This is a genomic window from Microbacterium sediminis, assembly GCF_004564075.1.
In the GTDB taxonomy this organism is placed as follows: Bacteria; Actinomycetota; Actinomycetes; order Actinomycetales; family Microbacteriaceae; genus Microbacterium; species Microbacterium sediminis.
The window spans coordinates 280,834-506,299 of the sequence record NZ_CP038256.1; the positions used below are offsets into that span (position 1 = coordinate 280,834).

222 protein-coding genes, 6 tRNA genes and 1 pseudogene (2 of these 229 running past the window's edge) are annotated in these 225,466 nt (G+C 70.7%); 128 read left to right on the forward strand and 101 right to left on the reverse strand.

What is annotated here, in order from left to right:
• Positions 1–209: the 5' portion of a phosphoribosylformylglycinamidine synthase subunit PurS gene (purS, locus tag E3O41_RS01360; RefSeq protein WP_067026598.1), read on the reverse strand. It extends 43 nt beyond the left edge of the window; the window shows 209 of its 252 coding nt (coding positions 1–209); it begins with the start codon at positions 207–209; the stop codon falls past the left edge of the window.
• Positions 210–473: 264 nt separating this feature from the next.
• Between purS and E3O41_RS01365 the strand changes: the two genes are divergently transcribed.
• Genes E3O41_RS01365 through E3O41_RS01385 form a run of 5 tightly spaced genes read left to right on the forward strand, consistent with a single transcriptional unit; the run spans position 474 to position 6,144 of the window.
• The gene (locus E3O41_RS01365; RefSeq protein ID WP_067026600.1) at positions 474–1,742 is read left to right on the forward strand and encodes an ABC transporter substrate-binding protein; all 1,269 of its coding nucleotides are present in this window, start codon (positions 474–476) and stop codon (positions 1,740–1,742) included.
• 2 nt (positions 1,743–1,744) lie between these two features.
• Positions 1,745–2,791, forward strand: coding sequence for a carbohydrate ABC transporter permease (locus E3O41_RS01370; RefSeq protein WP_067026602.1), 1,047 nt, complete (start codon positions 1,745–1,747; stop codon positions 2,789–2,791).
• A 50-nt stretch (positions 2,792–2,841) separates the two neighbouring features.
• Positions 2,842–3,696, forward strand: coding sequence for a carbohydrate ABC transporter permease (locus tag E3O41_RS01375; RefSeq protein ID WP_240482415.1), 855 nt, complete (start codon positions 2,842–2,844; stop codon positions 3,694–3,696).
• Complete coding sequence (locus tag E3O41_RS01380; protein WP_135011857.1) at positions 3,693–5,123, forward strand: GH1 family beta-glucosidase; 1,431 nt, start codon at positions 3,693–3,695, stop codon at positions 5,121–5,123. The genes E3O41_RS01375 and E3O41_RS01380 overlap by 4 nt, the downstream gene beginning before the upstream one ends.
• A 7-nt stretch (positions 5,124–5,130) precedes the next feature.
• Positions 5,131–6,144 carry a LacI family DNA-binding transcriptional regulator gene (locus tag E3O41_RS01385; protein ID WP_067026608.1) on the forward strand — a complete coding sequence of 338 codons (1,014 nt, stop codon included), beginning with the start codon at positions 5,131–5,133 and terminating at the stop codon, positions 6,142–6,144.
• A gap of 408 nt (positions 6,145–6,552) precedes the next feature.
• Here E3O41_RS01385 and E3O41_RS01390 read toward each other — a convergent pair whose 3' ends face one another.
• Complete coding sequence (locus E3O41_RS01390; protein ID WP_067026610.1) at positions 6,553–7,902, reverse strand: uracil-xanthine permease family protein; 1,350 nt, start codon at positions 7,900–7,902, stop codon at positions 6,553–6,555.
• A 204-nt stretch (positions 7,903–8,106) separates the two neighbouring features.
• Here E3O41_RS01390 and E3O41_RS01395 point away from each other — a divergent pair, with 204 nt between their 5' ends.
• From E3O41_RS01395 to E3O41_RS01405, 3 genes are read left to right on the forward strand one after another with little or no spacing between them, the layout of a single operon-like run.
• Positions 8,107–10,071, forward strand: coding sequence for a BCCT family transporter (locus E3O41_RS01395; protein WP_135011859.1), 1,965 nt, complete (start codon positions 8,107–8,109; stop codon positions 10,069–10,071).
• A gap of 40 nt (positions 10,072–10,111) precedes the next feature.
• A complete protein-coding gene (locus E3O41_RS01400; protein ID WP_135011861.1) occupies positions 10,112–11,134 on the forward strand; it encodes a quinone oxidoreductase family protein in 1,023 nt (340 codons plus the stop codon).
• Positions 11,131–12,651 (forward strand): class I adenylate-forming enzyme family protein, encoded by a 1,521-nt coding sequence (locus E3O41_RS01405; protein WP_067026786.1) that lies wholly within the window; start codon positions 11,131–11,133, stop codon positions 12,649–12,651. Before E3O41_RS01400 ends, E3O41_RS01405 begins: the two co-directional genes overlap by 4 nt.
• Before the next feature lie 6 nt (positions 12,652–12,657).
• On the opposite strand, the gene E3O41_RS01410 is transcribed toward E3O41_RS01405, so the two are convergent.
• Complete coding sequence (locus E3O41_RS01410; RefSeq protein ID WP_244927256.1) at positions 12,658–13,326, reverse strand: GntR family transcriptional regulator; 669 nt, start codon at positions 13,324–13,326, stop codon at positions 12,658–12,660.
• Between the two features lie 159 nt (positions 13,327–13,485).
• Here E3O41_RS01410 and E3O41_RS01415 point away from each other — a divergent pair, with 159 nt between their 5' ends.
• Genes E3O41_RS01415 through E3O41_RS01430 form a run of 4 tightly spaced genes read left to right on the forward strand, consistent with a single transcriptional unit; the run spans position 13,486 to position 19,027 of the window.
• Positions 13,486–14,748, forward strand: a complete 1,263-nt coding sequence (locus tag E3O41_RS01415) for an NRAMP family divalent metal transporter (RefSeq protein ID WP_067026617.1) — start codon at positions 13,486–13,488, stop codon at positions 14,746–14,748.
• Between the two features lie 43 nt (positions 14,749–14,791).
• The gene (locus E3O41_RS01420; RefSeq protein ID WP_135011863.1) at positions 14,792–15,553 is read left to right on the forward strand and encodes a LamB/YcsF family protein; all 762 of its coding nucleotides are present in this window, start codon (positions 14,792–14,794) and stop codon (positions 15,551–15,553) included.
• Positions 15,553–17,271, forward strand: a complete 1,719-nt coding sequence (locus tag E3O41_RS01425; protein ID WP_067026619.1) for a 5-oxoprolinase subunit B/C family protein — start codon at positions 15,553–15,555, stop codon at positions 17,269–17,271. The genes E3O41_RS01420 and E3O41_RS01425 overlap by 1 nt, the downstream gene beginning before the upstream one ends.
• Before the next feature lie 4 nt (positions 17,272–17,275).
• Entirely contained in the window at positions 17,276–19,027 is a 1,752-nt protein-coding gene (locus E3O41_RS01430; protein ID WP_135011865.1) for an acetyl/propionyl/methylcrotonyl-CoA carboxylase subunit alpha, read from the forward strand.
• Positions 19,028–19,033: 6 nt separating this feature from the next.
• Here E3O41_RS01430 and E3O41_RS01435 read toward each other — a convergent pair whose 3' ends face one another.
• From E3O41_RS01435 to E3O41_RS01450, 4 genes are all read right to left on the reverse strand, one after another.
• On the reverse strand, positions 19,034–21,181 hold the full coding sequence (locus tag E3O41_RS01435) for an alpha-galactosidase (RefSeq protein ID WP_135011867.1): 2,148 nt from the start codon (positions 21,179–21,181) through the stop codon (positions 19,034–19,036).
• A 35-nt stretch (positions 21,182–21,216) separates the two neighbouring features.
• Entirely contained in the window at positions 21,217–22,098 is an 882-nt protein-coding gene (locus E3O41_RS01440) for a phosphoribosylaminoimidazolesuccinocarboxamide synthase (protein ID WP_135011869.1), read from the reverse strand.
• Between the two features lie 173 nt (positions 22,099–22,271).
• A complete protein-coding gene (locus E3O41_RS01445) occupies positions 22,272–22,640 on the reverse strand; it encodes a PH domain-containing protein (RefSeq protein WP_067026627.1) in 369 nt (122 codons plus the stop codon).
• Complete coding sequence (locus tag E3O41_RS01450; RefSeq protein WP_083990961.1) at positions 22,640–23,683, reverse strand: Ltp family lipoprotein; 1,044 nt, start codon at positions 23,681–23,683, stop codon at positions 22,640–22,642. Before E3O41_RS01450 ends, E3O41_RS01445 begins: the two co-directional genes overlap by 1 nt.
• 241 nt (positions 23,684–23,924) lie before the next feature.
• On the opposite strand from E3O41_RS01450, the gene E3O41_RS01455 reads away from it, so the two are divergent.
• Together E3O41_RS01455 and E3O41_RS01460 are read left to right on the forward strand one after the other, a co-directional pair.
• Positions 23,925–25,175 carry a sensor histidine kinase gene (locus tag E3O41_RS01455; RefSeq protein WP_067026629.1) on the forward strand — a complete coding sequence of 417 codons (1,251 nt, stop codon included), beginning with the start codon at positions 23,925–23,927 and terminating at the stop codon, positions 25,173–25,175.
• Between the two features lie 32 nt (positions 25,176–25,207).
• Positions 25,208–25,888 (forward strand): response regulator, encoded by a 681-nt coding sequence (locus tag E3O41_RS01460; protein ID WP_067026631.1) that lies wholly within the window; start codon positions 25,208–25,210, stop codon positions 25,886–25,888.
• A 4-nt stretch (positions 25,889–25,892) separates the two neighbouring features.
• Here E3O41_RS01460 and E3O41_RS01465 read toward each other — a convergent pair whose 3' ends face one another.
• Entirely contained in the window at positions 25,893–26,450 is a 558-nt protein-coding gene (locus E3O41_RS01465) for a hypothetical protein (protein ID WP_067026633.1), read from the reverse strand.
• Positions 26,451–26,520: 70 nt separating this feature from the next.
• Here E3O41_RS01465 and E3O41_RS01470 point away from each other — a divergent pair, with 70 nt between their 5' ends.
• Positions 26,521–27,696 carry an MFS transporter gene (locus tag E3O41_RS01470; protein ID WP_162303956.1) on the forward strand — a complete coding sequence of 392 codons (1,176 nt, stop codon included), beginning with the start codon at positions 26,521–26,523 and terminating at the stop codon, positions 27,694–27,696.
• A gap of 151 nt (positions 27,697–27,847) precedes the next feature.
• Here the strand turns inward: E3O41_RS01470 and purD are convergent, their stop codons facing one another.
• A complete protein-coding gene (gene purD, locus E3O41_RS01475) occupies positions 27,848–29,113 on the reverse strand; it encodes a phosphoribosylamine--glycine ligase (RefSeq protein ID WP_067026636.1) in 1,266 nt (421 codons plus the stop codon).
• A 148-nt stretch (positions 29,114–29,261) separates the two neighbouring features.
• Between purD and E3O41_RS01480 the strand changes: the two genes are divergently transcribed.
• Together E3O41_RS01480 and E3O41_RS01485 are read left to right on the forward strand one after the other, a co-directional pair.
• A complete protein-coding gene (locus E3O41_RS01480) occupies positions 29,262–29,630 on the forward strand; it encodes a sterol carrier family protein (protein ID WP_067026638.1) in 369 nt (122 codons plus the stop codon).
• A 69-nt stretch (positions 29,631–29,699) separates the two neighbouring features.
• On the forward strand, positions 29,700–30,014 hold the full coding sequence (locus E3O41_RS01485) for a hypothetical protein (protein WP_067026641.1): 315 nt from the start codon (positions 29,700–29,702) through the stop codon (positions 30,012–30,014).
• 2 nt (positions 30,015–30,016) lie between these two features.
• Here E3O41_RS01485 and E3O41_RS01490 read toward each other — a convergent pair whose 3' ends face one another.
• Complete coding sequence (locus E3O41_RS01490; RefSeq protein ID WP_067026643.1) at positions 30,017–30,604, reverse strand: hypothetical protein; 588 nt, start codon at positions 30,602–30,604, stop codon at positions 30,017–30,019.
• 191 nt (positions 30,605–30,795) lie between these two features.
• On the opposite strand from E3O41_RS01490, the gene purM reads away from it, so the two are divergent.
• Together purM and purF are read left to right on the forward strand one after the other, a co-directional pair.
• Positions 30,796–31,827 carry a phosphoribosylformylglycinamidine cyclo-ligase gene (gene purM, locus E3O41_RS01495; protein ID WP_240482418.1) on the forward strand — a complete coding sequence of 344 codons (1,032 nt, stop codon included), beginning with the start codon at positions 30,796–30,798 and terminating at the stop codon, positions 31,825–31,827.
• A gap of 24 nt (positions 31,828–31,851) precedes the next feature.
• Positions 31,852–33,324 (forward strand): amidophosphoribosyltransferase, encoded by a 1,473-nt coding sequence (gene purF, locus E3O41_RS01500; protein WP_067026648.1) that lies wholly within the window; start codon positions 31,852–31,854, stop codon positions 33,322–33,324.
• Between the two features lie 57 nt (positions 33,325–33,381).
• Here the strand turns inward: purF and E3O41_RS01505 are convergent, their stop codons facing one another.
• Positions 33,382–33,942, reverse strand: a complete 561-nt coding sequence (locus E3O41_RS01505) for a universal stress protein (protein WP_083990964.1) — start codon at positions 33,940–33,942, stop codon at positions 33,382–33,384.
• Positions 33,943–34,080: 138 nt separating this feature from the next.
• On the opposite strand from E3O41_RS01505, the gene E3O41_RS01510 reads away from it, so the two are divergent.
• A complete protein-coding gene (locus E3O41_RS01510; protein WP_067026649.1) occupies positions 34,081–34,266 on the forward strand; it encodes a DUF3073 domain-containing protein in 186 nt (61 codons plus the stop codon).
• Between the two features lie 57 nt (positions 34,267–34,323).
• On the opposite strand, the gene E3O41_RS01515 is transcribed toward E3O41_RS01510, so the two are convergent.
• Genes E3O41_RS01515 through E3O41_RS01525 form a run of 3 tightly spaced genes read right to left on the reverse strand, consistent with a single transcriptional unit; the run spans position 34,324 to position 36,072 of the window.
• Positions 34,324–34,644: a PGPGW domain-containing protein gene (locus tag E3O41_RS01515; protein ID WP_067026651.1), complete on the reverse strand. Its 321-nt coding sequence runs from the start codon at positions 34,642–34,644 to the stop codon at positions 34,324–34,326.
• Complete coding sequence (locus tag E3O41_RS01520) at positions 34,628–35,236, reverse strand: PadR family transcriptional regulator (protein WP_067026653.1); 609 nt, start codon at positions 35,234–35,236, stop codon at positions 34,628–34,630. The genes E3O41_RS01515 and E3O41_RS01520 overlap by 17 nt, the downstream gene beginning before the upstream one ends.
• Positions 35,236–36,072: a DUF4097 family beta strand repeat-containing protein gene (locus E3O41_RS01525; RefSeq protein WP_067026655.1), complete on the reverse strand. Its 837-nt coding sequence runs from the start codon at positions 36,070–36,072 to the stop codon at positions 35,236–35,238. Before E3O41_RS01525 ends, E3O41_RS01520 begins: the two co-directional genes overlap by 1 nt.
• A gap of 167 nt (positions 36,073–36,239) precedes the next feature.
• On the opposite strand from E3O41_RS01525, the gene E3O41_RS01530 reads away from it, so the two are divergent.
• The 6 genes from E3O41_RS01530 to E3O41_RS01555 all read left to right on the forward strand — a co-directional run bounded on the left by E3O41_RS01530 (position 36,240) and on the right by E3O41_RS01555 (position 42,537).
• Positions 36,240–36,998: a MerR family transcriptional regulator gene (locus tag E3O41_RS01530; RefSeq protein WP_067026657.1), complete on the forward strand. Its 759-nt coding sequence runs from the start codon at positions 36,240–36,242 to the stop codon at positions 36,996–36,998.
• Positions 36,999–37,044: 46 nt separating this feature from the next.
• Positions 37,045–37,470 carry an SgcJ/EcaC family oxidoreductase gene (locus E3O41_RS01535; protein ID WP_067026659.1) on the forward strand — a complete coding sequence of 142 codons (426 nt, stop codon included), beginning with the start codon at positions 37,045–37,047 and terminating at the stop codon, positions 37,468–37,470.
• Positions 37,471–37,541: 71 nt separating this feature from the next.
• Positions 37,542–38,153 carry an HdeD family acid-resistance protein gene (locus tag E3O41_RS01540; protein ID WP_083990965.1) on the forward strand — a complete coding sequence of 204 codons (612 nt, stop codon included), beginning with the start codon at positions 37,542–37,544 and terminating at the stop codon, positions 38,151–38,153.
• A 20-nt stretch (positions 38,154–38,173) separates the two neighbouring features.
• On the forward strand, positions 38,174–38,620 hold the full coding sequence (locus E3O41_RS01545; RefSeq protein ID WP_240482409.1) for a FluC/FEX family fluoride channel: 447 nt from the start codon (positions 38,174–38,176) through the stop codon (positions 38,618–38,620).
• Positions 38,617–38,988, forward strand: a complete 372-nt coding sequence (locus E3O41_RS01550) for a fluoride efflux transporter FluC (RefSeq protein ID WP_067026660.1) — start codon at positions 38,617–38,619, stop codon at positions 38,986–38,988. Before E3O41_RS01545 ends, E3O41_RS01550 begins: the two co-directional genes overlap by 4 nt.
• Before the next feature lie 117 nt (positions 38,989–39,105).
• Positions 39,106–42,537 (forward strand): efflux RND transporter permease subunit, encoded by a 3,432-nt coding sequence (locus tag E3O41_RS01555; protein ID WP_135011873.1) that lies wholly within the window; start codon positions 39,106–39,108, stop codon positions 42,535–42,537.
• Between the two features lie 14 nt (positions 42,538–42,551).
• Here the strand turns inward: E3O41_RS01555 and E3O41_RS01560 are convergent, their stop codons facing one another.
• Positions 42,552–43,472, reverse strand: a complete 921-nt coding sequence (locus E3O41_RS01560) for an aldose 1-epimerase family protein (RefSeq protein ID WP_067026662.1) — start codon at positions 43,470–43,472, stop codon at positions 42,552–42,554.
• Positions 43,473–43,522: 50 nt separating this feature from the next.
• On the reverse strand, positions 43,523–44,311 hold the full coding sequence (locus E3O41_RS01565) for a helix-turn-helix domain-containing protein (RefSeq protein ID WP_067026664.1): 789 nt from the start codon (positions 44,309–44,311) through the stop codon (positions 43,523–43,525).
• 209 nt (positions 44,312–44,520) lie between these two features.
• On the opposite strand from E3O41_RS01565, the gene E3O41_RS01570 reads away from it, so the two are divergent.
• The 7 genes from E3O41_RS01570 to E3O41_RS01600 all read left to right on the forward strand — a co-directional run bounded on the left by E3O41_RS01570 (position 44,521) and on the right by E3O41_RS01600 (position 51,363).
• Positions 44,521–46,068 (forward strand): variant leucine-rich repeat-containing protein, encoded by a 1,548-nt coding sequence (locus E3O41_RS01570; RefSeq protein ID WP_135011875.1) that lies wholly within the window; start codon positions 44,521–44,523, stop codon positions 46,066–46,068.
• 299 nt (positions 46,069–46,367) lie between these two features.
• Positions 46,368–47,456, forward strand: a complete 1,089-nt coding sequence (locus E3O41_RS01575; protein ID WP_067026668.1) for a hypothetical protein — start codon at positions 46,368–46,370, stop codon at positions 47,454–47,456.
• Between the two features lie 183 nt (positions 47,457–47,639).
• On the forward strand, positions 47,640–47,906 hold the full coding sequence (locus E3O41_RS01580; protein ID WP_067026671.1) for a hypothetical protein: 267 nt from the start codon (positions 47,640–47,642) through the stop codon (positions 47,904–47,906).
• A 31-nt stretch (positions 47,907–47,937) separates the two neighbouring features.
• A complete protein-coding gene (locus E3O41_RS01585) occupies positions 47,938–48,159 on the forward strand; it encodes a hypothetical protein (protein ID WP_135011877.1) in 222 nt (73 codons plus the stop codon).
• Positions 48,156–48,518 (forward strand): hypothetical protein, encoded by a 363-nt coding sequence (locus E3O41_RS01590; RefSeq protein ID WP_135011879.1) that lies wholly within the window; start codon positions 48,156–48,158, stop codon positions 48,516–48,518. The genes E3O41_RS01585 and E3O41_RS01590 overlap by 4 nt, the downstream gene beginning before the upstream one ends.
• 68 nt (positions 48,519–48,586) lie before the next feature.
• On the forward strand, positions 48,587–48,904 hold the full coding sequence (locus E3O41_RS01595) for a hypothetical protein (RefSeq protein WP_135011881.1): 318 nt from the start codon (positions 48,587–48,589) through the stop codon (positions 48,902–48,904).
• Between the two features lie 407 nt (positions 48,905–49,311).
• Positions 49,312–51,363: a DEAD/DEAH box helicase gene (locus tag E3O41_RS01600; protein WP_067026677.1), complete on the forward strand. Its 2,052-nt coding sequence runs from the start codon at positions 49,312–49,314 to the stop codon at positions 51,361–51,363.
• Positions 51,364–51,423: 60 nt separating this feature from the next.
• Here the strand turns inward: E3O41_RS01600 and E3O41_RS01605 are convergent, their stop codons facing one another.
• The 5 genes from E3O41_RS01605 to E3O41_RS01625 form a co-directional block, all read right to left on the reverse strand.
• Positions 51,424–51,996, reverse strand: a complete 573-nt coding sequence (locus tag E3O41_RS01605) for a YceI family protein (RefSeq protein WP_067026679.1) — start codon at positions 51,994–51,996, stop codon at positions 51,424–51,426.
• An 82-nt stretch (positions 51,997–52,078) separates the two neighbouring features.
• A complete protein-coding gene (locus E3O41_RS01610) occupies positions 52,079–54,325 on the reverse strand; it encodes an ATP-binding cassette domain-containing protein (RefSeq protein WP_067026681.1) in 2,247 nt (748 codons plus the stop codon).
• Between the two features lie 4 nt (positions 54,326–54,329).
• Entirely contained in the window at positions 54,330–54,893 is a 564-nt protein-coding gene (locus tag E3O41_RS01615) for an ECF transporter S component (protein WP_135011883.1), read from the reverse strand.
• A 67-nt stretch (positions 54,894–54,960) separates the two neighbouring features.
• Complete coding sequence (locus E3O41_RS01620; RefSeq protein ID WP_218939255.1) at positions 54,961–55,944, reverse strand: pirin family protein; 984 nt, start codon at positions 55,942–55,944, stop codon at positions 54,961–54,963.
• Between the two features lie 120 nt (positions 55,945–56,064).
• On the reverse strand, positions 56,065–56,433 hold the full coding sequence (locus tag E3O41_RS01625) for a GNAT family N-acetyltransferase (protein ID WP_067026686.1): 369 nt from the start codon (positions 56,431–56,433) through the stop codon (positions 56,065–56,067).
• Between the two features lie 227 nt (positions 56,434–56,660).
• On the opposite strand from E3O41_RS01625, the gene E3O41_RS01630 reads away from it, so the two are divergent.
• The 9 genes from E3O41_RS01630 (at position 56,661) to E3O41_RS01670 (ending at position 76,314) form a co-directional block, all read left to right on the forward strand.
• Positions 56,661–57,893, forward strand: coding sequence for a hypothetical protein (locus E3O41_RS01630; protein WP_067026688.1), 1,233 nt, complete (start codon positions 56,661–56,663; stop codon positions 57,891–57,893).
• Positions 57,890–59,989: a SpaA isopeptide-forming pilin-related protein gene (locus tag E3O41_RS01635; RefSeq protein WP_135011887.1), complete on the forward strand. Its 2,100-nt coding sequence runs from the start codon at positions 57,890–57,892 to the stop codon at positions 59,987–59,989. The genes E3O41_RS01630 and E3O41_RS01635 overlap by 4 nt, the downstream gene beginning before the upstream one ends.
• A gap of 74 nt (positions 59,990–60,063) precedes the next feature.
• A complete protein-coding gene (locus E3O41_RS01640) occupies positions 60,064–61,551 on the forward strand; it encodes a SpaH/EbpB family LPXTG-anchored major pilin (RefSeq protein ID WP_135011889.1) in 1,488 nt (495 codons plus the stop codon).
• A 41-nt stretch (positions 61,552–61,592) separates the two neighbouring features.
• A complete protein-coding gene (locus E3O41_RS01645) occupies positions 61,593–62,483 on the forward strand; it encodes a class C sortase (RefSeq protein WP_067026694.1) in 891 nt (296 codons plus the stop codon).
• Positions 62,484–62,917: 434 nt separating this feature from the next.
• Positions 62,918–64,909: a DNA helicase RecQ gene (gene recQ / locus E3O41_RS01650; RefSeq protein WP_135012648.1), complete on the forward strand. Its 1,992-nt coding sequence runs from the start codon at positions 62,918–62,920 to the stop codon at positions 64,907–64,909.
• 381 nt (positions 64,910–65,290) lie between these two features.
• Positions 65,291–71,470, forward strand: a complete 6,180-nt coding sequence (locus tag E3O41_RS01655) for an Ig-like domain-containing protein (RefSeq protein WP_162303957.1) — start codon at positions 65,291–65,293, stop codon at positions 71,468–71,470.
• A gap of 199 nt (positions 71,471–71,669) precedes the next feature.
• Entirely contained in the window at positions 71,670–73,715 is a 2,046-nt protein-coding gene (locus E3O41_RS01660; RefSeq protein WP_135011893.1) for an acyl-CoA dehydrogenase family protein, read from the forward strand.
• Between the two features lie 122 nt (positions 73,716–73,837).
• On the forward strand, positions 73,838–75,526 hold the full coding sequence (locus E3O41_RS01665; protein ID WP_067026701.1) for an RDD family protein: 1,689 nt from the start codon (positions 73,838–73,840) through the stop codon (positions 75,524–75,526).
• Entirely contained in the window at positions 75,526–76,314 is a 789-nt protein-coding gene (locus E3O41_RS01670; RefSeq protein WP_135012650.1) for a PP2C family protein-serine/threonine phosphatase, read from the forward strand. The genes E3O41_RS01665 and E3O41_RS01670 overlap by 1 nt, the downstream gene beginning before the upstream one ends.
• Before the next feature lie 3 nt (positions 76,315–76,317).
• Here E3O41_RS01670 and E3O41_RS01675 read toward each other — a convergent pair whose 3' ends face one another.
• Complete coding sequence (locus tag E3O41_RS01675) at positions 76,318–76,749, reverse strand: recombinase family protein (RefSeq protein ID WP_135011895.1); 432 nt, start codon at positions 76,747–76,749, stop codon at positions 76,318–76,320.
• Between the two features lie 71 nt (positions 76,750–76,820).
• Here E3O41_RS01675 and E3O41_RS01680 point away from each other — a divergent pair, with 71 nt between their 5' ends.
• Entirely contained in the window at positions 76,821–77,240 is a 420-nt protein-coding gene (locus E3O41_RS01680) for a hypothetical protein (RefSeq protein WP_067026707.1), read from the forward strand.
• A 9-nt stretch (positions 77,241–77,249) separates the two neighbouring features.
• On the opposite strand, the gene E3O41_RS01685 is transcribed toward E3O41_RS01680, so the two are convergent.
• Positions 77,250–77,507, reverse strand: a complete 258-nt coding sequence (locus tag E3O41_RS01685; protein WP_067026709.1) for a glutaredoxin family protein — start codon at positions 77,505–77,507, stop codon at positions 77,250–77,252.
• An 82-nt stretch (positions 77,508–77,589) separates the two neighbouring features.
• On the opposite strand from E3O41_RS01685, the gene E3O41_RS01690 reads away from it, so the two are divergent.
• The gene (locus E3O41_RS01690) at positions 77,590–78,747 is read left to right on the forward strand and encodes a glycosyltransferase (protein WP_135011896.1); all 1,158 of its coding nucleotides are present in this window, start codon (positions 77,590–77,592) and stop codon (positions 78,745–78,747) included.
• A 47-nt stretch (positions 78,748–78,794) separates the two neighbouring features.
• Entirely contained in the window at positions 78,795–79,700 is a 906-nt protein-coding gene (locus tag E3O41_RS01695) for a PfkB family carbohydrate kinase (protein WP_135011898.1), read from the forward strand.
• Between the two features lie 86 nt (positions 79,701–79,786).
• Here E3O41_RS01695 and trhO read toward each other — a convergent pair whose 3' ends face one another.
• On the reverse strand, positions 79,787–80,692 hold the full coding sequence (gene trhO / locus E3O41_RS01700) for an oxygen-dependent tRNA uridine(34) hydroxylase TrhO (RefSeq protein WP_067026715.1): 906 nt from the start codon (positions 80,690–80,692) through the stop codon (positions 79,787–79,789).
• 152 nt (positions 80,693–80,844) lie between these two features.
• On the opposite strand from trhO, the gene E3O41_RS01705 reads away from it, so the two are divergent.
• Positions 80,845–81,573 (forward strand): hypothetical protein, encoded by a 729-nt coding sequence (locus E3O41_RS01705; protein ID WP_067026717.1) that lies wholly within the window; start codon positions 80,845–80,847, stop codon positions 81,571–81,573.
• Positions 81,574–81,642: 69 nt separating this feature from the next.
• On the forward strand, positions 81,643–82,167 hold the full coding sequence (locus E3O41_RS01710; protein ID WP_067026719.1) for an acyl-CoA thioesterase: 525 nt from the start codon (positions 81,643–81,645) through the stop codon (positions 82,165–82,167).
• A 4-nt stretch (positions 82,168–82,171) separates the two neighbouring features.
• Here the strand turns inward: E3O41_RS01710 and E3O41_RS01715 are convergent, their stop codons facing one another.
• From E3O41_RS01715 to E3O41_RS01740, 6 genes are all read right to left on the reverse strand, one after another.
• Positions 82,172–82,582, reverse strand: a complete 411-nt coding sequence (locus E3O41_RS01715) for a VOC family protein (protein ID WP_067026721.1) — start codon at positions 82,580–82,582, stop codon at positions 82,172–82,174.
• A gap of 30 nt (positions 82,583–82,612) precedes the next feature.
• The gene (locus E3O41_RS01720) at positions 82,613–83,629 is read right to left on the reverse strand and encodes an NAD(P)-dependent alcohol dehydrogenase (protein ID WP_205631759.1); all 1,017 of its coding nucleotides are present in this window, start codon (positions 83,627–83,629) and stop codon (positions 82,613–82,615) included.
• On the reverse strand, positions 83,626–85,029 hold the full coding sequence (locus E3O41_RS01725) for an FGGY family carbohydrate kinase (RefSeq protein WP_067026723.1): 1,404 nt from the start codon (positions 85,027–85,029) through the stop codon (positions 83,626–83,628). The genes E3O41_RS01720 and E3O41_RS01725 overlap by 4 nt, the downstream gene beginning before the upstream one ends.
• Positions 85,030–85,033: 4 nt before the next feature.
• Positions 85,034–86,224, reverse strand: coding sequence for a xylose isomerase (gene xylA, locus E3O41_RS01730; RefSeq protein WP_135011900.1), 1,191 nt, complete (start codon positions 86,222–86,224; stop codon positions 85,034–85,036).
• A gap of 70 nt (positions 86,225–86,294) precedes the next feature.
• Positions 86,295–87,524 (reverse strand): endo-1,4-beta-xylanase, encoded by a 1,230-nt coding sequence (locus E3O41_RS01735; protein WP_067026727.1) that lies wholly within the window; start codon positions 87,522–87,524, stop codon positions 86,295–86,297.
• 1 nt (position 87,525) lies between these two features.
• A complete protein-coding gene (locus E3O41_RS01740; protein ID WP_173849906.1) occupies positions 87,526–88,545 on the reverse strand; it encodes a LacI family DNA-binding transcriptional regulator in 1,020 nt (339 codons plus the stop codon).
• A gap of 152 nt (positions 88,546–88,697) precedes the next feature.
• Here E3O41_RS01740 and E3O41_RS01745 point away from each other — a divergent pair, with 152 nt between their 5' ends.
• The 5 genes from E3O41_RS01745 to E3O41_RS01765 all read left to right on the forward strand — a co-directional run bounded on the left by E3O41_RS01745 (position 88,698) and on the right by E3O41_RS01765 (position 95,516).
• The gene (locus tag E3O41_RS01745; protein WP_067026729.1) at positions 88,698–90,011 is read left to right on the forward strand and encodes an ABC transporter substrate-binding protein; all 1,314 of its coding nucleotides are present in this window, start codon (positions 88,698–88,700) and stop codon (positions 90,009–90,011) included.
• Positions 90,012–90,014: 3 nt separating this feature from the next.
• Positions 90,015–91,055, forward strand: a complete 1,041-nt coding sequence (locus E3O41_RS01750) for a carbohydrate ABC transporter permease (protein WP_135011902.1) — start codon at positions 90,015–90,017, stop codon at positions 91,053–91,055.
• Positions 91,052–91,927 (forward strand): carbohydrate ABC transporter permease, encoded by an 876-nt coding sequence (locus E3O41_RS01755; RefSeq protein WP_135011904.1) that lies wholly within the window; start codon positions 91,052–91,054, stop codon positions 91,925–91,927. The genes E3O41_RS01750 and E3O41_RS01755 overlap by 4 nt, the downstream gene beginning before the upstream one ends.
• A gap of 119 nt (positions 91,928–92,046) precedes the next feature.
• Positions 92,047–94,293, forward strand: a complete 2,247-nt coding sequence (locus E3O41_RS01760; RefSeq protein WP_244927279.1) for a beta-xylosidase/alpha-l-arabinosidase — start codon at positions 92,047–92,049, stop codon at positions 94,291–94,293.
• Between the two features lie 71 nt (positions 94,294–94,364).
• Positions 94,365–95,516 (forward strand): ROK family transcriptional regulator, encoded by a 1,152-nt coding sequence (locus E3O41_RS01765; RefSeq protein WP_067026735.1) that lies wholly within the window; start codon positions 94,365–94,367, stop codon positions 95,514–95,516.
• Positions 95,517–95,519: 3 nt separating this feature from the next.
• Here E3O41_RS01765 and corA read toward each other — a convergent pair whose 3' ends face one another.
• Positions 95,520–96,521 (reverse strand): magnesium/cobalt transporter CorA, encoded by a 1,002-nt coding sequence (gene corA, locus E3O41_RS01770; RefSeq protein ID WP_067026737.1) that lies wholly within the window; start codon positions 96,519–96,521, stop codon positions 95,520–95,522.
• A 230-nt stretch (positions 96,522–96,751) separates the two neighbouring features.
• Positions 96,752–97,285 (reverse strand): TetR/AcrR family transcriptional regulator, encoded by a 534-nt coding sequence (locus E3O41_RS01775; RefSeq protein ID WP_067026739.1) that lies wholly within the window; start codon positions 97,283–97,285, stop codon positions 96,752–96,754.
• An 81-nt stretch (positions 97,286–97,366) separates the two neighbouring features.
• Between E3O41_RS01775 and E3O41_RS01780 the strand changes: the two genes are divergently transcribed.
• Both E3O41_RS01780 and E3O41_RS01785 read left to right on the forward strand, forming a co-directional pair.
• On the forward strand, positions 97,367–98,275 hold the full coding sequence (locus E3O41_RS01780; RefSeq protein WP_067026741.1) for an SDR family NAD(P)-dependent oxidoreductase: 909 nt from the start codon (positions 97,367–97,369) through the stop codon (positions 98,273–98,275).
• Positions 98,276–98,336: 61 nt separating this feature from the next.
• Positions 98,337–98,705 carry a glyoxalase superfamily protein gene (locus E3O41_RS01785; RefSeq protein ID WP_067026743.1) on the forward strand — a complete coding sequence of 123 codons (369 nt, stop codon included), beginning with the start codon at positions 98,337–98,339 and terminating at the stop codon, positions 98,703–98,705.
• A 4-nt stretch (positions 98,706–98,709) separates the two neighbouring features.
• Here the strand turns inward: E3O41_RS01785 and E3O41_RS01790 are convergent.
• Positions 98,710–99,601, reverse strand: a pseudogene (locus tag E3O41_RS01790) (NADP-dependent oxidoreductase).
• 87 nt (positions 99,602–99,688) lie between these two features.
• On the opposite strand from E3O41_RS01790, the gene E3O41_RS01795 reads away from it, so the two are divergent.
• On the forward strand, positions 99,689–100,192 hold the full coding sequence (locus E3O41_RS01795; RefSeq protein ID WP_067026746.1) for a MarR family winged helix-turn-helix transcriptional regulator: 504 nt from the start codon (positions 99,689–99,691) through the stop codon (positions 100,190–100,192).
• 10 nt (positions 100,193–100,202) lie between these two features.
• On the opposite strand, the gene E3O41_RS01800 is transcribed toward E3O41_RS01795, so the two are convergent.
• Positions 100,203–101,081, reverse strand: coding sequence for an alpha/beta fold hydrolase (locus E3O41_RS01800; protein WP_067026748.1), 879 nt, complete (start codon positions 101,079–101,081; stop codon positions 100,203–100,205).
• A 74-nt stretch (positions 101,082–101,155) separates the two neighbouring features.
• Positions 101,156–101,569, reverse strand: a complete 414-nt coding sequence (locus E3O41_RS14070; RefSeq protein ID WP_158231526.1) for an SRPBCC family protein — start codon at positions 101,567–101,569, stop codon at positions 101,156–101,158.
• Between the two features lie 123 nt (positions 101,570–101,692).
• Between E3O41_RS14070 and E3O41_RS01810 the strand changes: the two genes are divergently transcribed.
• Positions 101,693–102,424: an SDR family NAD(P)-dependent oxidoreductase gene (locus E3O41_RS01810; protein ID WP_067026749.1), complete on the forward strand. Its 732-nt coding sequence runs from the start codon at positions 101,693–101,695 to the stop codon at positions 102,422–102,424.
• 518 nt (positions 102,425–102,942) lie between these two features.
• Positions 102,943–103,677 (forward strand): VIT1/CCC1 transporter family protein, encoded by a 735-nt coding sequence (locus E3O41_RS01815; RefSeq protein ID WP_067026751.1) that lies wholly within the window; start codon positions 102,943–102,945, stop codon positions 103,675–103,677.
• A 353-nt stretch (positions 103,678–104,030) separates the two neighbouring features.
• On the opposite strand, the gene E3O41_RS01820 is transcribed toward E3O41_RS01815, so the two are convergent.
• A complete protein-coding gene (locus E3O41_RS01820) occupies positions 104,031–104,654 on the reverse strand; it encodes a restriction endonuclease subunit S domain-containing protein (RefSeq protein WP_135011908.1) in 624 nt (207 codons plus the stop codon).
• A 56-nt stretch (positions 104,655–104,710) separates the two neighbouring features.
• Between E3O41_RS01820 and E3O41_RS01825 the strand changes: the two genes are divergently transcribed.
• Entirely contained in the window at positions 104,711–105,946 is a 1,236-nt protein-coding gene (locus E3O41_RS01825; protein WP_046746337.1) for an IS256 family transposase, read from the forward strand.
• On the opposite strand, the gene E3O41_RS01830 is transcribed toward E3O41_RS01825, so the two are convergent.
• Positions 105,943–106,335 carry a hypothetical protein gene (locus E3O41_RS01830; protein WP_135011910.1) on the reverse strand — a complete coding sequence of 131 codons (393 nt, stop codon included), beginning with the start codon at positions 106,333–106,335 and terminating at the stop codon, positions 105,943–105,945. The genes E3O41_RS01825 and E3O41_RS01830 overlap by 4 nt on opposite strands.
• Before the next feature lie 156 nt (positions 106,336–106,491).
• On the opposite strand from E3O41_RS01830, the gene E3O41_RS01835 reads away from it, so the two are divergent.
• The gene (locus tag E3O41_RS01835) at positions 106,492–107,727 is read left to right on the forward strand and encodes an IS256 family transposase (protein ID WP_046746337.1); all 1,236 of its coding nucleotides are present in this window, start codon (positions 106,492–106,494) and stop codon (positions 107,725–107,727) included.
• 43 nt (positions 107,728–107,770) lie between these two features.
• Here the strand turns inward: E3O41_RS01835 and E3O41_RS01840 are convergent, their stop codons facing one another.
• Positions 107,771–108,343 carry a hypothetical protein gene (locus E3O41_RS01840; protein WP_135011913.1) on the reverse strand — a complete coding sequence of 191 codons (573 nt, stop codon included), beginning with the start codon at positions 108,341–108,343 and terminating at the stop codon, positions 107,771–107,773.
• Here E3O41_RS01840 and E3O41_RS01845 point away from each other — a divergent pair.
• The 3 genes from E3O41_RS01845 (at position 108,342) to E3O41_RS01855 (ending at position 109,895) form a co-directional block, all read left to right on the forward strand.
• Entirely contained in the window at positions 108,342–108,671 is a 330-nt protein-coding gene (locus E3O41_RS01845; protein WP_205631780.1) for a hypothetical protein, read from the forward strand. The two genes, E3O41_RS01840 and E3O41_RS01845, sit on opposite strands and share 2 nt — an antisense overlap.
• A complete protein-coding gene (locus E3O41_RS01850) occupies positions 108,668–109,486 on the forward strand; it encodes an AAA family ATPase (RefSeq protein WP_067028512.1) in 819 nt (272 codons plus the stop codon). The genes E3O41_RS01845 and E3O41_RS01850 overlap by 4 nt, the downstream gene beginning before the upstream one ends.
• A gap of 67 nt (positions 109,487–109,553) precedes the next feature.
• A complete protein-coding gene (locus tag E3O41_RS01855) occupies positions 109,554–109,895 on the forward strand; it encodes a hypothetical protein (protein WP_067028514.1) in 342 nt (113 codons plus the stop codon).
• Positions 109,896–110,111: 216 nt separating this feature from the next.
• On the opposite strand, the gene E3O41_RS01860 is transcribed toward E3O41_RS01855, so the two are convergent.
• The 3 genes from E3O41_RS01860 to E3O41_RS01870 form a co-directional block, all read right to left on the reverse strand.
• Positions 110,112–110,187, reverse strand: a tRNA-Phe gene (locus E3O41_RS01860).
• Positions 110,188–110,260: 73 nt separating this feature from the next.
• Positions 110,261–110,334 (reverse strand) — tRNA-Asp (locus E3O41_RS01865).
• Between the two features lie 27 nt (positions 110,335–110,361).
• Positions 110,362–110,434, reverse strand: a tRNA-Glu gene (locus E3O41_RS01870).
• A gap of 229 nt (positions 110,435–110,663) precedes the next feature.
• Here E3O41_RS01870 and E3O41_RS01875 point away from each other — a divergent pair.
• The gene (locus E3O41_RS01875; protein ID WP_135011917.1) at positions 110,664–112,067 is read left to right on the forward strand and encodes a M23 family metallopeptidase; all 1,404 of its coding nucleotides are present in this window, start codon (positions 110,664–110,666) and stop codon (positions 112,065–112,067) included.
• Positions 112,068–112,270: 203 nt separating this feature from the next.
• Here the strand turns inward: E3O41_RS01875 and E3O41_RS01880 are convergent, their stop codons facing one another.
• Positions 112,271–112,804 carry an inorganic diphosphatase gene (locus E3O41_RS01880; protein ID WP_067028518.1) on the reverse strand — a complete coding sequence of 178 codons (534 nt, stop codon included), beginning with the start codon at positions 112,802–112,804 and terminating at the stop codon, positions 112,271–112,273.
• 67 nt (positions 112,805–112,871) lie between these two features.
• On the opposite strand from E3O41_RS01880, the gene tilS reads away from it, so the two are divergent.
• From tilS to lysS, 12 genes are all read left to right on the forward strand, one after another.
• A complete protein-coding gene (gene tilS / locus E3O41_RS01885; protein ID WP_244927257.1) occupies positions 112,872–113,858 on the forward strand; it encodes a tRNA lysidine(34) synthetase TilS in 987 nt (328 codons plus the stop codon).
• Between the two features lie 85 nt (positions 113,859–113,943).
• Positions 113,944–114,495, forward strand: coding sequence for a hypoxanthine phosphoribosyltransferase (gene hpt, locus E3O41_RS01890; protein WP_067028522.1), 552 nt, complete (start codon positions 113,944–113,946; stop codon positions 114,493–114,495).
• A 127-nt stretch (positions 114,496–114,622) separates the two neighbouring features.
• On the forward strand, positions 114,623–116,638 hold the full coding sequence (gene ftsH / locus E3O41_RS01895; RefSeq protein ID WP_067028523.1) for an ATP-dependent zinc metalloprotease FtsH: 2,016 nt from the start codon (positions 114,623–114,625) through the stop codon (positions 116,636–116,638).
• Positions 116,639–116,650: 12 nt separating this feature from the next.
• Positions 116,651–117,238, forward strand: a complete 588-nt coding sequence (gene folE / locus E3O41_RS01900) for a GTP cyclohydrolase I (protein ID WP_067028525.1) — start codon at positions 116,651–116,653, stop codon at positions 117,236–117,238.
• On the forward strand, positions 117,235–118,032 hold the full coding sequence (folP, locus tag E3O41_RS01905) for a dihydropteroate synthase (RefSeq protein WP_067028527.1): 798 nt from the start codon (positions 117,235–117,237) through the stop codon (positions 118,030–118,032). Before folE ends, folP begins: the two co-directional genes overlap by 4 nt.
• Positions 118,029–118,430: a dihydroneopterin aldolase gene (gene folB, locus E3O41_RS01910; RefSeq protein WP_067028530.1), complete on the forward strand. Its 402-nt coding sequence runs from the start codon at positions 118,029–118,031 to the stop codon at positions 118,428–118,430. Before folP ends, folB begins: the two co-directional genes overlap by 4 nt.
• Positions 118,427–118,999, forward strand: coding sequence for a 2-amino-4-hydroxy-6-hydroxymethyldihydropteridine diphosphokinase (folK, locus tag E3O41_RS01915; RefSeq protein WP_067028531.1), 573 nt, complete (start codon positions 118,427–118,429; stop codon positions 118,997–118,999). Before folB ends, folK begins: the two co-directional genes overlap by 4 nt.
• Positions 118,999–119,487: a DUF3180 family protein gene (locus E3O41_RS01920; RefSeq protein ID WP_067028533.1), complete on the forward strand. Its 489-nt coding sequence runs from the start codon at positions 118,999–119,001 to the stop codon at positions 119,485–119,487. Before folK ends, E3O41_RS01920 begins: the two co-directional genes overlap by 1 nt.
• Positions 119,488–119,512: 25 nt before the next feature.
• The gene (locus E3O41_RS01925; RefSeq protein ID WP_476738873.1) at positions 119,513–120,109 is read left to right on the forward strand and encodes a PH domain-containing protein; all 597 of its coding nucleotides are present in this window, start codon (positions 119,513–119,515) and stop codon (positions 120,107–120,109) included.
• Complete coding sequence (locus E3O41_RS01930; protein ID WP_135011919.1) at positions 120,106–122,091, forward strand: PH domain-containing protein; 1,986 nt, start codon at positions 120,106–120,108, stop codon at positions 122,089–122,091. The genes E3O41_RS01925 and E3O41_RS01930 overlap by 4 nt, the downstream gene beginning before the upstream one ends.
• On the forward strand, positions 122,088–122,795 hold the full coding sequence (locus tag E3O41_RS01935) for a DUF2520 domain-containing protein (protein ID WP_067028559.1): 708 nt from the start codon (positions 122,088–122,090) through the stop codon (positions 122,793–122,795). Before E3O41_RS01930 ends, E3O41_RS01935 begins: the two co-directional genes overlap by 4 nt.
• A 238-nt stretch (positions 122,796–123,033) precedes the next feature.
• Positions 123,034–124,554 carry a lysine--tRNA ligase gene (lysS, locus tag E3O41_RS01940; protein WP_067028537.1) on the forward strand — a complete coding sequence of 507 codons (1,521 nt, stop codon included), beginning with the start codon at positions 123,034–123,036 and terminating at the stop codon, positions 124,552–124,554.
• 28 nt (positions 124,555–124,582) lie between these two features.
• On the opposite strand, the gene E3O41_RS01945 is transcribed toward lysS, so the two are convergent.
• Complete coding sequence (locus E3O41_RS01945; protein WP_067028539.1) at positions 124,583–125,653, reverse strand: DUF4192 family protein; 1,071 nt, start codon at positions 125,651–125,653, stop codon at positions 124,583–124,585.
• A gap of 135 nt (positions 125,654–125,788) precedes the next feature.
• Here E3O41_RS01945 and E3O41_RS01950 point away from each other — a divergent pair, with 135 nt between their 5' ends.
• A complete protein-coding gene (locus tag E3O41_RS01950) occupies positions 125,789–125,974 on the forward strand; it encodes a hypothetical protein (protein WP_067028541.1) in 186 nt (61 codons plus the stop codon).
• A 64-nt stretch (positions 125,975–126,038) separates the two neighbouring features.
• On the opposite strand, the gene catC is transcribed toward E3O41_RS01950, so the two are convergent.
• Positions 126,039–126,317 carry a muconolactone Delta-isomerase gene (gene catC / locus E3O41_RS01955; protein WP_067028543.1) on the reverse strand — a complete coding sequence of 93 codons (279 nt, stop codon included), beginning with the start codon at positions 126,315–126,317 and terminating at the stop codon, positions 126,039–126,041.
• 189 nt (positions 126,318–126,506) lie between these two features.
• On the opposite strand from catC, the gene cls reads away from it, so the two are divergent.
• Positions 126,507–127,913, forward strand: coding sequence for a cardiolipin synthase (gene cls / locus E3O41_RS01960; protein ID WP_067028561.1), 1,407 nt, complete (start codon positions 126,507–126,509; stop codon positions 127,911–127,913).
• Positions 127,914–127,982: 69 nt separating this feature from the next.
• On the opposite strand, the gene E3O41_RS01965 is transcribed toward cls, so the two are convergent.
• On the reverse strand, positions 127,983–129,008 hold the full coding sequence (locus E3O41_RS01965) for a diacylglycerol/lipid kinase family protein (protein WP_135011921.1): 1,026 nt from the start codon (positions 129,006–129,008) through the stop codon (positions 127,983–127,985).
• A 9-nt stretch (positions 129,009–129,017) separates the two neighbouring features.
• Positions 129,018–129,644 (reverse strand): GNAT family N-acetyltransferase, encoded by a 627-nt coding sequence (locus tag E3O41_RS01970; RefSeq protein WP_083991088.1) that lies wholly within the window; start codon positions 129,642–129,644, stop codon positions 129,018–129,020.
• A 113-nt stretch (positions 129,645–129,757) separates the two neighbouring features.
• Here E3O41_RS01970 and E3O41_RS01975 point away from each other — a divergent pair, with 113 nt between their 5' ends.
• From E3O41_RS01975 to E3O41_RS02000, 6 genes are all read left to right on the forward strand, one after another.
• Positions 129,758–129,964 carry a hypothetical protein gene (locus E3O41_RS01975; protein ID WP_067028547.1) on the forward strand — a complete coding sequence of 69 codons (207 nt, stop codon included), beginning with the start codon at positions 129,758–129,760 and terminating at the stop codon, positions 129,962–129,964.
• Between the two features lie 38 nt (positions 129,965–130,002).
• Positions 130,003–131,286, forward strand: coding sequence for a serine--tRNA ligase (serS, locus tag E3O41_RS01980; protein ID WP_067028549.1), 1,284 nt, complete (start codon positions 130,003–130,005; stop codon positions 131,284–131,286).
• Positions 131,287–131,352: 66 nt separating this feature from the next.
• A complete protein-coding gene (locus E3O41_RS01985) occupies positions 131,353–132,174 on the forward strand; it encodes an HAD-IIB family hydrolase (protein WP_067028551.1) in 822 nt (273 codons plus the stop codon).
• Positions 132,175–132,260: 86 nt separating this feature from the next.
• Positions 132,261–132,345, forward strand: a tRNA-Ser gene (locus E3O41_RS01990).
• A gap of 12 nt (positions 132,346–132,357) precedes the next feature.
• Positions 132,358–133,641 carry an LCP family protein gene (locus tag E3O41_RS01995; RefSeq protein ID WP_067028553.1) on the forward strand — a complete coding sequence of 428 codons (1,284 nt, stop codon included), beginning with the start codon at positions 132,358–132,360 and terminating at the stop codon, positions 133,639–133,641.
• 44 nt (positions 133,642–133,685) lie between these two features.
• Positions 133,686–133,775 (forward strand) — tRNA-Ser (locus tag E3O41_RS02000).
• 202 nt (positions 133,776–133,977) lie between these two features.
• Here E3O41_RS02000 and E3O41_RS02005 read toward each other — a convergent pair.
• Positions 133,978–135,084 (reverse strand): tyrosine-type recombinase/integrase, encoded by a 1,107-nt coding sequence (locus E3O41_RS02005; RefSeq protein ID WP_067028555.1) that lies wholly within the window; start codon positions 135,082–135,084, stop codon positions 133,978–133,980.
• Positions 135,077–135,679, reverse strand: coding sequence for a hypothetical protein (locus tag E3O41_RS02010; protein ID WP_240482499.1), 603 nt, complete (start codon positions 135,677–135,679; stop codon positions 135,077–135,079). The genes E3O41_RS02005 and E3O41_RS02010 overlap by 8 nt, the downstream gene beginning before the upstream one ends.
• A 113-nt stretch (positions 135,680–135,792) precedes the next feature.
• Here E3O41_RS02010 and E3O41_RS02015 point away from each other — a divergent pair, with 113 nt between their 5' ends.
• Positions 135,793–136,041, forward strand: coding sequence for a helix-turn-helix transcriptional regulator (locus E3O41_RS02015; RefSeq protein WP_083991089.1), 249 nt, complete (start codon positions 135,793–135,795; stop codon positions 136,039–136,041).
• 92 nt (positions 136,042–136,133) lie between these two features.
• Here E3O41_RS02015 and E3O41_RS02020 read toward each other — a convergent pair whose 3' ends face one another.
• Positions 136,134–137,132, reverse strand: coding sequence for an IS481 family transposase (locus E3O41_RS02020; RefSeq protein WP_135011763.1), 999 nt, complete (start codon positions 137,130–137,132; stop codon positions 136,134–136,136).
• Positions 137,133–137,340: 208 nt separating this feature from the next.
• Here E3O41_RS02020 and E3O41_RS02025 point away from each other — a divergent pair.
• Positions 137,341–138,187 (forward strand): IS5 family transposase gene (locus E3O41_RS02025; protein WP_233449959.1). Its coding sequence is split into 2 segments (ribosomal slippage): positions 137,341–137,646 and positions 137,648–138,187, totalling 846 coding nucleotides; the frame shifts between segments, so codons are not numbered across the junction.
• Here the strand turns inward: E3O41_RS02025 and E3O41_RS02030 are convergent.
• Positions 138,168–138,497, reverse strand: coding sequence for a hypothetical protein (locus tag E3O41_RS02030; protein ID WP_026095586.1), 330 nt, complete (start codon positions 138,495–138,497; stop codon positions 138,168–138,170). The two genes, E3O41_RS02025 and E3O41_RS02030, sit on opposite strands and share 20 nt — an antisense overlap.
• On the opposite strand from E3O41_RS02030, the gene E3O41_RS14375 reads away from it, so the two are divergent.
• The 4 genes from E3O41_RS14375 to E3O41_RS02050 all read left to right on the forward strand — a co-directional run bounded on the left by E3O41_RS14375 (position 138,477) and on the right by E3O41_RS02050 (position 140,366).
• On the forward strand, positions 138,477–138,722 hold the full coding sequence (locus E3O41_RS14375) for a glutaredoxin family protein (RefSeq protein WP_135011923.1): 246 nt from the start codon (positions 138,477–138,479) through the stop codon (positions 138,720–138,722). The genes E3O41_RS02030 and E3O41_RS14375 overlap by 21 nt on opposite strands.
• Positions 138,715–139,608 (forward strand): hypothetical protein, encoded by an 894-nt coding sequence (locus tag E3O41_RS02040; protein WP_067028828.1) that lies wholly within the window; start codon positions 138,715–138,717, stop codon positions 139,606–139,608. The genes E3O41_RS14375 and E3O41_RS02040 overlap by 8 nt, the downstream gene beginning before the upstream one ends.
• A complete protein-coding gene (locus E3O41_RS02045) occupies positions 139,605–139,874 on the forward strand; it encodes a hypothetical protein (protein ID WP_135011925.1) in 270 nt (89 codons plus the stop codon). Before E3O41_RS02040 ends, E3O41_RS02045 begins: the two co-directional genes overlap by 4 nt.
• Positions 139,875–140,120: 246 nt before the next feature.
• Positions 140,121–140,366, forward strand: coding sequence for a hypothetical protein (locus tag E3O41_RS02050; RefSeq protein ID WP_067028822.1), 246 nt, complete (start codon positions 140,121–140,123; stop codon positions 140,364–140,366).
• A 20-nt stretch (positions 140,367–140,386) separates the two neighbouring features.
• Here the strand turns inward: E3O41_RS02050 and E3O41_RS02055 are convergent, their stop codons facing one another.
• Together E3O41_RS02055 and E3O41_RS02060 are read right to left on the reverse strand one after the other, a co-directional pair.
• Positions 140,387–141,391, reverse strand: coding sequence for a zeta toxin family protein (locus tag E3O41_RS02055; protein WP_135011927.1), 1,005 nt, complete (start codon positions 141,389–141,391; stop codon positions 140,387–140,389).
• Positions 141,388–141,642 (reverse strand): hypothetical protein, encoded by a 255-nt coding sequence (locus tag E3O41_RS02060; protein WP_067028817.1) that lies wholly within the window; start codon positions 141,640–141,642, stop codon positions 141,388–141,390. The genes E3O41_RS02055 and E3O41_RS02060 overlap by 4 nt, the downstream gene beginning before the upstream one ends.
• Positions 141,643–141,888: 246 nt before the next feature.
• Here E3O41_RS02060 and E3O41_RS02065 point away from each other — a divergent pair, with 246 nt between their 5' ends.
• Positions 141,889–142,854, forward strand: a complete 966-nt coding sequence (locus tag E3O41_RS02065) for an HsdM family class I SAM-dependent methyltransferase (RefSeq protein WP_135011929.1) — start codon at positions 141,889–141,891, stop codon at positions 142,852–142,854.
• A 49-nt stretch (positions 142,855–142,903) separates the two neighbouring features.
• Positions 142,904–143,750, forward strand: a protein-coding gene (locus E3O41_RS02070) for an IS5 family transposase (protein ID WP_233449959.1) whose coding sequence is annotated in 2 segments (ribosomal slippage) — positions 142,904–143,209 and positions 143,211–143,750 — 846 coding nt in all. Because the reading frame shifts where the segments join, the coding sequence is not laid out codon by codon here.
• On the opposite strand, the gene E3O41_RS02075 is transcribed toward E3O41_RS02070, so the two are convergent.
• Positions 143,731–144,060 carry a hypothetical protein gene (locus tag E3O41_RS02075; protein ID WP_026095586.1) on the reverse strand — a complete coding sequence of 110 codons (330 nt, stop codon included), beginning with the start codon at positions 144,058–144,060 and terminating at the stop codon, positions 143,731–143,733. The two genes, E3O41_RS02070 and E3O41_RS02075, sit on opposite strands and share 20 nt — an antisense overlap.
• Here E3O41_RS02075 and E3O41_RS02080 point away from each other — a divergent pair.
• The 5 genes from E3O41_RS02080 to E3O41_RS02100 all read left to right on the forward strand — a co-directional run bounded on the left by E3O41_RS02080 (position 144,040) and on the right by E3O41_RS02100 (position 150,387).
• Entirely contained in the window at positions 144,040–144,834 is a 795-nt protein-coding gene (locus E3O41_RS02080) for a hypothetical protein (protein WP_483403591.1), read from the forward strand. The two genes, E3O41_RS02075 and E3O41_RS02080, sit on opposite strands and share 21 nt — an antisense overlap.
• Entirely contained in the window at positions 144,827–145,921 is a 1,095-nt protein-coding gene (locus E3O41_RS02085; RefSeq protein ID WP_205631781.1) for a hypothetical protein, read from the forward strand. Before E3O41_RS02080 ends, E3O41_RS02085 begins: the two co-directional genes overlap by 8 nt.
• A 200-nt stretch (positions 145,922–146,121) precedes the next feature.
• On the forward strand, positions 146,122–149,175 hold the full coding sequence (locus tag E3O41_RS02090; RefSeq protein ID WP_067028635.1) for an AAA family ATPase: 3,054 nt from the start codon (positions 146,122–146,124) through the stop codon (positions 149,173–149,175).
• A 187-nt stretch (positions 149,176–149,362) separates the two neighbouring features.
• On the forward strand, positions 149,363–149,722 hold the full coding sequence (gene cmtR, locus E3O41_RS02095) for a Cd(II)/Pb(II)-sensing metalloregulatory transcriptional regulator CmtR (protein ID WP_067028632.1): 360 nt from the start codon (positions 149,363–149,365) through the stop codon (positions 149,720–149,722).
• A complete protein-coding gene (locus E3O41_RS02100) occupies positions 149,719–150,387 on the forward strand; it encodes a cation diffusion facilitator family transporter (protein ID WP_134746267.1) in 669 nt (222 codons plus the stop codon). The genes cmtR (E3O41_RS02095) and E3O41_RS02100 overlap by 4 nt, the downstream gene beginning before the upstream one ends.
• Positions 150,388–150,570: 183 nt before the next feature.
• Here the strand turns inward: E3O41_RS02100 and E3O41_RS02105 are convergent, their stop codons facing one another.
• The 25 genes from E3O41_RS02105 to E3O41_RS02220 form a co-directional block, all read right to left on the reverse strand.
• Positions 150,571–151,083, reverse strand: coding sequence for a copper resistance CopC family protein (locus tag E3O41_RS02105; protein WP_240482502.1), 513 nt, complete (start codon positions 151,081–151,083; stop codon positions 150,571–150,573).
• A gap of 107 nt (positions 151,084–151,190) precedes the next feature.
• Entirely contained in the window at positions 151,191–153,107 is a 1,917-nt protein-coding gene (locus E3O41_RS02110; protein WP_083991096.1) for a bifunctional copper resistance protein CopD/cytochrome c oxidase assembly protein, read from the reverse strand.
• A complete protein-coding gene (locus E3O41_RS02115) occupies positions 153,104–153,613 on the reverse strand; it encodes a DUF3515 family protein (protein ID WP_067028624.1) in 510 nt (169 codons plus the stop codon). Before E3O41_RS02115 ends, E3O41_RS02110 begins: the two co-directional genes overlap by 4 nt.
• Positions 153,610–155,097 carry an apolipoprotein N-acyltransferase gene (lnt, locus tag E3O41_RS02120; protein WP_067028621.1) on the reverse strand — a complete coding sequence of 496 codons (1,488 nt, stop codon included), beginning with the start codon at positions 155,095–155,097 and terminating at the stop codon, positions 153,610–153,612. Before lnt ends, E3O41_RS02115 begins: the two co-directional genes overlap by 4 nt.
• A gap of 49 nt (positions 155,098–155,146) precedes the next feature.
• Positions 155,147–155,827, reverse strand: a complete 681-nt coding sequence (locus E3O41_RS02125) for a DsbA family protein (protein ID WP_240482501.1) — start codon at positions 155,825–155,827, stop codon at positions 155,147–155,149.
• Positions 155,824–157,554, reverse strand: a complete 1,731-nt coding sequence (resB, locus tag E3O41_RS02130; RefSeq protein WP_067028618.1) for a cytochrome c biogenesis protein ResB — start codon at positions 157,552–157,554, stop codon at positions 155,824–155,826. The genes E3O41_RS02125 and resB overlap by 4 nt, the downstream gene beginning before the upstream one ends.
• Positions 157,535–158,272: a cytochrome c biogenesis CcdA family protein gene (locus E3O41_RS02135; protein WP_067028615.1), complete on the reverse strand. Its 738-nt coding sequence runs from the start codon at positions 158,270–158,272 to the stop codon at positions 157,535–157,537. Before E3O41_RS02135 ends, resB begins: the two co-directional genes overlap by 20 nt.
• Position 158,273: 1 nt before the next feature.
• Positions 158,274–158,843 carry a TlpA family protein disulfide reductase gene (locus E3O41_RS02140; protein WP_099566341.1) on the reverse strand — a complete coding sequence of 190 codons (570 nt, stop codon included), beginning with the start codon at positions 158,841–158,843 and terminating at the stop codon, positions 158,274–158,276.
• A 199-nt stretch (positions 158,844–159,042) separates the two neighbouring features.
• The gene (locus tag E3O41_RS02145) at positions 159,043–159,465 is read right to left on the reverse strand and encodes a hypothetical protein (RefSeq protein ID WP_067028612.1); all 423 of its coding nucleotides are present in this window, start codon (positions 159,463–159,465) and stop codon (positions 159,043–159,045) included.
• Between the two features lie 185 nt (positions 159,466–159,650).
• Positions 159,651–160,175, reverse strand: a complete 525-nt coding sequence (locus tag E3O41_RS02150; RefSeq protein ID WP_083991094.1) for a signal peptidase II — start codon at positions 160,173–160,175, stop codon at positions 159,651–159,653.
• Complete coding sequence (locus E3O41_RS02155) at positions 160,172–160,786, reverse strand: cadmium resistance transporter (protein ID WP_067028610.1); 615 nt, start codon at positions 160,784–160,786, stop codon at positions 160,172–160,174. Before E3O41_RS02155 ends, E3O41_RS02150 begins: the two co-directional genes overlap by 4 nt.
• Entirely contained in the window at positions 160,786–162,702 is a 1,917-nt protein-coding gene (locus E3O41_RS02160; protein WP_173849920.1) for a heavy metal translocating P-type ATPase, read from the reverse strand. Before E3O41_RS02160 ends, E3O41_RS02155 begins: the two co-directional genes overlap by 1 nt.
• Entirely contained in the window at positions 162,699–163,058 is a 360-nt protein-coding gene (gene cmtR / locus E3O41_RS02165; protein ID WP_067028645.1) for a Cd(II)/Pb(II)-sensing metalloregulatory transcriptional regulator CmtR, read from the reverse strand. The genes E3O41_RS02160 and cmtR (E3O41_RS02165) overlap by 4 nt, the downstream gene beginning before the upstream one ends.
• A gap of 129 nt (positions 163,059–163,187) precedes the next feature.
• Positions 163,188–164,135 (reverse strand): cytochrome c oxidase assembly protein, encoded by a 948-nt coding sequence (locus tag E3O41_RS02170; RefSeq protein ID WP_067028604.1) that lies wholly within the window; start codon positions 164,133–164,135, stop codon positions 163,188–163,190.
• A 7-nt stretch (positions 164,136–164,142) separates the two neighbouring features.
• A complete protein-coding gene (locus E3O41_RS02175; protein WP_067028601.1) occupies positions 164,143–164,481 on the reverse strand; it encodes a DUF6804 family protein in 339 nt (112 codons plus the stop codon).
• Entirely contained in the window at positions 164,478–165,020 is a 543-nt protein-coding gene (locus E3O41_RS02180; RefSeq protein ID WP_067028599.1) for a signal peptidase II, read from the reverse strand. Before E3O41_RS02180 ends, E3O41_RS02175 begins: the two co-directional genes overlap by 4 nt.
• Positions 165,010–165,675 (reverse strand): copper resistance CopC family protein, encoded by a 666-nt coding sequence (locus E3O41_RS02185; protein ID WP_134746308.1) that lies wholly within the window; start codon positions 165,673–165,675, stop codon positions 165,010–165,012. The genes E3O41_RS02180 and E3O41_RS02185 overlap by 11 nt, the downstream gene beginning before the upstream one ends.
• Positions 165,676–165,686: 11 nt before the next feature.
• A complete protein-coding gene (locus tag E3O41_RS02190) occupies positions 165,687–166,712 on the reverse strand; it encodes a flavin-containing monooxygenase (RefSeq protein WP_240482500.1) in 1,026 nt (341 codons plus the stop codon).
• A 706-nt stretch (positions 166,713–167,418) separates the two neighbouring features.
• Positions 167,419–168,363 (reverse strand): cation diffusion facilitator family transporter, encoded by a 945-nt coding sequence (locus tag E3O41_RS02195; RefSeq protein WP_067028586.1) that lies wholly within the window; start codon positions 168,361–168,363, stop codon positions 167,419–167,421.
• Positions 168,363–168,746 carry an ArsR/SmtB family transcription factor gene (locus E3O41_RS02200; protein ID WP_067028583.1) on the reverse strand — a complete coding sequence of 128 codons (384 nt, stop codon included), beginning with the start codon at positions 168,744–168,746 and terminating at the stop codon, positions 168,363–168,365. The genes E3O41_RS02195 and E3O41_RS02200 overlap by 1 nt, the downstream gene beginning before the upstream one ends.
• 126 nt (positions 168,747–168,872) lie before the next feature.
• A complete protein-coding gene (locus E3O41_RS14075; RefSeq protein WP_162303958.1) occupies positions 168,873–169,319 on the reverse strand; it encodes a single-stranded DNA-binding protein in 447 nt (148 codons plus the stop codon).
• On the reverse strand, positions 169,316–169,825 hold the full coding sequence (locus tag E3O41_RS14080; protein WP_162303959.1) for a hypothetical protein: 510 nt from the start codon (positions 169,823–169,825) through the stop codon (positions 169,316–169,318). The genes E3O41_RS14075 and E3O41_RS14080 overlap by 4 nt, the downstream gene beginning before the upstream one ends.
• A complete protein-coding gene (locus E3O41_RS02210; RefSeq protein ID WP_067028575.1) occupies positions 169,822–170,214 on the reverse strand; it encodes a hypothetical protein in 393 nt (130 codons plus the stop codon). Before E3O41_RS02210 ends, E3O41_RS14080 begins: the two co-directional genes overlap by 4 nt.
• A complete protein-coding gene (locus tag E3O41_RS02215; protein WP_083991092.1) occupies positions 170,211–172,061 on the reverse strand; it encodes a type IV secretory system conjugative DNA transfer family protein in 1,851 nt (616 codons plus the stop codon). The genes E3O41_RS02210 and E3O41_RS02215 overlap by 4 nt, the downstream gene beginning before the upstream one ends.
• 11 nt (positions 172,062–172,072) lie before the next feature.
• Positions 172,073–172,531 carry a MinD/ParA family ATP-binding protein gene (locus tag E3O41_RS02220; protein ID WP_067028572.1) on the reverse strand — a complete coding sequence of 153 codons (459 nt, stop codon included), beginning with the start codon at positions 172,529–172,531 and terminating at the stop codon, positions 172,073–172,075.
• A gap of 66 nt (positions 172,532–172,597) precedes the next feature.
• Between E3O41_RS02220 and E3O41_RS02225 the strand changes: the two genes are divergently transcribed.
• Positions 172,598–173,835, forward strand: a protein-coding gene (locus E3O41_RS02225) for an IS3 family transposase (protein WP_244927258.1) whose coding sequence is annotated in 2 segments (ribosomal slippage) — positions 172,598–172,877 and positions 172,877–173,835 — 1,239 coding nt in all. Because the reading frame shifts where the segments join, the coding sequence is not laid out codon by codon here.
• 19 nt (positions 173,836–173,854) lie between these two features.
• Here E3O41_RS02225 and E3O41_RS14305 read toward each other — a convergent pair.
• The 7 genes from E3O41_RS14305 to E3O41_RS02260 all read right to left on the reverse strand — a co-directional run bounded on the left by E3O41_RS14305 (position 173,855) and on the right by E3O41_RS02260 (position 180,874).
• Positions 173,855–174,658 (reverse strand): nucleotide-binding protein, encoded by an 804-nt coding sequence (locus E3O41_RS14305; protein ID WP_244927259.1) that lies wholly within the window; start codon positions 174,656–174,658, stop codon positions 173,855–173,857.
• The gene (locus E3O41_RS02235; protein WP_134746314.1) at positions 174,648–176,129 is read right to left on the reverse strand and encodes a hypothetical protein; all 1,482 of its coding nucleotides are present in this window, start codon (positions 176,127–176,129) and stop codon (positions 174,648–174,650) included. The genes E3O41_RS14305 and E3O41_RS02235 overlap by 11 nt, the downstream gene beginning before the upstream one ends.
• Positions 176,130–176,257: 128 nt before the next feature.
• Positions 176,258–177,685: an SCO6880 family protein gene (locus E3O41_RS02240; protein WP_135011935.1), complete on the reverse strand. Its 1,428-nt coding sequence runs from the start codon at positions 177,683–177,685 to the stop codon at positions 176,258–176,260.
• Between the two features lie 62 nt (positions 177,686–177,747).
• Positions 177,748–179,205 carry a hypothetical protein gene (locus E3O41_RS02245; protein ID WP_135011937.1) on the reverse strand — a complete coding sequence of 486 codons (1,458 nt, stop codon included), beginning with the start codon at positions 179,203–179,205 and terminating at the stop codon, positions 177,748–177,750.
• Positions 179,205–179,504 carry a hypothetical protein gene (locus E3O41_RS02250; RefSeq protein WP_067028789.1) on the reverse strand — a complete coding sequence of 100 codons (300 nt, stop codon included), beginning with the start codon at positions 179,502–179,504 and terminating at the stop codon, positions 179,205–179,207. The genes E3O41_RS02245 and E3O41_RS02250 overlap by 1 nt, the downstream gene beginning before the upstream one ends.
• A 19-nt stretch (positions 179,505–179,523) precedes the next feature.
• Positions 179,524–180,135, reverse strand: coding sequence for a M23 family metallopeptidase (locus E3O41_RS02255; RefSeq protein WP_067028787.1), 612 nt, complete (start codon positions 180,133–180,135; stop codon positions 179,524–179,526).
• A gap of 1 nt (position 180,136) precedes the next feature.
• On the reverse strand, positions 180,137–180,874 hold the full coding sequence (locus E3O41_RS02260) for a hypothetical protein (protein ID WP_067028783.1): 738 nt from the start codon (positions 180,872–180,874) through the stop codon (positions 180,137–180,139).
• Positions 180,875–181,011: 137 nt separating this feature from the next.
• Here E3O41_RS02260 and E3O41_RS02265 point away from each other — a divergent pair, with 137 nt between their 5' ends.
• The 5 genes from E3O41_RS02265 to E3O41_RS02285 all read left to right on the forward strand — a co-directional run bounded on the left by E3O41_RS02265 (position 181,012) and on the right by E3O41_RS02285 (position 184,692).
• Positions 181,012–181,329 (forward strand): ArsR family transcriptional regulator, encoded by a 318-nt coding sequence (locus tag E3O41_RS02265; protein WP_067028780.1) that lies wholly within the window; start codon positions 181,012–181,014, stop codon positions 181,327–181,329.
• A gap of 262 nt (positions 181,330–181,591) precedes the next feature.
• On the forward strand, positions 181,592–182,014 hold the full coding sequence (locus E3O41_RS02270; protein WP_067028814.1) for a hypothetical protein: 423 nt from the start codon (positions 181,592–181,594) through the stop codon (positions 182,012–182,014).
• A gap of 61 nt (positions 182,015–182,075) precedes the next feature.
• A complete protein-coding gene (locus tag E3O41_RS02275) occupies positions 182,076–182,540 on the forward strand; it encodes a hypothetical protein (protein ID WP_067028777.1) in 465 nt (154 codons plus the stop codon).
• Positions 182,537–183,535 (forward strand): hypothetical protein, encoded by a 999-nt coding sequence (locus E3O41_RS02280; RefSeq protein WP_240482507.1) that lies wholly within the window; start codon positions 182,537–182,539, stop codon positions 183,533–183,535. Before E3O41_RS02275 ends, E3O41_RS02280 begins: the two co-directional genes overlap by 4 nt.
• A 56-nt stretch (positions 183,536–183,591) precedes the next feature.
• Positions 183,592–184,692 (forward strand): alpha/beta hydrolase family protein, encoded by a 1,101-nt coding sequence (locus E3O41_RS02285; RefSeq protein WP_067028806.1) that lies wholly within the window; start codon positions 183,592–183,594, stop codon positions 184,690–184,692.
• Here the strand turns inward: E3O41_RS02285 and E3O41_RS02290 are convergent.
• Complete coding sequence (locus E3O41_RS02290; RefSeq protein WP_067028774.1) at positions 184,689–185,183, reverse strand: HEPN domain-containing protein; 495 nt, start codon at positions 185,181–185,183, stop codon at positions 184,689–184,691. The genes E3O41_RS02285 and E3O41_RS02290 overlap by 4 nt on opposite strands.
• 162 nt (positions 185,184–185,345) lie before the next feature.
• On the opposite strand from E3O41_RS02290, the gene E3O41_RS02295 reads away from it, so the two are divergent.
• Positions 185,346–186,581 carry an IS256 family transposase gene (locus E3O41_RS02295; protein ID WP_046746337.1) on the forward strand — a complete coding sequence of 412 codons (1,236 nt, stop codon included), beginning with the start codon at positions 185,346–185,348 and terminating at the stop codon, positions 186,579–186,581.
• Here the strand turns inward: E3O41_RS02295 and E3O41_RS02300 are convergent.
• On the reverse strand, positions 186,578–187,756 hold the full coding sequence (locus tag E3O41_RS02300) for a DUF262 domain-containing protein (RefSeq protein ID WP_162303960.1): 1,179 nt from the start codon (positions 187,754–187,756) through the stop codon (positions 186,578–186,580). The two genes, E3O41_RS02295 and E3O41_RS02300, sit on opposite strands and share 4 nt — an antisense overlap.
• Positions 187,757–188,300: 544 nt before the next feature.
• On the opposite strand from E3O41_RS02300, the gene E3O41_RS02305 reads away from it, so the two are divergent.
• Positions 188,301–190,160 (forward strand): alpha/beta hydrolase family protein, encoded by a 1,860-nt coding sequence (locus tag E3O41_RS02305; RefSeq protein ID WP_135011941.1) that lies wholly within the window; start codon positions 188,301–188,303, stop codon positions 190,158–190,160.
• 57 nt (positions 190,161–190,217) lie between these two features.
• Here the strand turns inward: E3O41_RS02305 and E3O41_RS14085 are convergent, their stop codons facing one another.
• On the reverse strand, positions 190,218–191,693 hold the full coding sequence (locus E3O41_RS14085) for a MinD/ParA family ATP-binding protein (protein ID WP_162303961.1): 1,476 nt from the start codon (positions 191,691–191,693) through the stop codon (positions 190,218–190,220).
• A gap of 292 nt (positions 191,694–191,985) precedes the next feature.
• On the opposite strand from E3O41_RS14085, the gene E3O41_RS02315 reads away from it, so the two are divergent.
• The 3 genes from E3O41_RS02315 (at position 191,986) to E3O41_RS02325 (ending at position 194,212) form a co-directional block, all read left to right on the forward strand.
• Positions 191,986–193,419, forward strand: a complete 1,434-nt coding sequence (locus E3O41_RS02315; protein ID WP_244927280.1) for a glyceraldehyde-3-phosphate dehydrogenase — start codon at positions 191,986–191,988, stop codon at positions 193,417–193,419.
• An 80-nt stretch (positions 193,420–193,499) separates the two neighbouring features.
• Positions 193,500–194,081: an asparagine synthase gene (locus E3O41_RS02320; RefSeq protein WP_067028666.1), complete on the forward strand. Its 582-nt coding sequence runs from the start codon at positions 193,500–193,502 to the stop codon at positions 194,079–194,081.
• Between the two features lie 58 nt (positions 194,082–194,139).
• Positions 194,140–194,212, forward strand: a tRNA-Arg gene (locus tag E3O41_RS02325).
• A gap of 185 nt (positions 194,213–194,397) precedes the next feature.
• Here E3O41_RS02325 and E3O41_RS02330 read toward each other — a convergent pair.
• Positions 194,398–194,829 (reverse strand): MarR family winged helix-turn-helix transcriptional regulator, encoded by a 432-nt coding sequence (locus E3O41_RS02330; RefSeq protein WP_067028669.1) that lies wholly within the window; start codon positions 194,827–194,829, stop codon positions 194,398–194,400.
• A 58-nt stretch (positions 194,830–194,887) separates the two neighbouring features.
• Here E3O41_RS02330 and E3O41_RS02335 point away from each other — a divergent pair, with 58 nt between their 5' ends.
• The 4 genes from E3O41_RS02335 to E3O41_RS02350 all read left to right on the forward strand — a co-directional run bounded on the left by E3O41_RS02335 (position 194,888) and on the right by E3O41_RS02350 (position 200,717).
• On the forward strand, positions 194,888–196,708 hold the full coding sequence (locus E3O41_RS02335; protein WP_244927260.1) for a DUF2207 domain-containing protein: 1,821 nt from the start codon (positions 194,888–194,890) through the stop codon (positions 196,706–196,708).
• Positions 196,709–196,988: 280 nt separating this feature from the next.
• The gene (locus tag E3O41_RS02340; protein WP_083991101.1) at positions 196,989–198,011 is read left to right on the forward strand and encodes an NAD-dependent epimerase/dehydratase family protein; all 1,023 of its coding nucleotides are present in this window, start codon (positions 196,989–196,991) and stop codon (positions 198,009–198,011) included.
• 76 nt (positions 198,012–198,087) lie between these two features.
• Positions 198,088–199,053 (forward strand): TIGR03885 family FMN-dependent LLM class oxidoreductase, encoded by a 966-nt coding sequence (locus E3O41_RS02345; RefSeq protein WP_135011947.1) that lies wholly within the window; start codon positions 198,088–198,090, stop codon positions 199,051–199,053.
• Positions 199,050–200,717, forward strand: a complete 1,668-nt coding sequence (locus E3O41_RS02350) for an alpha-amylase family protein (RefSeq protein WP_135011949.1) — start codon at positions 199,050–199,052, stop codon at positions 200,715–200,717. Before E3O41_RS02345 ends, E3O41_RS02350 begins: the two co-directional genes overlap by 4 nt.
• 6 nt (positions 200,718–200,723) lie before the next feature.
• Here E3O41_RS02350 and E3O41_RS02355 read toward each other — a convergent pair whose 3' ends face one another.
• Positions 200,724–201,305 carry a helix-turn-helix domain-containing protein gene (locus E3O41_RS02355; protein ID WP_067028678.1) on the reverse strand — a complete coding sequence of 194 codons (582 nt, stop codon included), beginning with the start codon at positions 201,303–201,305 and terminating at the stop codon, positions 200,724–200,726.
• Between the two features lie 58 nt (positions 201,306–201,363).
• On the opposite strand from E3O41_RS02355, the gene E3O41_RS02360 reads away from it, so the two are divergent.
• A complete protein-coding gene (locus E3O41_RS02360) occupies positions 201,364–202,302 on the forward strand; it encodes an NAD(P)/FAD-dependent oxidoreductase (RefSeq protein ID WP_240482504.1) in 939 nt (312 codons plus the stop codon).
• Positions 202,303–202,304: 2 nt separating this feature from the next.
• On the opposite strand, the gene E3O41_RS02365 is transcribed toward E3O41_RS02360, so the two are convergent.
• A complete protein-coding gene (locus E3O41_RS02365) occupies positions 202,305–202,883 on the reverse strand; it encodes a DnaJ family domain-containing protein (protein ID WP_067028681.1) in 579 nt (192 codons plus the stop codon).
• 119 nt (positions 202,884–203,002) lie between these two features.
• Here E3O41_RS02365 and E3O41_RS02370 point away from each other — a divergent pair, with 119 nt between their 5' ends.
• Together E3O41_RS02370 and E3O41_RS14310 are read left to right on the forward strand one after the other, a co-directional pair.
• A complete protein-coding gene (locus tag E3O41_RS02370; RefSeq protein WP_135011951.1) occupies positions 203,003–203,839 on the forward strand; it encodes an aldo/keto reductase in 837 nt (278 codons plus the stop codon).
• 154 nt (positions 203,840–203,993) lie between these two features.
• Entirely contained in the window at positions 203,994–204,497 is a 504-nt protein-coding gene (locus tag E3O41_RS14310; RefSeq protein ID WP_067028687.1) for an HIRAN domain-containing protein, read from the forward strand.
• 52 nt (positions 204,498–204,549) lie between these two features.
• Here the strand turns inward: E3O41_RS14310 and E3O41_RS02380 are convergent, their stop codons facing one another.
• A complete protein-coding gene (locus E3O41_RS02380; RefSeq protein ID WP_099566343.1) occupies positions 204,550–205,365 on the reverse strand; it encodes a siderophore-interacting protein in 816 nt (271 codons plus the stop codon).
• A 126-nt stretch (positions 205,366–205,491) separates the two neighbouring features.
• Between E3O41_RS02380 and E3O41_RS02385 the strand changes: the two genes are divergently transcribed.
• The 4 genes from E3O41_RS02385 to E3O41_RS02400 are packed head-to-tail and all read left to right on the forward strand — an operon-like array spanning position 205,492 to position 209,317.
• Entirely contained in the window at positions 205,492–206,514 is a 1,023-nt protein-coding gene (locus E3O41_RS02385; RefSeq protein WP_162303962.1) for a siderophore ABC transporter substrate-binding protein, read from the forward strand.
• A gap of 31 nt (positions 206,515–206,545) precedes the next feature.
• Positions 206,546–207,568: an ABC transporter permease gene (locus E3O41_RS02390; protein ID WP_083991104.1), complete on the forward strand. Its 1,023-nt coding sequence runs from the start codon at positions 206,546–206,548 to the stop codon at positions 207,566–207,568.
• A complete protein-coding gene (locus E3O41_RS02395; protein ID WP_067028690.1) occupies positions 207,558–208,565 on the forward strand; it encodes an iron chelate uptake ABC transporter family permease subunit in 1,008 nt (335 codons plus the stop codon). Before E3O41_RS02390 ends, E3O41_RS02395 begins: the two co-directional genes overlap by 11 nt.
• Positions 208,562–209,317, forward strand: coding sequence for an iron ABC transporter ATP-binding protein (locus E3O41_RS02400; RefSeq protein WP_067028694.1), 756 nt, complete (start codon positions 208,562–208,564; stop codon positions 209,315–209,317). Before E3O41_RS02395 ends, E3O41_RS02400 begins: the two co-directional genes overlap by 4 nt.
• A 476-nt stretch (positions 209,318–209,793) precedes the next feature.
• Here the strand turns inward: E3O41_RS02400 and E3O41_RS02405 are convergent, their stop codons facing one another.
• From E3O41_RS02405 to E3O41_RS02420, 4 genes are all read right to left on the reverse strand, one after another.
• Positions 209,794–210,621, reverse strand: coding sequence for an aggregation-promoting factor C-terminal-like domain-containing protein (locus tag E3O41_RS02405; RefSeq protein WP_067028697.1), 828 nt, complete (start codon positions 210,619–210,621; stop codon positions 209,794–209,796).
• Positions 210,622–210,943: 322 nt separating this feature from the next.
• Entirely contained in the window at positions 210,944–211,138 is a 195-nt protein-coding gene (locus E3O41_RS02410) for a hypothetical protein (RefSeq protein ID WP_067028700.1), read from the reverse strand.
• Positions 211,139–211,157: 19 nt separating this feature from the next.
• Positions 211,158–212,111: a DNA-3-methyladenine glycosylase family protein gene (locus E3O41_RS02415; RefSeq protein ID WP_083991105.1), complete on the reverse strand. Its 954-nt coding sequence runs from the start codon at positions 212,109–212,111 to the stop codon at positions 211,158–211,160.
• Positions 212,112–212,143: 32 nt separating this feature from the next.
• Positions 212,144–212,824 carry a winged helix-turn-helix domain-containing protein gene (locus tag E3O41_RS02420; RefSeq protein ID WP_135011955.1) on the reverse strand — a complete coding sequence of 227 codons (681 nt, stop codon included), beginning with the start codon at positions 212,822–212,824 and terminating at the stop codon, positions 212,144–212,146.
• Between the two features lie 422 nt (positions 212,825–213,246).
• On the opposite strand from E3O41_RS02420, the gene E3O41_RS02425 reads away from it, so the two are divergent.
• From E3O41_RS02425 to E3O41_RS02440, 4 genes are all read left to right on the forward strand, one after another.
• Positions 213,247–213,537, forward strand: a complete 291-nt coding sequence (locus tag E3O41_RS02425; RefSeq protein WP_135011957.1) for a GNAT family N-acetyltransferase — start codon at positions 213,247–213,249, stop codon at positions 213,535–213,537.
• A 31-nt stretch (positions 213,538–213,568) separates the two neighbouring features.
• Positions 213,569–214,066, forward strand: a complete 498-nt coding sequence (locus E3O41_RS02430) for a YbaK/EbsC family protein (protein WP_067028709.1) — start codon at positions 213,569–213,571, stop codon at positions 214,064–214,066.
• A 42-nt stretch (positions 214,067–214,108) separates the two neighbouring features.
• Entirely contained in the window at positions 214,109–214,825 is a 717-nt protein-coding gene (locus E3O41_RS02435; protein WP_135011960.1) for an alpha/beta fold hydrolase, read from the forward strand.
• A gap of 87 nt (positions 214,826–214,912) precedes the next feature.
• Positions 214,913–215,759, forward strand: a protein-coding gene (locus E3O41_RS02440; protein ID WP_233449959.1) for an IS5 family transposase whose coding sequence is annotated in 2 segments (ribosomal slippage) — positions 214,913–215,218 and positions 215,220–215,759 — 846 coding nt in all. Because the reading frame shifts where the segments join, the coding sequence is not laid out codon by codon here.
• Here E3O41_RS02440 and E3O41_RS02445 read toward each other — a convergent pair.
• Positions 215,740–216,069 (reverse strand): hypothetical protein, encoded by a 330-nt coding sequence (locus E3O41_RS02445; protein ID WP_026095586.1) that lies wholly within the window; start codon positions 216,067–216,069, stop codon positions 215,740–215,742. The two genes, E3O41_RS02440 and E3O41_RS02445, sit on opposite strands and share 20 nt — an antisense overlap.
• Before the next feature lie 184 nt (positions 216,070–216,253).
• Here E3O41_RS02445 and E3O41_RS02450 point away from each other — a divergent pair, with 184 nt between their 5' ends.
• On the forward strand, positions 216,254–217,252 hold the full coding sequence (locus tag E3O41_RS02450; RefSeq protein ID WP_135011763.1) for an IS481 family transposase: 999 nt from the start codon (positions 216,254–216,256) through the stop codon (positions 217,250–217,252).
• A gap of 8 nt (positions 217,253–217,260) precedes the next feature.
• Here E3O41_RS02450 and E3O41_RS02455 read toward each other — a convergent pair whose 3' ends face one another.
• Together E3O41_RS02455 and E3O41_RS02460 are read right to left on the reverse strand one after the other, a co-directional pair.
• Positions 217,261–218,013, reverse strand: a complete 753-nt coding sequence (locus tag E3O41_RS02455; protein ID WP_067028500.1) for an alpha/beta fold hydrolase — start codon at positions 218,011–218,013, stop codon at positions 217,261–217,263.
• 40 nt (positions 218,014–218,053) lie between these two features.
• On the reverse strand, positions 218,054–218,359 hold the full coding sequence (locus E3O41_RS02460; protein WP_067028498.1) for a DUF1905 domain-containing protein: 306 nt from the start codon (positions 218,357–218,359) through the stop codon (positions 218,054–218,056).
• A gap of 77 nt (positions 218,360–218,436) precedes the next feature.
• Here E3O41_RS02460 and E3O41_RS02465 point away from each other — a divergent pair, with 77 nt between their 5' ends.
• Entirely contained in the window at positions 218,437–219,615 is a 1,179-nt protein-coding gene (locus E3O41_RS02465) for an exonuclease SbcCD subunit D (RefSeq protein WP_135011962.1), read from the forward strand.
• The gene (locus E3O41_RS02470; protein WP_135011964.1) at positions 219,612–222,596 is read left to right on the forward strand and encodes an AAA family ATPase; all 2,985 of its coding nucleotides are present in this window, start codon (positions 219,612–219,614) and stop codon (positions 222,594–222,596) included. The genes E3O41_RS02465 and E3O41_RS02470 overlap by 4 nt, the downstream gene beginning before the upstream one ends.
• Here the strand turns inward: E3O41_RS02470 and E3O41_RS02475 are convergent, their stop codons facing one another.
• Complete coding sequence (locus tag E3O41_RS02475; protein WP_135011966.1) at positions 222,597–223,565, reverse strand: DUF2332 domain-containing protein; 969 nt, start codon at positions 223,563–223,565, stop codon at positions 222,597–222,599. It abuts the gene before it with no gap.
• 72 nt (positions 223,566–223,637) lie between these two features.
• Between E3O41_RS02475 and E3O41_RS02480 the strand changes: the two genes are divergently transcribed.
• From E3O41_RS02480 to E3O41_RS02490, 3 genes are read left to right on the forward strand one after another with little or no spacing between them, the layout of a single operon-like run.
• Positions 223,638–223,817 carry a hypothetical protein gene (locus E3O41_RS02480; protein WP_067028490.1) on the forward strand — a complete coding sequence of 60 codons (180 nt, stop codon included), beginning with the start codon at positions 223,638–223,640 and terminating at the stop codon, positions 223,815–223,817.
• Positions 223,818–223,825: 8 nt separating this feature from the next.
• The gene (locus E3O41_RS02485; protein ID WP_135011968.1) at positions 223,826–224,437 is read left to right on the forward strand and encodes a nucleoside deaminase; all 612 of its coding nucleotides are present in this window, start codon (positions 223,826–223,828) and stop codon (positions 224,435–224,437) included.
• 55 nt (positions 224,438–224,492) lie between these two features.
• Positions 224,493–225,047, forward strand: coding sequence for a hypothetical protein (locus E3O41_RS02490; protein WP_067028486.1), 555 nt, complete (start codon positions 224,493–224,495; stop codon positions 225,045–225,047).
• Positions 225,048–225,126: 79 nt separating this feature from the next.
• Here E3O41_RS02490 and E3O41_RS02495 read toward each other — a convergent pair whose 3' ends face one another.
• On the reverse strand, positions 225,127–225,466 hold the 3' end of the coding sequence (locus E3O41_RS02495) for a GntR family transcriptional regulator (protein ID WP_218939257.1). 491 nt of this gene lie beyond the right edge of the window; the window shows 340 of its 831 coding nt (coding positions 492–831); the start codon falls outside the window, past its right edge; the stop codon is at positions 225,127–225,129.

The following is a 225,466-nucleotide window of genomic DNA, read 5'->3' on the forward strand; positions in this document are numbered from 1 at the left end:
GAGTTGGAGAGGATCTCGTCGGCGATCTGGCGTGCCTCGGCGAGCACCGCGTCGGTGACCTCGCCCTCGACGGTCAGCTCGATGCGCTTGCCGATCCGGACGTTCTGGAACGCGCCGTGGCCCAGGCGCGCGAGCGATCCGGTGACCGCCTTGCCCTGCGGGTCCAGCAGCTCGGCCTTGGGCATGACGTCGACGACGATGGTGGGCATGTGTGAGCCTTCGGATCGCGCGGGCAGGGTTTCCCCATGATTCTAGGCGACCAGCCGGGGTTGCCGATCACGGCGTTCGCGCGCAGATCTGCGATCCGGCGCATCGCACGGCGCGAGATCTACGCTGCTGTGCAGATCTGCGCCACAACGCCGGGGCCGTTTCGAGCCGGGTGGTCTTGACAGGTGTGGGAGCGCTCCCATAGTGTCGCCGTCAACAGCGTGGGAGCGCTCCCACACCCCTGCACACCACGAAGGAGTGGAACCGTGACACATCGTGCTCTCCGCCGGACTCTCGCCGGCGTCGCACTCGCATCGGTCGGCGGGCTCGTGCTCGCCGGCTGCACCGGCGGCAATGGTGACGGCGGCGGCGACGCCGGCGGCGACATCGAGCTGACCATCGCCACCTTCAACGACTTCGGCTACAGCGACGAGCTGCTGCAGGAGTACGAGGACGCGCACCCCGGCGTGACGATCGTCCACAACCGCGCGGCGACGTCGAACGACGCGCGCGCGAACTTCTTCCAGAAGCTCGGCAACACCGGCCTGGCCGACATCGAGGCGATCGAGATCGACTGGCTCGCCGAGGGCATGCAGTACTCCGACCTGCTTGCGCCGGTGCCCGACGACCTCAAGGGCCGCTGGCTCGACTGGAAGGAGGCCGCGGCCACCGACGCCGAGGGCAACCTGATCGGCTACGGCACCGACATCGGTCCGCAGGCCGTCTGCTACCGCGCCGACCTGTTCGAGGCCGCCGGGCTCCCCACCGACCGCGAGGAGGTCGCGGGCCTGTTCACCACGTGGGACGACCTGTTCGCCGTCGGCGCCGAGTACAAGGAGAAGACCGGCAAGCCGTTCCTCGACTCGGCCAACTCGATCCTGCAGGGCCTCGCCAACCAGCTCGAGGAGACCTACGAGGACGCGGACGGCAACGTCATCGCCACCGAGAACCCCGACGTGCGCGAGATGTTCGACACCGTCATCGAGAAGGGCGTGCCGATCTCGGCCTACGCCGGCCAGTGGAGCGAGGACTGGTACGCCTCGATGGCCAACGGCGAGTTCGCCGCGATGCTGTGCCCGCCGTGGATGCACGGCATCATCTCGGGCGAGGCGCCCGACGTGACCGGCTGGGACATCGCGGACGTCTTCCCCGGCGGCGGCAGCAACTGGGGTGGCTCGTACCTGACCATCCCCGCCAACGGCGACAACGTCGAGGCGGCCCAGGAGCTCGCCGACTGGCTGACCTCGCCCGAGATCCAGGCGCGCGCGTTCGCGAACGTCGGGGCCTTCCCGAGCCAGCCCGATGCGTACGAGATGACCGAGGTCAGCGACGCCACCAACGAGTACTTCAACGACGCACCCGTCGGCGAGATCAACTCGAACCGCGCGGCCGCCATCACGGTCACGCCGATCAAGGGCCCGAAGTACTTCCAGTTCCACGAGGCGCTGAACCAGGCGGTCACCCGCGTGTTCGACGGCCTCGAGACGCCCGAAGAGGCGTGGGACTCGTGGGTCACCGAGGTGTCGGCCTTCTGAGCATGACCGCCACGATCACGGATCGCGGCACGGCGTCCGGGGCTCCGAGCCCCGGACGCCCGGTCCGCGTCCTCTCCTTCTCCCAGCGCCTCAGCCGCTGGGACGTGAAGCTCTCGCCCTACCTCTACATCTCGCCGTTCTTCATCGTCTTCGCGGTGGCCGGGCTCTTCCCGATCGTCTACACCGCCGTGATCTCGTTCATGGACTGGGACCAGATCCGGCGCTCGGGCGAGTGGGTCGGCTTCGACCAGTACGCGTGGATCCTGCAGCAGCCCAAGTTCTGGGTCGCGCTGGGCAACACGTTCAGCATCTTCCTGCTCTCGAGCGTGCCGCAGCTGATCCTCGCGACCTTCATCGCGGCGATGCTCGACCGGCACATCCGTGCCCGCACGTTCTGGCGCATGAGCGCCCTGCTGCCCTACGTGGTCGCCCCCGTGGCGGTGGGCCTCATCTTCAACGCGCTCTTCGCCGACAACTCCGGCCAGGTGAACGAGTGGCTCGGGTTCTTCGGCATCGGCCCGATCCCGTGGCACGTCGAGCCGTTCTGGAGCCACGTCGCCATCGCGACCATGGTCAACTACCGCTGGACGGGCTACAACGCGCTCATCCTGCTCGCGGCCATGCAGGCGATCCCGCGCGACTACTACGAGGCCGCGACCGTGGACGGCGCCGGCCCGTTCCGCCAGTTCTGGAGCGTCACGCTGCCGTCGCTGCGGCCCACCCTCATCTTCGTGATCATCACCTCGACGATCGGCGGCCTGCAGATCTTCGACGAGCCGCGCATGTTCGATCAGTTCGGCCGCGGCGGCGCCGGATCGCAGTGGCTCACGATCACGCTCTACCTCTACGACATCGGCTGGGGCGAGTGGAACTTCGGACGCGCCTCCGCGATGGCGTGGATCCTGTTCATCATCATCCTCGCGATCGGGCTCATCAACCTCCTCGTCACCCGCTCGCTCGTGCGCGACGAGGGCGGCCGAGGCCCGGTGCTCACGCGCGCCGAGCGGCGTGCGGCGGCCCGCGCGCGCAGAAGGGAGGCCCGCGCATGAGCGCTGCGAACCCGGCCGGCGGCGACGCCACGGCCGCGATCATCACGCCCATGGCCAAGCGCGGCAAGACCGTGCGGATCCGAGGCTCCCGGCCCGGCTTCTGGGTGTACGCGGGGCTGGCGGTCGTGCTCGTCGCGAGCGTGTTCCCGCTGTACTTCTCGTTCCTCATCGGCTCGGGCGACGCCTCGACGCTGCGCGACCCGAACCGTTCGTGGATTCCGGGCGGCAACTTCTTCGCCAACGCCGCCGCGGTCATGAACGACGGCGCCGTGAACTTCTGGCTCGCGCTGTGGAACAGCATCTGGAGCTCGACGATCATCGCCGTGAGCGTGGTGGTGTTCTCCACGCTGGCCGGATGGGCGTTCGCGAAGCTGCGCTTCCCGGGCGGCCCCGCGCTGCTGGCCTTCGTCGTCGCCACCATGGCGGTGCCGCAGCAGCTGGGCGTCGTGCCGCTCTACGTGCTCTTCAGCGAGATCGGCTGGACCGGGCAGATCGGCGCGATCATCGTGCCGGCCCTCACGAGCGCGTTCGGCGTGTTCTGGATGACGCAGTACCTGCGCCAGTCGGTGCCCGACGAGCTCATCGAGGCGGCGCGCGTGGACGGGGCCTCCATGATCCGCGTGTTCTGGACCGTCGGCGTCACCGCCGCGCGCCCGGCCGCGGCCATGCTGTTCCTGTTCACCTTCGTGACCGCGTGGAACAACTTCTTCTGGCCGTTCATCGTGCTCGACCGCCAGAACCCCACGCTGCCGGTGGCGCTGTCGCTGCTGCAGTCGAACTACTTCGTGGACTATTCGATCGTGCTCGCCGGTGTGGTGCTGGCCACGCTGCCCCTCCTGCTCCTCTTCGTGGTGGCGGGCAAGCAGCTGGTCAGCGGCATCATGGCCGGCGCCGTGAAGGGATGACAATGACCCGCTCGTTTCCGGATGACTTCCTCTTCGGAGCCGCGACCGCGGCGTTCCAGGTCGAGGGAGCGGCGTTCGAGGACGGCCGCACCGCCTCGATCTGGGACGCGTTCAGCCGCGTGCCCGGCGCGGTGATCAACGCCGACAACGGCGATGTCGCGTGCGACCACTACCACCGCTACCGCGACGACGTGGCGCTCATGAAGAGCCTTGGCCTGCAGGCGTACCGCTTCTCGACGTCGTGGGCGCGCGTGCGCCCCGACGGCGGCGCGGTCAACCCGAAGGGCGTCGACTTCTACAGCCGGCTCGTCGACGAGCTGCTCGAGGCGGGGATCGTGCCCTGGCCGACGCTCTACCACTGGGACATGCCGCAGGCGCTCGAGGAGCGCGGCGGCTGGACCGCGCGCGAGACGACCGATCGCTTCGTGGAGTTCGCCGTCACGATGCACGAGGCGCTCGGCGATCGCGTGCCCACGTGGACCACGCTCAACGAGCCGTGGTGCTCGTCGTTCCTGTCGTACACGGCCGGCGCCCACGCGCCGGGACGGCAGAGCGTGCGCGACGGCCTGCTGGCCTCGCACCACCTGCTGCTCGCGCACGGCCGCGCCGCGCAGGAGCTGCGGGCGCGCGGCGCGCAGGTGGGCATCACGCTGAACCTCACCGTGGCCGACCCCGTCGACCCCTCGGACCTCGAGGATCAGGATGCCGCCCGCCGCATCGACGGGCAGTTCAATCGCTGGTTCCTCGACCCGCTGCGGGTGGGCGCCTATCCGGTCGACATCGTCTCGGACTTCCGCGCGGTCGACGAGGCCGCCGTCGCGGAGTTCGAGAGCGCGGTGCGCCCCGGCGACCTGGAGATCATCTCGCAGCCGCTCGACTTCCTCGGCGTGAACTACTACCACGGCGAGCTCGTGTCGGGTCATGCCGCCGAGGAGCCGCCGGTGGGCGGCGAGGCGCCGACGGATCGGCCCACGCGGTCGCCGTACCCGGCCGACGAGGACATCCACTGGCACGACCGCGGCCTGCCGCGCACCAACATGGGCTGGGAGGTGCAGCCGGAGGGGCTCACCCGCCTGCTCCAGCGCGTGGCCGCCGACCTGCCGGGCGTGCCGCTGTACGTCACCGAGAACGGCGCCGCCTACGACGACGAGCTCGTCGACGGCGCGGTCGACGACCCGGAGCGCACGGAGTTCGTGCGGGCGCACCTGTCGGCCGTGCTCGACGCGATCGAGCGCGGGGTGGACGTGCGCGGCTACTACTACTGGTCGCTCTTCGACAACTTCGAGTGGGCCTGGGGATACGAGAAGCGGTTCGGGATCGTCCACGTGGACTACGCGACGCAGCAGCGCACCGTCAAGCGCAGTGGTCGGGAGTACGCGCGGATCGCGGCCGAGCGGGCCCTCGATATTCCGGTGAGTGCATACTGAGAGCTCCATGAGTCAGGGATCCGATGTCGACGCCGTCACGATCGAGCAGGTCGCGGCGCGCGCCGGCGTGTCCCGGTCGACCGTGTCGCGCGTCGTCAACGGCGGTTCGCGGGTCAGCCCCGACGCGCTGGAGGCGGTGCGCCGCGCCATCGCGGAGCTGAACTACGTGCCCAACCGGGCGGCCCGATCGCTGGCGTCGCGCCAGACGCACGCGATCGCGCTGGTCGTGCCCGAGGACACCACCCGGTTCTTCGGCGACCCGTTCTTCGCGGCCGTCGTCACCGGGATCAGCGAGCGGATGTCGGGGTCGGATCACGTGCTCAACCTCTTCATCGCCTCGGACGATCCGGGCAACAAGACGACGAGCTACCTGCGCGGCGGCAACGTGGACGGGGCGATCGTGGTGTCGCACCACACGAGCGACACGTACCTCGAGCGGATCGCGGACGCCGTGCCCGTGGTCTTCGGTGGCCGGCCGATCCGCGAGCGGGCCCGCGACTACTGGGTCGACGTCGACAACGTGGCGGGGGCGCGCGCGGCGGTCGAGCACCTCGTGGCGCAGGGGCGGCGGCGCATCGGCACCGTCACCGGGCCGCTCGACATGCCCGCCGCGATCGACCGACTGCGCGGGTTCGATGCCGCGCTCGCCGCGGCGGGCCTGGAGCCGGGCCCGATCGTCGACGGCGGCTTCACGATCGACGGCGGCGCGGAGGCGGCCCGGAGGCTCGTGGACGAGGGGGAGCCCTTCGACGCGCTCTTCGTGGCGAGCGATCTCATGGCGCGCGGGGTCATCCCGGCGCTGCGCGACGCCGGGATCCGCATCCCGGACGACGTCGCGATCGTCGGCTTCGACGACTCGCCGCTGGCGACGAGCATCGCGCCGGCGCTGACGACGATGCGCCAGCCGTCGCGCCTGCAGGGCTGGACGATGGTCGACGTGCTCCTCGCGCGCCTGGCGGGCCAATCGCCCCCGCGCGTCACGATCCTCCCGACGGAGCTCGTCATCCGCGACACCGCCTGACGCGCGCGGGCCGCCCCACGAGGCTGGGGTGGTACGGGCTCGTCGACCGGAGGCGCGAAGTCGAGACCGAGGGGTTCAACCCTGAGCTCTCGACTCCGCTGCGCTTCGCTCGAGCCGTCTCGGCTGCGTTCGCTGCGCTCACTCCGCTCGACGAGCCCGTGGTCACGGTTCGTCGACCGGAGGCGCGGAGCGCCGGAGTGGAGACGGGTCGAGCGCAGCGGCGAAGCCGCGCAGTCGAGGCCGAGGGTTGAAGCCCGGTGCTCTCGACTCCGCTGCGCTCCGCTCGAGCCGTCTCCGCTCGCTTCGCTCGGTCGACGAGCCCGGGTGGTCACGGCTCGTCGAGCGCAGCGGCGCAGCCGCGGAGTCGAGACGGGGCCTCAGCCCGCGCTCGACCCCGCTGCGATCGCGTCAGTCCTGGGGGTCGCCGCCGAGCGGGCCGACCGCGGGGATCGGGCCGCCGTCGTCCGCACCGTTCTTGGTGGCGCGGGCGAGGAGGTTGCCGAGGTGGTAGATCGCGAAGGCGGCGATCGTGCCGAGCGCGATGCCCGCGAGCTGGAAGTCGCCCCACTGCATCGTGTAGTTCGCGATCGCGATGACCAGCGCCACACCGGCGGTGTACTGGTTGACGGGCCGCGAGAAGTCCGAGCGGTTGTCGACCCAGATCTTCACGCCGATGACGCCGATGAGGCCGTACAGGGCGGTGGTGGCGCCGCCGAGCACCCCCGGCGGGATCGAGTTGAACACCGCGCCGATCTTGGGCGAGAACGCGAGCAGGATCGCGGTGAGGCCGGCCACCCAGTACACGGCCGTGGAGTACACGCGCGTGGCGGCCATGACGCCGATGTTCTCGCCGTAGGTGGTGGTGCCCGAGCCGCCGAACGTGCCGGCCAGCGCGGTGGCGGCACCGTCGGCGATCAGCGCGCGACCGGTCTCGCGGTTGAGGCGGCCGTCGGTCATCGTGGCCACGCCGCGGACGTGGCCGACGTTCTCGGCGATGAGCACGAGCACCACGGGCAGGAACATCGGCAGCAGCGCCCACGTGCTCGGCGAGACGAAGTCGGGGAACGCGAAGGTCGGCGGGCCGAACCAGGCGGCGTCGGCGATCGTGTCGGCCGGCGTGACGCCCTGCGCGTTCGCCTCGCCGAAGTACCCCGTGGCGGCCTCGTAGACGAAGCCGATGAGCACGCCGACGAAGATCGAGATGCGGCCGAGGAACCCCTTGAACAGCACCGAGCACAGGATGATCGCGATGAGCGTGACGATCGCGCCGTCGGCGCCCGCCTGCACGCTGCCCCACGCCGCGGGGGCGAGGTTGAAGCCGATGAGGGCGACGATCGTGCCGGCGAGCACGGGCGGCATCGCCTTGTCGACCCAGCCCACGCCGAGCACGTTGACGACGAAGCCGATCAGCGCGAGCAGCACACCGACGGCGACGATGCCGGCCAGTGCCGATCCCATGCCGTTCGTCGCGGTCGCCGCCTGCAGCGGTGCGATGAACGCGAACGACGAGCCCAGGTAGCTGGGGAGGCGATTGCGCGTGATGAGCAGGAACAGCAGCGTGCCGAGGCCGCTGAACAGCAGCGTCGTCGAGACGGGGAAGCCGGTGAGCGTCGGCACGAGGAACGTCGCGCCGAACATCGCGACGACGTGCTGCAGGCCCATCGCGATCGTCGCCGACCAGTTCAGACGCTCATCGGGCGCGACGACGGCGCCGCGGGCGACGGTGCGGCCGTCGCCGTGCAGGGACCAGAGAGGCATGGGGCTCCTTGGGGCAGGGGAGAACAAATCGATCCACGATACAGCCCGCGTGGTTTCGGGCACGTTCCGGGGCGGGCGCCAGAATGATCACGGCGCGGTAACGGTCCGACCGGCCCGGGTGTGATCCGGCGGCCCGGTCCGTACCGTTGCCCCGAACGACCCCGTGCGCACCGCGTGCGGCCGATCGACGAATGAGCGGACATCATGAGCGCCACATCGCCCGAGAAGCCCCAGCCGAAGAAGCCCGTCACGAAGGTCCTGCGGGAGGTGACGCACCCTGCGCTGATCCCGGGAATCGGCGTCGAGGACACGGGGAAGACCTTCTCCACCAACTGGACCGTGTTCGGTGTGGCGGGGGCCCTCGTCCTCGTCGTGGTGATCTGGGGCTTCCTCGCGCCGCAGAGCATCGCCGGCACCGGCAGTGCGTCGCTGGCGTGGGTGATGGAGAACTTCGGCTGGCTGTTCTCGGTGCTGGCCATCGTGACGATCGCGTTCATGCTCGTCATCGGATACGGGCGCACCGGCGGCGTGCGACTCGGCGCCGATGACGAGGAGCCCGAGTTCTCGACCATCTCGTGGATCGCGATGCTGTTCTCCGCCGGCATGGGCATCGGCCTGCTGTTCTGGGGGCCGGCGGAGCCGCTCGGCTACTTCCTCGACGTGCCCTACGGCTTCGACGCCGAGGCGGGTTCGCGCGACGCCATGCACGTGGCGCTCGCCCAGTCGATCCTGCACTGGGGCCCGATGGCCTGGGCCTTCTACGCGCTCGTGGGCGGCGCGATCGCCTACGCCGCGTACCGGCGGGGCCGCCCGCCGCTCATCTCGGCGATCTTCGCCCCGATCTTCAAGGAGCGCACCGAGGGCTGGGCCGGCGCCGTCATCGACGTGTTCGCGATCATCGTCACCCTGTTCGGCACGGCGGTGACGCTCGGCATGGGCGCGCTGCAGATCGCCAGCGGCATCGAGTACGTCACCGGCATCGGGCCGCTGGGCAACATCGGGCTGATCGTGATCGTCACGGTGCTGACCGCCGCGTTCGTCGTCTCGGCCGTGTCGGGCATCAAGCGCGGCATCCGCGCCCTGTCGAACATCAACATGGTGATCGCGCTGATCATCGGAGTGATCATCTTCGTCGCGGGGCCCACGCTGTTCCTGCTCAACATCATCCCGTCGTCGGTGTCGGCGTTCCTCGCCGAGCTGTGGACCATGCTGATGCGCAACCCGGCGCAGGGCGAGGACGCCGCGACGTTCGTCTCGGCGTGGACGAACTACTACTGGGCGTGGTGGGTCTCGTGGACCCCGTTCGTCGGCATGTTCATCGCCAAGATCTCGCGGGGCCGCACGCTGCGCGAGTTCGCGACCGTCGTGATCGTCGTGCCCGCCGCCGTGTGCATCGTGTGGTTCGGGATCATGGGCGGCACCACGATGTTCTTCGAGGAGGCCGGTGCCGCGATCAGCGAGGCGGGGGCCCCCGAGGCGATCCTCTTCGCGGTCCTGAACGAGCTGCCGTTCGCGGCGGTGCTGTCGGTGCTCGCGATGATCTCGATCGTCCTGTTCTTCGTCACCTCGGCCGACTCGGCGGCGATCGTCATGGGCTCGATGAGCCAGCGCGGCAAGCCCGAGCCGTCGTCGTGGGTCACGCTGACGTGGGGCGTGCTCCTCGGCGCCGCAGCCCTCGCGCTGCTGCTGGCGGGCGGCGAGACCGCGCTGTCGGGGCTGCAGTCGATCATGGTGGTGACGGCGCTGCCGTTCGCGATCATCGTGATCGGCATCATGTTCGCCTGGGGCCGCGAGCTCACCACCGATCCGTACATCCTGCGGCGGCGCTTCGCGCGGGCGGCGATCGCGCAGGGCGTGCGCCTGGGCATCGAGGAGCACGGCGACGACTTCGTCTTCGGCGCCACCGAGGTCGCCCCGGAGCAGGGCGCCGGCGCGGGCATCGACACCGAGGACCCCGCCCTCACCGAGTGGTACGAGACGGCGACGGAGCAGGTCCCCGTCGTCAGCGCGCAGGACGTCACCCGCACGCTCGAGCCCGGCCGCATCCAGCCCAAGGGCCCGGAGCGCCCGGACCACGTCGCCTCGGGCGACGCCTCGCTCACGGTGGGCGAGGAGCGTCGTGCCCAGCGCGAGCGCGAGCGCCGGCGCGAGGAGCCGCCCGCCGAGTGAGCGGCGCCGGCCCCCTCGCGGCCGCCCTAACCTGGGAGGCATGCCCGCCACCATGAAGGCGCTCGTGCTCGACGCGCACGGCCCGATCGACGACCTCCGCCTCCGCCCCGACCACGAGATCCCCGAGGTCACCCCGGGCCACGTGCTCGTGCGGGTGACGGCGGCCTCGTTCAACCACCACGACATCTTCACGGTGCGGGGCATGCCCGGCATCCGCCTGCCGCTGCCCGTGATCATCGGGCTCGACATGGCCGGCGAGGTCGCCGAGGTGGGCGAGGGCGTCGACGGCTGGGTGCCGGGCGACCGCGTGGTCGTCGTGCCGCTCGCCTCCGACGGGCACCTGATGGGCGAGATGCACGACGGCGGCATGGCGCAGTACTGCCTCGTCGAGGCCGAGCAGCTCGTGCGCCTTCCCGACGAGGTCAGCGACGTGCAGGCGGCCGCCCTGCCGGTGGCCTACGGCGCGGCCCACCGGATGATGGTGGGCAAGGGCGCCGTGCACACCGGCGACAAGGTGCTCGTCCTCGGGGCCTCGGGCGGCGTCGGTACGGCGTGCGTGCAGCTGGCGCGCGGGATGGGCTGCCACGTCGTCGCGGCGGCCGGCTCCGAGGAGAAGGGTCGGGCGCTGCTCGAGCTCGGTGCCGACGAGTTCCTCGACTACACGCAGCACGACATCGCGCAGTGGGTGCGCGAGCACCACGGCAAGCCGCACCGCTTCGATTCCGGTCCCGGCATGGACGTGGTGGTCAACTTCACCGGCGGCGACACCTGGGCGCCCACGCTGCGCTCGGTCGGCCGCGGCGGGCGCATCCTCGTGTGCGGGGCGTCGGCCGGCTACGACCCGGTGGAGGACCTGCGCTACATCTTCTCCTTCGAGCTGCAGATCATCGGCTCGAACGCGTTCGAGAAGTCCGACATCGAGCAGCTCGTCGCCCTGGTGGCCGAGGGGCGGCTCGACCCGGTGATCGGCGCGGAGCTCGCGCTCGACGAGGCGGTCGAGGGCCTGCGGATGATGGAGCGCCGCGAGGTGTTCGGGAAGGTCGTGGTGCGGCCGTGGGCGTGACCGATCCGTACCCGGGCGGCGGGGGAGCGCTCGCCGCGGCCTACGTGAACCAGGGCGCGGCCATCCGCCTCGACCGCCCCGACGTCGACACGATCACCGATCTGTCGGGTGCCGAGCCGCTGACCGTCACCTTCGGCGAGTTCGACCGCCGCGCGGCCGTGCTCGCCGGCGCGCTGGCCGAGCGGTTCGCGCGCGGCGCCACCGTCGCGATCCTCGGCGAGAACTCGCTGCCGTGGCTGGTGACGTTCATGGCGATCCAGCGGGCGGGGCTCGTGGCCGTGCCGATCAGCTACCGGTCGCCGGCCGAGGTGGTGGAGTACATCGCCGCGGACGCGGGCGCCGCGGCCGTGTTCGCCGACGCCGCGCACGCCACCGGCTACGACTTCGCCGTGCCCGTGATCCCGCTCGCCGACGCCTGGGCGTGGAGCGAGCAGGGCGATCCGTTCCCCGCGGTCGTGCCCGATCCGGAGGAGCCGGCGATGTTCCTCTACACGTCCGGATCGACCGGCCGGCCCAAGGGCGTGGTGCTCTCGCACCGCAGCCACCTCTGGGTGATCGGGCGGGGGATCGAGGGCGACAGCCGGGACTCGCGCCTGCTCATCTCGGCCCCGCTGTACCACATGGGGGCGCTGAGCCCCGTGCAGCGGGCGCTGGGTGCCGGCCAGTCGGTGGTGCTGCTGCCGCGCTTCGACGTGCGCCGCGTCGTCGACGCGATCGAGCGGTATCGCGTGACCGATCTCAACGGCGTGCCGCCGATGATCGCGATGCTCCTCAACGACGCCGAGGCGATCGCCGGTGCCGACCTGTCCAGCGTGCGCACGGTGATCCTCAACTCCGCTCCCGCCAGCAGCGAGCTGCTGAACGCGCTCGACGAGGCCTTCGACCACCCGCGGCTCGTCTTCACGTTCGGCACGACCGAGTCGAGCCCGATCGCCTTCACGGCTCCCGCCGACGGCCGGACGGTGCCCCTGGGGTCGGTGGGCGTGCCGCACCCCGACGTGGAGATCCGGCTCGTGGGGCCGGACGGATCGGTGCAGCCCGACTTCGGCGTGCTGCAGATCCGCAACGGCGCGCTGATGTCGGGCTACCACAACCGGCCCGACGTGCCGTCCCCGCTGACCGACGACGGCTTCTACCACACCAAGGACCTGTTCCAGAGGGACGCCGAGGGGTTCTACTTCTTCGTCGGCCGCGAGGACGACATGTTCGTCTCGGGCGGGGAGAACCTCTACCCGCGCGCGATCGAGATCGCCCTGGAGTCGCACGCCGAGGTCTCGCAGGCGGCGGTCGTGCCCGTGCCCGACCGGATCAAGGGCACCAAGCCCGTGGCCTTTGTGGTCCGCGTGGCGGGGTCGGCCATCGGCGAGGAGGAGCTGCGGCGGTACTCGCTCACCAAGCTCGACCCGGCCGCCCACCCGCGGCGGATCTGGTTCCTCGACGCGCTGCCCCTGGCGGCGACCAACAAGATCGACAAGAAGCCGCTCGCCGAGGAGGCCGCCCGGCGGATGGCGGAGTGAGCGGGCTCAGGCCCGGGCGCGGGCGTAGCTGGCGAGGATGAGCCGCTCGGAGCTGTCGAGGTAGGCCTCCAGCAGCGAGGCCGCCTCGGCGACCCGGCCCTGGGCGTAGGTCGCCGCGATGCGCGCGTTCTCCTCGACATACGGCCCGTGCAGGTACTCGGGGTCGTCGATCATGCCGAACACGAGCCGCAACTCCGTCTGCAGCGAGGCGTACACGGCCTCCAGGCGCGGGCTGTCGGCCAGACGGACGATCGCCCGGTGGAACTCGTGGTTGGCCGTGCCGACCGCGACCCAGTCGTCGCGCTCGCGGGCGGCGTGCGCGGCCTCGACCGCGGCGTGCATCTCGGCGCCGGACGGGTGGCGGGGCAGCGCGCCGCGCATGACGTTGACCTCGATGAGGCGCCGCACGCGATAGATGTCGATGACGGCCGCCATGGTCGGCAGCGCCACGTGCACGCCCTTGTGCGGCTCGTGCACCAGGAGACCCTCGGCCGCGAGCAGCCGGAAGGCCTCGCGGAGGGTGTTGCGCGAGACGCCGAGCTCCTCGGCGAGGCGCGCCTCGCTGAGCCGGTCGCCGGGCCGCAGGGCCGCCGCCGCGATCGCCGCCCGGAGCTGCTCGGCCGCGCCCACGGCGCGCGAGCGCGGGGTGAGGGCGCCGTCCGCGTCGGTGCTCACGGGCACTCCTTCCTGCTGTTCCGGGGCGTCTCAGCGAAGCCTACGGTGTGAAGAGCGTGTTACATCACGCGTCTCGAGTAGGCAGACGGTTCCATCGTCCGCTATAGATTGTTGAACGATTTCGCTCCACCCACCCGACCCTCTTCCCCAGGAGAACCCATGAGCGACACACCCGAGACCGTCACTGCGCCCAAGGTGACCGACTACCTCAAGGCGCGCCGTGGCGCCCTGGTGGGAGCGATCTTCCTCATGGCCACCTCGGCCATCGGCCCCGGCTTCATCTCGCAGACCGCCCAGTTCACGATCACCCTCGGCTCGGCGTTCGCGTTCGGCATCCTCATCTCGGTGATCATCGACTTCATCGTGCAGATGAACGTCTGGCGCATGCTGTCGCTGTCGGGCAAGTACGTCTTCCAGCTCGTGGGGCAGGCGGTGCCCTACAGCGGCCACGTGCTCGCCGTGCTGGTCATCTTCGGTGGCATCGTGTTCAACGTCGGCAACATCGCCGGCGCCGGCCTCGGCCTCAACGCCGCGCTGGGACTGGACACCAAGATCGGCGGCGCGATCAGCGCGCTCCTGGCGGTCGGCATCTTCCTCTACAAGCGCGCGGGCGTGGTCATGGACCGCTTCCTCGTGGTGCTCGGCATCGTCATGATCGTGCTCACGGCGATCGTCGCGATCGTCTCGCAGCCGCCGATCGGCGACGCGCTGCGGCAGACGGTGTGGCCCGACACGATCGACATCGCCACGATCACGACGATCGTCGGCGGCACGGTCGGCGGCTACATCACCTATTCGGGCGCCCACCGCCTCATCGACAACGGCACGGTCGGCCCCGACCGCGCCAAGGAGGTCAACCGCGCGGCGCTGCTCGGCATCGGCGTGACCGGCATCATGCGCTACGTGCTGTTCCTGGCGATCCTCGGCGTCGCGGCCAGCGGTGTGACGATCGACCTCGCCTCCAGCTCGGCCAACCCCGCCGCCCAGGCCTTCGGCCACGCGCTCGGCGACGCCGGCCTGCGCATCTTCGGCGTGGTCATGTGGGGCGCCGGCATCAGCTCGGTGATCGGCGCCGCCTACACCTCGGTGAGCTTCTTCGCGGCGTTCTCGATGCGCGCCCTCGAGCCGAAGATCCGCTCCTGGTCGACCGTGATCTTCATCGCCGTCTCGCTGGTCGTCTTCCTGCTGCTCGGCGCGGCCCCGCAGGCCCTGCTCGTCTTCGCCGGCGGCTTCAACGGCCTCATCCTGCCGATCGGCCTCACGCTGCTGATGTACGTCGGGTTCTTCCGCAAGGACCTGATCGGCCACAAGTTCCCGACCTGGCTGCTCGTGCTCGGCTCGCTCGTGTGCATCCTCACCTGGTACATGGGCATCACCTCCGCGTCGACGATCTTCCAGTTCCTCTTCCCGCCCGCTGCGTGAGGATGGAACACGCACCACTGATCGACCGAAAGGACGGCGCGACGTGACCACGATCGACCTCAACTCCGACATGGGCGAGAGCTTCGGCCGGTGGACCCTCGGTGACGACGAGGCGATGCTCGACATCGTCACGAGCGCCAACGTCGCGTGCGGCTTCCACGCGGGCGACCCGGAGGGCATCCTCGCCACGCTCACGGCCGCGCAGGCCAAGGGCGTCGTCGTCGGCGCCCACCCGGCCTATCGCGACCTCGCCGGCTTCGGGCGGCGCAACCTCGACGCCTCGCCGAAGGAGCTGTACGGCGACGTGCTGTATCAGCTCGGCGCGATCGCCGGCCTGGCGCGGTCGATCGGCGCGGAGGTGCGCTACGTCAAGCCGCACGGCGCGCTCTACAACACGATCGCCTACGACGAGAAGCACGCCCCCGCCGTGATCGACGCGATCGGGTCCTTCGACGAGAGCCTCGTCGTGATGGGCCTGGCCGGCTCGCCCTTCGTCGAGAAGGCCAAGGCGGCCGGGCTCACCACGGTGCAGGAGGCGTTCGCCGACCGGGCCTACACCCCGGGCGGCGAGCTGGTCTCGCGGCGCGAGCCGGGATCGGTGCTGCACGACACGGCCCTCGTGGCCGAGCGCATGGTCCGGCTCGTGCAGGAGGGCGTGATCGAGGCGATCGACGGCACCATCGTGCCGGTGGAGGCCGACTCGATCTGCGTGCACAGCGACTCGCCCGGCGCGGTCGAGATCGCCCGCGCCGTCCGCGACGCACTGGTGGGCGCGGGGGTCGAGCTGCGCTCCTTCGCCGCCTGATGCGCATCCTGCCCGCCGGCGTCGACGGCCTCATCGTCGAGCTCGACGACCTCGAGCACGCGCTCGCCCTCTACCGCGCGCTGCAGGCCGACCCGATCCCCGGCGTGGCCGAGCTGATCCCGGCCGCCCGCACCGTGTACGCGCGGTTCCGGCCGGCGCTCGTCACGGCCGAGGAGGTGGCCGGGGAGGTGCGCTCGCGCACGGTGGCCGCCGGCGGCGGGCAGGCGGGCGAGCTCGTGCGCATCCCGGTCGTCTACGACGGCGAGGACCTGGCCGAGGTCGCGGCGCTCGTGGGCATGAGCGTCGACGAGGTCGTCGCCCGCCACCACGCGCCGACGTACTCCGTGGCGTTCACGGGGTTCGCGCCCGGGTTCGCGTACATCTCCGGCGGAGACCCGGCGCTGCACGTGCCGCGCCGGTCGACGCCGCGCACGGTGATCCCGGCCGGCGCCCTCGCGATCGCGGGCGAGTTCACGGGGATCTACCCGCGCTCCAGCCCCGGCGGCTGGCAGCTGATCGGCCACACCACCGAGGCGATGTGGGACCTGCGCCGCGACCCGCCCGCGCTGCTGCAGCCCGGCGCCCGCGTGGAGTTCGTGCCGACGCGCGAGCAGGCGGCGGGCTCCGCGGAGTCCGCGGCCGTAGCCCCCGCGGGCTCGATGGGGTCCGCCACGGCCGCCACCCCCGCGGGCTCGATGGGGTCCGCCGCGGCCGTAGCCACCACGGGCTCGTCGAGCGAAGCGCGCAGCGCGGAGCCGAGACGGGTCGAGCGCAGCGCAGCGGAGTCGAGACCTGGGCTGGAGATCCTCGCCGCAGGACCCCACGCGCTGCTGCAGGACCTCGGCCGCACCGGCGTCGCCTCGCTCGGCGTCTCTCCCTCCGGCGCCATGGACCGCGGCGCCCTGCGCCGGGCGAACCGCCTCGTCGGCAACCACGAGGCCGCCCCGGCGATCGAGGCGGCGCTCGGCGGGCTCGAGCTCCGCGCGCGCGGCCCGGTCACGATCGCGGTCTCCGGCGCCCCCGCGCCGCTGCTCATCCGCACCGCCGACGGCGCGAGCCTCGAGGCTCCGGCGGAGTCCGCGTTCGCCCTCGACGACGGCGACGTGCTCGCGCTCGGCGCCGCCGATTGCGGCGTGTACTCGTACGTCGCGGCGCGCGGCTCGTTCGACGTGGCGCCCGTGCTCGGATCGGCGGCCCGCGACGTGCTCGCCGCCCTCGGACCGGATCCGCTCGCCGCGGGAGCGGTGCTGCCGATCGGCACCCGCGTCGCCGGATCCGTGCCCGGCTGGCACGAGCCCGTCGACCCGCTGCCGTCGGCGTCCGAGATTACCTGGCTCGACGTCGTGCTCGGGCCCCGCACCGACTGGTGCACGCCCGAGGCGCTCGCGACCCTCGCCGAGCAGGAGTGGGTGGTCACCCCCCAGTCCAACCGCGTCGGGCTGCGCCTGCAGGGCGAGCGGCCGATCGAGCGGGCGATCACGGCGGAGCTGCCCAGCGAGGCGACCGCGGCCGGCTCGCTGCAGATCCCCGCGAGCGGCCAGCCCGTCCTGTTCACGGCCGACCACCCGCTGACGGGCGGATACCCGGTCATCGGCGTCGTCGCCGATGCCGACCTCGACCGCGCCGCACAGGTGCCGGTCGGTGGGCGCATCCGGTTCCGCATCGCCGCGCCCTTCGTCGACTACGCGGATGCGTCCGCTCGCACCACCCCGGAGTGATCCCATGAAGAAGGTCCTGATCGCCAACCGCGGCGAGATCGCCGTGCGCGTCGCCCGCGCCTGCGCCGAGTACGGCGTGGCCTCGGTGGCGGTGTACGCCGATCCCGACGCCGAGGCGCCGCACGTCGCGGCGGCGACCGAGGCGTGGGGGCTGCCGAGCACCGCGCCGGCCGACACGTACCTCAACATCGACGCGCTGCTCGACGTCGCGGCGCGTTCGGGGGCCGACGCCGTGCACCCCGGCTACGGCTTCCTGTCCGAGAGCGCGGAGTTCGCCGCGCGGGTGATCGCCGCCGGCCTGACATGGATCGGGCCTTCGCCCGAGTCGATCGCGCAGCTGGGCGACAAGGTCACCGCGCGCGAGCTGGCGGCCTCCGTGGGCGCGCCGCTCGTGGCCGGCTCGGACGGCGTGGTGACCTCGGCCGCCGAGGTCGTGGCGTTCGCGCGGGAGCACGGGCTGCCCGTGGCGATCAAGGCCGCGTTCGGCGGCGGCGGTCGCGGCATGCGCGTGGCCCGCACCGAGGAGGAGATCCCCGACCTCTACGACGCCGCCGTGCGCGAGGCCGTCGCGGCCTTCGGGCGGGGCGAGAGCTTCGTCGAGCAGTTCCTCGAGAACCCGCGGCACGTCGAGGTGCAGGTGGTCGGCGACGGCCGCGGCGGCGTGGCCGTGGTGGGCACGCGCGACTGCTCCGTGCAGCGGCGCAACCAGAAGCTCGTCGAGGAGGCGCCGGCCCCGTTCCTCACCGACGCGCAGCGCACGGCGATGGCCACCGCCGCGCGCGACATCTGCGCGGCCGTCGGCTACGCCGGCGCGGGGACGGTCGAGTTCCTCGTCGGTGCGAACGGCGTGGTGTCGTTCCTCGAGGTCAACACGCGCCTGCAGGTGGAGCACCCCGTCACGGAGGAGACGGCGGGCGTCGATCTCGTGCGCCAGCAGCTGCTCGTCGCCGACGGGCTGCCGCTCGAGATCCCGCTTGCCCCCGCCGAGGGGCCGGTCGAGCCGCTGCCCGCGCAAGGTCACGCGTTCGAGTTCCGCCTCAACGCCGAGGACCCCGGTCGCGGCTTCCTGCCCGAGCCCGGCGCGGTCACGCGCTTCGACCTGCCCGGCGGCCCCGGCGTCCGTGTCGACGCGGGTGTGGTCGCGGGCTCGTCGGTCCCCGGGGCGTACGACTCGATGCTGGGCAAGCTGATCGTGTGGGGCCCCGACCGCGACGCCGCGCTGCGCCGCGCGCGCACCGCGCTCGCCGAGCTGCGGATCGAGGGCGTGCCCACGGTCGTGCCGTTCCACCGCCGCCTCGCGGCCGACGCCGCGCTCGCGGGCGACGGCGCGTCGTTCGGCGTGCACACGCGCTGGATCGAGACGGAGTGCGACTGGCTCGACGAGCTCGTCGCGCCCCGGGCCGAGGCCGCGCCCGAGGGCGGCATCACCCGCACGTGGATCGAGGTCGACGGCCGCCGCGCCGAGCTCGCGCTGCCGACCGCCCTGCTCGGGGGTCTCGGGGTGCCCGCGCCGGCCGCGGCTCCCGATGCCGCTGCGCCCGCGGATCCCGCGGTGCTCGCGGCGCCGATCGCCGGCACGGTGGTGTCGTGGAAGGCCGCCGACGGCGCGGAGGTCGCCGAGGGCGAGGTCGTCGCCGTGATGGAGGCGATGAAGATGGAGACCCCGGTCACCGCGCACCGCGCCGGCACGCTCGCGCACGGTGCGGCGGCGGGCGCCTACCTCGCCGCCGGGGCGGAGCTGGGCCGCATCGGCTGATCCGCGTCAGTCGACGGCGGTGACCTCGATCGCGAACGCCTGCTCGGGGTCGAGCGGGGGCAGCTCCACGCCGAGCGCGCCGAGCAGCTCGCCGCGATGCGCCAGCTCGGCGCCATCCCACCATGCGGGCACACGCGGCGGCCGCGGCAGCAGGTCGGGCCCGGGCAGCGGCCGCACGCGGTAGCGCGCGGCGGGGTCCAGGCCCGGCAGCGCGATGCGCCCCGGGGGCCAGGAGGCCACGACCTCGAGCATCGCCACGGTGTAGACCGCGCGCGAGCGATCGGGGGCGACGACGCCGCGCAGCACGACGGCGCCGCCGTGCGCCTCGGCGTTGACGGTCGTGCCGGTGTGGATGAGCGCGCGCAGTGATCGGTGCAGCCCGATCCAGCCCGCGAGCCGGGCGCGCTCGTCCTCGGCGAGCAGTCGCACGTCGAGCTCGGCGCCGAAGTGACCGAGGAGGGCGGTGAGCGCGCGGAACGCCAGCTCGTGCGTGCGCCCCGTGGAGTGCGTGCGCGTGGCCCCGATGTGCGCGCCCATCATCTCGGGCGGCACGAGCAGCCCGGTGTAGCGGTGGATGCGGTGGCGTTCGATCGGGTCGAGGTTGTCGCTCGGCCAGACGCGGTCCACCCGCTCGAGCACGCCCATGTCGATCCGCGCCCCGCCGCTCGAGCATGACTCGATCTCGAGCCGCGGGAAGCGCTCGCGCAGCTCATCAATCAGGGCGTAGAAGGCCCGCGTCTGCCCGTGCGTCGCCGCGCGGCCGTCCGCCCCGCCCGCCTCGACGAGATCGCGATTGTGGTCCCACTTGATGTAGTCGACCGAGAGCTCCTCGACGAGCGCCACGACCCCGTCGCGGATCGCCCCGTACGCGTCGGGGTTGGTCAGGTCCAGCACCTGCTGGGACCGCGCGGCCGGGGGCAGCCGATCGCCGACGTGCAGGATCCACTCCGGGTGCTCGGCGGCCAGCCGCGAGCGCTCGCTGATCATCTCGGGCTCGAACCACAGGCCGAACTCCATGCCCAACTCGTGCACGTGATCGGCCAGCACGCCCAGCCCATCGGGCCACACGTCGGGATCGACCTGCCAGTCGCCCAGCGACGTCTCGGCGTCGCGGCGCCCGAGGAACCAGCCGTCGTCGAGCACGAACCGCTCCACCCCGACGGCCGCGCCGGCCTCGGCGAGCGCGATCATCGCGGCCGGGTCCTGCGCGAAGTACACCGCCTCCCACGAGTTCAGCGTCACGGGGCGCGGGCGCCGCGGGTGGCGCGCCCGGGTGCGCAGGCGCGCGTGGAAGCGAGCGGCCAGCTCGTCGAGGCCCTCGCCGTGCGAGGCGTAGACGACGGGCGTGTCATAGCGGTCGCCCTCGCCCAGCACGACCTCGCCGGGGAACAGCAGCTCGCCGGCCGCGATCGTCGTGATCCCCGTCACGAGGCGCTCCACCGCCACCGAGCGGTTGCCCGACCAGCCCACGTGCACGCCGCGCACCGCGCCGCGGCGGAAGTCGAATCCGGGCCGGCCGACGACGGTGAGGAACTCCGATTCGTGACCCGTGCGCCCTCCGCGGTTCTCGCGCAGGTGGATCCCATCGCGGATCCGGCCCCGGCGGGGGACGCGCTCGCGCGCCCACAGGCCGGTGAAGTCGAGCAGCTCGTCGGCGTCGGCGGGCACGGGCACCGAGAGCGAGAGGCGCTCGACCCGGTACGGCGCGGTGCCGAGGTTGGTCACGCCCGCGCGCAGCAGCAGGAGGCCGGCTTCATCGATCTCCACATCGATCGCGACCTCCAGGGCCGCGGTCTCGTCGCGCGCGACGAGCGCGGCGCGAGCGGGGGTCGCCTCCAGCGCGCGGAGCCGGAACGCGGTGGACCAGTCGCGGCCCTCGCGATCTCCCACGAGACCCGGGCGTCCCATCCATCCCGTGCCGTGCTCGGGCAGCAGGCTCGCCGGCACCACGGCATCGACCGTCGTCTTCACCGGCAGCGTGGCGATCGCCGCGGCGGCGGCCGCGATGTCCGCGGCGTCGGCGTGGGTGAACGAGGGCCCCCAGTACGCGATCGCGGGGATGCGGTGATCGCTCCAGGTGAGCACCACGTCGGTGCCGGCGCGGCGCAGCAGGATCGTGCCGGCCTCGGGCGCGGCGGTTCGGGGCGACGTCATGCGATCTCCGTTGATCCGGTCGTCGGCGGGCGGCCTCAGGCCGTCATCCGCTCCAGCAGCTCGCGGTAGCGGGCGACGGTGCGGTCGATGATCTCGGCCGGCAGCGGCGGCGGGGTGCCCTGCTTGTCCCAGCGGGCCGAGAGCCAGTCGCGCACGATCTGCTTGTCGAAGCTCGCCATCCGCTCTTTCGGCGTCGCGCCCGTCTCCCAGGACTGGCGGTCCCAGTACCGCGAGGAGTCGCTCGTGAGCACCTCGTCGGCCAGCCGCAGCACGCCGTCCTCGTCAACCCCGAACTCGAACTTCGTGTCGGCGAGGATGAGCCCGCGCGCCTCGGCCGCCGCGGCCGCCCGCCGGTAGATCGACAGCGAGGCGTCGCGCAGCTCGGCGGCGCGCTCGGCGCCCACCAGCTCCACGGTGCGCTCGAATGAGATGTTCTCGTCGTGCTCGCCCAGCGGCGCCTTGTACGCGGGGGTGTAGATCGGCTCGGGCAGGCGATCGCCGTCCTGCAGGCCCGCCGGCAGCGGGATGCCGCACACCGTGCCCTGCGCGCGGTACTCCAGCCAGCCCGATCCGGTGAGGTAACCGCGCACGACGCACTCGACGGGCAGCATGTCGAGCGAGCGCACGATCATCGCCCGCCCCGCGACCTCCGGCGGCGCCGCCTCGCCGGTGAGGTGGTTCGGCACGGCCTCGCCGCCGTCGGCCCCCGCGAGCTGGTCGAACCACCACAGGCTGAGGCTCGTGAGCAGCTCGCCCTTGCCGGGGATGCCGGGGGAGAGCACATGATCGAACGCGCTCACCCGGTCGCTGGCGACCACGAGCATGCGCCCGTCGCCGCCGTCCGCGGGACGGTACAGGTCGCGCACCTTCCCGGAGTACACGTGCGTCCAGCCGGGGATCTCGCGCGCCTCGCTCATCCGTCCATTATCGGGGCGCCGCGGGGCGGTGGGAGACGCGGTCCGGTGGGGAAGGCTGTGCCGGCTGTATAGGGACGAACAACCCGACGGCTCCGGTTCTCCTCCGAAATGCATGAAGGACGACCGTCGGGCGCCGGTCCGCCCCTGAAGGCTGACTGGCGCCCGACGCGTGATCAGTGACTGTTCAGGACCGCCCACGCGATGAGGCTGTCGATGCGGCGGACATCCGCCCCTTTCGCGAGCTTCACCTTGATATGTCCGGCGCGTGTCCAGAGCTCGATCTCCGAGTTCCAGTCGAGCGTGCCGGCGTTCTCAGACGACCACATGTTGATCGCGCCGTACGGCAGCGAGTAGATCTCCACCTTCTTGCCGGTGATCCCCTGTGCATCCCGCACGATCAGCCGTTTCGTCGTGAACGTCGCCGAGTCGCGGAAGGTCCGAAACGACGCCACCGCCTGCTCGCCTTGCGTCAGAAGAGACACGACATCTTCGGGTACGGGGATCTCCTGCTGAAGCGTCCAGGTGAGGATCGGTGCTTCCATCAGTAGCCCACCGCAGCGAGCGCGAAGTCGATCTGTTCGGGCGTGAAGTCCTCGTACGCGAGCTGGTCGTAGAGACCTTCACGGGAGAACGCCATCATGTCGAGGTAGCTCTGTGCCTTCTCTGCGGCCTCGGCATTCCAGTCCGGTGCGAGGTGGTCTACAGCGAACGTGGCGTCCTCGACCGAGTAGCCCTCGTATTCGAGCTGTTCGATTAGACCCGTACGCGAGAAGCCCATGTAGTCGAGGTAGTCCTGGGCCTTGCTGACCGCGTTCGACTGGGACAGGGTCATGGCGGGCGCGGGCTCGGTTGCGGCGATCGCGACAGTCGCGCCCTCTTCGGTCTCCTGGCCGGCAGTGGGCTCCTGCGAGTCGATGACCGCTTCGTCGGTGGCACCGCCTGCATCGAGCGTCAGCCCAAGCTCGGACAGCGTCGCACGGGCTTCGCCCACTGTCGCTCCGACGACCGATGGCACAGTGAGCGCAGGCTCCTCGACGACTGGTGCCGGTTCGGGCGCCTGTGACGGCTCGGCGTCCGTGCTCTGTTCGTCGGCCGTGGTCTGTTCGTCGGAGGAACTCGGAGTGCTCGCGGTGTCACTTGCGCCGTTCGCGGCATTGATCCCATTGATGATGAGGCCGAGCACCACGAAGGCGCCAGTGAGAATCCACGCGAGCTTCCGATGCTGCTCGTGACCCTGGAGCCTGGCCCCTCGCACGTCACGCGTTGCGCCGGCCAACACCATGATGAGGTCGATGAGCCACCAGATTCCGGCCCCGCCGAGCGTGACCAGTTTCAGAATGCCGGTGCCGATCTTGCCCAGGTAGAAGCGGTCGACGCCGAAGATTCCGAGGAACAGCGACAGAAGCCAGGTTGCGATGAATGACTTCGATCCTTCGCCCGGCGCGGGGATGCCGCGCGCCGGCGGCTGTGCGCCGGGGAGAGGTGCAACCGGCGGCGGCACCACTCCGCCACCGGCGGGCGGATTGGCGGGACTGAATGCCGGTCCCTGCGGGCCGGGCGGCGGCGGGGTCTGATCGAATGACATCGGTCTCCTCATGCATAAGTCCCCGGGCAGATATGAGCACCCGGGAAGGGCGAGTTTAGTTTTCCGGATCGCGGGTCACCAGGACCGGCTGGTGGATAACGATTCAGGTGCGATCTCCACTGTCGGGGCGGATGAGGATCCGCACCTCCGCCATCCGACCGGAACCGGTCAGACGATCGTCTGCCGATCCGTGGACGAAGGGCGGGCACGCGGTGTCGGAGCGGCCGCCTAATCTCGGAACATGACCACCCCCGTGCCCGCACAGGACAGCCGCTGGTCGCGGCTCCTCGACGGCGGCTGGTCGACCGGTCTGTTCGTCATCGGCTGCCTGTGGGACATCCTGTGCCTCATCAACGTCCCCGGGGCGGCGATCGTCCCGTGGGAGGCCGAGGCGGAGGTCACGCTGACCGATCTCGGCGTGCTGCTGTTCCTCGTCGTCGTCGGGGCGTGGTCCACGGTGTTCTTCCGCGCCCGGATGCCGATCGCCGTTCTGATCGCGGGAGGCGTCCTTCTCGTCATCGGCGTCTCGTACCTGCTCGCCCTGGTGGGCGCCTTCCAGGCGCTCACGCGGTGGCCCCGCCGGACGACGGCGATCGCGGGCGGCACTGCGATCGCCGTCGTGCTGTTCGCCCTGCGCGAGTCGACGACCGACTGGGGGATGGCCGTGCCGTGGCTGTTCGGGCGGGAGCACTCCGACCCGACGCTGCTCGGCTGGGCGCTCGTGCCCTGGGTCGTCGCGGTCGTCGCGCTCGGCGTGCTCGCCGGTCTCGTGGCGTTCCAGCGCACGCGCACGGACGCCGAGGCGAGCAGGCGGCGTGCCGAGCGGGAGCACGCCCGCGCCGACGCGCTGGACGAGGAGCTCGCGCGGCAGGCGGAGCGGGCCAGGATCGCGCGCGATCTGCACGACGGCCTGGGGCACCGGCTGTCGACCGCGGCGCTGTCGGCCAGCGCGTTCGAGGCGCAGGTCGCCGCCGACCCCGCCGTGAACCCCGCCCTGGCGCAATGGGCGCGCACGGTGCGCGAGCAGACCCACGCGGCCCTGAACGACGTCCGCGGCGTGGTGGGAGGGCTGCGCGCCGACTCGCCGGGAGGGCAGGCGTCGCCGTCGCCGACCCTGCGCGACATCGGTGCGCTGCTGGCGGGCCTGCGTGCGGCGGGGCACCGCATCGAGGCGTATGTCGTCACCGAGGCGATCGACCAGGCGCGGCAGGAGCTGCACACCGAGGGCTACCGGATCGCCCAGGAGGCGCTCACCAACGCGACCAAGCACGCACCCGGCGCCGCGGTCTCGTTCGTCCTGGACGCCGCGCCCGACCGGGGACTGCGGATCCGCGTGGAGAACCCGATCGTCGCGGCGCCGGTCCCCGTGCCCTCGGGCGGGTTCGGCCTCGTCGGCCTGCGCGAGCGCGTGCAGTCGGCCGGCGGGGAGGTGTGGATCGGTCCGCACGAGGGGAGGTTCATCGTCGACGTGACGCTGCCGTGGAGCGCGTGAGCGCACGCCCCTCGTGCCGGTAGGTTTGCGGGGTGACCACCGGTCAGCCCGATCGCCCGATTCGCGTCCTCGTCGTCGACGACGACTTTCTCGCACGCTCCGCCGTGGAGGCGATCCTGGCACCCCGTCCCGACATCGAGGTGATCGGCACCGCTTCGGGCGGCGCGGAGGCGATCGAACTCGCGCGGGCGCACCGCCCCGACGTCGTGCTCATGGACGTCCAGATGCCCGGCATGGACGGCATCGAGACGACCCGCGAGCTGCTGCGACACGTGGACACGCAGGTGGCCGCGATGACGAGCATCGCCGGAGCCGACACCGTGGCGCGGATGCTCGAGGCGGGCGCGTACGGCTACGTGCTCAAGGAGACGGCGCCGGCCGATCTCGCCCACGCGGTGGTCACGGTGGCGCGCGGCGACGCGTTCCTGTCTCCGCTGCACACACGGCAGCTCATCGAGCGCCTCACCGTCGACTCCGGCGCGGGCGAGCGTCGCCACGCCGCGGAGGTCGTCGAGACCCTGACCGATCGGGAGCGCGACGTCGCGCGGCTGGTGGCCACCGGCGCGAGCGACGACGAGATCTCGCGGGAGCTGCACCTCGCGCCGTCGACCGTGAAGTCACACATCCAGCAGGCGCGGCTCAAGCTCGGCGCGCGCAACCGCACGCAGATGGCGGTGATCGTCGACCGGGCGATGCGGGGCCCGGCGTTCTGACGCGTCAGTGGAAGGTGGCCGAGCCGGTGTAGTTCGAGGGCGCCTCGGGGCCGCCGTCGAAGCCCAGGCTCTGCGACAGGCCGGAGCGCGCGCCGTCGCGGTCGAGCCGGCGCTCGACGAGGCGCACGTTGTAGCGGTTGGGGTAGACGTACACGGCCACGAGCACGAGCGAGATGACCCCGCCGATCGCGTAGGTGATGAGCGTGGCGTGCGGCAGCGCGAACTGCAGCGCGACCGAGACGAGCGCCGGGAGCATCGCGACGGCGACGCGCTGGAACAGCGTGGTCTGGTAGGCGCCGAGGCCGGCCGTCCGGTCGATCTCCACGTCGCGGGCGGGCAGCGCCGGCATGCGCAGGCCGAAGGTGAGCACCCCGATCCAGGCCGCGGCGCCGATCGCGAGGGGCACCACGATCCCGAGCAGGTCAGGAGCGCCCCACGGGTCGTCCGCCGGGGTGATGAAGGTCAGCACGATGCCGATCATCGGGATCGCGCCGAGATAGGCGATCGCAATGGTGCGCAGGATGCGCAGGCGTGCGGCGGCGGGCGCGGGTTGCGTGGTCACGGTCGTCCCCCTCGGTCGTGGCTCGTGCCCTCATCATCCCAGGTCGTGCGCCGGTGAGAGGATGGAGCCGATGACCGCGCTGCCCGCCGACGAGAGATGGCGCGGCGTCGCGGGCGGGGCGATGCTCATCGGCGTCGCGGTGATGGCGGCGATCTACGCCCCGCAGCCGCTGCTCGCCGAGATCGCGGCCGAGTTCGGACGCACGGCGCTCGAGGCCAACCTCGTCGTCTCGATGACCACGCTCGGCATCGCGTGCGGCGTCTTCCCCGCGGCGTGGATCGCCGATCGCGTGGGTCGCGGCCCGGTGCTCGCGGTGTCGCTCGGGTGCGGGGCGCTCCTCACGCTTGTGACGGCCGCGACGCCCGACTGGGCCGTGATCGTGGCGGCCCGCTTCCTCGCCGGGCTCCTCATGAGCGGGGTGCTCGTCTCGGCGGTGGTGTGGACGGGAGCGGCGGTGCCCCGCCTGCGTCGTGCGCGCGTGGCGGCCGCCTACGTCTCGGGCACGACGATCGGCGGCATGAGCGGTCGCATCGCCGCCGGCCTCGGCGCCGAGGCGTGGGGCTGGCGCGCGGGCATCGTGCTCGTGGACGTGCTCGTCGTGCTGGGCGGCGTCTGCGGCGTGATCGCGGTGACGATGCTCGCCCGCCGCCGCCCGTCCGAGGCGCCCGCCGCCACGGGCGGCACCCGCGTGGTGGTGAGCTGGACGGTCCGGGCGCGGCTCTACGCGATCGCGTTCTTCGCGATGGCCGCCTTCATCGGCGTCTACAACGCCATCGCGTTCCGCATGACGCACCCGCCCTTCTCGCTCGGCGTGGGGCTCACCTCGATGCTGTTCCTCGGCTACATCGCCGGCACGGTCACGTCGGTCCGGGCGGGCGCCCTGATCGACCGGATCGGCGTGCGGGCGACCATCCTCGTCGGGATCGCGCTTGAGCTCGCCGGGATCCTCGCGACGCTGATCGAGAGCCTCCTCGCGATCATCCCGGGCCTGCTGCTCATGGCGGCCGGGTTCTTCGTGCTGCACGCCGCCGCGTCGGCGACCGTGCCGGCGGTCTCGCCGCGCCCGACGGTCGGATCCGCCTGGTACACGCTCTGGTACTACGCCGGATCGTCCGCGGGCTCGCTCCTCCTCGGCGCCGCCTGGGACGCCGGCCGCTGGCCCGCGGTGGGCGCGCTCGCCGCGGCGATGGCCCTCGCCGCGGCCGTCAGCGCCGCGACCCTGCCGAGCCGCCCCGGCGGCCGCTGATCAGGCGCTCACCGGCTCACAGGCTCGGCGAGCCGCGCGCGGTTCGAGGTCCTCGAGAAGAAGATCGAGTTGCTCGATCGAGATGTCGCGACGCTGTACCACCGTCAGTTCGGCGACGACCGCGCCTAGGTGTACCGGGTCGCGCGCCCGATCAGACCACGCGTGCGGCGATGTCGCGGCGGTGGTGCGATCCCTCGAGCGTGATCCGGTCGATCGCCGCGTAGGCGCGCTCGCGGGCGGTCGCGAAGTCGGGCGCCGTGGCGACGACGTTCAACACGCGGCCGCCCGTGGCGACGAGGCCGTCGCCCTCGGCGCGCGTGGCGGCGTGCGCGAGGTGCACGCCCTCGACGGTGGCGGCCTCGGCGAGCCCGCCGAGCGGGCGGCCGGTGATCGGCGCCTCCGGGTAGCCCTCGCTGGCCAGGACCACGGTCACGGCGACGTCGTCCGCGAACTCCGGGGCCGGGGCGTCCTCCAGCGTGCCGCGCGCGGCGGCCAGCAGCAGCTCCGACAGCGGCGTGCGCAGTCGCGGCAGCACCACCTGGGTCTCGGGATCGCCGAAGCGGGCGTTGAACTCGATCACCTTCACGCCGCTCTCGGTGAGGATCAGGCCGGCGTAGAGCAGGCCGACGAACGGCGTGCCCTCGGCATCGAGCTGGCGGATGACGGGGAGGGCGACCCGCTCGGTGACCTCGGCGACGAACTCGGCCTCGCCGCCGAACCGCTCGGCCAGCCACGGCAGCGGCGAGTAGGCGCCCATGCCGCCCGTGTTCGGGCCGGCGTCGCCGTCGAGCGCCCGCTTGAAGTCCTGGGCGGGGCTCAGCGCGCGCACGGTGTCGCCGTCGCTGAGGAAGAAGAGCGACACCTCGGGGCCTGAGAGGAACTCCTCGATCAGCACCGCCCCGCTGGGCAGGTATTGGGCCGCGTGGGCGAGCGCGGCCTCGCGATCGGAGGTCACGATGACGCCCTTGCCCGCCGCGAGGCCATCGGCCTTGACCACGTAGGGGGCGCCGAACGCGTCGAGCGCGGCGGCGACCTCCTCGGCGGTGCCGGCGCGGGCGGCGCGTCCCGTGGGCACGCCCGCCGACTCCATGATCCGCTTGGCGAAGGCCTTGGATCCCTCCAGCTGCGCGGCCGCCTTGCCCGGGCCGAACACCGGGATGCCGCGCTCGCGCAGCGCATCGGCCACGCCCGCGACGAGCGGGGCCTCGGGGCCGACGACGACGAGGTCGACCGCGTGCTCGATCGCGTAGGCGCTCACGGCGACGGGGTCGAGCATGTCCAAGTCGACGATCCGCGCGTCCTGGGCGATGCCGGCGTTGCCCGGCGCCGCGAGGATCTCGTGGGCGGTGGGCTCCGAGCGGAGCGCCAGGACGATGGCGTGCTCGCGCGCGCCCGAACCGAGGACGAGGATCTTCACGCGCACCAGCCTACGGGGCCTGCGGAATCGCGCAGATCTGCGATTCCGCGCAGCGCGAGGCCGATCGGGTGAGCCGAATCGCAGATCTGCGCGGCAACGCCGCCGCCCGCCGCACGCGCCCGCCCGAACCCCGCGGTTGAATGGGGGCATGGCGAAGCGGATCGAGACGGGCGAGGGGCGCGCGGCGCTCGAGGCCGTGCGCGCGGCCGGCGCGGCGGGGGAGCGGCCCCCGCGCCCCGCCCTCGCCACCGCCGTGCGCTACCTGCTGCAGCTGCTCGTCGAGAAGGCCCCGGGCAACACCGTCGAGGTGCGGGTGCCGCCGTTCGGCGCGGCGCAGGTGGTGCAGGGCCCGCGGCACACGCGCGGCACCCCGCCCAACGTCGTCGAGATGGACGCGGCCGTGTGGATCGCCGTCGCCACGGGCGAGGCCACCTGGGATGACGCGCTCGCCGAGGGGCGCATCTCGGCCTCCGGGGTCCGCGCCGACCTCGCGCCCCTGCTGCCCCTGCGCCCCTGAGACCGTGCCTTCGCTGGGAGGTGCGCGAGAAGAGAGCATTCCCAGAATGCCGGTGAAAGAATCGGGATCATGCAGTCCGGGGTGAACGCCGATGTCGTCAAGGTGCGTCGCGCGCCCAAGTTCGGCGTCTTCGCCGCCCTGGGCGCCATGCTCGGCATCGTCGCGGCGATCATCCTCTCGACGGTCTTCACCGGCACCGACGAGGCCAGCCGCTACACGCTCGTGGAGTACACCCGCGGGCAGGCCTTCGGGTTCATCCTGCTGTGGTGCGTCCCCGCGGGCATCGCGCTCGGCATGCTCGTGGCGCTGATCCTCGACGCGACGATCGGCCGCCGCACCCGCGACGTGCGGGTCTCGCACGAGACCGTCGCCGACGCCGACTGACGTCAGAGCAGATCGGCCACGATCGGCCGGATCGCCTTCCCGAACGCCGGCGCATCGCCGCGGAGCCCGTCGCTCACCGCGATCGAGAGGTCGCCGATCCACCAGATGCCGCGCTGCGTGAGCGGCAGCAGCTGCACGTTCAGGGTGAACGGATGGGCCGGGCGCCCCGCGCGCTTCTCCTCGTCGCGCACGAGGTAGGTCCACACCAGATCGGCCGCGCGGGCGCGCTGCTCCAGCATCAGCCGGCCCCGCGCCGCGTCGGCGAACGCGAGCGCCGCGGGGGCGAGCGGCGCGATCGCCTCCGCCAGGCGCACGGCGCTCACGGGGAGCGCCACGAGATCGCGGAAGCCGTCCACGAGCTCGAGCGGCTCGTCGGCCGGATGGGCGAGCGGTTCCACCGTCATGCGCCAGTACTGCAGCCACTGCGCGGTGACCTCGTCGTCGGCCTCGCCCGCCGGGATCACCCCGCGCAGCGCCGGAAGCTCCTCGGGCGGCCGCACCCCGAGCGTCGTGCGCAGGTAGAGCGCCACCAGCACGCCGAGGTCGGTGCCCTCGGTCACACGCCAGCTCGGCCGCTCCGATGCCTGCATGCGCTCAGTCTAGGGACGGGCCACCCGCCGGGGCCGGTGCGCGCCCAGCCCTCTCGCATGGAGCATCCCGATGCGGCGGCTAGGCTGGACGCGTGGCCGCCGATCCCACCTCGCAAGCGCCCTCCGCGCACAACTCCACGTACACCGAAGCCGGTGTCGACACCGCCGCAGGCGACCTCGCGGTCGAGCTGATGAAGTCGTCGGTGCGCGCGACGCAGGGCCCCGAGGTGCTGGGCGGGGTCGGCGGATTCGCCGGGCTCTTCGACGCCAGCGCACTGCGCGGCTACCGCCGCCCGCTGCTCGCCACCAGCACCGACGGCGTGGGCACCAAGGTCGCGATCGCGCAGGCGATCGACAAGCACGACACGATCGGCCAGGACCTCGTGGGCATGGTCGTCGATGACATCGTCGTGGTCGGCGCCCGGCCGCTGTTCATGACGGACTACATCGCGTGCGGCAAGGTCGTGCCCGAGCGCATCGCCGACATCGTGCGCGGCATCGCCGACGCCTGCACCGCCACGGGCACCGCGCTCGTCGGCGGCGAGACCGCGGAGCACCCGGGCCTGCTGGGCGTCGACGACTACGACGTGGCGGGCGCGGCGACCGGCGTCGTCGAGGCCGACGCCGTGCTCGGCGCGGAGCGCGTGCGGCCGGGCGACGCGGTGCTCGCGCTCGGCTCCAGCGGCCTGCACTCCAACGGCTACTCGCTCGTGCGGCACATCCTCACCAAGGCGGGGATCGGCTACGGCGATCACGCCGCCGACTTCGGCACCTCGTGGGGCGAGGCGCTCCTGGAGCCCACCCGCCTGTACACCTCGCCGCTGCTGCGCCTCATCGCACAGCTCGGCGACGGCGTCCACTCGCTCAGCCACGTCACCGGCGGCGGCATCGCGGCGAACCTCGCGCGCGTGCTGCCCCGCGGCACCTGGAGCGAGGTGGACCGCACCACCTGGAGCCCGAGCCCCGTCTTCCGCGTGCTCAGCGACATCGCCGGCACGACGCTGGAGTCCAGCGAGGGCACCTGGAACCTCGGGATCGGCTTCCTCGCGATCGTCGATCCGGCGGTCGTCGACGCGGCGATCGCGGCGCTCGCGCAGGACGGGATCCCCGCGTGGCAGGTCGGCACCGTCGGCGAGGGCGCGGCCCCGGGCGACGACTTCGAGCAGGGCGCCAAGGGCGTCGATGGCGGTGCCGTCCGCCTGGTCGGCGCCTACGCCAACTGACAGAACGGATGAAGTAACCACCCCATGTGCGGCATCGTCGGAATGGTCGGGCGCGGCCCGGTCAACCAGGACATCTACGACGCGCTCCTCCTGCTGCAGCACCGCGGTCAGGATGCCACCGGCATCGCCACCGCCGAGCCCAGCGGCGTCATGCACATCCAGAAGAAGCCGGGGCAGGTGCGCGAGGCCTTCCGCACGCGCGACATGCGCTCGCTGCTCGGCAACGTCGGCCTCGGTCACGTGCGCTACGCCACCAAGGGCACGGCGTCGGCCGAGGAGGAGGCGCAGCCCTTCTACGTCAACTCCCCGTACGGCCTGATCCTCATCCACAACGGCAACCTCACGAACACGCGCGAGCTGACCGCCGAGATGGAACAGCGCGATCGCCGGCACCTGAACTCGTCGAGCGACACCGAGCTGCTGCTGAACGTGCTGGCCAACGAGCTGCAGGCCACCACGAGCCCGGTCGACCTCGACCCCGACCGCATCTTCGAGGCCGTCACCCGCACGCACCGCCGCATCGAGGGCGCGTACGCCGTGATCTCGGTGATCGCCGGATACGGGCTACTGGCCTTCCGCGATCCGTTCGGCATCCGCCCGCTCGTGCTGGGGCGCCGCGCCGGCGACGACGGGCGCGACGAGTGGGTCGTGGCCAGCGAGTCGCTCGTGCTCGAGAACGCCGACTACGAGCTGGTCCGCGACGTCGAGCCCGGCGAGGCCGTGTTCATCACGAACGATGGCGACCTCTACGCTAAGCAGTGCGCCGACGACCCGAAGCTGCTGCCGTGCTCGTTCGAGTACGTGTACCTGGCGCGTCCCGACTCGATCATGAACGGCGTCTCCGTGTACGAGTCGCGCCTGCGCATGGGCGAGAAGCTCGCCGCCACGATCGCCAAGCACGTGCCCGAGGGACTGATCGACGTCGTCATGCCGATCCCCGACTCGGCGCGTCCCGCGGCGATGGAGGTCGCGAAGGTGCTCGGGATCGAGTACCGCGAGGGCTTCTACAAGAACCGCTACGTCGGCCGCACGTTCATCATGCCGGGCCAGGCCGTGCGCAAGAAGAGCGTGCGCCAGAAGCTCAACGCGATGTCGAGCGAGTTCCGCGGCAAGAACGTGCTGCTGATCGACGACTCGATCGTGCGCGGCACGACGAGCAAGCAGATCGTGCAGATGGCGTACGCCGCCGGGGCCAAGACGGTCACGTTCGCCTCGGCCGCCCCGCCGGTGCGACACCCGCACGTCTACGGCATCAACATGCCCTCGCGCCTCGAGCTGGTGGCCCACGGCCGCACGATCCCGGAGATCGCCGAGGAGCTCGGCTGCGATCACCTGGTGTACCAGGAGGTCGAGGACCTGCGCGACGCGATCATCGAGAGCGCCGTCGGCGGAGCGTCGTTCACCGACCTCGACATGAGCTGCTTCGACGGCCGCTACGTCACCGGCACCGTCACCGACGAGTACCTGAGCTGGGTCGAGAGCGTCCAGACCTCCTGACCGCCGACGCGAGAAGGGCCCCGATCGGATGATGATCGGGGCCCTTCGTCGTGTGGGTCAGGTGAGGTCCGACGGCGGGTAGTCCTCGTCGTCGGCGAGCAGCTCGCCCTGCGGGATGACCAGCAGCGGGATCGACTGGCGGTGCGAGAGGCGTGCCGCGACCGATCCGGTGAAGAACTCGCGCAGCGACTCGCCGAAGCCCCGCTTGCGGGTGCCGATCACGATGAGCTTCGCGTCGATCTTGGTCGTGAAGTGCTTGAGCGCGAGGGCCGGGTCGCCGACGAGCTGCCGCGACTCCCACGCGATCCGGCCGTCGAGCACCTCGGCGGCCGCCTGCTTGACGGCCTCGAACTCCTCGGCGCCGGCGTCGACGTTGATGTCGATCGGGGCGGAGTGGACGTATCCGTCCGGGTCCTCGTAGGTGACGAAGCGCGTCACATCCACGTGCACGACGACCAACGGCGCGCCCAGCAGCTTGGCGTATCGGGCGGCCTCCTTGAGGACCCGCGGGTTCTGATCGGGAATCGCTCCGACGACGACCGCTCCGTGCAGTGCCTTGTCTTCCTCGGGAATGCGGGCCTCGCCCACAGCCTCGACCTGGTTCTTCGACACCGTCATCGCCCCCTTCAGGGTCCCCTCTGAGCCGGTGTTTCCGGCCCTCGTGGTACTCTGGATTCTACTCTTTCCGGTCCTTTCGCCGGGTGATTTTGAACACATCGTGGCAGCACCCGCAGCTCAAACGAGGGGGTCCCGCGCATGGGGCGTGGCCGTCAGAAGGCGAAGCACACCAAGCTCGCCCGTGAACTGAAGTCGTACAGTCCTTCGGTGGACTACAACGCGCTCGAGCGCGAGCTCGGCAGCCACAGCGACGACGACCTGTACGTCGACAAGTGGGCCGATCAGTACGGTGACGACGACGAAGATCAGGACAACGCGGCCTGATCCGTCGAACGCGAAATCGCCGTGGGTGTAAGACCCACGGCGATTTTGTCGTGCGCGTCAGCGGCCGGTCGTGGCCTGCCGGCGCTCGCGGCGGCGTTTCCACCACGCGGCGATCCGGGCGACCTGGCGGCGCACCCAGGCCGACGCTCGCTGCGCCCACGCGAACTCCGAGCCGAGGACCGCGAGCCCGACGATGAGCACGAGGGCGCCCGGCCCCGGCAGCGGCAGCAGGATCACGCCGAGCGCCGTGATGATGCCGCCGAGCGTGCCGACGGCCGCGCGGTAGCCGCGGCGAACGCGCGGGCGCCGCTCGATCCATCCCCGCACGGCGCCGTACTCGCGCGCCGCCGGGCGGCCGGGATCAGCGGGAGAGGGCACGTGTCACCTCGCGCGCGGCGGCATCCAGCGCCGCGGTGAGATCGTCGACGACCACGGCGGCGAGCTCGCCGCCCCGCGCCACGTGGGTGCGCAGGTCGCTGCGCACGCGCCCGCGGAACTCCGCGATCGCGGCCTCGGCGCGCTGCAGCTGCTCGCGCGACTGCGCGCGCGCGTCGTCGTCGGGCGTGTGTGGCCGCGGGCGCGAGCGCTCGGCGTGCGCGGCGGCGGCCAGATCGGCCCGCAGGCTCCTCATCGCCTCCTGCACGCTCGAGCGGACCTCGTCGGCGATGAGCCGCACGGAGTCCGCCAGGCCCGCCTCGATGCCGGCGATGTCGTCCGCCCGTGCGGCGACCTCGGCGCGGCCCGCGGCGGTGATCTCGTAGACCGTCTTGCGACCGTCCACGGTCTTGGTCACGAGGCCCTCCTCCTCGAGCTTGGACAGGCGCGGGTAGATCGTTCCGGCGCTCGGGGTGTAGGTGCCGCCGGTGCGCTCGGCCAGCGCCTGCATGATGTCGTACCCGTGGCGCGGCGAGTCGGCCAGCAGATTCAGCAGGTACAGGCGCAGGTCGCCGTGGGAGAAGACGGGAGGCATCAGAGCTCACCGTCCGCGGCCGGCGCGAAGCCGGTGGGCTCGCGGCGCAGCACCGTGATGTCGCCGGCGACGGTGTTGGCGCGGATGTCGGCGAACGCGCCCGACAGCTCGCCGGTCGAGCCGGTGACGTTCGACGGACCGCTGCTGCTGCGCGGGGCGCCGTCGACCATGATCTTGCCGCTCGCGGTGCGCAGCACGTAGTTGACGGGGTGATCGGCATCGAGCCGGAACGTGGCCCCGCCCGAGACGCCGTTCATCGAGATGCCGGTGATCGGACCCTCGGCGTCGATGAAGGTCGAGCCCGACACCGAGTCGACGCCGGCCTTCGTCACGCGGCCGGCGACCATGACGTCGCCCGAGACGGTGTGCGCGTCGAACGCGCCTTCGAGGCCGCGCACCTGCACATCGCCCGAGACGGCGTTCACGCGCAGCTCGCCCGTGTGTCCGTCGACGAGCACGTCGCCCGAGACGGTGTTGAGGGTCGCGTCGCGCCCGAGTCCCGCCACGAGGGCCGAGGCGCTGACGACGCCCAGCGTGAGGGCGACGTCGCGCGGTGCGGCCACGCTGATCTCGGCGCGGGGTCCGCCCGAGCCGAAGTTGCGGAACACCTCGAGGAAGTTGTCCCAGCGCAGCTGCGGGTGGTCGATCTCGAGCTGCCCGCCGACGAACTCGACGCGCAGGTCCTTGACGGTCACCCCGCGCACCTCCACCCGGACGTTCGGATCGTCGTGAGCGATCACGTCGATCTGCCCGCCGACCAGCCCGATCTTGAGGGAGAGCACGCCCTCCACGTCGATCACCCGGTTCTCGCCCGGGTGGATGAGCCACTTCTCCATGCGTCCGCTCCTTCGGAAGAAATCGAGATATATCTCGATGTCAGGAGTGAAACACGATATATCTCGATTCGCAACCCCGAGTGGCGAAAGTTCCGCGAAAAACCGGCTTGACCTTGACGTTGCGTCAATCCCTACGCTGAAAGACATCCGCCAGAAAGGGGAACGTCATGGAGTGGTCGATCCAGCAGATCGCCAAGCTCGCCGGCACCACCAGCCGCACGTTGCGGCACTACGAGCAGGTCGGTCTGCTGCCCGCCACGCGCACCGGCGCCAACGGGTACCGCTACTACGACGCGTCCGCGCTCGTGCGCCTGCAGCGCATCCTGCTGCTGCGCGAGCTCGGCCTCGGGCTGCCGCAGATCGGCGAGATCCTCGAGCGGCAGACCGACGAGGTGCGGGCGCTCGAACGACACCGGGACTGGCTGGAACAGGAGAAGGAGCGGATCGGGCGGCAGATCGCCGCCGTGGAGAACACGATCCGCGCACGACAGAAAGGAGAGGAGCCCATGGCCGAGCAGATGTTCGACGGGTTCGACCACACGACGTACCGGGAAGAGGTCGAGCAGCGCTGGGGCGCCGACGCGTACGCCGCGAGCGACCGCTGGTGGACGGGCATGTCGGCCGACGAGCAGAGGGCCTGGCAGGAGCGCACGGCGCAGCTGGGCCGCAACTGGACGGCGGCCGCCGAGCGGGGCGTCGACCCCGCCTCGGAGGAGGCCCAGGAGCTTGCGCGCCGACACGTGGAATGGCTCACCGGCATCCCCGGCACGCCGGCGGCGGCTCCCGGCGGCGACGTCAAGGGCTACGTGACGGGGCTCGGCGAGATGTACGTGGCCGACCCGCGCTTCGCCGCCAACTACGGCGGCGAGCGGGGCGCCGCGTTCGTCCGCGACGCCCTCCGGGTCTACGCCGATCGCGAGCTGTAGACGGCGATCTTGACCTCGGCCGGAGGCCGGGCGTCAGAATGTGGTCATGACACAGATCGAGGGATACCTGCCGGAGGACGTCGCGGCCGAGATCGCCGCGCTGGAGGCCATGGTGGCCGAGGTGGATCGCACCCAGCGCGAGGAGGATGTCGACGGCTTCACGGCGCTGTTCCGCGAGGACGCGATCGTCACGACGGGGCACGGCAAGCGGCTGTGGGGGCGTGAGGAGATCACCGCCTTCACCGCCCAGGTGTTGCCGGGCTCGACGGGCGAGGTCACGGCGACCTACGTGCCCGAGCGGATCCTCTTCCTCCGGCCCGACGTCGCCACCATCAAGATCCGGCAGACGTACACCGCACCGGACGGCACCGTCACCCACGGCACCCCCACCTGGGTGGTGACCAAGGAGCCGCAGGGCTGGCGCTTCGCCACGAACGCCAACGTCATGGTGCGCGATCCCGCCGACGCGTGACGGGGGCGCGCCGCGAGGCGGCCGGGCGGGGAGTAATCTCGGCGGCAGACGGCCGACCGAGAGGGGAGCACATGACCGACGAGGGACCGATCGCCGACGAGACACTGATCGCGGAGGAGCCGGTGTGGCGCGGGTCCATCGCGCGGGGGCTGCGGCTGGCGGTCATCGTCAGTGGCGTCATCGCGCTGCTCGCGGGCCTGGCGATCCTCATCTGGCCCGTGAAGTCGGCCGTCGTCGTGACGGTGCTGATCGCGCTGTATGCCATCGTCGCCGGCGTGGCGAACCTCGCGCTCGCCCTGTTCGCGCGCGAGCTGGGCGGGTGGTTCCGCGCGGCGGTGGCCGTGCTCGGTGCGCTGTACCTCGTGGCGGGCGTCGTGGCGTTCGCGAACCTCGATGCGGCCGCCGTCGCGCTGGCGACCGTGTTCGCGCTGTTCCTCGGGATCGCGTGGATCGTGGACGGCGTCTTCGCGCTCACCACGCTCGGCGTCGACCGCCACGCGTACAGCCCGGTGCGGCGCTCGCGGGGCTGGACGATCGCGTTCGGCCTGCTGAGCGTGGTGGCCGGAACGCTCGTGATTCTCGCGCCCGTGTGGGCCGCGCTGTGGGTGTGGCTGTTCGTGGGCGCGGCGCTGCTCGTCTTCGGCCTCATCCAGATCGTTCGCGCCGCCGCGCTGGAGCGCTGATCGCCCGCTAGCGTGGGCGGGTGACCGTCCGCTTCCGCCCCCGCCCCGTGCGGTGGGGACTGCTCCCGCTCGTCGTGGCGGGCGGCGCGATCGGGGTGGCGGCGCGCTACGGCGCCACGGCCGGCAACGACGATCCGCTGCTCGGCCTGCCGATGATCATGCTCGTCAACGTGCTCGGCTCCGGGCTGCTCGGCCTCGTCGTCGGGTGGGCGGGCGACCGGCCCCGCACCCGCGCGTTCCTCGGCACCGGAGTGCTCGGCGGCTTCACCTCGTACAGCGCGCTCGCGCCTGCGATGGCGCTGTTGGCCGGCGACCTCGACCTGGGCGTCTTCGCCACGAGCCCGCTGTCGGCCACGGCCTTCGCCCTGCTGCTGCTCATCGGCGCCGTGATGGCGCTCGTGGCGCTGCCCGTCGCGGTCGCGGCGGTCGGGTACGCGCTCGGGGCCCGGATCGCGGGGCGCCCGTGAGCGTGCTCGAGCTGATCCTCGTGGCGGCGGCCGGCGGCGTCGGGGCCGGGCTGCGCTGGCTCGTCGACGCCACCCTGCGCCGCGACCGCGGCTTCCCCTGGCCCATCCTGCTCGTCAACGTCACCGGCTGCTTCGTGATGGCCGTGCTGGCCACGACGTTCGCGGGGCACGGCTCCGTGCCGCTCACGGTCGCGACCACGGGGCTGCTCGGGGGGTACACGACCTTCAGCACGGTCTCGGTCGACGTGGTGGAGCTGTGGCTGGCGCGCCGCTACGTCGCGGCGGTCGGCAACGGCGTCGGCACGCTGCTGGCGTGCGCGCTCGCGGCCGCGCTCGGCATGCTCGCGGCGCGCGCGTTCGGCGCCTGAAGCGGGGGATCTCCCCCGCGACGCGGCGGCGCGCGTGTGACAGACTGACAGCGTCGGATACAGCACCGTATCGGCGGTGCTTCGTCGGCGCTGCCGGTCGCCACCGAGAGAGCCGCTTTGTCGAAACTCGCCGTCCTCAGCCTGAAGAACCGCGCCCTCATCGCGCTCATCACGATCTGTGCCGCCATCTTCGGCGGCATGGGGCTCACGAGCCTCAAGCAGGAGCTCATCCCGTCGATCGAGCTGCCGGCGCTCATCGTCATCACGACGTACCCGGGCGCCTCGCCCGAGGTCGTCGAGAACGACGTGTCGACGCCCGTCGAGGAGGCCATCCAGGCCGTGCCCGACCTGGAGTCCACCAACGCGACGAGCACGACCAACGCCTCGATCGTGCAGGCGATGTTCGCGTACGGATCCGACCTCGGCACCGCCGAGCAGAAGATCCAGCAGGCGATCGACCGCGTGGAGCTGCCCGAGTCCGCCGACGTTCAGGTGCTCTCGGTGGGGCTCGACGACCTGCCGGTGCTCCAGGTCGCGGTGAGCGGCTTCGACGAGGGCGAGGACGTGCAGTCCGAGCTCGAGGACATCGCGATCCCCGAGATCGAGGACGTCGACGGCGTCGGCGCCGCGTCGATCGTCGGCGGCGTGGGCGAGCGCATCAGCATCACGCCCGACCCGGCCGCGCTCGCGGCGCGCGGGCTCAGCACCCAGGCGATCAGCGACGCCATGGAGCAGAACGGCGTGCTGTTCCCGGGCGGATCGATCACCGAGGGCGACGAGACGCTCACGGTGCAGACGGGGGCGAAGCTCACCTCGGCCGACGACATCGCCGCGCTCCCGCTGATCGCCTCGTCGCCGCAGCCCGGCGCGCCGGTCGCGACGATCGGCGACGTCGCCACGGTCGAGCTGACGAGCGATCCGATCACCTCGATCTCGCGCGTCGACGGCGAGGACGCCATCTCGATCTCGATCACCAAGCTGCCCGCGGCCAACACCGTCGAGGTCTCCGACGGCGTGCTCGCCGCGCTCGACGACCTGCGCGAGACGTTCCCCGACGCCGAGTTCACGGTCGTCTTCGATCAGGCGCCGTTCATCGTGCAGTCGATCGAGACCCTCGCGGTCGAGGGCCTGCTCGGCCTCGTGTTCGCCGTGATCGTGATCCTCGTGTTCCTGCTGTCGATCCGCTCGACGATCGTCACCGCGATCTCGATCCCGACCAGCGTGCTCATCGCCTTCATCGGCATGCAGGCGTTCGGCTACTCGCTCAACATGCTCACGCTCGGCGCCCTGACGATCTCGATCGGCCGTGTGGTGGACGACTCGATCGTCGTGATCGAGAACATCAAGCGCCACTACGTCGGCGACGCCGACAAGGGCGACGCGATCCGGCTGGCGGTACGCGAGGTCGCCGGCGCCATCACCTCGTCGACGATCACGACCGTGGCCGTGTTCCTGCCGATCGCCTTCGTCGGCGACATGGTCGGCGAGCTGTTCCGGCCGTTCGCGGTGACCGTGGCGCTGGCCATGCTCGCGTCGCTGTTCGTGGCGCTCACGATCGTGCCGGTGCTGGCGTACTGGTTCATGAAGCCGGGCAAGCCGCTGCTCGACGAGAACGGTCGACAGATCGACCCCGAGAGCCCCGACGCCCCGCCGTCGCGTCTGCAGCGGGCCTACCTGCCGCTGCTGCGCTGGACGCTCAAGCACTCGTGGGTGACCCTGCTGATCGCCGTGCTCGTGCTCGGCGGCACCGTGGCGATGGCCCCGCTGATGAAGATCAACTTCCTCGGCGACACCGGCCAGAACACCATGACCGTCACCCAGGACCTCGGCCCGAGCGCCAGCCTCGAGGCCAAGGACGCCGCCGCGCAGAAGGTCGAGGAGGCCCTCGATGGGGTCGACGGCATCGAGACCGTGCAGGTCTCGGTCGGCTCGAGCGGATCCGAGCTGCAGGACGCGTTCTCGGGCGGCGGATCGGCGACGTTCTCGATCATGACGAACGAGGACGTCGACCAGGAGCAGCTGCGTGCCGACGTGCAGGAGGCCGTCGCCGACCTCGACGACGCCGGCGAGATCACGGTGAGCGCGGCGGCCGGCTTCGGCTCCACCGACATCGCGATCGAGGTCTCGGCCCCGAACTCCGACGACCTGCAGACGGCGACCGACGCGATCGTCGCCGAGCTCGACGGCCGCGCCGGGATCGGCGACGTGACCGACGACCTCGCCGCGAGCCTGCCCTACATCGCGGTCCAGGTCGACCGCGCCGCCGCGGCCGAGCGGGGCCTCAGCGAGGTCGCGATCGGCGCGCTCGTGTCGAACACGATGAACGATCAGCAGATCGGCACCGTCGAGATCGACGACACGGCGCTGACCGTCTACCTCGAGGTGGAGAACCCGCCCGCCACCGAGCAGGAGCTGCGCGAGCTGCAGATTCCGAGCGCCGCGGGCATGATCGCCCTGCAGGACGTCGCGACGGTCGAGCAGACCGAGAGCCCCACCTCGATCAGCACGGTGAACGGCCGCCGCACGGCGACGATCACGGTGCCGCCCGCGAGCGACAACCTCGCCGAGGCCACGGCGTCGGTCACGGCGGCGCTCGATGCGGTCGAGCTGCCGTCGGGCGCGCGCGCCGAGGTCGGCGGCGTCGCGGAGCAGCAGGCGGAGTCGTTCAGCCAGCTCGGCCTCGCGATGCTCGCCGCGATCCTCATCGTCTACGTGGTGATGGTCGCGACCTTCAAGTCGCTGCGCCAGCCGCTGCTGCTGCTCGTGTCGGTGCCGTTCGCCGCGACGGGCGCGATCCTGCTGCAGGTCGTCACCGGCGTGCCGCTGGGCGTGGCATCGCTCATCGGCGTGCTCATGCTGATCGGCATCGTGGTGACCAACGCGATCGTGCTCGTGGATCTCGTCAACCAGTACCGCGAGCACGGGCTCAGCACGCGCGACGCCACCCTCACCGGGTCGTCCATGCGTCTGCGCCCCATCCTCATGACGGCGCTGGCGACGATCTTCGCGCTCACGCCGATGGCGCTGGGCATCACCGGCCACGGCGGGTTCATCTCGCAGCCGCTCGCGATCGTGGTGATCGGCGGCCTCGTGTCGTCGACGTTCCTCACGCTCATCGTGCTGCCGACGCTCTACAACCTCGTCGAGGGCGCTCGCGAGCGGCGCCTGGCGCGCCGCGGGGAGGGCGACGTGGGCTCCGACCCCGACGGCCCCGAGCCCGACGGCGACGGCCCGGCGCCGGCCGCGGTCGAGCGCGACGCCCCGGCCGAGGACGAGCGACCCGGTGCCCCATCGGCCGCCGCGCTGGCCCTCGCCGCCGCGGCTCCCGCCCCGAGCGCCGTGGTCGCAGTGGCCGAGCCGGTCGCGCACGAGCCCGTCGTGCACGAGCCCGTGAGCGGCAGCACGGTCGTCGACGTGCATCGCCCCGGGGCCGAGCCGGGTGAGGCGCCGATCGTGACCGTCACGGTGCAGCATCCCGTCGAGGGGCGACCCCACGGCCTGCCGTCGGCCTCGCCCGTGCAGACTCGCCGCCGCAGCCGCCGCGACTGACGCCGGGGTGGGGGTCAGCCCTCGAGGGCAACCCCCCACTCCAGCGTCCACTCCTCGCCGGGGGCGAGCACGCGCAGCCCGCGGCCGGAGTTGAACGCGTCGGCCGGGGCCGTCATCGGCTCGATGGCGACCGCGAGGGGTCGTCCCGGGTAGGTGTCGGTGATGAAGACGTGCGTGAAGTCCATGCCCTCGCCCTGCCACAGCACGGTGCGCCGTCCGTCGGGGGCCGTGAGGGTGGTGCGCGCGAGGCCGTCCGCGTCGCGCCGCAGACCGGTGTAGCAGCGGTCCATCATGCCGTCGCCCAGGCGCCGGCCCTCGCGCAGGTCGATGTCGCCCGCGACCGGGTGCTCGGCGACGGGAAGCATCCGCTCGTCCGTCTCGATCCACGTGTCGCCCGTGCTCGTGAGCACCACGTCGGCCGGGTCGGCGTCGCCCACGGTGAAGAACGGGTGCGCGCCGAGCGCGACGGGCGCCGGCTCGCTACCGGCGTTGCGCAGCACGTGCGTGACGCGGATGCCGTCGTCCGCGAGGGCGTAGGTCACCGAGGTCTCGAGCGCGAACGGGTAGCCGGTCTGCGGGTAGACGGTCGCGGTGAGCGTCGCGCTCGACTCGTCGGCCTCGATCGCGTAGGGCGCGAAGCGGAGCAGGCCGTGGATCGCGTTGTGGAACTTCGGCTCGGTGATCGCCAGCTGCAGCTCGCGGCCGTCGTGGGCCCAGCGGCCGTCGCGCACGCGGTTGGGCCACGGCACGAGCACCACGCCCGAGGCGGAGGGCGCGGGCGTGCCGGTGGGGAAGTCCGCGACGAGCGGCGTGCCGCCCACGGCGAGCTGTCGCATCGACGCGCCCACCTGTGTGATCGTGGCGCTCACCTCGCCGTGAGCCCCCCGGTGGCGGAGGTGGATCTGCGTGCCGGTCGGGTCGATGGCTTCGCTCATGCGGTCAGCCTACGGCGCGGCGCGGCCACCGCGCGCGGGCATCAGCCACGTCAGATGCAGATCTCGCCGATGACGACGTCCTCCTCGCCGACCGTGTAGCTGCCCTCGGCGCACAGCAGGGTGTCGGGCGTCGGGCGCACCACGAGCGTCGTGTACCCGCCCTGCACGTCGTGCTCGGTCACCTCCTGGCGATCGGGGCCGTCGGGAGCGGTCTGGGGGTAGATCGCGACGGTCACGGTGTTCCCGGCGAACTTCTCGTCGAAGCGGGTGATCCGACCCCAGCCGGCCTGGCACTTGTCCGACCACACGATCTCGAGCAGCGAGTTCTCGGGCCCGGTGGCCGCGGTGGCCACCGCGGCGTCGTCGACGCAGGGGGTCAGGGCGGGCTCCGAACCCGTGGCGACCGCGATGCGCGGGGCCTGCTCGGCGGGGATCGAGGTGACGATCGCGTACGTCGCGGCGGCCGAACCGCCGGCACCGACGATCAGGCTCGCGATCGACATGACCACGGCGGTGCCGAGCCCGATGCGGCGGCGGGTGCGGGGCTCGACGGCCTCCGTCGGAGCCGTTGCCGCCGCCGGCGCGACGCCGGCACGGGCGAGGACATCGCGCCGTGCCAGCCACTCGGCCGGTTCCGCGCCGAGCGCGCGCACGATCCCGTCGAGCGTGCGCGCGGAGGGCAGCGCCTTGCCGTTGAGGGCGTCGGAGATGCCGCTCTTGGAGATGCCGGAGTCGGCCTGCAGGCGCGTGAGGGTCGGGCTGCCCGCGCGCAGGCGGAGGGCCCGCAGGTCTGCGGCGAGGACGGCGAGGGAGTCGGCGTCGGGTCCGGGCATCGTCATCGTGATCGTCCTGGGAGGGGAGGGGCTGAACAAGGCGATGGTGCGAGGTGCGGCGAGCGTCCGCCGCGTCCGGCTCTTCCGAAGATTCCGGATGGAAGAACTCGGTCTGAGAACCGGCTGAACCCGTCGCTAGTGTCCCGACTGATCCCACCGATGCCCGGACATCACGGGGGATCTCCCCATGTACCCGGATGGAACGGACACTAGCAATGCCACAGGACATCCGTGCGCCGTTTTCGGCGACGACCACCGCGGAGGAGCTGGCGAGGCTCGCCATGGAGCGGCCCGAGCTCGGCGCGCAGATCGCCGCGCACCCGAACGCGTACGGTGCGTTGCTGGACTGGCTCGAGCGATATGGCGACGCGGATGCCCGCTCGGCCGTGGCGCTGCGTCGCACGCCCCCGCCGCCGCTTCCGGTGGCGGCGGCCGCCACGGCTCGCCGTGAGCCCGGCCGCCGTCGCCCGCCCGCCCGGCGCCGGGGCTGGGCGATCGGCGCCGTGGCGGCGGGAGCGGTCCTGCTGCTCGTCGCCGGCGCGGCCGTGGCGTGGACCCTGCTCCGGCCGGCCGGATCAGGGACGCCGACCGCGGCGGCCGAGCGTGCGCTCGCGGCCGTTCAGGCGGGTGACGCGCGGGCCCTGTTCGGAGCCCTCGCGCCGAGCGAGATGGCGGGACTGGGTGATGTGCTCGAGAACGCCCTGCAGATCGAGTCGGAAGGCGACAGTTACGAGCGGATGGTGGCCGCACTCGCCGATCACACCGAGGTGACGTTCGCGGATCTCGAGTTCGCGGAGCAGGAGATCGCGCCCGGGGTCGTCCGCGTCACCGCGGTCGGCGGTTCGGTGTCGATCGACGGCGACCCGGCTCGCGTGGCGGATGCCCTGCGGGCGTTCGCCGAGCCGCTCGACCGCGCGACGGCCGCCTCGTGGGGAAGCGACAGCAGCGCGATCGAGGACAGCATGGTCAGCGCCCGGGCGGCGCTGACCGCGGATCTCGGCGGTACGCTGCCGCTCACGCTGGATCTCGGCCCCGATGGCGGTGACAGGATCGTGCCGCCGCTGTCGATGGTGGCCGTCGATGAGGGCGGCTGGTACATCAGCCCGGTGCTGACGCTGGCCGACCTGTGGATCCGCCAGTCCCTGGTGCTGGCGATCGGTCCGGGACCGGACGCTCTCGCCGAGCGCGACCGGGTGCTCGGCGACTGGGTCCCGGAGCCGCGTGCCTCGGCCTCGCCGGATGCCGCGCTCGACGCCGCGCTGAAGGGCCTCGGTGCGTGGATGATGAGCGGTGATTCGCTCTCGTGGGCCGAGACGCTGCCGTTGCCCGAGCGCCGGCTCGTTGCGATCTACGGCGACGCCGTCATGGGCATGCTGCGCACCGGGAACACGACGATGGGATCGCAGGTGTCGCTCACCTTCGATCCGGTGCGCGCCCCCTCGGTCGACCGCGACGGGGCCGCGTACCTCCGCGTCGAAGATCTGGGCTGGACGTGGACCGACACGTACGGGCAGCGCACCTACCGGATCCAGGGGGAGTGTCTCGAGGACGTGGGCTGGGGCGGGCGGGTCTGCCTCTCGGACGGATGGGCCGGCGCCGAGCTGCTCGCGCTGGATGACCCCGCGATCGTCGCCGTGCCGGTCGACGGCGGTTGGCAGGTGAGCGCGCTGCGGACCGTCGCCCACGCCGTCGCGCGTGCCCTCCCGGGGTACGCCGAGGCGGCGTCCGACGGCGACCTCTCCGAGCTCTGGGGAACGAAGTGAGGACGGGGAAACGGTCACCGGGTGTGCCCGCTCGTGGGGCGCGGTCGCTCGCCGTTGCTGCCTGCGCAGCGCTGCTTGTCGCAACGATGGCGGCCTGCTCATCGGATCATGAGACAGATCTGGTGGCTGTAGAGTCCCCACGTCCATCGGATCTCACCCGACCGAGCACGAGTGTGCCGGAGCCGTCACCGTCGCCGACGCCGTCGACCTCCGTGATCACGTCGAGCTTCAGCATCCCGGACGTGATGCCCCCTTCGCAGCGCAGTCGGCATGTTCTGGTCTCGGTGGACGATGACGGTGTGGCAACGGCGTTCGATGTCTCAACGGGCGTTCCGTCGGAGCTGCGCGTTCCCAGCGACCCGGACGAGACCGTATCCGCGACGCGATATGCGGTCGAACAGAGCGCCACAGCGCCGCCGGTCATCGCGGCCGTGTCGTATGTGACGACGGAGTCATCGGGGTTGTCTCAGCCGCCGCCCTATCTCAAGCTGACGACCTTCAGCTCAGACGGCCTGATCATCGACGACGGGCCGTTGGACACGGCACTGACGGGGCGCGGGGAGGACACCGGGTGGACATTCGAGCCCGAAGCGGCCGCCAGCGTGAGTCTCGTTGACGGCATGCTCGTGATCGTCACGATGTCAGGGGAGCAGTGGATCCTCGCGGGCGTGGACATCGACTCGCGCGCCACCGTCTGGTCCCACCTCTCTGAGACAGAAGCTGGCGAATCCGACCCGCACGTAGCGACGGACGGCCAGGTGATCCTCAACTGGCAGTCCAGGATGCAGCAGGTCGACCCCGCGAGCGGCGCCCTGGGATGGGCGGTGGACGAGCCGTCGGACTGGGGGCCAGCCACGGCGACGGCGATCGTCGCGTCCGAATATCCACCGGGCAGCGGAATGAAGGTGGACCGAGTCCGGAGTCTCTCGACGGGAGCGGTGGAATATGACGCATTCCGGACGGTAGCCGTCGACGCGCTGGATGGTGGGTTCAGCCTTGCGTATGCGAACGACAGCGGGGGTTACGTCGAAGGTCAGCCGGCGTTCCGGTCCGTGGATCCGAACGGACAGGTCGTGTTCGAGCTCTGGCCTGAGGCGGCCGAGGCGCTGGAGGGCATCCGCGTTCTCGCTCAGTACGACGGCAGGGTGTGGATGCGGTCGAGCGGGGGCCTCGACATCATCGATGCGGCGACCGGTGAGCGCGACCCTGCCTCAGAGGAACGCGGGGCGGTCGAGACCGACACGGACCTGATACCAGTGCTACGGGACGAGACATGGACCCTTCTCCGGACCTACAGCGAACTGAATGAGTGGTGGGACGGCGCCACGCTGATCGTCCACCCGCACGGCCCTCCACCGCTTGAAGACCTTCCGAAAAACGTCTCGTAGCTGAACGAACAGGCAGAAGGAGTGAAGTTCATGAGTCTCGATCAGCAGGTGAGCGACCCCCGCACATCGCGCGTGTGGCGGAAGTATCGCCGGGCAGCGCGACTGGCAGGCCAGCTCACAGTCCTTCTCGGCGCGCCTCTCTTGGCGGCCGGATGCAGCGGGGGAACACCGAGCCTGGTCGGCGTGTGGCAACCGGACGACGGCTCCGGAGTCAAGACGATCGCCGAGGACGGCAGCTGCACGGGCATGTACTACAACGCCGGCCAGCCGCTGGACATCGGCGGCGGCATGACGTGCACGCTCGGCAGCGAGGAGAACGACGGCGCATACGTCCTGGTGGTGAGCCAGCCGCCGAACGAAGCCAGCTACCTCGTCCGATTCGACGGCAACGACACCGCCGTCGTCATGAGTCAGTCCGGCGAGCCCCTCGTGACCCTCGAGCGCCAGTAGCCGCGTTCCTCACCCCAGAAGGAGAACCCGCATGTCGAAGTCCGCAATCGCTTGGCTCTTGATCGCGCTCGGGGGGATCGGCGTCGCCGTCTTCCTGATCAAGATGGTGATCATCGGCTACTACCCGAACGAACTCGTCCCCTTTGTGATCCTCGGCGTCATCTCGGCCGCGCTGCTCTGGCTCGGGGGCCGCTTCCGCAAGGCGGCCGCGCTCGAGTCGGGCAGCTCCTCCCAGAACGGCCCCGGCCGATGAGCGACGTGCCGGGGACCCACGAGCCGATGCGCGGCTCCGAGGCGAACGCGCCGACACCCGCTCCGGAGAACCCGCTGTCCTTGAGCTCCATGGCCCGCGATGCGCGGCAGGAGCTCGCGGAGGGCCTGAAGAACAGCGTCTCCGACCTCATCTACACGGGCCTCATGTACGCGGGGTTCATCCTGGCCATCCTGCTCCCCATCGCAGGGATCGCGGTCGGCGGGCTGTTCCTGCTGCGCGCCATCTCGAGCGGTCGCTCGAAGTTCCTTCCCCTCGCCACGATCATCGCGTCGATCGTGTTCTGGGTGGCGACCGCATCACCTCTCGGCATCCTGCCGGTGCTGCTGGGGGTGCTCTGAGGTGCCGCGCGCGACGCCGACCATCCGCGCGGACGAGGCGTGACGAGGATTCGTGCGCGTCCGCTTCTGTGCCCCTCGTCGCGGTCGCACTGACGACCGTGCTCGCCGGTTGTGCACCAGAACCGGAACAGGCTTTTCCGATCCTCGAGGCCATTCCGTCCCAGGCCCCAGCCGCTCCGGAGGAAGCCCGGCGATTCCTTGGGGCATATGGCGGCCGATATACGGACCCGATCGCCACCTATTTCGCGGTGGAGGCGTTCACGCCGGAAGAAGGCGTCACGCCCTTGTTGGGAACCACGACGTCCTTGGATGCAGTCATCGCCGGGCGGCGAACATCCGCCGCGTCCGGCTCTTCCGAAGATTCCGGATGGAAGAACTCGGTCTGAGAACCGGCCGAACCCGATCTCCCCATGACCCGGATGGAACGGACACTAGCAATGCCACAGGACATCCCTGCGCCGTTTTCGGTGAGCGCCGGCTCACGCAGAGGGTCCGGCGGCGTCGCCGTGGCGGCCAAGACACCGCACGGCACGTGGCGACGGGAGAGCACCTGCCCGCAGGGGCATCGGATCTTCACCGATCAGCTCCATCCGCGGCGCGCCCACACGTGTCCCTATTGCGGCCACCGCGCGTACTGATCGGCACGGCCGAGGTGGGTGCCCGGCCGCACAGGCTTTCTCCCAGGCACGTTGGATACTCTGATACGTCGGCTTTGGGATGCCGCGTATGTATGCGCGGGTGTGTGTGGTCCTGATGTGGCCGCAGAACACCTATGGAAGGTGCGTACTTTCGCATGCCCAAGAACACCAATCGATCCGGCGCCCGCGCCCCGAAGAACTTCGACCCGCGCTACGCGAAGAAGTCGACCGGAGGCCCGTTCCGCGGCCACGGTCGCGATGACGAGCGCAAGCCCCGCTGGTCGGCCGACGACCGCGGCGCCCGCACGGGTGCCCGCGACGAGCGCACTGGCTCGACCGGCGAGCGCCGCTTCGACGGTCCCCGTCGCGACGACCGCGCCGGCCGCTTCGACCGCACGAACGACCGCGGCGAGCGCCGCACCTACGGCGACCGTCCCGCGGGGGAGCGCCGCACGTACGGCGACCGTCCCGAGCGCGCCGGTGGCTTCCGCCGCGACGAGCGCCCGGCGCGCGACGAGCGCCCGCGTTTCAACCGCGACGACCGCCCCGCCCGCAGCTACGGCGACCGTCCGGCCCGCGACGAGCGCCCGCGCTTCGACCGCGACGACCGTCCGGCCCGCACGTACGGCGAGCGCAGCGAGCGTCCCCGCTTCAACCGCGACGACCGCCCCGCCCGCGCGTACGGCGAGCGCACCGGGCGCCCCCGCTACGAGCGCGACGAGCGTCCGGCCCGCCGTTTCGAGGGCGACCGCCCCCGTTACAACCGCGACGACCGCCCGGCTCGCGACGAGCGCCCGCGCTTCGACCGCGACGACCGTCCGGCCCGCCGCTTCGATCGCGACGAGCGCCCCGCCCGCCGCGAGTTCGACGCCGAGCGCCCGGCCCGCCGCCAGAACGACGGCGAGCGCGCCTGGCAGGAGCGCCGCGAGGCCCCCGTGCGCACCAAGCAGCAGGAGGAGCAGATCGATGTCGTCCACGAGCGCCTCGAGGCGCAGGCCGTGCAGGCCGAGGACGTCACCGAGATGACCTTCGCCGACCTCGGCCTGGGCGACAACATCGTCCGCGCCCTGGCCGACCTCGGTGCCTCGAAGCCGTTCCCGATCCAGGCGTCGACCGCCCCGTCGATCCTCGAGGGTCGCGACGTGCTCGCCCGTGGCCGTACCGGCTCCGGCAAGACGATCGCCTTCGGCGCCCCGCTCGTCGAGAAGGTGCTCCGCGCCCAGGCCGGCCAGAAGCGCGCCTTCGGCCGCTCGCCGGTCGCGCTGATCATGGCGCCGACCCGCGAGCTGGCGCTGCAGATCGACCGCACCGTGCAGCCGATCGCCCGCAGCGTGGGCCTGTTCACCACGCAGATCTACGGCGGCGTGCCCCAGGCGCGCCAGGTGGGCGCGCTGAAGAAGGGCGTCGACATCATCATCGGCACCCCCGGTCGCATCGGCGACCTGCAGCGCCAGGGCAAGCTGGACCTCTCGCAGATCCAGATCTCGGTCCTCGACGAGGCCGACCACATGTGCGAGCTCGGCTTCCTCGAGCCCGTGCAGGACATCCTGCGCCTGACGAGCGAGGGCGGCCAGAAGCTGCTCTTCTCGGCGACGCTCGACCGCGAGGTCGCCGCGCTGGTGGACGAGTTCCTCGTCGACCCGCAGGTGTACGAGGTCGCCGGCGAGACGCAGGAGACCGGCACGATCGATCACCGCGTGCTCGTCGTCGACCAGCGCTCGAAGGCCGAGATCCTCGACGCGCTCGTCGACCGCGAGGGCAAGACCCTCGTGTTCACCCGCACCCGCGCCTTCGCCGAGATGCTCGCCGAGCAGTTCGACGACGCCGGGATCGACGCGATCTCGCTGCACGGTGACCTGAACCAGGCCAAGCGCACGCGCAACATCGAGCGCTTCATGAAGGGCCGCGCCCGCGTGCTCGTCGCCACCGACGTGGCCGCGCGCGGCATCCACGTGGACGACGTCGACCTGGTGATCCAGGCCGACGCCCCGGACGAGTACAAGACGTACCTGCACCGCGCCGGCCGCACCGGCCGCGCGGGCAACTCGGGCCGCGTCGTCACGCTGATCACCCGTCAGCGCCGCCGCCGCATGACCGAGATGCTGCAGCGCGCCGAGATCCAGGCGCCCTTCGACGAGGTGCGCCCCGGCGACGACCTCATCGAGGAGCTGGCCGGCGCGATGACCGTCGAGGAGCTGACCGCGTAAGCGGGCTCACACGCAGAAGGCAGGCCGTCCCGATCGGGGCGGCCTGCCTTCTTTCGTGTCTCAGGCGCTCGGTGCGTCGTCGCCCTCGAGGTGGATGAGGCTGAGCTCGAACTCGAGGGTGATGCGCTCGGAGACGAGCACGCCGCCCGCATCGAGCGGCACCTGCCACTCGAGGCCGAACTCGCGGCGATCGATCCGCCGCGTGCCCTCGAAGCCGGCGCGCAGCTTGCCGTCGGCATCGCGGCCGATGCCGGTCAGCTCGAGCGGGATGCTGACGTGCTTGGTCGTCTGCTTGATCGTGAGGTCGCCCAGCACGATGAAGGCGTCGTCGCCCACCTCGTCGATCCCCGTCGAGACGAAGGTGATCTCCGGGTACGTGTCGGCCTCGAAGAAGTCGCCGGTGCGCAGGTGCGCGTCGCGCTGCTCGTTGCCGGTGCTGACGCTCGCCGCCTGCACCGTGATCTCCACGTGCGCGTCCGAGGCGCCGCCCTCGCCCACCGTCACCGTGCCGGCGACGTCGTGGAAGGCGCCGCGCACCTTCGAGACCATCGCGTGCTTGACGGCGAAGCCGAAGCGCGAGTGCGCGGGATCGATGATCCACGTTCCGGCGTAGGCCGGATCGAAGTCCGTCATCTGTCGTTCTCCCCTGTCTGGCGACGTGACCGCCGCATGGCCCCCCGTGGCCCCGGTGGGTTCCGGAGCCGGGATCATGGTGTCACATTCCGCCGGAGAATCCACTCGCGAGGGCCGGTGCGGCCAGCAGCGCGGCCGTGACGGCCCAGCCGATCGCGACCGCCGCGCCGTCGCGCCGGCGCCAGGGGATCGGGTGGCGCTCGGTGCGCTCGGGGTGGGCGCCGAAGGCCCGCGCGTCCATCGCCAGCGCCACGCGCTCGGCGTGCCGGATGGCCCCGGCCAGCAGCGGGATGAGCGATCCGACGGCGCGGCTCAGCGCGGAGCCGCCGCCCCGCACCCGGTGCGCGGCCCGGATCACCGCCCGCTCGTGACGCAGCCGCGGCACGAAGCGGTACGCGGCGAGGGCCGCGTACCCCACCCGGTACGGCACCCGCAGCTGCGCGACGAGCGCGCGCACGACGTCGGGGCCCTCCGTCGTCAGGCCGGGCACGAGAGCGATCGCCAGCAGGGCGGCGAGGCGCAGCGCGGTCGCCAGCCCGGTGGCGGGGGCGGTCCACAGCGAGAACCCGGCGGCGAGCACGAGCACGATCGCCGGCAGCGTGACCGCGAGCCAGAGCGCCGCACGCCGATCGCGCCGGGCGCCGATGAGCACGGCCGCGTAGGCGGCGGCGAGGAACAGCGCCGGCGTGAGGATGTCGCGGGTGAAGACGAGCGCCGCCAGCGCCGGGGTCACGGCGGCCAGCTTCGCGAGCGGGTTCAGGCGCTCCAGGGGCGCGGCGCGGGTGGGGGCCGCGTCGGCGGCCGCGCGCGGCGCGTCTCCCGTCGCCCGGCGCGTGAGCAGCGCGCGGGCGGCGGGCAGCACCTCGGCCGTCGGCCCGAACGCGGCGAGCCGCCCGTCGTCCATCACGGCCGTGTGGGTGCTGTGGCGGGCGACGAGGCGCAGATCGTGGGTGACGACGATGACCGTCGCGCCGCCGCGGTGCACCTCGTCGAGCAGCCGCAGCAGCTCCTCGGCGCGGGCGCGGTCCTGACCGAACGTCGGCTCGTCGAGCACGAGCACGCCGCCCGGGCGGTCCGCGCCGGCAACGAGCGCCGTCGCGACCGAGAGGCGGCGCTTCTGCCCGCCCGAGAGGCGGAAGGGGTGCCGATCCTCCAGCCCCGTCAGATCGAATCGCTCGAGCGCCTCCGCCACCCGGCGATCGCGCTCGGCGGCCTCGAGGTGGCGCAGGCTGTGCGCGAGCTCGCCGCGCACCGTGTGGGCGATGAACTGATGCTCGGGGTTCTGGAACACGAAGCCGACGTGCTCCGCCAGCCGCGGCGGCGGGGCGGAGCCGGCGTCCAGCCCGGCCACGCGCACGGTGCCGCGCGGCGGCGGGACCACGCCCGCGAGCGCCTGCGCCAGCGTGGTCTTGCCCGCCCCGTTCGGCCCCACGATCGCCGTGAACGACCGCGCGGGGATCTCGAGCGAGACGTCGCGGATCAGGGCGCGCCGGTCGCGCATCACCGTGAGCCCGCGGGCCGAGACGGCGATCTCCGCCGTGGGCGTCCACGCGGCGGGCCGCTCCGGGGCGTCGTCCGGCAGCCACACCCCGAGCGCGCGCAGCTCGTCGGCGTGCTCGCGCAGCAGCGCGCGCGGCTCGCCGTCCAGGGCCACGCGCCCCTCGCGGTCGAGGGCGACCACGCGGGTCGCGAGCGGGAGCGCCGCCTCGAGGTCGTGATCGATGAGCAGCACCGCCTGCTCGCCGTCGGCGACGAGCTCGGCCAGCGCCGCGGAGACCTCGGCGGCGCCCGCCGCGTCGAGGTTCGCCGTGGGCTCGTCGAGCACGAGCAGCGGGGCGCGCATCGCCAGGGCGCACGCGATCGCCAGCCGCTGCCGCCCGCCGCCCGACAGCACCGCCGGGTCGTCGTGCCGCCGCTCCCACAGCCCCATGCGCCGCAGCGCGCTCTCGCTGCGTTCGAGCACCTCCGGCACGGGCAGCAGCAGGTTCTCCAGCCCGAACGCGACCTCGTCGAGCACCGTCGAGGTGACGATCTGGGCATCGGGATCCTGGAACACCATGCCCACGCGCGTGCTGGCCTGGGCGGGGGTCATCTCCGCCGCGTCGCGCCCGTCGATGCGCACGGTGCCGTCGACGTCGGCATCGAGGGCGTGGGGGATGAGGCCGTTCAGCGTGAGCGCGAGCGTCGACTTGCCGCTGCCGCTCGGTCCCAGCAGCAGCACCAGCTCGCCGGGACGGATCTCGAGCGAGACCTCGCGCGGCGACGGCCGGTCGGCCCCGAGGTGCGTGACCCCGACGCGCGCGAGCGCGGCGAGCGGGGCATCGGTCATCCGATCAGCGTACGGCGGAGCGGTGGGCGCCCGGTGTGATGCCCGCCCGCTCCAGGCCCCGCGCCACCCACAGGCCGACCAGCGTCCAGGCCACCGGTCCCAGCAGCGACAGGGCGAGGTACAGCGCCTGCGCCCAGCCCGGCAGCTCGTCGAGGTCGGCCGCCATCGCCACGACGAACGCGATGACGCCGCCGATCAGCAGCGCCGAGATCAGGTACCGCCACCAGCTCCACGCCCGGTAGCGGAAGATCGCGGCGACGCCCTCCTGGATCGCGCCGAACAGCAGCGCGGTGCCGAGGAACTGCGGCACGTAGACGGGGGCGATCGCGGCGCCCACGAGGCCGGCGAGCACGTGCGTGAGCAGCGCCACCCACGGCATCCGGAACAGCTCCTGCGCGATGATCCCCGGCAGCGCGTGCACCCCCAGCAGGAAGCCGTACAGGAACGGCGCGGCGGCCAGCACCGGGATGGTCAGCCACCCCTCGATCCCGCCGAGCACTCCCGTGGCGACGGCGATCGCGGCGCACACGAGCAGCACCCGCGTCTGCATGACCCCGCGCTTGCTCACGCCTCGAGCCTATTGGCCGCGCGCCGGTGCGAGCGCCGTGAGTGGGCGCGGTGAGTGACGGGCCGCGTCAGACCCGGCGCTTGCGGGTGGTCAGCCGCACGTTCGGCAGGGGAGGGGCGGGGGTGCGGTCGTCGCGATCGTGACCCGGCACGCTGCCGAAGCGGGGGTCGTGCGCCTCCCACTGCTCGCGCGCCTCGACGATCTCCTCGTGGCTGCGGCCCACGAAGTTCCACCACATGATGATCTCCTCGCCGAACGGCTCGCCGCCCAGCAGGAAGATCATCGCGCCGCCCTGGGAGGACACCTCGATGCCGTCGCGGTGCACGCCCAGGTAGAGCAGGTCGAGCTGCTGCAGCGGGAAGCCGTCGGCGCCGTCGTGCACCGTGACGTCGCCGTCGACGTGCACGATCGCGTACTCCCAATCGGGCACGAACGGCAGCCGCACCCGCGAACCCGGGGCGAGCGAGATCTCCGCGCCCATGATCGGCGTGTACACGGCCGCCGGCGACGTGACGCCGGCGAACGATCCGACCACGACCGTGACGGACGGGTCGGCCCCCTCGGTCGCCGTCAGTCGCGCGGAGGGCAGCGCGCGGTGCTGCTCGAAGTGCGGATCCTGGTGGCGCGCCCCCTCGGGCAGCGCGATCCACAGCTGCAGGGCATCGATGGGCCCCGGCTCGTCGCCGACCGAGTACTCGGAGTGGCTGATCCCCGCGCCCGCCGGCATGATGTTGAGCTGGCCGCGGGTGATGACCACGTCCGACCCGACCGCGTCGCGATGATGCACCTCGCCCACGAGCGGCCACGTCACGGTCTGCAGCCCGATGTGCGGATGCGGATCGACCCGCATCATGGCCACCTGCGGCCCGAAGCGATCCAGGAAACACCAGGCGCCCACGAGCGGCAGATCGCGCTGCGGGAGCGACCGCGACACGTCCATGGCGCGGATGCCCCCGAGCGGCACCTTGCGCGGCTCCAGCAGCAGGGTGCGGGGTCCGTCGCAGCTCGTGGAGCCGCCGTCCACGCGGGTGTCGGCGTCGTAGCGCGTCATGCGGCCCATCCTCTCAGCGAGACTGCATCCCCGCGCCGAAACAGCTGACGCTGCACGCTGTCTCGGCGCGTACGTGCAGTCTCGCGGATCGGGCGGGCGGGCGGGTTGCCGGGATGCGGATCAGGCGGGCTGCTCGGGCGGGGTGGCCGCGTCCTGCGGCGTGCCGTGCGGCCACTTCACGATCGCGCCCGCGACCTCGTTCTCGGTGAGGTACTTGGCGATGAACGGGCACAGCGGCACGATCGTGTCGCCGCGGCGGGCCACGTCGGCGAGGGCCTCGGCCGCCAGCACGTCGCCGAGGCCGCGACCCCGGAAGGCGTGGTCGATCACGGTGTGCGTGAAGCGGATGACGCCGTCGCCCTGCACGAACTCCGCGTAGCCGGCGAGGGTCGATCCCTCCGGCGTCGACCCGGAGTCGGCCGTGTCGGTCACGTACAGCTCGTAGCGGCTCTGGTCGTCGTCGCGCTCGACGGTGGTCTCGGTCGTCATACCGCCCACGCTACGACCCGCCGCGGGGTGAGGGAAGCCCGCATCAGTGCGAGGCGATACGTACTCAGGCCGCCCGGGCAGCACCCAGGACGGGCCCCCTGGCACCTAGCTCCGCCACCCAGGCCGTCTGCGTGGGCAGTCGCGCGCGCATTGTCGATGACGGAGGGATCCGCATCCGGGCGGGCTCTCCGGAACCCGCACCGCGGGAGCAACGAGGACACAGGACCATGCACGCACGAGGACGCATCATCGCCGCCACGGCTCGGCTTCTGCGCGCGCTCACCACCGGGCGCGTGCCTTCGCAGGTCGCGGCCGCGCCCCGCGCCGCGGATCACGCTGCGCGCCGCCACCCGCGTGCCCTGGCGTCGGTCGCCACGCTGGTCGCACTGTCGGTGCTCGGGGGCACGGCGGTCGCCGGCGTCTCTGTCGTCACGGTAGGGGAGCCGGCGATGGCCGCCCTGTACGGCGGCTTCGAGATCGACGGCGACATGCAGGCCGGCACCGAGGGTGGCATCGACTGGAGTTCGCCCGAGCTCGCCCCGCAGCCGCGCGCGATCGACCCCCTGGGATCCAGCGCCGACACCTACTTCGCGGGGGGCTCGAACGCGGTCAACGCACCGTCGCAGACCCTCACCACCGGCAAGATCAGCCCGGCCGCGAACGACATCGGCAATGTCTACGGCCACAGCGCGTTCGTCGACCACAGCCAGTGGCTGTACATCGGCTTCGAGCGCGCCGTCGCGTCGGGCACCATGACGTTCCAGTTCGAGTTGAGCCAGCTGCCGTCCGCGGTGAACGCCGCCGGGTACGAGATGCCCGTGCGATCGGTGGGCGACCTGCTGATCATCGGCACCTACTCGGGCTCGGGGTTCGCGGTGGACGGGGCGCACGCCTGGGACGGATCCGGATGGATCGCGCAGCCGATCGCGGCAGACAGCCCTGTGCACGCCGCCTCGAACACGTCGACCATCACCACGCTCGACGAGCGCACGCTCACCGCCGGCCTGTTCGGCGAGGTGGCGATCAATCTGTCGGCGCTTCTCAGCACGCCCAGCTGCCCCGGCGTCGAAGCCTCGACGCTGGCGGTGCGCAACGCGACGGGAGGGTCGATCAACTCGGCGCTGCGAGAGTACGTCGAGCCGTTCGAGATCGGCCTCGACGATGAGTGCGGCGACCTGACGATCCGCAAGGTCGATGAGGCCGCCAGCCCGGTCGCCCGCGCCTCGTTCACGGTCGCGCCCGACCCGACGCCCCTCTCCACCGCCGCGAGCCTCGCCATCACCGACGGTGGTGCCGGCGACGCCGACGGCGTGGCGGACGGCACCCTGACCCTCGGCGACGCGCGCCCCGGTGTCACCTACACCATCACCGAGACGGCTGCGCCACCGGTTACATCCTCGATGCGACGCCGCAGACCGTCACGGTCGACTACAGCGGTTCGTACACGCTCGACGTCGTGAACCGGCTCGGCACCGCCGCCTGGTCGAAGGTCGACGCGTCGAGCGGTGACGCAGTCGGTGGAGCGACGTTCGTCATCACCGCCACCGATGGACCGGCCGCGGATCTGTTCACCACCCGCACCGTCGTCGATGGTGGCATCGGCGACCTCGATGCCGACGCGGGAGAGGTCGCGATCGCGGAGCTCCCCATCGGCACGTACACGGTCACCGAGACCATCCCGCCGGCCGGCTACGGCCTGCCCGAGGATGCCGTGCGCACCTTCGAGGTGACGCAGGACAGCCCGGACGTCGCGATCTCCGATGCGTTCAACGACCCGCGCCTCACGGGCGACATCGACCTGATCAAGACCGACGCCTCCACGCACAAGCCGCTCGACGGGGCCACGTTCCAGCTCTGGCTGGACGACGGCGACGCGACCCTGGAGCCCGCGCAGGACACGCGCGTCGGTGAGGTCACCACCACCACCGGCGGCGCGGCGCGATGGGCGGGCCTGGCCTGGGGCACGTACTTCGTGGAGGAGGTCACGCCGCCCACCGGCTATCTGGTCGATCCCGACTCGCCCCTCAGCGTGACGATCGGCGCCACCGCGCTCTCGCACGACGTCGCGTTCGCCGACCCGCGGATCCTGAGCGTGCTCGAGGTGAGCAAGGTCGACGACGCGACCGACGCGCCGCTCGAGGGCGCCCAGTTCACGCTGTGGCGCGACGTCACGGCCGATGGGCCCAGCGCCGACGACACAGCCGTCGTGACCGTGGCCACGGGACAGAAGGGCACCGCGTCCGCGACCGACCTCGACTGGGGCACGTACTACTGGGAGGAGACCACCGCGCCGGTCGGCTACCTGCTGCCCGACGATGTGCACTCCGCCACCGTGACCATCGACGCGGCGAACGCCGGCACGGCGTTCCCGATCAGCGCCTTCCGCGATGAGCGGATGGCCCCCGCGCTCACGATCGACAAGGAGGGCACGCTGACATCCGACGCGGATGTGGACGGGCTCGCCGACGTCGGCGACGTGATCTCCTACGCCTTCACGGTGACGAACACGGGCAACGTTGCGCTCACGGACGTCGCGGTGAACGACGACCGCGTCACGGTGGCATGCCCCGCGACGGAGCTTGCAGCGCATGCCGACACGGTGTGCACCGCGGAGTACACCGTGGTAGAAGCGGATATCGCGGCCGGTGCGGTGCTGAACACTGCGACCGCGGCGGGCGACCCGCCCGCCGGCGGCGGTGACCGCGTCACCTCCGCCCCCGACTCGGACGAGGTGCCGGTCGACGACGCGGGCTGGATCTCCGGGCTCGCGTGGCGCGACTACGACGGCGACGGCGTGCGCGAAGCGGGCGACGATCCCCTCGCGGGTATCACCGTGACCCTGCGCGACGCCGCGGGCGTCGAAGTCGCGACCACGGCCACCGCCGCAGACGGCAGCTACCTGTTCGACGACGTGCCCCTCGGCGACTACACCGTCGCCTTCACCGACGTCCCGGCGGACCACCATGGCGTGCCGCAGGACGTGGGCGGCAGCACCGTGGAGTCGGAGCCGTTCGACTCCGACGTCGATCCCGACACCGCCGTGACCGGGACGCTCTCTCTCACGATCGAGAACGACGAGGTGCCCTACGTCGATGCCGGCTTCCAGCCGCTCGGCAGCATCTCCTGGACGAAGATCGCGGCCGGAAGCGTGACCATCATCGAAGTCGACGGGATTCCCGTCGGTGGATCGGTGTGGGAGCTGGTCGGCCCCGGGCATCCCGCTGACGACCCGCTGATCGTCGCCGACGCCGACGCCGACGGCGAGTTCCTCGTCGAGGGGCTGCAGGTCGGGGAATACACCGTCACCGAGGTGACGCCCGCGCCGGGCTACACGCTCGGCTCGCCGCCGGCCTCCCTCACCGTGACGATCGCCCTCGAACGCCTGCACGTCTCGGGCGGATCGATCGCCAACCAGCAGCGCGTCATCACCCTTCCCGTCGCGGGGTCCACCGGACCCGCTCCCTACCTTGCCGCCGGCGCCGCACTCCTCGCTCTCGCGGGGCTCGGCGCCCGGCACATCACCCGTCGCAACACGACCAGAGAGGACAGATCGTGACGCACGACATCCGGATCCACCGGAGCCACCGAATCACCACCACCAGCAACAGCACCCAGAAAGAGAGGGACACCATGTCCACCACCCGCCCGCGCCAGCTCCTGCGGCGCATCACCGCCGCACTCGGCGTCGGCCTCTTCGCCGCCGTCGGAGTCGCGGGCCCCGCCCTCGCGGCGGAGGGAAACCTCGACGCGAGCGCCGACGTGACCCTGACCGTCCACAAGTACGTGCAGCCCGACTCGGGCACGCTCGGCGACAACGACGGCCACGAGATCGTCGACCCCGTCGGCACCCCGCTCGACGGCGTCGTGTTCTCGGTACAGGAGGTCACCTCGATCGACCTGTCGACGAACGCCGGCTGGGAGGCCGTTAACGGCCTGACGGCGGACAAGGTGCTCGCCAGCGTCGCCGCGAACGATGGGGCATACACGCTGGGAACGGCCGTGGACACCGCGAAGACGACGACGGACGCAAACGGCGAGTTCACCCTCGCGGATCCGGACGTCGAGGTCGGCGTCTACCTCGTGCAGGAGACCGACCCCGGCTCGAACGAGATCGCCGCGCCGGCTGTGCCGTTCCTCGTGACGCTGCCCCAGCCCGACGGAGCCGGCGTCTTCAACTACGACGTGCACGTGTACCCCAAGAACGCGCTGAACGCGATCACCAAGACCGCGGACGACTCGGCGGCCCACCAGCTCGGCGACACCGTCACGTGGACCATCGAGTCCGCCGTCCCGACGCTCCCCGACGGCACCACGTACACCGACTACGCGGTCGGGGACGCGCTCGACGCGCGCCTCGGCTTCGGATCGGCGACCGTGAGCCTGGTCGACGGCACCGCGACGCCCCTCGTCAAGGACACCGACTACACGCTGACCGCACCCGCGGTGGGCAGCTCGGGCGAGGTGACCGTGGAGTTCCTGCCTGACGGCCTCGCCAAGCTGAACGCCGCCAGCCCTGCCGCCCAGGTGAAGCTGGTGCTCGGCACCACCGTGCTCGACCTCGGTGACGGCACCATCACCAACGACGCCACCGTCTGGGTCAACACCCCGGCAAACGACCGCACGCCTGAGAACGGCACCACCTCCGAGGGCGCCGACACCGAGTGGGGTGCCGTGAGCATCGTGAAGCACGCTGAGGGCGACAACGCGAAGCTGCTGGCGGGCGCCGAGTTCTCGGTCTACGCCGTGGACCCCACGTCCCAGGGCGCGCAGCCGATCATCACCGGCCTCACGACCGACGACACCGGCAAGGCGCTCACGGTGCTGCGTGCCGGTGAGGACGACGCCGCCGTGACCTACTGGCTCGTCGAGACCAAGGCCCCCGCGGGCTACGTGGTCGGCAGCAAGCCGATCGAGGTGGAGGTCACCGCGGGTGCGGTGGCGGACGCCACGGTCGCGACCATCGCGAACGCGCAGGTGCCCGCCTTCATGCTGCCCCTCACGGGTGGCTCGGGCACGGCCATCTTCCTCACCGCCGGTGCCGCCACCATCGTGGTCGCCCTCGGCACCCTGACGCTGGTCGCCGGCCGCCGCCGCGCCGCGGCCCAGCACGCCGCCTGACGATGCGACGCTCGCCCGGTGCCCCGGTCGGGACGGCCCCCGTGGCCGCCCCGCCGGCGCCGGGCGCGCGCGCGTCCCGGCGCGGACCGGTCGCGCTGCTCGTGCTCGCCCTCCTGGGCGTGGGGCTGCTGCTCTACCCCAGCGGCGCGACCTGGTTCGCCGCACTCACGACCGACGGCCAGCTCGACGCCTACATGGAGCGAGTGGAGCAGATCGACCCCGAGGCGCGGGATGCTGCGCTGGCCGCGGCGGAGCAGTACAACAGCGACGGCGTGCAGGGACTCGTGATCGACCCGTTCAGCAACACCCCGGGCGCGAGCGAGGTGCCGATGGACGAGGCGGCCTACCGCTACCTCGACCAGCTTGCGCTCGATCCGGAGGGCGTCATGTCCCGCGTCACGATCACCTCGGTCGGCATCGACCTGCCCGTGTATCACGGCACCACCGACGAGACCCTGCACCGCGGCGCCGGCCACCTCTACGGATCGTCGCTGCCGGTCGGCGGCAGCGACACCCACGCGGTGATCACCGGCCACTCCGGGCTTCCGCAGGCGGCCATGTTCACGGCATTGCACGAGGTCGAGCGGGGAGACGAGATCATCGTCACCACGCTCGGCCGCACCATGACCTACCGCATCGTCCTCATCGACCGTGTCACGCCCACGGACATCGCGGATCTCGCGGTCGAACCGGGACGCGACCTGCTCACGCTCGTCACTTGCACGCCGATCGGCATCAACACCCACCGCCTGATCGTCCAGGCCGAGCGGGTGCCGAATGCCGGTGAGCAGGCGGCGGAGGTCGTCGAGACGCAGAGCATCCCGTTCCCGTGGTGGATGATCGCGGCCGCCGGCGCTCTCGGCGGCTGGGGCTACGCGGTCGTGAAGGTCACGCGCCGCAATGAGCCCCCACTGGACAAGGCGACACGATGACCAACGCCACATACCCCGTCCGCGAGGTCGAGATCCCCCCCGATCGGCCTCGCGGGCGGCCCCGCGGATCGTGCAGCGGCGGGCTGCTCCGCACCCACCGGGCGAAGACCGGAACTTCGCCTCGGTGGGGATCGCGCTGGGCATGATGCCCGCCGGCCTGGGAGTCCCGGTCCTCGGCTCCCGCCGCCACGCGCGCTGACGATCCGCCCCCGACCCGCCCGGACCCCATGCCGGGCGGGTCGGCTCGTTCCGGCCCTGCCCGAGCCGAGGGCAATCGCCCGAGATCCGACCCCATCCGCGGAATCGCCCTCGCCTCGCGCGATCGCCCTCGGCTCGGGCATGCCTGTGGATTGTCCGCGGCCCCTGTCGGAGGCCGCGCCTACGCTGGAGGGGTGACCACGAGCGCGCCCTACGGCTTCCCCGACGACGGATGGATGCCGCCCGCGGAGCCGCCGGCGGACCCGTACGGCGACGAGTACTGGGAGCCCGATTACGAGGGCGGCGCGGTCACCTGGGGCGGTGCCCCCGGCGACTCGCCCGCCGGCGGCTCGTCGAGCGGGGCGCGCGGCACGGAGCCGAAACCGCCCGCGCTCCCGACCGCGCGTCCGTCGCGTTACGCCTCGGCGCTCGAGGCGCTCAAGACCGTCTACGGCTACGACGCCTTCCGCGGCGACCAGGCGGCGATCGTCGATCAGGTGATCGGCGGCGGCGACGCGATCGTGCTGATGCCCACCGGTGGCGGCAAGTCGGTCACCTATCAGGTGCCCGCTCTCGTCCGCGAGGGCACCGGGCTCGTGGTGAGCCCGCTCATCGCCCTCATGCACGACCAGGTCGACGCGCTGCGCGCCAACGGCGTGAACGCGGCGTACCTGAACTCGACCCAGAGCCCCGCCGAGCGGGCGCAGATCGAGCGCGAGTACGTCTCGGGGCAGCTCGACCTGCTCTACGTCGCGCCCGAGCGGCTGAACTCCGAGGCCACGCTGCGGTTCCTCGAGCGGGGCGTGCTCAGCGTGATCGCCATCGACGAGGCCCACTGCGTCAGCCAGTGGGGCCACGACTTCCGGCCCGACTACCTGGCGCTCGGCGGGCTCGGCGAGCGGTTCCCGGGCGTGCCGCGCATGGCGCTCACGGCCACCGCCACGCCCGAGACGCACCGCGAGATCACCGAGCGGCTGCGCATGCCCGACGCGAAGCACTTCGTGGCCAGCTTCGACCGTCCGAACATCCGCTACCGCATCGAGGCGAAGACCGAGCCGCGCAAGCAGCTGCTGGCGTTCATCCGCGCGCAGCCCGAGGGCTCCGCCGGCATCGTCTACGCCCTCAGCCGCAAGTCGGTGGAGGAGACCGCCGCGTTCCTGGCCGGCAACGGCATCGACGCCATCCCGTACCACGCGGGCCTCGACGCGGCCACGCGCTCGCGCCACCAGTCCCGGTTCCTGCGCGAGGACGGCGTCGTCGTCGTGGCGACGATCGCGTTCGGCATGGGCATCGACAAGCCCGACGTGCGCTTCGTGGCGCACGTCGACCTGCCCAAGTCGGTCGAGGGCTACTACCAGGAGACGGGCCGAGCGGGCCGCGACGGCGAGCCGGCGGTCGCCTGGATGGCGTACGGCCTCGGCGACGTCGTGCAGCAGCGCCGCATGATCCAGCAGGGCGAGGGCGATCGCGCCATCCAGCAGCGCCAGCAGCAGCACCTCGACGCGATGCTCGCGCTGTGCGAGACCGTCGAGTGCCGCCGCCAGAACCTCCTGGCGTACTTCGGCCAGGAATCCGGGCCGTGCGGCAACTGCGACACGTGCCTCGAGCCGCCCGAGGTCTGGGACGGCCTCGTGCCCGCGCAGAAGCTGCTGTCGACGATCGTGCGCCTCAAGCGCGAGCGCAATCAGGCCTTCGGCGCCGGCCACCTCATCGACATCCTCCGCGGCGCCGCCACCGACCGCGTCCGCAAGATGCGGCACGACGAGCTCTCCACGTACGGGATCGGCAATGACCTGTCTGAGCAGGACTGGCGCAGCGTCATCCGCCAGCTGCTCGCCCGCGGCCTGCTCGTGGCGCAGGGGGAGTACGGCACGCTGGCCCTGAGCGAGGCGAGCGCCGGGGTGCTGCGCGGCGAGACGCCGGTCGGACTGCGACGCGACGTGATCGGCCGGGTGTCGCGCTCGGCCGGGGGCGCGCGCAAGGCGTCGACGGCCGATCAGCTCGCCCCCGACGATCGCCCGCTGTTCGAGGCGCTGCGCGCGTGGCGTGCCGAGCAGGCGCGCGAGCAGGGCGTGCCGGCGTACATCGTGTTCGGCGACGCCACGCTGCGCGCGCTGGCGGAGCACCGCCCGGCGTCGCTCTCGGCCCTCGACGGCATCACGGGCATCGGCGCGAAGAAGCGCGACGCGTACGGCGACGCCGTGCTTGAGGTCATCGCCGCGCACTGACCCTCGCCCTCGCGACGGCCGCCTCGGCGTGTCGCCGGCCGATTCCGCGCGCCCTCGACGGCGCCCGCCCGGAGCGACGCCGGACCACGTGGCCGCGCGCCGCGGACCCGGTGGAAGCCGCGTGATCTCGCGGCATGACTGCCCGTGCAGTCGTCCGCGCCGCTCCTCAGGTGCTCATCGAGAATCGACAGCCGATTCACAGCGTTATTGATGATGCCCACAAACGGTACCGCCTGTCTCCCCGGGTACTGCACAAATATCTCGGCAGACAGGCCGAGCGATATGACGCGATACTGACCCCGAATGTGGCCCGGGCGCGATGGCGAGCCGGGTGCACCGCACAAGGGGGCCCTGCGGGGCGTGGGAACAAGGGGTTGTCACATGGCCGGATTCAGTTCACGTCGGAACGCCCGCGGAGCGAGCTCGAGGATCGGCAGACGGGCCCTCGCGGTCACCGCCTCGGTCACCGCCGCCTCGCTCTTCGTCGGGGGCACCGCGGCCGTCGCGGCCGTGAGCGACGAGTCCGAGGCGCTCGGCCAGGTCGTGGCCGTCGACCTGCTCACTCCGGACCTGCTCGAGGCGTCCACGGCCTGGACCGGCTACCCCAGCGACCCCGATGAAGAGCCCACGCCCCTCAACCTCGGCGCCCTCAACGGGATCACCCTGAGCCTCGGCGGCGGCATCGGTCTCCCGCTCATCAGCGGGCCCGGCGGCGACGGGCTGCTGGACCTCGGCGAGCTCGGCGCGGTGAGCTCCTACGCCGCGTCCCCGACGGGCAACACCTCCACCGCCAGCGCCGGAGCGGTCACGGCCGATGGCGCGATCGATCTCGACCCCGCTGACCCCGGCATCTACGGGCAGTCGACGATCAACCTCACCGACGTGCTCGCCCAGGCGGGCGTCGACGGGCTGACCGATCAGATCCTCGACGCGTTCAGCGTGACCCTCGGCGCCATCGCGTCGACCGCCACGGCGACGGGCGACCCGGCGACCGGCGCGGTCGACTACACGTCGGACTACATGATCGCCGACGCGCAGCTGGCGCTCAGCAGCCCGCTGGTGGCCGGCCTCACGCCGCAGGTGACGAACGCGATCACCGGTGTCGGGGCGACCCTCAACGCCGCGCTCGGCGACGGCGGGGTCATCGACACCACGCTCGACGGCCTCACCACCACCATCAACGGCCTGCTCGGCGCGCTCGTGGCGGTCGACTCCCTCACCCTGCAGGTCAACGGCGCGGACGCCGCGCTCGCCGGCCTGGCGGAGGGCATCCTCGACACCCCGCTGCAGGACGAGGCCGGCCTGGTGTCGATCGACCTGCGCAACGGCGACATCTTCGTCAACGCTGACCAGCTCGCCTTCGCCGCCTATGGGCAGGGCCTGAGCGACCTCGGCCCGAACACGGAGCTCCTCAGCGCCTCGACGATCGGCCTGATCACGGGCGCCGTCACCGAGGCCCTCGGCACGCTCACCGAGCGCGTCACCACCGCCGTCCAGGGCGTGCTGAACAACCTCGAGGTCGTCATCGATCTCGACACCACGCTCTCGGTCGACCTCGGCTTCCTGCTCGGCGGCGTCACCGAGGTGGCCACGGTCGACGCGACGATCACGACGACCCTGGGCCAGCTGGCCGGCACGATGCCCGGACAGCCCACGATCAACGTGGCGTCCGCGCTCCTGCCCGACCTCGACCTCGGCGCGATCGGCGCCCTGCTGGACACGCTGATCAACCCGGCGATCAACGGGCTGGTGGGCACCCTGACGAACACCGTCGTCCCGCTCATCCTCACCACGCTGCAGCCGACCATCGCCGGCCTGCTCACGACGATCGGCTCGGGGCTGACGACGACGCTCAACGGCCTCATCGCCCCGGTGCTGAGCACGCTCGACCCGGTGCTCAGCGGCGTCCTCGCGCAGGTGGCGAGCATCACGATCAACGAGCAGGAGACCGGACTTGACGGCAACCTCAGCCGCGAGGGGATCACGGACTCGTTCACCGTGAATGCGCTCAGCGTGGAGCTGCTGCCGCAGCTGCTGGCCGGCGATCCCGCCGCGAACGTGGATCTCGCCTCGTCGACCGTCCGCGCCAGCGCGGTGCTGCCGGCCCCCGTCATCACGACCCCGGCCAACGGCTCGGTCACGAGCGACGTCACGCCGACGATCTCGGGCACCGGCTACGAGGGCGCGACCGTCACCGTGACCACCTCCGGGGGACAGGAGCTCGGCACCGCGGTCGTCCAGCCCGATGGCGGCTGGAGCTTCGACACCGCGGCGCTGCCTGACGGCACCTACACGATCACGGCGACGCAGACGCTCGGGACGGAGACCTCCGAGGCCTCCGCGCCGGTCACATTCACCATCGACACGGTGGCGCCCGAGGCGCCGGTGATCACCACGCCCGACGAGGGCGATCTGCTCGCCGACAACACGCCGACGATCGCGGGCACCGCCCCGGACGACGCGGTGAGCGTGGACGTGTCGGTCCAGCCGGTCGACGGCAGCGGTGCGCCGGTCGGCGACCCGATCGTGCTCGCCGACGTGCCCGTCACGGACGGGGCCTGGACGATCGACTCCTCCGAGCTGCCCGACGGGGACTACGTGGCCACCGCCACCGCCTTCGACGCCGCGGGCAACGACTCCGAGCCCTCGGCCCCGGTCGGCTTCTCCGTCGACGCCACCGCGCCCGCCGCGCCGGTGATCACGTCGCCCGAGGAGGGCGACCTCACGAGCGACAACACGCCGACGATCGCCGGCACCGCCCCGGACGACGCGGTGTCCGTGGAGGTGTCGATCCAGCCGGTCGACGACACCGGTGCGCCGGTGGGCGACCCGATCGTGCTCACGGGCCTGCCCGTCACGGACGGGGCCTGGACGATCGAATCCTCCGAGCTGACCGACGGGGACTATGTGGTGACGGCCACCGCCTTCGACGAGGCGGGCAACGAGTCGGCGCCGTCGGAGCCGGTGGGCTTCACCGTCGACGCGACCGCTCCCGACGCCCCCGCAATCACGGCGCCCGCGGACGGCTCGTCGACGAATGCCGCGACGGTGACGATCACCGGAACGGCTCCCGCCGACGCCACGAGTGTCACGGTGGTGCTCGCGAACCCCGACGGCACGACCACGACCTTCGCCTCCGTCCCCGTGACGGACGGCGCGTGGTCGGTCGACGCCGGTGCGCTCGCGGAGGGCGCGTACTCCGCGGTCGCCACGGCGTTCGACGCCGCGGGCAACGACTCCGAGCCGTCGACCCCGGCGGACTTCACGGTGGATCGCACGGCGACCGCCGCGCCGGTGATCACGGCTCCGGAGGACGGCACGTCGACGAACGCCGAGACGGTCACGATCGAGGGCACCGCCCCGGCCGGCGCCGTCACCGTCACCGTGGTGCTCACCAACCCGGACCTGAGCACGACGACCCTCGCGGACGTCCCCGTCACCGGCGGCGTCTGGTCGGTGGACGCGGGTGCGCTCGGGGAGGGCACGTACTCCGCGGTCGCGACGGCGTTCGACGCGGCCGACAACGAGTCGGAGCCGTCCGAGGCCGTCGGCTTCACGGTGGATCGCACCGCGACGGCCGCGCCGGTGATCACGGCTCCGGAGGACGGCTCGTCCACGAACGCCGAGACGATCACGATCGAGGGCACGGCCCCGGCGGGCGCCACGAGCGTCACGGTGGTGCTGACCAACCCGGACGGCACGTCGACGACCCTCGACGACGTCCCCGTCACCGGCGGCACCTGGTCGGTGGACGCGGGCGCGCTGGGCGAGGGCGCGCACTCCGCGGTCGCGACGGCGTTCGATGCCGCCGACAACGAGTCCGAGCCGTCGGAGGCCGTCGGCTTCACGGTCGACCGGACCGCCACCGCCGCGCCGGTGATCACCGCTCCGGAGGACGGCTCGTCGACGAACGCCGGGACCGTGACGATCGCGGGCACCGCCCCGGCGGGCGCCACGAGCGTGACGGTGGTGCTCACCAACCCCGGCGGCACGACGACCACGTTCGCGGACGTGCCCGTCACCGGTGGCACCTGGTCGGTGGACGCGGGCGCACTGGGTGAGGGCGCGTACTCCGCGGTTGCGACGGCGTTCGACGCGGCCGACAACGAGTCCGAGCCGTCCGAGGCCGTCGGCTTCACGGTCGACCGCACGGCGCCGGGCGCTCCCGAGATCACGAGCCCCGAGGAGGGCGACCTGGTCACGGCCACGCCGACGATCGAGGGCACCGGCGAGGAAGGCGCGACGATCCAGGTCGTCGTGTCCGACGCGGGCGGCAACGAGTACACCTACACGACGGTCGTTGGCGCGGGCGGCTCGTGGAGCGTGCCCGTCACCGACGAGCTCGTCGACGGCCCGGCCACGGCCGAGGCCACGCAGACCGACGCGGGCGGCAACGTCTCGCCGGCCGACACGGTGGGCTTCACCGTCGACACGGTCGCCCCCATCGTTGCGATCACCGCTCCCATCGAGGGCGAAAGCCTCACCGACGTCACCCCGACGATCGAGGGCACGGTGGACGACCCCGACGCCACGGTCTACGTGGTGATCACCGATGACGCGGACGAGGTCGTCTTCCAGGGCACCGCGGTCGTCACCGGCGGCACGTGGAGCATCGACGCGGCGACGCTGTCCGACGGGGAGTACGCCGTGACGGCGAGCGCGATGGACCTCGCCGGCAACACCAGCACCGACGAGGGCGCGTTCGTGATCGACACGACCGGCCCGGCGCTGGCCATCACCGAGCCGACCCCGGGCGAGCTGACGAACGACAGCACGCCGACGATCGCGGGCACGGTGTCGGAGCCCGAGACCGTCGTCTCCGTCGTCGTCGTCATCCGCGACGTCGTCACCGGCGGCGTCGCCTGGGAGGGTCCGGCCGAGGTCGGCCCCGAGGGCACCTGGACGGTGGACGCGGCGGCGCTCCCCGACGGCGAGTACGAGGTCTCGGCCACCGCGACCGACGCCGACACGAACACGAGCACGGCCGGTCCGGTCGCGTTCACGCTCGACGCGACGCCGCCGGCGCCGCCGACCGTGACCGAGCCCGACCCGGGCGAGACCGTCGGCCCGACCCCGACGTTCGAGGGCGAGTGCGAGGACGGCGCCACCGTGATCATCACGATCAACGGCGGCACCCCGGTCGAGGTCCCGTGCGAGGACGGCACCTGGACGTACACCCCCGAGACGCCGCTGCCCGATGGGCCCGCGACGGTCGAGGTCATCCAGGAGGATGAGGCCGGCAACCCGTCCGGTCCCACGACGGTCGACTTCGTGGTCGACGCGACCGCCCCGGCCGCGCCGGCGATCACCGCCCCCGCGCCCGGCGCCGTGGTCGGCGACGACACCCCGACGATCGTCGGCACGGGTGAGATCGGCGCCACGGTCGAGGTCACGATCGACGGCGAGGTCGTCGGCACGACCGTCGTGGGCCCCGGCGGCACGTGGACCTTCACGCCCACGACGCCGCTCGACGACGGCCCGCACACCGTGACCGCGACGCAGGCCGACGCGTTCGGCAACGAGTCGCCGGCGTCCGCGCCGGTCGGCTTCACCGTCGACACGAGCGAGGCGGCACCGGTCATCACCTCGCCCGAGAGCGGCACGGCCACGAACGGCACCACGCCGACGATCGAGGGGACCGGCACCCCGGGCTCCACGGTCACGGTGACGGATCAGGGCGGCACGGTCATCGGCACGGACGTGGTGGACGAGGACGGCACCTGGTCGGTCACGCCCGACCAGCCGCTGGACGAGGGCACGCACACCTTCACCGCCACGCAGGAGGACGCGCTCGGCAACGTCTCGCCCGAGTCGAACCCGGTGATCATCACGGTCGACAGCGTCGCGCCGGCCGCCCCGGTGATCACGAGCCCCGCCGACGGCGATGAGGTCACCGACCCCACCCCCGTCATCGAGGGCACGGGCGAGCCGGGCGCGACCGTCGAGGTGGTCATCACGGACGAGGACGGCAACGAGACCTCGTACGAGACGGTCGTCGGCAGCGACGGCACCTGGAGCGTGACGCCGACGGCGCCGCTCGGCCAGGGCCAGCACACGATCGTCGCGACCCAGACCGACCCGGCGGGCAACGTCTCGCCGGCCTCCGACCCGGTCGTGATCGACGTGGTGGTCGTGGAGCCGGGTGAGGGCGATGCCCCGCTGCGGATCTGGATCCGCGAGCCCGTCGTCGAGCGCGGCCAGGAGCAGCACGGCATCGGCTACGGCTTCGAGCCCGGCGAGACCGTGACGGTCACCGTCCACTCCACGCCCCACGTGCTCGGCACCTTCACCGCCGACGCGAACGGCGAGCTCCACGCCACCTGGGTGATCCCCGCCGACGAGGAGCTGGGACTGCACCACCTGGTGATGGAGGGCGCGGTGTCGGGGTCGGTCGACATCGAGTTCCGGGTGGTCGAGGCATCGGCCGCCGGGGCCGGCGGTCTGCCGGCGACCGGTGTCGACGCGGGCGCGACGGCGACGATCGCCCTGCTCGTGCTGATGCTCGGCGCCGGGCTGATGCTCACCACACGCCGGCTGCGGGCGGGCCAGGAGCGGGACTGACCCCGCGAGCGGAGCGGGCCGGGGGAACGATCCCCCGGCCCGCTTGCCATGTGCCTGTGCCGCGCACACAACCCGTCGACGCGCCGTGGCCGCCGTCGGCTGTGCAGACTCGACAACGCCCGTGACCTGCGTGTGTGGATTCCCTAACGTGGGAGTCATCCCATGACCGCGTCACGAGCGCGTCTGAAAGAGGTTCTGCATGGCTGACACCGTGGTCCGTCCGATCGATCACACCGAGCACTCCGACGCTCGGATCGACGTCTCCGTCGTCAACGACGCCCTGCTGGGCACGTGGGCCGACATCCGCCGCGAGGCGCGCGAGATGATCAAGGACCCCGCGTTCTGGCGCATCGAGGGGCAGCCGATGACCGAGCACCGCGAGCGCACGCTGGCGCAGCTCGATCTGTTGGTCCAGCACGGCGCCTCGATGCGCGCCTATCCGAAGGAGTACGGCGGGATCGCCAACCAGGGCGGCAACCTCGCCGGTTTCCAGGAGCTCGTGCTCGCCGACCCGAGCCTGCAGATCAAATCGGGCGTGCAGTGGGGCCTGTTCGCCTCGGCGATCCTGCAGCTGGGCACCAAGACCCACCACGACCGCTGGCTGCGCGACGCGGGCGAGATGCGCCTGCCCGGCGCCTTCGCGATGACCGAGACCGGCCACGGCTCCGACGTGCAGGCGATCGGCACCACCGCCACCTACGACCCCCAGACCGAGGAGTTCGTCATCCACACGCCGTTCCGCGGCGCCTGGAAGGACTACCTCGGCAACGCGGCGCTGCACGGCCGCGCGGCCACGGTCTTCGCGCAGCTGATCACGGGCGGTGTCAACTACGGCGTCCACTGCTTCTTCGTGCCGATCCGCGACGAGAACGGCGAGTTCCTGCCGGGCGTGGGCGGCGAGGACGACGGCCCCAAGGGCGGCCTCAACGGCATCGACAACGGCCGCCTGCACTTCGACAACGTGCGCATCCCGCGCGACCACCTGCTCAACCGCTACGGCGACGTCGCCCCCGACGGCACCTACTCCAGCCCGATCGCCAGCCCCGGACGCCGCTTCTTCACGATGCTCGGCGCGCTCGTGCAGGGCCGCGTCTCGCTCGACGGCGCCGCCACGTGGGGGTCGGCGCTCGGCCTCTACATCGCGATCACCTACGGCAACCAGCGCCGCCAGTTCGACAACGGTGCCGGCGAGACCGTGCTGCTCGACTACGGCCGCCACCAGCGCCGGCTGCTGCCGCTGCTGGCCACCACCTACGCCCAGGCCTTCGCGCACGACGAGCTGCTGCAGAAGTTCGACTCGGTCTTCAGCGGCGCCAACGACACCGAGGAGAGCCGTCAGGACCTCGAGACGCTCGCGGCCGGGCTCAAGGCGCTCTCGACCTGGCACGCCCTCGACTCGCTGCAGGAGTGCCGCGAGGCGTGCGGCGGATCGGGCTTCCTCGCGGAGAACCGGATCGTGGGCCTGCGCAGCGACCTCGACGTCTACGTGACCTTCGAGGGCGACAACAACGTGCTGCTGCAGCTGGTCGGCAAGCGCCTGCTGGGCGACTACGCCAAGCAGTTCAAGGGCAAGCAGCCCGCGGAGCTCGCGGCGCTCGTCGCCGGCCAGACCGCCGGCCGCCTCTTCCACGGCGCGGGCCTGCGTCGCCTCGGCCAGGCCGTCGCCGACCTCGGCTCGACGGCCCGCTCGGTCGAGCTCGGCCTGCGCGGCAAGGACCAGCACCAGCTGCTCGCCGACCGCGTGCAGGCGATGGTCGCCGACGTCGCCGGCCGGCTGCGCGCGGGCGCCAAGATGGGCCCCGCCGAGGCGTCCGACCTGTTCAACGAGAACCAGAACGACCTCATCGAAGCCGCGCGCGCCCACGCCGAGCTGCTGCAGTGGGAGGCGTTCACCGATGCGCTCGAGCGGATCGAGGACGCGGGCACCAAGCAGGTGCTCACCTGGCTGCGCGACCTGTTCGGGCTCGGCCTGATCGAGAAGCACCTGGCGTGGCACATCATCAACGGCCGCCTGTCGACCCAGCGCGCCGCCGCGGTGACCCGCTACATCGACCGTCTCTGCGCGCGGCTGCGGCCGCACGCGCAGGATCTCGTCGACGCGTTCGGCTACGAGCCCGAGCACGTGCGCGCGCCCATCGCCTCGGGCGCCGAGCAGGCCCGTCAGGACGAGGCCGCGCAGTACTACGCGACGCTCGCCGCCACCGGCAAGGCGCCGAAGAAGGAGCCCAAGCCGCCCAAGCGCTGAGCGCACCCGAAACGGCCCTCGCCCCCTCGGGCGGGGGCCGTTTCGGCTTCCTGGGGACTTCTGCCCATGCCACGGGGCCCGACACACATGCGCGCGCATCGACGTTGCGGGAGGATAGGGGAATGAGCACGCCGCAGTACCCGGGCTACGGACAGGATCCGTACGCGCAGCAGCCGCAGGGTCCCTCCGCGCCCTGGCCGGAGCCGGCCGCGCAGCCGTACGGCCAGCAGCCGTTCCCGGGCGCCGTGCCTCCCGCGCCGCCCCAGCCGGCGAACCCGCCCCAGCACGCGAATCCCTACGGGCAGCCGTACCCGCAGGAGCAGGTTCCCGGTTACGCGCCGCAGCCCTACGCGATGCCCGACCCGGCCGCCGCCGGCCACTACGGCCAGCTGTACCAGGCGTACGCTGCGCCGGCTCCGCTGCCGCCGCTTACCGGCACCCCGGCGCCGCAGGGCAAGCGCGTCGCGGCGTACCTCATCGATGCGGCGATCATCTTCGGCATCGCCCTCGCGTTCATCCTCATCGCCACCGCCGTCACGTTCGCGGTGGACCTCACGGCGGGCACGATCGTGCTCGGCCTCATGTACGTCGCGCTCTTGGCGTGGGCGCTCGTCTACAGCGGGATGCAGGGCAAGGACGGATCGGTCGGCGCACGGGCGCAGCGGATCCGCATCGCGAGCCTCGACACCGGGGCACCCATCGGCTTCGGCAAGGCGCTGCTGCGCAACGTCGTGCTCGGCGTCACCGGCATCGTGTTCGGACTCGGCTTCTTCTCGATCCTCTTCGACAAGACCGGTCGCAACCAGGGCTGGCACGACAAGGCCGTCGGCGCGATCGTGCTCGACGGGCGGCCGCAGCAGTCGCCCGCCCCGCAGGCCGACGGCGCGACCCAGGCGCACCCGGCAGCGCCCGAGGCGCCCGCCTGGCCCGCGCCGACCGTCGATCCGTACGCGACGATCCTCCCCGAGGCGACGTCGTCCACCCCCGCGCCCGCCGCGGACCCGTACGCCGCGGCGCCGGCCGCGGACCCGTACGCCCCGGCGCCGGCCGCCGACCCGTACGCTCCGGCACCGGCCGCCGACCCCTACGCTCCCGCGCCCACCGCGGACCCCTACGCCCCGGCGCCGGCCGCGCCGTCGTACGCTGCGCCGCAGCCGGGCCCGGCCTACCCGCCGGCGCCTCCGATGCCGCCCGCTCCCGCGATGCCGCCCGCGCCGTCGTTCGGTCCCGGCCCCGCGGCCGCCGCGCCCGCCCCGGCGCCGGCCGCCGAGCCCGCCCCCGTCGACCCGTTCGCCACGATCGTGCCGCCCGCGTTCTCGGCGCCGATCACCGCGTCGTACCCGCAGCAGACGCCGGAGCCGTCGCCGCTGAGCAACGATGCGGTGATCTCGTTCGTGCCCGGCATCACGGAGGACCGTCCCGCGGTCCCGCCGCTGCCCGCCGACGAGGTCTCGGACGACACCGTGATCGTGCAGCGCCGCCCCGAGCTCAAGCGGGCGGTGCTCGTGTGGGACGACGACATCCGTCACGTGGTGAGCCTGCGCACCGTCTTCGGCCGCAACCCCGCCCCCGTGGAGGGGGTCGAGGCGATCGCCGTGCGCGACGAGAGCCTGTCGCTGTCGAAGACCCACTTCGAGGTCGACGTCGACGAGCACGGCGCCTGGGTCACCGATCGCCACTCGACCAACGGCGTCGAGATCGTCCGGGGCGGTCAGCGTCAGAAGATCACCCCCGGGGAGCGCATCCGCCTGGAGACGGGCGACACGCTCCAAATGGGCGATCGCGAGGTCACGATCGAGGCGATCACGTGATGAAGCCGATCCTGGTCGAGGGCGGGGCCGCCACGCACGTGGGTGCGCGCCGCTCGCTCAACGAAGACTCCCACCTGGCCGAGGCGCCGCTGTTCCTCGTGGCCGACGGCATGGGCGGGCACGACCGCGGCGAGATCGCCTCGGCCACCGCCATCGAGGCCTTCCTGCCGCTCGTGGGGCGCGCGTCGCTCAGCGTCGACGAGGCGCGTGACGCGTTCGAGCGGGCGCGCGGCCAGGTCGACCGCATCTCGGCCGCGCGCGACCGCGGCGCCGGCACAACGTTCGCCGGCGTGATCGTGACCGAGGTCGACGGCGCCGGCTACTGGCTCGCCATCAACCTCGGCGACTCCCGCGTCTACCGGATGCGCGGCGGCGTGCTCGAGCAGATCAGCGTGGACCACTCGGTGGTGCAGGAGCTCCTCGACGCGGGCCAGATCTCTCCCGAGGAGGCCGCGCGCGACCGGCGCCGCAACGTGATCACCCGGGCCATGGGCGCCGGCAGCAGCGCCCACGCCGACTACTGGATGCTTCCCGCCGCGCGCGGCGACCGCATGCTCGTGTGCTCCGACGGCATGTCGAACGAGCTCAGCCGCGACCGGATCGCCGTGATCCTGCGGGGCGAGGCCAAGCCGCAGGCCGCGGCCGATCGGCTGGTCCTCGAGGCGCTCGAGCACGGCGGCCGGGACAACATCACCGCCGTGGTCGTCGATGCGGTGGCCGTCTCGCCGCGCATGTCGCACGAGGTGATCGACGAGGACACCCGGCCCCGCGAGTCCGTCGCGGGCTGAGCCTCAGGCGTCGTGCAGGTGCCGCGCCCCGTGGCTGAGCACCTTGACGACGATGCCCTTGCGGCCGAGCGCCGCGACCGTCCGAGTGCCCTCGGCGACATCGCGCCCGAGCGCGCGGATGTCGGTCACCACCAGCACGTCGCCGGGGCGCAGGGTGTTGATCAGGCGTGCGAGCCGCTGCTCCCACGTCTCGAGGATGTCGGGGGCGGGGTGACGGAACCCGTCGATCGGCACGCCGAAGGCCGCAAGATCGGCCCGCTGCTGCACGATCGACGGCATGTCGTCGCGGGCCACGACCAGCCCGACCAGCCGCGCGCCCTGGGGCTTCGCCTGCCACCAGTCGCGATCGCGCTGGAGCTCGACGAAGCACTGCGGGCATTCGGCGGCGGTGTGCGCGTGCCGCGCGTCCGGCTCCGCATCGATCATGTCGACCATGCGATCCCCCTTCGTCCGTACTCTATTGTGCCGCGCCCGCCTGAGCGACACGGGGACGATACGATCCGAGCATGACGACGCCGAGCCTTCCGCCGCAGCAGCCGCCGGGGCCGGCCGGACCGCCTCAGGGCGGGCCGCCGGCGGGGTTCTACCCGTACGCGGGCGTGGAGGCGCAGCTGCGCTGGTGGAACGGCCACGCCTGGGACGACCGCTGGATGCAGGTGCTTGCACCGGGCAAGCGCTTCACGTGGGGGACCGGGGCCACGACGGCACAGGTCGTGGCCGGGTGGATCGTCGCAGTGATCGGCGGCCTGGGCGTGCTGTGGTGCCTGGTCGGGCTGATCGGCGCGGACGACGGCACGGAGGCGACGCTCGCCGTGATGATGATGCTCGCCCAGCTGGGGATCATCGCGCTGGGCGTGCTCGCGATCATCAACGGGCGCATCGCGGTGCGCCGCAAGCGCGATCGCGAGCGCGTCGGCTCGCGCTGACCGCGCGCGTCAGATCAGGCTGAGCTCGCGCAGCTTCGCCTCGACGTCGGCGTTGCTGGGCTCGACGTGGTGCGTCGCGTCGGGGTAGACCACGACGGGGATGTTCGTGCGGCCCGAGATCTCCTTGGCGACGTCGGCGGCGGCCGGGTCGGCCTCGAGGTCGACGTAGGTGTAGGCGACGCCGAGCTCGTCGAGCTGCGCCTTGGTGCGGCGGCAGTCGCGGCACCACTCGGCACCGAACATGGTGATCTCGCGGGAGGTGGTCATGCTTCCAGGTTACGCGCGCCGCGGAGCACCGGCGCCGTCCCGCGGAGCGCGCGGGACCCGCGGTGCATGAAACGATGGAGGGGTGCGCCCCGCTCCCGAGGTGACGGTCATCGTCCCCACGCGCGACGAGAGTCCGAACGTCGCGCCCCTCGTCGCGCTGATCACCGCGGCCCTCGCGGGCCGGTCGGCCGAGGTCCTGTTCGTCGACGACAGCGACGACGACACCCCGGCCGAGATCGCCCGCGTGGCCGCCACCGCCGGCCTGCCCGTGCGCGTGCTGCATCGTCCCCGCGGAGCGCGCGACGGCGGCCTGGGCGGCGCCGTCACCGCGGGTCTCGCGGCCGCGGGCGCCGAGGTGTGCATCGTCATGGACGGCGACCTGCAGCACCCGCCGGCGCTGCTGCCGCGGCTGTTGGAGCGCTTCGAGGAGGGCGGCGTGGACGTCGTGCTCGCCTCGCGCTACGTGCACGGCGGCGACGGCGAGGGGCTCGGGACGCGCCTGCGGGTGGCGGTCTCGCGCGTGTCCACCGCCGTGACCAAGGCCATGTTCCCGCGGCGCCTGCACGGCGTGAGCGATCCGATGACCGGCTTCTTCCTCGTCGACCGCCGCCGGGTCGACCTCGCGGCCCTGCGGCCGAACGGCTTCAAGATCCTGCTGGAGATCCTCGCCCGCGGCGATCACCGCACCGCCGAGATCCCGATGCGGTTCGATCGTCGCCGCGACGGCATCTCCAAGGCCACCCTCCGCCAGGGCGCCGCGTTCCTCGCGCACCTGGGGCGGCTGCGCTTCGGCAAGATGAGCATCTTCGCCCTCATCGGCGCGGCAGGTGCCGTGGCGAACATCGGCATCGTGTGGGCGCTGACGTCGCTCGGCATGGACTACGTGTGGGCGGCGATCGCGGCGGCCGAGACGACGATCGTGGCGAACTTCCTGCTGCAGGAGCGCTTCGTGTTCGCCGACATGAAGGGCCAGGCCGCCGGGTTCTGGCAGCGCTTTGCGACCTCCTTCACGTTCAACAACGTCGAGGCCGCGATCCGCATCCCGCTCATGGCGCTCATGGTCGAGACCTGGCACATCTCCAGCGTGCTGGCGACCGCGATCACCCTGGCGATCGCCTTCCTCGCCCGCTTCGTGTTCCATTCGCTCGTGGTGTACCGGCCGCGCCGCCCGGCCGAGCTGGCGACCGACACCGGTGCGGTGCGGATCCTGCAGCAGCTCGAGGACGAGCGGGGCCGCTGAACCGCCCCGATGCGCGCCCGCCCGCGCGGGTTTGCGAGGATGGGGGGATGACTGTCGCAGTGGTCGGCTCCATCAACATGGATGTCGTCGCGCGGGTGCCGCGCATTCCGGGTCCGGGGGAGACGCTCCTGGCGTCGGGGTCGTCGCGCGGCGGCGGCGGCAAGGGCGCCAACCAGGCGGTCGCGGCGGCGCGCGCCGGCGGGGTGCCGACCGCCTTCATCGGCGCGGTCGGCGACGACGCCGACGGCGCCCAGCTGCGCGCCTGGCTCGAGGACGACGGCATCGACGTGTCGGGGCTCTCCCGCGACGAGGCGCCCAGCGGCGTGGCGCTCATCGCCGTGTCGGACGACGCCGAGAACTCGATCATCGTGGTCCCCGGCGCCAATCAGTCGCTCACGGCGCTGGCCGACGCCCAGCGCGCGCTCGTCGCGGGCGCCGACGTCATCGCCGCGCAGCTGGAGATCCCGATCGACCTCGTCGTCGCGGCCGCGGAGGCGCGGGGTGAGGGCGCCCTGTTCGTGCTCAACGCGGCGCCCTCGGCCCCGCTGCTCGACGCCGCCGATCGCGTGCTGCCGCTCGTGGACGTGCTGATCGTCAACGAGCACGAGCTGATCGACATCGCGGGCGTGACCGATCGCGACGCCGCCGTGGACGCGCTCAGCGCCCGGGTGCCGGCGCTCGTCGTGACCCTCGGCGCGGCGGGCTCGCTCATCGCGGTCGGCGCCGAAAGGGCCATCGTGCCGGCGTTCCCCGTCGACCCGGTGGACACCACGGGCGCCGGAGACACGTTCTGCGGCGTCCTCGCCGCGCGGCTCGGGCGCGGCCCGCTCTCGCTGGAGGCGCTCGCCGCCGCGGCCCACGCCGGTGCGGCGGCCGCCGCCATCGCGGTCACGCGCGTGGGCGCCCAGGCCGCGGTGCCGACGGCGGCGGAGGTCGAGGAGCTGCTGGCCTGACGCGCCCGCTGCGCGCCTGCCGACGGTAGGGCGTCGGCCCGACATCGGACCGTGCTCCCCGGATCGCCCTCCCTCGGGCCGATCCCCTACGCTCGGGAAGCCATCGCGGCCGCGTGCTTGGCGCAGGCGGCGCGCTCCCCGCACGCCGCGCACAGGACGACCCGCGCGCGGCAGTCGTCGTCGGCGCAGTTGACCATGCGATCCTCCGCCGCGCCGCACGAGACGCACCGGCCGATCGTCGCGGCACCTTCGCCGAAGGTCATCGACTCGCGGCCGTCGAACACGTAGAGCGAGCCCTCCCACAGGCCGGTGTTGCCGAACGTCTCGCCGTAGCGGACGATGCCGCCGTCGAGCTGGTACACCTCCTGGAACCCGCGCGACACCATGAGGCTCGAGAGCACCTCGCAGCGGATCCCGCCTGTGCAGTAGGTGACCACCGGCTTGTCCTTGAGGTGGTCGTAGCGGCCGGAGTCGAGCTCGGCGACGAAGTCGCGCGTCGTCTCGACGTCGGGCACGATCGCGCCCTTGAAGCGGCCGATCTCGGCCTCGAACGCATTGCGGCCGTCGAAGAACACCACGTCGTCGCGCGACTCCACGAGCTTGTGCAGCTCGCCCGGCTTCAGGTGCGTGCCGCCGCCGACGACGCCGTTCTCGTCCACCTGCAGCTCGTCCGGTGCGCCGAACGACACGATCTCGTCGCGCACCTTCACCGACAGGCGCGGGAAGTCGAGGCTGCGGCCCTCGTCGTCGAGCCCGGTGCCGCTGGACCACTTGAACTCGATGTCCTTGAACGGCGCGTACTGCTTGGTCTTGCGCACGTACGTCTTGAGCGCGGCCATGTCGCCGCCGACCGTCCCGTTCAGGCCGTGCTCCGAGACGAGGATCCGCCCGCGCAGACCGAGCAGCTCGCACAGATCGCGCTGCCACAGCCGCACCGCCTCGGGGTCCGCGATCGGCGTGAACACGTAGTAGAGCAGGATCTTCGCCGGCATGCCTCCAGGCTACGGCGGGCGCCCTGATCGCTCGCCCGGCGCCGGACGGCCGCGGCCTGCCCGGGGAGCGCGATCGATCCGTCACCCCCGCGCTATGGCGGCGCCCCCTCGCGGCGCTAGGGTTCGGCTGTCAGCCGCAGGGAAGGGCACGCATGGTGGACCACGAGGAGCCGACCGAGCGGCGGCCGCTGTGGCTCGGCGGGACGATCGCGCTGCTGCTCGCCGCGTCGTCGGTGATCCAGTTCTGGGCCTCGTTCGAGCGCTGGATCGTCGCCTGGAACAGCTGGGATCGCGACAGCGCCTGGGTCGAGGACCACCGGTTCGACTACATCGCCCCGAGCGACCCGTGGGAGCCGATCGGCGACACGGCGCTGCTGTTCGGCATCGGGTACCTGCTCATGGTGCCCGCGATCCTCGCACTGCCGCTCGCCGCCCGGCGCCTGCGGTGGCTGGGGATCGTGGCGGCGATCGTGGCGGCCGCGCCGTTCGTCTACGTCGGGGTCCACTCCGCGTGGTCGGGCCGGCTGGGCGTGCCGTCGCCGATGGCCGACGGCGACGGCATGGGCTTCATGACCCGCCTCGCGACCGCGGGACTGGTCGCGCTCATCGTGCTGGCGATCGTGCTGGCCCGCACCTCTCGCGGCTGGATGACGGTCGCGCTGCTGATCATCCCCACCACCCTGTGGGGGTATCTCGTCGGATCGCTCACGATCGCGCCGCTGTTCTGGGAGGTCTCGTACGACACCACTCGGTGGAGCGAGACGGTCGTGGCGGCGTGGACCGCGGCGGCGGCGATCGTGACGGTCGTGGCGACGGTCCCGCCGCAGCGCCCGCGGGAGCCCGCTGAGGTGTCGGCCGCGGCCGCCGCGCCCTCCGCCTGACGGCGCGGGATTGGCGTCCGCCCACAAAGGGCTGTGCGCCACCGGCCGCGTGCTGGTTCACTGGCCCGCGTGAACCTGTACGTCCGGCTGATGCTCCTGTACCTGCGCCGCGTCCGCGCGCCCAGGGTGAGCCTGTGGGATGAGGTGCGCACGCCGTTCACCGTGGTGCCGACCGATCTCGACGTGCTCATGCACATGAACAACGCCCGCTACCTGGCGCTGCTCGACCTCGGCCGCATGGACCTGATGCTGCGCTCGGGCTTCTGGAAGACGATCACGGATCGCGGCTGGTATCCCGTCGTCACCGCCCAGACGATCAGCTACAAGCGCTCGCTCACGCTGTGGCAGCGCTTCGATCTGGCCACGCGCATGCTGGGCTTCGACGACCGCCACGTGTACATGCACCAGGAGTTCCACCGCGGCGGCAAGGTCGTCGCGCGGGCCGTGGTGCAGGCGCGGTTCCTGCGCAAGGGCGGCGGCACCGTCGACCCGTCGGAGCTCATCGCCCTCGCCGGCGGCGCGCCCGATCTCGAGCTGCCGCACTGGGTCGACGGCTGGGCCGCCGCGACCCGGATCTCGCACTCCCAGGGCTGAGTGCTCAGTCGGCCTCGCGCGGCGGGTTGTGCATGAACTCGATGCGGATCCCGCTGGCGTCCTCGACGAACGAGGCGTAGTAGCGCGGCGAGAAGCGCGGGTAGATCTTCGGATCGCGCACGGCCGTCCACCCCGCCGCCAGGGCGATGTCGTGGAGCCGGTCGACCTCGGCGCGCGAGTCCACGGCGAACGCGAGGTGCTGCCAGCCCACGCGCCCGTGCCGGTGCGGGGCGGGGCCGTCCTCGCGGGCGCGGTAGAGGATCAGCTCGGTCTCGCCCTCCTTGTACCAGGCGATCCCGCCCTCCGCCTCTCCCGGCTCCCGTTCCATCCCGAGGGCGGCGAGCACGGGGCCGAACTGCTCCGCGGCGCGTTCCAGGTCGTCGACGGTGATTCCGAGGTGATCGAAGAGCGGCATGCGGCCAGGGTAGCGGCGGCGCCGACCACCTCAGGCGGCGGGGAGGATGATCGCCTTGAGCGAATCGGGGGTGTGCGAGCCCAGGGTGAGCGCGGTGGCGGTCTCGGCGAGCGGGAAGCGGTGCGTCACGATCGACGCGGCGTCGACGCGGCCGGAGGAGATCAGCGCGATCGCGGTGGGCCACGTGTGGGCGTAGCGGTGCACGAGGGAGAGCCGGACCTCCTTCACGTTCAGGCGCGACAGCGGCAGCTCCACGTCGTGCTTCGGCAGCCCGACCATCGCCGCCCGGCCGCCGTTGCGCAGGCGCCACAGGCCGGAGGCCAGGGCTCCCGGGGCGCCGGAGCACTCCAGCAGCACGTCGGCGTCCTCGTGGCCCGGGCCGTCGGGGACGTCGCCGACGCGCTCGGTCGCGAACCCGAGGCGCCGCGCGACCTCGAGCCGGAAGTCGGAGACGTCGCTGAGCACGACGTCGGCGGCGCCGAGCGCGCGGGCGACCTGCGCGGCGAGGATGCCGACGGGCCCCGCGCCGGTCACGCGCACGCGGTCACCGGGCGCGAGCTCGGCGCGGCGGCAGGCCCAGATGCCGACCGACAGCGGCTCGCACATCGCCGCCTCCTCGAACGACATCGTGTCGGGCACGGGGAACAGGTTGCGCTCGTCGATGGCCAGGCGCTGCACGAGCGCGCCGTCGTACGGCGGCGTCGCGAGGAACGCCAGGTCGCGGCACAGGTGGTAGCGGCCGGCGCGGCAGTCCTCGCAGTCCCGGCAGGGGGTGCCCGGCTCGATGGCGACGCGGTCGCCCACCCGCACGCGCGTGACGTCGGGGCCGACGGCGATCACCTCGCCGGCGGTCTCGTGCCCGAGGATCATCGGGCCCTCGACCACCCAGTCGCCGATCCGTCCCGCCGTGAAGTACGCCGTGTCGGATCCGCACACGCCGACCGCCTCGATCCGCACGACCGCCTCGCGGGCGCCCGGCACCGGATCGGGCACGTCCCGGACGTCGATCCGGCCGATCTCGGTCATGACGGCCGCGAGGTTCGTCACGCCTGCTCCCGCCGCGCGGCGTACTGCTCGCGGATGACCGGGCGCGGGTCGCCGACGGGCTCGGCGAGGAGCGCGACGGGCCAGGCCGGGCGCTGCCCGGTGAGGGCCCACGCGGCCTGCGCCGCGGCGCCGAGCGCGACGTACTCGCCGGGCTCGGGCCGGGCCACCGGCACGTCGAACACCTGCGTCGCGATCGTGGCGACGGCCTCGCTCTGCGCGGCGCCGCCGATCAGCAGGACGCGCTCGGCCTGCACCCCCAGCGAGAGCACCGCGTCGAGGCCCTCCGCGAGCCCGCAGAGCACCCCCTCGATCGCCGCGCGTGCCAGGTTCTCGCGGGTGGTGGACGCGAGGGTCATGCCGAACAGCGTGGCCGTGGCGTCGGGTCGGTTCGGGGTGCGCTCGCCCTCGAACCACGGCTGCAGCACGAGCCCGTCCGCGCCCGGCGAAGCCGCCAGGGCGAGGCGCGCGAACTCCGCGTGATCCACCCCGAGCAGGCTGGCGGTGGCGTCGAGCACCCGGGCGGCGTTGATCGTGGTGACGATCGGCAGGAAGCCGCCCGCCGCGTCCGCGAAGCCCGCGACCGTGCCGGTCTCGTCGCGGATCGGCACGTCGGTGACCGCCGTGACGGTGCCCGAGGTGCCGATCGACACGACGACGTCGCCCGTGGCGGCGCCGAGCCCCAGGGCGGCGGCGGCGTTGTCGCCGGCGCCCGCCGCGACGCGCAGGCCGCCCGGCCCCTCCACCCAGCCGTCGGGCGGCAGCACGCGGGGCAGCACCACGTCGCTCGCGTCGCGCCGCAGGGCGAGCGAGAGCAGCTCGCGGTCGTACGCGCCCGACACGGGGTCGAAGTACGCGGTGCCGCTGGCCTCCGACCGGTCCGTGACGAGCTCTTCCAGGACGGGCCCGAGCTCCGTTTCGGGCCCGTAGCCCCGCAGCCGCCATGTGAGCCAGTCGTGGGGGAGCGCCACCGCCGCGATGCGCGCGGCACCCGCGGGCTCGGCGTCGGCGAGCCAGCGCAGCTTCGTCGCGGTGAACGAGGCCACCGGCACGAGGCCGGTGCGGCGCACATACTCCGCCGCACCGACCTCGTCCGTCAGCACGCTCGCCGCGGCGGCGGACCGGGTGTCGTTCCACAGCAGGGCCGGGCGGATCACCCGGCCCTCCGCGTCGAGCGCCACCATGCCGTGCTGCTGGCCGCCGATCGCGACGGCCGCGACGTCGCCGAGCCCCCCGGCCTCGGCGATCGCCGCGGTCATCGCCTCCCACCAGAACGCGGGATCGACCTCGGTGCCGTCGGGATGCGACGCGCGACCCGTGCGCACGATGGCGCCGGTGTCGAGATCGCGGATGACGACCTTGCAGCTCTGGGTCGAGGAATCGATCCCCGCGACGAGCGTCATGGGATCAGCGGGCGCCGAGCAGGTGCTCGGTGGCGAGCTGCTGCAGGCGCACGAAGCCGAAGCCGTGGCCGCCGAGGTAGGCGGCGGCGTCGAAGTCCTCGAAGGCCGAGCGGTCGGCCAGTAGGTCGTCGTACGACTCGCCCTCGTTCAGCGTGGGCGTGCGCAGCTCATCGACCTTCGCGGCCCGGAGCGCCTCCTGCACCTCGGGGTCGGCGCGGAAGGCGTCGGCCCGCTCCTTGAGCAGCAGGTACGTGCGCATGTTGGCCGAGACCGAGTCCCAGATGCCCTGCTCGTCCTCGGTGCGGCTCGGCTTGTAGTCGAAGTGACGGGGGCCGTCGTAGGCGGGGCCGCCACCCGGCGCGCCGTGCTCGAGCAGGTCGACGAGCGCGAAGGCGTTGTGCAGGTCGCCGTGGCCGAACACGAGGTCCTGGTCGTACTTGATGCCCCGCTGGCCGTTGAGGTCGATGTGGAACAGCTTGCCGTGGTACAGCGCCTGGGCGATGCCGGCGGCGAAGTTCAGGCCCGCCATCTGCTCGTGCCCGACCTCGGGGTTCAGGCCCACCATCTCGGGGCGCTCGAGCGAGTTGATGAAGGCGATCGCGTGGCCGAGCGTGGGCAGCAGGATGTCGCCGCGCGGCTCGTTGGGCTTCGGCTCGATCGCGAAGCGCAGGTCGTAGCCCTTGTCGACCACGTACTGGCCGAGCAGGTCGACGGCCTCCTTGTAGCGGGCGAGCGCGGCCTGGATGTCCTTGGCCGAGTCGTACTCGGCGCCCTCGCGGCCACCCCACATCACGAAGGTCTTGGCGCCGAGCTCGGCGGCCAGGTCGATGTTGCGCAGCACCTTGCGCAGCGCGAAGCGGCGCACCTGCCGGTCGTTCGAGGTGAAGCCGCCGTCCTTGAACACGGGCGCGCTGAAGAGGTTGGTCGTGACCATCGGCACGACGATGCCGGTGTCGGCCATCGCCTGCTTCAGGCGGTCGATCTGCGTCTGGCGCTCGGCGTCGGTCGATCCGAACGCGAACAGGTCGTCGTCGTGGAAGGTGAGGCCGTAGGCGCCGAGCTCGGCGAGCTTCTCGACGACGTGCACCACGTCGAGCGCGGGCCGGGTGGGGCCGCCGAACGGGTCGGTGCCGTTGTATCCGACGGTCCACAGACCGAACGAGAAGCGATCGGCCTTGGTGGGGGTGATCGACATGGGGAAGACCTCTTTCAGCATCGTCGATGAAATGTTGTGAGCGACAACCTATCAGTCGCCGCGGGTGGGATCAATGGGGCGCGGCCAGCGCGATCGTGCGCCCGCCCTCGGGCTCGTCGACGTCGAACTCCGCGATCGCCGCCCCCGCCGACACCCGGTAGCGGCCGCGCCAGCCCGCGACCCGGATCCGGCCGGCCGCGTCGGTGCGGAGCGTCGTGGCCGGGGTCCACCACTCGCCGCGGATGAGGGATCGCAGCCGCTCGTACGAGGGCTTGGGGCTGCCGTCCGCGCGGAGCAGGCCGATCGGCGCGCCCAGCCACGCGCCGCGATCGCTCAGGCCCCAGTAGGTGATCGCCTGGACCGCCGGGTGCTCCGTGAGCGCCCGGTACAGGGCCTCGAGCTCGTCGGCCTGGCGCTGCTCGCCCTCGGGCGTGGAGGGCCAGGAGTCCACGACGTAGTCGTTGAGATCGTCGATCTCGGGTGGCATGAGGGCGCCGGAGACGAGGCTGACCTCGGTGAAGTGCAGCGGCAGCCCGAACCGCGCGAACCGGTCGGCCTTCTCACGCAGCCACTCGACGCCGCGGAAGCCCTGGTGCATGTGCGTCTGCAGCCCGATCGCGTCGATCGCGATGCCCGCGGCGAGGGCGTCCTCGATGACCCGCTCGTAGCGCTCCGAGAGGTCGAAGTCGTTGATCAGCAGCGTCGCCGACGGCCGCGCCGCGCGGGCGGTCTCGAACGCGAGGCGGACCATCGCGGTCCGACCCCGCTCGCGTGCCAGGCGCGAGACGGCGTTGGGCACCCCGTCGGGCTCGTTCTCGAACACCGGCATGATCGCGACCTCGTTGATCGCGTCCCAGGTGTCGATCACGCCGGCGAAGTCGCGCACCTCGCGGGTGATGCGATCGCGGATCACCCGCTCGACCTCGTCGCTCGGCAACGGATCGAGCCAGCGTGCCTTGACGGTGTGCCAGACGAGCGGATGCCCCTTCAGCCGCACGCCGCGCTCGGCGAACCAGCGCGCGGCGGTGAGCAGCCGCGCGGTGTCGGGCCGACCGCGCTCCGGCTCGAAGTCGCCCCAGTAGAACGGCAGCGTCGCGGTGTCGAACAGCGCGAGCCAGGCATCGGCGAGCGCCCGCTCGTCGGCCTCGCCGTTGGCGTGCGGGATGAGGTCGAACCCGATGTTGCCGAAGCCGAAGGCGTGCCGGATCTGTTCGACCCGTACGTCGTGGTGCGCGAGCGGCGAGCCGTCGTCGCCGATGACCGTGACGACGACGCTGCCGTGGCGGTGTGCGAGGGTCATGTCAGCCTCGGGGCGGGGCGGTCGAGCCGCGCACGACGATCTCGGCGGGCATGCGGATGTGCTCGGGGCCCGAGCCGCCGAGCATCTCGAGCAGGATGCGCACGGCGGCCGCGCCCATCTCGTGCAGCGGCTGGCGCACGGTCGTGAGGTCGGCCGACACGGCCTCGGGGATGTCGTCGAAGCCGACCACCGAGAGATCGTCGGGCACGCGCAGCCCGTGCGTCCGCGCCACGCGGATCGCCTCGATCGCGGAGAGGTCGTTGGCCGCGAACACCGCGGTGGGCGGCTCGGGCAGCTCGAGGAGCGCGGTCGCGGCGGGGGTCGACGTGGCCGCCCGGTACGCACCGTCGACGACGAGCGCCGGGTCGAAGGGGAGCCCCGCCGCCTCGAGCGCCTGGCGGTAGCCCTGCTCGCGCTGCCGGGCCGACTCGAGATCGACGCGGCCGCGGATGTGCGCGATGCGGCGATGGCCCTGCGCGATGAGGTGCTCGGTGGCCGCCCGGGCGCCGCCGAGGTTGTCGGTGTCGACGGTGGCCGGCCCGGCCGGGCCGGCGTGCGGGTCGATCGCCACCGTCGCGACCGACGTCTCGGGCAGCGCCACCGTCGGCGTCACGATGATCGCGCCGTCGATGAGCGTGCCGCCCAGCCGCGACAGCGACCGCCGCTCCCAGCCCGAGTGGTCGCCGGCCGACACGCTTCCGGCGTACGCCAGGATGTCGTAGTCCGTGCCCTGCAGCGCCGACGAGACGCCGCGCAGCAGCTGCAGCGCGAACGGCTCGAACTCGGCGACGAGCACGCCGATCACGTTGGTGCGCCGCCGCCGCATCGAGGTGGCGATGAGCGAGCTCTCGTAGCCGAGCTCGGCGACCACGCCCAGGACGCGGGCGCTGGTCGCGTCGGCGATCCCGTCGCGCCCGTTGATCACCTTCGAGACGGTCGCGACCGAGACCCCCGCGGCGCGCGCGACGTCCCGGATCGTCACCCGCGAGGAGGGGCGTCGTGTGATCGCGGTCTCGGTCATGGCGGCCAGCTTAGTCACGATTCGCGAAAACGTTATCGATAACGATTGACATTTGTTGGGGCCGGTGACAATCTCGACCGAGACGCCCCACGGAGGGCTCGGCGAATCCCGCGCCGGGCGGCGCGTCGCACTCAACGAAGAGGAGCAATCTCATGAACGTTCGCAGGTCATGGCTGGCGGCGGCCGCGGTCACGCTGAGCGCCGGTCTCGCACTCACCGGCTGCGCCGGCGCGGGCAACACGGGCAACACCAACGGCGGCTCGGGCGACGAGAACACGATCGTCTGGTGGCACAACTCGAACACCGGCGAGGGCAAGGAGTACTACGACCAGGTCGCCGCGGACTTCGAGGCCGCGCACGAGGGCGTGACCGTGCAGGTCGAGGCCATGCAGCACGAGGACATGCTGACCAAGCTGCAGGCGGCCTTCCAGGGCGGCGACGCGGCGCAGATCCCCGACGTGTACATGAGCCGCGGCGGCGGCGAGCTCAAGTCCGAGGTCGAGGGCGGCGTCGTCCGGGACCTCACCGAGGACGCGGCCGACACGATCTCGACGATCGAGTCGTTCACCGAGCAGTACACCGTCGACGACAAGGTGTACGCGCTGCCGTACTCGATCGGCATCGTCGGCTTCTGGTACAACAAGGACCTCTTCGCGGCGGCCGGCATCGACGAGGTGTCGCCCAACCCCACGTGGGAGGAGTTCACCGGCTACGTCGACAAGCTCAAGGCCGCCGGCACGGCGCCGATCGCGGTGGGTGCCGGCGACAAGTGGCCCGCCGCGCACTACTGGTACTACAACGTCGTCCGCGAGTGCGAGTACGACGTCGTCGAGGCCGCGATCGAGAGCGGCGACTACTCCGACGAGTGCTTCCTCACCGCCGGCGAGCATCTGGAGGAGACCCTCGCGCTCGAGCCGTTCAACGCGGGCTTCCTCAGCACGCCGGCGCAGTCCGGGCCCACCTCGGCCTCGGGTCTGCTGGCGACCGGCAAGGTCGGCATGGAGCTGGCCGGTCACTGGGAGCCGGGCGTCGCCGGCGGCCTCACCGAGAACGGCGAGGTGCCGCCGTTCCTGGGCTGGTTCGCCTACCCGACCTTCGACGGCCAGGGCGGCGCTCCCGACGATCAGATGGGTGGCGGTGACGCCTGGTCGGTCTCGACCGGCGCCCCGGACATTGCGGTGGAGTTCGCGGAGTACCTGCTCTCGGACGAGGTGCAGATCGGCTTCGCCGAGCTCGACATGGGTCTGCCGACCAACCCGGCGGCCACCGACTCGCTCGCGAACGAGACCCTGGCCCAGCTGATCCCCGTGCGCGACGGCGGCGGCAAGACGCAGCTGTACCTCGACACGCGCCTGGGCCAGTCCGTCGGCAACGCGCTGAATGACGCGATCGCGCTGATGTTCGCGGGGCAGGCGGGACCGGAGGACATCGTCGAGGCGCTCGAGTCCGCCTCCGCGATGGGCTGATCCATGACCAGCGAGGTGAGCCTGACCGCCTCCGCTGCGTCCGACACGGTCGCTCGTCCGGGCGCGTCCGCGGTGGGGCCTTCGGGCCCCGCGGCGGACGCCCCGGGCCGGCGGCGGACGAGCGCGGCGCAGTGGCGCAAGCGGGGCGAGATCGCGTTCTTCGTGACGCCCGCGCTCATCCTGTTCGCGGTGTTCGTGGTCTGGCCGATCATCACCGCGGTGCAGATGTCGCTGTTCCGCTGGCGCGGCTTCGGCCCCATGGTCGACTTCGTCGGGCTGGCGAACTACCTCGCCGTGCTCACGAGCAAGGTCTTCACCGACGCGCTCGTCCACAACCTGATCATCGTCGTGGGCTCGATCATCCTGCAGCTGCCGCTCGGGCTCGCGATCGCCCTGCTGCTGAACCGCCGCATGTGGGGCCAGGGTCTGCTGCGCACGATCATCTTCGTGCCGTACGTGCTGGCCGAGGTGATCGCGGGCGTCGTGTGGTTCCAGCTGCTGCAGCCGCAGTACGGCGTGATCGACACGATCCTGCAGGCGATCGGCGTGGCCGGTCCGCCGCAGGGCTTCCTCGGCACGCCCGAGCTCGCGCTCGGGACCGTGCTCGTCGTGCTCACCTGGAAGTACCTCGGTCTGGCCGTGATCCTGTTCCTCGCCGGACTGCAGGGCGTGCCCGAGGAGCTCTACGAGGCCGCGCAGCTGGACGGCGCCTCGTGGTGGCAGGTGCAGCGGCGCATCACGATCCCGCTGCTCGGGCCCACCATGCGCACGTGGGGCTTCCTGTCGATGATCGGCTCGCTGCAGCTGTTCGACATGGTGTGGATCCTCACGCGCGGCGGCCCCGCGAATGCGACGACGACCATGGCGACGTTCCTCATCGACCAGGGCACGCGCAGCCAGAACTTCGGCATCGCGGGCGCCGCCTCGGTGGTGCTGTTCGTGGTCGCGCTGGTGCTCGCCCTGCTCTACCAGCGCCTCATCCTCAGCCGCGACACGCGCGACGACGATCGGATCCGACCCGCCCGGAAGGGAGCACGAGCATGAGCGAGACGCGCACCCTCATCGTGCCGCAGGGCGCGCCGCGCCGCCGCGGCCGGTTCTCGGGCACCGGCGTGCTCGTGTACGGCATCGCGCTCGTCGTGGTCGCGGTGACCCTCGGCCCCGTCGTGTACGGCGTGCTGGGCGGGTTCCGCACCAACGCGCAGATCGCGCAGAGCCCGGCGGGCCTTCCCGACCCGTGGGTGCTCGACAACTACGCGGGCGTGCTCGCGCCGGACTCCCCGTTCTGGCGCTACGCCGTCAACTCCGCCGTCGTCGCCCTCATCACCACCGCGATCGTCGTGGTGTTCGGGATCATGGCCGCCTATCCGCTGGCCCGATACCGGTTCCGCGGGCGCGAGGCGCTGTTCATGGTCTTCGTGATCGGCCTGCTGTTCCCGGCGACGGTGGCGATCGTGCCGCTGTTCATCCTCATCACCCAGAACTTCGGCATGGGCAACACCTGGTGGGGCGTCGCGCTGCCGCAGGCGGCGTTCGCGCTGCCGATGACGGTGGTGATCCTGCGCCCGTTCCTCATGGCGCTGCCGCAGGAGCTGGAGGAGGCGTCGATGCTCGACGGCACCAGCCGGATCGGCTTCTTCTGGCGGATCCTCATCCCGCTGTCCGGCCCGGGCATGGTCACGGTCGGCGTGCTCGCCTTCGTCGGATCGTGGAACTCGTACCTGTTGCCGCTGCTGCTGCTCCAGAGCGACATGAAGACCCTGCCGCTCGGCGTCGCGGACTTCTCGTCGGAGCACTCCGCCGACACCGCGGGCGTGTTCGCCTTCACGACCCTCGCGATGATCCCCGCGCTGGTGTTCTTCCTGGCCATGCAGAAGCGGATCGTCAACGGCCTGCAGGGGGCGGTGAAGGGATGAGCACCCTGTCCACCACCGCCGCCGAGCCGTTCCCCGAGGAGGAGCCCGTGACCGACGCCCCCGACATCCCCGCCTTCCCGGCCGGGGTGTCCGACCGTGTGCGCGCCCTGCTGCAGCGCATGACGCTGGAGGAGAAGACCGCGCAGCTGGTGGGCTACTGGCTCGACCAGGGCGGCGAGGTCGTCGCGCCGATGGCCGACGAGATGAGCACCGCCGGCGACGGCCGATCGTTCGCCGACATCACGCGCGACGGGATCGGCCACTACACGCGGGTCTACGGCACGCGACCGGTGGAGCCCGCGGAGCGCGCGGCCTGGCTGTGGCAGGAGCAGCGGCGGCTCAAGCGCGAGACGCGGCTGGGCATCCCGGCGATCGTGCACGAGGAGTGCCTGACCGGCCTGGCGGCGTGGAAGGCCGCCACGTTCCCCACGCCCCTGGCCTGGGGCGCCTCGTTCGACCCCGAGCTGGTGGCCGAGATGGGCGAGGCGGTGGGGGCGTCGATGCGCGAGCTCGGCATCCACCAGGGCCTCGCGCCCGTGCTCGACGTCGTGCGCGATCCCCGCTGGGGCCGCGTCGACGAGTGCATCGCGGAGGACCCGTACGTCGTCGGCACCATCGGCACGGCGTACGTGCGCGGGCTGCAGCGCGCCGGGATCCACGCGACGCTCAAGCACTTCCTCGCGTACTCGGGCTCCCGCGCGGGCCGCAACCACGCCCCCGTGCACGCCGGCGCCCGCGAGGTGCGCGACGTGTTCCTGCCGCCGTTCGAGATGGCGATCCGCGACGGCGGCGTGCGCTCGGTCATGAACAGCTACGCCGAGATCGACGGGGTGCCGGTGGCGTCGGATCCGGCGCTGCTGACCACGCTGCTGCGCGAGGAGCTCGGCTTCGACGGCGTGGTCACGGCCGATTACTTCTCGGTCGCGTTCCTCGAGACCATGCACGGCGTCGCCGCCGATCGGGGCGAGGCGGGCGCGCTGGCGCTGCGGGCCGGCATCGACGTGGAGCTGCCCACGGGCGACGCCTACCTCGAGCCGTTGCGCGAGCAGGTGCGCACCGGCCGGCTCGACGAGACGTTCGTGGATCGCGCCGTGCTGCGCGTGCTCGCGCAGAAGGAGGCGCTGGGCCTGCTCGACGCCGAGGCGTACGAGGATGAGCCGCCCGCGGCGGTCGAGCTCGACGGGCCGCGGCACCGCGACATCGCGCGGCGCCTGGCGGCGGAGTCGATCGTGCTGCTGTCGAACGAGGGGCTGCTGCCGCTGGCGGCGACGGCGGGGCGGGTGGCCGTCATCGGCCCGAACGCCGATCGCGCGGAGGCGCTGCAGGGGTGCTACTCGTTCGCCAATCACGTGCTCGCGCATCACCCCGAGCACGAGCTCGGCTTCGAGATCCCCACGGTGCGCGAGGCGCTGGAGCGGGCGCTGCCGGAGACCGAGATCGGGTACGCCCGCGGCTGCGACGTGGAGGGCGACGACCGCAGCGGCTTCGCGCAGGCGGTCGCGGCGGCCGCGGGCGCCGACGTCGCGGTGGTGGTCGTGGGCGATCACGCCGGCCTGTTCGGCCGGGGCACGGTGGGCGAGGGCAACGACGCGGAGTCGCTCGAGCTGCCCGGCGTGCAGCGCGAGCTCGTCGAGGCCGTCGTGGCCACCGGCACGCCCGTGGTGATGGTGCTGCTCACCGGCCGCCCGTACGCCCTGGGCTGGGCGCTCGACGGCGACGGCCCGCGCCCGGGCGCCATGCTGCAGGCGTTCTTCCCGGGCGAGGAGGGCGGCACGGCGATCGCCTCGGTGATCCTCGGCCACACGTCGCCGTCGGGCCGGCTGCCGGTGAGCCTGCCGCGCTCGGCGGGCGCGCAGCCCTACGGATACCTCCGGCCGGTGCTGGGCGGGCCGTCGGAGATCACGAAGACCGATCCGACCCCGGTGCGGCCGTTCGGCTTCGGCCTGTCGTACGCCGCGTTCGCCTACGACGACCTGCGCGTGGACGACACGGCCGCGACCGACGGGCGCTTCACGGCGAGCGTCACCCTGACGAACACGGGCGCCGTCGCGGGCGCCGAGGTCGTGCAGCTGTATGGGCGCGATCCCGTGGCGTCGGTCACGCGGCCGGTCGCGCAGCTGCTGGCGTATGCGCGCGTGGAGCTCGCGCCGGGGCAGTCGCGCCGCGTGAGCTTCGACGTGCCGGCGCGGCGCTTCGCGTTCACCGGCCGCGGCCTGCGGCGGGTCGTCGAGCCCGGCACGGTGGAGGTGTGGCTCGGCCGCGACGCCGAGACCGAGGCGACGCCGCGCGCCGTCGTGACCCTGACCGGCGACGTGCACGAGGTCAGCGTCGACGACCCGCGCGTCGTCGACGTGAGCGTCGCGTGACGGCCGCCGCCCGCGCCGCCGCGCGGTGGGCGTGCGCGGTGGGTGCCGCCCGGCGGCGATAGATTTCCAGGATGGCGACGACGAGATCGGTGCGCCCCGCGGCGACGGGCGTCGAGGGCGTGCGTCGCAGCAACCTCGGTGAGGTGCTGCGCCTCGTGCACCACGAGGGCCCCCGCTCGCGTGCCGTGATCACCGCCGAGACCGGCCTGAACCGGTCGACCGTGTCGGACCTCGTCGGCACGCTCGCCGCCGCCGGCCTCGTGGAGGAGCGCGATCCGGATCCCACGCGCCGCGTGGGGCGGCCGTCGCCGATCGTCGCGCCCAGCGACGCGGTCGTGGCGATCGCCGTCAACCCCGAGGTCGACGCGCTCGAGGTGGGCGCGGTGACGCTCGGGGGTCGCGTGCGGGTGCGCGTGCGCGAGGCCGCCGCCGGCGACGTGGGCGTGGACGACGTCGCGTCGGCCGTGGCGCGGATCGTGGACACCTGGCGCTCGGGCCCGCTGCGGCGCGCGAGGATCGTGGGCGGCGCCGCGGCCGTGCCCGGACTCGTGCGCGCGTCGGACGGGGTCGTGCGGCTCGCTCCCCACCTCGGCTGGCGCGACGAGAACGTGGGCGCCCGGCTGGCCGACGCCACGGAACTGCCGTTCGCGGTCGGCAACGACGCGTCGCTCGGCGCCCGCGCCGAGCACCTCTTCGGCGCCGCGCGCGATCACGCCGACGTCATCTACCTCAACGGCGGCGCCTCGGGCATCGGCGGCGGGCTCATCCTGCACGGCCTGGCGATCGGCGGCGCCGACGGTTACGCGGGCGAGTGGGGCCAGAACCGCGCCGACGGCGGCCTGCTCGAGGACGAGGTCAACCGCGCGCGGCTGCTCCAGGCCGTGGGCCTGCCCCAGGCCGACGACGACGCGCTCGCCGACGCGCTCGCGGCCGCGTCCGACCCGGCCGTCGCGGCCGAGATCGAGCGCCAGCGCGCGGTGCTCTCCGCCAGCCTCGCCAACGCCGTGAACGTGCTGAACCCGTCGGTGATCGTGCTGGGCGGCTTCCTCGCGATGCTCCGCGACCGCGACCCGGAGGGGCTCCTCGCCGCCGTGCGCGCGCAGGCGCTCGCTGCCCCGGGCGAGAACCTCGACATCCGCGCCGCCGCCCTCGGCGCCGATCGCCTGCTCATCGGCGCGGCCGAGGCCGCCTTCGCGCCGCTGCTCGCCGATCCGCTGGGGTGAGCGTCAGAGCCACTTCTTGTACTTGAAGATCGAGTACAGCGTGATGACGAACACGACCATCGCGCCGAGCGCCAGCGGATAGGCGAACGGCCAGGCGAGCTCGGGCATGTGCGTGAAGTTCATCCCGTACACCGTGCCGATCAGCGTCGGGGCGAAGATGATCGCCGCCCACGACGAGATCTTCTTGATCTCGTCGTTCTGCGCGAGGCTCGTCTCGGTCTGGCGACGGGTGACCAGCGCGGAGTGCACCGTGAGCGCGTTGTCGAGGATCGCGCGGAACGCCGAGATCCGCTCGTCGACGCGGATCGTGTGGTCGAGCACGTCGCGCAGCGACCGCTGCAGCTCCACATCGACGCTGTACTTCACCGATCCGCGCTGCAGGAACTCCAGCATGTCGCGCAGCGGCTGCACGGCCCGCTGGAAGTGGATGACCTCGCGCGAGAGCTCGTAGATGCGGCGGGAGAGGGCGTCGTCGTCGCTGTCGCCGAACAGCTGATCCTCGATCTCGTCGATGTCGTTCTCGAGGCCCGCCACCACGGGCTCGTACTCGTCGACGACCTCGTCGAGCACCGCGTAGAGCACCGCCTCAGGGCCCATCGCCAGCAGCTCGGGGTTCTGCTCCATGCGCCGGCGCACCGCGCCGAGGTCGGGCGACTCGGCGTGGCGGATGGTCACGACGAAGTCCGGCCCGACGAACACGTGCAGCTCGCCGAACTCGACGGTCTCCTCGCGGTCCCGGTAGCGCGCCGGGCGCAGGACGACGAAGAGGGTGTCGCCGTAGCGCTCCACCTTCGAGCGCTGGTGGCCGTTGAGCGCGTCCTCGACGGCGAGCGGGTGCAGGTTGAACTCGGCGGCGACCGACTCGATCTCCTGGGTGCTGGGTCGATACAGGCCGATCCACGCCATCCCGCCGTGCTCGCGCATCAGCTCGTAGGTCTCGTCGAGGCTGTGGGGCGTCTCGAGGCGCCGGCCGGCGACGTACACGCCGTTGTCGATCAGGGGCATGGGTATCTCGTTTCGTCGGGTGCAGCCGCGATGGCTGCGGGTCTCCGGGGTCGGGAGACGCCGCCCGAGAAAGCGAGGCGTGCGGTGAGCGCGTCAGCGCGCGACGCACGCGACGGAGCGCGATGCTCGGGCGGCGCCGCTACTATCGCCGGCCATAGCCCTCACCGCCCTTCCGTCCGTGGGCCGCGCATCGGCCCGGAGCGATCCTAGCCCGGGCGCTCCGCGATGCGTCAGGGCCGCAACCCCGCCAGCACCACGCCGAGGAACAGATCCCGGTCGCGGCCGCCGCCGAGCCGCACCGCGTGCTCCACGCCGCACACCAGGCGCTGCAGCTGGTCCACGCTGATCCCGGTGCGCAGGGCGCCCGCCTCGGCGGCCCGGTCGAGGATCCGCTGCACGAGCGGCATCAGCTCGTCGCGCAGCGCGCGGGCATCGGGCGAGGCGTCGGGGGAGAGCAGCACCGACTGCAGGCCGTCGCGCTCCACCTGCAGCTGCACGGCCTCGCGCACGAACGCGTCGAGTGCGGCAGCGGGGTCGGTCGCGTCGAGCGCGGCGCGGGCGCGCTCGACGAGCAGCTCGAGCGCGTCGTGATTGAGCGCCTCGACGAGCGCGGGCATGTTCGGGAAGTGCCGGTAGACGGTGCCGACCCCGACGCCGGCCTCGCGCGCCAGCTCGTTGAAGCGCAGGTCGTCGATCGCGCGGCCGCGGGCGGCGCGGAGGATCTGCTGCCGGGAACGTGCGGCGTCCGATCGAAGCGAGCTCATGCGATCATCATACCGATCCGGATTCCGTATCCGTTTGTGTGCTACGGTGAAGCGGATAACCGATCCGTTTAAGGAGTCACCGTGCCGTGGAATCCCGAACGCCTGCCCGACCTGGGCGGGCGCACCTATGCCGTCACCGGAGCGACGGGAGGCATCGGCTACTTCGCCGCCGAGCAGCTCGCGGCCGCCGGAGCCGACGTCGTGCTCGTCTCGCGATCGGCGGGCAAGCTCGAGACCGCCGCCCGCGCGATCCGCGCGCACGCGCCGCGCGCCGTCACCCGCGCGGTGACGCTCGACCTCACGTCGCTCGCGTCCGTGGCCGACGCGGCCGACCGCCTGGGGGAGCTGCCGCTGGACGGCATCTTCCTCAACGGCGGCCCGATGGAGTTCTCGATCCGCGCGCTCACCCGCGACGGCCTGCCGCTGCTGCTCGGCGCGCACACCGTCGCGAACGTCGCGCTCATCGCCCGTATGCTCCCCGTGCTCGCCGACCGCCCGGTGCGGTTCGTCCACGCCTCGACGGGCTTCGTGCAGCGCTTCAGGCCCGACGTGCGCGACGTGCGCCGCGTCCCGCGCTCGGGCGTGGGTGCATACACCAAGGCCAAGGCGCTGACCGAGGTGTACGCCTTCGAGCTCGAGCGCCGCCTGCGCGCGCGGGAGCTGCCCGCGGCCTCGATCGTCACCCGCCCGGGCGTGGGCGTCGACGCCAAGACGCCCGAGCGCGAGGGCATCCGCGACGCCGCCACCCCGTACCGCGCCAACCCCTTCACGCCCTGGGCGCAGGGCAAGGACGCGGCCGCGTGGTCGGGCGTCCGTGCCCTGGCCGACCCCGAGGCTCGCGGCGGCGAGTACTACGGTCCCGAGGGTGGTCTGCGCGGCCGCCCGGTCGCGGTGCCGCTCAACCCCCGCACCGCCGAGCCGGCCCCGGAGCTTGCCGAGCACGTGTGGCAGGAGCTCCACGCACTCGCCGGTGTGGAGCCGCCGCTCTAAGCGGGCGTCGCGGATGTCGGTGGCCGGGCGTACGGTCGGCCGTGAGAGAAGCGAGGACCCCATGGACTTCCGAATCGAGCTCATCTTCGTGCCCGTCTCCGACACCGATCGCGCCGTCGCGTTCTACGGCGAGACGCTCGGGTGGAACGTCGATCACGACCGGCGCGTGAACGAGTCGCTGCGCTTCGTGCAGGTCACGCCGCCCGGCTCGGCCTGCTCGATCGCGTTCGGCGAGGGCATCGCGGAGGACGCCCCGGGCAGCATGCGCAACGTGCAGGTCGTGGTCGACGATGCGGATGCCGCGCTGGCATACCTGCGTGAGCGCGGCGTCGAGGCCGACGGCGTGGACGAGCAGCCCTGGGGCCGCTTCGTCACGTTCGCCGACCCCGACGGCAACCGCTGGGTGCTCCAGCAGCTCGTGCCGCGGTAGGCGATTATGCGGCGACGGTGATCGCGACCTTGCCCGACCGGCTCTCGGCGCGCTCGTGGGCGCGCGCCACGTCGTCGAGGGCGAACGTCGCGGCGACCCGCGGCGTGTACCCGCCCGCGGCGCCGAGCTGCGCCGTCACGGCGAGCGACGCCGAGACATTGGCGGCGTTGACGAGGCGCACGCCGAGGTCACGGGCACCGGCGCCGTCCGCGACGGTGACGACGCGGTCGGCGGAACCCGCCAGGGCCACGAGTTCGGGCAGCGTCCCGGCCCCCGCCGCGTCGAGGGCGAGGTCGATGCCCTCCGACGCGATCGGTCAGACCCGGGCCGTACGTCACGGGCGTGACGTTGATCGAGGCGAGGAAGCCGTGGTTGCGCTCGCTCGCCGTGCCGATCGCCCGGGCGCCGCGGCTGACGGCGATCGCGGCGGCGGCCGTGCCGACGCCCCCGGCCGCGCCGTCGATGAGGAGGGTCCTGCCGTCGAGGTCGCCGAGTGCCGCGAGGGCGGGCACCGCGGTCGCGGAGGCCAGGCCGGCGGCCGCGGCCTCGGGCATCGTCCACGTCTCCGGCACGTGCGCCCACGCCGACAGCACGGTGCGCTCGGCCGTCGCGCCGGTCACGCCGGTGAGGCCGAACACGAGGTCGCCGATCGCCGTGTCCGTCACCCCCTCGCCCACCTCGTCGACGACGCCGACCGCGTCGCGACCGGGGATCGCGGGGAAGGTCACGGGGAGGACCCCCTCGAGGCGACCGGCGCGAAGCAGCCAGTCGATGGGGTTGATGCTCACGGCGATCGTCGCGATGCGGACCGTCCCGGGCGTGGCATGGGGCGCGGGGAGCTCCTCGACGGCGAGCACCTCCGGTCCGCCGAAGGCTCGGTAGGTTGCGGCGCGCATGGTCGACTCGTTCACGGAATCATTTGACACGGAAAGTAACCTAGAGCGAGATAGTTTCCGTGTCAAATGATCGCTAGGATGGTGCCCATGTCGAACCGTTCCGAAGGCCTCAGTGGCTCGCAGGAACAGGCATGGTCGCTGCTCGTCGGCGTGACGACCTGGCTGCCCACGACGATGGACGCGAACCTCGCGCAGGTGGCGGGTCTCAGCCACGCGGAGTATCAGGTGCTCCGCTGGCTCGCGCGCGCCGAGGGCGGCGCGCTGCACATGACGCGACTGGCCAACACGACGAGCGTGACGCAGTCCCACCTCTCCCGCATCGTGGCGCGGCTCGAGAAGCGCGAGCTCGTCAGCCGGGAACCGGACCCCTACGACGGCCGCTACACCCTGGCCCGTCTCACCGACGCCGGCGCCGCGGTGGTCTCCGCCGCGGACGGCGCGTACGGTGCCTCCGTGCGCGAGCTCGTCTTCGAGGACGCGCCGGACGAGGACATCGCCGCGCTCGCCCGGGTCTCGGCGCGGATCCTCCAGCGGATCCGTCCCGAGTGCCTCGACGCCCACGCCGCGCAGCCCGAGCCCGCCGGGTCGTAGCGCGCCCGCCTCAGCTCCCAGGGGCGGTCTCGCGGGCGAACTCGAGGAGCGCTGCGGCGAGGCCCTCGGGGGCCTCCTCCGCCATGTGATGGCCCGACTCGATGCCGTGGCCGCGGAGGTCGTCCGCCCACGATCGCCAGATCCGCAGCGGATCGCCATACAGATCCTCGAGGTCGTCGCGCAGCGACCACAGCACCTGCACGGGCATCCTCAGGCGCCGGCCCGCCCGGCGATCGGCGCGCTCGGCCTCGGCGTCGACGGTCAGGCCCGCGCGGTAATCCTCGAGCATCGCCCGCACCACCGCGGGGCGCCGGATGCACGCGAGCCATTCGGCGTGGTTCTCCGCACCCATGCTCTCCGGATCCGCGTGATACCAGGCCTCGGGATCGGCGTTGATGACCCGCTCCGGGATCTCGGGCTGCGCGAAGAAGAACCAGTGCCACCACGCCGTGGCGAAGCGCGCGTCGGCCCGGTCCAGGTGCTCGCTGATCGGCAGGCAATCCAGCAGGCTCACGCGGGCCACCGCCTCGGGGTGGTCGAGCGCCAGGCGAAGGGCGACATAGCTTCCGCGATCGTGGCCCGCGAGGGCGAACCGCTCGTACCCGAGCGCCCGCATCACACCGAGCATGTCGTTCGCGACGGCGCGCTTGGAATGGGAGGCGTGATCCGGCGTGGGCTCCGGACCGATCGATCGCCCGTAGCCTCGCAGGTCGGCGCACACGACGGGCAGTCCCGCCTCGGCCAGCAGCGGCGCGACGCGGTGCCACATCGCCGACGTTCGCGGGTGCCCGTGCAGCAGAAGCACCGGCGCGCCCTCGCCCGCGCGGTGCCTTGTCAGGATCGACGCCTCGCCGACATCGATCATCTCCTCCGTGAACCCCTCGAACACGCCGCCATTCTCGCCCGAGATCCGGTGCGGGCCGGTCGCCGCCCCGACGGCACCCGCGATCGGTGCTGCCGTCGTCAGGCCTCGCCGAGGCAGGCGTCGCGCAGCCGCCCGAGGTGAAAGCGCCAGCCGTCCGCGTGCTCGGCGGCGAGGGCGGCCGGGGTGCCGGCGTCCGCGAACCCCGTCTCGGTGATCGCGACCTCGGTCGCGGCCCCGTCCTCGGCCAGATCGATCGACACGTGCGTGCTGCCGCGCCACTCGGGCTGCCGCCAGTCGAACGCCAGCAACCGGGGCCGCTCCGCCGCCGTCACGGTTCCCGACGCCTCCCGCCGCTCGCCGTCCTCGATCCACGTCTCGATGAGGGGCGCTCCGGCGGCGGCCTCGAACACCATGTCGGGCCACCACACGGACCGCCCGACGGTGAGCGCGTGCCACACCGCCTCCGTACCCGCCTCGATCCGCAACGAGACCCGCACGCCGTCACCCGTCACGATCTCCCCCGTGCGCCGTCGATCGCGGACCTTGTCATGGCCACAGTCTGCGGCATGGCAGAGGGCGCGCGCAGGCGCGGGCAGAACCGCTCGTGCCACGGGCGCCGCGGCTAGCGTGGGGAGGTGCCTCGTCCTCTCACGCTCATCACCGGTGGAACCCGCGGCATCGGCGCCGCCGTCGCGCGGCGCCTCGCCGCGGAAGGCCACGACCTCGTCCTCGGCTATGCGCGCGACGAGGACGCCGCGACCCGGATGCGCGCCGCGGTCGAGTCGCTCGGAGCGTCCTGCCGACTCGTGCGCGCCGACCTCACCAGCGACGAAGGCATCGACGCGCTCTTCGGGGAGGCGGCCGAGGCCGGCCGTCTCGCCGGCGTCGTCAACAACGCCGGCGCAACCCTGCACATCGGGCCTCTCACCCAGACACCGAGCGACGTCATCCGTCGCGTCATCGACCTCAACCTGACCTCCGCCGTGCTCGTCGCGCGCCGCGCGGTCGCCGAACTGGCGGAGGGTGGCGTGCTCGTCAACATCTCTTCGGGTGCCGCGACGACCGGCTCGCCGGGGGAGTACGTGCACTACGCCGCCGCGAAGGCGGGCGTGGACGCGCTCACGAAGGGCCTCGCGATCGAGGCGGCGGATCGCGGCATCCGCGTGGTCGGTGTCGCGCCCGGCACCATCGACACCGACATCCACGCCGACGCGAGCGATGCCGGCCGCGTGGCGCGCGTCGCGGCCTCGCATCCCCTGGGGCGCGCCGGCCGGGCCGAGGAGGTCGCCGGCGTCGTGGCCTTCGCGCTCTCGTCGGACGCCTCGTACGTCACGGGCACGACGATCCGGGTGGCCGGCGGCCGCTGAGCGCTCCCGCGAAACGCGAAACCCCCGGCGAACCGGGGGTTTCAGGTGGTGGCTCCGACGGGCGTCGATCCCGTGACCTCACGATTTTCAGTTACATTTCGCGGGCTGGTGGGTGCTCGTTGGTGCTCAACTCCCGCGTGATTCCGCGGATGTTGTTCTCGTTGGTCGTGGCTGCTGCCGGGTAGTTTCAGCCGGGTTCCCGGCACAGGACCGGCACGGGCGGCCGTCGCATTCGCTCGATCCTGCAGTCGCGCCGAAAGGGTACTGCCCGCGTTTCGACGTGATTCGGTTTCGGTTGTTCAAGTTCGCGCCGTGTTGCGCTGCTGACCAGCAGCGCCGGCCCGTGCGCCGGAATCGATCGATTCTGAGCAGTCCGAGCAACGCGCGGTGCGCGCCGCGAAATATCGGGGAAGCTCCGATATTTCAACGTGTGGGAGCAGCTTTCTTAGCCGCGTCCTCCAGGTATGCGTAGCCTCACCAACGTTGAGCCGGCCGGGCATCGGTGCTTGAGTGAGCGGATGTCGACCGATGGCACCACCGAACCAGCGCTGCACCCCGGCGAGCCCCACCGCGGGGGCATCGCGCAGCGTCTCAACTGGCTGCGCGCCGGCGTGCTGGGCGCCAACGACGGTATCGTCTCGGTCGCCGCCATCGTCGTGGGCGTTGCCGGCGCCACGAGCGCGATCGGCCCCATCCTCACCGCGGGCGTCGCAGGCCTGGTCGGGGGTGCGATCTCGATGGCGCTCGGGGAGTATGTCTCGGTCAGCAGCCAGAGCGACAGTGAGAAAGCCCTCATCGCGAAGGAACGCGCCGAGCTGCGCGAGTTGCCCGAGGAAGAGCTCGACGAGCTCACCGGCCTCTACCGCGCCAAAGGGCTGAGCGAGACCACCGCCCGCCAGGTGGCGGTCGAGCTCACCGAGCGCGACGCACTGTCGGCGCACCTTGCGATCGAGCTGAACATCGATCAGGACGACGTGGTGAGTCCGTGGCATGCCGCGGCCGCATCCGCGGCAGCGTTCACGATCGGCGCCATCCTGCCGATGCTCGCCATCCTGCTACCCCCCGCCGACTGGCGCATCCCGGTGACCTTCGTCGCCGTGCTGCTCGCACTGGCGATCACGGGCACTCTGTCCGCGACGATCGGCGGTAGCTCCCGCCTGCGGGCTACACTCAGAGTCGTCATCGGCGGCGCCCTGGCCCTAGCCGCAACCTACGGCGTCGGCGCCTTGCTCGGAGCCTCCGGCGTTGTATAGCGGGTGTCTGTTGCGGAAGGTCCGACCTCACTATGGCGGCGGTGGCTGTCGGGAAACGCTCGTGCGAATGGGTGATGGATCGGTGGGTGCTCAGACCGAGGTCGCTGACGGTCAGGACCCCTGACGTGTTGAAGCTCGCGCAGAACATTATCGCCAGCCAGAACCTCCACCGGTACGTGATCGCAAGCGACAGGAAAGGGGCCCGCCGGCTGGCGGGCCCCTTTCTCGTGGTGAGCGAGTATCAATGTACTGTCAGAGTGATATCACTCTGACAGCACTCTTAGCTGCCATGTTCGGCGCGAAGGACCTCGAGTCCGCGTTGCAGCGCACGCAGCGCCGTCTTGTGTTGCTATCTAGTTCGGCAACGTCTCGGCCAGCCCATGGAGCCCAGCTTCTCTCGCGACCAATTGCGTTGCTCGAGCGATTGCACGAGTTTCCAGTTCGTCTGCGTCCGCCAGTAGCTCGTTGCCTCTGAGCGCGAGGTCGGAGATGGCTTCTTCAGACCTCGCGTCGAACCGAGGCACGGGGACCTCCTGGATGTCGACTGGATCTAGGTGCGGGATAGACGTGCCGGAGGCGTTCCTGACAACCAACAGTCGACCGTACGTTTCGTTGGAGAGGAAGGTCTGGAGGTAGCCGCCTGGAATACGCGACTCATCAAGCGCGATCCGGATCAGGTCGTCACTACCAAAGACTCCGGCCATCGAAGTCGGAATCATGCGAACACGACCAAGCAGCCCGTATACCTGACCCGAGCGGGCCATCACCATCTCGCCGGGGGTGAGATAGTAACGATCCGGATCCGGAACCAGCGCCGGATAGATCCGCTTGGTGACTGGTGGGTTCACGTCGAAGATTTCAGAGGCGCTCCGGTAGGGCGTACCTGACTGGCTGTAGTGACGCTTGAAGCGCCTGGAGTCCCGCGGGGTGGTGGTCTTTCGGGCCCGCGGCGTCGTGACCGCGACGGGGTGAGCCATCGTGCGATGGTCAGTGAGAACGACCAAGAACTCACACAGAAAGACGACACCGCACGATGGCTCTTGACCAGTCTGCCCTCCTCGAGCTGCTCGGGGAACTGAAGCTCACCGGCACCACCGACCGCATCCGAGCCGCGACCGAGCGGCTCTACCAGGAGCTGATCGACGCGGAGACAGCCGCATTCATCGGCGCCGCCCCCTACGAGCGCACGAGCGAGCGCACGACTACCCGCAACGGTTCCCGGCCGCGGGTGCTGTCGACCACGGCTGGGGATCTGGAGTTGCGGATCCCGAAGTTGCGGCAGGGGTCGTTCTTCCCGTCGCTGCTGGAGCGGCGCCGCCGGGTCGACCAAGCCTTGTTCGCGGTCGTGATGGAGGCCTACCTCCACGGCGTCTCAACCCGGAAGGTCGATGACCTCGTCAAAGCGCTCGGCGCTGACACTGGCATCTCGAAGTCCGAGGTGTCCCGCATCTGCCAAGGGCTCGACGCCGAGGTCGCATCGTTCCGCGACCGCTCGCTGTCTGACATCGCCTACCCCTACGTGTTCCTCGACGCGACCTACTGCAAGGTCCGCATCGACCACCGTGTCGTGTCCCAGGCGGTCGTCGTCGCGATCGGCGTCGCCGCTGACGGGCGGCGGGTCGTGCTGGGCTTCGATGTCGGAGACAGCGAGACCGAGGAGTTCTGGAAGCAGTTCCTGCGCTCGTTGAAGACACGAGGTCTGGGCGGGGTGAAGCTGGTGATCTCCGACGCCCACGCCGGACTGAAGAAGGCCGCAGCGACCGTGTTGCAGGGCGCCGCCTGGCAGCGCTGCCGCGTCCACTTCATGCGCAACGTCCTGACCGCCCTCCCGAAGGGCCGGCAGGAGATGGTCGCCAGCGTGATCCGCACGATCTTCGCCCAACCCGACGCCGAGCACATCGATGCCCAGTTCGACGAAGTCGTGCGCATGATCGAGCGCGTCCACCCCAAGACCGCCGTGATGCTCACCGACGCCCGTGACGACATCCTCGCGTTCAAAGCGTTCCCCGCCCGGCATTGGCGACAGATCTGGTCCACGAACCCGCTGGAACGCCTCAATCGGGAGATCAAGCGCCGCACCGACGTCGTTGGCGTGTTCCCGAACAACGCCGCCCTGCTCCGCCTGGCCGGCTCCGTCCTCGTCGAGCAACACGACGAATGGGAAGCCGCCGACCGCCGCTACTTCTCCGAAGCCTCCATGACCGAGCTCACCGCGACCACCCCCACCATCGACGAGGCGGTGATACTCCCCGAGATCACCGCCGCCTAAACTAACGACAGCTGATCATCGCAACGAAGCGAAAGACCACCACTCAAACGGACGCGGCCCTTGAAGCGGTTCTCGAGTCGCACGGACTCGGTCACGTCCGCCAGGCGGACGACCTTTTTCGCGTTGGATGCGACGAGGCGTTCCACGTCCCGGACCTCGGAGCGCTGGTACTGGGCCTCCAGTCGGCGCCGTCCGCTCAACACCTCCGAGACGGGTACCGATTGCCAAACAGTGGTGTCGATTCGTTGACGCTCAGGATTAATGAGGTCGTTCAAGGCGCTGTCCGCATCGTCCAACAGAGCGCGTCCGCGCCGCCTTAGTTCCAGCGCTTGACTGATCTGCGTTCCGACGGAGGACCGCAATCCTGCCTCAGGCATCACGATGGGCATTTCGCGAACATGCTCGGGCTCGAGATGCTTGATCCCTGGAGTCCCGCGGGGTGGTGGTCTTTCGGGCCCGCGGCGTCGTGACCGCGACGGGGTGAGCCATCGTGCGATGGTCAGTGAGAACGACCAAGAACTCACACAGAAAGACGACACCGCACGATGGCTCTTGACCAGTCTGCCCTCCTCGAGCTGCTCGGGGAACTGAAGCTCACCGGCACCACCGACCGCATCCGAGCCGCGACCGAGCGGCTCTACCAGGAGCTGATCGACGCGGAGACAGCCGCATTCATCGGCGCCGCCCCCTACGAGCGCACGAGCGAGCGCACGACTACCCGCAACGGTTCCCGGCCGCGGGTGCTGTCGACCACGGCTGGGGATCTGGAGTTGCGGATCCCGAAGTTGCGGCAGGGGTCGTTCTTCCCGTCGCTGCTGGAGCGGCGCCGCCGGGTCGACCAAGCCTTGTTCGCGGTCGTGATGGAGGCCTACCTCCACGGCGTCTCAACCCGGAAGGTCGATGACCTCGTCAAAGCGCTCGGCGCTGACACTGGCATCTCGAAGTCCGAGGTGTCCCGCATCTGCCAAGGGCTCGACGCCGAGGTCGCATCGTTCCGCGACCGCTCGCTGTCTGACATCGCCTACCCCTACGTGTTCCTCGACGCGACCTACTGCAAGGTCCGCATCGACCACCGTGTCGTGTCCCAGGCGGTCGTCGTCGCGATCGGCGTCGCCGCTGACGGGCGGCGGGTCGTGCTGGGCTTCGATGTCGGAGACAGCGAGACCGAGGAGTTCTGGAAGCAGTTCCTGCGCTCGTTGAAGACACGAGGTCTGGGCGGGGTGAAGCTGGTGATCTCCGACGCCCACGCCGGACTGAAGAAGGCCGCAGCGACCGTGTTGCAGGGCGCCGCCTGGCAGCGCTGCCGCGTCCACTTCATGCGCAACGTCCTGACCGCCCTCCCGAAGGGCCGGCAGGAGATGGTCGCCAGCGTGATCCGCACGATCTTCGCCCAACCCGACGCCGAGCACATCGATGCCCAGTTCGACGAAGTCGTGCGCATGATCGAGCGCGTCCACCCCAAGACCGCCGTGATGCTCACCGACGCCCGTGACGACATCCTCGCGTTCAAAGCGTTCCCCGCCCGGCATTGGCGACAGATCTGGTCCACGAACCCGCTGGAACGCCTCAATCGGGAGATCAAGCGCCGCACCGACGTCGTTGGCGTGTTCCCGAACAACGCCGCCCTGCTCCGCCTGGCCGGCTCCGTCCTCGTCGAGCAACACGACGAATGGGAAGCCGCCGACCGCCGCTACTTCTCCGAAGCCTCCATGACCGAGCTCACCGCGACCACCCCCACCATCGACGAGGCGGTGATACTCCCCGAGATCACCGCCGCCTAAACTAACGACAGCTGATCATCGCAACGAAGCGAAAGACCACCACTCAAACGGACGCGGCCTGCTTGATCATGTGCCCATACTGGGCAGATCGCGCAATGCTGTAGAAGATCGGCGTCTTCATATACGCATAGATCCACCCGAGTTCGTCTGCATCATGCGCTTCGATTCGGAGCAGGTCGTGGGTAATGAGTCGGTCGATATGCTCCGCGTAGGTTGCCGTGACCTTGCCAACCTCGCCGGAACAGGACATCAACAGCATGTCCAGGGACACCTTGCGTGACGCGACATCCCGAACCATTGGCTCGGCAACCCACTTCCGCACGCGCGGCCGAGCTTCGAAGACCTGGCCGGCGGAGAGGAACGGCAACCCCTTCCCCGCGGGCACCACGTATCCCTTGAGACGGGACGGTTGCCACACGCTCGCGACCTCGCTGATGCGTCGAGAGTGGGCGGGTCCGTCCTCGATTCGGCGACGGAGGCCGTAGCCATCGGTGAGGTATGTTCGCGCCTCGAGCCTCCGTTGCTGAGTGGCGACCAGCGAGAGCGCCACGGAGGCCCAGGGGAGATCGATCTCCTCGGCGGGCGCGGTGTTTACTGCTGGTGTTGCTGCAGCCATGCTCGGAACGCCTTCGCAATCTCCTGGGTGTTGTCGTCGGGCACGCGCTCCTGAGCTAGGTGAGGCTGCGCGTCGCGACATCACCGAGATCCGCGTCTTCGATCACGACGAATTCGTCTGCAAGGCCGTCAACCAAGAGCACCACGATCAAAAGGTCAGCCTCAAGGAGATCCAGGCCGCGCGCAACGCCCGCCGCCGAGCGCTGCGAGCCAGCATCAACGAACGCATCGCCCTCGTGGCCGCACCTACCGAGACGCCACGGATCACCGAAGCACCGGCTCCGGCGCCGAGGTCGGCGTTGAAGATCTACAAGGAGGACCTCAGGTGAGCCAGCGCTTCATCGTCACCAAGGAGCACCGCCGCTTCACCGAGTTCGCCGACGCCGTGCGCCGCGGGCACACCATCGGTTTGTGCTTCGGATCAGCCGGCGGAGGAAAGACACTCTCCGCGCGCCGCTACGCACACTACGAGAAGGCTCATGACCTGCTGACCTACTGGGGGCCGCGCTCCGACGACGACGCCAAGATCTACGCCGCCTTGAACCGGAGCCGCACCGTGCTCTACACCCCCAGCGTGCTGACCACCCCGCGGACCCTGAAGGACGAGCTGACCCAAGCCATCACCCGCACCAACATGTGCATCGAGCAGCACCTCGTACCTCCCGGCACGGCCACTCCCGAGGCCTGGGGATGGCGACACGGCAGGAACTACGTGGAGCTGATCATCGTCGACGAGGCCGAACGACTGCGTCCCGCCGCTCTGGAACTGCTGCGCGATCGCTACGACCGCGACGACATCGCCCTGATCCTGATCGGCATGCCCGGCCTGGAGAAGCAGTTCAGCCACTACCCCCAGTTCTACAGCCGAGTCGGCTTCGCCCACCAGTACCGGCCCCTGGGACAAGACGAACTGCTGTTCGTCCTCGAGCGACACTGGCGATCCCTCGGCAATACCCTCGACCCCGACGACTTCACCGACGCCCAAGCCATCGCAGCCATCGCACGGATCACCCGCGGCAACTTCCGGCTCCTCGAACGCCTCTTCCCCCAGATCCAGCGGGTCCTGAAGATCAACGAACTCGACACCATCACCAACGACGTCATCGAAGCCGCACAGAGCACCCTGGTCATCGGTGTCACCTGACCCCGCCACGAAGCGACCGAAGAACCCCGCCATTCAGCAGACGAAGTCACAGCAGATCCTTTCGCGCATGTGCGCCCTCGACGTACGGGTGGCCGTGTGGGTGGTGAAGCAGCTGCCCGACAAGGAAGCCCGTCCGCTGTCGTTGGGAGCGCTCGTAGAGGAGGCCGCTCGCGCGGGTGTGAGTCAGTTGATCATCGAGCGGGACGAGTCGCTCGAGCGCGCCGATCGCCGGCTGATCGCCGATGTCCTCCGTCGAGAGGGCGGGTCGGAGTTGCTGTATCGCCATGTTGCGCCGCATGAGCATCCGCTGCTGTGGGTGAGCGATGCGGTGGCGTGGTGCTACTCGAACGGTGGCGACTGGATCCGTCGCGTAGAGCCGATCGTTGAGGCACGCGTCACTCGGCTGTAGAAACACGTGAGCCTGGCTCGTCATACCGTCCGGAAGACTGCCAGGCTCCGAGGGCTATTGCCCGCCGTATCTCAAGTGTATCGCGGTCCAGGTGGGACGGTCCAGCGGCGCCGGAACTGCGTCGTTACCGGCACAAAACCGGCACAACCTTGGAGTTAGCCGACGCAGCACCATCCGCCCCAACGAGAAAACCCCCGGCGAACCGGGGGTTTCAGGTGGTGGCTCCGACGGGCGTCGATCCCGTGACCTCACGATTTTCAGTCGTGCGCTCTACCAACTGAGCTACAGAGCCTCGCGGCGTGATCCGAGGAGCTTGCCGCGTCCTATACGAAAGGCCTCCTCGAAAGAAGGCCCGTCGCTTGGAGCGACCCTGACGGGACTTGAACCCGCGACCTCCGCCGTGACAGGGCGGCACGCTAACCAACTGCGCTACAGGGCCAGATATATGTAATTGTACCGGTTCGTGTGACCCCAACGGGATTCGAACCCGTGCTACCGCCGTGAAAGGGCGGCGTCCTAGGCCGCTAAACGATGGGGCCGAGGTGAACCCGGGGCTCACGCTTGCCGACGATCCAGCATACGCGGAAGCCGCCCGGATTTCCAAAACGAGGGCGCGGCAACCTGCGTCCCGGGTGTGTCGCGTGCAGAATCGCGGGGGCGATCGTCACCCGCCTCGCCCGCACGTCAGCTGCCGTTCACCCGCCCGAGGGTTGCAGATGTGACTGTTGTTGTTAGTGTGACTGAAGCAAAGATAGGGGTGAACCGGGCATGACCGCCGATCTCGACGCCGACGTGTGCGACTGCGCGCCGACCGCGGCTGAACGCCGTGTGCTCTGGGGACCCGTCTCCCGCCGCGCCGCCCTTGCCGCCGGAGGCATCGCCGCCGCGGCCGCCGGCATCGCCGCCTTCGCGACTCCCGCGTTCGCCGTCACCTACGACCCCGATGACTACCCCTCGTGGGCAGACGTCGAGGCCGCCCGCAAGAACGAGTCCGCCAAGGCCGGCGAGATCAGCCGCATCGAGACGATGATCGCGCAGCTCAAGCAGCGCGTCGCCGAGGCGCAGGCCGCCGCGCAGGCCGCCGCCGACGCCTATTACGAGGCGCAGCAGGCGTTCTACGAGGCCGCCTACCGTGCCGATCAGCTGCAGGCCCAGGCCGATGAGCAGTCGGCGAAGGCGGATCAGGCCGCGCTGGCCGCTGCCCGCGTCGCCTCCCAGATCTCCCGCACGAGCGGATCGGCCACCTCGCTCGAGGTGCTCTTCGCCGACTCGGCCGAGAACGCCGATCAGCTGCTCACCAAGCTCGGCCAGATGGACAAGCTCGCCGAGAAGAACGAGTCGATCTACGCAGAGGCCGTCAGCGCCCGCGACGCCGCGCAGTCGCTGAGCGACCAGGCCGCCGTGGCCCGCGCCGAGCGCGACCGCCTGCAGAAGGAAGCCGAAGCGAAGATGGTCGCCGCGCAGGAAGCCGCGATGGCGGCCGAGCAGGCGCTCGCCGACCAGGAGGCCAACCTCGTCACGCTCGAGGCCCAGCTTGCGGCGCTCAAGGACAGCACCGCCAAGACGGTCGCCGACTACCAGGCCGGCGTCCAGGCGAAGAAGGAGTGGGAGGCCGAGCAGGAGCGTCTCCGCATCGAGCGCGAGAAGGCCGCCGCGGCCGCGCGTGAGAAGGCCGCTCAGGAGGCCGCCCAGAACAGCGGCGGCGGCCAGCCCGCCGGCGGCGGTGGTGGCGGCGGCGGCGGGGGCGGCCAGGGACCCGGCAACGGCTGGGTGCGCCCCTCGAGCGGTGGCTGGACCTCGGGCTACGGTCCGCGCTACAGCCAGTGCGGCCCCAGCTACTGCGCGAGCAGCTGGCACCTGGGCGTCGACATGGCGGCCGGTTGCGGCGCGCCGATCTACGCCGCTCACTCGGGCACCGTCACCTACGCCGGCTACAACGGCGGCTACGGCAACTACGTGCGCATCGACCACGGCGGCGGCGTCGCCACCGGCTACGGTCACAGCTCGCGGATCCTCGTCGGCTGGGGCCAGTGGGTCAACGCCGGCCAGGTGATCGCCTACGAAGGCCAGACCGGCAACTCCTTCGGCTGCCACCTGCACTTCGAGGTGTACGTCAACGGCGCCACGGTCAACCCGAGCAACTTCATGAGCGCGCGGGGCGTCTGGCTCTAAGGCTCCCCGGCGGCGCCATCGGCGCGCGCCGACGCACGGATCTCGGCGTCGCGCACACGGATCCGGCACGGATCTGTCACGGAAGGTGCGATCTGTGCGCGACGGCGCGCGGCCGGCGGCCGGCGCTGCGCGTCCGCGCCCAGCACCCGCCGCAAACGGGAAAGGGGACCCGCCGTGGCGGATCCCCTCCCGAGAGATGTGCGTCAGAGCGAGCTCGGGATCTCGCCGGAGCCCTGCGTGCGGGTGTCGCCCTCGTGCTCCTGGAAGCGCGCGTAGGCCTCGGTCACCAGGCGCTCGGCCTCGGCGGCACCGGCCCACTCGTCGACCTTGACCCACTTGTTGGGCTCGAGGTCCTTGTAGTGCTCGAAGAAGTGGCCGATCTCCTTCTTCGTGAACTCGGGGAGGTCGTCGACGTCCTGGATGTGGTCCCAGCGCGGGTCCTTGGCGATGACCGCGATGACCTTGTCGTCGCCGCCGGCCTCGTCGCTCATCTTCAGCACGGCAACGGGGCGAACCTTGACGCCGACGCCGGGGTAGACCGAGTGGTCCATGACGACGAGCACGTCGAGCGGGTCGCCGTCCTCACCCAGGGTGTTCTCGAAGAACCCGTAGTCGGTGGGGTAGCCGAACGTCGTGTACAGCACGCGGTCGAGGAACACGCGGCCCGTGCCGTGGTCGACCTCGTACTTCACGCGGCTGCCGCGCGGGATCTCGATGACTGCGTCGTACGCGCCCATGCCTGTTTGCTCCTTGGGAAGACGGCTGATTAGCTGGCTAAATCCTATCCGCGCTACGTTGACGATCGTGCTGGATCCCGCCGTCGCCGCCGTCCGCCTCGCCGTGAGGGAGTCGCTCGCGCCGCTGGAGGGGAGCGGATCCGTCGTGCTCGTCGCCCTCTCGGGCGGCCCCGACTCCCTGGCCCTCGCCGCCGCCGCGGCCCACGAGGGCCCCAAGCTCGGGCTGCGCGTCGCCAGCGCCACCATCGACCACGGCCTGCAGCAGGGATCGGCCGAGGTCGCCGCGCGCGCGGTCGAGGCCGCTCGCGAGGTGGGGATCGCCGACGCGCGCGTGGTGCGGGTCGAGGTGGGCACCGAGGGCGGCCCGGAGGCGGCCGCGCGCGAGGCCCGCTACGCCGCGCTCTCGCGCCTGGCGGTCGGCGTCGACGCCGCCGCCGTGCTGCTCGGCCACACGCTCGACGACCAGGCCGAGACCGTGCTGCTCGCGCTCGCCCGCGGCGCCGGCGCGGGGAGCCTGCAGGGCATGGCGCCTCGCCGCGTCGACGAGCTCGGCACCGCGTGGATCCGCCCGCTGCTCGGCATCCGGCGCGAGCAGACGCGCGCCTTCTGCGCCGCCTCGGGCCTGGAGGCGTGGACCGATCCGCACAACGCCGAGACCCGCTTCGCCCGCGTCCGCGCGCGCGAGCGGGTGCTGCCGGTGCTCGAGACCGAGCTCGGGCCCGGCATCGCCGAGGCGCTCGCCCGCACCGCCGAGCAGCTGCGCGAGGACAACGAGGCCTTCGCCGACATGATCGACGAGACGATCGAGGACATCGTCGAGCATGCCGAGGCGGGCATCGCCGTCTCGGCGGCCGCGCTCGCGGCCAACCCCGCCGCGATCCGGAACCGGATCATCCGCCACGTCGCCCAGAGCGAGTTCGGCGTGAGCCTCACCCGCACCCAGACCCTCGAGATCGCGCGGCTCGCCACCGACTGGCGCGGCCAGGGGCCGATCGATCTGCCGGTCTTCGAGGCCACGCGCCAGGGCGGGATGATCGTCATGCGGGCGCGCTGAATCGGATTGCGGTGGTCGCTTCATCTGCGCGGCTGCGCCGCTGGCGTTCAGCAACCGGGAGGGGACGGATCCGTAGACTCGCCTCATGCGCGCGGCTGACATCCCCGACGACCTGACCAACGTCCTCGTCACCGAGGAGGAGATCGACGCCAAGCTGGCCGAGCTGGCCCGCCGCGTCGATGCCGACTACGCCGGCAAGAACCTCCTGCTCGTGGGGGTGCTGAAGGGCGCGGTCATGGTGATGGCCGACTTCGCCCGGCACCTCGAGCGCCACATGGAGATGGACTGGATGGCGGTGTCGAGCTACGGCGCCGGCACCAAGTCGAGCGGCGTGGTCCAGATCCGTAAGGACCTCGACACCGACCTGCACGGCCGCCACGTGCTCATCGTCGAGGACATCATCGACTCGGGCCTGACCCTGAGCTGGCTGCTCGAGAACTTCGAGGCCCGCGGCGCGGAGTCGATCGAGGTGCTCGCGCTGCTGCGCAAGCCCGACGCGGCGAAGGTGCAGATCGACTGCAAGTACCTCGGCTTCGACATCCCCAACGAGTTCGTCGTGGGCTACGGCCTCGACTACGCGGAGAAGTACCGCAACCTCCGCGACGTCGCGGTGCTCGCCCCGCACGTGTACAGCTGACTCGCGTTTACGCCCGAGGCGAATCCCAGACGGCGCATAAGCACGCGGCGGTAGCCTGATCGGAAACGCGCGAGAGCGGGTCTCTCGGCGGCGCCGACGAAGAGGAGCGCGGGCCCCGGCCCACCATATGAACGTCAAGAAGATCACTCGTAACCCGCTGATCTATGTGCTGCTGATCGGCGTGCTCCTGGTGCTGGGCTTCTCGCTGCTGCAGGGCCTCGGCGGCCCGCGTCAGGTGTCGACCCAGGAAGGCCTGGAGCTGCTGGCCGGCGACACGGTGGAGCAGGCGACGATCACCGACGGCGACCAGCGCGTCGACCTCGCGCTCTCGAAGGCCTACGAGGACGCGACGAGCGTGCAGTTCTACTACGTCTCGGCGCGCGCCGACGAGGTCGTGGCCGCCGTGAACGATGCCGCGCCCGCCGACGGCTTCAACGACGAGGTGCCGCAGCCGTCGATCTTCTCCAGCCTGCTGTCGCTGCTGCTGCCGATCCTGCTGCTGGGCCTGCTGTTCTGGTTCCTCATGTCGAGCGCCCAGGGCGGCGGCCGCGGCGTGATGGCGTTCGGCAAGTCGCGCGCCAAGCTCGCGAACAAGGAGAACCCCGACGTCACGTTCGCCGACGTCGCCGGCGCCGACGAGGCGCTCGAGGAGCTCAACGAGATCAAGGACTTCCTCAAGGACCCGGCCAAGTACCAGGCCGTGGGCGCCCGCATCCCGAAGGGCGTGCTGCTGTACGGCCCTCCCGGCACCGGAAAGACGCTCCTCGCGCGCGCCGTGGCCGGCGAGGCGGGCGTGCCGTTCTATTCGATCTCCGGATCGGACTTCGTCGAGATGTTCGTCGGCGTCGGCGCCAGCCGCGTGCGCGACCTCTTCAAGGAGGCCAAGGAGAACGCGCCCGCGATCATCTTCATCGACGAGATCGACGCCGTCGGCCGCCACCGCGGTGCCGGCATGGGCGGCGGTCACGACGAGCGCGAGCAGACGCTGAACCAGATGCTCGTCGAGATGGACGGCTTCGACCCCAAGGCGAACGTGATCGTCATCGCGGCGACCAACCGTCCCGACATCCTCGACCCCGCGCTGCTGCGCCCGGGCCGCTTCGACCGCCAGATCGGCGTGGACGCGCCCGACATGGGCGGCCGCCTGCGGATCCTGCAGGTGCACGGCCGCGGCAAGCCGCTGGCCGACTCGGTCGACCTCGAGGTCGTCGCCCGCAAGACGCCGGGCTTCACCGGTGCCGACCTCGCCAATGTGCTGAACGAGGCGGCGCTGCTCACGGCCCGCTCGAACGCGCAGCTGATCGACAACCGCGCGCTCGACGAGGCGATCGATCGCGTGATCGCCGGCCCGCAGCGCCGCACCCGCGTGATGAAGGACAAGGAGAAGCTCATCACCGCGTACCACGAGGGCGGCCACGCCCTCGCCGCGGCGGCGATGAACCACACCGACCCGGTCACGAAGATCACGATCCTGCCGCGCGGCAAGGCCCTCGGCTACACGATGGTCATGCCGCTCGAGGACAAGTACTCCGTCACGCGCAACGAGCTGCAGGATCAGCTCACCTACGCGATGGGCGGTCGCGTGGCCGAGGAGATCGTGTTCCACGACCCCACGACCGGCGCGTCCAACGACATCGAGAAGGCCACCGGCATCGCCCGCAAGATGGTCACCGAGTACGGCATGACCACGACCGTCGGCCCCGTCAAGCTCTCGTCCGGCAGCGGCGAGGTCTTCATGGGCCGAGACATGGGTCACGGCCGCGACTACTCCGACGAGCTGGCCGAGAAGATCGACGCCGAGGTGCGCGCCCTCATCGAGCAGGCGCACGACGAGGCGTACGAGGTGCTCTCGGCCAACCGCGAGATCCTCGACCGCCTGGCGCTCGAGCTGCTCGAGAAGGAGACCCTCGACCACACGCAGATCGAGGAGATCTTCCGCGACATCAAGAAGCTGCCCGAGCGCCCGCAGTGGCTCTCGAGCCAGGACCGCCCGGTCTCGCAGCAGCCGCCGGTGGAGATCCCGCGTCGCCCGCAGCAGCACGCCGGCATCGCCGCCTCGCGCGCGGCCGACCGCGCCACTGAGGGCGCCCCGGCCCACCGGGCCGCGCCCGGCGCCGTGCCGCCCCGCCCCGCAACGGCGTGACGGGGGTCGCGCGTGACCGTCGATCGTGAGCGCGTCGCCGAGCTGACGCGCGAGCTGCTGCTCGCCATCGGCGAGGACCCCGACCGGCCCGGCCTGCGCCAGACGCCGGATCGGGTGGCCGACATGCTCGCGGAGTTCTTCTCCGGGGTGGGGGAGGACCCCGCCGCGCCGCTGGCGCACCCGATCAGCGTGGCCCAGGGCCCCGCGCCCGAGACGCTGCCGACCGGCGCCGTGATCGTGCGCGACATCCGGTTCCGCTCGATCTGCGAGCACCACCTGTTGCCCTCGACCGGGCGCGCGCACGTCGCCTACCTGCCGGGGGAGCGCGTCGTCGGGCTCGGGGCGCTGCCGCGCGTCGTGGAGATCCTCGCGAACCGGCCGCAGGTGCAGGAGCGACTGGGCGAGCAGATCGCCGACACCCTGTTCCACTCGCTCGACGCGCGCGGCGTGGTCGTGGTGCTCGATGCCGTCCACCAGTGCGTGACGATGCGCGGCGGCCGCCAGCCCGACAGCTCGACCGTCACGGTCGCGGCCCGCGGCGAGCTGGCCGATCCGGCCGCCCGTGCCGAGATCATCGCCCTCATCGGGGGAGCGTCGTGATCGAGATCTGGGGCATCGTCAACGTCACGCCCGACTCGTTCAGCGACGGCGGGGCGCACTTCGGCACGGAGGAGGCGATCGCGCACGGACGGCTGCTCGCCGCGCAGGGCGCGACGGTGCTCGACGTCGGCGGGGAGTCCACCCGGCCGGGCTCGGAGCCCGTGGGGGCGGCCGAGGAGATCCGCCGCATCGCCGGCGTGATCGAGGCGCTCGCCGCCGACGGAGCGGTGGTGAGCGTGGACACGTATCGCGCCGAGACGGCCGCCGCCGCGATCGCGGCCGGCGCGCGGATCGTCAACGACGTGGCCGGCGGGCTGGCCGACCCCGACATCCTGCACGTGGTCGCGGGGTCCGACGCCGAGTACGCGATCGGCCACTGGCGCGGACCGTCGGCCGACATGTACGCCAAGGCGCAGTACGCGCACGTGGCCCGGGAGGTCGCCGCCGAGCTGGCGGAGCGTGCCGACGCCGCGCGGGCGGCCGGGATCCCGGCGGAGCGGATCATCCTCGACCCCGGTGTGGGCTTCGCGAAGGCCGGAGCCCAGAACTGGGAGCTGCTGCGCGACCTCGCCGACGTCTCGGCGCTCGGGTACCGGGTGCTCGTGGGCACGTCGCGCAAGCGGTTCCTCGACGACGCGCTCGGCGAGGGGGCCGAGCGGGACCGCAAGGATCTCGCCACGGCGGTCACGAGCGTGCTCGCCGCGCAGGCGGGCGCGTACGGCGTGCGGGTGCACGACGTGGCGGCGACCCGTGACGCGCTCGCCGTCTGGGACGCCTGGGAGGGACGCGCGTGAATCCGCTGGATCACATCGAGCTCACCGGTCTGCGCTGCTTCGGGCGCCACGGCGTGTTCGACTTCGAGCGCGAGAACGGTCAGGACTTCGTCGTCGACCTGCGCCTGAGCGTGCAGACGTCCCGCGCGGCCGAGACCGACGACATCGCCGACACCGTGCACTACGGCGAGCTGGCCGAGAAGGTCGTGGCGATCGTGGGCGGCGAGCCCGTCAACCTCATCGAGACGCTCGCGCACCGGATCGCCACCGCCGTGCTCGAGGATGAGCGGGTGATCTTCGTCGCGGTCACCGTGCACAAGCCGCAGGCGCCGATCCCCGCCCAGTTCGCCGACGTGTCGGTGACCGTGCACGACGGCGTTCCCGAGCGCCTCCCGGGCCGCGAGGGGCTGCCCCGATGAGCCGGCGCCTCACCGAGCCGCTGCCCGAGCGCGCCCCGCGCGAGCCGGGCCGCGAGGTCGAGGCCGTCGTGGCGCTCGGCTCGAACCTCGGCGACCGCGCCCGGCTCATGGCCGAGGCGATGCGCGACCTGCGGCACCTGCCGCTCACCGATCTCGTCGCCGCCTCGGACCCGATCGAGTCGGTGGCGCTCACCCTCGACGGTCCCAGCGAGGAGCGCCCGGCGTACCTGAACGCGGTCGCGATCGTGCGCACGCGCCTGGCGCCCGACATGCTGCTGGCGATGCTGCACGTGATCGAGTCGCGCCACGGCCGCGTGCGCGGCGAGGTGTGGGCCGATCGCACCCTCGATCTCGACCTCATCTCGTACGGCGACGTGATCAGCGACGACGAGCGCCTGCGCCTGCCGCACCCGCGCGCCGCCGAGCGCGACTTCGTGCTGGAGCCATGGCTCTCGATCGATCCCGACGCGGTGCTCCCCGGTTACGGTCCCGTCGCGCTCCTGGCCGCGCGGCTGCGCGGCACGGCCGGGGCCTCGGCACCCGACGGCGAGCGCTCGGAGGAGCCGTGATGAAGCGCACGAGTCCGCTGGCGCTCGTCGTGGCCGCCCTGCTGGGCGGCGTGGTGGCGTTCGCCGCCGATCATCTGCTCACGCGCAGCGGCGGGGCCACCTTCACGCCCGCCGTGACCCTGCCGATCCTGCTCGTGCTGCTCGGCGCGGCGTGCCTCGCGCTGGCGTGGCCGATCCGGCGCGCCGTGAGCGACCCGAACGCGCCGCGCGTGGATCCGTTCCGCTCGTTGCGCGTGGCCGTGCTGTCGAAGGCATCGAGCATCGTCGGGGCCGCGCTCGGCGGGGCCGGGCTCGGGCTGCTCGCATATCTCGCCACACGGCCCGTCACCCCCGGGATAGGCTCGATGGGCACGATCATCGCGACCGCGGCGGCTGGCGCCGTCCTCATGGTCGCGGCGCTCGTCGCGGAACACTGGTGCACGCTTCCGAAGGATCCCGATGACCGAGAGCCAGACGACCCCGGAGCCGGCGCGCCCGCCGCACACTGACGCTCCCACGCCCCCGCTGCCCCCGCTGCCGGCCGAGCAGGCCGCCGCCCTCGGCGGCCCGGCACCCGCAGCCCACACGGCGCCACACACGCCGGCGGTGCTCGACGAGGGAACCTTCACGCAGATCCGCGAGCCGCGGAACGAGGGGCGCCTGCCGCTCGACGGCGACTGGCACCAGATCTCGCCGAAGTACGTGATCTCGCAGACGGTCCAGAACGCGATCTTCGTCGCGATCGTCGTCGTCGCCATGCTGGTGGTCGGGCTGGTGCTCGAGCAGCACTGGGTGTGGTGGCCGGGTGGAGTGGTGCTGGCGATCACGATCGTGACCCAGATCGTCCTGCCGCGGCAGGCGCGAGCACTCGGCTACATGCTGCGCGAGGACGACATCGTCTTCCGCAAGGGCATCCTCTGGCAGCGCGTGGTCGCCGTGCCCTACGGGCGCATGCAGCTCGTCGACATCACGCACGGCCCCATGGACCGCGCCTTCGGCATCGCCAAGCTCAAGATGGTCACCGCCGCGGCGACCACCGGCGTCGAGATCCCCGGCCTCTCGCAGCCAGCCGCCGAGGCGCTGCGCGACACCCTGATCCAGGTCGCCGAGACCCGACGGACCGGCCTGTGACCGATCAGTTCACTCCGTCGCCGGCGCCCGAGGCGCCGCTGGCCGGCGGCGGCTCGTCGTCGCTGGCCGACGGTGACTGGCACCGTCTGCACCCGCTCACGCCGCTGTTCAAGGGCGGGATCGCGCTGATCATCGTGGTCGGCATCATCCTGGGCAACCTGCGCGACCGGGTGATCTTCTGGTTCATCAGCGTCTTCGCCCCGCACGACCTCGAGGACGACGCCGTCGACTACGACGGCGGCGACCCGATCGGCTGGTTCCTCGACTGGACCGTCGTCAACAACATGATCCTCGTCGTGGCGCTGGGCGTGCTCGCCCTCGTCGCGATCGTGTGCGCGGGGTTCTGGGTGGCCTGGCGGGCGCATCAGTTCCGCATCACGGGCGAGCACGTCGAGGTGCGCAAGGGCATCATCTTCCGCACGCACCGCCGCGCGCCGCTGGACCGCGTGCAGGGCGTGAACCTCACCCGCCCGTTCCTGCCGCGCCTGATCGGCATGGCCAAGCTCGAGGTCGACGGCGCCGGCACCGACGCCAACGTGCCGCTGGAGTACCTGTCGACGCGGCGCGCCGAGGAGGTGCGCTCCGACATCCTGCGCCTGGCCTCGGGGGCGCGGGCGGCCAAGCAGGCGCGGCGCGACGGCGTCGAGGTCACGCCGGAGGGGCGGCGGCTGCAGGCCACCGTCTCGGCCGGCGTGCACGAGCTGATCGAGGGCGCCGACCTCGCCGACGTCGCGCCCGAGAGCGTCGTGAAGCTGCCGGTGGGCCGGGTGATTGGCTCGCAGCTGCTCGAGAGCGTGTTCTGGATCGCCCTGTTCGGCGGCATCTTCCTCGTGACGATGGTGGCCCTCGTCCCCGTCGCGCTTGCCAACGAGGACGGCGAGGGCTTCGCGATCCTCGGGATCACGAGCCTGTCGACGGGCATCCCGATGGCGTTCACGGTGATCGGCGTGGTGTGGTCGGGCCTGTCGAAGGCGCTGCGCTACTCGATCGCCCCCACGCCCGACGGCGTGCGCGTGACCTTCGGCCTGCTCACCACGGTGACCCAGACGATCCCGCCGGGGCGCATCCACGCCGTCGAGCTCGTGCAGCCGCTGCTGTGGCGCCCGTTCGGCTGGTGGCGCATCAGCATCAACCGCGTCTCGGGTCAGAGCGCCGCCGCGCAGGCCTCCTCGTCGCAGCAACAGTTCAACCAGGTGCTGCCGGTGGGCACGCGCGACGACGCGATCCGCGTGCTGCAGCTGATCCTGCCGTTCCTGCCGCCCGAGGACCTGCCCTTCGTCGTCGATCACGGCATGTTCGGCCCCGTCGAGGGCGCCGATGACCCCTACCGCGTCATGGCCCCGCGCGCCCGCTGGCGCCGGCTCGCCTCGTGGCGCCGCCACGGCGCGATGGTCACCGGCTACAGCCTGCTCCTGCGCCGCGGCACCGTGTGGCGCCGTCAGGCCGTGTTCCCCCTCGCGCGCCTCCAGGGCGTCTCGATGTCGCAGGGGCCGATCTCGCGCGCACAGCGGGTCGGCTCGCTGCAGGCGCACGCCGTGACCGGCGCGGTGTCGGGCGCGCTCGTGGGTCTCGACCGCGCCGACCTGACCGCGCTCTTCGGCGAGGTGCGCCGGGGCGCGGTGGCCGCGGCGGCGGCCGATCGCACGCACCGCTGGGGCGAGAACGGCGGCGTCCCCGCGTACGCTCCGGCTCCGGCATACGCCCCGGCCCCGGGAGCCTGGCCCGCCGGTGCCGCGGCCCCGGGTTACGCTCCGGCTTACGCGCCGCCCCAGGCCCCGGGGACGTGGCCCGCGGGTGCCGCGACGGCTCCGGCTTACGCCCCGCCCCCGGCCCCGGGGACGTGGCCCCCGGGTGCCGCGACGGCTCCCGGTGGCGCATGGCCCGTGCCGCAGCCGGGCGCGCCCGGGTGGGCGCCGGCCGGCTCGGGTGCTGCGGCGTCGCCGTCGCCGGCCGCTCCCGACGAGCCGGGGCGCTCCGCGTGAGGCGCGACGGCCGACTCGGCGTCGGTGTCGTCGGTTCCGGCAGGGTCGGCCCGGTCGTCGGGGCGGCGCTCGCCGGCGCGGGCCACGCCCTCACGGGGCGCACCGCCGGCTCCGACGAGGAGCGCGCCTCCGCGATCCTGCCCGAGGTGCCGGTGCTCGAGGCGCCGGAGGTGCTGCGCCGCAGCGAGCTCGTGATCCTCGCCGTGCCGCGCGCCGACCTGCCCGGGATCGTCCGCGGCCTGGCCGACGCCGGGCACTGGCAGATGGGCCAGCTCGTGCTGCACACCGACGCCGCGCACGGCATCGAGGTGCTGCGCCCGGCGGCGGAGAAGGGGGCGATCCCGCTCGCCGTCCACCCGGCGATGACGTTCACGGGCACGTCGATCGACCTGCGGCAGCTCGCGGCCACCTATGCGGCGGTGACCGCGCCGGCGCCCGTGCTGCCGATCGCGCAGGCGCTCGCGGTGGAGCTCGGCTGCGAGCCGATCGTCATCGACGAGGAGGACCGCGCCGCGTACGCGGAGGCGATCGCGACCGCCAGCGAGTTCTCGCGGCAGATCGTGCAGCAGGCCACGGGCATCCTGCGCGGCATCGGCGTCGAGAACCCCGGCGGGTTCCTGTCGTCGCTCGTGCGGTCCACGGTCGATCACGCGCTCGCCGAGGCCAGCCCGGCGATCCCGGATCTGCCGCCCGACCTGGACTGATCCCGCCCCGGCGTCTTGCGCCGGGCGCGTACGCCAAAGGTATGAGAAATGGCTGCCACGAGACATCGGAACCGCGATTTCTCATACTTTCCGAGTCGCCGGCCGCCGCGGCCACGGGCCCGGCGGGCCGCTGTATGCCCGCCGAGAGTCGCAAACTCACCTGATCACTAGACTGAAACCCGTCTTCCGCGGCCGCTCGGCCGCGATCCGCCTCCCGCACACGTCGAGGAACCCGCGCATGTCCGAAACCCCCGCCGAGAACGCCGCCGCCGAGCCCGAAGAGGACATCTTCGAGCAGAAGGCCGTGCGCCTGGCGAAGCGCGAGCGGCTCATCGCCGAGCGCGACACCCCCGCGGGCGGCGCGTACCCGGTGTCGGTGCCGGTGACGACCACGATCGGCGCCCTGCGCGCGCAGTACGGCGACCTCGAGGCCGGCGCCGAGACGGGCCAGACCGCGTCGGTGGCGGGCCGCGTGGTCTTCAGCCGCAACACCGGCAAGCTCTGCTTCGCGTCGCTGCAGGCCGGCGACGGCTCGCGCATCCAGGCGATGGTGTCGCTCGCGAACGTCGGCGACGACTCGCTCGCGCGCTGGAAGGAGCTCGTGGACCTCGGCGATCACGTCGCCGTCACGGGCGAGATCGTCTCGAGCCGTCGCGGCGAGCTGTCGATCATGGTCAGCGACTGGCAGATCGCGGCCAAGGCCGTGCTGCCCCTGCCGAACCTCTACAACGACCTCAACGAGGAGACGCGGGTCCGCCAGCGCTACCTCGATCTGATCGTGCGCGAGCAGGCCCGCACCACGGTGGTGGCGCGTGCCAAGGCGAACGCGAGCCTGCGGGCGACCTTCGCGGAGCACGACTTCCTCGAGGTCGAGACGCCCATGCTGCAGGTGCAGCCCGGCGGCGCCACCGCCCGCCCCTTCATCACGCACTCGAACGCGTTCGACACCGAGCTGTACATGCGCATCGCGCCGGAGCTGTACCTCAAGCGCGCGGTCGTGGGCGGCATCGATCGCGTCTTCGAGATCAACCGCAACTTCCGCAACGAGGGCGCCGACTCCACGCACAGCCCGGAGTTCGCGATGCTCGAGGCCTACCAGGCGTACACCGACTACAACGGCATCGCCGATCTCACCCAGGAGCTGATCCAGAAGGCCGCCGTCGCGGTCGCCGGGTCGACCACGGTGACCTGGGCCGACGGCACCGAGTACGACCTCGGCGGCGAGTGGGATCGCGTGTCGATGTACCCGTCGCTGTCGGAGGCGGCCGGCGTGGAGGTCACGCCGCAGACGTCGATGGACGAGCTGCTGGCCCTGGCCGAGCGCTCGGGCGTCGAGGTGCCGCCGCACGTGACCCACGGCAAGCTCGTCGAGGAGCTGTGGGAGCACTTCGTCAAGGCCCACCTGACGCGCCCCACGTTCGTGATGGATTTCCCCGTCGACACGAGCCCGCTCGTGCGCGAGCACCGGTCGATTCCCGGCGTCGTGGAGAAGTGGGACCTCTACGTGCGCGGCTTCGAGCTCGCCACGGGCTACTCCGAGCTGGTCGACCCGGTCATCCAGCGCGAGCGCTTCGTGGAGCAGGCGGCCCTGGCCGACCGCGGCGATGACGAGGCCATGCGCATCGACGAGGACTTCCTGCGCGCGCTCGAGCACGGCATGCCGCCGACGGGCGGCATGGGCATGGGCATCGATCGCCTGCTCATGGCGATCACCGGCCTCGGCATCCGCGAGACGATCCTCTTCCCGCTCGTCAAGTAACCGCATCGCGTATCGGCGGGTCGCCGCGTCACGCGACGGCCCGCTCGAAGGCCCACGCGGGCAGGTGCGCCGCGTCGAGGATCTCGCGCAGCAGCCCCGCCAGCCCGTGTTCGGGATCGCTGACGAGCGCACGCTCGACGTACCAGCCGGCGTGCGTCGAGTTTCCCAGCGCCCAGCTGATCCACCCCGCGCTGGCCAGCGCCCCGGCGCGGTAGCGGGCGGGCGCCCCCGCGGCGACGTATCGGGTCAGCTCGAGCGCGCGCCGCAGCCGTTCCGGGTCGGGCCGCGGCCCGTCGCCCGCGAGGCGCAAGGGCTCGTCCGGCACCGCGCGCTCGCCGCGCTGCCACCGCAACTGCCACTCCAGGGTGCGCTGCCCGCAGGCGAGATCGGCGCTCCACTGCGTGAGCGCGACGTCGCGGAGCAGGGGCGTGGCGAGCGTCACGGTCAGCACGGCCGCCTCGGCGGGGTGCAGGTCGGCCGGGTCCCACGAGAGCGCGTCCTCGAACACGCCGGTGAGGAAGTCCAGCGACGTGCGGCTCGAGGTGCCGCCCACCCCGCGCTCGCTGATGAGCGGCGCGAGCTCCTCGATCGCTTCGGCGACCCGGCGCCGGGCCGCCTTGCCGAGCTTCGGCAGCGCGGCGCCGGCGCGCTGGTCGGCGGAGACATCGTCCGCGGCATCGCCCCACGCGGCCGGCGCGATCTCGCCCAGGGGGCGCGGGCCGTCGTCGCCGTCGCAGGAGCCCCACCCGTCCGCCGCCACGAGGTGCGCGCCGTGCACGGCCAGGCCGCAGTCCCGCGCTCGCTCGCGCACGCGATCCACGAGCGCGCGATGGGTCGATCTCGCGGCGACGAAGGGGGTGTCGGCGTACACGACGATCGCGAGGGCGTCGGCGTCGCGCACGCGGCAGACCATGCCGATCGCCGTGGCGGCGTACTGGGCGAGGTCGGCGTCGTGGGGCAGGTCGAGGCGCAGCACGCCGATGCTGCGGGTGCCGTGGAAGGGGACGAGCACGAGGCTCTCGCGCGGGGTGCATCCGGCGAGGTGGGGCAGCAGCGACAGGAACCGGTCGGGCGAGGGGGCGGGGAGAACGGTGGTCATGCCCCGATGCTCCGCGCCGATCGCGCGGCCGGCGGGTTGTCCACAGCCGGATGCCGCCGGATCGCGCCGATCCGCGCCTGTGAGCGGCCGCTCGCTCCCAGGATCCGCGCCCGGGCGGGCGATTAGGATCGAGGCATGGACAGCTACTGGGCAGCCGTGGTGTGGTCGCTCCTGCCGACGATCGTGATCGCCGGGCTGTTCTGGTTCGTGCTGCGCAGCATCCTGCGCTTCGACCGGACCGAGCGTCGCGCCTACGCCAAGATCGAGGCCGAGGAGCGCGCCAAGCGTGGGCTCCCGCCGCTGACGAAGCCCACCGACTGATCTCCGGATCGACGAAGCCCCGCACACCCTCGGAGGGAGATGCGGGGCTTTCGCGCGCCGGGCGTCAGTCGATCGCGTTGGGGTGCTTCGCGAGCGGGGTGACCTTCATCGTCATGTACGGGAACAGCGGGAAGCCGCTGAGGATCTCGTGGAGCTCGTCGTTGGAGGCGACGTCGAAGACCGAGTAGTTCGCGTACTCGCCGACCACGCGCCAGATGTGGCGGAAGCGGCCGTCGCGCTGCAGGGCCTGCGAGAACTCCTTCTCCGCCGCCTTGAGGCGGTCGCGCTCGTCGGCGGGCATCGATTCGGGGAAGGCGACGTCCATTCGGACCAGATACAGCACGGGATCTCCTTGGGATTCGGGAACGGATGCCACGATACCGATCGGCTCACCCCGGCCGCGCTCGGCGGGTTCCCCGACGGCCGCCCGCTACGCTGAGGCGCGGAAGGACGGGTGCGTGTGGACGTTCTGAACGAGCTGTGGCGCGTTCTGGGGTCGTCGTGGTGGGCGATCCTCGTGTGGACGGTCGACATGGTCATCCGCATCGTCGCCGTGGTCATCGTGCCCCGCGATCGCAAGCCCACCTCCGCGATGGCCTGGCTCCTCGCGATCTTCCTGCTGCCGACCGCGGGCCTGGCCCTGTTCCTGCTGATCGGCAGCCCCCGGCTGCCGCGCGCCCGCCGCCGCCGCCAGGCCCAGACGAACGAGTACATCCGCGAGACGAACGACCTGCTCGAGGGCGGCAGTCTCCGGCCCAACGAGCCGGAGTGGTTCACGCAGATCGTGCACATGAACCGCGAGCTCGGCGCGCTGCCGATCTCGGGCGACAACGGCGTGACGATCATCTCGGACTACCAGCGCAGCCTCGACGAGATGGCCGCGGCGATCCGATCCGCACGTCGTTACGTGCACGTCGAGTTCTACATCCTCAAGTCCGACCCCTCGACCGAGGTGTTCTTCCGGGCGCTCGAGGACGCCTGCCGCCGCGGCATCGAGGTGCGCGTGCTGCTGGATCACTGGGCGAACCTCGTCAAGCCGTTCCACCGCCGCACGCTGAAGCGGCTCGACCGGATGGGCGCCGACTGGCGATTCGCCCTGCCGATCCAGCCCCTCAAGGGCAAGTGGCAGCGGCCCGACCTGCGCAACCACCGCAAGCTCCTCGTCATCGACGGCGAGGTCGCGTTCCTCGGATCGCAGAACATCACCGATCCGAGCTACAACCTGCGCGCCAACATCCGCCGCGGCCTGAAATGGGTCGACGTGATGGTGCGGCTCGACGGCCCCGTGGTCTCGAGCGTGGACGCGGTGTTCCTCTCTGACTGGTTCAGCGAGACCGACACCGTGCCGGAGGGCATCGAGCTGGCCCGCAAGGACTCCGGCACCGGCGATCTGGACTGCCAGGTGGTGCCCTCCGGGCCGGGATTCGAGTCCGAGAACAACCTGCGCCTCTTCCTCGCGCTCATCTACGCCGCCCGCGATCAGGTGGTCATGGTCAGCCCGTACTTCGTGCCCAACGAGGCGATGATGCAGGCCGTCGAGGCCGCGTGCGATCGCGGCGTGCGGGTCGAGCTGTTCGTCTCGGAGGTGGGCGACCAAGCCGTCGTCTACCACGCGCAGCGCAGCTACTACGAGGCGCTGCTGCGCGCCGGCGTGCGCATCTGGCTCTACAGGGCGCCGTACATCCTGCACACCAAGAGCCTCTCGATCGACGAGGAGATCGCCGTGGTCGGATCGTCCAACATGGACGAGCGGTCGTTCGGTCTCAACCTCGAGGTCTCGCTCCTCGTGCGCGGCGAGGAGTTCGTGCGTCAGCTGCGCGAGGTCGAGGATCAGTACCGGCAGCACAGCCGCGAGCTGACGCTGTCGGAGTGGGCCGAGCAGCCGATCCGCTCGCGCATCCTCGACAACCTCGCCCGCCTCACCTCGGCCCTGCAGTAGGGCGGGACGGCTTCCCGAGTGCCGTCGTGTCGGCCCAGCGCCGCGCGGCGACGCGAACGCGCTCGGGAATCAGAGCGCGGCGGTCGGGTGGCCGCGCGGCACCGCGACGAGCAGGCCGCCGGGGTGCACGGCGCAGTCCATGCGCACGGCCTCGCCGAACGGATCGCCGTCCAGCTCGACCGGCTGCGGCGCGGGCGTGGCCGTCTCGATGCCGGCCACCTGAAGGAACCGGATCGAGGAGTCCTTGCGCCGCTCCACGATCCGCCGCCCCGCGCGGAACCGCCGCAGCACCGAGTTGTCCCACCAGACCTTGCGCCACACCCCGAACCAGCCGAACGGGCCGGTGGGCTGGATGATCGCGACATCGAGCGATCCGTCGGTGATCGACGCGTCGGGGATGAGGGCGATCCCGGCCGGCAGTGCGCCGCAGTTGGCGACGAGGATGCTGTGCACCTTCGCGGAGTGCAGGCGGGTCGTCGTGCGCGAGCCGCCCTGATCCGGCCGCGGGTCCACGTGGTAGACGATGCGGAACGGCTCGGCGCCGATGAGCGAGCGGGCCGCGCCGTCCACATACGCCACCCAGCCGACCGACTTCTTCAGGCCCGAGTTCGTGTTCGCGATCATCGCGGCGTCGAGGCCCATGCCCGCCATGACGACGAAGGCGTGCTCCTCGGTCTCGCCGTCGGCCCGCCGCAGCCGCGCGATGCCGACGTCGACCGGCACCCTGTCGCCCTCGAACGCCGCGGTCACCATGGCCTCGGGGCTCGCGAGGGGGAGCAGCAGGTTGCGGGCGAGCAGGTTCCCGGTGCCGCTCGGCACGATCGCCAGGGGGATCCCCGTGCCGTCGAGCGCCTCGGCCACGGCCCGCACCGTGCCGTCGCCGCCCGCCACGAGCACCGTCGTCGCGCCCTCGCTGAGCGCCCAGCGCGTCACGCCCTGACCCGGGTCCTCGACGGTGGTCTCCAGCAGCAGCGGGGGCGCCCAGCCGGCGTGCGCCGAGTGCGTGGTGACGCGGGCGCGCAGATCGGCGCCGTCGGTCTTGGACGGGTTGTAGACCAGCGCGGCACGCTTCGGGGCGGTGTCGGCGGAGGTCACGGGGCCATGCTAGGGCCGATCCTCTGGTTCCCCGCGCCACTCCTCGGCCAGCAGGCCGTAGTTCATGCCGTCCATCCAGACGCCCGAGCGGTGCAGCGCCGTCTTGCGGCTGTGCTCCTCGCGGCGCATGCCGAGGCGCTCCATGAGCTTCCACGACGGCACGTTGTCGGCGAAGCAGCCGGCGTGCACGCGGCGCAGGCCGAGCGGGCCGAAGCAGAGGTCGATCGCGGCGCGCACCGCCTCGGTTGCGTAGCCGTGGCCCTGGAAGGCGGGGTCGAGGGTCCACCCCAGTTCGGCCTCGGTGCCGCGCGCATCCTCGGCGACCTCCGCCTGCGCCCAGCCGTCGCCGACGGCGATCATGAGCTCGCCGATCACGCGCTCGTCGCCGTCCGCGCCGGGAAGGACGATGGTGACGAGCGTGGCGCGCTTGCCGCGCATGCGCTCGCGGTGACCCTCGAACGTGTCGGGGGCTCCGCCGATCCACATCTTCACCTCGGGCAGCTGCCGGAACGCCCACATCGCGTCGATGTCGGCGTCGGTGGCGCGCCGCAGCACCAGGCGCTCAGTGTGCACGGGCCAGTCGACGGCGTCCAGGGGATCGGCGGCGGCCGCGCGCTCGGTGACGGAGTGTTCCATGCGGTCACGGTATCGCGGGTGCACGAAGGCCTCCGCGTCAAGTCCCTCGCGCGCCGCGCCGGCCGGGAGCGAGGGTGGGATCACACAGCCGGATCACACACGGGAGGTGCGACATGAGCATGAACGACGACCGCCGCGATCGCGAGAACGACCAGGTCAGCGAGGATCCGGAGCTGCCCCTGGGCGAGGACCCGATCATCGGCGAGAACCCCGATCTGTCCCCGGGAGAGGATCCGGTCGGCGGCGAGCCGGCACCGGTCGACGACGAGGGTGACGCCGCCGAGGGCGACAGCGAGCCGCCGGAGGCCGAGGGCGAGTAGGCGGCGGCACGCGGCGCCCGCGCCCTAGACTTGAGCGCGTGATCGATCCGGCCCTTCTGCGTGAGAACCCCGACCTCGTCATCCGTTCGCAGGTGGCGCGCGGGAGTTCGCCCGACACCGTCGCCGTGGCGGTGGAGGCCGAGAAGGCGCGGCGCCAGGCGCTGACGGCGTTCGAGGAGCTGCGCGCCGAGCAGAACGCGTTCGGCAAGACCGTCGCGCAAGCGCCCAAGGAGGACAAGCCCGCGCTCGTGGCGCAGGCCAAGGAGCTCGCCGCCAAGGTCAAGGAGGCGCAGCAGGCCGCGAACGAGGCCGAGGAGGCCTTCACCCGGGCGATGGCGGCGATCGAGAACGTCGTCATCGACGGCGTGCCCGAGGGCGGCGAGGACGACTTCGTCACGCTGCGCGAGGTCGGCGAGATCCGCACCTTCGACCCCGCCGAGTTCCCCGACGGTCCGCTCGACCACCTCGCGCTCGGCGAGAAGCTCGGCGCCATCGACATGGAGCGGGGCGCGAAGGTCTCGGGCGCGCGGTTCTACTTCCTCAAGGGCGTGGGCGCCCGGCTCGAGATCGCCCTCATGAACTACGCGCTGAACGTGGCGATCGAGCAGGGCTTCACGCCGATGATCACGCCCACGCTGGTGCGCCCCGACATCATGGCCGGCACCGGCTTCCTCGGCGCCCACTCGGACGAGATCTACCACCTCGAAGAGGACGACATGTACCTCGTGGGCACCAGCGAGGTCGCGCTCGCCGGGTACCACAAGGACGAGATCATCGACGTCTCGAACGGTCCGATCCGCTACGCCGGCTGGTCGACCTGCTACCGCCGCGAGGCCGGATCGCACGGCAAGGACACCCGCGGCATCATCCGCGTGCACCAGTTCAACAAGCTCGAGATGTTCTCGTACATCGCGCCCGAGGACGCCGAGGCCGAGCACGAGCGCCTGCTCGCCCTCGAGGAGCGCATGCTGCAGTCGCTCGGCCTGGCCTACCGCGTGATCGATGTGGCCGCCGGGGACCTCGGATCCAGCGCCGCCCGCAAGTTCGACACCGAGGCCTGGGTGCCCACGCAGGGCGCCTACCGCGAGCTCACCTCGACCTCGAACTGCACGACGTACCAGGCCCGTCGCCTGAACGTGCGCCACCGCGTGGAGGAGGGCGGCAAGACGCAGCACGTCGCCACGCTCAACGGCACGCTCGCCACGACCCGGTGGATCGTCGCGCTGCTCGAGACGCACCAGCAGCCCGACGGATCGGTGAAGGTCCCGGCCCCGCTCGTGCCGTACATGGGAGGCCTCGAGGTGCTCGAGCCGATCGCCTGAACCGACGATCCACAGGGCCGTCAAGCCCGGTTCGCCGCGTGCGGCGTGCCCCATAGACTGGGCCGCATGAGCTCTGCAACCCGTCGCCTTGTCGCACTCGACATCGATGGGACGGTCCTCCTGGAGGACGAGACCTTCAGCCCCGGCGTGGCAGAGGCGGTGCATCGCGCGGTCGCTCAGGGTCACCTGGTCACCCTCGCCACCGGCCGCAGCTGGGAGGCGACGTCTCACGTGCTGCACGAACTGGAGATCACGCCCGAGTACGTCGTGTGCTCGAACGGTGCCGCGATCCTCATCCGCGACGAGGACAGCGAGACCGGGTACGCGCGGCACTTCACCGAGCAGTTCGACGCGACCGAGGTGCTCGAGCTGCTCGAGACGCACCTGCCCGACGCCAACTACCTCGTCGAGCTGCCCGACGGCACGCGCCTCTACACGCACTTCGTCGAGGACTGGGGTCTGCACCGCGAGAACGCCCGCAAGGTCACGCTCGAGGAGATGAAGGGCCTCATGGTCTCGCGCGTGGTCGTCGTCTCGCCCGATCACACCGAGCAGGACTTCGTCGACATGGTCGATCAGATGGGCCTCAACCAGGTCTCGTACGCGGTCGGCTGGACCGCGTGGCTCGACATCGCGCCCAAGGGCGTCGACAAGGGCACCGCGCTCGAGCGGGTGCGCGAGCTCACCGGCTTCGCGCACGAGAACATCGTGGTGATCGGCGACGGACGCAACGACATCGGCATGTTCCGCTGGGCCGCCGAGCACGGCGGCCGCGCCTTCGCGATGGGCCAGGCGCCCGAGGACGTGACGCATGCCGCGACCGACATCACCGACGATGTGGAGGACGGCGGCGTCGCCACGGCCTTCCAGACCCTCGGGCTTCTGTGACGCGGAGTCCAGGGCCCGCACAGGCCGCGACGGCACAATAGCGGGAATCGCGCTCGACTAGACTCGGGTTCCTGGCGGCGACGCCGGGAGGGTTGTCCGAGCGGCCGATGGACCTGGTCTTGAAAACCAGTGGGCAGCAATGTCCCGTGGGTTCGAATCCCACACCCTCCGCGAAAGGATCCGATGAGCGAGCCGAAGCGCCACGCACGACGCACCGTCGCCCGTCACGGGCAGCTGCCCAAGGCGAACCCGGTGCGGCAGTTCTTCGCCCTCATCGGCATCGCCGTCGCGACAGTCCTCGTCGCCGGCATCGGCGTGGTCGGCTACGCGGTCGGCGACCTCTACTCCGCCTACGCGTCGGACACCACCGACATCAACGAGGGCGAGGAGGCGCCGGCCATCGGCGAGCTCGACAACCGCGGCTTCAACATCCTGCTCGCCGGCCTCGACGTGTGCGACTGGGATCACCACGAGATCATGGGCGCCCGATGCTCGAGCGACCCGGCCGACTACGGCGAGAACGGTCTCGAGCTCGACTCGGCGCGCAGCGACGTGAACATGCTCATCCACATCTCGCCGGAGCCCCGCCGGGTCACGGTCGTGAGCTTCCCTCGTGACCTGAAGGCGTACATCCCGCTCTGCGAGAACGAGGACGGCACCCAGGGCGGCGACGGCGTCGAGATGATCAACGCCGCCTACTCCTACGGCGGGCTCGGATGCCTCGTCGACACGATCGAGAACCTCACCGGCCAGACGATCGACCACGCGGCGAGCGTCACGTGGGGCGGTGTCATCGACATCACGGATGTGATCGGCGGCGTCGACGTGTGCGTGAGCGGCGGGATCGCCGATCCCAAGTCGGGCGCCTACTTCAACGACGGCATGAACACGGTCAGCGGCGACCGCGCTCTGGCGTTCCTGCGCACCCGCGAGGGCGTGGGAGACGGCAGCGACATCGCCCGCATCAGCAACCAGCAGGTGTTCATGAGCGCGCTCGTCAAGAAGCTCATGAGCGAGGAGGTGCTCACCAACTGGGGCACCCTCTACAACCTCGCCCGCGTGATCGTCGAGAACATCGAGAAGACGCCGGCCCTGGCCGATCCCGTGTACCTCGCGCAGCTCGCGCTCGCGGTCAAGGACGTGCCGATCGAGAACTTCGTCTTCACCCAGTACCCCGTCTTCGTCGATCCCGCCGACGAGAACCGCCGCATCCCCGACGAGGAGCAGGCTGAGGATCTCTTCGCGAAGATCAACGCCAACGTCGACCTCGCCGTCACGGCCGAGGGGCCGGGCTCGGTCGACGAGGGCGAGGCGGCGGGCGACGTCGAGACCCCGGACGCCGAGCAGCCCGCCGAGCCCACGCAGACCCCCACGCCCGAGGCGACCGAGGACCCGGGCCAGCTCGGCTCGAACGTCACCGGCCAGACGGCCGCCGACAACCGGTGCTCGGCCGGAAATCTCGGTTGATCGGATCAGGTACGATAGACCGACGCACCCGTTCGCGGGTGCATGGAGACGTCGCATAGTCAGGCCTAGTGCACCACCCTGCTAAGGTGGAGTCCCCTTTAAGGGGACCGAGGGTTCAAATCCCTCCGTCTCCGCTCTTGTCTGTGCCCCTCGACCCCTTGAAAACACTGGGATCGCGGGCCATAGGTTTCTCGCGGGAACACCGTTTGCGAAGGATCTGCGAACAAACGTTGAGAAATCGACCTGTGATGTCTCGGACATTGGTGACAGACGCGCGTCTCAGGACACTGGTGACAGACGCGCGCGTCAGGACACCGGTGACGGTGCCAGGCGTAGTCAGAACAGCTTGTCGACCCCGACCTTTCGGGCACCCTTGTCCAGCCGCTTCGAGACGGCGTCGAGATCCTCGTCGAAGAGATCTGAGTACACGTCGAGTGTCATCGCAGCGGACGTGTGCCCCAGCATCCGCTGGATCGTCTTGACGTTAGCGCCGGACTGCACGGCAAGCGACGCCGCCGTGTGGCGCAGGTCGTGAGTCGTCATGTTCGGCAGTTCCGCCGTCGCCAAGGCCGTCTTGAACCACGAGCGTGATCCATCGTCCGAGCGGGTGCGGCGAAGGTAGCCTCCATCGATCCCTGGGAGTGCAAGATCGTGACGCGACCTTCCCTGCAAGGCGATCGCGAGTTGATCGAGAAGGAACTTCGGCACGGGCACGGCGCGGCCTGTGTGAGATTTCGGGGTCCCGACGTGGATCTTCCCATGGACCTCGACTGCGTTCCGTCTGATCCGAAACCGTCCGCGCTCGAAGTCGATGTCCTCTACGCGCAGCGCCACGGCTTCGCCCCAGCGTATGCCCGTGTACGCAAGGACCAGCACAAGCAGCTTCCGATCGCCGGCTGCCCGAGCGAGTCGGAACACCTCCTCGTGCGTGAGATAGCCGTGCTTCCCGCGCGACTTTCTCGGCAACCCGATGCGTCCAACCCGCGCGGGATTCACCGCGATCCGGCCGTCGTAGACCGCGTCGTCGAGAATGCTCGCGAGTACGCCGAACGTGCGGATCGTCACGGTGGCTCCCGTTGACTGCGTGAGTTCGGCCACCCAAGCTCTGATGTCCGTATGGCGGATGTCGGCGACCTCCCACCCGCCCCATTTCGGCTGCACGCGAAGACGCCAGGCCGTCTCGACCGGCGCGAACGAAGACGGCTTCATGGAGTGCCGCTTCGCCTCGATCCAGATCGGGCCAAGCATGTCTACGGTCGCGCGAGCCGCTTGCGGATCAATGAAGCTGCCTTTGGCGCGCGATGTCTCTATCTCCGCGAGCCAGATCTCCGCGTCCCGCTTGCGGGTGAATCCTCGCTTTGCGCCCTGTTTGCCGTTCGGCTTTCGGTAGCGCGCCTCGTAACGCCGGCCCTTCGCTGCCTGGTACGCGTGAACGCTACCCACCGGCCGGTCGACCAGCGTTGTAGTTCATGCCTCTGAGCCGCCCGGCGGCGCGCGCGGCGATGATCCACGACGACGCTGTGCGGTGGGGCACGCCGAGTTCAGTTTGGATCAGCTTCGCCGGCGGCTGCCCCGCCAACGCCGCCGACCCGTACAGCAGCTCGATGACCTGCATCCGTGCTTCACCAGCGCCGCGCCGCACGACCTCGGCAGCGAGCGCCGGCGGCAGGAGCCGCCCCTGCGAGGTGGTCAGTTCCGACACGGACAGCCAGCGCGCGAGGGGGTCTGCCTCGTCGTCAAGCGTGAGGAAGATGCATCGCGGTGCCGCGGTCTGCACGATTGCCTGCATGCCGACCTTCGCGACGGTCGGGTAGTTCAACTCGACGTCGTCCCTGACGGCGGTGTTGGTGACGGACTTGATGACGTACCGGCCAGCATCCGCGACATACAGAGCCGTCATCGCCGTCGACACCCCCAGGGGGACGTCCGCGGTCGTGGCGATGAATGCGGGAGCGATGCGAAGTGCGGACCCGACGGGCTGCGTCGCATCCTGCGATGTCAAGGGGGAGCCTTCGAGCGTTGTCACGTCGACCTTCACCTCCTCAGTCTGTCTAACCGCACGGTGCTTTCGCATTCACCTCTTGCGAAGAGTAGCACATAGTGCTTCACTCATGTCTAACGACGGTGATCATGCGCAAGTGGAGGTGAACGATGGTCACGATCATGCAAGTGCGTTCGGACGATCCCGAGCACACGTTCCTCACGCCGCAGGAACTCGCCGACTTGCTCCCTGGCGTCCCGCTCAGTCGACTCGGGTCATGGCGGCGCACTGGCGACGGACCGAACTTCGTGAAGTTCGGTCGCACCGTCGTCTACAAGCTGTCCGACATCGAGGTGTGGATGGCGGCGCAGACGCACCGGAGCACCGGCGACACGCTTCCGAAAGCCCTCCGGCGATGATCACCGTGTATATGTCGGGAGTTGCCTGCATGCAGTGCCGACTGACGAAGCAGGTGATGGATGCCGAGGGCATCGCCCATACGGACATCGACCTAGGTGTGATGTCCAGGTAGGTTGTTTTCGATCCTGCTGATAGGCGGGCCTCCGATCGCGGAGTGGTGCCTGTGATGATTGTAGAAGTGCAACCAACCCGGAAGCGCCGCGCGGCGCTCGGCTTCTGATCCGTAGAACCGGGCATATGCCCAACCATCGGCGAGGGTGCGGTGGAACCGCTCGATCTTCCCATTCGTCTGCGGCCGGTAGGGGCGGGTCTTCTTCGCCGTGATTCCGAGCTGGGTGCAGGTATCGCGCCAGGCATATGACTTGTAGGCGGAGCCGTTGTCCGAGAGGACACGCTTGACGCGGACGCCACGGTCGGCGAACCAGGCGACGGCGCGGCGCAGGACACCGATCGCGGTGTCCGCTTTCTCGTCCGAGCAGATCTCGGCGTAGGCGACGCGGGAGTGGTCGTCGATGACGGTGTGAACGAACGCGGTGCCCAGGCGCGGCTCATAGCGGTGGTTCCGGCTCTGCAGACGGGTAGCGGTGGCCTCGCGGTTGCGCTCGCCCTGGACTCGGCCGACGTAACGGTGCCCGCCGCCATCGGGGATGTTGCCGAACTTGGTGACGTCGACGTGGAGCAGCGAGCCGGGATGATCATGCTCGTACCGGCGGATCGGCTCACCGCTGACCCGGTCGATATGGCTGAGTCTGTTGATCCGGCATCGCACCAGGACTGCGTGGACGGTCGAGGCGGGCAGACCGAGCTCGCCAGCGATCTGGACCGGGCCGAGACGGCGTCGCCACCTCGCTTTCACGATCTTCTTGACCACGGGCAGCGGTGTCCTCGCCGGCATCGACCGTGGGCGGCTCGATCGGTCCGTCATCCCGGTCGGCCCCTCGGCTCGGAACCGGGCAGCCCACTTCCTGGCTGTGACGGGCGAGACCATGAACATCTTCGCCGCCAGGGACGGCGGCCAGCCGTCCTCGACGATCAGGCGCGCCAGCCGAAGACGAGCGCGTGGTGTCAGGGCAGCGTTAGCGTGGGACATGAGGGCCTCCTGGTTCGTGAAGCGGTTGAACTCAACAGCTCCACTTCATAACCGGAGGCCCTCGCCCATCAGCTCCTCACAGCCGTGTCGCCGAAACAACGTCCCTGGACATCACACCTAGGGCGTGTTGATCAAGAGGTTCCGCTCCTCGGTGGGTGAGTCTTGAACGGTGACGCGACAGGAGATCTCTGACGAGGTGTGGGCCGTGATGGAGCCGTTGATGCCGACGGTGACCGGTCGGTCGCGGCCGTGGACGGATCACCGGCTCGCTATCGAGGGGATGGCGTGGAAGTACCGGACCGGTGCGCCGTGGCGTGACGTTCCGGAACGGTTCGGGAAGTGGAACTCGATCTACAAGCGGTTCAACCGGTGGGCCGGGGACGGCACCTGGCAGAAGCTGCTCACCGAGGTGCAGAAGCAGGCCGACGCCGCTGGGGAAATCGACTGGGTCGTCTCGATCGACTCCACGATCGCGCGCGTGCATCAGCACGGCGCGACCCTCGCCCGGGACACAGGGGGCTGTGCCGAATCACAAGAATCCGTGGTCCGAGCCGCCTGATCACGGGATCGGACGCTCCCGCGGCGGGCTGACGACCAAACTGCACCTGGTCTGCGACGGGCGCGGCCGGCCGCTGAGCATGATGATCACCGCCGGGAACATCAACGACACCACGATGATGAGCGCGGTGCTGGAGAACATCCGCGTTCCCCGCGACGGGAAGGGCCGCCCCCGCACCCGCCCCGACCGGGTGCTCGCCGACAAGGGGTACCCCTCAAGGGCGAACCGCGCCTGGCTCCGCGACCGGAGGATCGCGGCGACCATCCCCGAGCGGGACGACCAGATCGCGCACCGCCGCAAGAAGCCGGGCCGGCCGATCGCTTTCGGCGACAAGCAGAAGGAACGCTACAAGGGACGCAACGTCGTAGAACGCTGCTTCAACCGTCTCAAGCAGTGGCGCGGCATCGCGATGCGCTCGGACAAACTCGCCCGCAACTACCGAGCCGCCGTCAGCCTCGCCGCGGCGCTGATCTGGATCAAGACCGATCTCCGCTGAGCGCTTCGCGCTCCTGCAGCGTGCGCTCAAGCTGTCCCACCGTCGGCGCACCCGCAAAGCCGCGCTCGGTCAGATAGACCCTGCACGCCAAGTCGGCAGTGTTCCCCTGGGACGGGAACAAGTCCTGACCGTCCAGAAGAATCGTGGGCGAGCCCGCGAAACCAGAGCTCACCGCCTCAGCCTCGGTGCGGATCAACACGAACTCCACCGGAACATCGCCCCGTCCGATCGAGTCGAGCACCAGCCGTACTCGATCGCCCGCCTCCTGCCAATTCGGGCAATCCTCGATATGCAGCACCTGGATCTTCACACGCCCATTCTCCCGCGCAACTCACGGCGGCTGGCCACCCCGCACCTTCTTGATCAACACGCCCTAGCCGAACCGGGCAACGTGGCGGCGCGTGAGTACGTCACCGACGACCTGGGGTACTCGCAGGCGCCGGTGGTGGTTGTCGACGATCACGACCATTGGTCAGGCTTCCAGCCGGCGAAGATCAGGGAGTTGGCCGCGCGGATCGGAGCGACCGATGAGTGACGAAGCCGACGACCGCATTTCCCGCGAAACGGAGGACGTGCGCTTGCAGATCGCGCACGCCCAGGCGCAGTTGTACGACCGGGCGAAGCGCAAGCGGGATGCGAGACGCCAGTACGCGCGGGACTACTACGCGCGGCACCGCGACGAGCAGCGCGAGTACCAGCGGCAGGCTCGGGCGAAGCAGCGCGCGCAGGATCCCGATGCCTACCGAGAGCGCGTCAGGGCACGCAACAAGCGCTGGCGTGACAAGCATCGCGAGCAGGCGAATGCCCACCAGCGCGAGAAGTACCACGCCGATCCGGAGAAGCGCCGCCGGCGCCGCCGCGAGGCGTACGCCCGCAACCCCGAGGAGCAACGCGCCAGACGGCGCGCCTACTACGCCGCAAATAAGGAGAAGTCCCTCGCTGCGCAGCAGCGCTGGCGCGATCGGGAGAAGCGTCGCGTCGAGGCAGGGCTCCCCGTGCGGCGACTGCACCGGGTTTCCCTCGAAGAGCGTTTTGCGAACCGCGCGGCTGCTGATGGGTTCTTCGACCGGGAGTGGACGAAAACTGAGCTTGCCCTCGCGCTGCGGGAGATTGCCACACCGCCCGAACTCTTCGCCGCGTGGAAGCGAGAATCCCTTCGAGTTCGTGCCGCGCACCACCTCGCCGTTCAGAAGGAGGAGCTTGAGCGTCTCCGCAAGGCACTCGGTCGCGGGCGCCTAGGCCCGGAACCGAGTTCGCTCCTGACGCCCGAGCAGATCGAGGACGCGCGGATGGATGCGATCGCCCGGCAGGTCAACGACCGGCTCCGTCACCGTGAGCCGCCACGACGCCGACACCATCTCGACCCCGCTGCTCCACACCCGCAGGCGCTCAACAACGACCAGATGGGAATGAACCGATGACCACCCTTCACGACACCCATCCCAGCTTCATCGATCGATCGCAGACCGAGACTGTGCTCTACAGGGTCGCCGTCAGCGCGCTCACCTGGCGGGCAGATGCCGAACCGGGATACAGCATCGAGGAAGAGCAGCGCTGGTGCCTGGCCCCGCTGCAGGGCATCGACCCAGGGCTGCCGATCCGAGTGCTCGTCGTCGACACAATCCTCGACCCGTCGCGCCACCGTACCGAACTCGTCCAGGCGCTCGTCGCGCTCAGCGATGGATGACGTCGTGAACACGATCGCGAGCGACTTCCCGGTGGCTGATCGTAGCTCCCTCCACGGTGCTCCGTTCCGGGCTTTCGCGGCATATCCTCACCCCTCCGCTGGCGCTCCGGGCCTCCGGTATTCCACGACCCGGCACTGCACACCCCTCCGGTCGCACTCCGTGCCACTTACCGGGAAGACGCCGCAGACAGGTCAGGTGGAAGCTCCACGCGCGAGCGAGAACTCCCTCGGCGCGAGGCTGGCATCGTGGGTATCGAAGTCGTAGCGACCGCAGCGATCGTCGCCGTGGTCGTGAGCGGTGCTCTCGCGGTCGTAGCCATCGCAGGGCTTGTAGGAGCCGTGTGGGTAGGAAACGAGAGGCGGATGCTCCGCCTCGGAGCACTCGTCGTCGCGCTGGCATCCGTTGCCTTCGCTGCCGCGCTGGTGCTGACTGCTTCGGGAGTGCCCGAGTGCCCGGCGTGCGTGGTCCTGCCGCAAGACGTGCTCGGATGAGTCGCGCGGGGTGCAGCCGCTCAGCCCGGTCCGATGTCAGGGCTCGGTACTGAGGGGGTGGTCGTGGGCGCGGCGATGTCGACAAGTGCGCCCTCAGTCGGGACTGCCCGTCGCAGCGCGTCGATCCGAGCGTGAATTGTCGTCTCCGCTCTCGAGCGCGCCAGAGACTCCGCCGGCAGTGGCAGGCGAGGGAGTACCTCACTCAGCGCGAGCTCGTGCAGTTCCACAAGGACTTCAGCCAGTGGACCGTGCGCACGACCGGCGTTCAGCGCGAACTCCGTGCTTGCGCGGAGTTCCGACAGCCACCGCCTTCCCTCCGGTCCCGACATCGGCGTCACCTGCTCACGTATGAGCGCCCGGCTGGCTCCCGCGAAGCCGTCCGAGCGGTGAGCATCGAAGACCCAATCGCCCGCGCGACCGACCACAGTAAGTCGATCGACGGATGCCTCGTCGTCGAACTGGCTCACCAGCGCCCGCGTCGCCTCGAACCCCGCGTCGTGCGTTCGGAGGTCAGGCAACGGAGCGCTCCGTGCGTTGAGAGCTGCAAGCAGGTGCCTCGATGCCTCGGACAGGAGGCTGACAGCGCGGGGCTGGGCGACGACGGCAACGTGCGTCTCGAACCCTTCACGTCGGAACAGATCCGCGGTGGCGACCGCTACTTGAGCGGACGAGAAGGAGCCCACGACCAGGAGCGGCCGTCGATTCGTGCGCGCATACGCGAGGCAGTCACGCAGCCATACTGAGGCTGCTTCGGCGAAGATGCGCAGCGCTTCCGGCGACCGGGACCGCGACAACTCCACGTAGCGAGGGTGGAACGCACGCAAGCCGTCTCTGTCGACCACTGCTGCACCAGGATTCTCGGCGAGCAGCCCGCGCGCCGCTCGTCCGCCACCAGCCCCGGGTTGACCGACTACGAGCGTCAGCGTGGGTGTTGTGCGTCGGTCCGTGGGGGGGAACAGGACAGGGACGATCTTCGCATCGAAGACCGACCGGGCCTCTGCAGCTTCCAGCTCGAGGTCCGTCACGGCAGTGGTCCTGAGAGCTCAGCGATGCGGCTTGTCATTCGCGCGAGCAGCGTTTCGAGCGCCGAACGGTTGAAGGCGTCGACTTCGACCAGCTCCCGTCGGATCGCGGATGCCTCGGCGAGGGCGTGCTCATGCAACATCGCGCCGTCATCAGCGAGACCCAACAGGGCCGCGATTGCGCCGTTCGCTGCCTCGCACGCCGCGTCGTAGGCGGCTAGGTCGTTCGCTCTCCATGCCGATCGAGGCTCCATCAGTCCTCCAAGTCGAGTCTACGAGCAAGCGTCGAGCGGGCCGGCGCGACCGCTACCGACCGATGGTCGATCGGCTTCGGGATCGGCCCTGATCTCCTGGCGCCTGAGGCAGTGTTTTCTCGATCAGCGTGGCGGCGAACGAGATCGCGGCGGGATAGGAGCCGCCGCGCCCGTGTCACTGATTGCACTGGCAGGCTCGCTGCGCGCCTCCCAGCGACGTCGGTGGCAGCCAATAGCCTGGTGTAGATGCCCACCTCGAGTCTCGATACACCTTCGCTGCGTAAGGCACGTGGGGCCTTCTTTACGCCTGACGGAGTGACGCGGCACCTCGCGGAGTGGGCGATCCAAAGTGCCGATGACACGGTCCTTGAGCCAGCCGCGGGGGAGGCGGCGTTCCTCGTGGCCGCAGTTGACCGGCTCCGCGCCCTTGGTGCAGCGGAGCCAGTTGTGCACGGCGTCGAGCTTCATGAGGCGTCCGCGCGCGTCGCTGGCGAGCTCGTCGCTGATGCTGGCGGAGTTGCAAAAATTCGAGTTTCAGACTTCTTCCTCACCGAGCCCAGTGGTACCTACTCTGCCGTGATCGGCAACCCGCCGTTTATTCGGTACCAGGACTTCTCGGGCGACGTGCGTGACCGTGCCCGGTTCGCCGCGCAGGCCCAGGGTGTCGCTCTCACTGGGCTCGCTTCGTCGTGGGCCGCCTTCGTGGTGCACTCGGCTGCGCATCTGCGACGCGGCGGACGGCTCGGCATGGTGCTCCCGGCCGAGCTGCTGAGCACGAACTACGCGGCACCGGTGCGCTCCTTCCTTCTGTCACGCTTCGAGTCGGTGGAGCTCATTACATTCGAGACGCAAATCTTCCCGGACGCCGAGGCCGACACTGTGCTGGTGAAGGCCGCGGGCTGGCTGGGGGAGCCCGCGGGGGTCGCGACTCTGCGGCAGACCCGTGATGCCACGACCCTCGGCAACTTGGATGAGGGAACGACGTGGGCGACGACGGATCCCGCGGCTCGTTGGACGCCGTTGCACATTCAGGACGCCACTGTTGAGGCCATCGCACGGCTTATGCCATCCGGGGCGTTCGTGCCGCTGCAGGAGTTCGGTGAGACAACGCTCGGCATGGTGACCGGTGCGAACAAGTTCTTCACGCTGTCGCCGCAGCGAGTGCAGGAACTAGGGCGTGTTGATCAAGAGGTTCCGCTCCTCGGTGGGTGAGTCTTGAACGGTGACGCGACAGGAGATCTCTGACGAGGTGTGGGCCGTGATGGAGCCGTTGATGCCGACGGTGACCGGTCGGTCGCGGCCGTGGACGGATCACCGGCTCGCTATCGAGGGGATGGCGTGGAAGTACCGGACCGGTGCGCCGTGGCGTGACGTTCCGGAACGGTTCGGGAAGTGGAACTCGATCTACAAGCGGTTCAACCGGTGGGCCGGGGACGGCACCTGGCAGAAGCTGCTCACCGAGGTGCAGAAGCAGGCCGACGCCGCTGGGGAAATCGACTGGGTCGTCTCGATCGACTCCACGATCGCGCGCGTGCATCAGCACGGCGCGACCCTCGCCCGGGACACAGGGGGCTGTGCCGAATCACAAGAATCCGTGGTCCGAGCCGCCTGATCACGGGATCGGACGCTCCCGCGGCGGGCTGACGACCAAACTGCACCTGGTCTGCGACGGGCGCGGCCGGCCGCTGAGCATGATGATCACCGCCGGGAACATCAACGACACCACGATGATGAGCGCGGTGCTGGAGAACATCCGCGTTCCCCGCGACGGGAAGGGCCGCCCCCGCACCCGCCCCGACCGGGTGCTCGCCGACAAGGGGTACCCCTCAAGGGCGAACCGCGCCTGGCTCCGCGACCGGAGGATCGCGGCGACCATCCCCGAGCGGGACGACCAGATCGCGCACCGCCGCAAGAAGCCGGGCCGGCCGATCGCTTTCGGCGACAAGCAGAAGGAACGCTACAAGGGACGCAACGTCGTAGAACGCTGCTTCAACCGTCTCAAGCAGTGGCGCGGCATCGCGATGCGCTCGGACAAACTCGCCCGCAACTACCGAGCCGCCGTCAGCCTCGCCGCGGCGCTGATCTGGATCAAGACCGATCTCCGCTGAGCGCTTCGCGCTCCTGCAGCGTGCGCTCAAGCTGTCCCACCGTCGGCGCACCCGCAAAGCCGCGCTCGGTCAGATAGACCCTGCACGCCAAGTCGGCAGTGTTCCCCTGGGACGGGAACAAGTCCTGACCGTCCAGAAGAATCGTGGGCGAGCCCGCGAAACCAGAGCTCACCGCCTCAGCCTCGGTGCGGATCAACACGAACTCCACCGGAACATCGCCCCGTCCGATCGAGTCGAGCACCAGCCGTACTCGATCGCCCGCCTCCTGCCAATTCGGGCAATCCTCGATATGCAGCACCTGGATCTTCACACGCCCATTCTCCCGCGCAACTCACGGCGGCTGGCCACCCCGCACCTTCTTGATCAACACGCCCTAGGCATACCGCGACGCGACCTGCGCCGCGTTTCGCCTCCTGGCAGTTCGCACCTCCGTGGCCTCGCGCTCACTGATTCGGCGATGACTCGACTGGGGCAGGCAGGGCAAGCGACGTGGTTGCTCTATCCGAGCAACCACCCAGCTTCGGAGACCCTGGCCTACATCGAGTCCGGACACGCTACGGGCGTGGACACCGCATATAAGTGCCGCGTTCGAAAGCCCTGGTGGAGAGTGCCGGTGCTCGAGCCGGCTGATCTGCTGCTGACCTACATGAATGCTGATACCGCTCGACTCACGACGAACCAGGCCAGCGCACTCCACCTGAACAGCGTCCACGGCGTCTACTTGAAGCCTGAGGTGCGTGACGTCGCTCGGGAAGTCTTGCCGGTTGCTTCGCTCAATTCGGTCACGTTGCTCGGTGCCGAGCTTGTCGGTCGCAGCTATGGCGGTGGCGTGCTCAAGATCGAACCGCGTGAGGCTGACCGATGGTGGATGCCGAGCGTCGTGACGATGACCAAGCATCGCGATGCGCTCGTCGAGCTGAAGCCACGGGTTCAGCGGCTGTTGCAGACCAAGAATCTGCTTGGCGCGGTCGCCTTGGTTGACGAGGTGATCCTCGGCGACCTTAGCGAGGCGCAGCTACGCGCGGTCCGCGACGACCACGCCGCATTCATGCAGCGACGAGTGACAAGGGGAAAGAGTGGCTGAACCGAGCCTGAAACAGAGGGCTTGGCCGCTCTTTGACCGCATCGTCGAGGTGGCAGCCGCTAGGTCAGAGTTCAAAGATGGGCCCTGGCGCGGTGACGATTATGTCCCCGACATCCCAACTCTCCAGACCTTGCTCGGCGTTCCCCGGTTACTCAACGCAAATAGTCAAAGCGGCGTGCCAGCGCTCGCGCTCGACGTGTGGGTCGCATACGAACTGAGGCGAGCGGGGTTCGCGTACGACGCTGTCTGGCCGCGCGCAACTCACCCTCGGGTCATGCCGACCCCGGTAGCGAACTATGTCGCGGGTACGACCAAGGATCTTCGTGCGAAGGTCGGCGCGCAACTTGCGCGACAGACGCCGATGAAGGGCGTCGTCGCTACAGACGCCAAGGTCCTCGGGCGCCACTACATCAAGCAGGTGGATGTGGTCATGTCCGCCTGGGAGACGGGACCCGAAATCCTCATCTCAACGAAGCGCATGGATAGCTCGTTCGGCAAGAACGCGGCGAACCGAATCGAGGAGGCGTACGGCGACGCCAAGAACCTGCGTAGTCGACACCCGCTTGCTGCACACGGCTTTTTGTATGGACTTCGCTCGACGATCTTTGAATCGGAGCCAGACAAGGCCAGGTGGCTGATCGACTTGCTGGGGAAGCTCTCGCAGGAGGACGACGCGTACGACGCTGTGTGTCTGCTCATGTTGCACTACGAAGGTGCGGCCCCGGAAGGTTCGGAGGGAGGGCATGAGGATGAGGGCGACGCCGTCCTGAGCGAGCTCAGCACTGAGATCGAGGTCGATGCCCAGGAGGACGAGGGTAGCGAAACTGAAGCCGTCAGCGTTGAAGTCTCCGGGGTGGAGATTGAGACGGCGATCGCCAACTTGCCGACGGTGAGCATCATCGATCACCCAGATGTTCCGAGAGAGCTCGGAGCAGGGGTGTTCCTGAAGAAGACCGTGGAGCACGTCCTCCGGTCTACGCCAATCACGATGCACCGCAAAGCCCGAGTCCTCCATGGGTGGCCCGTGGGCGAGGACCCCGAGGCGACGAAGAAGCGGGCCAACGCGGCTGGCGGCGCCGCTTCGTGATTGGCGCACGGCGACGCGTCGGAGACCGAGGCGTCGCCCTCCGACGCGCTGACGTCGAGAGCGCCGGGGGCATGCATTCGGACTCAAGGTCGCGAAGAATGCCGCGAAGCCACTCAAGGCAACTCGACTCAGGGCAATGCACGCAGGCACTGTATGTGTAAACACTCGCAAGTTAGACATTAGCGGCGTACGCTGAACCTGTGCGCGGGGGACTCGAGCGCTGGAAGCGGGGTGTCGGATCGCAGGGGGTTCGGCAGGCGATGGCCTACGCGTTCAAGGGGAGCTGCGACTCGCACCTGCGCGCGGTGACGGGAGTCGAGGCGCTCGCGGCGTACAGCCGCGCAGACGCCCAGCATGTCACCCGATTCACGGTGGAAAACTGCGCGGTGACCGTCGACGGCCTCGACGCCGCTGCGCTCCGCCGCTGGGTCGACGGCCGCGACCCCGTCACGGACGTTCCGCGCGGCCGCGAACTCGGTTCGCCACAGGCCGATCTGATCTTGGACGGCACGATCAACGCGCCGAAGTCCTATAGCATCGCGGCCCTGATCAACGACGACCTCGCCACGGAGTTCGAAGCGCTGCAAGACCGGCTCCGCACGCGCATTATGACGACCTGGCGGCGTGAGCTGAACGCGCGCCGAGGCGCGGGCGGCAGCATCCGGGAGTCGCTTCACCGGATCGAAGTTGTCGAACTTCAGCACAGGCGTTCGCGGGCTTTGGACCCGCACATCCACCGGCACCTATGGCTGAACGTCAAGGTGCTCGGCGAGGACGGTAAGTGGTCGAACGTCGACTCCCGGGTAGCGATGAAGCTGCACACGCTGATCAACGCGGAGGGCGAACTCGCGGCGCGCACCGACCCGGACTGGATAGCAGCGCTCGTGCGCAACGGCTACTCGATCGGCGACGACGGGGAGATCGCGCAACTCGCCCAAGCTGTCCGGCCGCTGTCGCGGCGCTCGAACCAGATCGAGGCGAACCGCGCCAAGCTTCTTCTGAAGTGGCGCTCGGAGCATCCCGGCCAGGAGCCCGACCACGACGTGCTACAGCACCTCGACCGGCTTGCGTGGGCGAAGAACCGCCCGGACAAGCCCGGCGCCGTGGACGAATCGGAGTGGGAGCAGCTCATCCGAGACGAGCTTCACGCGATCGACGCCGGGATACTCCGAGAGCGTTCGGCAGCCCGCTCGTGGCCAGCAGCGATCGAGACGCTCGACCGCGACCTGCTCGCTGCCAAGGCGATCGTGGATGCCGATAGCCGGTCGACCGCGTGCGGGGGGAGGTTCAGTAGCTATGACCTTCGGGCCGGCGCGACGCGGGCGGTCGCTGCATCCGGAGTGGTTGCCCGCCGCGACAACCTGCAGGTGCTGATTGACGACGTCGTGGCGCGCGGGCTCACCCAGACCGTCGACCTGCTCGAAGCCGAGGGCGATCGCCCACAGCACATCAAGGGATTCATGGCGTCATCGACTGCCCGGCTGAAGGTCGAGCTCGCCGCCAGGTTCGACGCCCTGACGCGGGTCGGCGAGTCGTTCCGCCCCCGCGCGATCCTCGACATTGCAGGCGCGGTCCTCGATGCTGATGTCACGCTCGACGAGGGACAGATCACAGCGGCGTCGGCGATCGCCGGAACAGATCGGCTCGTCTCGGTCACGGGCCCCGCGGGCGCTGGAAAGACGACGATGCTCAGGGCCGCTCGCATCGCGCTCGCTCAGCAACAACGTCAGCTCGTCGTCGTCGCGCCGACCAAGAAGGCAGCGTCTGTCGCGGGCCGCGAGATCGGCGTGACCGCCGTGAGCCTGCATGCGTTGTTGGCCGACTATGGATGGCGGTGGGGTCGCGACGAAGCCGGCGCGGAGGTGTGGAGGCGACTGCAAGCGGGCGAGATCGATGAGTGCGTCGGGCGGATCTACACCGGCCCGCGCTACTTTGCACTGGGCGCAGCTGACCGGGTCGTCGTCGACGAGGCGGGGATGGTCGACCTGCACACCGCCAATGCCCTGGCGGCTATCGCAGCAGAGACGGGCGCGGGCATCGCGATGGTCGGCGACCATCTGCAGGCCATGCCCGTCGGTCACGCCGGTGCGATGGCATGCATGACCCGACGCGCGACTGCGGTCGTCGAGCTGACGGCGGTGCATCGCTTCCGCGATCCGAGCTACGCCGCGCTCACGCTCCGCATGCGGGAGCCGGCATCCAAAGAAGCCGCGCTCGCAGTCGCGACCGAACTCGACGCGCGCGAACAGATGCACCGTGTGACGGATGCCGCGCAAGCAAGGGATGTGATGGTCGAGGCGTACTTCCGTTGGACGGCCGTGCGCAAGCGAGTCGCCCTCGTCACGAGCACGAACGATGAGGCGGATGCGATCAACGAGGCGATCCAGGAACGCCGAGTTGAGCTCGGGCAGCTGCATCCGGATCGTCTTGTGGTTGGGCAGGGCGAACAGCGGCTACTCGAAGGGGACATCGTTCAGACGCGGCTCAACGACCGAGTGGCGGATGTTGAAAACCGCGCGCTGTGGACGATCCGCCGGGTCCGCGCGTCCGATGTCGAGCTCGTCGCCCTTGGCGATCGTGGGGACGTGCGGCGCGTGTCGCTCGACTACGCGGCCGAGCACATGCACCTGGCCTACGCGTCGACAGTGCACGGAATCCAGGGCGAGACGACGGATGCGTCGGTGGTCGGGCCGGGCGTGGATGCCTCGGGACTCTATGTCGGCATGACCCGCGGGCGGGTTCACAACGAGGCGATCGCGATGGGGTGGACAGCCAGCGCCGCGCGCGAGCAGATTGCGGACAGCATGATGCGCGGCGTCGCAGAAGTGACGATCGAGGACTCGGTGCGTGCGGCGCGGGGCGAGTTGGGGAGGGCAGCGAAGGTGACTCGTGACCGAGGGTGGCGTGTCGGAGCGAATGACGATCAAAGCGCAGCGCGCCAGCTCGATCACTGGCTGATCTCGAGCCGGGGCGCGCTAGCGTCCCTCGATGCGCGGATCGCCGACGAGGAATCGCAAGGGCACGGTCGCGCGGTCGATTCGGGCGGTTGGCGTGAGCTTGTCAGTCTGCGAGCCCGTCTTAACGAGCGAGTCGCGGTGGCGTCTCGAAGCGTCGTGGAGCGTACTCGACAGGATGGGCATGTCCGCAATGTCGACCCAAGCCAGGTCGGCGTACGCGGGCATCGGAGTGAAGTGGCAGATCCCGTGGCGCGCGGTTCCCTGGTAGGGACTCGCGACGGGCTGGTCGGGCACTGAAAGGGCATTGACGAGTTGCCGAGCGGGCCGCTCATGGTGAACTGCCATGTCGGTCTGCGGGGACACCTCGTCACTCGGATCCTGACCCAGCGGGTATCCGTTGCGCGTAACCTCGACGGCGGCGACAAGACCTGGCGCCACGGCACCGAGATTGCGATCAGTACAGCCCTGGATGTATAGTCATTGCGTGCTGACCATTGCTTCCCGAATCGACGTGATGAACCGGCTGGGTCGGGCGATGGCCGACCCGAGCCGCTCCCGGATCCTGATGACCCTCCTCGGCGGGCCGAGCTACCCGGCCGAGCTCTCGCGTTCACTGGACCTCTCGAGGTCGAATGTCTCCAACCACCTGACGTGCCTCCGCGACTGCGGAATCGTGGTCGCCGAGCCAGAGGGTCGACAGACCCGGTACGAGATCGCTGATCCCCATCTCGCCGCAGCGCTGACGGCGCTCGTCGATGTCACCCTCGCCGTTGACGAGAGCGCACCCTGCGTGGACGACTCGTGCACCGTGCCCGGCTGCTGCGGAACGGCGGCAACCGCATGAGCGCGCCACTGACCACCAAGCGCCGTGCCACGCTGCACCGTCGCGTGCGCTTCATCGTCGGCTTCACGATCACCTACAACGTCATCGAAGCCATCGTCGCCGTCTGGGCCGGCGTGCTGGCCTCCTCCGCGGCGCTGATCGGCTTCGGCCTCGACTCCGTCGTCGAAGTCCTCTCGGCGGCCGCCATCGCCTGGCAGTTCACACGCAAGGACCCCGAGCGGTGGGAGAAGGTCACTGTCAAGGCGATCGGCCTGGCGTTCTTCGCCCTCGCCGCCTACGTCACCGTCGACGCCGTCCTGAGCCTCGTACAGACAGAGGGCCCCGACCACAGCCCGTTCGGTCTTGGCATCACCGCGCTGAGCCTGGTCGTGATGCCGTTGCTGGCGTGGTTCGAGATCCGCACCGGCCGCGAGCTCGACTCCAAGAGCGTGCTCGCCGACGCCAAGCAGCTCATCCTCTGCGTCTACCTCTCCGGCGCCGTGTTCATCGGCCTCATCCTCAACACTCTGTTCGGCTGGTGGTGGGCGGACTCGGTGGCGGCCCTCGTGGTCGCGGTGCTCGCGATCCGCGAAGGCCTCGAGGCGTGGCGGGGCGACGTCGAATCGCCCTTCGAGGTCCTCGAAGACCTCGAGGACGATGACGACAGTGAGGTACAGGTCCGATAACCGGGACCTCCCGATCGAGTGCACGCGCGCGACCACCGGCGAGGGGACCGACACCGAGCTGACCATTCACTATGGCAAGGTCGACGAGGAACGGTTCCTCGCGCGCTTGCTTACGGGCGGCATGTCCTCACTTCGGACACTGTCACCACCGTGGTCCATGCCGCCCAGGTCTGTGTCCTCACCTCACCGGCGACGTGACCTCGCACGAAGAGCGAAGAACCCACCGGCGAAAGCTGCAGCCAGTAGCGCGCCAGCCCCGATCACGCCGGCCACGACCAGTCCGGCGCCCTCGTTCTCCACCTCTGTGGTCTCCGAGGCGCGCGGCTGCGGCGCGGGTGTGCTCGCGGATGCCTCCGCGGTCGATTCGGGTTGTTCTGCAGGCTCGGGCACGGCGCCGGGCTGCGTGCGGGTGTCCTCGTTGCGGCAGGCGGGCTCATCCCATCCGAGCGCAGGTTCGGCGCCCTCAGCCGGCGCGTACGTGAACTCGTAGGACTCCGAGATGGGGTGACCGTCGCTGGAGACGGCATTCCAAGCAATCGTGTAGGTGCCGGCCTCTCCGAGCGCGACCGGCGTAGTCAGGACATTCAGGTCGATCGTCGAGCAGGACGTCTCGTAGTAGAGGCCGTCCGGCCCCTGCACCTGGGCGTAGCTCGCTTGCCCGAAGTCGATCAGCTCAGCGCTGAAGGTCAGCGTCACCGCGTCAAGCGCCGCCACCGTCGTGCCCGCCGCTGGGGACGCTTCGAGGAGGTTGTCGTGCGCGGAAGCAGACTGGGCCGGGAGCAACACGAGAGTTGCGGCAGTGATCAGCCCCGTGAGGGCTCCGAGTCGTGTGTGGCGGCGGTGGGCCATGAGTGTCCTTTCGATGAGGGCGGGATAGATGCAACGTGGTCGGCCGAGCCGAATCGACGCCCGACGGTGGCCAGGAGAATGGGCAGGATCGCGCCGACGATCGCTATGAGTCCGGCGTTGCGTTGGTCTTCGATCGGTGAGGCCCCCCATGTGCGCCCCATCGCCCCGAACCAATCCGCGAAGGCGAGCCCTGGCTGAAGCAGATTCCAGAGTCCGAGCGCCGTCGCAGCGATCGTGATGGCGCCCGTGACGGCGGCACGCACGGCCGGCCGCGCGGATGTCAGGACGTTCCAGGCCAGGAGGCTCCCGACTGCGAGTGAGTGCGCGATCGCCCATTCGTGGCCGAGCGGATCGACGAGAGTCCAGGATAGGACGCGAGTCGCGCCGAGGCCCCACAGAGTCGCCACCATCAGGATTGTCGCAACCGCCGAGTGCCGGAGGATCCGGAGGGCGGGTGATCGGGTGGCAGCCTGGAGCCACTCGCGGATCCCGTGGCTGCCATCGTTGCGGTGAGCGATTGCTTCGAGGGCGAGGCGATACGGGGCACCGAGGACCAGAAGCGGCGGGATGACGAGGAGCAACTGGATCCTCCCAAGCATATTCATGCTGTGCAGGTAGTCGCCGTACGCGGCTGCCGCGCCTGACGTAGTCCAGAACAGCAGCAGCATTCCACATGTCCAGAGGACCGTTCTGGACTTCGGCCAGGCCCGGCCAACGCGGCGCAGGCGGCGGACCCCGGCGAGATAGAACACCACTCCGCCGGCCGCGACGACGGCCCACAGCAGATCGACCTCCCAGGCTGTGAGCCACGCCAGCGGCGTGAGCTCGGGCGGCAGCGGCGCCTCGGTGAGGATCTCTGCCGCTGTCGTGAGGGCGGGCGCGAGGACGTCGGCGGGAGCCGGGGTGCGCGCGAGCGCGGCGGCGGCGCCGCTGGCGATGCCCATCATGCCGAGCTCGGCGACGATGAGCCACCAGAACGCTGCCCCGCCCGTGCCCGTCATCCGGGCGATGAGGCGGCGACGATAGACCACGCCAAGCGCGCCGAGGACGAACAGCGCCACGGTCTTGGCGGCGAGCAGCGCCCCGTAGGGGCTGAGGAGTTCTCGCGGATCGGTGATCGACGTCAAAGTGCGGGCAGCGCCGGAGACGGCGACCAGCGCGAACGAGGCCAGTGCCAACGTGGAGTAGCGTTCCACCACGATGCGGACCCGCCCGGCCGTGAGCGCTGGGCGGAGGAAAACGAGCGTCACGAGTCCACCGAGCCAGACGGCGACGCCGACGACATGGATGATCAGTGCCATGACCGCGGCGTCGTGGTTGGCGAGGGTTCCGGAGTGGCCCTGGGTCGCCATCGGCACCAGTGCTGCGATGGCCACGAGCGCGGTGACGAGCGTCGATGCCCAGCCGCGAACCGCGAACGCGAGGATGGTGATGACGGCCGCGGCGACGGTGCTGATCAGCCATACGCGGCCGAGCTCCGTCTCGGTGAGGTATCGACCGAGCTGCTGACCGAACGCCATGCCAGCGGAGACTTCCGGGTTGAAAGTGGACACGAACGTGAAGAAGCCGGTGGCGCCCGCAGCCACCGTGAACACCGCAGCGGCGGCCGACGCCACGTCGAGGGCGAGGCTGAACTCGCGTTCTCGGGCACGGAGGGCGAACAACGCCACGATGAGAGCGCCGACCATGGTCGCGGCGGAGAGGTTCACGAGCAGCTTCACCACGGGCAAGCCCCAGCGGATGACCGGTCCAGGATCCGAGATCAAGCGCGGTGCCGCACCGCCGCCCATCAGCAGTCCGACGATGAGCGCGGCCAGGGCGGCCAGGGCGAGGATGAAGGGCCCTGTTAGCCGGAGCATGCGTGAGTTCATCGGCCGTCCCCATCGACAGCCGTCGGTGCGTCTTGCTGACCGGTCTCGACGTCTGGGGCGGTGCACTCACCGGTCGCGGGCAGCTGCTGGACCGCGGTGGAGAGCACGCCGAGCACCTCGTCGGCTGATACGACAGTGGTGTCGATGTAGGCCTGGGCGGCGGGTTCACGCCCGTAGGTGGTCAGGCGCAGGTTCGGCGTGTCGGTTTCGTCGACGATCCAGTCGACGCCGCCGATCGTCACGCATTGCAGCGTGGTCGGGGCGGGAGGCTGAAGGCCGCAGCTGCACACGACGGCCGTGGGGACGCCCCAGGCGCCGGTGGCCTGCGCGTCGGTCCAGCGCCGTTCGAGGTCGCCGATGGTCTCGGGAAGACGGACGGAGGCGTTCGCGCATAACGGGCTCTCCGCGTCCGCTGCGGCATCGAGCGAGACCGTGTACGCGCAGCTGGCTAGCGCTAGTACGCCAGCGAGGAGCGCGGCCGCGAGAACAGGGCGTGGACGCTTCATGAGAGGTTCCGTTCTTCGAGGCGGAGCGAAAGGCCGCGGCGCGCGATCCCGAGGAGTAGCAGTGCCAGGACCGCCCCGCCTGCGCCGATCGCGGTCGGCCACGGGCCCATCAAGACGGCGGGGGTCAGCCCGGTGCGCAGCGGGATGTCGCCGATCCGGGCCGCGGTCGTCCCGGCTGCCGCCTCGTCGAGGACGGTGCCGTCGGGAGCGATGAGCTGGCTCGTGCCCGTGGTGGAGATGTTGGCGACGGAGCGGCCCGTCTCGATCGCACGCATCCGGGCGGTGGCGAGCTGCTGGAGGTTCTCGTCGGTGCCGCGGAAGTCGGCGTTGTTGGTCTGGAACACGTATGCCTGAGCGCCGCCGAGCGCGCCCGCACGGATGACATCGTCGTAGATGACGTCGAAGCAGATCGCGAGCCCGAGCGCGACATTCCCGACCGTGACCAGCGGCGGATTCGCCCCTGGGGTGTACTCGCGCTGGATCAGCCCTATCAGCTCGGGGGCGATCGCCTCATAGAACCACCTATCGGGCACGTACTCGCCGAACGGCACGGGGTTGATCTTGTCGTGCATCTGCGGTGCGCCCTCCCTCGTCCAGAGCAGCGACGTGTTGTAGGTGTCGTCGCCGCGCTGGGTGGCGGCGTTGGCGAGCACCGGTGCCTCGGCCCGGCGTACGACGTCATCAAGCACCGCGGCCGTCGCCGGCTGGTTCAGAGGATCCGAGTCGACGGATCCTTCGGGCCAGACGAGCAGGTCCATGTCCTGTCCGAGCAGCGTCTCGGTGGCGGCCAACTGCGCGGCGAGGATGTCACCGGAGGCGCGCTCGTCGAAGTAGGCCGATGGCCCGTTCGCCTGCACCCAGCCGATCCGCAGCTCGCCTGCCGGGGTTGTTGGGAACGCCGGCAGCAGCGCGAGCACGACCGCGACTGCCAGCGGAATGAGACCGCGACGCGGCTCCCGTGCACGGCCCGCCTGGATCGCTGAGGCAGACAGGACGACGACGAGGAATGACAGTCCGCCCGTCCCTGTCCAGGATGCGATCTGGGCGAAGGGTCCGTCGACCTGGCTCAACCCGATTCGCGCCCATGGGAATCCCGTGTATGGCCATGCTCCGCTGACCAGCTCGCGCAGCGTCCACAACCCCGCGACCAGCAGTGGTGGCAGAACGACGCCGGCCCGTCGTGGCAACCACCGGTACGCGAGCGCGATCGGCACCGCCCCAATGGCGAACAGCGTCGCCTGCAACGCCGCCAGTGCGATCCACGGCAGCGGACCGAGGAACTCGTCCACCCAGATCAGATGGAGCGGGAAAAACCCGACGGCGAATGCGAGCCCGACGCCCAGCGCCCCGGGGACGCTCCGCCCGATCAGCGTGAGCAGGCCGAGCGTCACGGCGACGAATGCCGCGGGCCACCACCCGACGGCGGGGTACGCGAGGTCGAGGATCAGCCCACCGGCCAATGCGGTCGGCATGGCAAGGCGCATTCGCAGCAGGGGACGGGCTGCGCCGACCGGTGTGGGGGAGGGGAGCGTCTCAGTCGGCGATGGCGCGATCGAGGGCATCTGTGAGGTCCGTCAAGGAGGTGAGCTCGAGCTTCACGCCGTCAAGGAAGAACGTGGGCGTGCCAGTGACACCCATCTCCTGCCCCTCCAGGAAGTCCTCCTCGACGCGGGCCTGCGTCTGCGGGTCTGCCACTGCCGCGTCGTACGCGTCCATGTCCAGGCCCAGCTCCTCGGCGTACCCGCGGAAGCGGGCAGCCTCGGATGACTGGCCTTCGCCCCACTCGATCTGCGTCTCGAACATCCGGTCGTACATCTCCTCGAACCGGCCCTGCTGCGCAGCTGCCTCGACCGCGACGGCGGCGTGCATCGAGTTGTAGTGGTTGGGGATCGGGAAGTAGCGCACGACGTAGTTGATGTCTCCGGCGTACTGTTCGCGGATCTCCTCGATGTACGGGTAGAACGCCCCACATGCCTCGCACTCGAAGTCGAGGAACTCCACCAGCGTCGGTGCGTCCGCCCCGGCCTCGTCGAGCACGTGGGAGTCACTGCGTGTGCCAGGCAGCGCACCGTCGTCGGGAGTCACCGGCGCTGGGCGGGTCACATTGACATACACGATCGCGGCGATCACGAGCACGACCACGACGACGATCGAAATCACGGTGGCCTTGACCGGGGTCGGCAGTTTCTTGCGGGTGGAGGCAGACGCGTTCACAGGGTCTCCTTGTCGGTGGGCGGATCGGTGGGGTCGTCAGTGACGGCGGCGAGATGCTCCTCGCGCAGTCGTGACACGACCTGGGCCAGCTGGGGGTCTTCGCCTCGGGCGAGGCCGGCGTATTCGAGGCGCAGCAGTTGCGGCGCTCCGTCGGGTGCGGTCAGGGAAGCCTTCACCCAGAGGCGACGGCGGGGCACCAGCAGTGCGGTGATGAGTCCGGTCGTCGCGATCGACGCGAATGCGAGCACCCAGATCGCGCCCCCGTCGCGCTGAATCTGCAGCGACACGAACCGCTTCACGGAGGACAGGAGATCCCCGGTCCCGGCGGCGTCCTCGAACGTGATCGTGCCCCACCCGTTCGGCAGGTTCGCGGTCTGTCCCGGAGTGAGCTCGATGGATTCGAGTCCGGTTTCGCCGCCAGTGACCTGCGTCATCCCTGACGTGTCGAGCGTGTACACGGAGCGCGGCGTGCCGTCGTCGATGCCGAGGCTGCCGGAGAACACGTTGAAAGTGACGACCGGGTTCACCAGGTCCGGGTACACCGACGTGTACGCGCCGCTGGGGAGAGTGCCCTGGGTCGGATAGAAGAACCCGACCAGTCCGATCTGCTCGGGCAATCCGTCGGGTACCTTGAGGATGCCGAGCGAGGTCATCATCCCGTCCTGCGGCAGGAAGGGCTGCGATTCGCTGTAGACGACCTCGCCTTCCGCGTTGCGGATCGTGATCGTCGGGGCGTACCCGTTGCCGAGCAGGTAGATCCGGTCGCCTGCCACGTCGATGGGGTGGTTCACACGTACGACATCCTTGCGTCCGTCCGGATCGCCGGGGGCACGGATCGTGAGCCGGGCGGCGAAGTCGCCGGCCTGCCCCGCTCCGGGTGTCCCTGGAAGTTCGTACGTGACGTCGAATCGGTCGAGGGTGAGCGAATAGGGGTCAAGCGCGGTGTCGTCGACGAACCGACCCGGCGTGAACGAGGAATAGTCGCTGAGGCTGTTCACGAACGTGGAGCCCTCGACGATGACCCGCTGCCCCGTGTAGGCGAAGCCGCCCGTGATGAGGACGGAGACGAGCACCCCGACCAGGGAGGCATGGAAGACGAGGTTTCCGGTCTCGCGCAGGTAGCCCCGCTCGGCCGACACCGACCACACTCCCGCCGCGTCGTAGCGTTCGGTGCGGTACCCCTGGCGGCGCAGCAGCCGTTCTGCGATCGTGATCGCCGCTGGCGCTTCTGTCACTGCTTCCACGTGCGCGGGCACGTGCACGTCGTCGACGAGGTGATGGTCGAGCCTCTGCAACCGGACGGGCGTGCGTGGCGGGCGGGAACGGAGCGCCTTGGCATGGTGGCGCATGCGCGGGATGACGCATCCGATCAGCGAGACGAACAGCAGCAGGTAGACGGACGAGAACCACACCGAGCCATACAGGTCGAACAGCTGCAACGCGTCGAGCGTCGGTGCGATGTCGGGGTTGTCACGGAAGAACTGGGTCACGCCGTTCGGGTTCGCGACCCGCTGCGGGAAGATCGACCCCGGGACGGCGATCATGGCGAGCAGGAGCAGGAGCACCAGCGCAGTGCGCATGCTGGTCAGCTGCCGCCACGCCCACCGCAGCCATCCGGCGACTCCGAGCGTGGGCGAGGCGATCCGCTCCTCGTCGCCGCCGCGGTCGATGTGGTCGGCGGGGCGCGCGGGGTCGGTCGTCACGGGTTCAGAGCGGGAGGGTGACATTCAGCATCACCCCCTGCAGGATGGACATGAGCCGACTCCAGGCGCCGGTGACCATCAGGGCTCCGAGCAGGACGAGGACTGCGCCGCCGACGATGTTGAAGACGCGGATGTGGCGGCGCACGAATGTGACTGAACGGGTGGCCCATCCGACACCGAGGGCGAGCAGCAGGAACGGCAGGCCGAGCCCGAGCGAGTACGCGAGGCCGAGCAGGCCGGCCCGCCACGGGTCTCCGAGGTTCCACGACACCGACATGATCGCCGCCAGCGTCGGTCCGATGCACGGTGCCCACCCGATACCCAGTGCGACGCCGAGCAGTGGTGCTCCGATCAGGCCGAGATCGCCGCGCGATCGCAGCCGGATGGTGCGCTGGGCCCCGCGGAACACCCCGATGAAAACCAAGCCCATCACGATGACGAACACGCCGAGGATCCGGGTGAGGACGGCCGAGTACTGCACGAAGAACATCCCGAACACGCCGCCGAGGATCGTCATGGCCAGGAACACGACCGTGAACCCGGCGATGAAGAGCCCGACGCCGCCCACCATTCGCCACCGGGCGGCATTGCCTCCCTCCGCCGCGCCGACGGCGGACCCGAGGTAGCCGAAGTACCCGGGGATGAGGGGCAGCACACAGGGTGAGACGAAGGAGACAAGTCCGGCCAGGGCAGCGACGAGGATCGCGAGCCATAGGGCGCCGTCCACGACGATCGCGCCCATCTCAGCCGTCCTCGGCCAAGGCGTCGGAGACCAGCGTCGACAGGATCGACGCTGATTGCAGTTGCCCGATGATCCGCGCCGCGACCCGGCCCTGCCGGTCCATCACCAGCGTGGTAGGCGTCGCCTGGATCGGCGTCGCGGCGGCGAAGGCGAGCTTCACCTGGCCACTGTCCGCGTCGATCACACTCGGGTAGGTGATGCCGTTGTCTGCGGCGAAGGCGCGGGCCGTGGCGGGCTGGTCATAGATGTTGATGCCGAGGAACCCGACGTCCTCGGCCTGAAAGTCCTGCCAGACGTCCTCGAGCATCGGCGCCTCCGCGATGCAGGGGCCGCAGGCGGCGTACCAGAAGTTCACGACGTACACGCGGCCCGCGAAATCGTCGTCTGACACAGCTTCGCCGTGCTCCGTGACGCCGTCGAACACGACGGGCTCGCCCCGTTCTTCGGAGGCGATCGACTCGACGCGGAAGTCACCGGATTCGTAGGTCTGATTGCCGACGTCGTACTCAGCTGCGACGCCGTCCTGCGGCGCGCAGCCGACGAGCGCTGTCAGCAGGCCGACGGCGAGCACCGCCGCGAGAGAACGAGAAGGGGACGAAGAAGGGGATCGCAACGGGGAGGTCTCCAGGGGTGGGCGAGGCGGATGGATCACGCCCGGGTGTGCCACCGCGCGCCCCTGCCGCGGCAGCAGGCTGCGCGCGACGAGAAACGACCAGTCTCCGGGCGTGCGAACGACGCGCGCGGACAAGCGGCGTCGCGCACCGATCCGTTCAGGTCCGAGAAATTCCCAGCAGCGCCGGTGTCACCGCAGGTGAGAACGTTCGCACCCGCGGGAGCAGAGCAGACAGCGACGGGCCCGCCGCCGACATGATCGCGGTCGGCCGGAGGCCGCCCAGCGCGCGCCATCCGATGAGCGCCAAGAGCACACCGCACAGCGCGCCGAGCAAGCACATCCCGCCGGTTCCCAACTCGTCGTCCGTCGACGTGAGAGCGACGCTCACCTCGGCGTGAGAGGCCGGGGTATCCGCGGCCGCGGCCGTGACGGACAGCACCGATGTGCTCTCGAGGCTCTCGTGCGCAGATGAGGTCCAGATTCCCAGGAACATCAGAGCCGCAGTTCCCAGCGCCAGCAGCAGCTGAGCAACAGCCCGCCGATCGCCCCCCGTGAGGGTTCGGTGGGCGATCGGGTTCATGCATTCCAGGGTAGTCGCGGCTGCTGAGAGGTGCGTGCCACTCTTATTTGCGCGCACGGGGGTGAACGTGCTCGTCCTGCCGGGCCGCGCCGCTCACAGTGGAGTGGGCGGCCCGGACGCAGTTGACGATGACGATGACCTCAGCGACCTCTGCACCAGGACGACGCCATGTCATTCTCTACTTCTCAGTTCCCGTCGCTGCGGATCATGAGGACGGCCCCCGCGATCGCGGCGGTGACGATGACGACGTCGGCGAGGTTCCCGATGAACCAGTCGCCGTAAGCGAGGAAGTCCACGACATGGCCGCGGGCGAATCCCGGTTGGCGGAAGAGGCGGTCGCCTGCGTGTGAGGCGGCGGCCCCACCGAGCGCGCCAGTCACGATCGCCCACCCGGGCTGGCGGACACGGAACGCGAAGACGATCGCGGTGACCGTGGCGGCGACGGCGAGCAGCGCGAACACCCAGGTGGCGCCCTCACCGACGGAGAATGCCGCACCGGGGTTGTAGGCCAGCTGCAGTCCCAGCACGTCGCCTACCAGCGGGATGCGCTCTTCCTCGGTGAGGGTGGCTTCAGCCCATGCCTTTGTTCCCTGATCGGCCAGGAGGACGATCGCGGCGAGCAGCAGCGATCCCGCCGTGAGCCGCCAGCGTTCCTGCCGAGGTTCTTCTCCGGGCCCGAGCTCGACGTCGCCTGTCGGTTCCGGCATCATGCGAGGACCTCGACGAGGCGGAGGATGACGCCGGATTCGATCAGGATGAACAGGCCGAGGCCGATGAACACGGCCGGCACGAGCCAGTGCTCGACGCGTTCCAGCGTCTCGGTGACGGTCTTGTGGGTTCCGATCAGCCGTCCCGCCGTGCACCAGACGGCCACGAGGGCGAGGAACACGACGATCATGATCGCGACCTCGCCTGGCTCGCTGGTGCGGAAGATCGGGGTGTAGAGGGAGATGTTGTCGGCCCCGTTGGCGATCGTGATCCCAGCCACGCCCCACATCCCGACTGCGGTGATCTTGTTGTCGTCATCGTCATCGTCATCGTCGTCGTTGCGGCGTAGGCCGCGCACGAGCGTCCAGATGCCGATGCCGAGCGGGATCGGGCCGAGAAACCCGACCCATTCGTCCGGGACTATCGTGAGGCCGAGTGCGGCGACCACGCTGATGACGACGAGGGTGATGAATCCGAGGTACTGACCCGCGACGATCTGCCACGGTCGCGGCTTCCCCCGGCCGGAGGCCAGGAACAGCACGGTGAGCACGACAATGTCGTCGATGTTGGTCGCAGCGAACAGGCCGATCGCTGAGCCGATGGTCGCGAGCATCAGCTCTCCAACCGTGGGGCGCGGGTGCGGGCGGCGCGCAAGCCGTTGAGGATCACGATGACCTCCGCGATCTCGTGCACCAAGACGACAGCGGCGAGCCCCAGGATCCCGAACAGCGCCAGCGGGAGCAGCGCGGTGATGATCAGCAGCGACAGGATGATGTTCTGGTTGATGATCCGTCGACCCCGCCGTGCGTGGTCGAACGCCCGCGGGATGAGGCGCAGGTCGTGGCCGGTGAAGGCGACATCGGCGGACTCGATCGCCGCGTCGGAGCCGGTCGCTCCCATCGCGATGCCGATGTCCGCCGCCGCGAGAGCCGGGGCGTCGTTGATGCCATCACCGATCATCGCGACCGGTCCTGCCTTCGACAGCTCACCGATCGCCGCGGACTTGTCCTCCGGGCGCAACTCCGCGCGCACGTCGCCGATCGCGGCCTGCGCGGCCAGTGCCCGGGCGGTGCGGACGTTGTCGCCGGTGAGCATCGTCAGCCCGACGCCCTGACCGGCGAGGGTCCGCACGACCTCGGGGACCTCTGGGCGCAGCTCGTCGCGGACACCGATCGCAGCGACCGGAGCCCCGTCACGGTGCACGATCACCACGGTCATGCCCTGCTCCTCCAGGCCTGCGACCCGGTCGCCGAGCGCGCCGGCGTCGAGCCAGCGCGGGCTGCCGACCGTGATGCGAGCGCCGCCGACGGTGCCTTCGATGCCATGCCCTGCCTGCTCGGACACGCCGGCGGCCGCCGGGACGCCGGGGGCTGCTCCGGTGATCGCCGCGGCGAGGGGGTGAGTGCTGTGCTGCTCGAGTGCCGCCGCCCACGCCAGCGCCTGGACTTCGGTCACGCCGTCCGTGGTGAGGACGGCGGTGACCGCCGGCTCGTTCCGCGTCAGGGTGCCGGTCTTGTCGACGGCGACGTGCCGGATGGTGCCGAAACGCTCGAACACCGCACCGGACTTGATGATCACGCCGAACTTGCTGGCCGCCCCGATCGCGGCGACGACGGTCAGCGGCACCGAGATCGCCAGCGCGCAGGGTGAGGCGGCGACCAGCACGACGAGCGCGCGCGTGATCCACACCTCCGGGTCGCCCAGCAGCGACCCGATGATTGCCACCAGCGCAGCGAGAATCAGCACACCGGGCACCAGCGGTCGCGCGATCCGGTCCGCGAGGCGCGCTCGCTCGCCCTTCTCCGCCTGCGCCTGCTCCACCAATTCGACGATGGTGGTGAGCGAGTTGTCGGTGCCCGCCGCTGTCGTCTCGACCTCCAGCGCCCCCGCGCTGTTGATCGCGCCGGCCGACACTGCATCCCCGGGCTCCACCTCGACCGGGATCGACTCTCCGGTGATCGCGGACGTGTCCAGGCTGGAGCGACCGACGCGGACGATCCCGTCAGTCGCGATCCGCTCGCCCGGACGGACGAGCATGACCTGCCCGACCACGAGGTCCTTTGCGGCGACTTCGAACGAGGCACCGTTGCGCTGCACGGTCGCGGTCTCCGGCACGAGCTTCAGCAGCGCCCGCAGCCCGCCACGGGCGCGGTCCATCGCCTTATCCTCCAGCGCCTCAGCGATCGAATACAGGAACGCCAACGCCGCGGCCTCTTCGACATAGCCGAGGATGACCGCACCGACCGCACTGATCGTCATCAGCAGCCCGATGCCGAGCTTGCCCTTGAACAGCTTCCGGATCGCACCCGGCGTGAACGTCGACGCGCCCAGCAACAAACCAACCCAGAACAGCACGAGCGCCGGAATCTCCGCCCCTGACCACTCGAGGACCAGCCCGGTGAGGAACGCGACACCTGAGAAGACCGGCACCATGACGCCGCGATCCTTCCACCAGGGCTGCTCCGCCTCCTCGAGATCCTCGTCCACCGCTGCGGGGGACTCGTGGTCGCAGCCGCACGCCGCGCTCACGCGTCCACTCCTGCGCCGCAGCAGCCGGGCACCGTGCACTCCGAGTCCACGCACGGCGCGTGCTCGTCGACAGCCAGCGTCACGTCCACCAGCGCAATCAGGGCAGCAGCGAGGTGCGGATCGGCGATCTCGTAGCGCGTCTGACGGCCCTCCGGCTCAGCGACGACGATCCCGCAGTCGCGTAGGCATGTCAGGTGGTTCGACACGTTCGAGCGCGTCAATTCCAGCTCGCGGGAGAGCACCGCGGGGTAGCTCGGGCCCCCGAGCAGGGTCATCAGGATCCGAGAGCGCGTCGGATCCGCCATGGCACGGCCGAGCCGGTTCATCACGTCAAGACGGGAAGCAATAGACAGCATGTACTGACTATACATTGCATGCTGACCTATCGCGAATGCGGTTGTCGGCGGGCGCCCGGGCCGCGCGCCTCGCGCCGGGCGCCCGGTCGCGGAGTGCCAGACGGCGGAAATACGACGCCTGTACATCGATCAATGACCATTCTCGTCTCGTTCTCGTAGACGCGTGAGGTACTCGTTGTAGGCGTCGAGGTCGTCGTCGCCGTGCACGTCGGCGTATCGGTCGTGTGCGTGGGCGCGAGCGGTGTCCTCGCGGAACCAGCGGTGCATGATGTACAGCACCATGACGAGGGTAGGCGCCTCCCCGTAGGACCAGGCCAGGGCGCCCGCCACGCGCTGATCCTCGAGCGGGTCGAGGCCGAGCGCCGCGGTGGCGTCGACGAAGGCGCCGATCATGAGTGTGTTGCTCATCATGATGAACACGCCGAAGAAGGCATGCAGTGCTGCCTCGGCGAACAGGTCGAGTGCTCGGGCCCCGTAGCCCATCCGCGCCGGCACGGGGTCCTCGGTGAGGACGGGGATCGTGAACAGCATCCCGGCGACGAAGAACCCGATCTCCAGGAGGTGGTGGCCGCCGGGAAGGCGCAGGATCGGGTCGGCGAGGTTCCCCAGGTAGAGGCCATAGAACGCCAGCAGGTAAAGCGGAAGCGCTACCGCGGGGCTCAAAACCCAGCGGGCCGCCCGGCTGCGCAGCGCGCCGTGGGCGAGACGCAGCACCGCACCTCCGAGACCGCCGTGCGGCGTGGCGCGCAACAGCAGCGTCCCGGGTGAACCGAGGACGAGCAGGGGTGGGATCGCCATCATCAGGGTGAGTTGCTGGAACATGAACACGGAGAACTGCGCATATCCGTAGCTCTCCACGCCGAGCCCCATGATGATGACCAGCGCCGCACAGCCGGCGAGGAAGCAGAACGTGCGCGAGACCGGCCAGCGTCGCCCCTGCCGCCACAGCCGCATGGCGCCGGCGAGGTACGCGATGGCGAGCAGGATCCCCAGTGCAGCCAGCGGCGATGCTGGGTACGGCCCAGGGACGAGGTACTCGAGCAATCCCGGCGGCGGCAGGGTCGGTGTGCTGTCCATCGCGAGGTCAGGACGGGCGCGGGATCTTGATGAGCGCGCCCGCGGTGAGGAATGTCACCGCCGCCACAGGCTGCGCAGCCGTCCACAACGGTCCCTCGAACGGGAACGGGTATACGGGGTTCCAGAGCACGGTGATCGCGGCGAACACGATGATCCACCACCACTGGCGCGCTTGGAATGCGAACCACGCAGTGATCATCGCGAAGATCGCCACGATGAACAGCACGATCGTCGCCCACTCGCCGCCGAGCAGCAGCGGGGCGAGGAACAGTGTCGGCGCGGCGATCAGGCTCGGGGCAAGCGCGTTGCGCTGATACTGCGAGGGCGTCCGGGGGCGTTGGTTCATGATTCTCCGTTCTGAGCCGCGGGTATGTCGGATGCGGCTGGCACGCGCTCCGGTGCCGCGCTTTCGCGCCTGCGTTCGCGGAGGTTGGCGAGCACAAAGATCGCGACGCCGATGCCGAGCGCGACATCGGTGAGATTGCCGATGAACAGCTCACCGTAGGCCAGGAAATCGGTGACGTGCCCCTGCCCGAATGAGGGCGGAGCGAACAGCCGATCGACCAGGTTCCCGAGCGCGCCGCCCAGGATGAGCGCCAGCCCGACCAAGCGTGCCATGGTCCGCGAGCGCCAGAGGGCGGCGCAGGCGGCGACAATGAATATGACGCCGACGAGCGTGAACAGCCAGGTCCGGTTTGCGCCGAGCGACAGCACTGCGCCGGGGTTGTATGCGAGTTGCAGCCCCAACAGGTCTCCGAGCAGCGGAATCCGCCCGAGACCAGTCAGCTCCGCGATGGCGAGCGCTTTGCTCACCTGATCGATCACCAGCACGGCCGCTGCGACCGAGCACGCCATCGCGAGCCGCAGGAGGTGCTCATGCCTCATCGGAGCCCCGCATGTCTCGGCGCTTCCGGTCCCGTCGCATCATCAGGACCATCCCGGCGACGGGGGCGATGATCGCGATCGGAAACATGACGCCGATGAACGGCAGGAAGATCCCGTCTGCTTGCGGGGCCGTGCCGGCTTCATAATCGGATGGAGCTTCGTCGGGGTGTGGCGATGGCGCCGCGTCCGATGTCGGATCCGGGGACGGTGCAGTCGTGTTCAGCGCAGGATCGATAGTGAACGTGTACTCACCTTCGGTCAACTCGCCGCGGTCGGAGGTGAGCTGCCAGCGCACGCCGTACTGGCCGGGTGCCGCGGTCGCTGCCAGATGCTGTGTGGCACTGGCGCCGTTGAAGCTGACCTCGTCCACGACGACGTTCTCTCCAGACGGGGCGATCACTTCGATGAGCACCACATCGCTACCGGGGCGCAGCTTCTCGTCGAAAGTCAGGGTCATCTCGTCCGGCCCCGTGGCTGTGACGGAATCGGCTGCGGGGTAAGACGAGATGAGGTCCTCGGCGGCGAGCGCCGACGTCGACGGGCCTAGCGCCAGGCCGATCGTCGCGACGGCGACCGCGATCGCTGCCCTGGTGGTTCGCCGTGGCCTCGGAGGGCGACGCGCCTCGGAGCGGGCCGGTTCGGGTGTGTTTGTCATGTCGTCTTCCTTCACGGGCGGTTGGCGATGTGTCGGGCGATCGTCGCGGCGTCTCGCCAGACGCCGTCCAGGTTCTCGGAGCCTGGATGCCCGTAGCCCGGCATGCCTGCGACGAACAGGCCGGGCACGCTCGTCCGCGTCCGGCCGAGCGGAGCGTCGCGGACCTCAGTGGGCAGCCAGTCGTCGCCCGGGAGGAATCCGGCGGCGAGAATCACCGACGCCGGTGCAAGGCGACGCCCGTCAGCGAGCGTCACGTCAGCATCGCTCGCCCCGACGACGGCGGGAACGACGTCGATGCCGTCGCGCTGAAGTTGCGCATAACTGTCGCCGAACAACGGCTCGGGTCGAATACTGCCGAGCCTCTTCCGGGACCCGGCGGCCCGCGGGAAGGTGGCGACGTGCCGGTAGCGGCGCGGGTTGCGCACGGCGAGGGTGACGCGGTGCGTCCCGCTCAGCTCCCGAGCGATCTGCGCGCCCGCGTTGCCTCCGCCGACGATCAGCACGTCGCCGGGCGGCACATCCGCCGCGGATCTGTAGGCGCTGCTGTGCATCAAGCGGCCGGGTGGTGCGATGTCTCCTGCCCAGGCGGGCAAGCGTGGTCGGCTGTTCGCGCCGGTGGCGCATACGACGTTGCGGGTCTGCACGCTCCCGGCGCTGGTCTCCAGCAGGAGGGTCGCGCTCGAGCCCAGGCGGCGCACGCCGGTTGCGCGCACACCCCACACGGGCGCGATGCCGAGGTGCTTCTCGACCGCGCTCAGGTAGGCCGCGACCTCGCGTGCCCGCGGCCGGGACTGCGGCTCACCGGGGAACGACAGCGCTGGCAGCGTGCTGTGGCGGACGTCGCTGAGCAGCGTCAGGGACGTCCATCTGGTTTCCCAGCTTCGCACGCCTGGAGATTGATCGACGACGACGAAATCGCGTTGCGGGCTGAGGCCACGTGAAATGAGGGCGGCGGCGACAGCAAGGCCGGCTTGACCGGCGCCGACGATGATCGCACGGCGGTGCGACAAGCCGATCCTCACGCTCGTCCCGCTCATACGATCAGGAGGATCACAGCGACGAAGGACCAGACCAACGCGACGGCGAGGCACACCACCAATACGGCGGCGGCGATCAGACCAGCCTTCTGAGAGGCTTTCACAACAGGGCTCCCAAGCATCCAGAACTCACGACACGTCAGCACCGACGTGCCCCTCGGCAGGGCGCGCCGGATCACCGCCCCTCAGGCGGTGCCGTGAGTCAGGTCCGAGAGACGGACAGCTCGGAAAGTGTCAACGTCGTACGTTGACGCGCCATGGCAGGCCTCATCGGGCGTCTCCAGACGCGTCGGTATCCGACTGCCAACACCCCGGGCAGGTGCCTGCCGCGCAACCGAAGGAAGGACAAGACGAGCAGCAGGCCGCAGAACGCCCCGAGTAGGCAAGCAGCGAGGCCGAAACCAGCGGCGCCGCTCGCATCCGCCACAACCGCCGCATCTTCCACCGCAATGACGGATGCCTCAGCCGCGACTTCCGTCGCCGCATTGTCTGGCGCAGTCTCGGGGTCGAGATGGGTCGCACCCCACGCACCGAGCAACAGCAGCAAAACCAGCACGACGCTCGTGATGATTCTCGTTATCGTGAGCCGCTCACTCAGAACCGCACTGGGGCGGGGCGGGGCGGGGCGAGACATCCCGCTCACTATAGAACGGCGGTCTTTGGATCGCCCGGGAACCGATGGCGTCGAGCCCGCTCGATGCGGTGCTCACGCGTGCTTGACCGTGTCGGCTTCGTAGTCGCTGATGTGTTCGGTCTCGATCTGGAATGTCGAGTGGGGCACCGACACCTCGAAGTGCTCTGCAACGCACGCCTTGACCTCCCGGAGCACCTCGGCGGCGTGCCCGTCGGTGAAGCAAGTGTCTTCAACGACAACGTGCGCTGTGAGCGTCGGCAGTCCGGTGGCGACCGTCGAGGCATGCACGTCATGGACATCTTTGACGTGATCAAGCTCGAGGATATGCTCACGCACCTTTTCCAGGTCCAGGCCTTTGGGTGTGAACTCCATCAGCACGCCGGCCGTCTCGCGCATCAAGGTCAATGCACGTGGCACGATCAGCGCCGCGATGAACAGGCCGGCGAGGGCGTCGGCCCGTTGGAAGCCGGTGGTGACGATCACGATCGCCGCGACGATCACTCCGAGGGATCCGAGCGCGTCATTGAGGACCTCCAGGAACGCGGCGCGCATGTTGAAGTTCGCCCCGCGGCTCGACGAGAGGATGAGGATCGCGACAATGTTCGCTGTCAGCCCGACGATGCCGAACACAAGCAGCTCAGTGGCGGGGACCTCCGGGGGCTCAAAAAGGCGCTTGACGCCTTCGATCGCGGTGTACAGCCCGACACCCAGCAAGAGGGTGGCCTGGCCGAGCGCCGCCATCACCTCGATGCGTCGGAACCCCCAGGTGCGCGTGGATGTCGCGGGCCGCAACATCAAGGTCGCCGCGACGAGGGCCACCAGCAAGCCGGACGCGTCGGTCAGCGCATGGGCGGTGTCCGTGAGCAACGCCAGGCTGCCTGTGACGATCGACCCGACGGCCTGTGCGACCACGATGAACGCGGTGATGCCGAACGCCGTCCAGAGCTTCCGGCGGTGGTCGCCCGGGCGTCCCGCGCTCTCCGCTGCGGTCGGTCCGTGGTCGTGTCCCGCGCCCATCAAAGATCACCTTCCGCATCAGCCGGGTCCCGGCGGCGCAGGTGCGCGCACAACTCCGCTTTGGTTCCCGTCGTTTCGAGCAAGTCTTCGGCCGCAGCGATCAGATGCGAGATCGCCGCTGGCTCTGAAAGCGAGTACCAGGACGATCGGCCGTCCGGGCGCACGTCGACGAGGCGGCATTCCAACAGGAAGCTCAGGTGCTTGCTGACGGTCGACTGCGCCAGACCAATGTGATCGACCAGATCGCGCACGCGGTGCTCGCCGCGTGCGAGGTGCTGCAGGACCGCCAGCCGGGCGGGCTCCCCGAGCGCTTGGAACAGGTGCGCATAAACCGCGGTTGCCTCTTCGTCCAACCGAGGCGGCTCGACATCGATCATCGTCATGTGACGATGATGACGCTCATCTGCGATGAGTTCTAGTGAGGAGACGTTCTTGAGAGCGATAACCAGTGGCGGGTTCAGAGCGGGACGAGAGTACGCTAACTCTCGTCCCGCTCGAGTCCGTTCGGCTCAGCGAGCAACCCCGGCGCCGGTATGCGAGACCGGCACCGTCACAGGCCCCGAGGCGTCAGCCGCGGGGCTCGTGGCTTTTGGGACCCGGTCGACCGCAACGCTCGCGAACTTGAGCGATGCGCCGACGTTGTCGGCGATGATGTCGCGAGTTTCGCGGGCCTGGCCCGTCTCCTTGTCGGTGTAGGTGCCGAAGCGGAGGTCGCCGGCGACGATCACCGAGTCGCCCTTGCGGAGCGAATTGGCGACGTGCCGGGACTGCTGATTGAACACGACGACGCGGTGGAACACCGTGCCCGCGTCCTCCCACCGGTTCGTCGTCTCGTTGAGGCGACGGTCGTTGACGGCGACGGTGAACCGGGCGTACTCGTTGCCCGACTCGCCGGCGCCATGCTCGGGGTCACCGGTGAGGTTGCCCTCGATGGTGACCGGGATCTTGGTCGTCATCCTGCTCCCTTTCCTTGATGAGACACGGCGGTGTCTCGGCCGGCGTGGGTCTCGGTGATCCACGCGTCCCATTCCGCTTCGTCGGTCGCGGCATCCCACGAGCGGGGCTTGAGTTCGAAGTGACCGCTCGCGCATCCGGCCCCGGCGTTCTGAAGGCGGGGGCGCGCGAGCGCGAGGCGTTCGTGCCATCCGATCGGCCCGAAGCCGCTGTCGCTGTCGTCGAAGGCCGCAAGGTGCGCGACGTGGAGGGCGGAGAGTTCCTCGACGAGCGCGCCGTGCTTCCACCAACAGTCGGGAACCACACTGACCGGCACGGTGTAGCGCACCGTGAACCATTCGACCCACTCGCGTAGCGCCATCCACTCGGCTCGGACCTGCTCCGGCGGCAGGTGCCGCCAGTCGACCGGGTGTGAGCCGAGAGGATCAGTGCCGTGCCCGAGCCGCGGAAGCCCTGCGAGCTCCGCGGCGATGAGGCCCTCGATGTCCCCGGGATCGAACGCGCTCACGAGGTCGCCTCCCTGTTCTGCAGCTTGATCCTGAGGCGCTCCAGCGCGATCGCCGATGCGACGCGACGGGCCCGGTGATAGGCGAGCACGCGGTCGCGGTCGATGAGTCGGTGGAGAAGGTCGTGGCAGTACGGATGCAACGGCACGAGGTCGTCGTGACGCTCGAACGCCCGCCACGCGCCGCTCGCGAAGCGAACGCCCGCGTAGTCGAGGTGGTGCAGCTCGAGCTGTTCGGGGGTCGCGGGGTGTCCGCATCCCGCGCAAAGTAGCGACCGACGCATCCGCTCCTGCCTGCGGAACCAGCGCGCGCGTCGCGCGAACCACGCGGGCGAGCGGAGGAAGTCCGCCCGGTACGAGTTGCGGGCGCCGGTCTTCCGGCGATTGCTCACGGCTCGCTCACCGCCTCCGGATCCGCCTCCGGATCCGCCTCCGGTTCCGGGGCCGGTACAGGTTCCGGGCTGGGGATTGGGCTCCTCGCCTCGGCGAAGACTCCCTGTTGCTCGGCCTCGGTGGACCGCTTCCCCGCCTGGATGTCGCGCGCATCGCGCCGCTCGTCCCACCCGCTGAGGTCGAGCAGCACGCCGCGCCGGTTGCGGTAGGCCAGCAGACCGACGTTCTGCGGCATCCGTCGGATCTCGTCGACTGACATGAGTGCGAGTCGTTCGTGGTGTTCGCTCGTGGAGTGCCCTGCTTCTCGCGTCGACCACGATCGCTGAGTCCGTCGCGTCTGCCGAGTTCCGAGCAGGGCCTCGACATCGCGTAGGTGGTTCACGTGCGAGGCGCCGCCGAGCAACACCTTCGCCGTCGCGGCCGCCCAGATTGTGTCGGCCTCGGCACGCGACCATGACGTCTCTGCCTGCGAGAGCGCCTGCAGCACGACGAACGTGCAGATCCCGCGGCCACCGCCGTCCGCCATGATCCGCGGGAGGTTGCCCCACCGGAACATGTTCACGATCTCGTCCAGGATCAGCCCGAGCGGATGCTGCAACCGAGACCCCGGCGATGCCAGGGCGCGAATGCGCGCGACCTCGACGATGTCGTCGAGCATCGCGCCGAGGAAACCGCCCATCGCCGATGCTCCCGAGGCCGACCCGATCAGGTAGAGCGTGTTCGCGCCGTCGAGGAACGCGCGCGGATCGAAGACCGGCTCTCCAGGCCGTGGCATGAGTGCATCGCGGATCTTCGGGACGGCGAGCGGTGCGACGGCGCCCTGTACGCCGAACCAGATCGACGAGACGAGCTTGTCGTCCGAAGCGAGGGTCGCTTCGAGGTTGTCGCCCCAGCCAGGGGCGCCGTCCGAACGGAGGATCGAGACAGCTGACCTGCGCGCGAGGATCGGACTTGTGCCCCAGTTGTAGAGGTCTTCGATCGAGCAGTTGCCGACGGCCGCCGCATGCAGAAGACGCCCGAGGACGACCCCGGATGCCTGTGCCCACTCGCCATTGGTGTTCGAGGCGCCGAGCGCGGTGCCGGTGATGACCGCGGCGCCGCGCTGCATGGCGACCAGGGGGTCCTCGCACCCTGCGATCGGAGAGACGCGAAGCGGATGCCGCGCGCCGGAGAGTCCCTGCGGGTCGAACACGTGCACCTGCCCGCGGCGCTCGCGCATCCGGAGCGTCGCGGTGAGGTTGTCGTTCGTGGTCGACGTCGTGATGAGCGGCCCCGACCAGTCGAGGATCGCCGAGATCAGTACGCGGTATCCCTTTCCCGAGCGCGGCGGGCCCTCGAGCGCGACAGAGTCCTCGATGGACACGAAGACGTCCATCCCGCGGGAGCTTCCGACCCGCCAGCCCACATCGGTGGCGCGGGGCCGGCTGATGTCGGGCCGGAGTTGCCTCGCTCGCTTCAGTACCGCCTTCGCTGAGAGGTGCTTGCGGATCTCCGATGCCTCGGCGAACCCGGGACGGCTCCGGAGGTCGGTGATGAACGATTGGTCCGACTGGCGATAGCGGCGGTACGTGACCCACGCCCACGTGGCCAAACCCACGACGAGGAAGACAACCACGAGGTCGACGAGTCGGATCGCGAGAACAGGAAGCTCGCATCCGGCGATCGGTAGATACCCATCGGGATCGCCGGTGATCCCGAGCCAGAGCCCGGAGAACAACGATGCTGGCTCTGGCGGCACCCCACATGCGACGCGGACGATAGCTTCGGTGAGCGCGGCGAAGGCGATGCTGAGGACGACGACGACAGCAATCGCCACCGCGACGGCCTTGCCGAGTATTCCGTTCATCCCGTGTCCCCTCAGAACCCGCTCGCGACGGCGGCCGCGACGCGCAGCCAAGCATCTTGCGTCGCCCGCCGGAGGCTGTCGAACCGCAGGGGGCCGGACTTCAGGGCCGGGTCGAACGGGATCCGCAGAACCTCGCGCACGGTGCCACGAAACCCGTCCGCGACGCGCTCTGCGGCGGCAGGCCCCCTCGGCTCTGACTCGGTCACCACCACGATCGCGCTGTCCGCGAGATCCCGGGACCGCTCGTCGCGCTCGCGAAGTGCGTCGAGCAGCAGCGCAGCGGACTCCGCCGGCTCGGGGGCGGCGAGCGTCGGAATCACGAGCTGATACGACGAGTCGACCATCCGCAGCCATCGCTCGGCCGACTCGTCGTTACCGGAGTCGAAGAACACGAGTCGGTAATAGCGGGCCGCAACCGACATAAGGGTGTCGAACTCCGTCCGTTCGATTCGCTGGTGCGTGGCGAGCAACTCGGGATTCGATCGGAGTGAATCGGCCTGACTTTCGTTCCGTTCTTCAAGTAAGGATGGAACACGATGAACAGGAAGTACTCGCCGGAGATGCGTGAGCGGGCGTTGCGGATGCTCGCGGAGACGCGGCCGTCGCATCCGACGATGATGAGCGCGGTCCGGCATGTCGCCGGGCTGCTGGGGATGAGCCCGGAGACGCTGCGGTTGTGGCAGCGCCGCTACGAGGTCGACGCCGGGGTGAAGCCCGGGTTGACGACGGATGCGGCGGCGGAGATCAAGCGACTGCAGAAGGAGAACGCGGAGCTGCGCAGGGCCAATGAGATCCTCAAGGCTGCGAGCGTGTTTTTCGCGAAGGAGCTCGACCGCCCCTGACCGAGATGATCCGGTTCATCGATGAACATCGGGATCGTTTCGGGGTCGAGCTCATCTGCCGAGTGTTGCGCCCGGCAGTGCAGGGGTTCCTCACCTCCCGCGGCTATCGCGCCGCCGTCGGCCGCGCCCCGTCTGCCCGGCAGCTGAAGGACGAGCTTCTCGTCCCAGAGGTGGCCCGGCTGCATGCGGAGAACTACGGCGTCTACGGGCGGCGGAAGATGCACGCGCTGATGCGTCGGCAGGGGTGGCAGGTCGGCCGCGACCAGACCGAACGCCTCATGCGGCTCGCTGGGGTGCGTGGCGTCCGTAAGTCGAAGCGGGTGTTCACGACCCGCCCCGACAAGACGACCGTGCTGCCGAGTGATCTCGTGAACCGCCGCTTCACCGCGCCGGCGCCCCGGCGGCTCTGGGTCTGCGACGTCACCTACGTCGCGACCTGGAGTGGTTTCGCCTACGTCGCGTTCGTCACCGACGTCTATTCGAGGCGCATCGTCGGGTGGAACGTCGCGGCGACGCTGCGCTCGGAGATTCTGCCGTTGCAGGCCCTCGACATGGCCGCCTGGAACGTTGGCGGGCGTCTCGACGGACTCATTCATCACGCGGATCATGGGTCGAATTACACCGCGATGGTCTACACCGAGAGGATCGTCGAACTCGGCGCCGTCCCCTCGACCGGGACCGTTGGCGACTCGTTCGATAACGCGATGGCGGAGGCCGTGAACAACCTCTACAAGACCGAGCTGATCCGTCAGCGCGGCCCCTGGCGAACGGTTGAGCAGGTCGAGCTGGCGACTCTCGAGTGGGTGTGGTGGTGGAACAACTCCCGCCTCCACGGCGAGCTCGACATGCGCACCCCGGCAGAGGTTGAGGAGGCGTACTACGCTGACCAAGAATCAGGCCAGCCGGCACCTGCTGGACAAGCCTCCCGATAGGAACGAAAGTCAGGCCGATTCAGAGGACGTCGTAGCGGTCGACACGCTGATGATGCACGAACCGGGCGATGCCCGAGATCTCGGCGGTCGGCGCGAGAAGCTGAGATGCGGCGGGCAGCAGGTCGCGAACCGTGGTGTCGTAGAGGCCCTGCTCGGTGCGCCACCCCAGGGTGCCGCGCGTGTCGTTGTTGTCCCACGCCAGCACATTTCCGCCACCATGACGTGCGAATACGGCGGCGAGCATCGCCGTCGTCATCGTCTTGCCGACGCCGCCTTTGCCGTTCACGACGGCCGCAGTCCGGCACCCCGCCCAGTGCTGCGATACGAGGCGCTCGCCGGCGAGGCGCTCAGCCTGGGCGCGCGATGGACCGAGCCCTATCTTCGCGAGCAGCGCTCGCCCGCCCAGAGAGAGTACCGATGTGTCGGCATCCTCGATGAAGGATCGCCGAGTCGGGGGCGCCGGAGCGAGCGGCTCAGGGGCAGGGGCCTCAGCCAATCCGAGCGCCTCCTGCTCCTGAGCCGGGGTGCCCACCTCCTTTCCCTCTGAGGCTTCGGTGAACCTAACCGGCTCGGGCGACCTGGCCCGGTGAATCCCGCCGTCCGAGTCGATGAGTATCCGGTGTTCGCCGTGATCGCCGAACGTTACGAGCTCGACGGCGGTGGCTGCCTGCCTCGCCTCGGCGGCAGCACGCTGCACGATCACCTGTCGGATGTCCTCGCCCGCGGGGGCGGAGAGCGGCTCGCCCACCCCCTCGGGCGTTGTGAAGATCGCGGTCGGTCCCGTGACCGACGCGTACACGCGAAGGGCGATGTCAACGCTCATCACTGGACTCCTTCCATGCCGGCGACAGCCAGCCGTCGATGCCAATGTCGGAGAGGGGAGGCTCAGGCCAGACGTGGTCGAGCGCATCGAGGTCGAGGGGCGTCAGCATCCCGTCGACGTCCTGCTCGGGATGCACGGCAGAGTCGGTCGCGAACAGCTCGAACTCCCACGGGGTCGAGGTTGCGAAGCAGTCGACCGCGTACGCGTACTGGCCCACGTAGGCGAGGAACACGCCCATGCGCAGGCGTCGAGCGTCTTCCGCGTGCGTCGCGGGAATGTTGAGGCGTTCGCGGAGCGCAGACGCCTCCTGGTGATTAACGCGGAAGATGAACTTGTTCTCGATGTCTCCGACGATCGAGTAGGCGAGGTTGCGCTCCTTCGAGCCGGCGTCGCCCACCGCATCCAGGTCGCCCATCTTGTGCAGGATGATGACATTGCTGATGCCGTAGTGGCGCGAGAGCTTGAGCCACTGCTGGAACATCTGGAGCGCGCTCAGTGACGTCATGTCGCGCCAGCCCTCCTCGCGGATCAGGTACCGGGTTCGCTTGGCGGAGCGGTCGGAGACGACCGCCTGGATCCATGCCGTCGTGCACACCTGTGTGAGCTGTGCGACCAGCTCGCTTCGCGCGAACAGCTCGCTCGTGTCGACGACGACGATGGGCGCATCGGTGTCGAACGCGACGGTCGACTCGTCCTCGAACAGCCCGGATAGGTCGCCCTCGACGAAGCGGCGCAGAACGAAACGCGGCTGAACCGCGCCGTCCGAGAGTCGGAAGTCGGTGCCGGAGTCTTCGATGATCGCGCCGAGGTGCTCGTACACCGCTCGTAGCGTGGGGCGGTCGCCGGTCGAGCGGATGCTGCGCTCGAGTGCATCGTGTATCGCGGCGTGCTCGACCGCGGTGAGCCTCGTGGAACCGAGTGCCATCTCGATAAGGGACACGAGCGTCGTGATGCGGCGTTGGCGCACCATCTTCTCGTCCTGCTCGTCGTCGGAATCCGCGCGCCGCGGCCCGCGGTCGAGGGGGTTGAGTCGCGCGGTGCTCCCACCACCGATGCGGATGATCACCCCGCCCGCCACCGCCTCCGCGACGGCGACCCACTCGCCCTTTGGGTCGGAGGGGATCACCGCCTGATGACCGAATGCGAGGGACCGGATCACGAGCGTCTTGACGGTGGCGGACTTCCCGGCTCGGTACGCGCCGAGCACCAGCAGGTTGGTCGAGAACGTGCCGCGGTCGGTCGCGTCGGCATATGCCTCCCACGGCGAGAAGTGCCAGAGGGCATCCGCGTTGAGGTCGACACCGAGAATCGGTCCTCGGTGCCCGAGGCCGGCATCCGCGACGAATGGGTAGATCCCCGAGATCTGACGCGATGTCGCCTGATGAGCCGGGATGCGGGGGCGCGCGAGATTCCAGTAGCCGCCCTGCACGAGGCCCGGGCCGAAGGCGCCCCGGACCGCGGGCTCCGGCAACGCTCGCTCGCGCCGACTGGGCTTTGGCTGCTCGGCGTGGCTCGTTGTGCGGGCGACCTCGCGCCGTAGCTCGCGCCGCTCACGCTTCGAGAGACCGTCCGGTTCGAAGACTGCGACGTAGCGGACCATCACTTCATCCCCAGCCCGAGTGGCAGGGCGTTGACCATCAGTGCCTCTGCCTGCTGGCAGTACAGGGTCTGCGGTTCCATGCCGGCGCGCGCGAGAGCGTTGCGCATGCCCGCGATCGCCTGGTCGAGCTGCTGCTCATCACGTGCCGTCACGGTGAGGTACGCGCCGTACCGGAACTCGCCGTGACCCGCGACGATCTCCTCCTCCTGCCGTTCAAGGGCCTCCCAGTCCGCGGCGTCGGCGGCCGATCCGTCGACGCCCCGCTTCGCGCGAAGCTTCTCGTTCCCGCGCCAGACCTTCTTGTCGTCCTCGATGCGGCGCATCGCCTTCCTGACGGAGACCGGCGTGAGGACGATCGACAGGATGTGCGTGATCGCCTCGCCGGTCGAGGGCATGCGTGCGAACACGATCGGCTCGACGAACCCGATGGCCGCATCCGACCGCGGCCACTCGTGGATCCACATAGTGGTGTGCACGCCCGAGTCGGAATAGACGATGCCGTTCGCCCCGCGCGGTTCTTCCAGGTACATCGGACCGATCGCGATCGGGTCGACGCCCGCGCTTCGCTCATCGCGGTTCTGGACGTTGGCGGCGAACTCGGGGTCGAACCCGACGCGGGCGAGAGCCGCGACGTCCCGCGCCGCCAGCCACCGCCGCACGTGGATGCGCGCGGCGCTCAACGCATCGGCCAGGTTCCGGGCTTCGAGGTGCGCGAGCGCCTTGACCGCATCCTCGCCCCCGCCGAGCGCCTTGAGCTGCGGGGCGAGGGCGACGAGGTCGAGCGTGAACGTCAGGTAGTTGCGGTGTGATACGGCGAACGACTCCGACCTGTTGATCACGTCGTCGTAATTACGAGCGACGGGGGACGCGGCGTCCACCCCGCGGCGGGGACTGACGGACTCGTAGTGGTCGCGTGCGGCTCGGATCGTCGTCGGAATCGTGCGCTCCTGCAGCACGGCCCGCTTGATCCCAGGGCGCTGCGTAAACGAGGCCAGCACCGGAGACCACTGCTGGGCCAGGTCGTATCGCTCCGCGACGTCCTTCATGAGGAACCCCTGCACCTCGACCTCGGCGGTCACCGAGACGGCCCGGTCATGCGGGTTATACACGCACGCGACCCCGTCGACATCCCAGAGCTGGATCGAGGCGCGGATACCGGGGAGGTCCAGTGTTCCAGCGAACTGCGCACGCTCAGGCCGGTAGACGTGCCGCGTCGCACCGACCATGTGTCGCACCTGCTTCATGAGCCAGAGACCCGCCTGCCGCGGAGCGGAATCGCCGTGGAGCGTGATGAATGCGAACACGCCGATCGGCAGGTACACCGGCGCGGCGAAGAGCAGGCCGGGAGGGCCGAAGCGGTTGACGCCGACGAGCAACGTGACGGCGGCGACCGTGAGGCACGTCAGCTGCCACGCATCCATCCCCATCACGACGCCTTGCCGGGATCGCCGCGGCAGCCGGATAGGACGGTCGAGGTTCTGAGTCGCCATCATCGCGGTGTCCTCTCGGTGTGAGTGCGCGGCGCCGCCGCCGCTGGCGCAGTCGTTTGCGGTGATGTAGTCGGCGTTGCCTCGGGGGCACCTGTCGGCTTCGTGGAGGTTGTCTCGCCGTTCTGACCGGCAGGCGATCGCTGGGGCGTTCCAGAGGATGGGCCACGTCCCGCCGGCGGAGCGCCCTTCGAGGGGCCGTGGCGCCCAGCGCCAGCCCCGGCGCCGGCGGGTATCGCGGCGATGCGGCTCGGCACCCGGGCTACCGATCGTGCGGCGTTCGACGCGGCGCGTCCTGCGCCCGACCCGATCCGGGAGCCGACCGAGTCCGCCGCAACGGCCCCGATGAAGCTGAACAGACCGAACACAGCGAACGGCGCGAAAGCCACGAGCACGAGACCGATCAGAAGTGGCCACGACTGCGGGTCCCAGATCGTCCGTACGTTTGCGAGGCCGTTGATGATGAGCGTGACGAAGCCGATCGTGAGCGGGCCAGTGAGCAGAAGCACGACGACCGCCGACACATAGCGCACCACCCACTGCGGCCCGACGGCGCGCGCCGGGTACAGCATCCATGCGATCGGCCCCACCGCGATCAAGGCCGCGAGCACGATGTTGCGGAACGCGAACACGAGCATGAGGAGCAGCATCCCGATCATCAACAAGCCGTGGATGACGAAGGCGAAGAAGTAGTTTGCCTGCCCGCCGGCCCACATCACGGACTGCAGCGTCGCGAACAGCCCATAGGGGCCGTCGCGGTTCATGACGTACCAGGTGAGGTCGTCGATGGCGTTCAGCACGTGACCGGTCGCCCAGAGCGTGAGCGCGGTGGCGGGCACCGCTATGAAGCTCCGGATGACCGCGCCGACGAGTTCGGCTCGGTCGCCGGAGATGACGGCAGCCGCGATCGCCCACACCATCGCGCCGAACAAGACTGCGAGCACGGCCCACTGCCAGAACGACCACTCGCCGGTCGATGCCGTCCACAGGACCGACGATGTGTCGAAACGCATGTTCTGCGCGACCGTGAACATCATCGCGGTGGCGGAAAGGGCCATCCCGCGCCCCGCGTTCTCGAACGTGACGCACACCACGTCACCAATCGAGCATCCGTACTCGACGAGCAGAGGCTTGCCCCCGCTCGTTTTGATCGCCGACACGTGCCGCTCGTCGGTCGTGCACACGGTTGCCTTGGCGCCGTCGACGAACACGTTGATGAAGCACTGCTGAGGCTTGATGTCGGCGGTGCTCTGCGGCGTGCAGGAGATCTGCGCGTCGACGCGGTAGCAGTCGACGGGGAAGGCGGGAGACGACCACGGCTCGCCCGTCACCGGGGCCGCGTTGGCTGCCGTGGGCGCCGCCTCGACGGATGCCGCGGCTGCGTTGGCTGGCGCGAGCGCGGCGAAGGCGAGGCCGGCTCCCACCGCCGCCCCAATAAGCACAGCACGCAGCCGAGACATCAGAACCCGAAGTCGAAGTTGACGAACCACTGGAACAGGCCGCTTGCAGCGCCCAGCACGGCGGCGGCGATGAAGATCCACAGGATGTTCTCGCCCGCCCACGTGCGCACGCGGTCCGATGCGAGGCCACGGAACGCGAGCGCGGCGCCCGCGATGATCAGCATGATGAGGACGACGATCATCGCCCCGGCAAGGATGTAGGACGCGACGACCTGGAAGCCCTGGAAGAAGGGCGCCGAGAAATCGGGCTCGATGTCGGGGACGTCGACGTCGGCCGGGGTGGAGAGTGTGACTCGCATGACTAGCTCCCTCGATTGATCACTTGAGCTGAAGGCCGAGTGCGGCCATGAACGGTTGCGGATCGATGGCGGCTCCGTCTCGCTGCACCTCGAAATGCAGGTGGCAGCCGAACGAGCGTCCGGTGTTGCCTTCCGACCCGATCGGGGCGCCGGCCGCGACGGTCGCGCCAACTGACGCGCGGAGGGAACCCCACTGCATGTGGCCGTAGAGCGTCACGAGCCCGCCGCCGTGGTCGATGCGGACGGCGTTCCCGTACCCCTGATACGAACCGGCGGTGATCACTTCGCCGGGGCCGGCCGCGTACACCGTCGCGCCGCAGCTCTGGGCCATGTCGTAACCCTGGTGGTCGATCGAGCAGTAGCTGCATCCGATCACCGGGTTGAAACCGAAGCCTCGTCCTTTGAAGTAGCCGCCGGCGAGCGGGTATGCCCACTCGCTGTTGGTGATGAGTGCCGGCCGACGCTCGACAGTCGTGGCAACCGACTGTCCCGCGACCGCGAACGGAACGGCGATGAGCGGTGTGGCCAGCAGTGCTGCGAAAAGCGCGAGAAGGAGAATCGCCCCTGTCACGATCTTGCGCCCGGTCCTCGTGTTCGCGAGGGCTGCAGCGGCAGCGACCGGGGCGCCCATGTCAGGGCTCCAATGATCCTGAGAAGTAGCGGACGACCTTGCAGTCGCCGGGCTGCTGCGCGCTCTCGCGCGTCGGGATCGAGCCCGCGCCGCACAGCACCTGGACGCTCACGCGCACGGTCTCGTCGTACGATGTCTCGCTCCCGGAACCGTCGGACCGGGTGAAGGTCAGCACCACGTCGGCGGTGCCGATGCGCATGTCACCGGATGCGTCTTCCGGAACGTCGTCGTAGGTGATCTCGCCCGGCACCTCGGCTGTCACCCGCCCTTCCTCGTTCGCGAGCGAGTTCCACTCGTCCTCGGGGAGCACGACGCCCTGGCGCAGTTCGAGCTGCGAGGCGTGCATATCTTCTTCGCGGTCCTCCTCGGATGTGTAGCGGGTATCGGGCGTGAACCATGTGTCGAGGTATGCCAGCCACTCCGGTCGGGTGCTCAGCCGGGTGTCGAATGTGGCCGCCGCCGCCAGTGCCGCGCGTACGTAGGTCTCAGGTTCGGTCGTGATCGGCTCGGGTGCCCAGCCCTTCTCGGACGCGCTCTCGTCGACGTAATCGCCGGTGGGAGGCGCCGTCGCGGGCGGGGCGGACGTCTCGCCGGGGCCGCCGCTCGGAGAGGGGTCGGCGGTTGGCGCCTGTGCTGTGACGGCCGAAAGGATGATCGTTCCGACGGCTGCGACGACGATGATGCCGCCGACGATGGCCCAGACGAGGCCTCGGCGCGCGGGAGTTCGGGGGTGTGACATCAGTTGCCTCCACCGCTTCCCTCGGGTCCTCCTGGCCTTGACATGAGTGAAGCATATAACACTACACTCGCGAAGGGGAAGCACTTTTCGCTTCCGTTCGATGGACGAGTGAATCTCGCCTGCGTCAGACTGGGGCGGTGCCCCGTTACACCCGCCCCGCGAACAGTGATTACGCGGAGGATCCGATCAAGGCTCTCGGGAACATGATGCAGGCGACCATCATTGGTCATCTGCGGAAGAACCCTGGCCAGACCAGGGGCGAGATCGCCGACGCGCTCGAGATTCCAGCACTGACCGTTTACAACGGGCTCGAGAGGCTGCTCGACGCGGGCTTGATCATCGCGGATCCGCCGCGTGACGTCGCGACGCGCGGACAGCGCGTGCGGTACATCGTGGATGACGCCCAGGTCACCGAGATGGTGATGCGACTGGAGCAGGTGCTGGGCGAGTTCTAGCCGGTTCGCGTGATCTTGGCCGCGTTGGTCTGGCATGCGGTCGTCTGGCATGTCGACCCCTCTCGGCGATGTCGTCCATCCACCGCTCGCGTTGAGCATGCTCAAACGTGGGCGCGACTCAGCCTTGCACTCGAGCCGGGTCCGCGCAACGGTTGAGTTGAGCATGCCCAACACGTAGCGTGAGCATTCACGTGGGGGACGTTGGGCGTGCTCAACGGTTGTGACCGAGCCTTACCCGAAGGCGGAGGATGGTCAGGGGAACATGACAGAGGATGAAAGCAAAGCAGCGGCGGAGGACCTGGCGAGGCGGTTGCGACTGCTGCTCGACGTCGCCATTGCCGAGACGGGATCGGAGCCGACCTACTCCCAGATCGCCGCGTTCGCGCGCGATCGGGGCGTCAACCTGTCCCGGTCTCGGTGGACGTACATGGTCAATGGGCACCGGTACGTGCAAGACCGCCCGCTCTTCGAAGTGCTTGCTGAGTTCTTCGACGTCGACGCTTCGTTCATTGCCGAGGGGGGCGACGCGCCGATGCCGGCAAAGGTCAGGGCGCAGCTTGACCTCGTCCGATCGATGCGGGCAGCGAAGGTGAAGTCGTATGCGGCGCGAACTCTCGGCGACATCTCCCCGGAGGCGCTTGAGGCGATCAGCCGATTCCTCGACAAGGAAGTGGCGAACAGATAGCGGCTGGCCCGCCGCATGCGTGCGCCGCGACGGGTCGGATGGTACGGAGGGAAATGGAACCGTGAACATCGAAGCGACCGTGTCGACGGCCATGGCGGAACTCGGGCTCGGCGAGGTCTTCTCCTTCGACGATCTCGTCGGCGCGTTGCAGCGACGCAGACAGCGCCCGATTCGGATCGTCGAGCTCACGAACCTGAGCGACCAGGACGGCATCTGCGCGTTGTGGTTGATGACGGACACGGAGGATCTCGTCCTTCACGCGCGAAGTGAGTCGGCGTTGCATCGGCAGCAGTTCGTGCTCCACGAGCTCGCGCACATCATGCTCGAGCACGACCAACGCGACGAGGCGACCACGCCCGATTTGCTGCTGCCCGACATTCCTGAATCCGCTCGCCAGCGTCTGCTCCGCCGCCAGGACCTCGTGACGGACGACGAGATCGTGGCGGAGGCGCTCGCGGATCATCTCGCTGGTGCGATCCGTGGTTCGGCTCTCCACCACTCTCGCTATCTGGAGATCTTCGGGTGATCCCGATCGCGGCCTCCGCCCTGATGTGGCTGCTCGTTGCGAGCCTGCTCATCCTGCGGCGGGGCCGAGCGGATCGCAGCATCATGTACTCCGCGGTGACGATCGCGGTCGCAATGACGTTCAATGTCGACACCACCTACCGGTGGGCCGACGCGGTGCTCGGTGGCACGAACATCGTCACGCTGCTTGCCGACCTCACATTGATGGTGGGCGTCTTCTTCCTTGGGCGCGGAGTGGCGAAGGCGATGCAGTACCAGTCGCGAGTCGCCCAGATTGCACTCGGCCTTCCAGTGCTGGCGGGCGCAGTCGTCGGCGCCGTCACAGCCTTCGCGTTCATCGACCGGGGTGAGACAACGACGACGTTCATGCTGGACCTCGGGGCGCAGCCGGCCGCCGCGACGTACTCGATCATCCAGTTCACCTACGACGGCGTCGTGCTGACCGCCATGGCGGCTGCCGCGTCTCGTCAGATCGGGCGAAGTCGCGGCGCGGAGCGCCTGCCAGCGGTCTCGGTGCTGGTGGGGAGCCTCACCGGCGTCACTCTCTCCCTTGTGGTCATCGCCATGGATCTCGCGCACATCATCGGGAACCTGACGCTCATGGACGGGCTCAGCGCCGCCTACGATCCGCTCTTCCTGGCGACGTTCCTGTTCCTCTGCCTCGGGCTCGGTGCTCAGCCCGCGTTGCGCTGGGCGCGTGCCCGATCCCGTGGCGAGAAGACTCGTGCGCTCCTCGCCCAGGTCACGCCGACCTGGGAGCGAGCGATCGACGTGCGACCAGGCTTGAGTCAGCTTGAGCCGTCGTTCCATCGTGAAGACGACGAGACGCGGCTGCATCGTCAGATCGTCGAAGTTCGGGATGCCGTCATCGATCCGCGCGTCACCTTCACGTTGAGCGATGCTGAGCGAGTGGCTGTGGAGAGCGCGGAGGCGCACCTGATGGCGGGGGACGCGGGGGGTTTGCCGCGCGCAGATATTCCGAAGGAGGTGCGTTGAGGACGCTAGCGATCATCGCCGCGGCTCTTGGGGCCGCCTCGGCTGCCGCAGCCGGGGTGGGCTTCGTGATCGCGCGACGTCTGACGGCACTGCCCGGCGGGCGCGTGTATGACCTCATGGTGCACGACGTGATTCGACACCGCGGGCAGGTTGCGGTGGTGCTCAACCGCACCCCGCGCACTCAGGCGCCCGGTCTCTACAACCTCTGGCTCGAGGACGGGGGCTGGGTGCGGCTTGGTGCCATCGTTGACGAACGGTCCACGACGGTGACTCGTGCTGTGGTTGGGATGACGTCGGACACCAAGCTGCGCCCGGGTGTGCGGGCGTCCTGGAGCGGCATCTTCTATCGCGATCCCGCCGACGCTGGGCTGGATGCTCTGGATGTCGTCGTGGAGACGCCCGCGGGTTCGGCCCCCGCGTGGCTCATTCACCCGTCCAACGGCCCGAGCGATCGCTGGGCGATCCACATTCACGGGCTGGGAAGCCCGCGCGCCGGCACGTTGCGCGGCGTCCTGGTCGCCGCCGATGTTGGGCTGACGTCACTGGTCGTCTCATACCGCAACGACGGTGAAGGGCCCCGCGTGGGCTCTGGCCGGTCGACACTCGGCGCGACGGAAACCGATGACGTCCGGGCCGCCGTTAGGTTCGCGCTCTCCCACGGCGCTCGTCGCGTCGTGCTGTTCGGATGGTCTATGGGTGCCGCAATCGCGCTCCAACTTGCCGTGGACGAAGAGTTCGGCGACGTCATCGAGAGACTGATTCTTGACTCACCTGTGCTCGACTGGGCGGCGACGGTCGCCGCGAACTGTCGCCGCGCCGGGCTGCCGTCCTGGTTCGGCGTGTTCGCACGCCCTTGGCTGCAGAACCGACTCCTCGCTCGGCTGGTCGGGATCGAGGTCGCTGTTCCGCCGCGGAGCATCAGCGGGGTGGCCCGAGCCGAGGAACTCGCTATTCCACTGGTCATCCTTCACGGGTTGGAGGACTCGTCGGTTCCGCACGCGGTTGCGCGTCGCCTCGCGACGCTCCGTCCAGACCTCGTCCAGCTCGAGACGTTTGCGTCAGATCACACTATGACCTGGAACTCCGACCCCGACCGCTGGCAGGTCGTCGCGTCGAAGGCGGCCGAGATCCACCAGCGGCGCAGCCGTCGATACTAGGAGTTCACCGGTAGGAACAGGTCGAAGAGTAGGTTGACCGTTGCATTCGCGACTTTGCGATACTCCGCGAGGATCGGCGCCGTGGCGCGAGTCGCCCCACCATGGGCCAGCTTGTGGCGTGCACCGATGAGGTTGCCGAGTGATTGACGGTTTTCGTCGGTGTTGAGGAAGTCTGTGAGAGCCCTCTGCCAGTCTGGATCGAACCCGCCGACCAGCTGCTCTAGCTTCGCGGGATTCAGGTTCGTGATCCGTTCGGCCTGCCGCTTTGAGAAAGCCAGCACACGATGGCTCGAGTGCTCCTCGAGATAGCCCGCGATCATGCGCCCAACGCAGTACTCGACGTGTCCGCTCAGCTTGATCACCGCGAGCTGCATCAGGTACGCCTGGTCGATGAGATCGCTTTGGTCGTTAGCGCGCCTCACGACTTCGTCGATTTCCACGAGCCGCTTCAGAACCTCGGCGCGATGATCGACGTATCGCCCACCGCTCATAGCCCGGCGAACTTCTCTCGCGCCAGCCGGAGCCGTGTCGCCTGGAGTCCCGCGGGGTGGTGGTCTTTCGGGCCCGCGGCGTCGTGACCGCGACGGGGTGAGCCATCGTGCGATGGTCAGTGAGAACGACCAAGAACTCACACAGAAAGACGACACCGCACGATGGCTCTTGACCAGTCTGCCCTCCTCGAGCTGCTCGGGGAACTGAAGCTCACCGGCACCACCGACCGCATCCGAGCCGCGACCGAGCGGCTCTACCAGGAGCTGATCGACGCGGAGACAGCCGCATTCATCGGCGCCGCCCCCTACGAGCGCACGAGCGAGCGCACGACTACCCGCAACGGTTCCCGGCCGCGGGTGCTGTCGACCACGGCTGGGGATCTGGAGTTGCGGATCCCGAAGTTGCGGCAGGGGTCGTTCTTCCCGTCGCTGCTGGAGCGGCGCCGCCGGGTCGACCAAGCCTTGTTCGCGGTCGTGATGGAGGCCTACCTCCACGGCGTCTCAACCCGGAAGGTCGATGACCTCGTCAAAGCGCTCGGCGCTGACACTGGCATCTCGAAGTCCGAGGTGTCCCGCATCTGCCAAGGGCTCGACGCCGAGGTCGCATCGTTCCGCGACCGCTCGCTGTCTGACATCGCCTACCCCTACGTGTTCCTCGACGCGACCTACTGCAAGGTCCGCATCGACCACCGTGTCGTGTCCCAGGCGGTCGTCGTCGCGATCGGCGTCGCCGCTGACGGGCGGCGGGTCGTGCTGGGCTTCGATGTCGGAGACAGCGAGACCGAGGAGTTCTGGAAGCAGTTCCTGCGCTCGTTGAAGACACGAGGTCTGGGCGGGGTGAAGCTGGTGATCTCCGACGCCCACGCCGGACTGAAGAAGGCCGCAGCGACCGTGTTGCAGGGCGCCGCCTGGCAGCGCTGCCGCGTCCACTTCATGCGCAACGTCCTGACCGCCCTCCCGAAGGGCCGGCAGGAGATGGTCGCCAGCGTGATCCGCACGATCTTCGCCCAACCCGACGCCGAGCACATCGATGCCCAGTTCGACGAAGTCGTGCGCATGATCGAGCGCGTCCACCCCAAGACCGCCGTGATGCTCACCGACGCCCGTGACGACATCCTCGCGTTCAAAGCGTTCCCCGCCCGGCATTGGCGACAGATCTGGTCCACGAACCCGCTGGAACGCCTCAATCGGGAGATCAAGCGCCGCACCGACGTCGTTGGCGTGTTCCCGAACAACGCCGCCCTGCTCCGCCTGGCCGGCTCCGTCCTCGTCGAGCAACACGACGAATGGGAAGCCGCCGACCGCCGCTACTTCTCCGAAGCCTCCATGACCGAGCTCACCGCGACCACCCCCACCATCGACGAGGCGGTGATACTCCCCGAGATCACCGCCGCCTAAACTAACGACAGCTGATCATCGCAACGAAGCGAAAGACCACCACTCAAACGGACGCGGCCCCGTGTCGAGACCGACTCTTCGTTCGCGGTCGCCTTGGTGACCGCTTGGAGGTACTCCTCGTCAGCGATCAACGACTCATACGCTTCGAGCCAGGAGCTCGTGTCGATAGCCTCCCAGTCCGATCCTCCGAGTCTCGCCATGACGCCAACGAACACCGAGTCGAGGATTGCCGCATTCACCTGAGTGCCAAGACGGAAGGCGCGCCGTCCGAGCGCCTTATTGAGGACCTGGGCGCTTGACCTGAACCGTTGCTTCAACGCAACGAGATCGATCCCCTCTCCCTTGCGATGGTTGCCGAGGAAGTCGTTGAGGAAGCTCTTCAGCGGCGCCGAGTACTCGTCCGAGGATTCGCTGAGAGCGAGTACGCGGAGGATTAGCTCCTGGTCTTTGAGTCTCGCGTTCTTAGCACCATACAGCGCGCGCCAATCGCTGCCGTTGTTTAGCTCGCGGATGGCGTCCACGGTAGTCCCGCCGTACAGCGCCACACGAATCTCGTGAGGCTGCAGGTTTGTACCGCCCGAGTTCAGCCGCTCGAAGATCTGATAAACGCTCTCGTACTCGTCGACGGAAGCGGGCGAGCGGATGATCACGGCCTGGATGAATGTGTCGTCGAGCGCGCGCCGCTGCTCGTCTGTGAGCCCGGAGTATGTCAGACCCTTGAACTTGTCCTCCACGTTCGCAAGCTTGAACCTGTCACCAAAGAAGGCTGCGAGCGTCGTCAGTCGCTGCTGGCCGTCCAGCACAAGGTACTTTTTCCCGGGCTGCTCTACGAGGAAGATGCCTGGTACCGGGAACCCCAGCAGCAATGACTCGATGAACCGGTCCATCTGGTTCCGGCTCCAGACGCGTCGTCGCTGGAAGCCTTGCGCTTTGGGATCAGGCAGCTCCACCTGCGGATCGAAGGCCGGAACGATGATCGCTTCGGCGTTGAACCTGCGCACCAGCCCATGCACGTCGAACTCCGTGCCGAAATAAGTTAGCGGTGCAGTGTTCCGAGCAGCAGCCTCGGACTCGTCGACGTCCAGGACGTCATCGACGTTGACGAGATCGTCTGAGCTGACGTCGTTGGGTTGAGGGGCCGAGTCGTCCAGGTTGCCGTGCGCGTCCGTGGTCACTCTGTGATGGTATCCGTGGGGTTGCAACACGGCCTTGTTCGAGGTGCCGAAGGCGAGGGGCGCATGCGAAGAAAATGCGAACATTCGAACGCTCGTGAGCATCCATGAACCAACGCGAACGCGCCCGTGAACCCCGGCGAATCCACGGAGAGCCCTTGACCACCAGCGACTGAAGGCATGGACGCGGGGTTCAAATCCCTCCGTCTCCGCCACACGAGAAGGGCCCCCGGGATGGGGGCCCTTCTCGCGTCTTCGGGAACTCAGCGGGATTTGAGGAGGAGCGCGCACGGATGCGCGCGACGGGGTCCCTCCGTCTCCGCTATGTGAAGCCCCCTCCTCGCGAGGGGGCTTTCGCGTTGGGGAAGAGGCTGGCGCGGCGAGCGCGCGGTCCCCTAGCGTGACGGCGGGGAGGGATCCACCGCTGGTTCTACTCGATGGGGAGTAACACATGCGCAGGACGAGAACCGCGATCGCCGCTTTTGCCGCGATCGCGCTCGCTGGTTCCGGGACGACCGCCGCGGCCGCCGACGGGGGTGAGAGGGTCGTGCTCTGCGAAGATGTGCGCGAGGCATACGCCGACTTCGTCGCCTCGGAGCGGGGGCAGCTCATCGAGCGGCAGATCAAGATGGCGTCGCCGAGCTTCTACCTGGCCGATGTGGCCCGCGGGATCGACGACACCGGGGCGGATCCGGCCGACTACTGGTACGTGCGCATCGGTCTGCACGACGACGGCATGTCGCTCGCGCCGCAGGCGACGCTCTTCGCCAACCTGCAGCGGCTGAAGAAGGCCGGTGCGATCGAGGATGTCAACTCCGCGCTCGTCGCCAACCTCGGGCACACCGAGAACGTCAGCACGGCGGAGGCCTTCGCCTGGATGGACGACCTCCTCGCCGAGGCCGGCCCTTCTGACCCCGTTGAGGTGGAGCCGCAGACGGGGTGGTGGGACGTCACGACGTACGCGGGCGGATCGATCACCGAGGCGCCCAACGGCACCGTGACCTCGTCCACCGACACGGGATCCCGCACCCTCACAGTCACGCTCGACGGCGAGCCGTTCACCGTGACGCACTACTGGGGCTACTACGCCGCCGATCCCAACAGCCCGGCGCAGAAGATCAGCATCTACGTGCCCGAGAACGTCCGCGACGACAGCCCGACATATTTCCGCACGAACAACAGCGGCTGGACCCAGAACCCGTTCCGCGGCACGCTCGTCGACGGTGGCGCGTACGAGACCGGCAACCTCACGTACAACACCACGCAGGGCCCCGACGCCTACGCGGAGCTGCTCGATCGCGGCACGATCATCGTGTCGTACGGCGCGCGCAGCCGCGCGGACGCTCCCGTCGACGGCGTCTACCAGGGCCACTCGCCGGCCACGATGACCGACACCAAGGCGGCCCTGCGCTTCCTCGCGCACAACCAGGTCTACGGCAGCCTGCCGGGCCACCCCGAGCGCGTGATCATCACCGGCATGAGCGGCGGCGGGGCGCTCACGGCTGTGGTTGCGGCGAGCGGCAACAGCTCCGACTATTACCCGTCGCTCGCGGAGATCGGCGCGCTCGGGATCACCGAGACGGACGGCGGCTACGAGAACGATCCGCTGACCGGCGACGACGTCTTCGCCACGTTCTCGAGCGCGCCGATGATCGAGCAGGACATCGCGAGCGAGGCGCACGAGTGGATGTACTACCCGACCCGGCAGAAGGTCGCCGACGGCGAGTTCGCCGACGCGGAGGGCATCACGAACGGGCGCAACAACCCGGAGCGGCTCGCGGACTGGCAGCTGCTCGCCTCCGCGGTGCTGTCGCAGGACGACGGCTACCCGGCGCACCTCGAGAGCCTCGGTCTGAAGGTGAAGGACATCCAGCGCACGATGCTCGACATGGTCGCCACCTCGCTGGAGCGCCTGCTCAACGAGGGCGTCACGTACCGTCCCGAGCTGTTCGATGTCACGACGATCACGAACCGCGCGCAGGCGGAGGAGGCGCTCAAGACACACCTGCGCTTTGCGATGAACAACCCCGTGCCCGGGTTCGAGGAGCTGCCGCTCGACTGGTTCACCGTCTCGGGCAAGCCCGGGGCGTTCAAGGTCGTGATCACGCCGAACCAGTGGGCGACCGTGAACGAGTACATGTACTGGAGCGCGCAGTTCGTGAAGAACCCACCCGCGACCGACCAGGACGGCCTGGTGAGCAACCTCGGCGGCGCCCCGGGCTACAGCGAGAGCAGCCTCTACGGCGGGCCGGACGAGCCGTACAACCACGTCTCCGCGGTGGCGTGGGCGCTCGACGTGGCGAACTGGCCGGCACTCGGCCTCACGCCGAGCACGAACCCGGACAACGCCGCGCGTCAGGCCGAGAACGCCGAGCTCGCAAAGACCCTCTTCGAGGTCGCCGGCTGAGTCGCGACGACCAGGGGCCGGGCACCGTGTGGTGTCCGGCCCCTCTGGTGTGGATGCTTACTTCGCGAGGCCGCGGGCGATCGCGGCCGTCGCGGCGAGCCAGGCGCGCTGGGTCTCGGGCCGCAGCGCCCGGTAGTGCAGCTGCGCGGCGCCCATGGCCGGGTCGTAGGGGATGCGCACGACCTCGCGCACCAGGTCGCGGTAGCCGTCCTCGATCCGGCGGATCTCGGCCGCCGTGGCCTTCTCGTCCGACTGGCTCACGACCGTGACCGCGTTGCTCGCGAGCGCCGCGGAGCGCTCGTCGCGCTCGGCGAGGGCCTCGAGCAGCAGCGCACCGGCCTCGGCGTGCTCGGCGCGCGACGAGGTCGCGACGACGAGCTGATCGGTGTGGTCGATCATCCGCAGCCACATCGGATCGGACTCGTCGTTGCCCGAGTCCATCACGATGATCCGGTAGTACTTGGCGGCGACGGCGTGGATCCGGTCGACGTCGTCCGACGAGACACGCTGCTGGCTGGCGAGAACCATCGGCTGCGAGCGGAGCACGTCGTACTTGTCGCGGGTCTGGTGGTGCACGTAGCGGGCGAGCTCGGACGACTGCGCGTTGGTCGACAGCAGGCGCTCGGTCTCGGGCAGCAGATCGTGCAGGGTCGCGTCGTGCGGGCCCTGCTCGGTGCGCCAGCCCAGCGTGCCGCGGGTCTGGTTGTTGTCCCAGGCGAGCACGCCCGCGCCGCCGTAGCGGGCGAAGACGGCCGAGGTCAGGATCGTCGTGGGCGTCTTGTTCGCGCCGCCCTTGCCGTTGACGACGGCGATCGTGCGCGGGCCGGGGAAGTGCTGCGAGACCGCGGCCTGATCCTCGCGCTCGGCCCGCTCGGCCGCGCCGGGCGACACCTTCACGCCCATGCGGCTCAGCGCGCCGCGGAAGCCGCGCGTGGCCGGCTCCTCGAGGCGCTCGGGCGCGATGAACGAGCGGCGCGACTGCGGCGAGATCTGGCGGGCGGCGGGCATCGCGACCGGGGGAGTCTGCGTCGGCAGGGGCATCGGCATCGGGGTCGGCGCCGCGGCCGGCTCGGGGGCGGGATCGGCGGCCGGGGTGCGGATCGGCTCGATGTCCTCGGGCGTGGCGGCCGGGGCCTCGGCGGACGCGTCGTCGGCGACGACGGGCACGTGGCTCGTGCGGCGGGGTCCGGCGGGCTCGGCGTCGTCGGCGGGGGCGGTCATGCCGGGTACGGCCTCGATCACGGGCGTGGCCTCATTCGTGTCGTCGTCGGGGAAGTCCGCGTCGTCCGTCTCGTCCACGGCGTCGACCTTGCCGTCGGGGTGGACGATCAGCGGCCAGGTGGAGTCCGGCTCCTCGACCGTCACGCGCACGGGTCGCTGCAGCTTCTGGGCGGTGTCGGCGCAGAACCGCACGACCTCGCGGCGGGCGTTCTCGGCGGAGGTGGTGTCGATGGGGTGCTCCGTGCCGTTCATCGTGAGCACGCCGCTGCCGTCGGCGTCGATGCGTGCCGAGATCACAGGCCAGGTGGGCACGTGGAGCATATGCGGATCCCCCTCAGGACGGCTCCCGACTGTCGACCGGGATACCTCACTAGCCTACGGTGTGGCTCCCCGGGCACCCTAGCCATGCGCGCGGCTCGTTTTCCGCGCCGCCCCGCCTTGTCGGATCCGAAAGATCGTCGATTCTTGCGCGCCTCGCTCCCGATAAGTCGTCGCGCGGCCTTCCTACGATGGAAAGGCAGATCGCGCTGACTGAAGGAGAGTCGTGAGCCAGTACGAAGAGCAGCAGGCGCAGTGGGTCGCCCGCGAGGAACTCGCGGAGCGGATGATCCCCCTCATCGGACGCCTGTATCGCGAGCACGGCATCGTCCCCTCGATCCACGGCCGCCGTCTCATCAACAGCTCGCCGATCGACATCCTCAAGGCCCACCGGTTCGCCCGCCTCACGAGCGACGAGGTGCTCAACCCGGCCAAGACCCTCGCGGTGCTCGAGACGCTCGAGAGCCTGAGCCTCGGATCGGCGTCCATCGACATCGCCCGCCTGGTCTCGCGCTTCGACGAGCAGGGCGGCTCGTACGAGGGCGACGCGCTCGCCGACTTCCTGCGGTCGGAGCTGGCCGAGGTCGTCGGCGCCGAGGCGCCGAAGCCCACCGACGTGGTGCTCTACGGCTTCGGGCGCATCGGCCGCCTCGTCGCGCGCATCCTCATCGCCCACGCGGGCAAGGGCTCGGGCCTGCGGCTGCGCGCGATCGTCGTGCGCAAGGGCGGCGACAGCGACCTCAAGAAGCGCGCGAGCCTGCTGCGCCGCGACTCGGTGCACGGCTCGTTCCAGGGATCGATCGAGGTCGACGAGGAGTCGCAGACGATTCTCGCCAACGGCACCCTCATCCAGGTGATCTACTCGGACGACCCCGCGTCGATCGACTACACGCAGTACGGCATCGACGACGCGATCGTCGTGGACAACACCGGCCGCTGGCGCGACGAGGAGGGGCTGGGCCAGCATCTGCGCTCGAAGGGCGTCGCGCGCGTGCTGCTCACCGCGCCGGGCAAGGGCGACATCAAGAACATCGTCTACGGCATCAACAGCGACGAGATCGAGCCCGGCGACACGATCCTCTCGGCCGCCTCGTGCACGACGAACGCGATCACCCCCGTCCTGGCCGCCCTCGACGAGGCGTACGGCGTCGACCGCGGGCACGTCGAGACGGTGCACTCGTTCACCAACGATCAGAACCTCATCGACAACTTCCACAAGGGCGATCGCCGCGGCCGCGCCGCCACCCTCAACATGGTCATCACCGAGACCGGCGCCGCCAAGGCCGTGGCCAAGGCGCTGCCCCAGCTGAAGGGCAGGCTCACGGGATCGGCGATCCGCGTGCCCACGCCCGACGTCTCGCTGGCGATCCTCAACCTGACGCTGCGCCGCGCCGTGACCAAGGACGAGATCAACGCCTACCTGCGCCAGACCTCGCTGACCTCGCCGCTGCGCCAGCAGATCGACTACATCGAATCGCCCGAGGTCGTCTCCACCGACTTCGTCGGCAACAACCGGGCGGGCATCGTCGACGGCCTCGCCACGATCGCGAACGGCGACGAGAGCGTCGTGCTCTACGTCTGGTACGACAACGAGTTCGGCTACTCGTGCCAGGTGGTGCGGGTCATCGAGAAGATGGCCGGCGCGCACCCGATCATCCTCCCCGAGCGCGAGCCGGTGCGCGTCGAGGCGGTGCCGGCCTCGGTCGAGGCCGCGGTCTGACCCCCGACGCAGAGCCCCCTTGCCGCCCGGCGGGCGGAAGGGGGCTCTCGTCTACCCTGGAGAGCGGAACGGAGGGGCCCGTGGGACGCAATGCCGATGCCATCGGAGAGGGCGTGGCGATCGCCCTGGCCGCGGCGCGCCTGCAGGTGAAGAACCGGATCCTCGTCAGCACGATCGCGGCCGGCTCGAACTTCGACCCCGACCTGTTCACCCCGGCCGCCCGCGAGGCGCTCGAGCGGCTGGCCGACGAGGCCGAGCAATCGGCCGAGGCCGCCATGGCCGCCCGCAAGCGCGCCTGGGGCCGCCACTCGCAGCCGCACGGCACGCACGACTACCGTGACCGCGACGTGCGCAACCTCCGCCGCCGCGCCAAGCAGTCCGAGGGCGTCGCCAAGCAGCTGCGCGAGAAGGCCGCCGACGCGCGCGAGCTGCGGGCGCTCGTGGCCGCCGCGCGCGATGCCGCCTGGCACGACGTGGAGCTCAACCTGGATCGCCGGCTCACGATCGAGGCGATGCGCCCCGACGAGGACCCGGATTACGAGCGCATGCGCGACGCGCGCATGCAGGCGCTGCGCCTGGTCGACCTGCAGCGGCTCGCGGCCGACACCCGTGCCCGCCGCAAGGCCGCCAAGGCCGCGGCGAAGAGCGCGGAGCCGGCCTGATTTCACATCTCCGCGAAGCGTGATGTACGATGGACAGGTTGCTTCGGCAGCGGAAACTGCGCCCGTAGCTCAATGGATAGAGCATCTGACTACGGATCAGAAGGTTAGGGGTTCGAGTCCCTTCGGGCGCACACTGTGTTGAGACAGTAGACAAGGCCTGGTTCTTCGGAACCGGGCCTTCGTCGTTTCCGGGGGTCTGTGGCGCCCTGCCCGAGCCGAGGGAGATCGCGCGGGAATCGACCGGATGTGCCGGATCGCCCTCGCCTCGGACGGATCCCCTCGGCTCGGGCCGCGTCGCGTCGGCGCGCCCACGCGGTCAGAGCGCGTCGCGGAGCTTCTGCGTGAGCGCCTTGAGCGTCGCGAGCTCGTCGTCGTCGAGCGCCTGCATCCGCTCGACGATGTGCTTGCCGTGCTGGGCCGCGATCGCGCGGAAGGCGCGCTTGCCGGCCTCCGTGGCGGTCACGAGCGAGCCGCGGCCGTCCTCGGGATCGGCGCACTTGGTGAGCAGGCCGCGCGAGACCATCCGGTCCACCAGGCGCGACACGCTCGGCTGGCTGATGAGCATATTGGCCGTGACGTCGCGCAGCCGCGCGGTGTGACGCGGGGCACGCGTCACCGTGAGCAGCACGTCGTACTCCGGCTGGCTGAGGTCCGTGTCGTCGAAGTCGCCCGAGATGCGCTCGAAGATCTCGTGCTGCGCGCGGAAGAGGTTCTCCCACGCCTCCACGGCGAGCCTGCGATCGACCATGTATTCAACTGTATCGAGATCGCGACGCCCGGAAACCCCGCGCCGGTATCGTGTCGGCGTGAGCCGCATCGGGGGAGTGTTTCGCAGGATCGGCGCCGGGATAGGGCTCGGGGCGGCGATCGCGCTGTCCCTGGCGCTGCCGGCGGGGGCGGCCGAGCCGGCGGGAACGGCCGCGGCGGCGCCCGGCATCGTGCGCGCCGATGTGGAGGACTTCACCTTCTCGAGCGTGCACGTGGACTACCTGCTCTCGCGCGATGACGAGGGCGTGGGCACCGCGACGGTGACCGAGACGTTCGTCGCGGACTTCCCTCCCGCGCAGAACCGCGGCATGGTGCGCGGCATCCCGACCGGCTACCTCGGCGCGCCCACGAACCCCGAGGTGATCTCGGTCACCGACGAGGACGGCGATCCCCGCCCGTACGAGACCGACACCGAGGACGGCCTGCTGCGCGTGACGTCCGCGGTGCCGGAGGGGGAGTACGCGGAGGGATCGCAGACCTACGTGTTCACCTACCGGGTGGACAACGTCGCGCGCGCCATGGACAACGGCGTCGACGAGTTCTTCTGGGACGTCTTCACCACCGATGCACCGCAGCCGGTCGGATCGTTCACGGCGCGCATTGAGGTGGATCCCGAGCTCGCCGACGCGCTCACCGGCGACGCCGCCTGCTACGTGGGCGGTGCCGGCAGCGAGGACCGCTGCGACATGCCGCGTGCGGGTGCGGCGTTCGAGACGGCGCCGGTGGCGCTCGATCCGCACGAGGGCGTCACGGTGGCGATCGGGTTCGAGCCGGGCACCTTCACGAGCTTCGACGCGTCGTTCCTCGCCTCGCCGTGGGGCTGGGCGCAGTCGGCCGCCGCCGTGGGCGCCGTCGGCACGGCCGCGTGGGCGGGCGTCGTGCGCCGCCGCCGGTTGCGCGATGACCCCGGGCGGCCCACGATCATCGCCGAGTACGAGCCGCCGGCCGGCGTGGACGCGCTCACCGCCGCCGTGCTGCTCGGCAAGTCGGGCCGGGCGATCCCCGCCGAGATCCTCGAGCAGGCGGTGGGCGGCTCGCTGCGCATCGTCGAGGAGCGCGGCCTGCTGCGCCCGAAGCTCGCGGCCGAGCTGGTCGATCCCGGCAGGGCCGACGAGAACGGGCTGCGGGTGCTGAAGGGCCTGTTCGGCAAGGATCTGCCGATCGGCAAGACGTTCACCTTCGGCAAGTCGAGCTCGCGCTTCGCCCGTGCGGCGCAGAAGCTGATCGAGCGTACGGGCGCGCAGATCACGCGGGAGTGGAAGCGGCGCGTGCCCGCGGGGGTGGTGCTCGTCCCGGCCGTGCTCGGGCTGATTCTCGGCGGGGCGACCTTCGCGTTCGGGATCGTGGCGATGATCCAGTTCGTCACGTGGTTCCCGACGGTGCCGCTGATCGCCCTGGGCTTCGCGCTGATCTTCGTGACGATCATCCTCGTGACGCGCCGACCGCTGAACGCCACCGGCGCCGAGGTGCGCGATCACCTCAGGGGGCTCGAGGAGTTCATCGGCTGGGCCGAGGAGGACCGGATCCGCATGCTGCAGTCGCCCGAGGGCGCCGAGCGTGCCCCGGTCGACACGACGTCGCCGCAGCAGATGCTCGTGCTCTACGAGCGGCTGCTGCCGTTCGCCGTGGTGTTCGGGCAGGAGAAGGACTGGGCCGAGCGCCTGGCGGTGATGTACGGCTCGGACTCGCCCACGTGGTGGGCCGGCTCGGGGGCCTTCAACGCGGCGGCGTTCTCGAGCGGGATGGGCAGCCTCACCGCGAGCGCCGCGTCGAGCAGCACGGCGAGCAGCTCCGGCGGCTCCACGGGCGGCGGCTCGGTGGGCGGCGGGGGCGGCGGCGGATCCGTCGGCGGGGTGTGAGCGCCCCGGAAGACGCAGAAGGGGCCGGTCGGTGAGGATCCGACCGGCCCCTTGTCCCTTGCACCAAGAGTGTCCTGCAATCACATGCGGTCACCGCCACAGCAAAACGGCTTCCGTACGCAGGACTCTATAACGGATCAGTAACGGGGCCAAGCCTCGGCGTTACTTTTCTGTGACATTCACCGGATGTTCATCAACGACGGTCGGATCGGCACGATCCTGGTCGCAACGGACCCGGCTGCGCGACCGCTCGGCCGCGAGAACGACGATCGGACGGCGCATGGCGGACACGATCCTGGTGACGGGCATCACGGGCTACATCGGCGGGTACGTGGCGGCCGAGGCGCTGCGCCGCGGGTGGCGCGTGCGCGGCAGCCTGCGCGATCGGGCGCGCGCGGACGAGGTGCGCGAAGCCATCCGCGCCGCGGGGCAAGACCCCTCGGGGGTCGAGCTGGTGGAGCTCGACCTGCTGCGCGACGACGGCTGGGAGGGCGCGGTCGACGGGTGTCGCTTCGTGCTGCACGTCGCCTCCCCGTTCCTCACCCAGCGCCCCGCTCACGCCGACGACCTCATTGCGCCGGCCGTGGAGGGCACCCGGCGCGCGGTCACGACCGCCCTGCGGGCCGGTGCGGAGCGGGTGGTGGTGACGTCGTCGGTCGCGGCCGTCCAGCAGGGGCACCGCGTGGCGGGGCGCCCCTACGGGCCCGAGGACTGGACCGACACGGCGTCTCGCGAGGTCACGGTGTACGCGCGCTCCAAGACCCTCGCCGAGCGCGAGGCCTGGTCGATCGCCGACCGACTCGACGCGCGCGGCCGGCTGGCGGTGATCAACCCCGGCACCGTGCTCGGCCCGCTCCTGACGGACGACAAGGGCACCTCGGTCGACGTGCTCGCCCGGCTGCTGTCGGGGGCGATGCCCGTGGTGCCCGATCTGCACCTGCCGTGGGTCGACGTGCGCGACATCGCCGAGGCCCATGTCGCCGCCCTGACGAGCCCCGTCGCCGCGGGGCGCCGCACGATCGTCGCCAGCGACTCGCTCTCGCTCATCGAGATCGCCCGGATCGTGCGCGAGCGCGTGCCCGAGGCGACCGCGGCCCTGCCCTCCCGGTCGCTGCGAGGTGCGGCGCTGCGCCTGGCCTCGCTCGTGGTGCGCGATCTGCGGGACAACCGGCCGTTCCTCGCCACCCCGCGGCGTTTCGATCAGTCGGGCGCCGAGGCGCTCCTCGGGCACCCGCTCCGGCCCATCCCGGAGGCCGTGGAGGACACCGTGCGCAGCCTTCTCGACCGCGGGCTCCTGGCCTGAGCGGCGGCGCTAGCGCATCCGCGCGCGGCGCGAAAGGGGGTTCCGGGCTCCCCACGGCCGCGGCAGCATCGGGCCGATGGTGTTCATCGGATTCCACGCATCCCACGAGCAGCTGCCCCCGAGCGCGCTGCTCGACGACGTCTGCCGGGCCGAGGAGGCCGGGTTCGACGGCGCCATGTGCTCCGACCACCTCGCGCCGTGGAGCCCGCGGCAGGGTGAGTCGGGGTTCGCCTGGAGCTGGCTCGGCGCCGCGCTCGCGCGCACGCGCTTCCCGATCGGCGTCGTGACGGCGCCGGGGCAGCGGTACCACCCCGTGATCGTCGCGCAGGCGGCGGCCACACTGGCCGAGATGTTCCCCGGGCGGTTCTGGGCGGCCCTCGGCAGCGGCGAGGCCATGAACGAGCACGTCACCGGCGACCCGTGGCCGACCAAGGACGAGCGCAACGCCCGGCTCCTCGAGAGCGCCGCCGTGATGCGGCGGCTGCTCGCGGGAGAGGAGGTCAGCCACGACGGCCACGTCACCGTGCACCGGGCGCGCCTGTGGAGCCTGCCCAGCGTGGCCCCGTCGTTTCTCGCGGCCGCCGTGAGCGCCGAGACCGCCGGGTGGGCGGCGTCGTGGGCCGACGGCCTGGCCACCGTCGCGCAGGCGCCGGATGCGCTGCGCGGCGTCGTGGACGCCTATCGATCCGCCGGCGGACGGGGCCCGTGCGTGCTGCAGGTGCACGTGAGCTGGGCCGACAGCGACGAGGAGGCGATGGCGATCGCCCGAGACCAGTGGCGGCACGGTGTGATCACCCCGCCGCGCACGTGGGACATCGAGCAGCCGGAGGAGTTCGACGGGGCCGCGGGCCAGGTCGATGACGAGGCGCTGCGCGGCGCCGTGATCGTGGCGCACGACCCCGACGACCTGGCCGAGCGGGTCGGCGAGCTCGCCGCCATCGGCTTCGATCGGGTGTACCTGCACCACGTCGGCCAGGAGCAGTCCGGGTTCCTGGCCGCAGCCGAGACCGCGATCCTGCCGCGACTGAGGGAGCGCACATGAGGGTCACCGACACGAGCGATCTGTGGTGGAAGTCCGCCGTCATCTACTGCCTCGACGTGAAGAAGTTCCTCGACTCCGACGGCGACGGGGTGGGCGATCTGCAGGGCCTGGCCACGCGCATCGACTACCTCGCGCAGATCGGGGTGACGTGCCTGTGGCTGATGCCGTTCTACCCCTCGCCGGGCAAGGACGACGGGTACGACGTCACCGACTTCTACGGCGTCGATCCCCGGCTCGGCACCCACGGCGACTTCGTCGAGGTGGTCCGCACGGCGAAGGATCGCGGCATGCGGGTGATCGTCGACCTCGTGATCAACCACACCTCCGACCGCCACCCGTGGTTCGTCGAGGCGAAGCGGAGCGTGGACTCGCCCTACCGCGACTTCTACGTGTGGCGCGACGATCCGCCGCCGAAGAACCAGCAGAACACCGTGTTCCCGGGCGAGGCCGACGGGGTGTGGACGAAGGACGAGAAGTCCGGCCAGTGGTACCTGCACAGCTTCTACGAGCACCAGCCCGATCTGAACGTCGCCAACCCTCGGGTGCGCGACGAGATCGCCAAGACCGTCGGCTTCTGGCTGCAGCTGGGGGTGTCGGGGTTCCGCGTGGACGCCGTGCCGTTCCTGCTCGAGGTGCCGGAGGGCGCCGAGATGGCCAACCCGCACGACTTCCTCCGCGACATCCGTCGCTTCCTGCAGCGGCGCTCGAGCGAGGCCATGCTGCTCGGCGAGGTCAACCTGCCGTACGAGCAGCAGGTGCTGTACTTCGGCGCCAACGACGACGGCCAGGAGCTGTCGATGCAGTTCGACTTCGTGGCGATGCAGCGCCTGTACCTGTCGCTCGTGCGCGGCGATCCCGCGCCGCTGATCTCGGCGCTCACCGCCCGACCGGAGCTGCCCGTCGAGGTGCAGTGGGCCAACTTCCTGCGCAACCACGACGAGCTCACGCTCGACCAGCTCAGCGAGCAGGAGCGGCAGGAGGTGTTCGAGGCGCTCGCCCCCGACGAGCGCCAGCGCGTGTACGGCCGCGGCATCGTGCGCCGGCTGCCGCCGATGCTCAACGGCGACCCGCGCCGGATCCGCATGGCCTACAGCCTGCTGTTCACCCTGCCCGGCACGCCCGTGCTCTTCTACGGCGAGGAGATCGGCATGGGCGAGAACGCCGAGATCGGCGGGCGGGCGGCGGTGCGCACGCCCATGCAGTGGTCCGGCGAGCCGGGCGGCGGGTTCTCCGGTGCGCCCCGGCGGCGCCTGGCCTCGCGCCCGCCCAGCGACGGCTACGCCCCCGAGCACGTGAACGTGGCCGATCAGATCGAGGACCGCGGATCGCTGCTGCACTTCTTCCGCGACCTGATCTCGCGCTACCGCATCTCGCCCGAGCTCGGCTGGGGCCGGTTCGACCTCATCGAGCAGGATGCGCCCGCGGTGATGGCGCACTCCCTGACCGCGGACGTGGGACGGATGATCGCGCTGCACAACTTCGGCGACTCTCCGGCCACCGTGCGCTTCCGGCTCGAGGGCGAACCCGAGGGCGTCTCGCTCGTCGACCTGCTCGGCGCCGAGCGTGTCGACGTGGGCGAGCAGCACGACGTCAGCCTCGAGCTGCCGGCCTACGGGTTCCGGTGGCTGCGGGTCTCGCGCCCGGGCGACGGGCGCCTCACCTAGCGACCCTCACGTGCTGCGGGCGCGAAGGTGCGCGCGCTCGCCCTGGCGCCCGAACAGCGAGATCACCTCGACGGCGCCGGGCCCGTCCGCGCCGAGGGAGTGGGGCACGCGGGTGTCGAACTCCGCCGCCTCGCCCGGCTCCATGACGATGGTCCGCTCCCCGAGGGTCAGGCGCAGCCGGCCGCTGAGCACGTACAGCCACTCGTAGCCCTCGTGGGTCATCAGCCGCTCCGCGACCGGCTCGCGCCGCGGCGGGAAGATCACCTTGAACGCCTGCAGGCCGCCCGCGCGCCGGGTGAGCGGGATGTAGGTGGTGCCGTGGCGCACGACCGGCTTGATGTGCACGCGCGGGTCGCCCGTCTCCGGCGCGCCGACGAGCTCGTCGAGGGTGACCCCGTACTCGCGGGCCAGCGGCAGCAGCAGCTCGATCGTCGCCCGGCGCTGGCCGCTCTCCAGGCGCGACCACGTGCTCATGGACACCCCCGTGCGCTGCTCGAGCTCGGCGAGCGTGATGCGCCGCTGCGTGCGGATGGTGCGCAGGCGCCGGCCCACCGCATCGGCCACGGCCTGGTCGTCGAGATCGGTCATGTTGCGATCTTGGCAAACTTTCTTGGCGGTGTGGGTCGCGCGGGCCGATCCTCGACGCATGAACACCATCACGGATGTCGCGATCATCGGCGCCGGCCCCGCGGGGCTGCAGGCGGCCCTCACCCTCGGGCGGATGCATCGCTCGGTCGTCGTCCTCGACGCCGGCCGCTACCGCAACGACCGCGCCGACGCGATGCACAACCTCATCGGCCACGACGGGCAGACACCCGCCGCCTTCCGCGCCGCCGCCCGCGCCGAGCTCGCGCGGTACGACAGCGTGAGGTTCGTGGCGGCCGAGGTGGGCGAGGTGACCGGCGCGGCCGGCGGCTTCCGACTGTCGACCGGCGAGGGCGATCACGTCGCGTCGCGCGTGATCCTGGCCACGGGCATGCGCGACACGCTTCCGGACATCCCCGGGATCGAGGCGGCGTTCGGCTCGTCGGTCGCGCACTGCCCGTTCTGCCACGGGCACGAGTTCGCCGGCCGGTCGGTGGCGCTCATCGGCCCCGGCCCGTTCCTCGAGCACATGAGCGCGCTCATGGCGCCCATCGCCTCGGCGCTCGTGGCGTTCCCGCGCGGCGGCGCGCTCGACGAGGGCGCCGCGCGGCGCCTGGCGCTGCGGGGCACCGAGATCGAGCCGGCGCCGGTGCTGTCGGCCCGCGGCGACGCGGAGGGCATCGACCTCGCGCTCGAGGGCGGCGGATCGCGGCGCTTCGGCGGGGCACTCGTGCAGCTGGCCACCGAGCCGGCCGCCCCGCACGCCGCGCGGCTCGGCGTCGAGCGCTCCGAGCTGGGCGCCGTGCTCGTCGACCCGTTCGGGCGCTCGAGCGTGCCCGGGGTGTACGCGGCCGGTGACGTCGCGCAGCAGCGGTCGATGCCGGCGCCGATGTGGGCGGTCTGGAGCGCGATCGCGACCGGTGCCGCGGCGGCCACCGGCGCGCTGCAGGACATCGTGGCCGCCGAGGCCGCGGCGCTCGAGCGGGCGGTGCCCGCCTGAGGTCAGCGCGCGCGGCGCCACCAGCGGCGCGGTCGCGGCTGCGGGGCCGCCGCGGCCCGGGCGGCGGCGCGGGCGCGGGCCTCGCGGCGCTCGCGCCACGCGGCCACCTCCGCCTCGACGTCGTGCTCGGGCGTGACCACCGGCGGGCCGCCGAGCAGCTGCAGGCGCGCCTCGCGCACCCGCAGGTTGAAGTCCTCGACGTACTCGCGCACCTCACGCTCGTGCGTGAGGGCGTCGATCCGCTCGGCGAACTCGGCGTGCTCTACGCGCAGGGCCAGGGCGGGCGGGCCGAGCCCGCTCAGCTGCTCGCGCTCGATCTTGCGGCGGACCCACCAGTCCGGATCGTGACGTTCGCCCAGTCCCTCGAGCGGCTTGCCGGCGCCCGGCAGATCGTCGAACTCGCCGCGGCGGATCGCCTGCTGGATCGCCGACTCGACCACCGCCGCGCGCTCCTCGGCCGTGGACCAGCGGGGACCGGCCGTGCGCTCCTCCGGCTCGATCACGCCGTCGCGCTCGAGGCGATAGCGCATCGCCGTGATGCGCGGGTCCTCCGGCTCCTGCGGCTCGCTGCGGGCGGGCATAGTGCAAACGTACGCCCTTGGTCTCGACTCCGCTCCGCCTCGTTCGACCCGTCTCGGCTCCCTGCGGTCGCTCGACGAGCCGTGATCCCTGGGCCGCGCGAGTGGCTACCCTCGGAGTCATGGCACTCGACATCCCGCGGATCACACTGCACGACGGCACGCCCTTCGCCGAGGTCGGCCTCGGCACCTACAAGCTGACCGGCGACGACGGCATCGCCGCGATCAAGGCGGGCATCGAGGGCGGCTACCGCGTGCTCGACACGGCCGTGAACTACGGCAACGAGAGCGAGGTGGGCGAGGCGGTGCGCCGCAGCGGCGTCGACCGTGACGAGATCGTCGTGACCACGAAGGTCCCGGGCCGCCACCACGGCTATGACGAGGCGATCGCCAGCGGCCGCGCGTCGAACGAGACCCTCGGCCTCGGGCACATCGATCTGCTGCTCATCCACTGGCCCAACCCGTCGGTCGACAAGTACGTCGACACGTTCCGCGGCATGATCGCGCTGCGCGAGGAGGGCATCGTCCGGTCGGTGGGCGTGTCGAACTTCACGATCCCGATGCTCGAGCGCCTCGAGCGCGAGACCGGCGTGATCCCGTCGGTGAACCAGGTCGAGCTGCACCCGTACTTCCCGCAGGCCGAGCTGCGCGCCTTCCACGCGGAGAAGGGCATCCGCACCGAGAGCTGGAGCCCGCTGGCCCGCCGCACCGAGCTGCTGAGCGAGCCGGTGGTGCAGGAGATCGCAGCCGCGCACGGCGTCGGCCCCACGCAGGCCGTGATCCGCTGGCACGTGCAGCTCGGCGCCACGCCGATCCCCAAGTCGGCCGACCCCGCGCGCCAGCGCGAGAACGCCGACGTCTTCGGCTTCGAGCTGACCGCCGACGAGGTCGAGGCGCTGTCCTCCCTGGAGCGCGGCCGCATCTTCGACGCCGACCCGAACCACCACGAGGAGATGTGACGACGCGGTAGGCGGCGCTCCAGCCGCCCGACGCGGGCCGCGGGAGCTCACAGGCCGCGCGCGGGCGAGGTGGCAAGCCCGTTGAGCCCATCGCCGAGTGCACGGCTGATCGACTTTTGCTCCGCTTGTGCAAGGGCGTCCCTATGCTGAGCGCATGGAATGGCTCATTGGCCTCGTCGTGTTGTGTTTCGCGGGGGTCGCTGTGTCGCGGTTTGTCCAGGGCTGGCGTGGGATCGGCGACGGCGTATTTCCCGGTGAGGCTTACGGTGAGGTGAAGGTAGCAACGCAGGAGGTCGTTGATGAGCCCGGCATCGTCGATCTTCGTGAGCTCGACAGTGTACGCATGCGTGTGAAGGGCACGGCGGCGTACGTGCCGGATCGTCAGCGGCGGCAGGTCGGCGGTTCCGCGTACACGCTCGTACGCGAGCCCAACAATGCGCATGACCCTAATGCTGTCGCCGTGCTCGGCCGGGAGGGTCGGAAGGTTGGCTACGTTTCCGCTGCGAGGGCTGCCATACTGGCGCCGCTGCTGGATCAGCTCGGCGCTGACGGCTACCGAGTCGCCGGAGCGGATGCGACGGAGTACAGCGTGAAACTGTGGGTGGATATTCCCAAGGTCGACGCTATGCGGACGTTCGTGAAGAGCATGATCGGGTAACCACCCCGATGACAAGGTGATCGCGTCAGTCTCTGCCGCCGGCGTGCGGCCGTCAGCCCTGTGCGCCGGGCCCGTGAGGCGCGTGGTAGCCGGCGTCGCCGCGCTTCCAGTAGCCCTTCACGACGATCCGCTCGGGGTCCAGGCCCCATCGCTCGCACAGCAGCGCGCGGCCCGGCTTGACGATGGCCTGCTCGGCCGCGACGAAGCCGAACACCGAGCCCTCGGGGCGGTCCTGGGCCGCGATCGCGTCGAGCGCGGCGGCCAGTGCGGAGCCCTCCACCCGGCCGTCGCGGTGCACGTACTCGACGGCCACGGGGGCGTCGATCGGGATCTCGTGCGCGGCATCGGCCACCTCGACGAGGATGCGCGCGGGCGCGCCGTCGGGGATCAGTGCGGCGTAGCGGCGGATCTGCGGCACGGCCGTCTCGTCGCCGGCCAGCAGCCAGCCGTCGGGGGTGCCGTCGATGCGCAGCGAGCCGCGCGGCCCGCCGATGCCGGCGACGGAGCCGATCGGGGCGTTCGCCGCCCACACGCCGGCCACGCCCTCGTCGCCGTGCACGGCGAACTCCAGGTCGAGCCAGTCCTCGCCCCAGTGCAGCGGCGTGAACTCGCGGCTGGGCAGCTCGCGCAGCTGCTCGACCGTGCCGAAGGGGGCGCCGGCGGTCTCGGGACCGCCGAAGAAGATGCGGATGTGGTCGTCGTGACCGGAGGGTCCGAAGCCGACGAGACCGTCACCCTGCACGCGCACCCGGATGTAGTGAGGGGTGATGATCTCGCGTGCGACGAGGCGCGTGGCGCGGAACACCAGCTCCTGGCGCTCGCGCTCGAGGGTGAAGGCGCCGGCGGGCGCCGTGTTCGACAGCTGCATGGAAGTTAGGCTAGCCTACCCCCGGACGAGTTAGGTTCGGCTTACCTGAGTCTCGACCCCGTCCGATCCCCCTTTCCCCGTGGAGACGCGGCTGATACCGCGCACCTCCCTGAACGGAGCATGTCCATGAAGAACTCCCGTCCGATCGCCACGCTCTCGCTCGTCGCGGCATCCGCTCTCGTGCTGGCCGGTTGTGCCGCCGAGGCCGCTCCCGCCGCCGAGGAGACCACCCCCGCCGACGAGGCGCCGCTGGAGTGGTCGTTCGAGTTCAACACCGCGGCGGAGGACGAGGATCCGGCCTACGAGCCGGTCACCGTGGAGGTGCCCCGCAACCCCGAGAAGGTCGTCATCTTCGACATGGCCTCGTTCGACACGTGGGTGAACCTGGGCGGCGAGGTCGCCGGCGCGCCGCTGGAGTCGGTGCCGGACTACCTCGAGGACGGCCTCGCCGACGACGCGTTCAACGCCGGCACGCTGTTCGAGGCCGACGTGCTCGCGATCGCCGAGCAGGAGCCCGACCTCATCATCCTCGGCGGCCGCTCGGCCGCGCTCTACGACGAGCTCAAGGACATCGCCCCGACGATCGACATGTCGTCGCAGGGCTCGTTCGAGGAGACCCTCGAGCGCAACGTGACCTTCCTCGGCGAGGTGCTCGGCGCCCAGGACGAGGCCGCCACCGCGCTCGAGGAGCTGGAGGCCGGCATCGAGGAGGCCAAGGCCGTCACGGCCGACGCGGGCACCGGCCTCGGCATCATGGTCTCGGGCGACGGCATCAGCGCGCTCAAGCCCTCGCTGGGCGACTACTCCGGCCGCAACCTGCGCGGCGGGCTCATCTACGACGTGTTCGGCGTGCAGCCGGTGATCGAGGACATCGAGGGCGCGACCCACGGCGAGCCGGTCTCGTTCGAGTTCCTGCTCGAGACCGACCCCGACTACCTCTGGGTGATCGACCGCAACACCGCCACGGGCGGCGACAGCGGCTCGAGCGAGGGCGCCGCGGCGATCCTCGACAACGACATCGTGAACCAGACCACGGCCGCCCAGAACGACCAGATCGTCTACCTCGACCCGGTGGCCTGGTACATCGTGTTCGGCGGCATCGAGACGACGAAGATCATGACCGACGACGTCATGCAGATCGCGGAGTAAGGGCGCCCCCTCTCCTCATGTCGTCCCACTGATGGCCGCCGACACGGCCTCGCCCTCGACGAGCACCCTCGCCCCCGCGCGCCGCACCCGGCGCACGGCGGTGGGGGTGCTCATCGGCGTGCTCCTGGTGGCGCTGAGCGTCCTGAGCCTGTTCATCGGCGCGTCCCACGACGTCTCGCTGGACGGCGGCGTCAACACCGACGGGCACGGCGTCTTCCTGCTGCTCACCAGCCGCGTCCCGCGCACGATCGCGCTCGTCCTGGTGGGCGCGTCGCTGGGGATCGCCGGGCTCATCATGCAGATGCTCGTGCGCAACAAGTTCGTCGAGCCCTCGACCACCGGCGTGACCGAGTTCGGCTCGCTCGGGATGCTCGCGATCCTCGTGTTCTGGCCCGGCATGCCGGTCATGCTGCAGATGCTCGTCGTCGCGGTGTTCGCGCTGTTCGGCACGTGGGTGTTCCTGCGCGTCATCCGCCAGGTCCCGGTGCGGCACCTCGTGCTCGTGCCGCTCGTGGGCATCATGCTCGGCGGCGTCGTGGGTGCGATCACCACCTTCTTCGCCTACAACCTCGACCTGCTGCAGTCCCTCGGCCAGTGGGCGCAGGGATCGTTCGCGAGCGTCATGACCGGCCGCTACGAGCTCGTCTGGTTCGCCGCCGCGATGGTGGTGGTGGCCTGGTTCGCGGCCGACCGCTTCAGCGTGATCGGCATGGGCGAGGAGTTCGCCACCAACCTCGGTCTCGACTACCGCCGCGTCGTCGCGATCGGCATGGTCGTCACCGCGGTGATCACGGCCGCCGTCCTCGTCACCGCCGGCATGCTGCCCTTCCTCGGGCTGGTGGTGCCCAACGTCGTGAGCCTGATCATCGGCGACAACGTGCGTCGGTCCATCCCGTGGGTGGCCGGGCTCGGGGCGGTGTTCGTCGTCGCGTGCGACATCCTCGCCCGCACCCTGCGGCACCCGTACGAGATCCCGCTGTCGGTGATCGTCGGCGTGATCGGCGCCGCGCTGTTCCTGTGGCTGCTGCTGAGGAGGCGATCGCGTGCTCACTGACACCGTCGCGGCCGCCCCCGCACGCCCCTCCGTCCGCTCGCTCTGGGCCCGGCCCGGCGTGCGGCTCGGCGCGCTCGCCGCCGTCGTCGCCGTCGTCGCGGCGTTCTACCTGCTGTGGGACATCCCGCCCAGCGTGCTGCTGCTGGGCCTGCAGATCCGCGGCCTGTCGATCCTGTCGATGATCGTCGTCGCGGCCGCCGTGGGCATCTCGACCGTCGTGTTCCACACGATCACGCAGAATCGCATCCTGACGCCCTCGATCATGGGCTTCGACTCGTTCTTCGGGCTGATCGTGACGCTCACGGTGTTCGCGTTCGGATCCGTCGGCTTCCTCCGCGCCGACAGCTACCTGATGTGGGCCATCCAGGTGCTCGTGATGGTCGGCTTCAGCGTGTTCCTGTTCACGTGGATGTTCGCCGGAAAGCGCCGCTCGATCCACCTGATGCTGCTCGTGGGCATCGTGCTGGGCACCTTCTTCCGCAGCTTCACCGAGTGGATGCAGCGGATGCTCGATCCGATCGACTTCCAGGTCGTCAGCGATGCGATGTTCGCGTCGCTGACGAAGCCCGACCCCACGCTGCTGCTGTTCACCGCCGTCCTCGTCGCGGGCGGCGTGGCGATCCTCCTGCCGATGCTGCGCACGCTCGACGTGCTCACGCTGGGCGAGCCGGCGGCGGTCGGCCTGGGCGTCAACCACCGCCGCACGGTGATGATCCTTTTCCTCGTCGTCTCGGTCATGATCGCCGCGTCGACGGCGCTCGTGGGACCGATCATGTTCTTCGGGCTGATCGTGGCGAACCTGGCGTACTCGTACGCCGGCTCGTTCCGGCACCGGTGGACGCTGCCGACCGCCGTGCTGCTGGGCGTGCTGTGCCTCGTCGGAGGGCAGCTCGTGCTGGAGCAGGTGCTCGGCTTCGGCGGCATGCTGTCGACGATCATCGAGTTCGTCGGCGGCCTGTTCTTCCTCTTCCTCGTGCTGCGAAAGGGGGCGCGATGATCGCGCTCGAGGGCGCCACCAAGCGCTACGGAAACTCCACGGTGCTGGACGACGTGACCGTGTCGTTCGGCGACGCGGGCGTCACCGCGCTCATCGGCCCGAACGGCGCGGGAAAGTCCACGCTGTTCGGGCTGATCGGTCGGCTCATCCACGCCGACACCGGCACGGTGACCGTCGACGGGCAGGACGTCACGAAGGCCGACTCGCGCGAGCTCGCCCGGACGATCGCGGTGCTGCGGCAGGACAACCACATCGCCGCTCGGTTGACCGTGGAGGACCTCGTGGAGTTCGGGCGCTTCCCGCACTCGGGCGGCCGGCTCACGGTCGAGGATCGCGACCACATCGAGCGGGCGATCGCCGACATGGACCTGCAGCCGTTCCGTCACCGCTTCCTCGACGAACTCTCGGGCGGTCAGCGCCAGCGTGCATTCGTGGCGATGGCGCTCGCGCAGGACACGAAGTACGTGCTCCTCGACGAGCCACTGAACAACCTCGACCCCAAGCACGGCGTCGCGCTCATGAAGCTGCTCGACGACCTCGCCGAACAGCGGGGGCTGAAGATCGTCGTGGTGATGCACGACATCAACATCGCCTCGCAGTTCGCCGACACGATCATCGCCATGCGCGACGGCCGGGTCATCCACCACGGCCGGACCGAGGACGTCGTCACGGTGCCGAACCTCGTGCAGATCTACGAGACCCCCGTGCAGGTCGAGGAGATCAACGGCCGCCGCGTCGTCCTCTGGGACTGACGGGGCTGAGCCCCCGGTTCAGGCCAGGGGAGACGGGCCGAGCGCAGCCGTGGAGCGGCGGAATCGAGGCCGAGGGGCTCGGTCCGGCCCCGTGCTCTCGACTCCGCTTCGCTTCGCTCGAGCCGTCTCCGCTCGCTTCGCTCGGTCGACGAGCCCGGGTGGTTGCACTTCTGACGCACCGCAGGCATCACGGCTCGTCGACCGGAGGCGCGAAGCGCCGGAGCGGAGACGGGTCGAGCGCAGCCGCGGAGCGGCGGAGTCGAGGCCGAGGGGCTCGGCCCGGCCCCCGTGCTCTCGACTCCGCTTCGCTTCGCTCGAGGCGTCTCCGCTCGCTTCGCTCGGTCGACGAGCCCGGGTGGTTGCACTTCTGACGCACCGCAGGCATCACGGCTCGTCGACCGGAGGCGCGAAGCGCCGGAGCGGAGACGGGTCGAGCGCAGCCGCGGAGCGGCGGAGTCGAGGCCGAGGTCGAGCGCTCAGTACCAGTTGACGGCCTGCGAGTGGCCCCAGGCCGCGCACGGGGTGCCGTAGGCGCGCGAGATGTAGTCGAGGCCCCAGCGGATCTGCGTGACCGGGTTGGTCGCCCAGTCGGCGCCGACGGTGGCCATCTTCGAGCCGGGCAGCGACTGGGGGATGCCGTAGGCGCCGCTCGAGGGGTTGGCGGCCTGGTAGTTCCAGCCGGACTCCTTGTTCCACAGGCTCACGAGGCAGCCGAACTGGTCGGCGCCCCAGCCGTACTGGCTCGCCGCGATGTCGGCGGCGGCGGCCTGGGCGCCCTGCGGCGTGGTGGCGGCGGCCGCGGCCTGCGCGGCGGCCTCGGCGGCACGCGCGGCCTCCTCGGCCGCGCGCTTCTCCTCGGCGGCCTGACGCGCCTGCTCCTCCTTGACCGATGCGGTCTCGGCGACGACCTCCTCGGCCTCCGCTGTCGCCTGGTCCACGAGGCTCACGACGGTGACGCTCGGCATCGCGTCGTAGTTGCTCAGGGCGTGGACGTAGTCCTTCAGCTCGCCGGTCTCGACGCCGTCCGGGGCGTCCTCGAGAGCGAGGGTGGCCTGCTCGAGCGTCTGCTCGGCGTCCTCCGCGACGGCGGCGGGGATCGTCAGCTCGGTGGTCGGCGCGGGCGTGAGGTCGGCGGTCACGGCCGAGCGCGGCGCCGTGGCGACCTCGGCCTCGGCGGCGACGGCGGATCCGGTGAGCACGACGCTCACGCCGAGCGCGGCGAGGGCGACGATGCGGTTGCGGCCGGTGGAGCGGGGGTGGCGGGCCGGCGCGATGGCGCGGGCGCGAGGAAGAGTCTGGGGCATCACGGGGTGGTGTCGTGTTCGGGCAACCCGCGTCGAGCGGCCGCGGAGCGGCCCCGCGCGTTTCGGGTCGCGCGGGCGGTCGGGGACGACCGGACGACTCTGTCAGTGCGAACCTGGGCGTCACCGGGCATTTTCCTGGGCGAACCGTGAACGCGGGGTGGTGACGTCGCCCGCCGGGGGATCGATAACGACCAGGTAACGAAGCCCCGCGATCCCCGCCATCATGCGGATCGCGGGCCCTTCGGCGGCTTTGGTAACGGCCAGGTAACGACGCGGTGAACTCCGCTCCCTCCGAGTTCCCTGGGAGAGCGGATCCGCTCCGCTACAGCTCGATCCCGTGGTCCTCGTCGTTGACGCCGGCGTTGCGGCCGCGGCGGCTCTCGAACGCGAGGAACACCCCGAGCGCGATCAGCAGCCCGAGCAGGATCCCGAGCAGCACGTTCTGCAGGATCACGCCGACGACGGTGCCGAGCGCGATCACGCCGAGGGCGAGGAGGATGCTGGCCGTGCGCGTCATGGGATCACCCTACGGCGGCTCAGCGCTCGCGGTGGTCCTCGATGTGCAGGCGCGCGCCGCGACGGGGCTCCACGCGGCCGGCGGCGTAGATCAGCCGGATCACGCGCTGCCGATGGCCGCGCCACGGCTCGAGCAGCTCGAGCATGCCGGCGTCGTCGGTGCGCGCCCCGGTGAGGGCGTAGCCGACGTGGTGCGCGAGGTGGAAGTCGCCCACGCTGACGGCGTCGGGATCGCCCAGGGCCCGGATCCGCGTCTCGGCGATCGTCCACGGCCCGATGCCGCGCAGGCTCGCGAGCGCGGTGTCGAGGTCGGCGGCCCGCTGCAGCGAGGAGGCGCGTGCGGCGGCCTCGACGATCGTGCGCGCCTGCGGGGGCTCGAGCCCCGCGCGGTGCCAGGCCCACGACGGCACGCGGCGCCAGCCCTCGGCGGAGGGCGGCGCGAACATCGGCCACGGCGTGGGGCCCGGAGCGCGCTCGCCGCACCAGGTGACGATCCGCCGCCAGGCGCCGAACGCCTGGCGCAGCGTGACCTTCTGCTCGGTGATCGACTGCGCCAGGGCGTCGAAGAGCAGGTCGGTGCGGGCCATCCGCAGGCCGGGGTGGCGGCGATGCGCCTCGGCGATCCAGCCGAGCCGCGGCTCGAACGAGGCGGGGTCGTCGTCCGCCCCGCACAGCGCCGGGGCCTGGGCGATCGCCCACTCCCGGCCCGGCCCCCAGGCCGCCAGTCGCACGGACCCGTCGGCCGACTGGCGCAGCGCGAGCGTGGCGAGCCCCTCGGGGGTGCGCGTCGCGCGCCAGATGACGGGACCGTCGACGGTCTGCGTGGGGTCTCCCGGCCCGCGCTGCAGCCCGGCGACGGTGGCGAACAGGTCGAGGGGACCGCGCGGGCGGTACTCGCCCTCGAGTCGCGGGCCCGGATCCGGCCGGGGATCGCGCACCGCGTGACGGGGTGCGAGCGCGGCGGCGGGGATCATCCCCTCACGCTACGCCGCGCGTCCGACAATTCTCAGAACCGGTCGGGCGAGGGCGCCCCGGTGCCGTAGCGGATGACGACGTCGGCGTGGCGGTCGAAGCGGTAGCCGGCGCCGCGCACCGTGCGCACGATCTCCTCGTAGCGGCCCAGCTTGGAGCGTAGGCGCCGCACGTGCACGTCGATCGTGCGCTCTCCCGGGGCGCTGGCGTCGCCGGTCTCCCACAGCGAGGTGACCAGCTCGGTGCGCTCGATCGTGCGGCCCTCGCGGAGCACGAGGTACTGCAGCAGCTCGAACTCCTTGAAGGTCAGCGGGGCGGTCTCGCCGTCGATCACGATGCGCTTGCGCGAGAGGTCGACGACGACGCCGGTCTCGGTCTCGGGCTTCGGAGCCTCCTGCTTGGCGCGGGCGGTCGCGCTCGGCTCCTTGAGGGCGAGGCGCACGACGTCGACGTCGCGGCCACCGGCGGACTGCGGAGCGAGGGCGACGGCCGCGTAGGTCTCGGCGCTCGGGGCGAGCTCGGCGATCGTGCGGCGCAGCGCGTCGACGAGGATCGGCAGGCTGACGCCGTCGATGGCGGCCTTGACCTCGTCGAGGCCGACGTAGAGGGCGAAGCCGCGGGGCGAGGTGCCCGCGGGCAGGGCGGCGGCCGACGAGCGGATCGAGGCGGGGGTGGCAGCGGAGGCGGTGCGGTCGAGCGTGGCGGTGTGCGACATGATGACGGTCCTTGAGGGGTGCGACCCGAGACGGGTGTGTGCGTCGATGCGCGATCGGCGAGGGCGCGATGCGCGGAAGCCGCGATCCGGACGGATCGGATCAGAGTGCGGCGGGGGAGAGCCCGAGGGGCTCGGCGCTCAGCGTCCGAGAGAGGACGCGAGCCGGGACAGCGAGGAACGGATTCGACTCAGCTGCACATTCGACAGCACATGACAACGCGACCGGGCATCATGATCCCGGAAACTCCATTCGCCTCCTGGGCGGACAGAATCGTGGCGTTGGCAGACATGTGGACCATTGTGGCCGGGCGTGTCGCCGTGTGTCAAACGATGACGCAATGTGACGACATGCGACGGGCGGCACCGCTCGGAATGCGTCATCGCGCGGCCCTCGCCGGCGCACGCGCGCGTAGCCTGGAGGCGTGACCGAGCTCACCTTCGCCAACGACATCGGCGCCTCGCGCTACACGCTCCACCGCGGCGACGACCTCGTGAGCGTGCTCGACTACCGCGACAACGGCACGACCGTGGCCCTCACGCGCGCATTCACGATCCCCGCCTTCCGCGGCCACGGGTACGCGGGCGAGATCACGGCGCGCGCCGTGGCCGACATCGAGGCCCGCGGCGACCGCCGGGTGCTGCCCGTGTGCTGGTACGTGGCGGACTGGTTCGCCGCCCACCCCGAGCGCGCGGACGTGCTCGCCGCGCGCTGACCGGCGCCGGCCGATCCGACAGGATGGATGCATGACCGTCGCCGCCGTCCGCGAGCACCTGGCCCGTTTCGACCTGCAGGACGCCCTCGTCGAGTTCGCCGAGTCCAGCGCCACCGTGGAGCTGGCGGCGGCGCGACTGGGCACCGACCCGGCCCACATCGCGAAGACCCTCGCCTTCCTCGACCCCGCCGACCCCGCGCGGGCGATCCTCGTCGTCGCCGCCGGCGATGCGAAGGTCAGCGGCGGCGCCTTCAAGCGGCGCTTCGGGGGCAAGGGCACGATGGTCCCCGCCGATCGCCTCGTCGAGCTGACGGGGCACCCGATGGGCGGGGTCTGCCCGTTCGCCAACGCCGATTCGGCCGAGGTGTGGCTCGACGAGTCGCTGCGTCGGTTCGACGTCGTCTACCCCGCGGGCGGATCCGCCGCCTCCGCCGTGCGGATCGAGACGGCGGCGCTCGAGCGGATCTCGGGCGCCCGCGGATGGGTCGACGTCTGCGCCGGCTGGCGCGCCGACGCCCCGGTCGCCTGAGCCCGCTGTTCAATGTCGGACGCCCCGCGTAGCGTTCGCGGCATGGACGTCATTCTCATCGCCGGCTTCTGGCTGGACGGATCATCGTGGTCGGCGCAGGTGCCGGCCCTCGAGGCCGCGGGGCACCGCGTGCACACGCCCACCCTGCCCGGGCTCGCGCCCGGCGACAGCACCGACGTGGGGCTGCCCGATCAGATCGACGCGATCGTCGAGCTGATCGACCGGATCGACGGGCCGGTCGTGCTCGCCGGGCACTCCGGCGGCGGCAACGTCGCGTGGGGCGCGGCCGACGCGCGGCCGGATCGCGTGGCGCACGTCGTCTTCGTCGACTCGTTCCCGCCGCCGGCGGGGCACCTCATCAACGACGAGCTGCCCGTGGTCGACGGGGTCATCCCGTTCCCCTCAGATCGCTCGGCCTACTTCGACGACGCGGAGTTCGCGGACTTCACCGACGAGATGCTCGCCGAGTTCGAGGCGAACGCGATCCCCGAGCCGGCGCGCGTCGCCACCGATCCGCTCATCCTCGAGGACGAGCGCCGCCACGCGATCCCCGTCACGGTGCTGGCGACCGCGTTCCCGAAGGAGCAGATCGAGCAGCTCATCGAGGCCGGTCACCCGATGACGACCGAGCTCGACGCGCTCGCGGAGCTCACGATCATCGGCCTGCCCACGAGCCACTGGCCGCAGCTGACCAAGCCGGAGCAGACCGCGCAGGTGCTCGTCGAGGCGGCGAACCGGGCGGCGGGGACCGACGACTAGGGCGTGTTGATCAAGAGGTTCCGCTCCTCGGTGGGTGAGTCTTGAACGGTGACGCGACAGGAGATCTCTGACGAGGTGTGGGCCGTGATGGAGCCGTTGATGCCGACGGTGACCGGTCGGTCGCGGCCGTGGACGGATCACCGGCTCGCTATCGAGGGGATGGCGTGGAAGTACCGGACCGGTGCGCCGTGGCGTGACGTTCCGGAACGGTTCGGGAAGTGGAACTCGATCTACAAGCGGTTCAACCGGTGGGCCGGGGACGGCACCTGGCAGAAGCTGCTCACCGAGGTGCAGAAGCAGGCCGACGCCGCTGGGGAAATCGACTGGGTCGTCTCGATCGACTCCACGATCGCGCGCGTGCATCAGCACGGCGCGACCCTCGCCCGGGACACAGGGGGCTGTGCCGAATCACAAGAATCCGTGGTCCGAGCCGCCTGATCACGGGATCGGACGCTCCCGCGGCGGGCTGACGACCAAACTGCACCTGGTCTGCGACGGGCGCGGCCGGCCGCTGAGCATGATGATCACCGCCGGGAACATCAACGACACCACGATGATGAGCGCGGTGCTGGAGAACATCCGCGTTCCCCGCGACGGGAAGGGCCGCCCCCGCACCCGCCCCGACCGGGTGCTCGCCGACAAGGGGTACCCCTCAAGGGCGAACCGCGCCTGGCTCCGCGACCGGAGGATCGCGGCGACCATCCCCGAGCGGGACGACCAGATCGCGCACCGCCGCAAGAAGCCGGGCCGGCCGATCGCTTTCGGCGACAAGCAGAAGGAACGCTACAAGGGACGCAACGTCGTAGAACGCTGCTTCAACCGTCTCAAGCAGTGGCGCGGCATCGCGATGCGCTCGGACAAACTCGCCCGCAACTACCGAGCCGCCGTCAGCCTCGCCGCGGCGCTGATCTGGATCAAGACCGATCTCCGCTGAGCGCTTCGCGCTCCTGCAGCGTGCGCTCAAGCTGTCCCACCGTCGGCGCACCCGCAAAGCCGCGCTCGGTCAGATAGACCCTGCACGCCAAGTCGGCAGTGTTCCCCTGGGACGGGAACAAGTCCTGACCGTCCAGAAGAATCGTGGGCGAGCCCGCGAAACCAGAGCTCACCGCCTCAGCCTCGGTGCGGATCAACACGAACTCCACCGGAACATCGCCCCGTCCGATCGAGTCGAGCACCAGCCGTACTCGATCGCCCGCCTCCTGCCAATTCGGGCAATCCTCGATATGCAGCACCTGGATCTTCACACGCCCATTCTCCCGCGCAACTCACGGCGGCTGGCCACCCCGCACCTTCTTGATCAACACGCCCTAGTTGTGATGTCCAGGGACGTTGTTTCGGCGACACGGCTGTGAGGAGCTGATGGGCGAGGGCCTCCGGTTATGAAGTGGAGCTGTTGAGTTCAACCGCTTCACGAACCAGGAGGCCCTCATGTCCCACGCTAACGCTGCCCTGACACCACGCGCTCGTCTTCGGCTGGCGCGCCTGATCGTCGAGGACGGCTGGCCGCCGTCCCTGGCGGCGAAGATGTTCATGGTCTCGCCCGTCACAGCCAGGAAGTGGGCTGCCCGGTTCCGAGCCGAGGGGCCGACCGGGATGACGGACCGATCGAGCCGCCCACGGTCGATGCCGGCGAGGACACCGCTGCCCGTGGTCAAGAAGATCGTGAAAGCGAGGTGGCGACGCCGTCTCGGCCCGGTCCAGATCGCTGGCGAGCTCGGTCTGCCCGCCTCGACCGTCCACGCAGTCCTGGTGCGATGCCGGATCAACAGACTCAGCCATATCGACCGGGTCAGCGGTGAGCCGATCCGCCGGTACGAGCATGATCATCCCGGCTCGCTGCTCCACGTCGACGTCACCAAGTTCGGCAACATCCCCGATGGCGGCGGGCACCGTTACGTCGGCCGAGTCCAGGGCGAGCGCAACCGCGAGGCCACCGCTACCCGTCTGCAGAGCCGGAACCACCGCTATGAGCCGCGCCTGGGCACCGCGTTCGTTCACACCGTCATCGACGACCACTCCCGCGTCGCCTACGCCGAGATCTGCTCGGACGAGAAAGCGGACACCGCGATCGGTGTCCTGCGCCGCGCCGTCGCCTGGTTCGCCGACCGTGGCGTCCGCGTCAAGCGTGTCCTCTCGGACAACGGCTCCGCCTACAAGTCATATGCCTGGCGCGATACCTGCACCCAGCTCGGAATCACGGCGAAGAAGACCCGCCCCTACCGGCCGCAGACGAATGGGAAGATCGAGCGGTTCCACCGCACCCTCGCCGATGGTTGGGCATATGCCCGGTTCTACGGATCAGAAGCCGAGCGCCGCGCGGCGCTTCCGGGTTGGTTGCACTTCTACAATCATCACAGGCACCACTCCGCGATCGGAGGCCCGCCTATCAGCAGGATCGAAAACAACCTACCTGGACATCACACCTAGTAGGCCCGTCAGGCGCGGCGGAGCCAGTCGACGATCAGGTCGGCGGAGGGGTCCGGATCGCGGATCATCGTCTCGTGTCCGCTGCGCGGCACCTCGCGCAGCTCTCCGTGGGGGAGGGTGTCGGCGACGCGGCGGCACCAGTCGTGGGGCGCGACGAGGTCGTCCTCGCCGCGGATCACGAGCGCCGGCCGCTCGACCCGCGGGTACGCCCGTTCGGGGGCGTGCGTGAGCATCGCCCGCATCTTCTGACGCAGGTGCGGGCCGGCGCGCAGGTACTCGCGGGCGCCGATGAGGAGCACCTTCAGGCTCTCGCCGAGGAGATCCGCGCCGAGGAGCCGCAGCTGCGTGAACGCGCGGCGCCTGCCCGCCTCGACCGTCGGACCGATGAGCACCACGCGCGGGCGCAGGGCGGGATGGCGGGCGGCGACCTCGACGGCGACCTGCGTGCCCATGGAGTGCCCGACGATCACCGGCTCGCTCACGCGCTCGGCCCGCACGAACGCCGCCACGAGATCCGCGAGCCGCTCGACCGTGGGGGTGCGGGGCGGCTCGGGCGCCTCGCCGTAGCCGGGCAGGTCGATCGCGATCACGCGGCCGTGGTGCGAGAGCCGCTCGGCGAGCCCGGCGAACACGCTGCGGCCCATGCCGATGCCGTGGATGAGCAGGAACGTGGCGGCGCCGGCACCCCGCTCCTCCCACACGAGCGTGGCCCCGTCGTGCGTGAACGGTCGCGCGGGCGGCTCGGCGGCGGGAAACGGCATGGTGCGAGGGTATTCGGTCGCGGGTCGTCGGCCGGCGCGATCAGTCGTTCGCCACCCGCAGCTCCACGCGCACGTCGTCGCCCTCGCCGATCGCCTCGGCCGTGCGGACGGACTTCTTAATCGGCAGCACGTAGGTCTTCTGCTCGTTGCTCGGGAAGACGCTGGTCCGCCAGGTGGTCGAGCCGACGGTGGCCTCCACCGGCACGCTTCCGAAGCCCGCGCCGGGCATCGCCTCGCCCTCGACGGCGTCGGCGACCTCGAACGGCAGGCTCACGAACCACCAGCCGCCGGGTTCGTTGCGGGCGCTCCACTTCCACAGCGGCGCGGTGAACGTGTGGGTCGACACCCACCCATGATGGCGCGATCGGCGGCTTCGCGGCGGTCCGTCCCGGGAATGTCGGAGGCCGTCCTTAGCGTGGAGGCATGCGGATCCTGCACACCTCGGACTGGCACATCGGCCGGACGTTCCACGGGAACGCCACGCTCGATGCGCTGCGCGGTGTGCTCGACGCCCTCACGGCGCAGGTGCGGGAGCACGGGGTCGACGTGGTCGTCATCGCCGGCGACGTGTTCGACTCCGCGACGCCCGCGGCGGCGTGCTACTCGATGCTCACCGACGTGCTGCGCGGCATCAGCGCCGCCGGCGCGCAGATCGTGCTCACGAGCGGCAACCACGACAACGCGGCGCGGCTCGGCTTCATGGCGCCGCTGCTGCGCGACGGGATCCACGTGGTCACCGATGCGGCGAGCGTCGGCACGCCGGTCACGATCGACGACGCGCACGGTCCCGTCCACTTCTACGGCATCCCGTACCTCGAGCCGATCATGGTCCGCGGCCTGTGGCCCGACGCGGGCATCCGCACGCAGGAGCAGGCGATCGCGCACGCGATGGGCCTCGTGAACGCCGATCGCGCCGCGCGCGGCGAGCGCTCGGTGGTGGCCTCGCACTGCTTCGCGGCCGGCGTCGAGGCGAGCCCGGGGGTGGAGCGCGAGATCCGCACCGACCTGCGGCAGGGGTCGCTCGACGTCGTGCCGATCTCGGCCTTCGACGGCCCCGACTACGTCGCGCTCGGTCACATCCACGGCCGCTCGCGGCTGGGCGAGCACGTGCGCTACAGCGGCGCGCCGCTGCACTACAGCTTCAGCGAGGCCGGTAAGCCCCGCGGGTCCTGGCTGGTCGACCTCGACGCCGGCGGCCTCGCGCAGGTCGCGTGGCTCGAGCTGCCCGTGCCGCGCCCGCTCGTCACGCTGCGCGGCACGCTCGAGGAGCTCCTGTCCGATCCGGCGCACGAGGCGCACGCCGACGCGTGGGTGTGCGCGGTGCTCACCGACGCGACGCCGCAGCCCGACCCGATGCGGCGGCTGCAGCAGCGGTTCCCGCACTGCGCGACGATCCAGCTCGACCCGCAGAATCGCGCCGACGACGACGGGCTCAGCTACCGCGCGCGGGTGGTCGCCGCCCGCAGCGACAGCGAGCTGATCGACACCTTCCTCACGCACGTGCGCGAGGGCGAGGGCGCCACGGCCGACGAGGCCGAGCTGCTCGCCGACGTCATCGCCGCGCGCGCCGCCGCCGACCGCGACGAGACGGTGCCCGCATGAGGATCCACCGCATCGAGATCGAGGGGTTCGGGCCGTTCCGCACGCGGCAGACGATCGATCTCGACGCGTACGCCGCCGACGGGATCTTCCTCATCGGCGGGCGCACCGGGGCGGGCAAGTCGAGCATCCTCGACGCGATCTGCTTCGCCCTCTACGGATCGGTGCCGCGGTACGAGGACGGCGACAAGCGCCTGCGCAGCGATCACGCGCAGCCGGAGGACCCGACGGAAGTGGCCGTCGAGTTCACGACCGGCGGGCGCACGTGGCGCATCGAGCGGTCGCCCGACTACCTGCGCCCCAAGAAGCGCGGCGGGGGCAGCACGAAGCAGCCCGCCGAGGCGCGCATGTTCGAGCGCGTCGGCGGCCAGTGGATCGGCCGCGCCGCGCGTCCCGTCGACGTCGCGCAGCTCGTGGACGAGGTGATCGGGCTCAGCCAGCAACAGTTCCTGCAGGTGATCCTGCTGGCCCAGGGCCGGTTCGCGCGGTTCCTGCTCGCCAAGAACGACGAGCGCCAGGCGCTGCTGCGGACGCTGTTCGGCACCAAGCGCTTCGAGGACTACACGCAGGAGCTCGAGGAGCGGCGCAAGGACGCCATGGCCCGGGTCGAGGCCCGCAGCCAGACCCTCGACGCGCAGCTGGCGGAGGCCGAGCGCACGGCGGGCGAGCTCATCGACCCCGCCGACGCCGAGCCCGCGCTCGAGGAGCGGATCGAGCGACTGGGCCGGGCGGCGCTGCGGGCCCGCCACCTGGCCGAGAGCACCGACGCCGCCGAGCGGACGGCCGCCGCCGCCCTCACGGCGGCCGAGGCCACGCACGCCGAGCGCACCGCCCAGCGCGACGCGCAGCAGCGCCGCGACGCCGCGCGCCTCGCCCTGGCGCAGCTCGAGGCGCGCGCCGACGAGGTCGACGCGGTCCGGGCCGAGCGCGACGCGGCCGTGCGGGCCGAGCCCGTGCGCGGCGCGAAGGAGGCCGGGGAGCGGGCGCTGGCCGCCCTCGCCGCCGCGACGGCGCGGCGCGACGAGGCGCGCGAGGCATGGCGCGCGGCGGGGGAGGCGGACATCGCCGAGGGCCCCGAGGAACTCGACGCGTTCGTCGCCGAGGCGCAGCAGCGGATCGGCGCCTGGCGCCCGCTCGGCGAGGCCGAGGCGCGCCTCGACGCCGCCGCCGCCGCGCTGGCCGAGCTGCGCTCCGCCGCCGAGGCCGCCGCGGCCCGCGCCGCCGAGCTGGACGAGCGCGTGGGCGCGCTCCCCGCCGAGCGCGCGCGCGTGCAGGACGCCCTCGACGCGGCCACCGCGCTCGCGGCGCGCGCCGAGGCGCTGCGCGCGTCGGTCGGCGTGCTCGAGACCCAGCTGGCGGCCGCGCGCTCGATCCCCGAACGCGCCGAGGCGCAGCGGCAGGCGTACGCCGATCTGCAGCAGGCCACGCGGCGCAAGGACGAGGCCGAGGCCCACCTCGCCGACCTGCAGCGCCGCCGATTCGCCGGCATGGCGGGGGAGCTCGCGGCCGAGCTCGTCGAGGGCGAGGCCTGCGCCGTGTGCGGCTCGACGAGCCACCCGGCCCCGGCCGAGCGCGGCGACGATGCCGTGTCGGCCGACGACATCGCCGCCGCCGACGCCGCGCGCCGCGACGCCGCCGCCGCGTACGAGGCCGCGAACGCCGCGCTCGCCGCCGCCGACCGCGCCCACGCCGATGCACAGAAGGACGCCGGCGGTCGCACGGCCGACGACCTCGAGGCCGAGCTCACCGCCGCGCGCGCCGAGCTGCGGACGGCCGACGACGCCCGGGCGACCCGGGAGGCGCTCGTCCAGGAGCGAGCTGCGCTCGAGGCGGAGGCCGCCGAGCACGGCGCGCGCCGCGACGCCCTCATCGCCGAGCGCACGCAGCTCGACGCCCGCATCGCCGCCGCCGCCGAGGCGCTCGAGCGCGACCGTGCGGCGGTGGCCGAGGCCCGCGGCGCCGCGGAGTCGGTCGCGGCGCGCATCCGTGCCGAGGAGCGCCACGCCGCCCTCGCCGCCGCCTCCGCCGAGGCACAGCGCGAGGCGGCGCGCGCCGAGGCCGCCGCCGCGGAGGCCGCCGAGCGGCTGCAGGCCGCCGCCGACGAGGCCGGGTTCGCCGCGGTGGCCGATGCCCTCGCGGCCCTCCGCGGGGCGGGCGAGCGGGACGAGCTCGACGCCCGGGTGCGCGCGTATGATGCGGACCTCGCCGCCACCAAGGCCACGCTCATGGACCTCGAGCTCGAGGTGCTGCCCGACGAGCCCATCGACACCGCCGAGAGTGCCGCCGCCGTCGCCGCCGCCAAGGCCGCGTGGTCGGTCGCCCTCGCCGCGCACACTGAGGCCGCGCAGCGTGCCCGCTCGCTCGAGGACGCCGTCGAGCGGATCGCGGCGGCGCACGCGCAGATCGCCGGCCTCGCCGCCGAGGCCGCCGCCATCCGCCGCCTCGCCGACACCGTCGCGGGCCGCGCGCCCAACGCCAGGCGCATGAAGCTCGAGACGTTCGTGCTCGCGGCCGAGCTCGAGGAGATCGTCGCCGCGGCCAACGTGCGGCTCGCCGAGATGTCGGGCGATCGCTACCGCCTCCAGCACAGCGATGCGCTGGCCGCGCGCGGCGCTGCGAGCGGGCTCGGGCTCGAGATCATGGACCGCTTCACCGGCCGCGCCCGGCCCCCGCACTCGCTGTCCGGCGGCGAGACGTTCCTCGCCTCCCTCGCCCTCGCGCTCGGCCTGGCCGAGGTCGTCACGAGCCGGGCCGGCGGCATCCGGCTCGACACGCTGTTCATCGACGAGGGCTTCGGCTCGCTCGACGCCGAGACCCTCGACGTGGCGATGCGCACGCTCGACGAGCTGCGCCAGGGCGGCCGCACGGTGGGCATCATCAGCCACGTCGAGGCGATGAAGGAGCAGATCCCCGCCCAGCTGCGCGTGGAGCAGACCCCGCAGGGCTGGAGCGTGGTGCGCCAGGAGGCGCTCGCCCCGCTCTGATCAGCCGCCGATCGGCTCGTAACTCTGCCCGTGCGGCCCCGTCCGCGCGACGGGCTCGCCGTCCAGCGCCAGCACGAAGCGACCGTCGGTCACGTCGAGGCCGTGACGATCGGCCCAGTCGGGGTACAGCAGTGGGGCCTCGTTCATCACCCAGCGCACCGGCAGCGACGTCACCAGGTCGCGGAACGCGTCGCGGCCCGCCTGATCCAGGTAGATCATCACGGCGCTGTGGAAGACCACGACCGTCAGCCCCTCGGGCACGCCCGCCACGAGTTCCGGCAGCCGCTCGCGCAGGTCGCCCGCCACGATCGGCGCCGGATGCAGGGCCGCGACCCGCGTCGCCGCGCGCAGTCGTCGCCGGCGGTGCTCGTGCTCGGGCCACACGAGCAGCTCCAGCCACTCCGCCTGCGCGGGATCCGTCGGGTCGACCGGGTCGAGATCGATGCCCGCCCGCCATGCGATCTCGGGGAGGCGATCGGGCACCTGCGCGGCCGGGATCGCGCACTCGAGCACGACCTCGCTCGGGCCGTCGGCAGGGTGCCGCTCCACGATGCCGTGCTCGGTCTCGTACCGGTAGCTGTAGCGATCCGGATGCAGGCACAGCCCCGCCGAGGCGCCCACCTCGATCAGCGCGAGCGGACCGGGCAGCGCCGACAGCACGGGCAGCAGCGTCGCGCAGCGGCCGGCCTCGTTCGTCTGCGTGCGCCGCGACAGGATGATCGGCAGCGTCTCGTCCCAGTGCGCCACGAGCCAGTCGCGCCACGGACGGTACGCGCCCACGGGTGCGCCGGCCGCGCGGGAGGCGGCGAATACGAGGTTCGGCTGGCGCTTCTTCGTCGGCAGCGGCGCGATGAGCGCGAGCACCTCGGGGTCGTCCGCCACGCCGTGCGCCCACTCGAAATAGGTGCGCGACAGGCCCGCCGATTCCACATCGGCCCACCGCCGGTAGTACCGCGCCAGCTCGTCCATGACCGCACGCTACCGTGCCCGCGCGCCGGGCGTCCGGCCCCGCTCGCGCGGCCCCGCCGGTACGCTGGCACCGTGAACAAGAGCAGCCTGTGGACCTGGATCGGTGTGATCGTCGCCGTCGTGATCGCCTGGTTCGTCATCGAACTGCTGTTCCACGTCATGTTCTTCGTCGCGAAGCTCGCCGCGGTCGCCGTCGTCGCCGTGATCGTGTACTTCGTGCTGCACCTGCTGTTCAGCCGCGGCGAGGAGTGAGGATCGGCATGGACCTCGCGTCGCTGCCGCAGAGCTTCACGATCGCGTTGCCCGAGTGGGTGGCCGAGGAGCTCGCCGCGCTTCCTGAGCAGCTTCCCGCCGTCGAGGAGCGCATGGCGCTGGCCCACCGGCTCGCCGACCGCAACTGGCGCGAGGGCACCGGCGGGCCGTTCGCGGCCGTGGTGGCCGAGCGTGCGACCGGCCGGATCGTGTCGGTCGGCGTGAACGCCGTCCTCTCCAGCGGCGTCTCGTCCGCCCACGCCGAGGTCACCGCCCTCGGCCTCGCCCAGGCTCGCCTCGGCGCCTGGGACCTGGGCGGCGCCGGCGTGGCCGAGCACGAGCTCGTCGTCAACGCCCGCCCGTGCGTGCAGTGTTACGGCGCCACGCTGTGGTCCGGGGTGCGCTCCCTCGTCATCGGCGTGGACGGCCCCGAGGTCGAGGCGCTCACCACGTTCGACGAGGGCCCCATGGTCGAGGACTGGATCGAGCAGTTCGCCGCCCGGGGCATCAGCGTCACGACGGACCTCCTGCACGACGAGGGCGTGGCGGTGCTCACCGCCTACCGCCGGGCCGTCGACGCCGGCGAGGTCACGGTCTACAACGCGCGCACCGGGGTCTGACACCCGACGGAAAAGGGTCTTGCCTCCACCCGGCCGGATCGCCATACAGTGGGGCATGGAGAACACGACCGGAACCATCGTGGCCGTCGTCGGATCCGCTTCCGACGAGGTCCTCGCTCGCCTCGAGGGAATCGAGGGCGTCGAGACGCTCTCGCTGCGGGACACCGAGCCCGCGCTCGCCGCGCGTCGCATCGCCGCCACCAGCAGCCCGTGGGTCGTGCACGACGCCGATCCCCTTGAGCACGTCGCCGCGGCATGGGTCGAGCTGTTCGAGGAACGTGCGACGCTCGGCACGCTCGAGCTCGAGATCGACCAGGCGCTCGCGCACTTCTCGCGCGGCGCCCGGATGCCCGATTACTACATCGTGCTCGAGCCCGAGACGGCGCCCGACACGTGGCGGCACTGGTGGTGCGGCGCTCTCGGGTACCGTGCGCCGCGCCGCGTACTGCCGGCGTCGGCGCCGGACTCGCCCACCGACATCGCGATCCGCCGCCTGCTGCGCGCGCTGCCGTCCTCTCGTCCGTGGCCGGAGCCGTCGAGCTGGTTGCCCCGTCTCGCCATGGAGATCCCCGACCGGATCGGGCTGCGCGACCGGTTGCCGGAGGCCTGACCGTCGCGCCGCCGTCGTCCGCGACGCCGCAACCGGACATCGACGTGCCGCAGCTCGGCGGCCGACGAGAGCGACACGCTCAGTCCGCGGCCGGATCCGCCCCCGGGGGCGTCACGAAAAGCGCGCGAATGCCGGTCGCGACCCCCTCCGCGTCGCGTGCGGACAGTGCGTTGCCGATGCGCGCGATCTGCGCCGGGGCGTCGCGGAGGCGTGACGAGGGCATGGAGCCGCCGAGTTGGAAGCGGATCATGAGCCGGGAGCCCTCCCAGAGCCGCGCGAAGTGGCGTCGTCCGCCGACCTTCGCGAGCTCGCCGAGGAATGCATCGGTGTGAAGCAGCAGCCGCGTTGCATCGTGGGCATGGCTCGACATGTCTCCGAGGGCGCGTGCCGGTGCGGTTGAATCGGAGGTTCCCGAGGCC

Excerpts from the sequence above, each read along its gene's own strand:
- cmtR (WP_067028645.1), bottom strand. The coding sequence starts at position 163,058 with ATGCTGTCTATTGCTTCCCGTCTTGACGTGATGAACCGGCTCGGCCGT.
- E3O41_RS02080 (WP_483403591.1), top strand. The coding sequence starts at position 144,040 with ATGCAGCACCTGGATCTTCACACGCCCATTCTCCCGCGCAACTCACGG.
- E3O41_RS01445 (WP_067026627.1), bottom strand. The coding sequence starts at position 22,640 with ATGGAAGCACCGATCCTCACCTGGACGCTTCAGCAGGAGATCCCCGTA.
- E3O41_RS02390 (WP_083991104.1), top strand. The coding sequence starts at position 206,546 with ATGGCCGCCGACACGGCCTCGCCCTCGACGAGCACCCTCGCCCCCGCG.
- E3O41_RS01440 (WP_135011869.1), bottom strand. The coding sequence starts at position 22,098 with ATGAGCGAGGCGCGCGAGATCCCCGGCTGGACGCACGTGTACTCCGGG.
- E3O41_RS02360 (WP_240482504.1), top strand. The coding sequence starts at position 201,364 with ATGAACACCATCACGGATGTCGCGATCATCGGCGCCGGCCCCGCGGGG.
- E3O41_RS01795 (WP_067026746.1), top strand. The coding sequence starts at position 99,689 with ATGTCGAACCGTTCCGAAGGCCTCAGTGGCTCGCAGGAACAGGCATGG.
- E3O41_RS02430 (WP_067028709.1), top strand. The coding sequence starts at position 213,569 with ATGACCGTCGCCGCCGTCCGCGAGCACCTGGCCCGTTTCGACCTGCAG.
- E3O41_RS01450 (WP_083990961.1), bottom strand. The coding sequence starts at position 23,683 with ATGTCATTCGATCAGACCCCGCCGCCGCCCGGCCCGCAGGGACCGGCA.
- E3O41_RS02060 (WP_067028817.1), bottom strand. The coding sequence starts at position 141,642 with ATGGAGCCTCGATCGGCATGGAGAGCGAACGACCTAGCCGCCTACGAC.
- E3O41_RS02045 (WP_135011925.1), top strand. The coding sequence starts at position 139,605 with ATGACCACCCTTCACGACACCCATCCCAGCTTCATCGATCGATCGCAG.
- E3O41_RS14075 (WP_162303958.1), bottom strand. The coding sequence starts at position 169,319 with ATGACGACCAAGATCCCGGTCACCATCGAGGGCAACCTCACCGGTGAC.
- E3O41_RS01950 (WP_067028541.1), top strand. The coding sequence starts at position 125,789 with ATGGACAGCTACTGGGCAGCCGTGGTGTGGTCGCTCCTGCCGACGATC.
- E3O41_RS02150 (WP_083991094.1), bottom strand. The coding sequence starts at position 160,175 with ATGATGCCGGAACCGACAGGCGACGTCGAGCTCGGGCCCGGAGAAGAA.
- folK (WP_067028531.1), top strand. The coding sequence starts at position 118,427 with ATGAGCCGGCGCCTCACCGAGCCGCTGCCCGAGCGCGCCCCGCGCGAG.
- E3O41_RS01470 (WP_162303956.1), top strand. The coding sequence starts at position 26,521 with ATGACCGCGCTGCCCGCCGACGAGAGATGGCGCGGCGTCGCGGGCGGG.
- E3O41_RS02115 (WP_067028624.1), bottom strand. The coding sequence starts at position 153,613 with ATGAAGCGTCCACGCCCTGTTCTCGCGGCCGCGCTCCTCGCTGGCGTA.
- recQ (WP_135012648.1), top strand. The coding sequence starts at position 62,918 with ATGCCGCCCGCGGAGCCGCCGGCGGACCCGTACGGCGACGAGTACTGG.
- E3O41_RS02355 (WP_067028678.1), bottom strand. The coding sequence starts at position 201,305 with ATGACCGATCTCGACGACCAGGCCGTGGCCGATGCGGTGGGCCGGCGC.
- E3O41_RS01620 (WP_218939255.1), bottom strand. The coding sequence starts at position 55,944 with ATGACGCGCTACGACGCCGACACCCGCGTGGACGGCGGCTCCACGAGC.
- E3O41_RS02485 (WP_135011968.1), top strand. The coding sequence starts at position 223,826 with ATGGACCTCGCGTCGCTGCCGCAGAGCTTCACGATCGCGTTGCCCGAG.
- E3O41_RS02400 (WP_067028694.1), top strand. The coding sequence starts at position 208,562 with ATGATCGCGCTCGAGGGCGCCACCAAGCGCTACGGAAACTCCACGGTG.
- E3O41_RS02065 (WP_135011929.1), top strand. The coding sequence starts at position 141,889 with ATGCCCACCTCGAGTCTCGATACACCTTCGCTGCGTAAGGCACGTGGG.
- E3O41_RS02410 (WP_067028700.1), bottom strand. The coding sequence starts at position 211,138 with ATGACGCGCACGGCCAGCATCCTCCTCGCCCTCGGCGTGATCGCGCTC.
- E3O41_RS02370 (WP_135011951.1), top strand. The coding sequence starts at position 203,003 with ATGGCACTCGACATCCCGCGGATCACACTGCACGACGGCACGCCCTTC.
- E3O41_RS02345 (WP_135011947.1), top strand. The coding sequence starts at position 198,088 with ATGGTGTTCATCGGATTCCACGCATCCCACGAGCAGCTGCCCCCGAGC.
- E3O41_RS01525 (WP_067026655.1), bottom strand. The coding sequence starts at position 36,072 with ATGGAGAAGTGGCTCATCCACCCGGGCGAGAACCGGGTGATCGACGTG.
- ftsH (WP_067028523.1), top strand. The coding sequence starts at position 114,623 with ATGAACGTCAAGAAGATCACTCGTAACCCGCTGATCTATGTGCTGCTG.
- cls (WP_067028561.1), top strand. The coding sequence starts at position 126,507 with ATGGTCATCCGCATCGTCGCCGTGGTCATCGTGCCCCGCGATCGCAAG.
- E3O41_RS01605 (WP_067026679.1), bottom strand. The coding sequence starts at position 51,996 with ATGACGGACTTCGATCCGGCCTACGCCGGAACGTGGATCATCGATCCC.
- lysS (WP_067028537.1), top strand. The coding sequence starts at position 123,034 with ATGTCCGAAACCCCCGCCGAGAACGCCGCCGCCGAGCCCGAAGAGGAC.
- E3O41_RS02420 (WP_135011955.1), bottom strand. The coding sequence starts at position 212,824 with ATGTCGCACACCGCCACGCTCGACCGCACCGCCTCCGCTGCCACCCCC.
- E3O41_RS01585 (WP_135011877.1), top strand. The coding sequence starts at position 47,938 with ATGTCGAAGTCCGCAATCGCTTGGCTCTTGATCGCGCTCGGGGGGATC.
- E3O41_RS02260 (WP_067028783.1), bottom strand. The coding sequence starts at position 180,874 with ATGTCACACCCCCGAACTCCCGCGCGCCGAGGCCTCGTCTGGGCCATC.
- E3O41_RS02015 (WP_083991089.1), top strand. The coding sequence starts at position 135,793 with ATGGTCACGATCATGCAAGTGCGTTCGGACGATCCCGAGCACACGTTC.
- E3O41_RS01370 (WP_067026602.1), top strand. The coding sequence starts at position 1,745 with ATGACCGCCACGATCACGGATCGCGGCACGGCGTCCGGGGCTCCGAGC.
- E3O41_RS02240 (WP_135011935.1), bottom strand. The coding sequence starts at position 177,685 with ATGGGGATGGATGCGTGGCAGCTGACGTGCCTCACGGTCGCCGCCGTC.
- E3O41_RS02270 (WP_067028814.1), top strand. The coding sequence starts at position 181,592 with ATGACAGAGGATGAAAGCAAAGCAGCGGCGGAGGACCTGGCGAGGCGG.
- E3O41_RS01430 (WP_135011865.1), top strand. The coding sequence starts at position 17,276 with ATGAAGAAGGTCCTGATCGCCAACCGCGGCGAGATCGCCGTGCGCGTC.
- E3O41_RS02135 (WP_067028615.1), bottom strand. The coding sequence starts at position 158,272 with ATGGGCGCGATCGTCGTGGACGGCGCCCTATGGCTCGCGATCCTCGTC.
- E3O41_RS01755 (WP_135011904.1), top strand. The coding sequence starts at position 91,052 with ATGAGCGAGACGCGCACCCTCATCGTGCCGCAGGGCGCGCCGCGCCGC.
- E3O41_RS01705 (WP_067026717.1), top strand. The coding sequence starts at position 80,845 with ATGGTGGACCACGAGGAGCCGACCGAGCGGCGGCCGCTGTGGCTCGGC.
- E3O41_RS01725 (WP_067026723.1), bottom strand. The coding sequence starts at position 85,029 with ATGACGCTCGTCGCGGGGATCGATTCCTCGACCCAGAGCTGCAAGGTC.
- E3O41_RS14310 (WP_067028687.1), top strand. The coding sequence starts at position 203,994 with ATGGAATGGCTCATTGGCCTCGTCGTGTTGTGTTTCGCGGGGGTCGCT.
- E3O41_RS02185 (WP_134746308.1), bottom strand. The coding sequence starts at position 165,675 with ATGACAAACACACCCGAACCGGCCCGCTCCGAGGCGCGTCGCCCTCCG.
- E3O41_RS01590 (WP_135011879.1), top strand. The coding sequence starts at position 48,156 with ATGAGCGACGTGCCGGGGACCCACGAGCCGATGCGCGGCTCCGAGGCG.
- E3O41_RS02385 (WP_162303962.1), top strand. The coding sequence starts at position 205,492 with ATGAAGAACTCCCGTCCGATCGCCACGCTCTCGCTCGTCGCGGCATCC.
- E3O41_RS02170 (WP_067028604.1), bottom strand. The coding sequence starts at position 164,135 with ATGGACAGCACACCGACCCTGCCGCCGCCGGGATTGCTCGAGTACCTC.
- E3O41_RS01415 (WP_067026617.1), top strand. The coding sequence starts at position 13,486 with ATGAGCGACACACCCGAGACCGTCACTGCGCCCAAGGTGACCGACTAC.
- trhO (WP_067026715.1), bottom strand. The coding sequence starts at position 80,692 with ATGCCGGCGAAGATCCTGCTCTACTACGTGTTCACGCCGATCGCGGAC.
- E3O41_RS01480 (WP_067026638.1), top strand. The coding sequence starts at position 29,262 with ATGGCGAAGCGGATCGAGACGGGCGAGGGGCGCGCGGCGCTCGAGGCC.
- E3O41_RS02405 (WP_067028697.1), bottom strand. The coding sequence starts at position 210,621 with ATGCCCCAGACTCTTCCTCGCGCCCGCGCCATCGCGCCGGCCCGCCAC.
- E3O41_RS01540 (WP_083990965.1), top strand. The coding sequence starts at position 37,542 with ATGACCGACGAGGGACCGATCGCCGACGAGACACTGATCGCGGAGGAG.
- purM (WP_240482418.1), top strand. The coding sequence starts at position 30,796 with ATGAAGTCGTCGGTGCGCGCGACGCAGGGCCCCGAGGTGCTGGGCGGG.
- E3O41_RS02315 (WP_244927280.1), top strand. The coding sequence starts at position 191,986 with ATGATCCCCCTCATCGGACGCCTGTATCGCGAGCACGGCATCGTCCCC.
- E3O41_RS01675 (WP_135011895.1), bottom strand. The coding sequence starts at position 76,749 with ATGGTCGACATGATCGATGCGGAGCCGGACGCGCGGCACGCGCACACC.
- E3O41_RS01685 (WP_067026709.1), bottom strand. The coding sequence starts at position 77,507 with ATGACCACCTCCCGCGAGATCACCATGTTCGGTGCCGAGTGGTGCCGC.
- E3O41_RS01505 (WP_083990964.1), bottom strand. The coding sequence starts at position 33,942 with ATGACGGTGTCGAAGAACCAGGTCGAGGCTGTGGGCGAGGCCCGCATT.
- E3O41_RS14305 (WP_244927259.1), bottom strand. The coding sequence starts at position 174,658 with ATGAGCGTTGACATCGCCCTTCGCGTGTACGCGTCGGTCACGGGACCG.
- E3O41_RS01920 (WP_067028533.1), top strand. The coding sequence starts at position 118,999 with ATGAAGCGCACGAGTCCGCTGGCGCTCGTCGTGGCCGCCCTGCTGGGC.
- hpt (WP_067028522.1), top strand. The coding sequence starts at position 113,944 with ATGCGCGCGGCTGACATCCCCGACGACCTGACCAACGTCCTCGTCACC.
- E3O41_RS01750 (WP_135011902.1), top strand. The coding sequence starts at position 90,015 with ATGACCAGCGAGGTGAGCCTGACCGCCTCCGCTGCGTCCGACACGGTC.
- E3O41_RS01985 (WP_067028551.1), top strand. The coding sequence starts at position 131,353 with ATGAGCTCTGCAACCCGTCGCCTTGTCGCACTCGACATCGATGGGACG.
- E3O41_RS02180 (WP_067028599.1), bottom strand. The coding sequence starts at position 165,020 with ATGAGGCATGAGCACCTCCTGCGGCTCGCGATGGCGTGCTCGGTCGCA.
- E3O41_RS01760 (WP_244927279.1), top strand. The coding sequence starts at position 92,047 with ATGACGCTGGAGGAGAAGACCGCGCAGCTGGTGGGCTACTGGCTCGAC.
- E3O41_RS01775 (WP_067026739.1), bottom strand. The coding sequence starts at position 97,285 with ATGAGCTCGCTTCGATCGGACGCCGCACGTTCCCGGCAGCAGATCCTC.
- E3O41_RS01995 (WP_067028553.1), top strand. The coding sequence starts at position 132,358 with ATGAGCGAGCCGAAGCGCCACGCACGACGCACCGTCGCCCGTCACGGG.
- E3O41_RS01970 (WP_083991088.1), bottom strand. The coding sequence starts at position 129,644 with ATGGAACACTCCGTCACCGAGCGCGCGGCCGCCGCCGATCCCCTGGAC.
- E3O41_RS01560 (WP_067026662.1), bottom strand. The coding sequence starts at position 43,472 with ATGAGCGAAGCCATCGACCCGACCGGCACGCAGATCCACCTCCGCCAC.
- E3O41_RS02155 (WP_067028610.1), bottom strand. The coding sequence starts at position 160,786 with ATGCTCGCGACCATCGGCTCAGCGATCGGCCTGTTCGCTGCGACCAAC.
- E3O41_RS02470 (WP_135011964.1), top strand. The coding sequence starts at position 219,612 with ATGAGGATCCACCGCATCGAGATCGAGGGGTTCGGGCCGTTCCGCACG.
- E3O41_RS02295 (WP_046746337.1), top strand. The coding sequence starts at position 185,346 with ATGGCTCTTGACCAGTCTGCCCTCCTCGAGCTGCTCGGGGAACTGAAG.
- E3O41_RS01855 (WP_067028514.1), top strand. The coding sequence starts at position 109,554 with ATGTGCGCCCTCGACGTACGGGTGGCCGTGTGGGTGGTGAAGCAGCTG.
- E3O41_RS01655 (WP_162303957.1), top strand. The coding sequence starts at position 65,291 with ATGGCCGGATTCAGTTCACGTCGGAACGCCCGCGGAGCGAGCTCGAGG.
- E3O41_RS01565 (WP_067026664.1), bottom strand. The coding sequence starts at position 44,311 with ATGACGATGCCCGGACCCGACGCCGACTCCCTCGCCGTCCTCGCCGCA.
- E3O41_RS01390 (WP_067026610.1), bottom strand. The coding sequence starts at position 7,902 with ATGCCTCTCTGGTCCCTGCACGGCGACGGCCGCACCGTCGCCCGCGGC.
- corA (WP_067026737.1), bottom strand. The coding sequence starts at position 96,521 with ATGCCCCTGATCGACAACGGCGTGTACGTCGCCGGCCGGCGCCTCGAG.
- E3O41_RS01825 (WP_046746337.1), top strand. The coding sequence starts at position 104,711 with ATGGCTCTTGACCAGTCTGCCCTCCTCGAGCTGCTCGGGGAACTGAAG.
- E3O41_RS02330 (WP_067028669.1), bottom strand. The coding sequence starts at position 194,829 with ATGGTCGATCGCAGGCTCGCCGTGGAGGCGTGGGAGAACCTCTTCCGC.
- E3O41_RS01375 (WP_240482415.1), top strand. The coding sequence starts at position 2,842 with ATGGCCAAGCGCGGCAAGACCGTGCGGATCCGAGGCTCCCGGCCCGGC.
- E3O41_RS01530 (WP_067026657.1), top strand. The coding sequence starts at position 36,240 with ATGGAGTGGTCGATCCAGCAGATCGCCAAGCTCGCCGGCACCACCAGC.
- E3O41_RS01765 (WP_067026735.1), top strand. The coding sequence starts at position 94,365 with ATGGCGACGACGAGATCGGTGCGCCCCGCGGCGACGGGCGTCGAGGGC.
- E3O41_RS01660 (WP_135011893.1), top strand. The coding sequence starts at position 71,670 with ATGGCTGACACCGTGGTCCGTCCGATCGATCACACCGAGCACTCCGAC.
- E3O41_RS01835 (WP_046746337.1), top strand. The coding sequence starts at position 106,492 with ATGGCTCTTGACCAGTCTGCCCTCCTCGAGCTGCTCGGGGAACTGAAG.
- E3O41_RS01665 (WP_067026701.1), top strand. The coding sequence starts at position 73,838 with ATGAGCACGCCGCAGTACCCGGGCTACGGACAGGATCCGTACGCGCAG.
- E3O41_RS02200 (WP_067028583.1), bottom strand. The coding sequence starts at position 168,746 with ATGACGATGATCGATGTCGAGCCGCCTCGGTTGGACGAAGAGGCAACC.
- E3O41_RS01845 (WP_205631780.1), top strand. The coding sequence starts at position 108,342 with ATGCTCGGAACGCCTTCGCAATCTCCTGGGTGTTGTCGTCGGGCACGC.
- E3O41_RS01880 (WP_067028518.1), bottom strand. The coding sequence starts at position 112,804 with ATGGGCGCGTACGACGCAGTCATCGAGATCCCGCGCGGCAGCCGCGTG.
- E3O41_RS02490 (WP_067028486.1), top strand. The coding sequence starts at position 224,493 with ATGGAGAACACGACCGGAACCATCGTGGCCGTCGTCGGATCCGCTTCC.
- E3O41_RS01840 (WP_135011913.1), bottom strand. The coding sequence starts at position 108,343 with ATGGCTGCAGCAACACCAGCAGTAAACACCGCGCCCGCCGAGGAGATC.
- E3O41_RS02290 (WP_067028774.1), bottom strand. The coding sequence starts at position 185,183 with ATGAGCGGTGGGCGATACGTCGATCATCGCGCCGAGGTTCTGAAGCGG.
- E3O41_RS01400 (WP_135011861.1), top strand. The coding sequence starts at position 10,112 with ATGCCCGCCACCATGAAGGCGCTCGTGCTCGACGCGCACGGCCCGATC.
- E3O41_RS02340 (WP_083991101.1), top strand. The coding sequence starts at position 196,989 with ATGGCGGACACGATCCTGGTGACGGGCATCACGGGCTACATCGGCGGG.
- E3O41_RS01815 (WP_067026751.1), top strand. The coding sequence starts at position 102,943 with ATGTCGACCGATGGCACCACCGAACCAGCGCTGCACCCCGGCGAGCCC.
- E3O41_RS02020 (WP_135011763.1), bottom strand. The coding sequence starts at position 137,132 with ATGTCCCACGCTAACGCTGCCCTGACACCACGCGCTCGTCTTCGGCTG.
- E3O41_RS01830 (WP_135011910.1), bottom strand. The coding sequence starts at position 106,335 with ATGCCCATCGTGATGCCTGAGGCAGGATTGCGGTCCTCCGTCGGAACG.
- E3O41_RS01425 (WP_067026619.1), top strand. The coding sequence starts at position 15,553 with ATGCGCATCCTGCCCGCCGGCGTCGACGGCCTCATCGTCGAGCTCGAC.
- purF (WP_067026648.1), top strand. The coding sequence starts at position 31,852 with ATGTGCGGCATCGTCGGAATGGTCGGGCGCGGCCCGGTCAACCAGGAC.
- E3O41_RS01715 (WP_067026721.1), bottom strand. The coding sequence starts at position 82,582 with ATGCCGCTCTTCGATCACCTCGGAATCACCGTCGACGACCTGGAACGC.
- E3O41_RS02145 (WP_067028612.1), bottom strand. The coding sequence starts at position 159,465 with ATGAACCCGATCGCCCACCGAACCCTCACGGGGGGCGATCGGCGGGCT.
- resB (WP_067028618.1), bottom strand. The coding sequence starts at position 157,554 with ATGTCACCCTCCCGCTCTGAACCCGTGACGACCGACCCCGCGCGCCCC.
- E3O41_RS02455 (WP_067028500.1), bottom strand. The coding sequence starts at position 218,013 with ATGCCGTTTCCCGCCGCCGAGCCGCCCGCGCGACCGTTCACGCACGAC.
- E3O41_RS01945 (WP_067028539.1), bottom strand. The coding sequence starts at position 125,653 with ATGACCACCGTTCTCCCCGCCCCCTCGCCCGACCGGTTCCTGTCGCTG.
- E3O41_RS02100 (WP_134746267.1), top strand. The coding sequence starts at position 149,719 with ATGAGCGCGCCACTGACCACCAAGCGCCGTGCCACGCTGCACCGTCGC.
- xylA (WP_135011900.1), bottom strand. The coding sequence starts at position 86,224 with ATGTCGATCACCCCCACCAAGGCCGATCGCTTCTCGTTCGGTCTGTGG.
- E3O41_RS01570 (WP_135011875.1), top strand. The coding sequence starts at position 44,521 with ATGCCACAGGACATCCGTGCGCCGTTTTCGGCGACGACCACCGCGGAG.
- E3O41_RS01695 (WP_135011898.1), top strand. The coding sequence starts at position 78,795 with ATGACTGTCGCAGTGGTCGGCTCCATCAACATGGATGTCGTCGCGCGG.
- E3O41_RS02195 (WP_067028586.1), bottom strand. The coding sequence starts at position 168,363 with ATGGGCGCGGGACACGACCACGGACCGACCGCAGCGGAGAGCGCGGGA.
- E3O41_RS02380 (WP_099566343.1), bottom strand. The coding sequence starts at position 205,365 with ATGCAGCTGTCGAACACGGCGCCCGCCGGCGCCTTCACCCTCGAGCGC.
- E3O41_RS01510 (WP_067026649.1), top strand. The coding sequence starts at position 34,081 with ATGGGGCGTGGCCGTCAGAAGGCGAAGCACACCAAGCTCGCCCGTGAA.
- E3O41_RS02110 (WP_083991096.1), bottom strand. The coding sequence starts at position 153,107 with ATGAACTCACGCATGCTCCGGCTAACAGGGCCCTTCATCCTCGCCCTG.
- E3O41_RS01740 (WP_173849906.1), bottom strand. The coding sequence starts at position 88,545 with ATGACCGAGACCGCGATCACACGACGCCCCTCCTCGCGGGTGACGATC.
- E3O41_RS02415 (WP_083991105.1), bottom strand. The coding sequence starts at position 212,111 with ATGATCCCCGCCGCCGCGCTCGCACCCCGTCACGCGGTGCGCGATCCC.
- E3O41_RS01670 (WP_135012650.1), top strand. The coding sequence starts at position 75,526 with ATGAAGCCGATCCTGGTCGAGGGCGGGGCCGCCACGCACGTGGGTGCG.
- E3O41_RS01455 (WP_067026629.1), top strand. The coding sequence starts at position 23,925 with ATGACCACCCCCGTGCCCGCACAGGACAGCCGCTGGTCGCGGCTCCTC.
- E3O41_RS02465 (WP_135011962.1), top strand. The coding sequence starts at position 218,437 with ATGCGGATCCTGCACACCTCGGACTGGCACATCGGCCGGACGTTCCAC.
- E3O41_RS01680 (WP_067026707.1), top strand. The coding sequence starts at position 76,821 with ATGACGACGCCGAGCCTTCCGCCGCAGCAGCCGCCGGGGCCGGCCGGA.
- E3O41_RS01735 (WP_067026727.1), bottom strand. The coding sequence starts at position 87,524 with ATGACCCTCGCACACCGCCACGGCAGCGTCGTCGTCACGGTCATCGGC.
- E3O41_RS01485 (WP_067026641.1), top strand. The coding sequence starts at position 29,700 with ATGCAGTCCGGGGTGAACGCCGATGTCGTCAAGGTGCGTCGCGCGCCC.
- E3O41_RS01875 (WP_135011917.1), top strand. The coding sequence starts at position 110,664 with ATGACCGCCGATCTCGACGCCGACGTGTGCGACTGCGCGCCGACCGCG.
- E3O41_RS02215 (WP_083991092.1), bottom strand. The coding sequence starts at position 172,061 with ATGAACGGAATACTCGGCAAGGCCGTCGCGGTGGCGATTGCTGTCGTC.
- E3O41_RS02435 (WP_135011960.1), top strand. The coding sequence starts at position 214,109 with ATGGACGTCATTCTCATCGCCGGCTTCTGGCTGGACGGATCATCGTGG.
- E3O41_RS01535 (WP_067026659.1), top strand. The coding sequence starts at position 37,045 with ATGACACAGATCGAGGGATACCTGCCGGAGGACGTCGCGGCCGAGATC.
- E3O41_RS01630 (WP_067026688.1), top strand. The coding sequence starts at position 56,661 with ATGCACGCACGAGGACGCATCATCGCCGCCACGGCTCGGCTTCTGCGC.
- E3O41_RS02475 (WP_135011966.1), bottom strand. The coding sequence starts at position 223,565 with ATGGACGAGCTGGCGCGGTACTACCGGCGGTGGGCCGATGTGGAATCG.
- E3O41_RS01785 (WP_067026743.1), top strand. The coding sequence starts at position 98,337 with ATGGACTTCCGAATCGAGCTCATCTTCGTGCCCGTCTCCGACACCGAT.
- E3O41_RS01640 (WP_135011889.1), top strand. The coding sequence starts at position 60,064 with ATGTCCACCACCCGCCCGCGCCAGCTCCTGCGGCGCATCACCGCCGCA.
- E3O41_RS01490 (WP_067026643.1), bottom strand. The coding sequence starts at position 30,604 with ATGCAGGCATCGGAGCGGCCGAGCTGGCGTGTGACCGAGGGCACCGAC.
- E3O41_RS02350 (WP_135011949.1), top strand. The coding sequence starts at position 199,050 with ATGAGGGTCACCGACACGAGCGATCTGTGGTGGAAGTCCGCCGTCATC.
- E3O41_RS01435 (WP_135011867.1), bottom strand. The coding sequence starts at position 21,181 with ATGACGTCGCCCCGAACCGCCGCGCCCGAGGCCGGCACGATCCTGCTG.
- lnt (WP_067028621.1), bottom strand. The coding sequence starts at position 155,097 with ATGCGCCTTGCCATGCCGACCGCATTGGCCGGTGGGCTGATCCTCGAC.
- E3O41_RS01395 (WP_135011859.1), top strand. The coding sequence starts at position 8,107 with ATGAGCGCCACATCGCCCGAGAAGCCCCAGCCGAAGAAGCCCGTCACG.
- E3O41_RS02190 (WP_240482500.1), bottom strand. The coding sequence starts at position 166,712 with ATGAGCGGGACGAGCGTGAGGATCGGCTTGTCGCACCGCCGTGCGATC.
- E3O41_RS01745 (WP_067026729.1), top strand. The coding sequence starts at position 88,698 with ATGAACGTTCGCAGGTCATGGCTGGCGGCGGCCGCGGTCACGCTGAGC.
- E3O41_RS02450 (WP_135011763.1), top strand. The coding sequence starts at position 216,254 with ATGTCCCACGCTAACGCTGCCCTGACACCACGCGCTCGTCTTCGGCTG.
- E3O41_RS02250 (WP_067028789.1), bottom strand. The coding sequence starts at position 179,504 with ATGCGAGTCACACTCTCCACCCCGGCCGACGTCGACGTCCCCGACATC.
- E3O41_RS01385 (WP_067026608.1), top strand. The coding sequence starts at position 5,131 with ATGAGTCAGGGATCCGATGTCGACGCCGTCACGATCGAGCAGGTCGCG.
- E3O41_RS01975 (WP_067028547.1), top strand. The coding sequence starts at position 129,758 with ATGAGCATGAACGACGACCGCCGCGATCGCGAGAACGACCAGGTCAGC.
- E3O41_RS01820 (WP_135011908.1), bottom strand. The coding sequence starts at position 104,654 with ATGGCTCACCCCGTCGCGGTCACGACGCCGCGGGCCCGAAAGACCACC.
- E3O41_RS01610 (WP_067026681.1), bottom strand. The coding sequence starts at position 54,325 with ATGACCGATGCCCCGCTCGCCGCGCTCGCGCGCGTCGGGGTCACGCAC.
- E3O41_RS02255 (WP_067028787.1), bottom strand. The coding sequence starts at position 180,135 with ATGGGCGCCCCGGTCGCTGCCGCTGCAGCCCTCGCGAACACGAGGACC.
- E3O41_RS02175 (WP_067028601.1), bottom strand. The coding sequence starts at position 164,481 with ATGAACCAACGCCCCCGGACGCCCTCGCAGTATCAGCGCAACGCGCTT.
- E3O41_RS02245 (WP_135011937.1), bottom strand. The coding sequence starts at position 179,205 with ATGTCTCGGCTGCGTGCTGTGCTTATTGGGGCGGCGGTGGGAGCCGGC.
- E3O41_RS01625 (WP_067026686.1), bottom strand. The coding sequence starts at position 56,433 with ATGACGACCGAGACCACCGTCGAGCGCGACGACGACCAGAGCCGCTAC.
- E3O41_RS01520 (WP_067026653.1), bottom strand. The coding sequence starts at position 35,236 with ATGCCTCCCGTCTTCTCCCACGGCGACCTGCGCCTGTACCTGCTGAAT.
- E3O41_RS14375 (WP_135011923.1), top strand. The coding sequence starts at position 138,477 with ATGCAGCACCTGGATCTTCACACGCCCATTCTCCCGCGCAACTCACGG.
- E3O41_RS01600 (WP_067026677.1), top strand. The coding sequence starts at position 49,312 with ATGCCCAAGAACACCAATCGATCCGGCGCCCGCGCCCCGAAGAACTTC.
- E3O41_RS02365 (WP_067028681.1), bottom strand. The coding sequence starts at position 202,883 with ATGCCCGCCCGCAGCGAGCCGCAGGAGCCGGAGGACCCGCGCATCACG.
- E3O41_RS01380 (WP_135011857.1), top strand. The coding sequence starts at position 3,693 with ATGACAATGACCCGCTCGTTTCCGGATGACTTCCTCTTCGGAGCCGCG.
- E3O41_RS02040 (WP_067028828.1), top strand. The coding sequence starts at position 138,715 with ATGAGTGACGAAGCCGACGACCGCATTTCCCGCGAAACGGAGGACGTG.